General features: G+C 69.7%; 172 protein-coding genes, 3 tRNA genes and 3 pseudogenes (2 of these 178 running past the window's edge). 101 read left to right on the plus strand and 77 right to left on the minus strand.

What is annotated here, in order from left to right; translation table 11 throughout:
* Positions 1-7: the 5' end (the start) of a sulfatase family protein gene (locus ACQPZW_RS04980; protein WP_433793648.1), read on the minus strand. Its footprint begins 1,553 nt before the window's first position; the window shows 7 of its 1,560 coding nt (coding positions 1-7); the start codon lies at positions 5-7; its stop codon lies off the left edge, out of view.
* 412 nt (positions 8-419) lie between these two features.
* Between ACQPZW_RS04980 and ACQPZW_RS04985 the strand changes: the two genes are divergently transcribed.
* The 4 genes from ACQPZW_RS04985 to ACQPZW_RS05000 all read left to right on the plus strand — a co-directional run bounded on the left by ACQPZW_RS04985 (position 420) and on the right by ACQPZW_RS05000 (position 4,019).
* Positions 420-1,610, plus strand: coding sequence for a cytochrome P450 family protein (locus ACQPZW_RS04985; RefSeq protein ID WP_433793649.1), 1,191 nt, complete (start codon positions 420-422; stop codon positions 1,608-1,610).
* Positions 1,611-1,684: 74 nt separating this feature from the next.
* The gene (locus tag ACQPZW_RS04990) at positions 1,685-2,287 is read left to right on the plus strand and encodes an FIMAH domain-containing protein (RefSeq protein WP_433793650.1); all 603 of its coding nucleotides are present in this window, start codon (positions 1,685-1,687) and stop codon (positions 2,285-2,287) included.
* A gap of 129 nt (positions 2,288-2,416) precedes the next feature.
* A complete protein-coding gene (locus tag ACQPZW_RS04995) occupies positions 2,417-3,238 on the plus strand; it encodes a helix-turn-helix transcriptional regulator (RefSeq protein WP_433793651.1) in 822 nt (273 codons plus the stop codon).
* A 55-nt stretch (positions 3,239-3,293) separates the two neighbouring features.
* Positions 3,294-4,019 (plus strand): SDR family NAD(P)-dependent oxidoreductase, encoded by a 726-nt coding sequence (locus ACQPZW_RS05000; protein ID WP_433793652.1) that lies wholly within the window; start codon positions 3,294-3,296, stop codon positions 4,017-4,019.
* Between the two features lie 20 nt (positions 4,020-4,039).
* On the opposite strand, the gene ACQPZW_RS05005 is transcribed toward ACQPZW_RS05000, so the two are convergent.
* Positions 4,040-4,708 (minus strand): DUF305 domain-containing protein, encoded by a 669-nt coding sequence (locus ACQPZW_RS05005; RefSeq protein ID WP_433793653.1) that lies wholly within the window; start codon positions 4,706-4,708, stop codon positions 4,040-4,042.
* A 146-nt stretch (positions 4,709-4,854) separates the two neighbouring features.
* Between ACQPZW_RS05005 and ACQPZW_RS05010 the strand changes: the two genes are divergently transcribed.
* Positions 4,855-6,288, plus strand: coding sequence for a hypothetical protein (locus tag ACQPZW_RS05010; RefSeq protein WP_433793654.1), 1,434 nt, complete (start codon positions 4,855-4,857; stop codon positions 6,286-6,288).
* A gap of 155 nt (positions 6,289-6,443) precedes the next feature.
* Complete coding sequence (locus tag ACQPZW_RS05015; RefSeq protein ID WP_433793655.1) at positions 6,444-7,679, plus strand: YncE family protein; 1,236 nt, start codon at positions 6,444-6,446, stop codon at positions 7,677-7,679.
* On the opposite strand, the gene ACQPZW_RS05020 is transcribed toward ACQPZW_RS05015, so the two are convergent.
* Positions 7,649-9,499, minus strand: a complete 1,851-nt coding sequence (locus ACQPZW_RS05020; RefSeq protein WP_433793656.1) for a diguanylate cyclase domain-containing protein — start codon at positions 9,497-9,499, stop codon at positions 7,649-7,651. The two genes, ACQPZW_RS05015 and ACQPZW_RS05020, sit on opposite strands and share 31 nt — an antisense overlap.
* A 363-nt stretch (positions 9,500-9,862) precedes the next feature.
* On the opposite strand from ACQPZW_RS05020, the gene ACQPZW_RS05025 reads away from it, so the two are divergent.
* Positions 9,863-10,666: a hypothetical protein gene (locus ACQPZW_RS05025; RefSeq protein WP_433793657.1), complete on the plus strand. Its 804-nt coding sequence runs from the start codon at positions 9,863-9,865 to the stop codon at positions 10,664-10,666.
* A gap of 151 nt (positions 10,667-10,817) precedes the next feature.
* Here the strand turns inward: ACQPZW_RS05025 and ACQPZW_RS05030 are convergent, their stop codons facing one another.
* A complete protein-coding gene (locus ACQPZW_RS05030) occupies positions 10,818-11,042 on the minus strand; it encodes a DUF397 domain-containing protein (RefSeq protein ID WP_373871131.1) in 225 nt (74 codons plus the stop codon).
* A gap of 30 nt (positions 11,043-11,072) precedes the next feature.
* A complete protein-coding gene (locus ACQPZW_RS05035) occupies positions 11,073-11,921 on the minus strand; it encodes a helix-turn-helix domain-containing protein (protein WP_433793658.1) in 849 nt (282 codons plus the stop codon).
* A 241-nt stretch (positions 11,922-12,162) separates the two neighbouring features.
* Between ACQPZW_RS05035 and ACQPZW_RS05040 the strand changes: the two genes are divergently transcribed.
* From ACQPZW_RS05040 to ACQPZW_RS05050, 3 genes are read left to right on the plus strand one after another with little or no spacing between them, the layout of a single operon-like run.
* Complete coding sequence (locus ACQPZW_RS05040; RefSeq protein WP_433793659.1) at positions 12,163-12,804, plus strand: GOLPH3/VPS74 family protein; 642 nt, start codon at positions 12,163-12,165, stop codon at positions 12,802-12,804.
* Between the two features lie 53 nt (positions 12,805-12,857).
* Positions 12,858-14,438 carry an APC family permease gene (locus tag ACQPZW_RS05045; protein WP_433793660.1) on the plus strand — a complete coding sequence of 527 codons (1,581 nt, stop codon included), beginning with the start codon at positions 12,858-12,860 and terminating at the stop codon, positions 14,436-14,438.
* Entirely contained in the window at positions 14,435-15,055 is a 621-nt protein-coding gene (locus ACQPZW_RS05050) for a GNAT family N-acetyltransferase (protein WP_433793661.1), read from the plus strand. The genes ACQPZW_RS05045 and ACQPZW_RS05050 overlap by 4 nt, the downstream gene beginning before the upstream one ends.
* Positions 15,056-15,058: 3 nt before the next feature.
* Here ACQPZW_RS05050 and ACQPZW_RS05055 read toward each other — a convergent pair whose 3' ends face one another.
* A complete protein-coding gene (locus ACQPZW_RS05055) occupies positions 15,059-15,631 on the minus strand; it encodes a hypothetical protein (RefSeq protein WP_433793662.1) in 573 nt (190 codons plus the stop codon).
* Between the two features lie 523 nt (positions 15,632-16,154).
* On the opposite strand from ACQPZW_RS05055, the gene ACQPZW_RS05060 reads away from it, so the two are divergent.
* A complete protein-coding gene (locus ACQPZW_RS05060; protein WP_433793663.1) occupies positions 16,155-17,831 on the plus strand; it encodes a cellulase family glycosylhydrolase in 1,677 nt (558 codons plus the stop codon).
* Positions 17,832-17,976: 145 nt separating this feature from the next.
* Here the strand turns inward: ACQPZW_RS05060 and ACQPZW_RS05065 are convergent, their stop codons facing one another.
* The 4 genes from ACQPZW_RS05065 to ACQPZW_RS05080 form a co-directional block, all read right to left on the minus strand.
* Complete coding sequence (locus tag ACQPZW_RS05065; protein WP_433793664.1) at positions 17,977-18,612, minus strand: LysE family translocator; 636 nt, start codon at positions 18,610-18,612, stop codon at positions 17,977-17,979.
* A gap of 188 nt (positions 18,613-18,800) precedes the next feature.
* The gene (locus tag ACQPZW_RS05070) at positions 18,801-21,632 is read right to left on the minus strand and encodes a glycoside hydrolase family 3 C-terminal domain-containing protein (protein WP_433793665.1); all 2,832 of its coding nucleotides are present in this window, start codon (positions 21,630-21,632) and stop codon (positions 18,801-18,803) included.
* Positions 21,633-22,102: 470 nt separating this feature from the next.
* Positions 22,103-22,270 (minus strand): hypothetical protein, encoded by a 168-nt coding sequence (locus ACQPZW_RS05075; RefSeq protein ID WP_433793666.1) that lies wholly within the window; start codon positions 22,268-22,270, stop codon positions 22,103-22,105.
* A 719-nt stretch (positions 22,271-22,989) separates the two neighbouring features.
* On the minus strand, positions 22,990-24,489 hold the full coding sequence (locus tag ACQPZW_RS05080; RefSeq protein WP_433793667.1) for an ROK family protein: 1,500 nt from the start codon (positions 24,487-24,489) through the stop codon (positions 22,990-22,992).
* A gap of 210 nt (positions 24,490-24,699) precedes the next feature.
* Here ACQPZW_RS05080 and ACQPZW_RS05085 point away from each other — a divergent pair, with 210 nt between their 5' ends.
* From ACQPZW_RS05085 to ACQPZW_RS05095, 3 genes are read left to right on the plus strand one after another with little or no spacing between them, the layout of a single operon-like run.
* The gene (locus ACQPZW_RS05085; protein WP_433793669.1) at positions 24,700-26,373 is read left to right on the plus strand and encodes an extracellular solute-binding protein; all 1,674 of its coding nucleotides are present in this window, start codon (positions 24,700-24,702) and stop codon (positions 26,371-26,373) included.
* On the plus strand, positions 26,370-27,374 hold the full coding sequence (locus ACQPZW_RS05090; protein WP_433793670.1) for an ABC transporter permease: 1,005 nt from the start codon (positions 26,370-26,372) through the stop codon (positions 27,372-27,374). The genes ACQPZW_RS05085 and ACQPZW_RS05090 overlap by 4 nt, the downstream gene beginning before the upstream one ends.
* On the plus strand, positions 27,371-28,306 hold the full coding sequence (locus ACQPZW_RS05095) for a carbohydrate ABC transporter permease (RefSeq protein WP_433793671.1): 936 nt from the start codon (positions 27,371-27,373) through the stop codon (positions 28,304-28,306). The genes ACQPZW_RS05090 and ACQPZW_RS05095 overlap by 4 nt, the downstream gene beginning before the upstream one ends.
* Here the strand turns inward: ACQPZW_RS05095 and ACQPZW_RS05100 are convergent.
* Complete coding sequence (locus ACQPZW_RS05100; RefSeq protein WP_433793673.1) at positions 28,284-30,437, minus strand: glycosyl hydrolase family 95 catalytic domain-containing protein; 2,154 nt, start codon at positions 30,435-30,437, stop codon at positions 28,284-28,286. The genes ACQPZW_RS05095 and ACQPZW_RS05100 overlap by 23 nt on opposite strands.
* Before the next feature lie 48 nt (positions 30,438-30,485).
* Between ACQPZW_RS05100 and ACQPZW_RS05105 the strand changes: the two genes are divergently transcribed.
* Both ACQPZW_RS05105 and ACQPZW_RS05110 read left to right on the plus strand, forming a co-directional pair.
* Entirely contained in the window at positions 30,486-31,823 is a 1,338-nt protein-coding gene (locus ACQPZW_RS05105) for a beta-galactosidase (protein ID WP_433793674.1), read from the plus strand.
* Between the two features lie 5 nt (positions 31,824-31,828).
* Entirely contained in the window at positions 31,829-32,461 is a 633-nt protein-coding gene (locus ACQPZW_RS05110) for a beta-galactosidase (RefSeq protein WP_433793675.1), read from the plus strand.
* Here ACQPZW_RS05110 and ftrA read toward each other — a convergent pair.
* Entirely contained in the window at positions 32,420-33,397 is a 978-nt protein-coding gene (gene ftrA / locus ACQPZW_RS05115; RefSeq protein WP_433793676.1) for a transcriptional regulator FtrA, read from the minus strand. The two genes, ACQPZW_RS05110 and ftrA, sit on opposite strands and share 42 nt — an antisense overlap.
* Positions 33,398-33,468: 71 nt before the next feature.
* Between ftrA and ACQPZW_RS05120 the strand changes: the two genes are divergently transcribed.
* Positions 33,469-33,891, plus strand: a complete 423-nt coding sequence (locus tag ACQPZW_RS05120; protein WP_433793677.1) for a rhodanese-like domain-containing protein — start codon at positions 33,469-33,471, stop codon at positions 33,889-33,891.
* Between the two features lie 73 nt (positions 33,892-33,964).
* Here ACQPZW_RS05120 and ACQPZW_RS05125 read toward each other — a convergent pair whose 3' ends face one another.
* A complete protein-coding gene (locus ACQPZW_RS05125) occupies positions 33,965-35,203 on the minus strand; it encodes a D-arabinono-1,4-lactone oxidase (RefSeq protein ID WP_433793678.1) in 1,239 nt (412 codons plus the stop codon).
* A gap of 97 nt (positions 35,204-35,300) precedes the next feature.
* On the opposite strand from ACQPZW_RS05125, the gene ACQPZW_RS05130 reads away from it, so the two are divergent.
* From ACQPZW_RS05130 to ACQPZW_RS05145, 4 genes are all read left to right on the plus strand, one after another.
* Positions 35,301-35,936, plus strand: a complete 636-nt coding sequence (locus tag ACQPZW_RS05130; RefSeq protein ID WP_433793679.1) for a response regulator — start codon at positions 35,301-35,303, stop codon at positions 35,934-35,936.
* Positions 35,912-36,157, plus strand: coding sequence for a GAF domain-containing protein (locus tag ACQPZW_RS05135; RefSeq protein WP_433793680.1), 246 nt, complete (start codon positions 35,912-35,914; stop codon positions 36,155-36,157). Before ACQPZW_RS05130 ends, ACQPZW_RS05135 begins: the two co-directional genes overlap by 25 nt.
* A gap of 319 nt (positions 36,158-36,476) precedes the next feature.
* Positions 36,477-37,391, plus strand: coding sequence for an MHYT domain-containing protein (locus tag ACQPZW_RS05140; RefSeq protein WP_433793681.1), 915 nt, complete (start codon positions 36,477-36,479; stop codon positions 37,389-37,391).
* A 199-nt stretch (positions 37,392-37,590) separates the two neighbouring features.
* Entirely contained in the window at positions 37,591-38,532 is a 942-nt protein-coding gene (locus ACQPZW_RS05145; RefSeq protein ID WP_433793682.1) for a 3-oxoacyl-ACP synthase III family protein, read from the plus strand.
* 104 nt (positions 38,533-38,636) lie between these two features.
* Here the strand turns inward: ACQPZW_RS05145 and ACQPZW_RS05150 are convergent, their stop codons facing one another.
* Positions 38,637-38,981 carry a PRC-barrel domain-containing protein gene (locus tag ACQPZW_RS05150; protein WP_433793683.1) on the minus strand — a complete coding sequence of 115 codons (345 nt, stop codon included), beginning with the start codon at positions 38,979-38,981 and terminating at the stop codon, positions 38,637-38,639.
* A gap of 211 nt (positions 38,982-39,192) precedes the next feature.
* On the opposite strand from ACQPZW_RS05150, the gene ACQPZW_RS05155 reads away from it, so the two are divergent.
* A complete protein-coding gene (locus ACQPZW_RS05155) occupies positions 39,193-39,873 on the plus strand; it encodes a hypothetical protein (protein ID WP_433793684.1) in 681 nt (226 codons plus the stop codon).
* A 98-nt stretch (positions 39,874-39,971) separates the two neighbouring features.
* Here ACQPZW_RS05155 and ACQPZW_RS05160 read toward each other — a convergent pair whose 3' ends face one another.
* From ACQPZW_RS05160 to ACQPZW_RS05175, 4 genes are all read right to left on the minus strand, one after another.
* The gene (locus ACQPZW_RS05160) at positions 39,972-42,545 is read right to left on the minus strand and encodes a hypothetical protein (RefSeq protein WP_433793685.1); all 2,574 of its coding nucleotides are present in this window, start codon (positions 42,543-42,545) and stop codon (positions 39,972-39,974) included.
* Between the two features lie 144 nt (positions 42,546-42,689).
* The gene (locus ACQPZW_RS05165; protein WP_433793686.1) at positions 42,690-43,781 is read right to left on the minus strand and encodes a magnesium and cobalt transport protein CorA; all 1,092 of its coding nucleotides are present in this window, start codon (positions 43,779-43,781) and stop codon (positions 42,690-42,692) included.
* A gap of 59 nt (positions 43,782-43,840) precedes the next feature.
* Positions 43,841-44,584, minus strand: a complete 744-nt coding sequence (locus ACQPZW_RS05170; RefSeq protein ID WP_433793687.1) for an ABC transporter permease — start codon at positions 44,582-44,584, stop codon at positions 43,841-43,843.
* A complete protein-coding gene (locus tag ACQPZW_RS05175; protein WP_433793688.1) occupies positions 44,581-45,492 on the minus strand; it encodes an ATP-binding cassette domain-containing protein in 912 nt (303 codons plus the stop codon). Before ACQPZW_RS05175 ends, ACQPZW_RS05170 begins: the two co-directional genes overlap by 4 nt.
* A gap of 61 nt (positions 45,493-45,553) precedes the next feature.
* Between ACQPZW_RS05175 and ACQPZW_RS05180 the strand changes: the two genes are divergently transcribed.
* A complete protein-coding gene (locus ACQPZW_RS05180; protein WP_433793689.1) occupies positions 45,554-46,507 on the plus strand; it encodes a helix-turn-helix transcriptional regulator in 954 nt (317 codons plus the stop codon).
* Between the two features lie 134 nt (positions 46,508-46,641).
* On the opposite strand, the gene ACQPZW_RS05185 is transcribed toward ACQPZW_RS05180, so the two are convergent.
* The 4 genes and pseudogenes from ACQPZW_RS05185 to ACQPZW_RS05200 all read right to left on the minus strand — a co-directional run bounded on the left by ACQPZW_RS05185 (position 46,642) and on the right by ACQPZW_RS05200 (position 49,480).
* A complete protein-coding gene (locus ACQPZW_RS05185; protein ID WP_433793690.1) occupies positions 46,642-47,673 on the minus strand; it encodes a hypothetical protein in 1,032 nt (343 codons plus the stop codon).
* A gap of 146 nt (positions 47,674-47,819) precedes the next feature.
* Positions 47,820-48,347, minus strand: a pseudogene (locus tag ACQPZW_RS05190) (RNA polymerase sigma factor); the annotation flags it as partial.
* A gap of 88 nt (positions 48,348-48,435) precedes the next feature.
* Entirely contained in the window at positions 48,436-48,942 is a 507-nt protein-coding gene (locus ACQPZW_RS05195; protein WP_433793691.1) for an N-acetyltransferase family protein, read from the minus strand.
* Positions 48,935-49,480, minus strand: coding sequence for a GNAT family N-acetyltransferase (locus ACQPZW_RS05200; protein ID WP_433793692.1), 546 nt, complete (start codon positions 49,478-49,480; stop codon positions 48,935-48,937). Before ACQPZW_RS05200 ends, ACQPZW_RS05195 begins: the two co-directional genes overlap by 8 nt.
* A 127-nt stretch (positions 49,481-49,607) precedes the next feature.
* Between ACQPZW_RS05200 and ACQPZW_RS05205 the strand changes: the two genes are divergently transcribed.
* The gene (locus tag ACQPZW_RS05205) at positions 49,608-50,912 is read left to right on the plus strand and encodes a family 20 glycosylhydrolase (protein WP_433793693.1); all 1,305 of its coding nucleotides are present in this window, start codon (positions 49,608-49,610) and stop codon (positions 50,910-50,912) included.
* Here the strand turns inward: ACQPZW_RS05205 and ACQPZW_RS05210 are convergent.
* Positions 50,875-52,146, minus strand: a complete 1,272-nt coding sequence (locus ACQPZW_RS05210) for a cytochrome P450 (protein WP_433793694.1) — start codon at positions 52,144-52,146, stop codon at positions 50,875-50,877. The genes ACQPZW_RS05205 and ACQPZW_RS05210 overlap by 38 nt on opposite strands.
* 91 nt (positions 52,147-52,237) lie before the next feature.
* Between ACQPZW_RS05210 and ACQPZW_RS05215 the strand changes: the two genes are divergently transcribed.
* Together ACQPZW_RS05215 and ACQPZW_RS05220 are read left to right on the plus strand one after the other, a co-directional pair.
* Positions 52,238-54,361, plus strand: a complete 2,124-nt coding sequence (locus ACQPZW_RS05215; protein WP_433793695.1) for a M48 family metalloprotease — start codon at positions 52,238-52,240, stop codon at positions 54,359-54,361.
* 216 nt (positions 54,362-54,577) lie between these two features.
* Positions 54,578-55,003 carry a hypothetical protein gene (locus ACQPZW_RS05220; protein ID WP_433793696.1) on the plus strand — a complete coding sequence of 142 codons (426 nt, stop codon included), beginning with the start codon at positions 54,578-54,580 and terminating at the stop codon, positions 55,001-55,003.
* Positions 55,004-55,061: 58 nt separating this feature from the next.
* Here the strand turns inward: ACQPZW_RS05220 and ACQPZW_RS05225 are convergent, their stop codons facing one another.
* Both ACQPZW_RS05225 and ACQPZW_RS05230 read right to left on the minus strand, forming a co-directional pair.
* On the minus strand, positions 55,062-55,934 hold the full coding sequence (locus ACQPZW_RS05225; RefSeq protein ID WP_433793697.1) for a hypothetical protein: 873 nt from the start codon (positions 55,932-55,934) through the stop codon (positions 55,062-55,064).
* 13 nt (positions 55,935-55,947) lie between these two features.
* Positions 55,948-56,559 (minus strand): hypothetical protein, encoded by a 612-nt coding sequence (locus tag ACQPZW_RS05230; protein WP_433793698.1) that lies wholly within the window; start codon positions 56,557-56,559, stop codon positions 55,948-55,950.
* Between the two features lie 340 nt (positions 56,560-56,899).
* On the opposite strand from ACQPZW_RS05230, the gene ACQPZW_RS05235 reads away from it, so the two are divergent.
* The 8 genes from ACQPZW_RS05235 to ACQPZW_RS05270 all read left to right on the plus strand — a co-directional run bounded on the left by ACQPZW_RS05235 (position 56,900) and on the right by ACQPZW_RS05270 (position 73,436).
* Entirely contained in the window at positions 56,900-59,713 is a 2,814-nt protein-coding gene (locus ACQPZW_RS05235; protein WP_433793699.1) for a sensor histidine kinase, read from the plus strand.
* The gene (locus ACQPZW_RS05240; protein ID WP_433793700.1) at positions 59,714-60,133 is read left to right on the plus strand and encodes a roadblock/LC7 domain-containing protein; all 420 of its coding nucleotides are present in this window, start codon (positions 59,714-59,716) and stop codon (positions 60,131-60,133) included.
* A gap of 64 nt (positions 60,134-60,197) precedes the next feature.
* The gene (locus ACQPZW_RS05245; protein WP_433797427.1) at positions 60,198-60,509 is read left to right on the plus strand and encodes a DUF742 domain-containing protein; all 312 of its coding nucleotides are present in this window, start codon (positions 60,198-60,200) and stop codon (positions 60,507-60,509) included.
* Positions 60,490-61,089 carry a GTP-binding protein gene (locus ACQPZW_RS05250; RefSeq protein WP_433793701.1) on the plus strand — a complete coding sequence of 200 codons (600 nt, stop codon included), beginning with the start codon at positions 60,490-60,492 and terminating at the stop codon, positions 61,087-61,089. The genes ACQPZW_RS05245 and ACQPZW_RS05250 overlap by 20 nt, the downstream gene beginning before the upstream one ends.
* 63 nt (positions 61,090-61,152) lie before the next feature.
* On the plus strand, positions 61,153-61,722 hold the full coding sequence (locus tag ACQPZW_RS05255; protein ID WP_433793702.1) for a hypothetical protein: 570 nt from the start codon (positions 61,153-61,155) through the stop codon (positions 61,720-61,722).
* A 174-nt stretch (positions 61,723-61,896) separates the two neighbouring features.
* Positions 61,897-62,556, plus strand: a complete 660-nt coding sequence (locus ACQPZW_RS05260) for a hypothetical protein (protein ID WP_433793703.1) — start codon at positions 61,897-61,899, stop codon at positions 62,554-62,556.
* A complete protein-coding gene (locus ACQPZW_RS05265) occupies positions 62,499-72,932 on the plus strand; it encodes a LamG-like jellyroll fold domain-containing protein (protein WP_433797428.1) in 10,434 nt (3,477 codons plus the stop codon). Before ACQPZW_RS05260 ends, ACQPZW_RS05265 begins: the two co-directional genes overlap by 58 nt.
* Positions 72,933-73,436, plus strand: coding sequence for a hypothetical protein (locus tag ACQPZW_RS05270; RefSeq protein WP_433793704.1), 504 nt, complete (start codon positions 72,933-72,935; stop codon positions 73,434-73,436).
* A gap of 216 nt (positions 73,437-73,652) precedes the next feature.
* Here ACQPZW_RS05270 and ACQPZW_RS05275 read toward each other — a convergent pair whose 3' ends face one another.
* Positions 73,653-75,314: a BTAD domain-containing putative transcriptional regulator gene (locus tag ACQPZW_RS05275; protein ID WP_433793705.1), complete on the minus strand. Its 1,662-nt coding sequence runs from the start codon at positions 75,312-75,314 to the stop codon at positions 73,653-73,655.
* A 145-nt stretch (positions 75,315-75,459) separates the two neighbouring features.
* Here ACQPZW_RS05275 and ACQPZW_RS05280 point away from each other — a divergent pair, with 145 nt between their 5' ends.
* The 4 genes from ACQPZW_RS05280 (at position 75,460) to ACQPZW_RS05295 (ending at position 79,391) form a co-directional block, all read left to right on the plus strand.
* Entirely contained in the window at positions 75,460-76,251 is a 792-nt protein-coding gene (locus tag ACQPZW_RS05280; RefSeq protein ID WP_433793706.1) for a hypothetical protein, read from the plus strand.
* 114 nt (positions 76,252-76,365) lie between these two features.
* The gene (locus ACQPZW_RS05285; RefSeq protein WP_433793707.1) at positions 76,366-77,418 is read left to right on the plus strand and encodes a lactonase family protein; all 1,053 of its coding nucleotides are present in this window, start codon (positions 76,366-76,368) and stop codon (positions 77,416-77,418) included.
* Positions 77,419-77,667: 249 nt separating this feature from the next.
* Complete coding sequence (locus ACQPZW_RS05290; RefSeq protein WP_433793708.1) at positions 77,668-78,723, plus strand: substrate-binding domain-containing protein; 1,056 nt, start codon at positions 77,668-77,670, stop codon at positions 78,721-78,723.
* A gap of 20 nt (positions 78,724-78,743) precedes the next feature.
* Positions 78,744-79,391 carry a VWA domain-containing protein gene (locus ACQPZW_RS05295; RefSeq protein ID WP_433793709.1) on the plus strand — a complete coding sequence of 216 codons (648 nt, stop codon included), beginning with the start codon at positions 78,744-78,746 and terminating at the stop codon, positions 79,389-79,391.
* A 207-nt stretch (positions 79,392-79,598) separates the two neighbouring features.
* Here the strand turns inward: ACQPZW_RS05295 and ACQPZW_RS05300 are convergent, their stop codons facing one another.
* Positions 79,599-80,720 (minus strand): ROK family transcriptional regulator, encoded by a 1,122-nt coding sequence (locus tag ACQPZW_RS05300; protein ID WP_433797430.1) that lies wholly within the window; start codon positions 80,718-80,720, stop codon positions 79,599-79,601.
* A 104-nt stretch (positions 80,721-80,824) separates the two neighbouring features.
* Here ACQPZW_RS05300 and xylA point away from each other — a divergent pair, with 104 nt between their 5' ends.
* The 5 genes from xylA to ACQPZW_RS05325 all read left to right on the plus strand — a co-directional run bounded on the left by xylA (position 80,825) and on the right by ACQPZW_RS05325 (position 88,103).
* The gene (gene xylA / locus ACQPZW_RS05305; protein WP_433793710.1) at positions 80,825-82,012 is read left to right on the plus strand and encodes a xylose isomerase; all 1,188 of its coding nucleotides are present in this window, start codon (positions 80,825-80,827) and stop codon (positions 82,010-82,012) included.
* 2 nt (positions 82,013-82,014) lie between these two features.
* Complete coding sequence (gene xylB / locus ACQPZW_RS05310) at positions 82,015-83,394, plus strand: xylulokinase (protein ID WP_433793711.1); 1,380 nt, start codon at positions 82,015-82,017, stop codon at positions 83,392-83,394.
* 223 nt (positions 83,395-83,617) lie between these two features.
* On the plus strand, positions 83,618-85,060 hold the full coding sequence (locus ACQPZW_RS05315; RefSeq protein WP_433793712.1) for a pectinesterase family protein: 1,443 nt from the start codon (positions 83,618-83,620) through the stop codon (positions 85,058-85,060).
* A 2-nt stretch (positions 85,061-85,062) separates the two neighbouring features.
* The gene (locus tag ACQPZW_RS05320; RefSeq protein ID WP_433793713.1) at positions 85,063-86,496 is read left to right on the plus strand and encodes an RICIN domain-containing protein; all 1,434 of its coding nucleotides are present in this window, start codon (positions 85,063-85,065) and stop codon (positions 86,494-86,496) included.
* Between the two features lie 122 nt (positions 86,497-86,618).
* The gene (locus ACQPZW_RS05325; RefSeq protein WP_433793714.1) at positions 86,619-88,103 is read left to right on the plus strand and encodes an MFS transporter; all 1,485 of its coding nucleotides are present in this window, start codon (positions 86,619-86,621) and stop codon (positions 88,101-88,103) included.
* Here the strand turns inward: ACQPZW_RS05325 and ACQPZW_RS05330 are convergent.
* The 7 genes from ACQPZW_RS05330 to ACQPZW_RS05360 form a co-directional block, all read right to left on the minus strand.
* Positions 88,011-89,618 (minus strand): glycoside hydrolase family 13 protein, encoded by a 1,608-nt coding sequence (locus ACQPZW_RS05330; protein ID WP_433793715.1) that lies wholly within the window; start codon positions 89,616-89,618, stop codon positions 88,011-88,013. The two genes, ACQPZW_RS05325 and ACQPZW_RS05330, sit on opposite strands and share 93 nt — an antisense overlap.
* A 27-nt stretch (positions 89,619-89,645) precedes the next feature.
* Positions 89,646-90,341, minus strand: coding sequence for an HD domain-containing protein (locus ACQPZW_RS05335; protein ID WP_433793716.1), 696 nt, complete (start codon positions 90,339-90,341; stop codon positions 89,646-89,648).
* A 66-nt stretch (positions 90,342-90,407) separates the two neighbouring features.
* Positions 90,408-91,364 (minus strand): MHYT domain-containing protein, encoded by a 957-nt coding sequence (locus ACQPZW_RS05340; protein ID WP_433793717.1) that lies wholly within the window; start codon positions 91,362-91,364, stop codon positions 90,408-90,410.
* 185 nt (positions 91,365-91,549) lie between these two features.
* Positions 91,550-91,693, minus strand: coding sequence for a GPGG-motif small membrane protein (locus ACQPZW_RS05345; RefSeq protein ID WP_170153708.1), 144 nt, complete (start codon positions 91,691-91,693; stop codon positions 91,550-91,552).
* Positions 91,694-91,735: 42 nt separating this feature from the next.
* Positions 91,736-92,479: a metallophosphoesterase family protein gene (locus ACQPZW_RS05350; RefSeq protein ID WP_433793718.1), complete on the minus strand. Its 744-nt coding sequence runs from the start codon at positions 92,477-92,479 to the stop codon at positions 91,736-91,738.
* A complete protein-coding gene (locus tag ACQPZW_RS05355) occupies positions 92,476-92,724 on the minus strand; it encodes a hypothetical protein (protein ID WP_433793719.1) in 249 nt (82 codons plus the stop codon). Before ACQPZW_RS05355 ends, ACQPZW_RS05350 begins: the two co-directional genes overlap by 4 nt.
* Position 92,725: 1 nt before the next feature.
* Complete coding sequence (locus tag ACQPZW_RS05360; RefSeq protein WP_433793720.1) at positions 92,726-93,310, minus strand: nucleotidyltransferase domain-containing protein; 585 nt, start codon at positions 93,308-93,310, stop codon at positions 92,726-92,728.
* 140 nt (positions 93,311-93,450) lie between these two features.
* Here ACQPZW_RS05360 and ACQPZW_RS05365 point away from each other — a divergent pair, with 140 nt between their 5' ends.
* Entirely contained in the window at positions 93,451-94,101 is a 651-nt protein-coding gene (locus ACQPZW_RS05365; protein WP_433793721.1) for a dTMP kinase, read from the plus strand.
* A gap of 115 nt (positions 94,102-94,216) precedes the next feature.
* On the opposite strand, the gene ACQPZW_RS05370 is transcribed toward ACQPZW_RS05365, so the two are convergent.
* Positions 94,217-94,903 carry an SDR family NAD(P)-dependent oxidoreductase gene (locus ACQPZW_RS05370; RefSeq protein ID WP_433797432.1) on the minus strand — a complete coding sequence of 229 codons (687 nt, stop codon included), beginning with the start codon at positions 94,901-94,903 and terminating at the stop codon, positions 94,217-94,219.
* 532 nt (positions 94,904-95,435) lie between these two features.
* On the opposite strand from ACQPZW_RS05370, the gene ACQPZW_RS05375 reads away from it, so the two are divergent.
* Positions 95,436-96,437 (plus strand): sigma-70 family RNA polymerase sigma factor, encoded by a 1,002-nt coding sequence (locus tag ACQPZW_RS05375; RefSeq protein ID WP_433793722.1) that lies wholly within the window; start codon positions 95,436-95,438, stop codon positions 96,435-96,437.
* A 101-nt stretch (positions 96,438-96,538) separates the two neighbouring features.
* Here the strand turns inward: ACQPZW_RS05375 and ACQPZW_RS05380 are convergent, their stop codons facing one another.
* The 3 genes from ACQPZW_RS05380 to ACQPZW_RS05390 all read right to left on the minus strand — a co-directional run bounded on the left by ACQPZW_RS05380 (position 96,539) and on the right by ACQPZW_RS05390 (position 98,601).
* Entirely contained in the window at positions 96,539-97,501 is a 963-nt protein-coding gene (locus ACQPZW_RS05380; protein ID WP_433793723.1) for an NlpC/P60 family protein, read from the minus strand.
* Positions 97,502-97,836: 335 nt separating this feature from the next.
* Complete coding sequence (locus tag ACQPZW_RS05385; protein ID WP_433793724.1) at positions 97,837-98,154, minus strand: DUF3817 domain-containing protein; 318 nt, start codon at positions 98,152-98,154, stop codon at positions 97,837-97,839.
* Positions 98,155-98,172: 18 nt separating this feature from the next.
* Entirely contained in the window at positions 98,173-98,601 is a 429-nt protein-coding gene (locus ACQPZW_RS05390) for a hypothetical protein (RefSeq protein ID WP_433793725.1), read from the minus strand.
* 91 nt (positions 98,602-98,692) lie between these two features.
* On the opposite strand from ACQPZW_RS05390, the gene ACQPZW_RS05395 reads away from it, so the two are divergent.
* The gene (locus ACQPZW_RS05395; protein WP_433793726.1) at positions 98,693-98,941 is read left to right on the plus strand and encodes a DUF6158 family protein; all 249 of its coding nucleotides are present in this window, start codon (positions 98,693-98,695) and stop codon (positions 98,939-98,941) included.
* Positions 98,941-99,450: a DUF1360 domain-containing protein gene (locus ACQPZW_RS05400; RefSeq protein ID WP_433793727.1), complete on the plus strand. Its 510-nt coding sequence runs from the start codon at positions 98,941-98,943 to the stop codon at positions 99,448-99,450. The genes ACQPZW_RS05395 and ACQPZW_RS05400 overlap by 1 nt, the downstream gene beginning before the upstream one ends.
* A 9-nt stretch (positions 99,451-99,459) precedes the next feature.
* Here the strand turns inward: ACQPZW_RS05400 and ACQPZW_RS05405 are convergent, their stop codons facing one another.
* On the minus strand, positions 99,460-99,660 hold the full coding sequence (locus ACQPZW_RS05405) for a hypothetical protein (protein WP_433793728.1): 201 nt from the start codon (positions 99,658-99,660) through the stop codon (positions 99,460-99,462).
* Between the two features lie 349 nt (positions 99,661-100,009).
* On the opposite strand from ACQPZW_RS05405, the gene ACQPZW_RS05410 reads away from it, so the two are divergent.
* On the plus strand, positions 100,010-100,828 hold the full coding sequence (locus ACQPZW_RS05410; protein WP_433793729.1) for a GAF and ANTAR domain-containing protein: 819 nt from the start codon (positions 100,010-100,012) through the stop codon (positions 100,826-100,828).
* A gap of 46 nt (positions 100,829-100,874) precedes the next feature.
* Here the strand turns inward: ACQPZW_RS05410 and ACQPZW_RS05415 are convergent, their stop codons facing one another.
* From ACQPZW_RS05415 to ACQPZW_RS05435, 5 genes are all read right to left on the minus strand, one after another.
* The gene (locus tag ACQPZW_RS05415; protein WP_433793730.1) at positions 100,875-101,183 is read right to left on the minus strand and encodes an antibiotic biosynthesis monooxygenase family protein; all 309 of its coding nucleotides are present in this window, start codon (positions 101,181-101,183) and stop codon (positions 100,875-100,877) included.
* A gap of 89 nt (positions 101,184-101,272) precedes the next feature.
* The gene (locus tag ACQPZW_RS05420; protein ID WP_433793731.1) at positions 101,273-102,922 is read right to left on the minus strand and encodes an MDR family MFS transporter; all 1,650 of its coding nucleotides are present in this window, start codon (positions 102,920-102,922) and stop codon (positions 101,273-101,275) included.
* Entirely contained in the window at positions 102,919-103,317 is a 399-nt protein-coding gene (locus tag ACQPZW_RS05425; RefSeq protein WP_433793732.1) for a MarR family winged helix-turn-helix transcriptional regulator, read from the minus strand. The genes ACQPZW_RS05420 and ACQPZW_RS05425 overlap by 4 nt, the downstream gene beginning before the upstream one ends.
* Positions 103,318-103,434: 117 nt before the next feature.
* A complete protein-coding gene (locus tag ACQPZW_RS05430) occupies positions 103,435-104,037 on the minus strand; it encodes a class I SAM-dependent methyltransferase (RefSeq protein ID WP_433797433.1) in 603 nt (200 codons plus the stop codon).
* 21 nt (positions 104,038-104,058) lie between these two features.
* Positions 104,059-104,544, minus strand: coding sequence for a hypothetical protein (locus tag ACQPZW_RS05435; RefSeq protein WP_433793733.1), 486 nt, complete (start codon positions 104,542-104,544; stop codon positions 104,059-104,061).
* Positions 104,545-104,751: 207 nt separating this feature from the next.
* Here ACQPZW_RS05435 and ACQPZW_RS05440 point away from each other — a divergent pair, with 207 nt between their 5' ends.
* Positions 104,752-105,426, plus strand: a complete 675-nt coding sequence (locus tag ACQPZW_RS05440) for a response regulator (RefSeq protein WP_433793734.1) — start codon at positions 104,752-104,754, stop codon at positions 105,424-105,426.
* A gap of 744 nt (positions 105,427-106,170) precedes the next feature.
* A complete protein-coding gene (locus ACQPZW_RS05445) occupies positions 106,171-107,202 on the plus strand; it encodes a hypothetical protein (RefSeq protein ID WP_433793735.1) in 1,032 nt (343 codons plus the stop codon).
* 42 nt (positions 107,203-107,244) lie between these two features.
* Here ACQPZW_RS05445 and serA read toward each other — a convergent pair whose 3' ends face one another.
* Together serA and ACQPZW_RS05455 are read right to left on the minus strand one after the other, a co-directional pair.
* Entirely contained in the window at positions 107,245-108,462 is a 1,218-nt protein-coding gene (gene serA, locus ACQPZW_RS05450; protein ID WP_433793736.1) for a phosphoglycerate dehydrogenase, read from the minus strand.
* A 258-nt stretch (positions 108,463-108,720) separates the two neighbouring features.
* A complete protein-coding gene (locus ACQPZW_RS05455; RefSeq protein WP_433793737.1) occupies positions 108,721-109,668 on the minus strand; it encodes a phosphotransferase family protein in 948 nt (315 codons plus the stop codon).
* Positions 109,669-109,787: 119 nt separating this feature from the next.
* Between ACQPZW_RS05455 and ACQPZW_RS05460 the strand changes: the two genes are divergently transcribed.
* Together ACQPZW_RS05460 and ACQPZW_RS05465 are read left to right on the plus strand one after the other, a co-directional pair.
* Positions 109,788-110,012: a hypothetical protein gene (locus ACQPZW_RS05460; RefSeq protein ID WP_433793738.1), complete on the plus strand. Its 225-nt coding sequence runs from the start codon at positions 109,788-109,790 to the stop codon at positions 110,010-110,012.
* A 65-nt stretch (positions 110,013-110,077) separates the two neighbouring features.
* The gene (locus ACQPZW_RS05465; RefSeq protein WP_433793739.1) at positions 110,078-110,917 is read left to right on the plus strand and encodes a DMT family transporter; all 840 of its coding nucleotides are present in this window, start codon (positions 110,078-110,080) and stop codon (positions 110,915-110,917) included.
* Between the two features lie 130 nt (positions 110,918-111,047).
* Here ACQPZW_RS05465 and ACQPZW_RS05470 read toward each other — a convergent pair whose 3' ends face one another.
* Both ACQPZW_RS05470 and ACQPZW_RS05475 read right to left on the minus strand, forming a co-directional pair.
* Positions 111,048-112,202: an ATP-binding protein gene (locus tag ACQPZW_RS05470; protein WP_433793740.1), complete on the minus strand. Its 1,155-nt coding sequence runs from the start codon at positions 112,200-112,202 to the stop codon at positions 111,048-111,050.
* On the minus strand, positions 112,199-112,855 hold the full coding sequence (locus ACQPZW_RS05475; protein WP_433793741.1) for a response regulator transcription factor: 657 nt from the start codon (positions 112,853-112,855) through the stop codon (positions 112,199-112,201). Before ACQPZW_RS05475 ends, ACQPZW_RS05470 begins: the two co-directional genes overlap by 4 nt.
* 124 nt (positions 112,856-112,979) lie before the next feature.
* On the opposite strand from ACQPZW_RS05475, the gene ACQPZW_RS05480 reads away from it, so the two are divergent.
* The 5 genes from ACQPZW_RS05480 to ACQPZW_RS05500 all read left to right on the plus strand — a co-directional run bounded on the left by ACQPZW_RS05480 (position 112,980) and on the right by ACQPZW_RS05500 (position 117,521).
* Entirely contained in the window at positions 112,980-113,543 is a 564-nt protein-coding gene (locus ACQPZW_RS05480) for a hypothetical protein (RefSeq protein WP_433793742.1), read from the plus strand.
* Positions 113,544-114,602 (plus strand): HlyD family efflux transporter periplasmic adaptor subunit, encoded by a 1,059-nt coding sequence (locus tag ACQPZW_RS05485; RefSeq protein WP_433793743.1) that lies wholly within the window; start codon positions 113,544-113,546, stop codon positions 114,600-114,602.
* Positions 114,599-115,258, plus strand: a complete 660-nt coding sequence (locus ACQPZW_RS05490) for an ABC transporter ATP-binding protein (RefSeq protein ID WP_433793744.1) — start codon at positions 114,599-114,601, stop codon at positions 115,256-115,258. The genes ACQPZW_RS05485 and ACQPZW_RS05490 overlap by 4 nt, the downstream gene beginning before the upstream one ends.
* Position 115,259: 1 nt before the next feature.
* A complete protein-coding gene (locus ACQPZW_RS05495) occupies positions 115,260-116,444 on the plus strand; it encodes an ABC transporter permease (RefSeq protein WP_433793745.1) in 1,185 nt (394 codons plus the stop codon).
* Between the two features lie 105 nt (positions 116,445-116,549).
* Entirely contained in the window at positions 116,550-117,521 is a 972-nt protein-coding gene (locus ACQPZW_RS05500) for a hypothetical protein (protein WP_433793746.1), read from the plus strand.
* Positions 117,522-117,708: 187 nt separating this feature from the next.
* Here the strand turns inward: ACQPZW_RS05500 and ACQPZW_RS05505 are convergent.
* Positions 117,709-117,781 (minus strand) — tRNA-Arg (locus tag ACQPZW_RS05505).
* 18 nt (positions 117,782-117,799) lie between these two features.
* The gene (locus tag ACQPZW_RS05510) at positions 117,800-118,882 is read right to left on the minus strand and encodes an alpha/beta hydrolase (protein ID WP_433793747.1); all 1,083 of its coding nucleotides are present in this window, start codon (positions 118,880-118,882) and stop codon (positions 117,800-117,802) included.
* A gap of 266 nt (positions 118,883-119,148) precedes the next feature.
* Between ACQPZW_RS05510 and ACQPZW_RS05515 the strand changes: the two are divergent.
* The 10 genes and pseudogenes from ACQPZW_RS05515 to ACQPZW_RS05560 all read left to right on the plus strand — a co-directional run.
* A pseudogene (locus ACQPZW_RS05515) lies at positions 119,149-119,301 on the plus strand (single-stranded DNA-binding protein); the annotation flags it as partial.
* A gap of 51 nt (positions 119,302-119,352) precedes the next feature.
* Positions 119,353-119,694 carry a hypothetical protein gene (locus ACQPZW_RS05520; RefSeq protein WP_433793748.1) on the plus strand — a complete coding sequence of 114 codons (342 nt, stop codon included), beginning with the start codon at positions 119,353-119,355 and terminating at the stop codon, positions 119,692-119,694.
* Positions 119,695-120,004: 310 nt separating this feature from the next.
* Entirely contained in the window at positions 120,005-120,475 is a 471-nt protein-coding gene (locus tag ACQPZW_RS05525; RefSeq protein WP_433793749.1) for a hypothetical protein, read from the plus strand.
* A gap of 1 nt (position 120,476) precedes the next feature.
* Positions 120,477-121,490, plus strand: a complete 1,014-nt coding sequence (locus tag ACQPZW_RS05530) for a cobalamin biosynthesis protein (RefSeq protein ID WP_433793750.1) — start codon at positions 120,477-120,479, stop codon at positions 121,488-121,490.
* The gene (locus ACQPZW_RS05535) at positions 121,487-123,013 is read left to right on the plus strand and encodes a cobyric acid synthase (RefSeq protein WP_433793751.1); all 1,527 of its coding nucleotides are present in this window, start codon (positions 121,487-121,489) and stop codon (positions 123,011-123,013) included. Before ACQPZW_RS05530 ends, ACQPZW_RS05535 begins: the two co-directional genes overlap by 4 nt.
* 108 nt (positions 123,014-123,121) lie before the next feature.
* A complete protein-coding gene (locus tag ACQPZW_RS05540; RefSeq protein WP_433793752.1) occupies positions 123,122-124,201 on the plus strand; it encodes a M48 family metallopeptidase in 1,080 nt (359 codons plus the stop codon).
* A 57-nt stretch (positions 124,202-124,258) separates the two neighbouring features.
* Complete coding sequence (locus tag ACQPZW_RS05545) at positions 124,259-125,605, plus strand: dipeptidase (RefSeq protein WP_433797435.1); 1,347 nt, start codon at positions 124,259-124,261, stop codon at positions 125,603-125,605.
* 15 nt (positions 125,606-125,620) lie between these two features.
* Positions 125,621-127,096 (plus strand): FAD-dependent monooxygenase, encoded by a 1,476-nt coding sequence (locus tag ACQPZW_RS05550; RefSeq protein ID WP_433793753.1) that lies wholly within the window; start codon positions 125,621-125,623, stop codon positions 127,094-127,096.
* A gap of 219 nt (positions 127,097-127,315) precedes the next feature.
* A complete protein-coding gene (locus ACQPZW_RS05555; RefSeq protein WP_317797229.1) occupies positions 127,316-127,504 on the plus strand; it encodes a hypothetical protein in 189 nt (62 codons plus the stop codon).
* A 407-nt stretch (positions 127,505-127,911) separates the two neighbouring features.
* The gene (locus ACQPZW_RS05560) at positions 127,912-129,591 is read left to right on the plus strand and encodes an ATP-dependent DNA ligase (protein ID WP_433793754.1); all 1,680 of its coding nucleotides are present in this window, start codon (positions 127,912-127,914) and stop codon (positions 129,589-129,591) included.
* A 296-nt stretch (positions 129,592-129,887) separates the two neighbouring features.
* Here ACQPZW_RS05560 and ACQPZW_RS05565 read toward each other — a convergent pair whose 3' ends face one another.
* Positions 129,888-130,319 (minus strand): hypothetical protein, encoded by a 432-nt coding sequence (locus ACQPZW_RS05565; protein WP_433793755.1) that lies wholly within the window; start codon positions 130,317-130,319, stop codon positions 129,888-129,890.
* A gap of 226 nt (positions 130,320-130,545) precedes the next feature.
* Positions 130,546-131,361: pseudogene (locus ACQPZW_RS05570) on the minus strand (SURF1 family cytochrome oxidase biogenesis protein); the annotation flags it as partial.
* Positions 131,362-131,499: 138 nt separating this feature from the next.
* On the opposite strand from ACQPZW_RS05570, the gene ACQPZW_RS05575 reads away from it, so the two are divergent.
* Positions 131,500-134,712 (plus strand): cobyrinate a,c-diamide synthase, encoded by a 3,213-nt coding sequence (locus tag ACQPZW_RS05575; RefSeq protein WP_433793756.1) that lies wholly within the window; start codon positions 131,500-131,502, stop codon positions 134,710-134,712.
* Positions 134,640-135,305 (plus strand): TIGR03086 family metal-binding protein, encoded by a 666-nt coding sequence (locus ACQPZW_RS05580; protein ID WP_433793757.1) that lies wholly within the window; start codon positions 134,640-134,642, stop codon positions 135,303-135,305. The genes ACQPZW_RS05575 and ACQPZW_RS05580 overlap by 73 nt, the downstream gene beginning before the upstream one ends.
* A 355-nt stretch (positions 135,306-135,660) precedes the next feature.
* Here the strand turns inward: ACQPZW_RS05580 and ACQPZW_RS05585 are convergent, their stop codons facing one another.
* The gene (locus ACQPZW_RS05585) at positions 135,661-137,805 is read right to left on the minus strand and encodes a transglycosylase domain-containing protein (RefSeq protein WP_433793758.1); all 2,145 of its coding nucleotides are present in this window, start codon (positions 137,803-137,805) and stop codon (positions 135,661-135,663) included.
* An 84-nt stretch (positions 137,806-137,889) separates the two neighbouring features.
* On the opposite strand from ACQPZW_RS05585, the gene cobC reads away from it, so the two are divergent.
* From cobC to cobA, 3 genes are read left to right on the plus strand one after another with little or no spacing between them, the layout of a single operon-like run.
* Entirely contained in the window at positions 137,890-138,942 is a 1,053-nt protein-coding gene (gene cobC, locus ACQPZW_RS05590) for an Rv2231c family pyridoxal phosphate-dependent protein CobC (protein WP_433793759.1), read from the plus strand.
* A 47-nt stretch (positions 138,943-138,989) separates the two neighbouring features.
* Complete coding sequence (cobT, locus tag ACQPZW_RS05595) at positions 138,990-139,991, plus strand: nicotinate-nucleotide--dimethylbenzimidazole phosphoribosyltransferase (RefSeq protein WP_433797436.1); 1,002 nt, start codon at positions 138,990-138,992, stop codon at positions 139,989-139,991.
* 40 nt (positions 139,992-140,031) lie between these two features.
* The gene (gene cobA, locus ACQPZW_RS05600) at positions 140,032-141,240 is read left to right on the plus strand and encodes a uroporphyrinogen-III C-methyltransferase (RefSeq protein ID WP_433793760.1); all 1,209 of its coding nucleotides are present in this window, start codon (positions 140,032-140,034) and stop codon (positions 141,238-141,240) included.
* 49 nt (positions 141,241-141,289) lie between these two features.
* Here cobA and ACQPZW_RS05605 read toward each other — a convergent pair whose 3' ends face one another.
* The gene (locus ACQPZW_RS05605; protein WP_433793761.1) at positions 141,290-142,684 is read right to left on the minus strand and encodes an alpha,alpha-trehalose-phosphate synthase (UDP-forming); all 1,395 of its coding nucleotides are present in this window, start codon (positions 142,682-142,684) and stop codon (positions 141,290-141,292) included.
* A gap of 188 nt (positions 142,685-142,872) precedes the next feature.
* Here ACQPZW_RS05605 and ACQPZW_RS05610 point away from each other — a divergent pair, with 188 nt between their 5' ends.
* The 5 genes from ACQPZW_RS05610 to ACQPZW_RS05630 all read left to right on the plus strand — a co-directional run bounded on the left by ACQPZW_RS05610 (position 142,873) and on the right by ACQPZW_RS05630 (position 146,922).
* Positions 142,873-143,334, plus strand: coding sequence for a hypothetical protein (locus ACQPZW_RS05610; protein WP_433793762.1), 462 nt, complete (start codon positions 142,873-142,875; stop codon positions 143,332-143,334).
* A 98-nt stretch (positions 143,335-143,432) separates the two neighbouring features.
* Positions 143,433-145,109 (plus strand): energy-dependent translational throttle protein EttA, encoded by a 1,677-nt coding sequence (gene ettA / locus ACQPZW_RS05615; RefSeq protein ID WP_433793763.1) that lies wholly within the window; start codon positions 143,433-143,435, stop codon positions 145,107-145,109.
* A 56-nt stretch (positions 145,110-145,165) separates the two neighbouring features.
* Positions 145,166-145,531, plus strand: coding sequence for an acyl-CoA thioesterase (locus ACQPZW_RS05620; protein ID WP_433797437.1), 366 nt, complete (start codon positions 145,166-145,168; stop codon positions 145,529-145,531).
* Positions 145,532-145,547: 16 nt separating this feature from the next.
* On the plus strand, positions 145,548-146,207 hold the full coding sequence (locus ACQPZW_RS05625; protein ID WP_433793764.1) for a hypothetical protein: 660 nt from the start codon (positions 145,548-145,550) through the stop codon (positions 146,205-146,207).
* Positions 146,208-146,334: 127 nt separating this feature from the next.
* Positions 146,335-146,922 (plus strand): YbjN domain-containing protein, encoded by a 588-nt coding sequence (locus ACQPZW_RS05630; protein ID WP_433793765.1) that lies wholly within the window; start codon positions 146,335-146,337, stop codon positions 146,920-146,922.
* Between the two features lie 3 nt (positions 146,923-146,925).
* On the opposite strand, the gene ACQPZW_RS05635 is transcribed toward ACQPZW_RS05630, so the two are convergent.
* The 3 genes from ACQPZW_RS05635 to ACQPZW_RS05645 form a co-directional block, all read right to left on the minus strand.
* Positions 146,926-148,056, minus strand: coding sequence for a delta-60 repeat domain-containing protein (locus tag ACQPZW_RS05635; protein ID WP_433793766.1), 1,131 nt, complete (start codon positions 148,054-148,056; stop codon positions 146,926-146,928).
* 201 nt (positions 148,057-148,257) lie between these two features.
* On the minus strand, positions 148,258-148,656 hold the full coding sequence (locus ACQPZW_RS05640) for a globin (protein ID WP_433793767.1): 399 nt from the start codon (positions 148,654-148,656) through the stop codon (positions 148,258-148,260).
* 9 nt (positions 148,657-148,665) lie between these two features.
* On the minus strand, positions 148,666-149,724 hold the full coding sequence (locus tag ACQPZW_RS05645; RefSeq protein WP_433793768.1) for a mechanosensitive ion channel family protein: 1,059 nt from the start codon (positions 149,722-149,724) through the stop codon (positions 148,666-148,668).
* Between the two features lie 190 nt (positions 149,725-149,914).
* Between ACQPZW_RS05645 and ACQPZW_RS05650 the strand changes: the two genes are divergently transcribed.
* Positions 149,915-150,460: an HNH endonuclease gene (locus ACQPZW_RS05650; RefSeq protein WP_433793769.1), complete on the plus strand. Its 546-nt coding sequence runs from the start codon at positions 149,915-149,917 to the stop codon at positions 150,458-150,460.
* Positions 150,461-150,465: 5 nt separating this feature from the next.
* On the opposite strand, the gene ACQPZW_RS05655 is transcribed toward ACQPZW_RS05650, so the two are convergent.
* Entirely contained in the window at positions 150,466-151,281 is an 816-nt protein-coding gene (locus tag ACQPZW_RS05655; protein ID WP_433793770.1) for a class F sortase, read from the minus strand.
* Between the two features lie 9 nt (positions 151,282-151,290).
* Positions 151,291-151,767: a hypothetical protein gene (locus ACQPZW_RS05660; RefSeq protein WP_433793771.1), complete on the minus strand. Its 477-nt coding sequence runs from the start codon at positions 151,765-151,767 to the stop codon at positions 151,291-151,293.
* A 200-nt stretch (positions 151,768-151,967) separates the two neighbouring features.
* On the opposite strand from ACQPZW_RS05660, the gene ctaJ reads away from it, so the two are divergent.
* Both ctaJ and ACQPZW_RS05670 read left to right on the plus strand, forming a co-directional pair.
* Positions 151,968-152,243, plus strand: coding sequence for an aa3-type cytochrome oxidase subunit CtaJ (gene ctaJ, locus ACQPZW_RS05665; protein WP_433793772.1), 276 nt, complete (start codon positions 151,968-151,970; stop codon positions 152,241-152,243).
* A complete protein-coding gene (locus ACQPZW_RS05670; protein WP_433793773.1) occupies positions 152,230-152,625 on the plus strand; it encodes a DUF5130 family protein in 396 nt (131 codons plus the stop codon). The genes ctaJ and ACQPZW_RS05670 overlap by 14 nt, the downstream gene beginning before the upstream one ends.
* A gap of 124 nt (positions 152,626-152,749) precedes the next feature.
* Here ACQPZW_RS05670 and ACQPZW_RS05675 read toward each other — a convergent pair whose 3' ends face one another.
* On the minus strand, positions 152,750-153,301 hold the full coding sequence (locus ACQPZW_RS05675) for a Uma2 family endonuclease (protein ID WP_433797439.1): 552 nt from the start codon (positions 153,299-153,301) through the stop codon (positions 152,750-152,752).
* A 137-nt stretch (positions 153,302-153,438) separates the two neighbouring features.
* Positions 153,439-155,997: an aminopeptidase N gene (gene pepN / locus ACQPZW_RS05680; RefSeq protein ID WP_433793774.1), complete on the minus strand. Its 2,559-nt coding sequence runs from the start codon at positions 155,995-155,997 to the stop codon at positions 153,439-153,441.
* A 176-nt stretch (positions 155,998-156,173) separates the two neighbouring features.
* Here pepN and ACQPZW_RS05685 point away from each other — a divergent pair, with 176 nt between their 5' ends.
* The 4 genes from ACQPZW_RS05685 (at position 156,174) to ACQPZW_RS05700 (ending at position 159,714) form a co-directional block, all read left to right on the plus strand.
* Positions 156,174-156,782, plus strand: a complete 609-nt coding sequence (locus ACQPZW_RS05685) for a mycothiol-dependent nitroreductase Rv2466c family protein (RefSeq protein ID WP_433793775.1) — start codon at positions 156,174-156,176, stop codon at positions 156,780-156,782.
* Between the two features lie 320 nt (positions 156,783-157,102).
* On the plus strand, positions 157,103-158,299 hold the full coding sequence (locus ACQPZW_RS05690) for a DUF1015 family protein (protein WP_433793776.1): 1,197 nt from the start codon (positions 157,103-157,105) through the stop codon (positions 158,297-158,299).
* The gene (locus ACQPZW_RS05695; RefSeq protein ID WP_433793777.1) at positions 158,299-159,216 is read left to right on the plus strand and encodes an alpha/beta hydrolase; all 918 of its coding nucleotides are present in this window, start codon (positions 158,299-158,301) and stop codon (positions 159,214-159,216) included. The genes ACQPZW_RS05690 and ACQPZW_RS05695 overlap by 1 nt, the downstream gene beginning before the upstream one ends.
* Before the next feature lie 12 nt (positions 159,217-159,228).
* Positions 159,229-159,714, plus strand: a complete 486-nt coding sequence (locus ACQPZW_RS05700; protein WP_433793778.1) for a ribose-5-phosphate isomerase — start codon at positions 159,229-159,231, stop codon at positions 159,712-159,714.
* A gap of 189 nt (positions 159,715-159,903) precedes the next feature.
* Here ACQPZW_RS05700 and ACQPZW_RS05705 read toward each other — a convergent pair whose 3' ends face one another.
* Both ACQPZW_RS05705 and ACQPZW_RS05710 read right to left on the minus strand, forming a co-directional pair.
* On the minus strand, positions 159,904-160,329 hold the full coding sequence (locus ACQPZW_RS05705) for a hypothetical protein (protein WP_433797440.1): 426 nt from the start codon (positions 160,327-160,329) through the stop codon (positions 159,904-159,906).
* Between the two features lie 170 nt (positions 160,330-160,499).
* Positions 160,500-161,723: a GNAT family N-acetyltransferase gene (locus ACQPZW_RS05710; RefSeq protein WP_433793779.1), complete on the minus strand. Its 1,224-nt coding sequence runs from the start codon at positions 161,721-161,723 to the stop codon at positions 160,500-160,502.
* Positions 161,724-161,824: 101 nt separating this feature from the next.
* On the opposite strand from ACQPZW_RS05710, the gene ACQPZW_RS05715 reads away from it, so the two are divergent.
* Entirely contained in the window at positions 161,825-162,466 is a 642-nt protein-coding gene (locus ACQPZW_RS05715; protein WP_433793780.1) for a DNA-directed RNA polymerase II, read from the plus strand.
* Between the two features lie 67 nt (positions 162,467-162,533).
* Here the strand turns inward: ACQPZW_RS05715 and ACQPZW_RS05720 are convergent, their stop codons facing one another.
* Positions 162,534-163,331: an SDR family oxidoreductase gene (locus ACQPZW_RS05720; RefSeq protein ID WP_433797441.1), complete on the minus strand. Its 798-nt coding sequence runs from the start codon at positions 163,329-163,331 to the stop codon at positions 162,534-162,536.
* A 176-nt stretch (positions 163,332-163,507) separates the two neighbouring features.
* On the opposite strand from ACQPZW_RS05720, the gene ACQPZW_RS05725 reads away from it, so the two are divergent.
* The gene (locus ACQPZW_RS05725) at positions 163,508-164,050 is read left to right on the plus strand and encodes a glycosyltransferase family 2 protein (RefSeq protein WP_433793781.1); all 543 of its coding nucleotides are present in this window, start codon (positions 163,508-163,510) and stop codon (positions 164,048-164,050) included.
* Between the two features lie 41 nt (positions 164,051-164,091).
* Positions 164,092-164,388 carry a hypothetical protein gene (locus tag ACQPZW_RS05730; protein WP_433793782.1) on the plus strand — a complete coding sequence of 99 codons (297 nt, stop codon included), beginning with the start codon at positions 164,092-164,094 and terminating at the stop codon, positions 164,386-164,388.
* On the opposite strand, the gene ACQPZW_RS05735 is transcribed toward ACQPZW_RS05730, so the two are convergent.
* The 8 genes from ACQPZW_RS05735 to ACQPZW_RS05770 form a co-directional block, all read right to left on the minus strand.
* Positions 164,376-164,756, minus strand: a complete 381-nt coding sequence (locus ACQPZW_RS05735; RefSeq protein ID WP_433793783.1) for an AtzH-like domain-containing protein — start codon at positions 164,754-164,756, stop codon at positions 164,376-164,378. The genes ACQPZW_RS05730 and ACQPZW_RS05735 overlap by 13 nt on opposite strands.
* On the minus strand, positions 164,757-166,334 hold the full coding sequence (locus ACQPZW_RS05740) for a regulator (protein ID WP_433793784.1): 1,578 nt from the start codon (positions 166,332-166,334) through the stop codon (positions 164,757-164,759).
* 4 nt (positions 166,335-166,338) lie between these two features.
* Positions 166,339-166,995, minus strand: a complete 657-nt coding sequence (locus ACQPZW_RS05745; protein ID WP_433793785.1) for a cysteine hydrolase family protein — start codon at positions 166,993-166,995, stop codon at positions 166,339-166,341.
* Position 166,996: 1 nt separating this feature from the next.
* On the minus strand, positions 166,997-167,689 hold the full coding sequence (biuH, locus tag ACQPZW_RS05750) for a biuret amidohydrolase (protein ID WP_433793786.1): 693 nt from the start codon (positions 167,687-167,689) through the stop codon (positions 166,997-166,999).
* Positions 167,686-169,434 carry an allophanate hydrolase gene (gene atzF / locus ACQPZW_RS05755; protein WP_433793787.1) on the minus strand — a complete coding sequence of 583 codons (1,749 nt, stop codon included), beginning with the start codon at positions 169,432-169,434 and terminating at the stop codon, positions 167,686-167,688. The genes biuH and atzF overlap by 4 nt, the downstream gene beginning before the upstream one ends.
* Before the next feature lie 120 nt (positions 169,435-169,554).
* A complete protein-coding gene (locus ACQPZW_RS05760) occupies positions 169,555-170,190 on the minus strand; it encodes a GntR family transcriptional regulator (protein ID WP_433793788.1) in 636 nt (211 codons plus the stop codon).
* 53 nt (positions 170,191-170,243) lie between these two features.
* The gene (locus tag ACQPZW_RS05765) at positions 170,244-170,750 is read right to left on the minus strand and encodes an SRPBCC domain-containing protein (RefSeq protein WP_433793789.1); all 507 of its coding nucleotides are present in this window, start codon (positions 170,748-170,750) and stop codon (positions 170,244-170,246) included.
* A complete protein-coding gene (locus ACQPZW_RS05770) occupies positions 170,747-171,067 on the minus strand; it encodes an ArsR/SmtB family transcription factor (protein WP_433793790.1) in 321 nt (106 codons plus the stop codon). The genes ACQPZW_RS05765 and ACQPZW_RS05770 overlap by 4 nt, the downstream gene beginning before the upstream one ends.
* Positions 171,068-171,218: 151 nt before the next feature.
* On the opposite strand from ACQPZW_RS05770, the gene ACQPZW_RS05775 reads away from it, so the two are divergent.
* Positions 171,219-172,187 (plus strand): hypothetical protein, encoded by a 969-nt coding sequence (locus ACQPZW_RS05775; RefSeq protein WP_433793791.1) that lies wholly within the window; start codon positions 171,219-171,221, stop codon positions 172,185-172,187.
* A 90-nt stretch (positions 172,188-172,277) separates the two neighbouring features.
* Here ACQPZW_RS05775 and ACQPZW_RS05780 read toward each other — a convergent pair whose 3' ends face one another.
* Positions 172,278-172,694: a hypothetical protein gene (locus ACQPZW_RS05780; protein ID WP_433793792.1), complete on the minus strand. Its 417-nt coding sequence runs from the start codon at positions 172,692-172,694 to the stop codon at positions 172,278-172,280.
* 129 nt (positions 172,695-172,823) lie between these two features.
* Here ACQPZW_RS05780 and ACQPZW_RS05785 point away from each other — a divergent pair, with 129 nt between their 5' ends.
* The 7 genes from ACQPZW_RS05785 to ACQPZW_RS05815 all read left to right on the plus strand — a co-directional run bounded on the left by ACQPZW_RS05785 (position 172,824) and on the right by ACQPZW_RS05815 (position 181,612).
* Complete coding sequence (locus ACQPZW_RS05785) at positions 172,824-173,687, plus strand: AraC family transcriptional regulator (RefSeq protein WP_433793793.1); 864 nt, start codon at positions 172,824-172,826, stop codon at positions 173,685-173,687.
* Positions 173,688-173,752: 65 nt separating this feature from the next.
* A complete protein-coding gene (locus tag ACQPZW_RS05790) occupies positions 173,753-174,340 on the plus strand; it encodes a dihydrofolate reductase family protein (RefSeq protein ID WP_433793794.1) in 588 nt (195 codons plus the stop codon).
* 210 nt (positions 174,341-174,550) lie between these two features.
* Positions 174,551-174,844 carry a hypothetical protein gene (locus ACQPZW_RS05795; protein ID WP_433793795.1) on the plus strand — a complete coding sequence of 98 codons (294 nt, stop codon included), beginning with the start codon at positions 174,551-174,553 and terminating at the stop codon, positions 174,842-174,844.
* A 252-nt stretch (positions 174,845-175,096) separates the two neighbouring features.
* The gene (locus ACQPZW_RS05800) at positions 175,097-175,414 is read left to right on the plus strand and encodes a DUF6355 family natural product biosynthesis protein (protein ID WP_433793796.1); all 318 of its coding nucleotides are present in this window, start codon (positions 175,097-175,099) and stop codon (positions 175,412-175,414) included.
* Positions 175,415-176,685: 1,271 nt separating this feature from the next.
* Positions 176,686-178,389, plus strand: coding sequence for a serine/threonine-protein kinase (locus tag ACQPZW_RS05805; protein WP_433793797.1), 1,704 nt, complete (start codon positions 176,686-176,688; stop codon positions 178,387-178,389).
* A gap of 72 nt (positions 178,390-178,461) precedes the next feature.
* Positions 178,462-179,250 carry a hypothetical protein gene (locus ACQPZW_RS05810; protein ID WP_433793798.1) on the plus strand — a complete coding sequence of 263 codons (789 nt, stop codon included), beginning with the start codon at positions 178,462-178,464 and terminating at the stop codon, positions 179,248-179,250.
* 1,129 nt (positions 179,251-180,379) lie between these two features.
* Complete coding sequence (locus ACQPZW_RS05815) at positions 180,380-181,612, plus strand: hypothetical protein (RefSeq protein WP_433793799.1); 1,233 nt, start codon at positions 180,380-180,382, stop codon at positions 181,610-181,612.
* Positions 181,613-182,090: 478 nt separating this feature from the next.
* Here the strand turns inward: ACQPZW_RS05815 and ACQPZW_RS05820 are convergent, their stop codons facing one another.
* From ACQPZW_RS05820 to ACQPZW_RS05835, 4 genes are all read right to left on the minus strand, one after another.
* Positions 182,091-183,260, minus strand: a complete 1,170-nt coding sequence (locus ACQPZW_RS05820; RefSeq protein ID WP_433793800.1) for an ISAs1 family transposase — start codon at positions 183,258-183,260, stop codon at positions 182,091-182,093.
* A gap of 163 nt (positions 183,261-183,423) precedes the next feature.
* On the minus strand, positions 183,424-183,996 hold the full coding sequence (locus tag ACQPZW_RS05825) for a hypothetical protein (protein ID WP_433793801.1): 573 nt from the start codon (positions 183,994-183,996) through the stop codon (positions 183,424-183,426).
* A 364-nt stretch (positions 183,997-184,360) separates the two neighbouring features.
* On the minus strand, positions 184,361-193,612 hold the full coding sequence (locus ACQPZW_RS05830; protein ID WP_433793802.1) for a putative Ig domain-containing protein: 9,252 nt from the start codon (positions 193,610-193,612) through the stop codon (positions 184,361-184,363).
* A 950-nt stretch (positions 193,613-194,562) separates the two neighbouring features.
* Positions 194,563-194,633, minus strand: a tRNA-Gly gene (locus ACQPZW_RS05835).
* A gap of 130 nt (positions 194,634-194,763) precedes the next feature.
* On the opposite strand from ACQPZW_RS05835, the gene ACQPZW_RS05840 reads away from it, so the two are divergent.
* From ACQPZW_RS05840 to ACQPZW_RS05865, 6 genes are all read left to right on the plus strand, one after another.
* Positions 194,764-194,837: transfer RNA gene (locus ACQPZW_RS05840), tRNA-Pro, on the plus strand.
* Positions 194,838-194,873: 36 nt separating this feature from the next.
* Entirely contained in the window at positions 194,874-196,217 is a 1,344-nt protein-coding gene (tig, locus tag ACQPZW_RS05845) for a trigger factor (RefSeq protein ID WP_433793803.1), read from the plus strand.
* Positions 196,218-196,424: 207 nt separating this feature from the next.
* Positions 196,425-197,063, plus strand: a complete 639-nt coding sequence (locus tag ACQPZW_RS05850; protein WP_433793804.1) for a ClpP family protease — start codon at positions 196,425-196,427, stop codon at positions 197,061-197,063.
* 11 nt (positions 197,064-197,074) lie between these two features.
* Positions 197,075-197,731 (plus strand): ATP-dependent Clp protease proteolytic subunit, encoded by a 657-nt coding sequence (locus ACQPZW_RS05855; protein ID WP_433793805.1) that lies wholly within the window; start codon positions 197,075-197,077, stop codon positions 197,729-197,731.
* A gap of 216 nt (positions 197,732-197,947) precedes the next feature.
* Positions 197,948-199,240, plus strand: coding sequence for an ATP-dependent Clp protease ATP-binding subunit ClpX (gene clpX, locus ACQPZW_RS05860; RefSeq protein ID WP_433793806.1), 1,293 nt, complete (start codon positions 197,948-197,950; stop codon positions 199,238-199,240).
* Positions 199,241-199,528: 288 nt separating this feature from the next.
* Positions 199,529-200,118: the 5' portion of a carbon-nitrogen hydrolase family protein gene (locus tag ACQPZW_RS05865; protein WP_433793807.1), read on the plus strand. The gene runs 205 nt beyond the window's last position; 590 of the gene's 795 nt are visible here — the first part of the coding sequence; it begins with the start codon at positions 199,529-199,531; its stop codon lies off the right edge, out of view.

The raw sequence follows: 200,118 nt of genomic DNA on the forward strand, positions 1-200,118 counted from the left end.
TGCTCATGGTGGCGCGGCTACTCCATCGGCGAGAAGGTTTTCAGGAGGGTAATCGGCTGTCGCGCCCGCAGGATTCGCCAGGTGGCTTACCTCTTGCTCAGATGATCATTAAGAAAGTCTGAACGGGCGCCGATCGCCGGCCGGTACGGCGGATAGTGGACGCCTTCCCTGGAGGTGATCCATGCCAGTGGCCGATTCCGCGCAGCCCCGGGCGTACGTCGTGGCCGTCGTCGCCTCGCCCGTGCCACGCCCGCGCCGTCCCCGCCGCCCGACCGCCCGCCGCCCGCACCTGCCGATCCGCCCGCCCCGGTCCCCACGGGCGCCGCGCAGACGTCCGGTCTGAGCGTCGGAAGGGGCCGCGGGGAGTGGTATCGACGGGTATCGTCGGAATCCGGTTCCCGGCGGCCCCGGAGGGCGTGATGACGCAGGATCTCCAGATCGACTTCACCGACCCGGCGTTCCAGAACAATCCTCATCCGGTGTATGCCGAGATGCGGCGTACCGGTCCGGTCCGCCGGGTCAAACTGCCCAGTGGTCTGAGCGCCTGGCTGATCACCCGCTATGACGACGCGCGCCGCGCGCTCAGTGACCCGCGGCTGTCCAAATCGATGCTCCCGGTCGGCGCGGCCGGCTCCGGGCAGCCCAGCCTCACCGCGGCGATCTCCCGGCACATGCTCGCCGTCGACCCGCCCGACCACACCCGCCTGCGCCGTCTCGTCTCCGCCGCGTTCACCGCCCGGCGGATCGAGGGGCTCCGCCCGCGGATCGAGGAGATCACCACCGGGCTGCTCGACGGGCTCGAGGGGAGGCCGTCGGCCGACCTGATCGACGCGTTCGCCTTCCCGCTGCCCATCCAGGTGATCTGTGAGCTGCTCGGCGTCCCGGCCGAGGATCAGAACGCGTTCCGCGAGTGGTCCAATGTGATCGTCTCCGGCGCGCTGGCCGGCGACCGGCTGGGCCCGGCGATCACCGCGCTGGTTCAGTACATCTCCACGCTGCTCGCCGAGCGCCGCGAGCACGGCGGCGACGACCTGCTCTCCGGTCTCATACAGGTCCGCGAGGAGGGCGACCGGCTCTCCGCCGAGGAGCTGTCCTCGATGGTCTTCCTGCTGCTCATCGCGGGTCACGAGACCACCGTCAACCTGATCGGCAACGGCGTCTGGCTGCTGCTGCGCGACCGGGAGCGATGGGAGCGGCTGCGCGCCGACCGGGCTCTGCTGCCCGCCGCGATCGAGGAGTTCCTGCGGTTCGAGGGGCCGGTCGAGACGTCCACGTTCCGGGTCGCCACCGAGCCCCTGGAGATCGGCGGTGTGACCATCGCGGCCGGCGACCCGGTCGTGGTGGTGCTGCTCTCGGCCAACCGTGACGACGACCGCTTCCCGGACGCCGGCGAGCTGCGGCTGGACCGCGCCAACAACGCCCACCTAGCCTTCGGGCACGGCATCCACTACTGCCTCGGCGCGCCGCTGGCCCGGCTGGAGGCGCAGGTCGCGTTCACCGCCCTGCTCGACCGGTTCCCCGATCTGCGGCTCGCGGTCGACGCGGACGAGCTGCCCTGGCGGCCCGGCACCCTGTTGCGTGGTCTGCACCACCTGCCCGTCCTGCTCTGAGATCGGTGTGGCTCTCACCGTCCGCGAGACGACGGTGAGAGCCATCCGGCGTTTGACCTGGCATGATGTCGGCCGTGCCGGAGCCTCACGATCTTCAACAGCCGACCGCTCAGCTGCCCGTGGTCGAGCCGCGCGGTGTGTACCGGGCGGCCAACCACCGGCGGACCGCCCTGATCGCGGCCGGCGCCGCCGCTGCGGTCCTGCTCTTGCTGGTGGTGTGGCTGTTCTCGGGTGACGACGAGCCCGCTCCGGTCGCGGCGGCCCCGGCGCCCTCGACGACCACGGCGAGCGCCGAGGCGCAGCCCGAGGCGACCGGGACGGCCGGGGAGCCGGAGCCGAGCGCCACCACCACCGCCACGCCGACCGCCACGCCTACCACCGCTCCGGCCACTCGCCCGGCACAACCGGTCGAGCTGATCACCGGCCTGGCGAGTGTGATCGGCGTCCTGGAAGACGAGGGCGAGCTGGACGACGACGGGGCCGAGGCCCTGACCCGGCGGCTCGAGCAGGCCACCCAGCGGCTCTCCCGCGGCGACGCCAGGGGCGCCCTTCGCAAGATCGATGAGTTCCGGCGGAAACTGCGTGACCTGCGCGAGGACGACGACCTCAGCGGCGACGGCTTCAGTCTGCTCAATCAGGGCGCCGAGCAGATCCGGGCGGCGTTGCGCCGGGGCTGACCCGTGTCCAGGGATCACCTGTCCGGGGATGGGTGTGGCCTTCATCCGGCGCCGCCGACACGGCAGGCTTGACCCGTCAGGCCGGAGAGGCCGGGCAGGCGGAGGCATCGGGCCGGAAGGGGCGAGAGCATGGATCGGGCACAGCTCGGGGACTTCCTCCGCACCCGGCGGGAGGCGCTGCGGCCGGAGGACGTGGGCCTGCCGCGTGGCCCTCGCCGGCGCACCGCCGGTCTGCGCCGTGAGGAGGTGGCCGCCCTCGCCGGGATGTCCGCCGACTACTACGGGCGGATCGAGCAGCAGCGCGGCCCGGCACCGTCCGAGCAGATGATCGCCGCCCTGGCCCGGGCGCTGCATCTGAGCCTGGCCGAGCGGGACCACCTCTTCCGGCTCGGCGGGCACCCGGCGCCGCAGCGGGTCTCCCGGGACGATCACATCGCCCCGGGGATGATGCGGATCCTGGACCGGCTCGGCGACACCCCGGCCATGGTCATCTCCCGGTACGGCGAGACGCTCCTGCAGACCGCACCGGCCGTCGCCCTGGTCGGCGACGAGACCCGGTTCACCGGGCTGGCCCGCAGCTGCTGGTACCGGTGGTTCACCGATCCCGCCTCGCGGCGGCTCTACCCGGCCGAGCACCACGAACGGCAGAGCCGGATCTTCGCGGCCCAACTGCGGGACGCGTACGCGGCCGCCCCGGAGAGCCGGGCCGGGGACATCGTGGCCGCGCTGCTGACGGCCGGTCCGGAGTTCGCCTCGATCTGGGCGGAGCACGGCATCGGCCTGGCGCACGCCGACCAGAAGACGCTCCTGCACCCCGAGCTCGGACCACTCGACCTCTACTGCCAGACCCTGAACGACCCGAGCCGGCTCCAGACGCTGCTGGTCTTCACCGCGGCGCCCGGCTCGCCGAGCCACGAGAAGCTACAGCTGCTCGCCGCCGTCGGCACCTGATCAAACCCTGGTCAAACCCTCACACCCCTTTTCGCGTACGGAAGAAGGCTTCGCCATGCCCAGAATCGCTCTGATCACCGGCGGCAACCGTGGACTCGGACGGGCCACCGCCCTGGCCCTGATCGAGGCCGGTGTCGAGGTGATCTACACGTACCGCGGCGACCCCGGCGAGAAGATCGACGCCGTCGCGCTCCCACTCACCGTCGGAGACCTCGGCTCGTACGCCGCGTTCGAGACCGGTTTGCGGCGGGTGCTCGCCGACCGGTATGACCGCGCCGACTTCGACTTCCTGGTCAACAACGCCGGTGTCGGTCACGCCGCCTCGATCGCACAGACCCCGGTCGAGGCCTTCGACGAGATGTTCGACGTGCACTTCCGTGGCGTCTTCTTCCTGACCCAGAGGCTGTTGCCGCTGATCGCCGACGGCGGCCGGATCGTCAACCTCTCCACCGGTCTGGCCCGCTTCACCGGCGACGGCGGATATGCGGCGTACGCCTCGATGAAGGGCGCCGTGGAGGTGTTCACCCGCTACCTGGCCAAGGAGGTCGGGCCGCGCCGGATCACCGCGAACGTGGTGGCGCCGGGCCCGGTCGCCACCGAGTTCGGCGGCGGCGCCCTCCGCGACGACGAGCAGGTCCGTGCCCACATCGGAGCGTTGACCGCGATGGGCCGGGTCGGTGAGCCGGACGAGATCGCCGGAGTGATCGCGGCCCTGCTCGGCCCGGGCGCGGGATGGGTCACCGGCCAGCGGATCGAGGTCTCCGGCGGCATGCTGCTCTGACCGGGCGACCGGCCTCGGGGTCAGCTCACCCCGAGGTCGGCCATCCGGCGGATCTCGATGTCCTGCTCGATGGCGGTCTCCTTCGCCATCTTCGCCAGCCGCTCCTCCGAGCCGCTCTTGAAGAGGACGTCGACCATCTGCAGGGCGCCCCGGTGATGCTCGGTCATCATCGCGACGAAACGGCGGTCGAAGTCGGCGCCGCGGGCCGCGCCCAGATCGCCGAGAGCGGCGGCGGGCTGCATGCCCGGCATGGTGGCGTGATCGTGGGCCGGGTTGGACTCGGGCTGCCCGCGGTCCTGCAGCCAGGTGCGGAGGACGGCGATCTCGGGGCCCTGAGCGGCGGTGATCCGGCTCGCGATGTTCTTCACGCCCTGATCCGCTGCCCGGTCGGGTACAAGATCTGCCATCTGCAGCGCCTGCGCGTGGTGCGCGATCATCATTTGGGCGTAGGTGACGTCGGCCTCGTTGTACGGCGAGGCGTCCGGAGGCTGCACGTGGTCGGTGTCGGTGACCGACGCGGACTCGCCGGGCTTGCCGGGCACCAGGACCCGGGCCGGTGAGGAGGACGCGGAGGGCGCCGCCGCCGGCTTCGGATCGTCGTTGGAGAACCGGGCGAACAGGGCGAGTCCGACCGCTCCGAGAAGAACCACGGTTGCGGAGGTCAGGGCCCATGCGCGTCGGTGTTGCATGTATTTCCTTTCCGGCAAGCGTCCCCATGAGAGGGTCCCGACGACTATCGTAACGATCGACATCGCTATCACCGGGGGTCTACGGCGACACGACTCGCCGTGCTCTTCCGGTGTTTGCAAGCCGGAAGCAGTGCGGAAGGATCTTCATGAGGCATCCTGCCCCACGAGGGCGGTTCAAGCGCCTGGCGAGCATCGGGGCGGCGGCGGTTCTGACCAGTTTCCTGGTCTCCGCTCCTGCCCAGGCCGACCCGGCCACGATCCCGGGTGTGGACGAGATCGTCAGCAGCCCCAACATCAAGTTGATCGCCAACGAGCCCAAGACGGGCCCGTTCGCTCCGGAGAACGCGCTCAACAGCGACCTTGCCTTCCAGGGCAAGTATGCGTTCGCCGGTAACTACAACGGCTTCACCGTCTGGGACATCAGCAACCCGAAGGACCCGGTCCAGGCCGTCCAGGTCCTCTGCACGGGCGCGCAGAACGACGTCTCCGTCTACGGCAACCTGCTGTTCCTCGGCACCGACTCGATCCGCAGTGACGACTCCTGCAACAGCGTCTCCGTGCCCAACAGCGCACCGGCCGAGACCCCGCGCTGGGAGGGTGTCAAGATCTTCGACATCAGCGACCCGCGCAACCCGAAATACGTCAAGGCGGTCAAGACCGACTGCGGCTCGCACACCCTGACGCTGGTGCCCGGCAAGGGCCGGGACCGCTCGGTGTATGCGTACGTGTCGTCGTACAACCTGGACGTCGTGGACCTGCCCAACTGCGCGCAGCCGCACGACAAGATCTCGATCGTCAAGGTCCCGCTGAAGAAGCCCGCCGAGGCGGCTCTGGTGTCCGCGCCGGTGCTCTTCCCGGACGGTGGCTTCCCCGGTGACGCGGACTCGCGCACCACCTCGGGCTGCCACGACATCACGGCGTACCCGGAGAAGAACATCGCGGCCGGCGCCTGCATGGGCGACGGTGTGCTGCTGGACATCTCGAAGCCGGCGGCGCCGAAGGTCATCACCACGGTCCGTGACGCGGAGAACTTCGCGTTCTGGCACTCGGCGACGTTCAACAACGACGCCACCAAGGTGGTCTTCACCGACGAGCTCGGTGGCGGCGGTGGCGCGGAGTGCCTGCCGTCGATCGGCGCGACCAAGGGCGCGGACGCGATCTACGACATCACCGGCAAGGGCAACAAGCGCAAGCTGGAGTTCCGCAGCTACTTCAAGATCCCGCGGGACAACGCGGTGACCGAGAACTGCGTGGCCCACAACGGCTCGCTGATCCCGGTGAAGGGCCGCGACATCATGGTCCAGGCGTGGTATCAGGGTGGAATCTCGATCTGGGACTTCACCGACTCGCGCAAGCCGAAGGAGATCGCGTTCTGGGAGCGCGGCCCGCTGAGCACGGACCGCCTGATCGTCGGCGGCTCCTGGTCGGCGTACTGGTACAACGGCTACATCTACTCCAACGACATCCAGAAGGGCTTCGACGTCCTGGAGGTCAGCGACCGCCGCATCGACAAGGCGGAGCGGGAGAAGACGTGGCAGTTCAACCCGCAGACGCAGACCGACTACCGCAAGTACTGGTGATCTGAGGCCTGTCGTCCACGGCGCCGGCGTGACCCGTTCGGGTTGCGCCGGCGCCGTCGTTTTCGGGAAACGACGATAACGACATCTATCAATGTGAGTGACTCTCTTGTTTCATGGTCGTTACTGACTGGTAACAGACCGATGGGAGTCATTCGATGGCCTCACTCGTACCCCTGCGCCGCCTGCTCGCCGCCACCGTCGGTGGCCTGCTCGCGCTCGGCTCTCTCGCCGCTCCGGCTCAGGGCGCGGCCGCCCTGCGGCAGGTGATGTTCGTCGGCAACAACTGGGACGGCACCGTCGACGTCATCGAGCCGGGCGGCGGCTACGCCCGGATCGGCCGGCTGTCGGTGATCCCGGACCGGGCGCAGCGGCTCACCGAGATCTACCTCAACCCGATCCGGCTCGCCTTCTACCTCGGCGTCCAGCAGGGGCCGGGGGAGGGGCACGACCAGCTCGTCGACGATATGTACACGACACCCGCCGGGGACGCCCTGGTCGTCTCCCGGCCCAGCTTCGCCGATGTGGTCTCGATCGACCTGGCGACCGGCGCGCTCAAGTGGCGGTTCCCGGTCAGCGGCTTCCGCTCCGACCACATGGCGGTCTCGCCGGACGGGCGCACGGTCGCGGTCTCCGCCTCCACCGGCAACACGGTGCACGTCCTTGACATCGTCACCGGCCGTCAGCTCGGCTCGTTCGCCACCGGGGACAAGCCGCACGAGAACATCTTCACCGGCGGCGGGAAGTACCTCTGGAACAGCTCGATCGGCGAGGTCAACACCGACCTGGACGCCCCCTGGCTGGACTTCACCAAGGGCGACCGGAAGATCACGATCGCCGACACCGGCACGTACCGGGTGGTGCGGACCATCGACATGCGGGACCGGCTGAACGCGTTCGGCCGTAGTGACCTGTCCGACGCGGTACGGCCCGCCGTCTTCACCCCGGACGAGTCGAAGCTCTACTTCCAGGTCTCGTTCTTCGCGGGGATCCTCGAGTACGACGTGGCCACCGACAAGATCACCCGGATCCGGGACCTGCCGCAGAACCCGGCCACCGACCCGGACCGCACCACCTGGGTGAACGACTCCCGCCACCACGGCCTGTCGATCAGCCGGGACGGGGCGAAGCTGTGCGTCGCCGGAACGATGGACGACTACGCCACGGTGATGGACCGGGCCACCTTGAACCCGGGTCCGCTGGTCACCGCGATCAAGCCGTACTGGGCCACGGTCAGCGCGGACGGACGGGACTGCGTGATCTCGGAGGCGGGCGCGGACCGGGTCACCGCGATCAGCTTCGCCACCGGGCAGGCAGTCGCCTCGGTCGCCGTCGGAGATCATCCGCAGCGGGTGCGGATCGGTCAGGTCCCGGCCGGCTGGACGGCTCCCTGACCCAGGGGCCGGGCGCGCCGGTCGCGTCGTTCGCGCTTGCGCCGGTACATCGCGGCGTCGGCCTCGCGCAGCAGGCCGTCGCCGTCTCCGGGCTCACCGGCCGAGACGCCGACACTGGCGCCGACGGCGAGCAGCAGGCCCCCGATCGACATCGGCTCGGCGACCACGGCGCTGATCCGCTCGGCCAGCCGGCCGGCGGCGGTGGCGCCGGTTCCGGGCAGCAGCACCGCGAACTCGTCGCCGCCGAGCCGGGCGGCCAGCTCCCCGGCACCGAGCAGCCCGGTCAGCCGGTGTGCCACCTCGATCAGCACCTGGTCCCCGGTGTGGTGGCCGTGCCGGTCGTTGATCTCCTTGAAGCCGTCCAGGTCGATCAGCAGCATGCTGACCGGCTCGGTCGTCTCCGACAGTCGCCGGTGCAGCAGCAGCCGGTTGGCGAGCCCGGTGAGAGCGTCGTGGGTGGCCTGCCGGTGCAGCTCGTCGTGTAGGGCGCGGGCCTCGGTGGCGTCCCGGGCGTTGAGCACCACACCGCCGACGTTCGGGTTGTGCATGAGATCGGTGATGACCACATCGAGCCACCGGTACGAGCCGTCCGCGTGCCGCCAGCGCACCTGGGTGCTGATCCCGGTGCCGGGGTTGGCCGCCAGCCGCTTCTCCAGATCCGCCACGATCGTCGCCATGTCCGCCGGGTGGGTCCGGTCCTGCAGTGAGGTGCCGACCAGTCCGGCGTCCGGCACGCCGAGCACCCGCAGCGCGGCCGGGCTGGCGTAGGTGATGGTCGCGTCGTAGTCGACGACGAGCGTCAGATCGGACGTGTTCTGCACCAGGGCCCGGAAGCGCTCGGCCTGACCGTCGATCTCGGTGAGCAGCCGCTCGTTGTCGCGCAGCGCGGCGACCTGGCGGCCCAGCACCAACGCGGTGATCACCACGGCGCCGATCGCGACACCCCACACCCGCAGGTCGACGTCGTCCTCCCGGAGGGAGACGACCAGCAGGATCTGGGTGGCGATCACCGCGAGGTAGGGGAGCCGGCTGGAGCGTCCGCCCATCCCGGCCGCCGGCTTCTCGGCCAGCCGCCACACGTGCAGCTGCTGGACCCGGAAGGCCGCCGAGGCCAGCACGCAGGGCAGCAGCTGGACGATGCTGGCGCCGCCGGGTCCGGGGTCGCCGATCAGCCCGAGGGCGACGGGCGCGGCGAACGCCGTGCCGGAGACGCCGATGGCGGCGGCGATCCCGGCCGCTCGGGTGAACGGGGCCGTGCCGCTGAGGAGCAGCTTGAGCAGCCCGAACGTGATGAGCAGCATCACCACGGCGGTGGCCGCGGCGCCCCATCGGTCGGTGGCCTGGCGACCGCTCAGATCGGTGGCCAGGATGAAGTACCAGAGGAACACCGCCACCCCGGTGAGCACCGTGGTCGCGTCGAACCAGAGCCGCAGCCGCTGCCGTCCGGCGCCTCCGAGCGGGTGCCGCAGCATCGCGCCGACCACGACGACCATGCCGGTGACGATCAGGGCGGTCTGGACCGGGCTGACCGCCGTGACCGTGGGGTCGAGCACGAGCAGGACGGTCTGATATCCGTCACCCAGGACGCAGCCGACGCTTGCGATCACGGTGGCCCACCAGAACCGCCGGCCCGTCGCCGACATGGCGGGGTGGGTGGCGGTACGGAAGGTGAAGTAGGTGTTGCCCACGTCGATGGCGGTCTGCAGGGCCCAGGAGGAGGTCCGCTGGTCGCCGTAGCGGAGGAACCACGGCACCAGGAGCACACCGACGGCCACGAGACCCAGCAGGACCGGGTCGGTGACCACGGATCGCTTCGGCATGATGGCTCCCGTCGGCGACAGCTCCGGATGGCTTCCGGGTCGGTACTTTCCATCGGCCGTAGCGGGGCGGACGTGAGTGATCCGTTCCGGTCAGACGAAACCTTAGAGGAGGGTCAGTTCACCGCTGACCTGCGGCGCGGCTGATCGGACAATCGGCTATATTCCGGTACTTTCGTGGACATGACGACGCGCTGGAGCAGTGCGCTGCCGCGGTCGCTACCGCTCCGGCCGCGGACCGTGCCTCCGCGCTGACCTCGCAGGACACCGCCCGCACCGCGGTCTCCCGCGACCCTCCGCCCGCCGTCTGAGACCCCAGCGGCGCCCGCGCTGTGCGAACTCCCCACGAGCGGACGGAAACCCGCCATGAACATCCTTGCCGAGATGCTCCTCAGTGAGCCTGCCCCGATGGCCATCTGGGCGGCGTTGCTGCTGCTCACGCTGCCGGCGCTGGTCGTCCTGGCCAATCCCGACGGGGTGCGTGATCCGGCGGCGGCCCTGGGCGACGCGGTGCGTTTCGTCTGGCGCACCCGTCAGCGGCGGGCCGGGCGCCGGGCGGCGGAGGCGGCCGAGGCGCAGGCCGCGGTGCGTTACGCGCTGGAGGTGCGAGTGGCGGCCACGCGGGCGGCCGAGGCGGTCGACCGGTGGCAGGCCCACTGGCGGGTGTCAGCCGATCGGGTGGACGCGACGTGGGCGGCGCTCCGCACGGCCGACGCGCGCCGCGAGCGCAGCCGGGCGGCGACGGCCTTCGGCACGCCGTGGACCCCTCAGGACCCCGCCGAGTACGCCGCCCGCGAACGGTTCCTTCATGAGGGGGTACGCGCGGCGGTGTCCCGCGGTGACCTGCCCGTGTCCGCGCTGGCCGACGCCCTGGCCGGCGACGCCGGGTGGGACCCGCGACTGCACCCGGCCGAGCAGGAGATCGTCCTGAGCCACCGGTGCGCGGAGCATCGGGAGCGGGCTCATCGGGCCGCGGTCGCCGCCGAGCGGGCCGCCTGGCACGACATGCAACTGGCCGGTCGTGGCCGGGACAGTCTGCGACGGGAGGCGGAGATCGCCGAGGCGCGCGTGGCCACCTGGCCGATCTTCATCACGGCTGCCGGTGACCACCCGCTCACCGTAGGAAACGGTGCTCACCGATTGTTCCCGGCCCACTCCGCAAATGGATGACAGAATCCATTTCACGTTTCCGAAAGAGTGATCGCCCGGTCGCTGGAAGCGACCGGGCGCTGCCGTCCGGGTGCACATCGTGAAAGTCCGGGCTTCGGCTCGGGACTTCCACCGCTGCGCACCTATCGGTAGGCTTTCACTCGGTAGGGTTTCACGAAACGATGTCGAATTCGCCGTCCTTGGCCGAGTCCACGAAGGCGGTCCACTCCGCCGACGTGAACATGAGGGCCGGTCCCATCCGGTCCTTGCTGTCACGGACGGCAATTCCCTGGTCGAGGAATGCGACCTCGACGCAGTTGCTGCCGCCGGTCCCGTTACTACGGCTGCCCTTCCTCCAGACAGCTCCGTCGATTTGGTGCGCGAGCAACTCAAGCACCTCCCTTCGATGTGAGATTCCTCGGGAGTGCTAAGCGACGAGCAGACTCTCGATCATCTTGATGGTCGTGCGATGGTCGAGCGCCATGTCACTCAATCGCTCGAACTCCTGCCGATACCAGTCAACCATGTCTGGTTGTTCCTCGTACAAGTCTCCCGCAAGACCTTCCATATAAACAACATCCAAATGGGTGGTCTCTCGGAACTCCAATAGCGCCGCCGGCCCGCTCAGGAACGGGTGTGCACCGGCGGTGAAGGGCAGTATCTGCAGGAAAACATTTGGCAATTTAGCTATTTCGATTAAATGGCGGAGCTGGTCGGCCATGACCTCTCGATCGCCGATCACCCGGTGCAGCGCGCCCTCGTCCATGAACGCCGACAATTCCAGCGGGCGATCGCTGGTCAGCCGGCCCTGGCGGGTCTGACGCAGCGCGATCCGGCGGTCGATGTGCTCCTCGGGGTCGGTGGGCCGACCGCTTCTCATCAGTGACCGCATGTAATCGGGCGTCTGGAGGAGGCCGGGGATCAGCACCGGCTCCCAGGTGCGCATCGCCGACGCGGCGGCCTCCAGGCCCACGAAGTTGCCCGGGCGCATGATGTCGCGGTAGTCGGTCCACCACGTGCGCTCGCGGGACTGGCGGGCCAGCTCGACCAGCGCCTCGCGCATCGTCTGGTCGCGCACGTTGTAGAGAGTGAGCAGGTCACGGACGTCCCGCGGAGTGACCGCGACCCGCGCGGTCTCGATGCGGGTCACCTTCGCGGAGTGCCACTCGAAGTGCCGTGACACGTCCTGTTGTGTGAGGCCGGCGGCTTCCCGGCATCGTTTGAGCTCCGCCCCCAGTCGGCGGCGTCGCAGCGTCGGACCCTCTATATCGGACACCTGGACTCCCTACGGTCCTGATGAAGTCGATATTACGACCGCTCCCACCCGATCCAGATACCCATTTCATGATCGCGATTCTCGAGTGATCAGATACTGCGGGTACTGAATAAGAAGTCTAGTACTTCTTGTATTGACCTTGATGTTGGGTACATGATGCTGCGGACATCGAGTTCTGTCTTGTTTCCTACATTCCTAGGTAAAAGATCATTGGAACTTGCGTCTAAGGGGCGTGGACGGAGTGTTGGCTGACCAGTATTACCTGATCGCACACGAGGACCGCACCGGGCGGTCCCGGCTGCATCCTCGTGCGACCGGCCTGGGGCTGGCTGCCGCATTACTCGCGGAGTTGGTCCTCGAAGGCCGCATCGGCGTCAATGACGGCGACCTGATCGTCCTCGACCGGCGCCCGCCTCGCGACGCGCTCAACCACGACATCCTCGACCTGCTCAACGCCCAGCCACAGCACCGTGACATCCGCACCTGGCTCGCCTTCCTCGCGCAGGACTCGGCGCTGCGGGTGGCGGAGCGGCTGATGCGGGTCGGCGCGGTCGAGCTGGTCACCAAGCGCCGGATGCTCGGCACCACCCAGACCCTCTACATGCCGAACACCGCGCGCCAGCGCAACGCCGCCGCCTGGGCCTCCACCCGCGTGGCGAACATGCTGGTCCGCGGGATGGAGCTGAACGTCGCCGACCGCATGCTCGTCGGGCTGGTGGTCTCCACCGGACTGACCCGGCACGTGATGTACGGGTTCGAGAACTACCCGCACATCTACCACGCGCTGCCCAGCATGATCGCCTCGCTGCCCGGTGACCTCCGGGAGCTGGTCGAGTGCACCGAGGCCCTCGTCGGGTCGGCTCTGGCGGTCGGTCGCCGGTGAGCCCGGGACGGCATCAACGACGACGGGACAATGTCGACCGCTGGGCCGGCACGATGCTGAACGAGCTGAACCGTGAGGCGGCCGCCAAGCGCGGCGGCCCCGGTTCGGACATCATCAGCGCCGCCCTCGCCAACAACCGGCTCGGCGTCTCGTCGGTGGTCTTCTTCGGCGTCGCCGGGGCCGCCCCGCTCACGGTCATCATCGGAGCCATCACGACGGTCTACGCGGTGGTCGGCAACACCGCGCTGCCCCTGGTCTACATCGTCGTCGCGGCGATCCTGTCGATCTTCACGGTCGGCTTCGTGGCGATGAGCCGGCACATCGTGAACTCGGGGGCGTTCTACTCGTACATCAGCCATGGTCTCGGCCGTGAGCTCGGTGTCGCGGCCGCCTTCGTGGCCCTCCCCGCCTACGCGATGATGCAGATCGGCCTGTTCGGACTGTTCGGTGTCGTCGCCGCCGGCATCCTCGGCTCACTCGGGCTCAGCGTGCCGTGGGTGGCCTGCGCCCTCTTCGCCTGGGCGATCATCGCGGTGCTCGGCATGCTCTGGGTCGACCTGAGCGGCAAGGTGCTCGGGGTCCTGCTGATCGCCGAGATCGCCGTGGTCCTCGTCTACGACCTGGTGATGGTGGCCAACCCGCGCGACGGCGAGGTCAGCGTCGCGATGCTCAACCCGGCACAGCTGCTGACGCCCGAGGTCGTCGCGATGATGGTGCTCGCGATCGGCGGCTTCACCGGGTTCGAGGCCACGGTCGTGCTCTCCGAGGAGGCCAAGGACCCGAAGCGGACCATCTCCCGCGCCACCCACCTCGCGGTGCTGCTCGCCGGCCTGATGTGTGCGGTGTCCGCCTGGGCGATGTCGGTCGGCGCCGGGCCGGGCCGGATCGTGGCCGACGCCCAACGCGAGGAGACGAACCTGGTCTTCAGCCTGGTCAGTCCACATGTGCCGGACATCATGATCACTATCGGCTATCTGCTCTTCATGACCAGTATCTTCGCGGCGCTGCTGGCCTTCCACGCGGCCGTCTCGCGCTACCAGTTCGCCCTGGGCCGCGAGCGGATGCTGCCGAGCCGGTGGGGTTACACCCATCCGAGGACCGGCGCGCCGGTGGTCGGCTCGATCACCCAGAGCGTGCTGTCGCTGATCGCGATCCTGGCCTACTGGTTCACCCAGGCCGACCCGCTGGTGCAGCTCTTCGGTTACCTCACCGTGGTCGGCGGCCTCGGCGTGCTGATCCTGATGTGGGGCACCTCGGCCGCGGTGATCGCCTTCTTCGTGCAGCACCCGAGGCTGGAGAACGTGTGGCGTGGCCGGGTCACCCCGGTCATCGCGTTCTTCCTGCTCAGCATCATTCTCTTCGCCACCGTGGTGGGGCTCGGCGACGTCCTGGGACTGGCCGAGGACTCCATCTTCAACTGGGCCTTCGCGGCCGGCTACGCGGTCCTGGCGGTGCTCGGCGCCGGCTGGGCGGCGATCGTCCGATACACCAAGCCGGACGTGTACGCGGTGATCGGGCGCGGTGTGGAACGGAGGACCCTCTTCGAGTTCCCCGAGCCGCCCCGGCCGCACTCGCACTCGACGGCCTTCCAGGACCACTATTCGACGACCAGCTCAGGTAGGGAATCCCGATGACGTACGCCATCCAGGAACTCGTGATCCGCCACGTGTCGCCGTTCGACACCGAGGAGATCACCGACCTCGTGGCCGAAGCGATGTGGGACGGACCGGTCGCCCGCTGGCTGCACCCGGACGCCTCCGAGCGCCGGCGTCTGTCACCCGGCTACTTCGAGATCTTCGTCGAGTACGCGCTGCAGTACGGCGAGGTCTACAGCACCGCCGACGCCGATGACGGCCGGATGTGCGGGGTCGCCCTGTGGTTCCCGCTGACCGCGATGATCCCGCCGCCGATGGACTACGAGCGCCGGGTGAAGGAGGCCTCCGACACGGCGTTCCACCGCGTGCAGCAGCTGGACGCGGCTCTGGAGGCGGAGCACCCCCTGGAGCCGCATCACTACCTGGCGTTCCTCGCGGTGCGGCCGGGCCGGCAGAACGAGGGCATCGGCAGCGCCCTGCTCGGCCGGCACCACGCCCGTCTGGACCGGGCCGGGATTGCGGCCTATCTGGAAGCGAACGACCCGCGCAACCGCGATCTCTACCTCCGGCACGGATACCGGGTCCGGTCCGTGATCGAGCTTCCCGACGGACCGCCGCTCTGGGCGATGTGGAGGGCGCCTATGGGACTCAGCTAGAGATCAGGCAGCGGCCCTCAGACTGGGCGCCGCCGGGAACTCGTAGATCCAGAACGACTGCTGGTCCAGGCACTCGGCGCGCATCGCGCCACCGGACAGGCGCTTCAACATCAGCCGGACCACCCGGCCGAAATTGCGCTCGTCGTCGTTGTACCGGCAGTAGTCGATCCCGATCATGCCGTTCCGTGCGGCGGCGGTCTGCTGCATGGCCGTGACCAGTTCCGAGAAGGCCCTGGTGTCACGGGCCTCGGTGCCGACCGCGGCGAAACCGACGTACCAGATGCGCTTCTGTGCGTACATCTCGGGCCATCGGCGCTCGAAGTACTCGGGCGCGATCAGGGGCACCGCATAGAGGTCGTTGGTGAACGTGGAGATGCCGCAGAGCTTGCCGTCGTCATTGAGGCAGAGGTACTTGTCGACCCGCGGGTCGCGCATGACCTCCTCGAACTCTGACCGATACATCAGGTGACGTTGCACGGCAAGGGAGCGGAGGTCGCGGAACGCGCCCTCGTAGAGATCCCAGGCTGCCTTGTGCATCTCATCGTCGGTGATCTGGTCGATGATCTTGACAAGCATGGCTGCTCCCCGCGTTTCATCGTACTCAAGGCGATCGATGATGTTGCGCTTTAGAGTACGAAGCGTTTTGGCGCCGCGACAATATGTAGTCGCGGAAATTCTGTGCCAATCCTGATTGGAGGTACGCCGTACGAAACAGCGAGTATGCAAGTTGCGTAGTTGCAGGTAGACGGCCGCATCTCACCCGATCGAACCCTCGTCGCAGTTCTTCGCCGGAGGCAGGTTAATCGGTTCACTCGAAGCGCATGATTCGGTGAGTCAGCCTTTTAGTGGAATGCACCGAGTACTAGCCTCCGTGTATTGAACGTCGTGCGTTCGCCTTTTTGCCGAATGGTCGGCGCGCGATGAGGGATCACCCTTCGACGACGCAACGGGTGATCGGTGCGGGCCGCACGGGACGGGTCGTCCGGCGAGGAGCGCATCCCCCTCTCGCTGGGGCGGCCCGTCCATCGATTGACATAGTTTGAAGTCCATACATAGTCTGCCGAGGTCAAAGCTCCCCGCTTGTCCACCTAGGAGCGTCATGTCGCGCCTGTTCGGCAGATTGCTCGTCCTCGTCCTGCTCGCCACCGGCCTGTCCACGGCCGGTCCGGCGTCCGCGCGCGAGTCCGTCCGTACCCCCGCCCAGGCCGTCGCCGCCATGCAGCCCGGCTGGAACCTCGGCAACACCTTCGACGCCACCGGTGACGACGAGACCTCGTGGGGCAACCCACGGGTCACCCGGGAACTGCTCGCCGACATCCGTGACCAGGGCTTCAACAGCATCCGCATCCCCGTCACCTGGGGTCAGCACCTCGGCTCGGACCTCGTTCTCGATCCTGCCTACCTGGCCCGGGTCCGTGAGGTCGTCGGCTGGGCGCTGGACGAGGGCTTCTACGTGATGATCAACATTCATCACGACTCGTGGCAGTGGATCGCCGCCATGCCCACCGACCACGACAACGTCCTCAACCGCTACAACGCCATCTGGACGCAGGTCGCCGCCGCCTTCCGGGACGCGTCGCCCCGCCTGGTCCTGGAGAGCGTCAACGAGCCGCAGTTCTCCGGCAGCTCCGGCGACGCCGAGAACTACGCCCTCCTCGCCGAGCTGAACACGTCCTTCCACCGGATCGTGCGCGGCAGCGGTGGCGGCAACGCGACACGACTTCTGGTACTACCCACGCTGCACACCAACGCTGATCAAGGTCGGCTGGACGCCCTGACCGCCGAGTTCGCCGCTCTCGACGACCCCCATCTGATCGCCACCGTGCACTACTACGGGTACTGGCCGTTCAGCGTCAACGTGGCCGGCGGATACCGGTTCGACGCCACCGCGCAGGCCGAACTGCTCGGCACCTTCGACCGGCTGCGTACCTCATTCATCAACAAGGGCATCCCGGTCATTCTCGGTGAATACGGGCTGCTCGGCTTCGACCGGCACACCGGCACCATCGAACAGGGCGAGAAGCTCAAGTTCTTCGAGCTCTTCGGTCACCAGGCCCGCATCAGCAAGGTCACCACGATGCTCTGGGACAACGGGCAGCACTTCGACCGTACGGCCGGGGTGTGGCGTGACACCGAGCTCTTCGGACAGATCGCGTCCAGCTGGCGCACCCGCTCCGGCACCGCGGCGAGCGACCTCCTGTTCGTCCGGCGGAGCACGCCGGTCACCGCGCAGACCATCACCCTCAACCCCAACGGCACCGGCTTCACCCACGTCCGGCTCGGCGCGGCGACCCTGCGCCGCGGTCCCGACTACCAGGTGTCCGGCGATCGACTCACCCTCAGCGCGGGGTTGCTGTCACGGCTGTCCAAACCCGCGGGGTACGGGGTGAAGGCGTCCCTGTCACTGCGGTTCTCCCGGGGCGTCCCGTGGCGGCTGGACGTCGTCAGCTTCGACACGCCCGTCGTGTCCGCCGCCACCGGAACCACCGCGGCGTACGCCGTACCCACCGCGTTCAACGGTGACCAGCTCGCCACCATGACCGCCGTCTACGCCGACGGCAGCTATGCCGGGCCGCACAACTGGACCGCGTACAAGGAGTTCGACCGTGCCTTCACCCCCGACTACGCCGCCGGAGCGATCAAGCTGACCCCGGAGTTCTTCGCCGAGGTCACCGACGGCGCCCCGGTCACGTTGACGTTCGTCTTCTGGAGCGGCGAGACCCTCACCTACCGGGTCACCCGCAACGGCGCCGAGGTCACCGGATCCACCGTCTGACGAAGCCACCGGGCGGCGGAGACGGTTGGGCCACCGTCCCCGCCGCCCGGTCTCATCCGCTCCCACCGAAGCCGGCCGACCGATGGCGGGGTCGCCGTCCCCCCGGTCTCGTCCGCTCCGCCCAGGCGGGGGGACGGCTAGCTGTTCAGGGTGCCGTGGAAGCGGCCAGGCGGAGGCCGAGAGCGATCAGGACGGCGCCCGTCACGGCGTCCAGCGAGCGGCGCATCGCCGGACGGGACAGCACCCGGCGCAGCGCGGCCACCAGGTTGGCGACCACCACGAACCAGGCGATCGTCACCGCCACCGCGACCAGCGACAGCAGCAGCACCCCACCGGCCGAGCCGTCCACCGGCGCGAACTGGGGGAGCACCGCCACGAAGAAGACGCCGCACTTCGGGTTCAGCACGTTGGTCAGCAGCCCGTCCCGAAACGATCGCCACAGGCTGCCCCCGGGATCCCCGTCCGGTGTCCGGTCCGGGTCCGTGCCGCCGCGCCGGGCGGCGAGCAGCGCGCTCACCCCCAGCCACAGGAGGTACGCCGCACCGGCCAGCTTGACCACGGTGAACGCGACAGCCGACGCCGTCAGCAACGCGGCCACCCCGAGCGCCGCCGCCACCGACCAGACGAACACCCCGACCGCCACTCCGGCCGCCGCGACCATCCCGTGCAGCCGGCCCGCCGCCACCGAGCGCCGCACCACGATCGCGAAATCCGGTCCCGGCGACACCGCGGCCAGCCCGATCACACCCGCGAACGCCAGCGCCTGCCCCACATCACTCATGCCCCGATCCTCTCGCGCCCGCCTCCGAGCCGTGGCCCCACCGCTGTCTCAGGTGGCCGGAGGTAGCGGTGAGAGCTGCGCGGGTGTGTCTGGGCCCGCGCGCTGTCACCCGGGTCGCGTGGATCCTGCCGGTGTGGCCCCCACCGCTGTCTCACGCCGCCGGAGACGGTGGCGAGGGCCACCCGGGGTCATCCGGTGAAGGACAGCGAGGTCACGGTGACTCCGGGGTGCCCGAAGAGGACGAACAACGCGTGTGTGCCGGTCACCGGAGGAATCGGGGCGGCCACCTCGCCGGGAGCCGCGGCGGGCAGGGTGGCCAGGATCGGGCCGGAGTACGGGTCGTCCAGCCGCAGCACGATCGACGCGTCACCGTCGCCGGCCGCGATCCGGGCCGTCACCCCGGAGACACCCTGGTCGAAGTCGAGGTCGTCGAAGACCGCCCACGCGCCGGGGTGGTCACTGCGGAGGGCTTCGCCGGGATCCGCGGGGATGGCCACGGGCGTCGTCCGGTCGTACCCGTCATTGTCGATCATCTTGAGCACGGACCGCGGTGACCGGGCCGGAATCCTCTCGCCGCGGACGCGCAGCGACGCGGTCCGGCGCCAATCGGCGCTCGACGAACCCACCGCGACGGTGTGCGTGGCATCCTCGATCACCCAGCGCGAGCGTGTGACATCCCAGAACGCCAGATCCGCGGCGGCGAGCAGAAGCTCCACCGTGGACCGTTCGCCGGGGGCCAGGCGCACCTGCCGGTGGCCGCGCAGACGGCGTAGCGGCTGCTTGACGCGGGAGCTCTGCTGACGGGTGTAGAGCTGCACGACCTCGACGCCCGGGCGGTCGCCGACGTTGATCACGTCGACGCTGACCGTCACCTCGCCGTCCGGGTCGATCGTGTCGGCGGTGACGCGCAGATTCTCGTAGGCGAACCGCGTGTACGACAGCCCGTGCCCGAACGGGAACAGCGGCACGCCCCGGAAGTAGAGGTAGGTGGCGTCGCTCGCGATGATGTCGTAGTCGAGCAGGTCGGGCAGTTCGCCCGCGTCCGAGTACCAGGTCTGGGTGAGCCGGCCGGCCGCGTCGACGGGCGCGCCGGTCCGGTCCGCGCCGAACAGCACGTCGGTGAGACCGGTGCCGTGCTCCTGGCCGCCGTGCGAGGACCACACCAACGCGGGCAGATTGGCCTTGGCCCAGCCGATCGCGTACGGGTAACTGCTGCTCAGCGTCAGCACAGTGCGCGGATTGGCGGCGTGCACGGCACGGAGCAGGGCATCCTGGGTGCCGGGGAGGAGCAGGTCGCGGCGGTCCTCGGTCTCGCGGCCGGCCACCAGCGGGTGATTGCCCAGAGCCAGCACCACGACATCGGCCCCGGCGGCCAGCGCGGCGGCCTCGGCCACCCCGTCCACCAGCAGGTCCACGGTGAAGACGGTGGCGTCGGCGGCGGTCTGCGCGGCGGTACGGACCAGCCCGTCCTCGCTCGCGGCCAGGTAGCGGCGGCTCTGCACGTGCCGGATCACCACACCGTCGCCGGAGCGCTCCAGGCGGAACGTCTCCCGTACCTCCCAGCCGTTGGGTCCCGGGCGGTCGCTGACCAGCAGATGCGCATCGGCGCCCAGCCCTTCCGCGCCGACGAACCCCGATGTCACCGACCGCAGCGAGAACGTCTCCTCGCCCCAGTCGAACACGTCGAAGAGGGCCGCGTCCGGAACGTCGTCGACAGCGAGCAACCGCATCGGTCCGTCACCGGCCACCAGCAGGCCGTCCGCGCAGCGCAGCGCCACCCGGTCGACACCCTCGTGGAACACCACCGCGTCGGCGCCGAGCCGGTCGGCGAGCGCGCCGCGCAGCGTCCGGCGGTACGGTGGCGTGCCGCTGTACCAGTCGTCGAACGTGGTGTCACCGAGCGGGCCGATCACGGCCACCCGGCTCATCCCGGCCGGATCGAGCGGCAGGATGCCGTCGTTGCCGAGCAGCACGACCGAGGCGCGGGCGGCCTCCCGGGCCAGCGCGCGATGCTCCGGGCAGTCGATCACATCAACACCGATGCCCCGGTACGGGTCCTCGTCCGGATTGAACTCGCCGAGGCGCACACGTACCGAAAGGATGTGCCGGACCGCCGCGTCCACGTCGGACTCGGTGATCAGCCCGCGCTCCAGCGCCGTGGCGAAGGACCCCTCCGACAGCGGCCCCGGCTCGGTCACACAGTCGATGCCCGCCCGCAGCGCCGCCGCGAACCCAGCCGCATGATCGTCGAAGAGCTGCTGGTCACCGGCGAGGTTCTGGACCGCGTAGGCGTCGCCGACCACCATCACGTCGTCCTCGGCCCAGCCCCGCAACACCTCGTTGATCAGAGGGCTGAGGTGGGTGGGCCGTCCATTGATCAGGTTGTAGGAGGCCATCACGGCGACCGCGGCGCCGGCGGCGATGGCCGGGCGGAACGCGGGCAGCTCATACTCGTGCAGCACCCGGGGCGGCATGTTGCTCGACGTCAGGCAACGATCGGTCTCATTGTTGTAGGCGAGGAAGTGCTTGATGGTCGGCGCGGTCCGCAGCCGGCGCGGATCATCGCCGCGCAGCCCTTCCGAGTACGCCGTGCTCAGCACCCCGGTCAGCCAGGGGTCCTCGGCGTAGCCCTCCTCGTTGCGCCCCCAGCGCGGGTCGCGCAGCAGGTTGACGACCGGCGCCCAGACGTTGAGCCCGACATGCTCCGGATCACGATGATGCATGGCCCGCACCTCGGTGCCGACCGCCGTGCCGACCCGCCGCAGCAGGTCCGGATCCCAGCTCGACGCGAGACCGACGGCCTGGGGGAAAGCGCTTGCCGTTCCGAGCCAGGCGACGCCGTGCAGTGCTTCGGTTCCGGTGCGGAACGATCCGACCCCGAGCCGGGGCACGGCGACCTGGTGCTGATGCAGGAGGGCGATCTTCTCCGCCAGGTCGAGCCGGCCCAGGAGGTCGGACACCCGTGCGGCGAGCTTCTGCTGCGGATCGCGAAAGACGATGCGAGAGGGGGATGCGGTCACAACGTGTTCCTTCGGGCCGAGCCGGGTTGTCGAAGCGCTTCGACAACCCAGCGAAAGAAGCCTCCGCGAGTGGGTTTCGCGAATGTTTCGGACGGAGTTCCCTGAGGCTCGCACCACAGTTACGCCTGGGTCAAGGCGCTGCGGCCATGTTTGGTCATCGATTGTTACCCGCCCACCGGCGGGCCGGCGTCCACTTCGCCCTCATTGACCCGCATGCACGCGCGGGGCCGCCGCCACGGGCGCCCGGTCCACGGTGGTCACCCGCCGACGGCGACCGCTGTCGGTGCGGCGAGCCGTGGCCCGTCAGTGGCCGCCGGTCACCCCGACCGCCGGCGGCCACCTCGGTGAGGTGCATCGCGGCCATCGGTTCTCCACGCTGCCGTTGGCGTGATGCCCTTCGGGCCGGGTGTTCTTCGGGCCGGGTGTTCTTCGGGCCGGGTGTCCTCGCTGCCGGGTGGCGTGGGGTGACCTCAGAGCCGGGTGTCCATGCTGCCGGTGGCGTGGGTGGCCTCCGAGCCGGTGTCCTCGCTGCCGGTGGGGCTGGGTGACCTCCGAGCCGGAGGGGACCGGGTGTCCACACTGCCGTTGGAGGCCGGTGACGTGGTGATCCTGTGGGCGGCGTGGGTCGAGGGTGGCACGCCGCGGATGGAAGCCCGGGACGGTGGCGCCACGAGGCTGGGGCGTCGGTGGTCGGAGGGCTGTGTAGATCACGATGCTCACGCGCCGATGGGTCGGGGGCTGTGCCGCCCCGACGCCGCAACGTCCGTGGTCGGAGGGGCTATGCGGCTCGCGATGCTGGAAGACCGGTGGGTTGGAGGGTGGGTGCCGGCGCGACGTCCGAGCGTTGCTGGTTGGAGGGCTGTGCCGCCGCGATGCCAGAGCGTCCGTGGCTGGCTGGGCTGTGTGGCTCGCGACGCTGGAGCGCCGGTGGGTTGGAGGGTGGGTGCCGCCGCGACGTCCGAGCGTTGCTGGTCGGAGGGCTGTGCCGCCGCGATGCCAGAGCGTCCGTGGCTGGCTGGGCTGTGTGGCTCGCGACGCTGGAGCGTTGGCGGGTCGGCGGGCGGTGCCGCCGGACGCCGAAGTGTTCGTGGTGCGAAGTGCTGTGTGGCTCGCGACGCTGGAGCGCCGGTGGGTTGGGGGGCGGTGCCGCCGCGACGTCCGAGCGTTGCTGGTCGGAGGGCTGTGTAGATCGCGGCACTGGAGTGTTGGTGGGGCAGAGGGCCGGCGACGCTGGAGCGTCGATGGGTTGGAGGGCGGTGCCGTCACGACGCCAGAGCGTCGCTGGTCGGAGGGCCGGCGACGCTGGAGCGCCGGTGGGGCGGAGGCTGTGCCGCCGTGGCGCTGGAGCGTTGGTGGGTCAGAGGGCCGTGGGCAGGGTGCCGGTGTCGATGCGGTCCAGGTGGGCCACGGCTCCGCCCAGGGCCGCGGCGTGCAGGCCCAGCGTGGAGGCGGTCAGGCCGGCGCCTCCCGCGGCAGGGGCCAGGGTGTTGCGGGCCAGTTCGGCCTCGGCGGCCGGGCGGATCCACTCGGCCAGTGTGGCGTAGTGGTCGCCGAGCACGATCAGCTCGGGGTTGACCAGGTTCGCCAGGAGTGCCAGGCCCTGTCCGAGGTGGCAGCCGGTGTCCCGTAGGGCGGCAAGCACCGCCGGGTCGCCGGACCGGGCCTGGATCGCGACCTGTTCGACCGCGGGCGTCAGGTCGGTCAGCGCCGCCGGGTCGAGGCCGGGCAGGGCGCGCCGGACCAGTTGCTCGACGCCGGCCAGGTCAGCCAGGGTGGGTGAGCCCGCCGGTCCGAGACTGAACCGCCCGATCTGACCGGTGAAACCACGGGAGCCGGTCAGGAGGCGGCCGTCGACGACGATGCCGGCCTCGATCCCGGCCGCTCCGGTGACATAGGTCAGGTCGGACGCCGCCGGATGGCCGCCGTGCCGCAGCTCGGCGATCGCGGCGAGACCGGCCTGGTTGGCGACGGCGATGTCGAGCCCCGGTTGACGCAACGAGCCGGAGAGCAGGCCGCGCAGGTCGACGTCGGCCCAGCCGAGTGACGGCGACAGCCGGACCGCGCCGCCGTCGGTGACCAGGCCGGGGACCGCCACGGTGAGGCCGAGGACCTGCCGTCCCTGCTGGCGGACCCGGGTCGCGGCGCGTTGGGCCAGGGCGGCCACCGCACTGATGGCCCGGCCTGGGCTACCCCCGAGGCCGCCGGCCCAGTCGCCCCCGAACCCACCGACCGAGTCGCCCCCGAACCCGCCGGCCGAGTCGCCCCCGAACCCACCGGCCGAGTCGCGCCCGAACCCACCGGCCGAGTCGCTCCCGAGGCCGCCGGCCGAGTCGCCGCCGAATCGGGAGGCCGAGGCGCTCCCGAGCCTGTCGGCAGTGCTGCCGCCGGAGCCGCCGGCCGGGTTGTCGCCGCCGCCGAGGGTGCCCGCCGGGCTGCCGGCGGAACCGGCAGCCCCGCCGCGAGCGCCCGAGCGGTGGCCGTGGCCGGCGACCGGAGCGCCGTCGAACTGGCGGTGCCAGAGGAGGAGCTGGTCGCCGGCGAAGTCGACGGCCAGGGCGGTGAGGCGGTCGGCGGCGATCTGCAGGCCGATCGCGGCGTAGGCGGAGCCGTCCAGGGTGAGGGCGGTGCCGGGCCGGCCGATCCGGTTGCCGCTCAGGCCGGTCTCACGCAGCAGCCGCTGCTCGATCAGGGTGCCGGTCAGGCTGGAGACGGTGGCCTTGTTGAGCCCGGTCGACGCGGCGATCGAGGCGCGTGAGCTGGGTCCGTTGGCGCGCAGGTGCTGCAGGACCACGGCCAGGTTGGTGGCGCGCACGTCGGTGAAGTCGGCCGGTCGTGGGTCGGCACGGGTGGTCTTCACATCAAGCCCCACTTCTCGGCGCGTCGCGTGCTGTCCGCCTGGTCATCTTGCCGCATCACCGCGGTTCGTCGTCTCCCCTGATCGGCGTCGTGACGTGGGTGCGCTCCCATTCGATGCTTGTCGGGTCGGCACCACGTCAGTTAGCTTGTCTTCGATGTACTTAGTTTAGACGCTAACCAAACTAAACCCATAACGGAAGGGTGGTGCGCCGTGGCTAGAGCGATGGAAGGCGCGTCGACGAACAGGCGGAGCTTCCTCGGACTGGTCGGCCTCGGCGCGGCCTCGCTGGCGAGTGGCGGGGCGCTCGCGGGTTGCAGCAAGGACCCGAGCTCCAAGGGCTCCGCCACCACCGCCGAGCAGGCCGCCGGTGTGATTCCGTCCTTCAAGGACTCCACCCTGGTCCCGCCGGACGTCAAGGGTGTGCGGCCGATGGCGGACGGCTACGTGAAATACCCGACGTCGCTCGCCGACGCGGTCGCCGACAAGGCGATCACCAGTGGCAAGCCGGTCACCGCGACGACCCCGTGGTGGGGTCCGGCGCCGCCGGCCGCCAACAAGCTGGTCGAGGCGGTCGGTGCCGACATGGGCGGCGCGATCAACTTCAGCATTCAGGACGGCAACACCTACGGCGACAAGCTCAACACCATGCTCGGGGCCCGGGACGTGCCCGAGTTGACCTGCATCCCGGGCTGGGAGATCAACAAGCTGGCCCGCTTCAGCGACGGTGTGCACGCCCTGTTCGAGGACCTCACGCCCTACCTGGCCGGCGACAAGGTGAACGCGTACCCGCTGCTCGCCGGTCTGGACACCCGGGCCTGGCAGGACTCGGTGTGGGGCGGCAAGCTGATGGGCGTCCCGTTCCCGACCGACTCGCCGTACCCCTCGGTGCTCTTCATCCGTAAGGACGTAACCCAGGAGCGGGGGATCGCGGACCCGACGAGCCTGGACGAGCTGTACGAGTTCGGCAAGAAGATGACCAACGCCGACAAGGGCGAGTGGGCCTTCGGTGACATCTGGCTCGAGGTGCAGCAGATCTGCGGCGCCGGCGGCTCGGAGAACGGCTGGATGAAGGGCGCCGACGGCAAGGTCGTGCACCGGATGGAGACGCCGGAGTACAAGCGTGCCGTCGAGTTCATGGCCCGGCTCTACGCCGAGAAGCTGGTCCACCCCGACGTGGCGTCCAGCAAGGGCGGCGACACCCAGGCGCTCTTCAAGGGCGGCAAGATGTTCATGTACGGCACTGGCGGCGGCTCGTGGAAAGAGGTCTGGCGTCCGGCCGTACAGGTGAATCCGAAGTTCAACATGCAGGCCGTGAAGGTGTTCGGCGCGGACAAGGGCAAGCCGCCGGTGCGCTGGCAGACCCGCTCGGCGATCATCTGGACCTTCATCAAGAAGGGTGTCGGCCAGGAGCGGGTCCAGGAGCTGCTGCGCGTCCTGAACTACACCGCGGCGCCGTTCGGCACCAAGGAGTGGGAGCTGCAGAACTTCGGCGTCGAGGGCACCCACTTCAAGCGGGACGCCAGCGGCTCGCCGGTCACCAACGACCTGTGGGTCAAGGAGTTCGCGAACCAGTTCATCTTCCTGGGCGGGCGCCCGCCGATCGTGGTCGGTGGCCCGGACATCCCCACCTACGCCGCGGACTTCGTGAACTGGGGCAACGACGCCACGCAGTACCTCGAGAAGAACCCGTGGGACGGCATCAAGGTGGAGACGCCGACCCAGATGGCGGCCATCGCGCAGCCCACCGAGGACAAGATCACTGACATCCTGCGTGGCCGTACCCCCGTGAGTGATCTGGAGAAGGTCGTCTCGGAGTGGCGGTCGGGCGGTGGCGACGCGGGACGCGACTTCTACGCCAAGGTCCTGGCTGACAACGGGCGATGAGCGCGCCACCGGTCGTCGAGCCGCAGGTGGCGGTGAAGGCGAAGAAGAAGGTCAAGGCGGTCTCGCGGCAGCAGCTCTCCTTCGGGAAGCGGCTGCGGCGGGACTGGCCGCTGCTGCTCATGTGCTTCCCGGCGATGGCGTTGCTGCTGGTCTTCCACTACGTGCCGTCGCTCGGCAACATCATCGCCTTCCAGGACTACAACCCGTTCGTCGGCGACGATCCCCTGGAGGCGTTCCTCTACAGCGAGTGGATCGGGTTCGGCAACTTCGAGTACCTGTTCAAGACGCCGGCGTTCTGGGACTCGGTGGTCACCACCCTGTCGATCACCGCGTTCCAGCTGGTGTTCTACTTTCCGATCCCGATCCTGCTGGCCATCCTGCTGAACAGCGTCCTGTCGCCGAGGATCCGGTCGCTGGTGCAGAGCGTCGTCTACCTGCCGCACTTCTTCAGCTGGGTGCTGGTGGTCTCGCTGTTCCAGATGATGCTCGGCGGGGCGGGCCTGCTCGCGCAGACCATGCGCCAGGCCGGTTACACGCCGCCGGAGATCATGACCAACCCGGACACGTTCATGTTCCTGATCACCTCGCAGGCGCTCTGGAAGGACGCCGGCTGGGGCATGATCGTCTTCCTCGCGGCGCTGGCGTCCATCGACCCCTCGCTGTACGAGGCGGCCGCGGCCGACGGCGCGGGGCGGTGGCGCCGGATGTGGCACATCACCCTGCCCGGCCTGCGGTCGGTGATCGTGCTGCTGCTGATCCTGCGCTTGGGCGACGCGCTGAACGTCGGCTTCGAGCAGTTCATCCTCCAGCGCGAGATGGTCGGGCGGGAGGCGGCCGAGGTCGTCGACACGTACGTCTACTACCAGGGCATCGCGGTGCAGCAGTGGGGTGTCGGCGCGGCCGCCGGGCTGTTCAAGGCCGTGATCGGAATCCTCCTGATCGTGGGCGCCAACAAGCTGGCACATCGGTTCGGCGAGCAAGGGATCTACTCGAAATCATGAGCGCAGACACGGACGTCCGGCCCCGTCGCAAGTCACTGCGCCCGGTGTGGGAGGAGAAGCCCACACTCCTCGGCCAGTTCAGCAAGGGCACGCTCCTCACCGTGGTGGTGGCGGTCGTGCTGGTGCCCCTCTGGGTCGTCGTGGTCACCAGCCTGTCGTCCGAGAAGACGATCAACGAGGCCGGTGGGTACGTCTTCCTGCCGCGCGAGCTCGACCCGCGTGCCTACCTGGTGATCTTCTCGGGCGGGCAGGTCACCGACGCGATCCTGGTCAGCACGGTGGTCACGATCGCCGGCACGGCCCTCAGCCTGGTCGTCACGGTGCTCGCCGCCTACGGCCTGTCCCGGCCCGGCACTCTCGGGCACCGGTCGATCCTGTTCTACTTCCTGCTCACCTTCCTGATCTACCCGGGCATGATCCCGAGCTACCTGGTGGTGACCGGGCTGGGACTGAAGGACAACCTGCTCGCGCTGATCCTGCCGACCGCGATCAGCGCGTTCAACCTGGTGGTGCTGCGGGCGTTCTTCATGAGCATCCCGGGTGAGCTCTACGACAGCGCCCGCATCGACGGCGCCGGTGAGCTGCGCATCCTCACCCGTATCGTGCTGCCGCTGTCGAAGGCGGTGACCGCCGTGGTCGGCCTCTTCTACGCGGTTGGCTACTGGAACGCCTTCTTCAACGCGATCCTCTACATCGACCGCAACGATCTCCAGCCGATCCAGCGGGTGCTGCAGCAGTTCATCCTGGCCGGGCAGTCACCGTCCACGTCGGGTGGGGCGATCGCCATCCCGGGCCTCGGCTCGCAGGTCCCGCCCAGTCTGGCGATCAAGATGGCGGTCGTGGTGGTGACGATCGTCCCGGCTCTGATCATCTACCCGTTCGTCCAGCGCCACTTCACCAAGGGCGTGATCATCGGCGCGGTGAAGGGGTAGACCGGGCCCGGTACGCCGTGTGGGCGCGCAGGGTGATCGTCCGCACGGTGCCGTCCGGTAGTCCGATGTGGGTGGTGCGGTCGGTGGGGGAGGTCAGGATCGCTTCGACGAGGTCGGGGGACCAGGTCAGGTCCACGGTGACCGGGCCCCGGGCGATCAGGCCGTGGACCGAACCGGAGGGCCACGCGGCGGGGAGCGCCGGCAGCAGGTCGATGCGGGCTGTGCCGTCGGCGCCGACGTCGCGGCTGCGCAGCAGCATCGCCACCACCAGGGCGGGCAGGCCACCGGCCAGGTCCACGTTGAACATGTGGTCACGGTTGTGGGTGGGCGCCATGTTCGGGCGCCAGTACGCCTCGGAGATCCGGGTCAGGGCCGCGTACGCCTCCTCGGCCAGGCCCAGATGCGCCGCGGCCACGCCGAGCAGCGCCAGACCGTACCCCATCTCGTCGGAGGCCTCGCTCAGCCACCACCGCAACCGGGCCCGCACCGCCCGCACCGCCGCGGAGCGCAGCGCCGGGTCCTCGTCGAACGCCGGATCACCGCCGTAGTAGAGCGGATACAGGTGGCTGCAGTGCCGGTGCCCGTGGTTGTCCGGGAACCGCGGATCGATCCATTCGGCCAGCTCACCGGCGTCGTTGACGCGCATCGGCGGCAGCGCGGCGAGCAGCGACTTCCAGCGGAGGGTATCGGGATCCTCCACGCGCAACACCTGAGTGATCGTCAGCAGGCCGCGCAACAGAGCGCCGACCGCCTGCACGTCGAGGGTGGCGTCGACGGTCGCCTGCTCGCCGGAGCCGCCCGGATCGTTCTCGGGGGAGTAGGAGGGGCTGAACCGCGCGCGTCCGTTTCTGACCGTGGCGAAGGCCAGGTGGAACTCGGCCGCCTCGCGCAGGAACGGCAGTGCCCGATCGCGGAGGAAGTCCAGGTCGCCGGTGTGTTGCCAGTGCTCCAGGTAGAGGCGGGCCAGCCAGGCGGCACCGGTGGTCCAGAACGTCAGGCACCAGATCGGTCCGAAATGGTTCTGCCGCCCGTGCGTGCCGAGATGGGCCGGGGCGAACAGGCCCGGCACTCCGTAGAGGCGGCGCGCGTTCTCCCGGAAGTCGTCGATCTGCTCGTCGAGCAGGTCGAACAGCGGCGTCATCAGCTCCGGCGTGCCGGTCGGCAGGACGGCGAGCAGCGCGGCCTGCAGGTTGCCGTCGATGGTCCAGCCGCTGCGCCACGGCGGCGAATACGTGCCGCTCCACACCCCCTGCAGGGTCGGCGGGCGGCGGCCGGTGCTGCTGAGGATCGTGTAGCGGCCGGCGTCGAACAGCCGCTGCGCGCGATGCCCGCCGAGGTCGAGACGGACCCGGCCGAACAGGTCGGCGTGCCCCGCGCCATGCTCTTCGAGCAGGTCGTCGAAGCCGCCCTCGGGCAACGCGGCGAGAGCGGCGGCCGGCGTCCGCGATCCGGTCGCGGTTCGAGCGACGATCAGGATCCCTTCAGGGGTACGCCGTACGCGCACCGCCGAGGTCCAGCCCTCCAGGGCGCCGGCCCAGCGCGGGTGCTCGAACCGGCCGGTGAGGACCAGGTCGTCCCCGGAGCGGTTCACGGTGTAGTGGACGGGCCGCTCCGGGGTGCCGTCGATCGGCCCGATCCCGACCGTGCCGTCCGTGCCGGTGACCAGGATGACCAGCGCGTCCGCGGGCCGGGACACGAACGCGTCGACGGTCACGCCGGACCACTCCTGCCGGACGACGCCGGTGCTGAAGTCGGTGCCGCGCCGGTAGCCGTCACCCGGGTTCGCCGGAGTGAAAGTCAATGTTCCGGCGCCGATCAGCGGATCGATCCAGCGCGTCTGCTCGTACCCCGGATGCTCCCCAACGGCGAGGTCACAGACCGCGCGAGCCGCGTCGTGGAACCGGTCGGCGTCGAGGAGCTCGCGCAGCCGTGGCAGCGCCGGGGCGGTCAGCGGGGCCGGAAGCGGCTCGGTGACCGGCTGGAACAGGTCCTCGTGGGCCAGGGTGAACAGCAGCCGGGCGGGCGAGCCGTAGCAGAGCACGCCCTGCCGGCCGTTGCCGCTGATCAGCGCGCGCTCCCAGTCCTCGGTGGTCTCGGCGTCACGGAACGACGGATTGACGTTGCTCTGCACGGCTCATATTTTGTTTAGAGTTCAAACTAATAGCAAGAGGTGGTCTGATTGCTCTTCTTCGGTGGCGACTACAACCCGGAGCAATGGCCGGAGGAGGTGTGGGCGCAGGACGTCGCGCTGATGCGGCAGGCCGGGGTGAACATCGCCACGGTCGGCGTCTTCGCCTGGTCCGACCTGGAGCCCGAGCCGGGCCGCTACGAGTTCGGCTGGCTCGACCGGGTGCTCGACCTGCTCCACTCCGGTGGTGTCAGGGTCGCGCTGGCCACTCCGACCGCGTCGCCGCCGCCCTGGTTCAGCCTCGCACACCCCGAGGCGCTGCCGGTCACCGCCGACGGGATCCGCCTCACCCACGGCAGCCGCGACACCTACTGCGTGTCGTCGCCCGCCTACCGTGCCGCCGCCCGCGGCATCGCGGCCCGGCTCGCCGAGCGCTACGCCCATCACCCGGCGCTGGCCCTGTGGCACGTGCACAACGAGTACGGCACCGACTGCCGCTGCGAGGTCACGGCCGCCGCGTTCCGGGTCTGGCTGCAGAAGAGGCACGGCGACCTGAACGCCCTCAACGAGGCGTGGACCACGTCGTTCTGGAGCCAGCGCTACTCCGACTGGGCACAGATCGCCCCGCCGCGCGCCACCCAGTACATGCCGAATCCGGCGCACGTCCTCGACTTCCGCCGGTTCCTCTCCGACGAGCTGCTCGACGGCTACATCGAGCAGCGTGACCTGCTGCGCGCGGCCAACCCGGACGTGCCGATCACCACCAACTTCGTGCAGGGTGGCTGGGTCAGCGTCGACCACGCACGCTGGGCCGAGGAGGTCGACGTCGTCGCCGTCGACCACTACCCGGACGACTCGGGCTCCGGCGCCGAGGAGCAGACCGCCTTCGCCGCCGACCTGGCCCGCGGCTGGGGCGGTGGATCGTGGCTGCTCATGGAGACCGGGCCCAACCTGATCTACACGCGCGGGCGGATGCACGCCAAGGAGCCGGGCCGCCTCACCCGGCACAGCCTCGGCTACGTCGCCCGCGGCTCGGGCGGGGCGATGTACTTCCAGTGGCGGCAGCCGCGCGGTGGGGCCGAGCTGTTCCACTCGGCGCTGGTGCCGCACGCGGGACCGGACACTCCCGTCTTCCGCGAGGCGATCGCTCTGGGGCGTACCCTCCGCAATCTCTCGCCGAAGGCGTCCGACGCCCCACCACCCGCCGCGAGTGTCGCGGTGACCTGGGACGCGCCTTCGTGGTGGGCCCTGCAGGGGCCCGGTCTGCCGGCCGAGGACATCGACTACCTGGGCGCGGTACGCCAGGCGCACCGCGCGCTGTACCGGGCCAAGCTGCAGGCCGACTTCGTCTTCCCGGCGTCTCCACCGCTCTCGGCGACTACCGGATGATCGTCGTGCCGCATCTCTATCTCGTCTCCGACGAGGCGGCCGCGGCGTTCCGCGACTACGTCGCCGCCGGTGGGACGCTGGTGGTCACCTATCTGAGCGGCATCGCCGAACCGGACTCCCGGATCCGGCTCGGCGGTTACCCGGGCGCCTTCCGCGAGATCCTGGGGGTACGGGTGATCGAATGGCACCCGCAGGTCCCCGGCACCGTGATCACCCTCTCCGCCGCCCCCGCCTCGGACGGCGCTCCTGATGCGGCCGGTCTCGTGGCCGGGCGCTGGATCGAACGGGTCGAGACCGCCGGGGCCGAGACGGTCAGCCTCTACGCCGACGGTCCGCTCGCCGGGTCGCCGGCGATCACCCGCAACCGGTACGGAGCCGGTTCCGCCTGGTACATCTCGACGGGGCTGACCGACGACTCTCTCCAGGCGCTGCTGCACCGGGTGGCGGAGGAGTCCGGAATCGGGCCGGTGCTGCCCGGCCTTCCGTCCGAAGTGGAGGCGGTCCGCCGTGGTGACCTGCTCTTCCTCTTCAACCACGGTGACCGGGCAGCCACCGTGGGCGACGTCGTCCTGCCGCCCGGCGGGGTGCGGATCCGGTCAGCCGACGGTGTGGAAGGCCCGCCGGTAGGCCGAGGGTGACGTGCGCATCGCCTGCGTGAAATGGTGCCGGAAGGTGACCGGGCTCTCGAACCCGACCGCCGCCGCCACCTCCTCGATCGGCGCCCCGGAGGTCTCCAGCAGCGCCAGGCTGGCGTGCACCCGCTGGCCGATCAGCCAGCGGATCGGCGTGGTCCCCGTGGCGCGGGCGAAATGCCGCAGGTAGGTGCGCTCCGACATGTGTGCCCGCCGGGCCAGCACCTCGACGCTGATCGGCGCGGACAGGTTGCCGAGCGCCCACTCCATGCTGCGCGACAACCGGTCGTCGGCCGGATCGTCGGGTATCGGGGCCTCGATGAACTGGGCCTGCCCGCCGTCGCGGTGCGGTTGCACCACCAGGCGGCGGGCCACCGCGTTGGCGATCGCCGGTCCGTGGTCCAGGCGCACCACGTGCAGGCACAGGTCCAGTCCGGCCGCACTTCCGGCGCTGGTCAGCACGTCGCCGTCGTCGAGGTAGAGCACCTCCGCGTCCACCTCGACGGCCGGGTGACGGGTGCGCAGGGCCTCCGCATACCGCCAGTGGGTGGTGGCCCGGCGCCCGTCCAGCAGCCCCGCCCCGGCCAGCGCGAACGCACCCGAGCAGATGGACATCACCCGGGCGCCCCGGCGGTGTGCCGTGCGGATCGCCGCCACCAGCGCCGGCGACGGGTCGGCCCGGACGTCCGGCACACCCGGAACGATCACCGTCTCGCCGGTGGCGAAGACATCCAGGCCGTGCTCGGTGTGCAGGGCCGCCCCGCCGACCACCCGGACCGGGCCCGGTGCCTCCGCGCAGATGGTCAGGTCATACCAGGGCCGATCGAACTCGGGCCGGGGCAGCCCGAACACCTCGGTGACGATGCCCAGCTCGAAGACCGACATCCCCTCGTACGCCAGCACCGTCACGGTCGGGCCCCGGCGTTCCACACGATGCAGCATGGCGGAATCTTAGCGATGGATGACATGAGCGCCACTGGGCTGTCTCGTCGGCGGACGGCACGATCGACGTCATGACCAGCGCGATCGAGCACTTCAGCAACCGGCTCCGCTTCGAGACCGACGTCAGCGACGTCCACCACGACCTGCACGCCGCCACCCCCGGCCTGGTGGTCGTCGACTCCCGGAGCACCGAGGCGTGGGACCAGGGCCACCTTCCCGGCGCGATCCACCTGCCGACCCGGGAGATCGCCGCCCGCGCCGCCACCACGGTGCCGGCCGGTAGTGCGGTGGTCACCTACTGCTGGGGTCCCGGCTGCAACGGGGCGACCCGGGCCGCGCTGGAGTTCGCGAAGCTCGGCTACCAGGTCAAGGAGATGATCGGCGGGTACGAGTACTGGGTCCGTGAGGGCTTCCCCGTCCAGGACCCGACGGGTGAGTGGTCGCGCCCGGCCGACGACCTGACCGCCCCGGCCGGCGCCGCCTGCGGCTGCTGACGGGATGACCGGCCACTTCGGCCGGCCCCCAGCCTCTCGGAACCGGGCCCGCGGGGACCCAGCGGCGGACGTCTCAGCCGAACAGCGCGTCGATCCACGGATTGCGGAACGTCCCCCGTGGATCGAACCGGCTCACGAGATCCGTGAAGTCGTCGAAGCGAGGGTAGGCGGCCCGCAGCTCGGACGGGGCCGTGGTGAAGACCTTGCCCCAGTGCGGACGGGCACCGAGCGGGGCCAGGGCCTTCTCCAGATCGGCGACCACCGGCAGCACGGCCTCGGTGTCGGCGATCCAGGTGAAGTGCAGGGCCAGACTGTCCCGCTCGTGGTGGGGGCTCAGCCACAGGTCGTCGGCCGCGATCGTACGGACCTCGCAGACCTGCAGCACCGTGGCGACCCGCTCCCGCAGGCCCGACACCGCCCCGAGCGCGGACAGCGCCGCCGAGCGGGGCAGATGCCACTCGGACTGCAGCTCCTCACCGCTGCTCGGGGTGAACTCCATCCGGAAGTGCGGCAGCCGGGCGTGCCACGGGCCGGGTGTCCCGCCCTGCTCGGTGCAGTTGACCGTCGGCATGCCGGGCACCGGGTGCCGTGGGCCGTCGGCCGGGCGGGCGCCGAAGAAGTCGCCCGTCATCGGCTCGGCGCGCTTGAGCCACACCTGGTCGATGTCGGCGGAGGACCAGCGGGTGAAGAGGCTGACGCTGTAGCCGGCCGACAGGATCTCGTCGAGGTGCTCGTGCAGGGCGGCCTCGGGCAGGTCCTCGTAGACGTACTGCCGCAGCTCGAAGGCGGGCACGACGTCCAGGGTCAGGGCGGTGACCACGCCGAGCGCGCCCAGGCCGACGACCGCGCCGGCCAGATCGGGATCGGACCGGTCCAGTGTCGTCACCGAGCCGTCCGACCGGAGGATCTCCAGGCCGGAGACCGCGGTGGCCAGGTTGCCGTTGCGCACGCCGGAGCCGTGGGTGCCGGTGGCGACCGCCCCCGCCACCGAGATGTGCGGCAGCGACGCCATGTTGTGCAGGGCCAGGCCCTCGGCGGCGAGCCGGGCGGCCAGCTCGCCGTAGCGGATGCCGCCGTCGACCCGCACCGTGGCCCGGTCGGCGGCGATCTCGACGGTGCGCGGCAGGTCGGCCAGCGAGATCAGGTCGCCGTCGGTGTCGGCGAGACGGTTGAAGGAGTGGCCGCTGCCGAGGACCCGCACACGGCTCGTGCCGGCGACCGCCGCACGCAGCTCGTCGAGGGATCGCGGGCGGACCAGCCGCCGTGCGCCGAACCCGATGTTCCCCGCCCAGTTGGTCAGACGTTTCGGCATTGCTACACCCTACGTGTATTGCCTGTTCACGGCCATGGCGCAGAGGATCCGGGTTATCGTCGGGCGTCTCGCGGAACGAGCGATGGGGGAAGACGGGATGGCGTCGATCGTGGTCGCCGAGGACGACACCGACATCGCGCAGTTGCTCTCGACGGTGCTGAGCAACGCGGGTCACACCGTCCGGACCGCGCCTTCCGGCCTGGCAGCGCTCGACATGATCGGTGAGGCCGGCGCGGACCTGGTGATCCTGGACCATCACATGCCCGGGATGAGCGGACTGGACGTGGCCGGCCGTCTCCGCGGCGACGCGGCCACCGCCTCCATCCCGGTGATCATGCTGTCCGCCGCGGCGCCGGCCGCCGCCCGCGGGCTGTGCGACATGACGATCTCCAAGCCGGTACGGCCGAAGCACGTGGTCGAGGCCGCCAACGAGTTGCTGGCCACCCATGGTGACCGTCATCACGATGCCGCCCACCAGTTGGTCGACGTGAAGCGGCTGCTCGCGGTCTCCGACTACCTGACCCGCCCGGCCCACGCCGACGTCCTGGACACCTTCGCCGAGAAGCTGACCGAGCTGACCGGGGTGCCCGCCGCGGCGATCACGCTGGTGCTCAACGACAGTGTGGTGGTGGCCGGGTCGCACGGCTTGCCGCGGTGGGTGCGCGAGGCCGGGGTGTGCCGGTCGAGTGGTCGCCGGACACCATCGTGGTGGCCGAGGACGTGCCGGTGCTGATCAGCGACAGTGCCGCCGACGAGGAGTACGCCGACTCGCCGCTCTTCTCGGTCAGCGGGGTGCGCTCCTATGCGAGTGTGCCGCTGAACTCGGCCGAGGGGCACGTGGTCGGCACCCTCTGCGTCATGGACGAGAAGCCGGGCACCTGCACCGAGGACACCGTGCAGATCCTGCATTCGCAGCGGGCGCAGGCGTTGATCATGCTGTCTCGCGTCGGGTGATCGTGCCGTCTCGCGTCGGATGATCCGGCTGTCTCCCGACGGGCGATCCCGCACCATATGAGGATTTCTCCGTTGTTACCGAAAGTTATTTTAGGGGACACAATTCCCGAGTGATCGCTGTGTCACAATGTGTCGCCTTATGTGGTCTTACGTGCGGCTATCCGCCTCGCCTCACGTTTAGCGTGATCCAAATCGAGATCCTGTGCACGTTCTCTCTTAACGAAACCTGCGTCACAATCAGTCACGCCCACGGCGGTGGTGCGGGCAGTATGCAGCCCGGCGGAATCGCGAAAGACGCGAACGAGAGGAACGGCGCGAGATGGCGCAGATCCATCACTTCGAGTACGGGGCGCTGACCCCCACGGTCAGCTACATCCTCTCCGTGCTCGGGTCACTACTCGGACTCACCAGCGCTGTCCGGCTGCGGTCGGCGAAGACCGGCGGCGAGCGGTTCTGGTGGCTGACCCTGGCCGCGGTCGCCATCGGCGCGACCGGCATCTGGAGCATGCACTTCGTCGCCATGATGGGCTTCGACGTCGACGGCACCCCCATTCGCTACGACATCGGCCTGACCGTGGCCAGTGCGGTCATCGCGCTGGTGTCGGTCGGTGCCGGCCTGTCCATCGCGCTGCTCGGGCGGACCGCCTCCACGGTCCGGATCCTGATCGGCGGCGTGCTGGCCGGTCTCGGCGTCGCGGCGATGCACTACACCGGCATGGCGGCCATGGAGCTGCGCGGTCAGATCCACTACGCGGGCCGTGAGGTGATCGCCTCGATCGCGATCGCCGTGGTCGCCGCGACCGTCGCGCTCTGGCTCACCCTGGTCGTCACCAAGCCGATCGCCATCTTCGCGTCCGCGCTGGTCATGGGCATCGCGGTCAACGGCATGCACTTCACCGGCATGCTCGCGATGTCGGTCGTCCCGGAGAACCAGTTCGGCTCGGTCGAGGGCGCCACCGCGGCCGGCCTGCTCGTGCCGGTCGGCGCCGCGGTCGTCTTCGCGATCATCGGCATGGGGTACGCGCTGGTCTCCGCCCCGACCGAGGAGGACCGTGCCGCGGCCGAGTACCTCAAGGCTCGTATCGACCACCGGCAGGGTCAGGGCCCGGCGCCGGCTCAGGTGCCGTTCGGCGGGCAGCCCGCGCCTCAGCAGCAGCAACAGCCGCAGGGCCGGGCCGGTCGCACCACTCTGGGTGACGGCTCGTGGACGTACCGGGACCGCGGTCGCCAGTAGGCACCACCCCGGCCGATGGTGGCCTGCCGACTGTCCGTTCTTAATCAGCCGATCCGCCAGCTGATCGATCCGCACGTCACCGCCCTGCGGAACTACCTTTGCAGGGCGGTTGCGTGAAACGTGAAAACGTGCGGAGAGCTGGGAGAACAGACGTGGCGGTAGGCATTCTCGGTACCGGGTCGTACCTCCCGAGCGGGTCGTGACCAACGTGGACCTGCTCGCTCTGGTCCCGGACGCGGACCCCGAGTGGGTGGCCCGGAAGACCCTGATCGAGGCACGCAGATTCGCCGCTCCCGGCGAGGCGGCCTCCGACCTGGCGGCCCACGCGGCGCGAGCGGCGCTCCGGCGGGCCGGGGTGACGGCGGCCGAGATCGACTACATCGTCGTGTCGACCTCGACCGGCGACTCCCCGCAGCCGCCGACCTCGAACCTGGTGCAGCACACGATCGGCGCCACCGGGGCGGCCTGCTTCGACGTCAACGCCGTCTGTGCCGGGTTCGTCTTCGCGCTCGGCGTGGCGAACGGCCTGATCCAGACCCGGCCCGACGCCCTCGTCCTGGTGATCGCGTCGGACGTGTACTCACGGATCCTCGACTTCGGCGACCGGCGGACCGCGGTGCTCTTCGGTGACGGGGCCGGCGCGGCGGTCGTCGGCCGGGTGCCGGACGGCTACGGCATCATCGACCTGGAGCTTTCGTCCCGCGGGGACGCGAACGACCTGATCCACGTCAAGGCGGGCGGCAGCCGGCTGCCCGCGTCGGCGCAGACCGTCGCCGACGGGGACCACTTCTTCCGGATGAACGGCCGGGGCGTCCGCGACTTCGTGGCCACCGGGGTGCCGCCGGCGCTGGACGCGCTGCTGCGGCGCAACGAGTTCAAGGCCGAGGACGTCGACCACTTCGTCCCGCACCAGGCCAACGGCATCATGCTGCAGGAGCTGGTGGACTCGGCCGGCCTGCAGAACGCGCACACCCACCTGACGCTGCCCTGGTACGGCAACGTGGGCAGCGCCTCGCTCCCGGTCACCCTGGACGACGCCAACCACAACGGCTCGCTGCGCGACGGCGAGCTCGTGCTCCTGGCCGGGTTCGGCGGCGGCATGTCGGTGGGCGCCTGCCTGCTGCGCTGGGGCCGGGGCTGACCAGGGCCGTCTGGCTCTCACCGTCGGCTCAATGCTCTCGAGACGGCTCTCACCGTCGGCTCAGTGCTCTCGAGGCCGGTGAGAGCCGTCTGAGGCCCTCGGCCTCACTTCGGCTGGATCAGCCACTCCCAGGCGCGCCTCAGGCCGGTGGCGTGGTCCCCGGCCGGCTCGGCCGTGGCGTCGGCGCTCGGCGTGGCCAGGCGGTCGGCCGGTTCGGCGACGATCACGCCGTGCTCGAAGATGCCGTCCACCTGGTCGCCGGCCGCGTACCGATGCCCGTCGGCGGTCTTGACCAGGAGGCCGTGGAAGAGGTTCGTGTGCTCGTCGGCGAGCACGTGATCGACGGTGCCGACCTCGGCGCCGGAGCGGTCGTAGACGGCCGTGCCGTCCTCGAGGACGAGGTACGACACCGGGGCGCCGAGATCCTCTGGTGCGGTGTGCTGCGTCATGTCGTCGCATTACCCCGTCTCCCGCAGGATTCAGCCGGGTTCGTCAACATCATCTTTTCGGACCACTTGATCTAAACGTTTTGTCCGTATTACCTTTTTCACTCCGAAACGCCGCTAAAAATAATGGTGTTTGCGTGAATTCCGCATAGTGTCCGTTTTGTCAGGCCGGTCGAAGGTGACCGGCGGACTCACAGGCATTGGAGGAATCTCGATGCAGAAGACACGGCGAATCGGCGTGACCCTCGCGCTGGCGACCGCGGCCCTCGGCACGGCGGCGACCGTCGCCACCGCCCCGGCCGCCGCTGCTCCCCGCGGCCCCCAGCCGGTGTCGACCTGGCTCCAGTCGGTCCGTGCCGGCACCGGCAGCTGGGTGTCCATCCCCTGGCGCACCGACCGCCCGATCTGTGACGCCGAGGTCCGCGTCCGCGGTGAGCGGGTCCGCGTCGACTATCTCGGCACCGGCCGTTCGGCGTCGTTCAACCGCGCCGGCACTCTCCGGCCCGGGCGTACCGACTACACGAGGATCCGGGTCACGCCCTACCTGAAGCGGGCCGGGGTGGCCAGGCTGTGGGCGACGATCTCCTACGACGAGTGCGGCTTCCACGCCCGCACCAAGACGCGCACGGCGGTGCTCTCGCTGCCCGTGGTGCGCCACACCGGCCCGGGCGGCACCGACGGTCCGGGCGGTCCCGGGCACGGCCGGCCGGGCGGCCCGGACCACGGCGGTCCCGGCGCTCCGGGACACGGTGGTCCGGGCAAGGGCTCGCACGATCCGTCGGACGCCGCGAGCCCGGCGCAGGGCGGCCCTGGTCAGCACACCCCCCGTGGTGGCCAGGGCCCGTCCGGCGACGAGCCCTCCGGGGACCGGCCGGGCGACGACCCGCGCCCTTGATCACCGAGGGATGAATGGCGAATGAGGTGACGCCCGACCGGAATTCCGATCGGGCGTCACCTCTGGCCGTACGATTGCTGATCGATCTTTAATGCATTTCAGCGACGCGCCATGATCAATCCCGCGGGATCGGCGCAGACCAGCTCCAGGGCCCGGGCGACGACCGCCGGGTTGTACGTGCTGGCGTGGAACGTCGCCTCCAGGTGCAGGACGCCGTTCATCTCGCTGGTGGTGAGCGTGATCCCCTCCGGCCCGTTGAGCGTCGGCACGCTCTGGTTGACCCGCCCGGCCGGCTCGACCGCCCACGGCAGGTCGCCGAGCACGTCGTGCCGCCCCTGGTTGCTGAAGGTCAGCCGGGGCCGGGCCTCGACCGCGATCTCGGACGGGAACGGGTCCGGCATGCCCGGCGCGCCGGTCAGCAGGATCTTGCCCGCACGCAGCAGCATCATGGTCAGGATCCGGCCGGTGGCCAGCTCCGCCTTGAGCGTCCGGTGGATGGCGAGCGGGTCGGTCAGGCTCGGCGGCGTCAGGTACGGCCCCATGCAGAAGTTGCTGTCGATGCTGACGCCTTCGTTCAGGTAGCGCCGTGCGTCGGCGAGGAACGTGCCGCCCCGCAGGTCCGGGTCGAGACCCAGTTCGACCAGCGCCGACGTGAAGGCGGCGAACGTGATCGCCGAGGTGGTGACGCCCGGCGCGTACTGGTCACGCCACTGCCGCATCTGGCCGAGCACCTGGCCGGAGCGAGCCGTCGTCACGGTCAGGTTCGCCTGCCACGGGCGCGACGGGCCCTCCTCGGTGTGCGGCGGCCGGGCGAAGCTCAGCCCCTCCTTCCAGCGCGACGGCTGCAGGCCGAACTGCTTCCACCAGGCCTTCGCCAGGGCGGTGCGGTGCCGCTTCGACGGCGCGATCCGGGCCGCGCGGCCCTCGTACGCCGCCTGGACCAGCTCGTGGAGAAGGGTGTTGACCGGGCCGGCATCGCCGTAGGCGTGCGACACCTTGAGCGCGAGGTATCCGCCGCCGACCAGGACCCGCACCGGGTGGTCGGCTCGCGGCTCGGCCTGCAGCTGCCGGGTCATCGCGTCGAAGTCGACCGGGCCGGGCCCGAGGTCGGTGACCGCGTCCTGCACCCACCCGGCGAACGACACGGCGTCCATGTGCTGCCACTTCGCGCCGGAGCGGTCCAGCCGGGAGACCGCCCGATGAGTGGGGTCGGCGGCGTGCAGGCCGGTCAGGGCGTCACGGACCCGGTTCGCGTCGACGCCGGTCAGCGGGCCGACGGTGCGGATGTACTCCAGGGGGAGCCAGGCGCGCTCGTGCAGGGTGAGGCTGGTGGTGGACATGACGTTGACTCCCTCTGTTACCGCGGACATGTCGGCGACCGGTGCGAAGACGACCTTCAGCACGATCGGGGCGACCAGCACCGTCTCGATGGCCATCACGACGGCCACCGCGGTGACCAGGTCGTTCAGATCGCCGTGAGTGCCGGCCCACCAGGCGGCCAGCAACTCGGCGACGCCCGCGAAGACCGAGAAGATCCCCGCGCCGCGCAGACGGTTCTGCACCCGGGAGATGGCCAGGAAGAAGTGGTGGAAGACGAACGGGACGTAGGTCAGGGACAGAATCGCCAGCGCCCGGCCCGCCGACTCGGCGTAGCCCGCGCCGAACAGGCCCATGATCTGCTCGGACAGCAGCAGCACCACGAGTGAGGCGGGCAGACCGCCACCGAGGCAGATCAGCAGGCCGACACGAACCTTGCCGCGCAGCGCGCTCCGGTCGCCGGCGGTCACCGCGAACAGCGTGAGGGCGACGTTGCCCGGCACCATCGCCATGAACGACAGCACCATGAACGCGGTGTAGAACGCGGCGTTGGCCTCCGCCGAGAGGGTCGCCGTGACGATCAGCGGCAGGGCGGCCCGGGGCAGGTACGTGGCCAGGTTCAGCAGGTTGTGGTCGAAGGTGGCCCGGCCGCGGCCGCGCATCAGCGACGGTCGCGGGCGCAACGAGTCGATCATGCCGCGGCGGCGCAGCACCCGGAACAGGATCGCGGTCGACGCGACGATGCCGGCCACCCAGGTCAGCAGCAGCACCGGGCCGGTCAGCGCGAGGCCCGGGATGATCGCCACCAGGCCCAGCAGCACCAGCTTGATCAGCGAGAACCAGGCGTTGCGCATCAGCTGGAGCGGGCCCTGCAGCAGGCCGACCATGGCCTCGTCGAGGACCAGCGTCATGGCGTTCAGCGCGATGCCCACGACCAGCAGGACGGTGCCGGCGCTGCCGCCGAGCGCGTCCCGCAGGCTCGGCGCCCACTGGGCGGCCAGGACGTACACCAGTCCACCGGCGGTCGCCGCGGTTCCCGCGGTGAGCAGGCAGGTGGAGATCAGGTCCCATTTGCCGCGGGCGACCGTGGGCAGCTCGGAGATGAGCATGGTGCCCATGCCGAACATGCCGATCGTGCCGATCAGGGTCATCGCCGACACCGCGGCCGACGCCTGGCCGACCGCGGACTGCGGGGCCAGGTGGGCCGCGACCCACCAGTAGGCGAACCCGAACGCGGACGTGACGAGAGTCGTCGCCATCAGCGAGCCCGCGTTGAGGAACAGATCGACGTGGCCCTTGAGCGCGGTGAAGATGCCGTGCCGGGCATGCCGTGGCAAGGCGTCGGTTGCCGTCACGCTGATTCCCCCCAATGATCGACTCAGTTACCGAACTTAGTAACTCGCCGTGTTCATCGGTAGGGTGTTAAGCGTTACTTCGTCCGACCGTCTGGCCTGCAAAACGACCGAATCGGCCGACTTTGGCCTAGTGACTTTGAGTGACTATAGCCAGCCGGACTTCTTGAGGCGGTGATATACGCCACCGCCGATGAGTGACATCGCGGCGATCGAGGCGTAGAAGCCGTACGGGGACTCCAGCCCCGGCATCTCGTCGAAGTTCATTCCGAAGATGCCCGCGATGACGGTCGGCACCGCGGCGATGGCCGCCCACGAGGCGATCTTGCGCATGTCGTGGTTCTGGTCGACCGACACCTGCGCGAGCCGGGCCTGCAGGATCGAGTTGAGCAGGTCGTCGAAGCTGCCGACCCGGTCGACGGCCCGCGCCAGCCGCCCGCGCACGTCCTCCAGATAGGGCTGCAGCTCGGCCGGGAGCGCCGGCGACCCGATCAGCCGGGCCAGCGGCTCGGACAGGGGCAGCACCGCCCGCTTGAACTCCACCATCTCCCGTTTGAGCTGGTAGATGTGGGCGAACTCGGAGGTGCGCTCGGGGGCGAAGGTCTCCTCCTCGATGCGCTCCAGATCCCGCTCCACGTGCTCGGCCACATCCAGGTAGCTGTCGACCATCCGGCTGCCCACCGCGTACGCCACCGACCACGGCCCCTGGCGCAGCACCTCGGGCCGGTTCTGCAGCTCGTTGCGCACCGCCCAGAGCGGGCCGACCGGGCCGTGCCGCACGGTGATCGCGAACCACGGGCCGATCAGCACGGTGACGTCCCCGGTCTCCACCACCTCGGAGGTGGCGGTCAACCGGTCGTGCTCGACGTAGCGGGCGGTCCGCAGCACCAGCCGGGTCACGTCGCCGAGCGTGTGCACACCGGGCCGGTGGCCGCCCGCGACCGCCTGCTCGACGAGAAGCTCGTGCAGGCCGAACACCTCGGCGACCGGGCGCATCGTGGCCAGGTCGGGCTCGTGCAGGCCGAGCCAGACGAACGAGCCGCGACGGCGCCGGGCCACGCGGGCCGCCTCCGTGAACGGGACCTGCGCCGCCCCGCCGTGCCGTTGCCCGCCCGCGTAGACCGCGCAGTCGACGATCGCGTCCGGATTGCCGGAGCGTGCCGTCTTCTCGCCGCCGGCCGGGCGGGTGAGGGCGCCCAGGAACTCCTGGACCACCCCGGAAATCAGTCGGCGTCGCATCCGCCCGCCACCTTCCACCTCGCCGTGAGCTGCGAGGGACAAGGTAGCGGGCGCACGCCTCAGTCGGAGCGCTGCATCGCGCGGACTCCGACTATCAGGCCCAGCGCGCCGACCAGAGCCGCGGCGACCACGCCCTCGAGTGTGTGCCGGGCCCACACGTCGCCGTTGAAGAGGGCACGCTCGGCGTTCACCACGTACGTCATCGGGTTGACCTTGGAGAGCGCCTGCAGCCAGCCCGGCCCGTCGTCCAGCGGCAGCAGCACCCCGGCCAGCAGGAGCAGCGGGAAGAGCAGGGTCTGCTGCACGGTCCAGAACATCCACTCCTTGTTCTTCGAGGCCAGCGCCAGGGTGTACGACAGCGCGCCCAGACCGACGCAGAACCCGGCCAGGATGAGCAGCCCGAGCAGCGCCCCGGCGAGGTGCAGCTCGAACCCGAACGGGATGCAGACCGCCACGATCAGGACGGCCTGGGCGATCATCGGGACGATCTCCTTGAGGGCCCGGCCCACCAGCAGCGCGGGCCTCCGCAGCGGGGTGACGAGCATCCGCTCGTGGGAGCCGGTCTGCATCTCGTAGAGCAGGTTGGAGCCGGTCATCGAGGAGCCGAACAGGCAGGACATCACGATGACGCCGGGCACGAACCACTGCAGCGCGGTGTCCCCGGGCAGCAGCGGCGCGAACAGCCCGAGGAAGAACAGCGGCTGCACCATCGAGAAGATCACGGAGAACGGGTCGCGGAGGATCGGCCGCAGCTCGCGGCTGAAGACGACCCGGGTGTCGGTGACGAGAGAAGTCATGGTCATGCCCCCACGAGAGTGCTTGCTTCTTCGCGCAGACTGCGCCCGGTCAGAGTGAGGAAGACGTCGTCGAGAGTCGGGCGGACGACCTCGATGGAGACCGGCCCGAAAGAGGCCAGCCGGGCGGCGAGCCCCGGCCCGTCCTCGGTGGTGATCCGGACCAGGGAGCCGTCCCGCGTCCCGCCCGGCACGAGTGAGGCCTGGGCCGGGGAGTCGAAGCCGAGGATCACCCGGTCGCCGACGTGCTTGGCCTTGAGCTGCTGAGGAGTGTCGTCGGCGATGATCCGGCCGTGGTCGATCACCACCACCCGCTCGGCCATCGAGTCGGCCTCGTCCAGGTAGTGCGTGGTCAGCACGATCGTGGTCCCGTGCTCGGCGCGCAGCCGCACGATGTGCTCCTGCAGATTGGCCCGGTTCTGCGGGTCCAGCCCGGTCGACGGCTCGTCGAGGAAGAGCAGCTCGGGCGCGTGGATCAGGCCCATCGCGATGTCCAGGCGGCGGCGCTGGCCGCCGGAGAGGGTGGAGACGGTACGGTTCGCGACCTCGCCGAGCCCCAGGGAGTCGATCAGCTCGTCGGCGCGTCTCCGGGCGGCGGGGACCCGCATGCCGTACGCCCGGCCCTGGCTGATCAGCTCGTCCCGGCCGCGCTGGCTGTGCCCGGCGCCGTTGCCCTGTCCGATGTAGCCGATCCGCAGCCGGACCTCGCGCTGCTGCCGGAGCACGTCGAAGCCGGCCACCCGGGCGCTGCCGCTGGTCGGCGGAATGAGGGTGGTGAGCATCCGCAGCGTGGTCGACTTGCCGGCCCCGTTGGGCCCGAGCAGCGCGACCAGTTCGCCCCGGGCCACCGTCAGATCGATGCCGTCGACCGCCCGGACGTCCTTGAACCGCTTCGTCAGCTCTCGCGTCTCAATCATGCTTCGACGATAGGATTCACTGCGGCCACTTTCTGACCGCAATAGCGGAGAGTCTGATGTCATGGCGAACACGAGTGCACGGATGCTGCGATTGCTGTCGCTGCTGCAGACCCATCGCTACTGGCCGGGTTCCGAGCTCGCCGATCGTCTCGAGGTCAGCGCCCGTACGCTGCGCCGCGACGTGGACCGCCTGCGTGACCTGGGCTATCCGGTGGACGCCGCCCGCGGTGTCGCCGGGGGCTACCAGCTGCAGGCCGGTGCGGCGATGCCGCCCCTGCTGCTCGACGACGAGGAGGCGGTGGCCATCGCGGTCGGCCTGCGCAGCGCCGCGGCGGGCGCGGTCGCCGGATTCGAGGAGACCTCGGTACGGGCGCTGGCCAAGGTGATCCAGCTGCTCCCGCCGCGGTTGCGCCGCCGCATCGACGCCCTGCAGGCGGTCACCGCCCCCGGCGTGTTCGGTGGCGGGCCGGTCCTCGACGCGCTGACCCTGACCACGCTCGCGATGGCCTGCCGCGGCGAGGAGCGGCTGCGTTTCGACTACGCCCCGCGCGAGGGGGAGCCCGCCCGCCGCCATGTGGAGCCGCACCGCCTGGTCTCGCTCGGTCACCGGTGGTATCTGGTGGCCTGGGACCTGGAGCGTGGTGACTGGCGCAGCTTCCGGGTGGACCGGCTCACCGCCCCGGAGCCGACCGGTGCTCGTTTCCGCCCGCGCGAGCTGCCCGGCGGTGACCCGGTCGAGTGGCTGCGCTCGCGGATGCGGACCATCCCCAGCCGCTACGACGTGTCGGTGGTGATCGAGGCCGACGTCGCGACGGTCCAGGGCTTCGTCGGATCCTGGGGCCGGGCCGAGGAGCTGCCGGAGGGCGGCTGCCGTCTGCGGATGAACGTCGACGACCTGGGCTGGCCCGTGATGGTGCTCGGTGTGCTGGCCGCGCCTTTCACCGTGGAGTCACCCGATGAGCTGCGTGACCTCGCGCGCCGCACCGGGGAGACCCTGGTGCGGCACGCGGTCTGACGTCTTTGGACGGACCGGCACCCCCGTGGCGCCGGTCCGCAGGAGAGAACCTACTGACGGGGTACGACAAATTCCTGTCACGTTTGAGCGCGGCCTTATATCAACCTCACCGAACCTCGCGAGCCGCACGGGACTCAGCCGCGGCGTACCGACTCCGTGAGTCGCAGGACCTGGTCCGGAGTGAACGTCCGTGGGGTGATCACCCGGACGATCGAGCGGTCCGCGAGTCTCACCTGCGCCATCCAGAAGTCCCGGCACTGGAACAGGTCGGCCGGGCGGCCCTGCACGGTGACCTTCGACGCCTTCTCCAGGTCCTGGACCTCGGCGGCCTTGAAGAGCGGCCGTGACTTCGGGGTCCACTGCACCTGGAAGTCGATCTCCGGGTGGGCCGGATCGCGGTACATCAGGATGCTCTCGTCCTTGAAGGCGGCCAGCTCCCAGCCGTCCGGGATCAGGCCCACGATCACCTCGAAGTGCAGCCGCTGCGGCTTGTCCTGGACCCTTCCGGCCAGCTCGACCAGGGCTCGGGGGGTGCCGTACCGCCCCTGGCCGGTCAGGCGCAGCCACACGCCGTCGCGGTGTTCCCAGATCAGGGTGAGCGGGGGCTTGCCGGTGTCGGAGGTTCCGTCGAACGGCAGGAGGCGGCCGGGTCGCCCGTCGATCTCCACATCGGTCGGCTCGCTGCCGAAGCCGGGCGATGATTCGCTCTCGGTGGCGCTGCTGAGATAGACGTCGCTGTAGTCGTCGGACAGGTAGACCGCGATGATCGGGCCGCCGGGGTCGGCGGTGAACCTCGCGTCACCCAGGCCGGGAATCGTGTACGGGAAGCCGGGCGCGGTGGCCGCCACCAGCCGGATCCCGCTCGCGGTGGCCGTCGTGCCGGAGGGCGCGGCGCTGGGCACGGTGGTCGGGACGATGGTGGGCGTTGCGTCCGGGCGAGTGTTCTCCGGGCGGGGGACGACCACGACGGCGACGGCCACAGCGGCGGCCAGGCCGAGCCCGGCGAGCATCGGGCCGCGGCGGAACAGAGCCGGCCGCCGGTCCGATGCGGGTGCGGTGGTGGTGTCCAGGCCGGAGAGCAGCCGGGCACGCGCCGCGGCCAGCGCCGCATCCGAGGCGGGCGGGGCGTCGGGACCGAACTGGTCGAGTAGTTCCAGGTCGTTCATCTCCCCACCTCCGAGGGGTTGGACGCGGCCGAGGGGCCGGGCGCGGATGAGGGGCCGGGCGCGGCCGAGGCGCCGGGCGCGGATGAGGAGCCGGACGCGGATGAGGGGCCGGGCGGGGACGTCGGGTCGAACAGGGCGGAGGGCTCCAGGGCGGCGCGGGTCACCTTGCGTGCCCGGTTGATCCGGGAGCGGACCGTCCCCACCGGGATCTCCAGGGTCGCGGCGATCTCGGCGTACGACAGCTGGGCATAGGCCAGAAGCAACAGCGCGTCGCGATCGCTCGGCTTGAGTCTCGCCAGTGCCGCGGCCAGGTCGGCCCGCAGGGCCGCGGCGTCCACCCGGTCGTCGGCCCGGTCGTCGTCGTGCGCGTCGGGCTGCTCCCGGGCGGCCCGGGCCAGCGCCCGGTAGCGCCGCTCCTCCTGCCGGACGTGCCGGTGCAGGACGTTGGTGGCGATGCCGAACAACCAGGGGCGCACCTCCAGGCCGAGCGGCTGGTAGGCGGCGCGTCTGCGGAAGGCGATCAGGAACGTCTCGGCGAGCAGGTCGTCCGCGGGCGCTCCGATCCGGCGGGCCAGATAGCGGTGGATCGCCACCGCGTGCCGGTCGAAGAGCGGCGCGAACTGTTCCGGCTCCCGAACCGATTCCCGGATCAGCACGTCGTCGGCGAGGTGCATCGGTTGCGAGCGTAGGTCGTTCACACCCGTTGATGCCCGAACCGGCGCATCCGGTTCACGCCGGGCGCCGCTGACGACCACACGAGCGCTAGATCGGCCGGGAGAGGCGCCACGACCAGGCGTCGTCGGCCTCGGTGGAGCCGTAGGTGCGGCGCCGCTCGACCTTGCGGAAACCGCGCGCCTCGTAGAACGGGATGCCCAGCTCGTTGCCGTCCAGCGCGGCCACCCACATCTCGGTGGCGCCCAGCTCGCGCAACTGCCCGGTGATCCGGTCCAGCAGCAGCGTGCCGAGGCCACGGCCGCGCTCGTCCCAGTCGAGGTAGAGCACGAACAGCTCGCCGACGCCGGGGGCGGTGAGGCCCCCTCCGGCCGCGCCCAGGACCCGGCCGTCCTCCTCGACGACCTGGTAGCCCAGCCAGCCCGGTGGCGCCGCGGGCACCTCTTTGGACACCCGTTCCAGCCGGTAGAACTCGTCGAGCATCCGCTCGATGAACTCGCTGCTCAGCAGATCCGGATAGGTCTGCCGGTAGCCGCGCGTGCAGATGTCGACGATCGCGGGGGCGTCTCCCTCGGTCGCTGCCCGAACCTCAGCCATGCGGGGAGGATATGTCCCGCTGCCGGATGTGGTCGTCGTGCCACTCGGAGCCGACCAGGAACCGTTTCACCCCGACGATCTCGAAGCCGTGCTTGGCGTAGAACTTCGCGGCCCGCACGTTGCGCTGGTTGACGCCGAGCCAGCAGGACGCGGCCCCGGTCCCGGAGGCGGCGGCGAGCGTCGCGGTCATCAGCGCGGCCGCGGCCCCGGTGCCGTGCCGTTCCGGCGCCAGATAGAACTTGCTCAGCTCGATGCTGGTGGCCTGGTCGACCACGGCGGCCACGTCCGGGTCGGCGATCGGGCCGCCGACCAGCATGGAGTAGCCGGTCGGCTCGCCGTCGACGGAGACGAGCGCCAGGATGCGGGCCGGGTCGGCCAGGTAGCCGGCGAAACTCTCCACCGACAGGTTCTTCGCGATGAACGCGTCGATGTCGGCCTGGGCGGTCCCCGGCGGGCAGGCCAGCCCGAACGTCCGGGCGGCCAGGTCGTGCAGGGCCTCTTCGTCACCCGTGCGGGCGAGACGTGTGATGGTCGTCATGGCGAAACTGTTTACAATCTTCAGAGTGAGCGATCGGACGCAGCGACTCGGCGATGTTATCCCTCGACCGGCCTCGGTGCGGCCGGTCACGGCCGCATCGTTCAGGATCATTCCCGGCGGTACGGCGGTGAGCGCCCCGCCTCTTCTCGAAGGCGTCGCCGCGCATCTGAACCTGTCGACGGCCCCCGACGGCGCGATCGTCCTGGCGCTGGACGAGTCGCTCGCCGCCGAGGCGTACCGGCTGGAGATCACCGCGACCGGGGTGACCCTGGCCGGCGGCTCCCCGCAGGGCGTCTTCTGGGGGGTGCAGACGCTGCTCCAGTTCGGCACCGAGCTGCCCGGCGGCGTCATCGAGGACCATCCGCGGTATGCCTACCGCGGCGCCATGCTCGACCTGGCCCGGCACTTCTTCACCGTCGCCGAGATCAAGGCGCACGTCGACCTGCTGGTCCAGTTCAAGATCAATCACCTGCACCTGCACCTCACCGACGACCAGGGCTGGCGACTGGAGATCCCCGGCTGGCCCCGGCTCACCGAGGTCAGCGGAGGGGCGGGCACCGGCGTCGACGGGGCCGGCCCGGGTTTCCTCACCCTCGCCGAGTACAGCGACGTCGTCGCGTACGCGGCCGAGCGGTTCGTCACGATCGTCCCCGAGATCGACATGCCCGGCCACGTGAACGCGGTGCACGTGGCCTACCCGGAGCTGACCGCCGACGGGCAGCCGGTCGCGCCGCGCACCGACGCCGAGGTCGGCTACTCCTCGCTGGTCGCGGGCAAGGAGGAGACGTACGCCTTCGTCGAGACCGTGCTCAAGACGGTCGCCGGTCTCACCCCCGGCCCGTACCTGCACATCGGCGGTGACGAGTGCCTGTCCACGCCGCCGGAGGACTACCGCACGTTCCTCGACCGGGTGCTCCCGATCCCGGGCCGGTTCGGCAAGCGCGTGATCGGCTGGCACGAGATCGCCGCCGTCGACCTGCCCGAGGACGCGGTCGTGCAGTACTGGCGGATCGAGCCCGCCGACGACGCCGTGGCCCGGGCCGCCGCGTCCGGCCGCCGGGTGATCATCTCCCCGGCCGACCGCACCTACCTCGACATGAAGTACGACTCGGATACCCCGCTCGGGCTGGACTGGGCCGGGCACCTCGGCGTCGAGCGGGCCTACGACTGGGACCCCGCCGAACGCCTGCCCGGGGTCGGCGAGGAGGCGATCCTCGGTGTCGAGGCGCCCCTCTGGTCGGAGACCCTGCGCAGCGTCGACGACGTGCGCTACCTCACCCTTCCACGGCTGCCCGCCGTGGCCGAGGTGGCCTGGTCACCGCGCGACGGCCGGGACTGGCCGTCGTTCCGGGAGCGGCTGGCCGCCTTCGGGCCGCGCTGGACGGCCGACGGGGTCAACTTCCACCGCTCACCGGAGATCGACTGGCACTGACCGCGGGCACGGCCGCCGGCATCCGGTGCTCCGGCACGACCAAGCGGATCCGGTCCCGGGGCAGCGCCGGGATCCGGGACAGCCTGATGCCGGTGTCCTGCGGCGGCAGGTAGTGGTCCAGCTCGGCGAGCCGGCGTGACAGTGTGCCCAGCAGCGCGATCGTGATCTTCTCGCCCGGGCAGCGGTGGCCGGTCCGCGGATCGCCGCCACCCTGCGGGATCAGCTCGAACTCGCCGATCTCCCGCCCGAGGAAGCGGTCCGGGTCGAACCGGTACGGGTCGGTCCACAGCTCCGGGTCGTGGTTCTGGCCGTAGACGTCGAGCAGCACCAGGGTCCCGGCCGGGATCGGCTCGCCCTGGAAGAACAGGTCACGGGTCGCCCGGCCGCCCAGGAACGGCGCGAACGGGTAGAAGCGGCGCACCTCGTGCGTGAACGCCAGCGTGTAGTCGTCGTCACCGGCCCGCATCCGGGACTGGTGACGCGGCCACATGTCCATGGCATGCGCCGCGAAGGCGACGAACCAGGCGACGGCGATCGTCGGGCGCAGGATGTTCAGCAGTTCGACGGCCGCGGTCCGCGGGTCCAGGGGGACACCGGCGTCGCTGTGGTGCGCGACCACCGACAGCGGGCTCGTGGTGGGCGGCTTCGACCGTACCCCCGAAATGATCTTCGCAAGCCGGCGCTCCCACACCTGCCGCGCCACCAGCGCCCGCGCCGTGCGCGGACCCACCGTCGCGAAGCCGTCCACCATCGCCGTGCAGTCCCGGGCGAGAGCCGCGATCTCCCGATCTTCCAGGGGTACGCCCACCCAGCGCGACACCGCACGCGCGAGGACCCGCGCCGTCTCGTCGAGCAGGCGCACCGGCGGTCCACCCCGCCAGGTGTCGGCAGCGGCGTCGAACTCCTCGCCGGCGATCTTCGCGAGCCGGTCGATCCCGTCACCCAGCAGCAACGACGTGAACAGAGGCTTCCGCCGCCGATGATCGTCGCCGTCCAGGGTGTGCACCGCACCCGCGCCGAAGAGCGTGTGCACCACGAGACCGGGCAGCGCGGTGTGCCGTTCCAGGTTTCCGGCGCCGTAGAAGAACCGGGTGGCTGCGGATCCGCAGATGCCCACCGCCGGTTGTCCCATCACCCGGGTCCGCACCGGCCCGCCACCGGCCCGGCGGCGAAGATCCGGCAGCCACGCGTACCCCTTCAGGGCGACGGCCAGTGTCTGATCGAGGTCAGCCATAGCCGACCTATTACCCACAGCACAGGCACGAAACGGTTACCCAGCGTTTTGGCCCTACTCTTGGTGGCCCACCGGGCGGGAGGAGCGCGGGTTGAGCAAGGGTGCACCAGGGGCGGGGCGGTCGGCCGCCGCGCTGGCCGGGTTCCTCGTCGTCGCCGGAGCGCAGCTCGCCGCCGTGCTGCTCGCCCTCGGGGCGGTGCTCTCGCTGCTGCCCGGCTCCCTCGCGTTACGGGTCGGCGTGCCGCTCAGCCTCGCCACGTTCGGCACCCTGGCGTACGCGACGTGGCGTGCCCTGCACACCCGGCACCGCACCCCGGCAGGTGTGGCGGTCGGCCGGGACCAGGCGCCCCGACTCTGGGCGATGATCGACGGCGCCGCGAAGGCCGCCGGAGTCACCGCCCCGGCCGGGGTGACCGTGGTCGCCGACGCCACCGTGGCCCTCGGCGAGCGCACCCACCTGCTCGGTGTGATCGGCGGGCGGCGCGACCTCTACCTGGGCCTGCCGCTGCTGCAGGCGCTCGAGCCGGCCATGCTCACGGCGGTCGTCACGCACGAGCTGGCACACGGATCGCCCGCGCTGGGGCGGTGGGCGCCGCTCGCCTACCGCGGCCGGATCGCGGTCGGCCGGACCATGCCGCGGATCTCCCGGCGCGGACCGGCCGGCATCGTGCTGCGGATGTACGCCGGGTTCTACCGCCGGGTGGACGCGCCGTTCAGCCGGGCCCAGGAGCTGGCCGCCGACCGGATCGCCGCGGAGCACGCCGGCGCCGAGGCCACCGTCGCCGCTCTGCGGGACCTGCCCGCGCTGGCCGGGATGCAGCGGTTGTTCCACGCCGAGTACGTGGGGCCGGGATGGCAGGCCGGGTTCGTGCCGGACGACGTGTTCGGCGGGCTGCTGCGGGTGCTGGCCGCCCGCACCACCGAGATGACCATGCTGCGGGCCCGGGACCCGGAGCCGTCGGGGCCGTGGGACACCCATCCGCCCCTCGCCGAGCGCATCGCGGCCCTGACCGCCGGGTCGTCCCCAGCGGCCTCTCCCGCTGCTCCTGCGACCTCGTCGGTCGCGTCCGCCACGTCTTCTGCCACGGCGGTTGCCGCATCGCCCGGACCGGATCTCGCGCCGTCCGCGCCGGTGGTCTCGCTCTCACCCACCGAGGAGGGGCCCGCCGGGGAGCAACCCGCCGGGGAGCAACCCGCCGGGCAGCGATCCGCCGGGGAGGAGCCCGCCCGGGAGAGCCCCGCCGAGGCGAAGACCGTCGACGATCTGGTGCCCGATCTTCCGGCGCTCGGGCGGGCGCTGCAGGCCGTCGCCTTCCCGTCCCAGGGGCGAACCGTGGTCAGCTGGGACGAATGCCTCAGCGTGGCGCGCACCTCCGAGATGGAACGGGAGGCCGAAGCGGCGCTGACCGCGATCTCCCGCGCCGTCGGACACCCGGTGCCGGATGCCGGTGAGCTGCTGACGCTGGCCGCCGACGGTCGGCTGCGGACGGCCGCCGAGGCGGTCTTCCCGAAGGCGCCGCCGGAGGAGACCACGTCCCGGATCGTGGAGCTGCTCGCCCTGATGCTGGCACTGGCCGCCCTGCGCAGCGGCGTGGCCCGCTGGCGGCACAGCTGGACCGGCGCGGCCGAGGTGGTCGGCGACGACGGCACCTACCTCGACCTCGCCGAGCTGGCGGCTGCGGCGGCCGATCCGGAGACCACCGAGGCGGTCCGGGCCTACCTGATCGAGGCGGGCGTGGACCTGGCCGCGGCGGCGTCCCGGCCCGGTTCGGCGCGCGCCCGGGTCCTCGGCGGACTGGTCAACCTGTCGGCGGACGGGACGCGCACCGACGTGCTGATCACCGATCTCGGGCTGCTGCTGGTGCCGGGGCTGCCGAGAGGCCGTGGCCCCGAGTCGAAACGACGGCTGACCAGGATCGCCGCCGACGGTGTGCCGATCGGTGGAATGGCGGCGCCCGAGAGTGATCCGGCCGCCGCCCCGGCGGGTGACGGTCTTGCCACGCCCGCCGACCCCGCCCTGCCCGGCGGCGGACGGTTCGTCGCGTTCGCCGACGTGGCGGGAGTGACCACAGTGCCCGGTCGGCGCAAGGGCTGGACGCTCGGCATGCGCGCCGGCGGCGAGCTGAGCCTGCGATCGGCCCTCGACACCGACGAGTTGCCGGGCGGCTGGGCGGCCTGGGAGGAGACGGTCACCTTCCTCGCCGGGACCCGATGAGGTGATCGACTGAACCCGGTCGGGGTCCGGCCCGTACCCGAAAGTGAACGTAGTCGCGTGTGCGACGGATGAGCAACCAACACGTCACTTCGGGTCACACTGAGACTCAGCGATCTGTTCGCTTCACGTACGTCCGGAATGGGTAGGCATGGTTCCGGACGGAGCGGGTCGATCGTCGGGCGAAGCGGGGGAGGGTCCGTCATGGAACGAGGGCCGTTGGCGCTCTTCGGAGCCATACTCGCGGTGGGCCTCGGGCCGGCTCTGTGGCTCGGCGCCCAGATCGGCGCGGTCGATCTGGCGCCCGGTCAGCGCCCCGCACCGGTCGACGAGCAGTTCCCCGGTGCCGACATGGACTTCGGTGGGGCCGGGGCGGGCGACCTCCCGGACGACGACGAGCCGCTCAGCACCTACGTGTACACCCCGCTCAGCCCCAGCGCCTCGCAGACCGCGGTGCGGCCGTCGCCGGTGGCCACCGAGGTGACCCGGATCGTGTCGCCGCCGTCGCCTCCGCCGCCCTCCCCGCCGCCGGCCTCGCCCTCGGTGTCGCCGTCGGCCACCCCGACGGGCGAGCCCTCCACGAGCGACTCGACGTCGCCGTCGGCCGAGCCCAGCGGGTCCGTCTCGCCGTCGGCGAGCGCCTAGCGCAAGACCGCATGGAGAGAGGGGGGAGCCGACGGCTCCCCCCTCTCTCCACGGGTGCTCAGAGTCCGAGCAGGCGGTCCAGGATGTCGCGGTAGCTGCGCAGCTCGACCCGCAGGGCCTCGGTGTCGTCGGTGCCCTTGGCGAACGAGCCGCGGTGGTCCCGCAGGGCCTGGGACAGCTTGTCCACGGCCTCGTCCACGAGCCCGGCCGCGTCGCCGGTCGCGCCCTTGGGGTCGTCGACGAAACGGAGCTGCACGTCACGCCAGCGGTCGCGCAGCGGCTGGGTGTCGGCGGTCGGGAAGAACGGCAGCGCGCCCGGCTCGGCCGTCGTCCCGGCTGCCGGGGTGACCACCGGGGTCGGATCGGCGCCGATCTCCGGAGCGGGATCGATGTCGTCCTTCGTCAGGTCCGTGACGTCCTTGTGGTCCTCGGTCAGGTGCGGGTCGTCGAAGGTGCCACGGTCCTCCAGAGCGGAGTCGACTGTGGCGTCGTCCTCGCGTACCTCTGCTCCGGTCCGGTCCCCGTCCTTCACGTCGCCGTCGGTGTCCTTGCCGTCGTCCGCGTCGGCGGGAAGCTTGTGCTTGGGCGTCGTGTCGTCGGGCAGCGTGTGCTTCGGCGCCGGCGCGTCGTCGCGGTCGCGGGTCACGCCGTCGCTGAACGCGACGGTCCGGTCCGCAGCGTCCGCGGCGTCCGGGAGCCGGTCGGTACGGTCCGGGTCGTCGTCCGGCCGGGTGGCGGCGGGGTCGTCGCCCACGGTGGACGTGCCGACCGCGGTGGGTTGCGGCGCCGGGTCGGTGTCGTGCTGCCAGGGTGAGCCGGCGCGCTGCTGCGGCACGGGCGCGGTGGTGTCGGGGTCGGTGGTGTCACGGTCGGTGGGGCGGTCGGTCTTGTCGTCGACGTTGTCCTGGGCCTCGTTGGAGAAGAAGCGCATCGTCGGTGCCTCCTCAGCGGCTGGGTTCGGTGGTCGTGTCGGGGCGGGTGGTGTCCTCGGCGGCCGGCCGCGGCGCCGGGGTGGTGTACGCGACCGGGTCCTCACCGAGCAGATCGGCGAAGAGCGCGCGGTAGTGGACGAGCGCCTGGCGCAGGTCCTCGGTCTCGGCATCCCCGTCCCGGCTGCGGCGGCTGATGTCGTGCGCCGAGCGGTAGTGCTCCAGGGTGGCGGCGTGCTCCACGGACAGGTCGGCGAGGCGCTCGTCGTAGTCGCCGGTCGGGTAGCCCCGCTCGGCGATCAGTCGGGTGACCAGCTCGTCAGCGGTCGAGACCGCCTCCTTCGGGTCGTCGACGAAACGGATCTGGACCTCTTCCCAGGCGGCGGAGTAACGGGCCCGGGACTCGGCGGACAGGGGCTTGAGCTCGAGCTGCGCGTGCCGCTTGGTGCGCTCGAGCAGTTCCTTCTCCGCCTCGGTGCGGTTGCCGGTGTCGGCGACCACGCGGTCGTACTCGGGGCCGAAGGTCTGCCGGAGCCGGTGGCGGCGCGCGGCCTGGACACCGAACACGATCGCGGCCAGCACCAGCAGCGCGGCGACGATCAGGACGATGATGGCGGTGGGGGACATCAGGTTCCTCCTTCTTCGGTCCCTGTATTCCCATCCGGCACCTCGCGCCAATCCCGTCCGCGCGAACAACGCGCACCAGGGTCGTAATCGGGCAGTGCGCGGGCGCACAGTGTCGTAAGACCGACGATCGATGAGAAAAAGATCGTGTGCCGTTCTGGCTGGACAAACAGGAGAGACGGCAGGGTTCGGACGAGCCCGGGAACTAGCTGAGACGGACGTCATTACGTATTCTTTGCCAGCGCTCGCCACGGGCGTACCGGACGTTCCCCCCGTTCTCAGGCGGCCGGTGCCACGGGCGGTCCGCTGATCGTTCCCTGCCGAACCCCTCTGGCGGAGCTTGATGAGAAGCCGCAACTGGTCGATTCGCTCGAAGATCATCGCGATGGTCGCGGTGCCGCTGTCCGCGTTGCTCGCGATCTGGATCTTCGCGACGGCGGTCACCGCCGGCCCGGCCTTCACCCTGCTCAACGCACGCGACGCGGTGCAGAAGCTCGGTGACCCCGGCCTGCGGTTGATCGCCCAGTTGCAGCGGGAGCGGCACTTCTCGGCCATCTACCAGGCCACCACCCGCCCGGCCAAGACCGAGCTGGGCCGGGAGCGGGAGACCACCGACCGGATCATCGACGAGTTCAGCCGGGCCGCGGCCGACACCGAGATGACCGGCGATCTGCGGGTCGAGGTCCAGGAGCTTCTCGTCAAGGTCGACGAGCTGGGCCCGCTGCGCCAGGAGGTCGACGAGCGGAAGACCAGCTTCCTCTACCTCGCGAACAAGTACGACTCGATCATCGAGCTGGGGTTCGACGTCTTCCGTACCGCCGCGGTCTTCTTCAACGAGCGGGTGGACCGGGAGGTCCGTGGCCTTATCACCGCCTTCCGCGGCCTGGAGTATCTGAGCCGCATCGACGCTCTGCTCGCCGGCGCCAACGCGGGCGGGCGGATCGACAACAAGACGCGCGAGACCCTCATCGAGTACATCGGCGTCGAGCGCTACCTGCTGCGCTCCGGTGTGGCCGACATGCCGGAGAGCTCGCAGGACGACTACGCCCGGCTGGTCATCCACCCCACCTTCATCGACCTCGACATCCTGCAGAACAAGCTGCTCGCCCAGAACTACGCGGGCGGCGCGCCCCCGGTCTCCGGCACCGAGTGGCAGCACGCGTACGACTACGCCTCCCAGGAGCTGCGGCTCTTCGGCGAGCGCACGATCTCGCAGGTGTCCAAGGACGCCACCCCGTTCGCCGTCGACATCCTCGGCAAGCTGGGTCTGGCCGCCCTGCTCGGCCTGATCGCCCTGGGTCTCTCGGTCTACGTCTCGGTCCGTCTCGGCCGCTCGCTGGTGGGCCGCCTGATCCGGCTGCGGCGTGACGCGATCGAGCTGGCCTCCGAGCGGCTGCCCACGGTGGTCGGCCGCCTGCGGCACGGCGAGATGGTCGACGTCGCCGCGGAGACGCCGCCGCTGGAGTACGGCCAGGACGAGATCGGCCAGCTCGGCCGGGCGTTCAACGACGTGCAGCGTACGGCCGTGCAGTCCGCGGTCGAGGAGGCGAACGTCCGCCGCGGCATCAACGAGGTCTTCCTCAACATCGCCCGCCGCAGCCAGACGCTGCTGCACCGCCAGCTGTCCCTGCTGGACAAGATGGAGCGCCGGGAGACCGACCCGCGGGAGCTGGAGGACCTGTACCGGGTCGACCACCTCGCCACCCGCATGCGGCGTCACGCCGAGGACCTGGTCATCCTCGCGGGGGCGGCCCCGGGCCGTGGCTGGCGCAACCCGGTCCCGGTGATCGACGTCGTGCGGGGCGCGATCAGCGAGGTGGAGGACTACAAGCGGGTCGACATCCGGGCGATCGCCTCGTCCGCGCTGGTCGGCCGGTCCGTCGGCGACGTGATCCACCTGCTGGCCGAGCTGATCGAGAACGCGGCGTCGTACTCTCCACCGCACACCCGGGTCCAGGTCACCGGCCAGATCCTGCCGAACGGGTACGCCCTCGAGATCGAGGACCGTGGCCTGGGCATGACCCCGGAGGCGGTCGACGAGGCGAACCGTCGCCTGGTGGAGCCACCCGACTTCGACCCGGCGGACAGCGCCCGGCTCGGCCTGTTCGTGGTGGCCCAGCTCGCTCAGCGGCACAACATCCGGGTCTCGCTGCGTGCTTCGTCGTACGGCGGCATCACCGCGATCGTGCTGGTCCCCGGAGAGCTGGTCGCCGGCTTCGACGGCTCGGGCGACGCGCCGGCCGGTGGCATGCCCGTTCCGCCGTCCTGGTCCGGTGGCAGTGGCGAGCTGCCGCAGATCGTCACCACCGGCCACCGTCCCGCACCGGACGACATCCCGGCGATCGCCGCGACGCCGGTGGAGGCCCCGTCGCTGAACGGCCACCACCGGACGGCCCCGGAGATCACCGGTCCGGCGCCGAGCACGGTCGCGGCCGAGCTGAGCGCGGAGGGCCTGGTGCAGCGGCGGCGGGTTCGCAAGCCGACGCTGCCGACGCCCGCGGTGAACGGTTCCGCGGGCGCGGACCGGACGGTCGACCCGGCCGTGCTGGGCGAGCTGGCCGCGGGGCTGCCGGTGGCGCCCCGCTCGGTGCCGCGCAACTCCGCGCCCGCCGAAGCGCCGGCCGCTCCCACCGAGGTGGAGCCGGATCCCGCCGAGGTCACCCAGGTGATCGCGTTGCCGCCCGCCCTCGTGCCGCCCGTCTCCGCGGAGGCGCCGCCCGCACCGGCGCCGACCAGCCCGGTGACGGCCGGGGGACGGACCGCCGAGATCCCCGGCGAGACCACCGGGGAGATCATCGGCGAGGACGGCCTGCCCCGCCGGGTCCGGCAGGCGAACCTGGCTCCGCAGCTGCGCAAGCCGGTCGTCGAGCCGGAGTCGAGGGGCCCGGCCCGCAGCCCCGAGAAGGCGCGCTCACTGATGAGCGCCCTGCAGACCGGAACCAACCGTGGCCGCGCCGATGCGGCCCGTACCGAGGCCGACGGACACGCCGCGCAGCCTGGCGACGCGACGATCACCGATGCGGCTACCGTCAGTCTCCCGGCTTCCGCGGCTTCCGCGGCGGGCGGGGAGAACGCATCATCCGGACCGGAGGCCGGCGTGAACGGCGATCACGCCGATGGTCCCGGGGAGAACCCCATGCTGGAGAAGGACGCATAAGTGGCACAGACGAAGCAGAGCGCGAATCTCACCTGGCTCCTCGACGACCTGGTCGAACGCGTGCCAACCGCCCAGCAGGCCGTGGTGCTCTCGGCCGACGGCCTGATGCTGGGCGCCTCGGCGGCGATGAGCCAGGAGGACGCGGAGCACCTGTCGGCGATGGCGGCCGGGTTCCAGAGCCTCGCGAAGGGGGCGAGCCGGCATTTCGAGGCCGGTCCGGTCCGCCAGACGGTGGTGGAGATGGAGGAGGCCTTCCTCTTCGTCACCGCCGCCGGGCAGGGCGCGTGCCTGGCCGTGCTGGCCTCGGCCGACGCGGACCTCGGCCTGATCGCCTACGAGATGGCGATGCTGGTCACCCGGGTCGGCCAGACGATGGCCGCCCCCGAACGGACGGTGCTCACACCGTCCGACGTCTACTGAGCAGCCGCGTGTGAATCACGACTGGCTGGACAACGACGCGGGCCCGGTGGTGCGTCCCTACGCGATGACGGGGGGACGCGTCGCCCCGGCGGACTGCGACTTCGACCTCGTCGCGTTCGTGGTGGCGACCGTGCCCGACCTCACCTCCGGTCCGCAGTTGCAGCCGGAGCACCATGCCATCGTGGCAGCGGCCTGGGAGCCGATCTCCGTGGTCGAGCTGGCGTCTCAGCTCGACCTGTCGGTCGGCGTGGTCCGGGTGTTCCTCGGTGATCTACGCTCAGCGGGCTTGATCTCGCTGTACGAACCCCCGGCTGCCTCGCAGCCGCATGACGTCGACGTACTCAAGGCGGTTGTCAATGGACTCCGTGCGCTCTGACCGCAACGGCGGATCGTCGCGCATTCCCGTCGCCCTCAAGATCCTCATCGCGGGTGGCTTCGGGGCGGGCAAGACCACGATGGTCGGATCGGTGAGTGAGATCCGGCCGCTGCAGACCGAGGAGGTCCTCACCGGAGCCGAGGGCGCCGACGACGTCTCCGGCGTGGAAGCGAAGACCACCACGACGGTGACGATGGACTTCGGCCGGATCACCATCACCGAGGACCTGCAGCTCTACCTGTTCGGCACGCCGGGGCAGGACCGGTTCTGGTTCCTGTGGGACGAGCTGTCGCAGGGCGCGCTCGGCGCCGTGGTGCTGGCCGACACCCGTCGGCTGGCCGACTGCTTCCCGTCGATCGACTACTTCGAGCAGCGCGGCACTCCGTTCGTGGTGGCGGTGAACTGCTTCGACACCCAGCACCAGCATGCCCCGGAGGCGGTGGCCCGCGCTCTCGACCTGGATCCGGGAGTACCGGTCGTCCTCTTCGACGCCCGCGACCAGGCGGCCGCCCGCAACGTGCTGATCGAGCTTGTGGAGTACGTCGCCCGCCGCCAGCTGGCCGCCGCTGCAGCCCGCTGACCTAGGAAATCAGGACCGGTCAGCGGGCTTGCCCGGTCGGGCCCGGCCGTTACGATCTCCGGCGTGCTCGGTGGACGGATTGACAAGCGGCTTCGCGGCTCGCTGAAGAACAAGCGTGGGCGCACGCCACTGGTGTGGAGTCGCGCCCGGACTGCTGCCCTCGTCGGAGGGGTGGCCGCGATCCTGGTCATCGGGCTGCTGGGGTGGTATCTGTGGCCGTCGCCGGAGGTGGAGCCGCGGCCGCGGGAGTATCGGGACGCGACCGCCTGTCTGCTGACCGACGCGCAGGGCGTGACCGGTGAGAAGGCCGCACCGGTGTGGGCCGGGATGCAGGCCGCATCGGAGCGGACCCATGGCCAGGTGCGCTATCTGGCGGTCAGCGGTGATCAAACGGTGGACAACGCCAAGACGTTCGTGGGTACTTTCGTCCTCGGCCGATGTGCGCTGATCGTCGCCGCGCCCGGGGTAGCCGACGAGGCCGTCCGCGCGGCAGCGGGCACTTACTCGCAACAATCCTTTGCGGTCGTCGGAGGTCCGAAGCCGCTGGAGAGCAATGTCACCCGAGTCGACGACGCGGATCTGCAGGGAGCCGTATCCACGCTGGTCGGTGACCGGCTCGCGGCTTCCGAGTGAACAGTTCTGGCATCTAAACCTTTCTGCTGCTTTCGTTATCGATCCGTTGTCGAGGCTCGATCTTGATCCATTGACGGCTTGATCATCAGCATCAATACTCCCCGTGATCGATTCCGTACACGGGGGAGTAAGTTCGTGATGTCTTGGTCCCGGCGTGGCGCAGTCGTCACAGCGGTGGTCGTCGGACTCTCTGTCGCCGTTCCACCCGATGTCGTTCCGGCCGGCGGCGAATTCCCGCTCAGCTGGCTCACCCGAGGGCTCACCATGTCGCGGGCGCTGGCCGCGGTCACCGGCCTGCCGGCGCAGGAGCGCCAGGATCCGGGCAACGGTGGATACGTGCCGTCCTCGGCCACCATGGCGAACGGAGGTGCCGGCCGGGCACCTCGCAAGGCCACCGGCGGTCTCGACGGCTTCCAGCCGCATGACGCCTCGACCAAGACCGTCGTGACCGATCCGACCCGGGAGGGCTTCGACGCCGATACCAGCCGGCGGCAGCCCGGCTCCTCCAAGGCCACGATGGATCAGTACGCCAACGCTGACGGCTCGGTCACCAGGGTCTACTCGGCCGGTCGCGCCAACTACCGGGCCGAGGACGGCAGTTGGCAGACCATCGACCCGGACCTGGTGCGCTCGGGCGACCGGTGGAAGATGCGGGCGAACTCCCTCGACGTATCGCTCGGGCGAGTGTCCCGGCCGTCGAAGCCGACTCCGATAAGACTCGGACACCCGCTACCACCGCGGCCACGGACAGCGCCGATACCGATCCGTTGGTGCAGATGGCGCTGCCGGCGGGCCTCTCGGTCGGTTACGACCTGCACGGCGCCGCCGAGGTGACACCGGTGGTGCAGGACAATACGGCGACCTACCCGGATGTCCTCCCCGGTACCGATCTGGAGTTGCAGACCTTCACCGGCGGGGTCAAGGAGACGATGGTCCTCGACTCGCCCGCCGCGGCGAACGAGTGGGTCTTTCCGCTTCACCTTGAAGGGCTCACGCCGCGCGAGACCGGTAACGGTGGCATCGACCTGGTCGACGCCACCGGTAAGGTCCAGGCGCTGTTCCCGCCCGGGTCGATGACCGACTCCCGGTTCGACCCGCGGTCCGGCGACATGACCCGCTCGTCGGCCGTGCAGATGAGCCTCACCACGCTGAACAGCGCACCGGCACTCCGAGTCGTTGCCGATCGCACCTGGCTGAACGATCCGGCCCGCGTGTATCCGGTTCGGGTCGACCCGACGGTCACCACCGTGGACACCGGTGACGTGTACGTCGACAACGACAACAAGACCTCGGCGGGCGATCAGGCCGGTGACAACCTGCCCATCGGCACCTACGACGATGGCACCACGAAAGCCCGGTCCTTCCTGCGATTCGACAACTTCGACAACAACGGGCTCAACGGCAGGCGGGTCACCTCAGCGAGCCTGAAGCTCTACCTGACGTGGCAGTACTCGTGTGACGTCGCACGGCCCTTCTACGTGTACCGGGTGACCGAGCCGTGGACCACCACGGCCCTGTCCAACAGCACATTCCCCGGCCCGGACGTCGGTTCGTCCTCGATCGGCTGGCTGAACGTCACCGATCCCGGTCCGGCCTGCACCAACACCGGGTCGGTACGCAGCATCGGCAAATGGATCACTGTGCCGTTGAACGTGGCTACGTTCAACGACTGGTCCTCCGGCGGCGCCAACTACGGTCTTTCGCTGGTCGCAGCGGGAACCGACTCGTACGCCTGGAAGCGGTTCACCTCGATGCGGTACAGCTCGGGCACCTACCGCCCGCAGTTGAGCATCACCTACGCCAACAATGTCGTGCCGCAGGTCGACACGCGGTACCCGGCCAACAACACCATCGTCGAGACCCTGACGCCGCAGATGGTGACCCGTGCGCACGACCCCGACGCCTACCCGGCGAAGGGTCTGACCTACACCTACAACGTCTACAACAGCGCCGGCACGTCGGTGGCCTCCTCCGGCGCACTGAGCAGTCCGGCCTGGCAGATACCGTCCGGCAAGCTGACCTGGAACAACACCTACTACTACACGGTCAGGGTGGGCGACAGGGTCGGTTCCTCGGCGGAATCGGCGGCATACGCGTTCAGTACCCCGGTACCACAACCACGCCTGACCTCTGATCTGACCCAGAACCCGGGCGCCGGCTTCGACCCGAACAACGGCAACTACACCACCTCAGCCGTGGACGCCCAGGTGACCGGTATAGGTCCGGCGCTGGAGATCTCCCGCAGCTACAACAGCCTGGACACCCGCCGGTCGGGCGCTTTCGGGCAGGGCTGGTCGAGCATCCTCGACACCAAGGCGACCCAGCGCAAGGACACCACCGGCGCGGTACAGACCGTCGTGGTCACCTATCCGACCGGCGCGGAAGTGGCATTCGGACGCAACGCCGACGGCACCTTCACCCCGCCGTCCGGCCGGTACGCCGTATTCGCCGCACAGAGCACCGGCTACACCCTGACCGACAAGGACGCGACCCAGTATGTCTTCGGGCGCGAGACGGCCGCGGGCTCCGGGATCTTCGCCATCACCGCGATCATCGACGCGAACGGCCGGCAGCTGGCCTTCGATTACGACTCGGCCGGCCGGGTATCGGCGATCCGGAACGTCTCCACCGGCCGCAAACTCAGCCTGATCTGGGCGGCCACCGCGGCTCCGACAGTGGGCGCGGCCCACGTGCAATCGGTGACGACGGACGCCCCGGCCGACGGGACCGGCGGCTACACCTGGACCTACGGGTACGGCACCGACGACCGTCTGACCAGTGTCTGTCCGCCCGGCACCACGTCGGCGTGCACCACCTACAGCTGGGCGAACACCAACAGTCAATTCGCGAACGCCACCCTGAACCTCAACCCGTACTCCTATTGGCGTTTGAACGAGGCCTCCGGCACCTCTGCGGAGAGCAGCGTCCTCACCAACGCCGGTGTCGACAAGGGCATCTACCGCGATGTGACCCTCGGCGGTCCGGCGGCATTCGCCGGCTCCGGCGCCACCTCGGCCGGGTTCAACGGCACCTCCTCGTCGCTGCAGCTGCCCGGGAAGCTGGTCAATGACGGCTCGTACCAGTCGCTCAGCATGTGGTTCCGGACCACCACGGCCAACGGAGTGTTGTTCAGTTACAGCGGATCGCCGATCAGCGCGGGCACGACGACCGGCAACTACGTACCGGCCCTCTATGTCGACAAGAACGGCTTCCTGCGCGGCCAGCTCTGGCAGAACTCGATCAGTCCGCTCAAGTCGCCCTCGACGGTGACCGACGGCAAGTGGCACCAGGTCGTGCTCTCCGGTGCCGGCAATTCCCAGATCATGTACCTGGACGGGAATCCGGTGGGTTCGCTGGCCGGCACGATCGGGCTCTTCCAGACCACCGGCTCGGCGTATGAGTACATCGGTGCCGGTTTCATCGGTGGCAGTTGGCCCGACCACGCCGACACCGGCGTGGCCGCGGCTCCGGCCCGCTATTTCAACGGCAACATCGCGGACGTCGCCTTCTTCACCAAGACGCTGACGGCCGGCGACGTCGCCACCCTGCGCTCGATCTCGCAGACCGGCTCCTCGGTGATCGACAGGATCACGTCACCGGAGCAGCGAACCCAGGCCCAGATCGCGGTGAGCAACGTGACCGGCCAGGTCACGTCGGTCACCGACGAGAACGGCGGCGCCTGGACGATGGGCAAGCCGACGATCACCGGTAGCAGCGAGGTCTTTGCCGCCTCGGTTCTCGGGGCCAAGCCGGTCAACTACTGGCGGCTCGGTGAGATCGAGGCCGACACCACCGACGCGGTGAACGAGGTGGCCGGCGACATCGCCACCTACAGCGGGGTCAAGCTCGGCGAGAACGGACCGTTCGCAGACTCCACGGCGGCTACCTTCGACGGTGCGACATCCAGCGTGACACTGCCGCCCAATGTGGCGCCGGGCGGCGCGTCCTCGGCTGCCCTCTGGTTCAAGACCACGGCCACCGGAAAGGTGCTGCTCGGCACTCAGGCCGGCGCCCTCGGTGAGACCACAACACCCGGCCTGCCCACTCTCTGGGTGGGGGCGGACGGGCGGCTTCGCGGCCTCGCGCCGTCCACCACACCGACCGGTCCGCTGCGTTCGGGCATCGAGGGCGTGTGTATCGACGTGGCCAACGGCGCTGCCCCGGACGGCACCAAGGTGCAGGCGTGGCAGTGCAACAACACTCTGCCGCAGAGTTGGACACTCAACACCGACGGCACCGTCCGGGCCTTCGGCAAATGCCTCGACGTGAAGAGCTCCGGCACCGCGAACGGCACTCTCGTCCAGCTCTATACATGCAACAACTCAGCGGCTCAGGTCTGGGAGCAGTACAACGGCGGCCTGCGGAACCCGAACTCGGGCAAGTGCCTGGACGATCCGAACGGTTCGGTCACCAACGGCACTCAGCTCCAGATCAACACCTGCACCGGCAACAACTCGCAGAAGTGGACGATGTCGCTCGTCTCCACCACTGCGGTCAACGACGGCAAGTGGCACCAGGCCGTGCTGGCCTCCTCCGGAATCACCCAGAGCCTGTACGTCGACGGCGTGAAGGCCACCTGGAGCACCGCCTCGGTCGCCTCCGCCCCCGGCCCCCAGCCGTACGCCTATCTCGGCGCCGGCCTCACCGGCAGCGGTTGGTCCGGCCTGACCCCGGCGGTCACCTCCTACTTCACCGGTTCCCTGGCCGATGCGGCCTTCTATGCCTCCGAGTTGACCGCCGAGCAGGTCGACGCGCAGTGGGCGGCGAGCAAGCAGACCGTTCCGGTCGCCGTCACCACGGTCGACACCACCATCAAGACCATCACCATGCCGGTCAAGACGGTCACCGTGACCGACCCGGGCAACAAGACCATCACCTACTCGTACGACCTGGTGAACAACCGCCCGGTCGCGGAGACCGACGCTCTGGGCAACATCACGAAGTACGGCTACGACACCGGCGGTTTCGGCAGTCTCGTCTACGACCCCAACGGCGTACGCACCCAGAACGTCCAGGACGAACGCGGCAACACGATCCAGCAGATCACCTGCCAGGACCAGTCGGCCAACCGCTGTTCCAGCAACTACTTCGAGTACTACCTCAACGCCTCGAACCCGGTCGACCCACGTAACGACGTGCTGACGGCGAGCCTCGACGGCCGCTCCGAGACCAAGAGCGACACCCGGTACCGCACCACCTACAGCTACGACACCAAGGGCAACCCGCTCGGCAGCACCGACCCGCTGGGGCGTACCACCACCACGACCTACAGCGGCGCCGGGAACGTGACGGCCGTCGACTCCGGTTTCGTCCCGGCCGGCCTGCCGGTCCGGGTGGTCAACGCGGCCGGTGGCGTGCAGGTGATCAACTATTACGCCAGCGGTGACATCGCGAAGACCGTCACCCCCGCCGGTGAGACGACCACCTACACCTACGACAGGCTCGGCCGGAAACTGACCGAGAAGGTCACCACGTCCACCCTCGCCGGCGGGCGGACGACGGCGTACACCTATGACACCCAAGGCCGGGTGCTGACTCAGAAGGACGGCGAGGTCGTCAACCGGGTCACCAACGCGGTGCACGCCCCCTTGATCACGAACGTCTACGACGCCGACGGCAACATGACGTCGCAGACCATCGCGGACACCAAGGGTGGCGACGTGCCGCGGGTCCAGTCGGTCGTCTACAACGAGCGAGGGCAGCGGAAGTCGCACGTCGACGCCGTCGGCAAGGCGACGAGCTTCACCTACAACGCGTACGGCCAGATCGTCACCGAGACCGACTCCGACGGTGGTGTGACCGAGTTCGAGGTCGACGCGGAGGGCAACGTCCTCTCCGAGACGATGAAGGGCTTCACCGGCGACCCGAACAGCCCGTCCGCCCCGGTCGACCTTCCCATCGAGACCCGCAAGTACGACCCGGCGGGGCGGCTGGCCAGTACGACGGACGCGATCGGCCGGACCACGTCCTACGCCTACACCGACAACGGCCTGACCGCGTCGATCACCGTCAGCTACGGCGGCGAGTCCTTCGTCCAGGAGCGCAACGAGTACGACGCAGCAGGCAACCTGCGTGTGCAGGTGACCGACAACGGCACCAACCGTACGGAATTCGAGTACGACGCGGCCGGACGTCAGGTCAAGACGGCCCTCGACGTCGGTGGCGAGAACCGGGTGACCACCAAGGACTTCTCCCCGGACGACAACATCGTCAGCTCCAGCCGTTCGAAGGGAACCGGCGGCGCGCTGTCGATCACCGACTATGCGTACGACGCCGAAGGCCGGATGCTGTCCGAGACCGACTACAACGGCGACCCCGCGACCACGCCGATGGCCCGGTGGAAGCTCGATCAGACCGCCGGTAACACCGTCGCGGACAGTTCCGGCAACACCACCCTGACCGCGGCCGGCGTCAACTGGACGACCGATGCGACCCGTGGAGCCGTGGCCACCTTCGACGGCGCCGCTTCGGTGGACTCAGGCTCCACCAACGCGGTCGACACGACCAGGCCGTACACCATCACCGGCTGGGTGAAGCTGGGCAGCAAGTCCGCCGACGGTTCTGTCGCGGTGCTGCCGGGCCGGGGCGAGTCGTTCCCGTTCAAGCTGAAGTACCAGAAGTCGACCGACCGGTGGCGCATCGCCGTGGCCGCGGAGAACGTCGACGGCAGCATCGCCTGGGCGACCGGCGACGGCACCACCTCGCCGGCCGTCGGATCCTGGACCCACCTGGCCGTCACCGTCGACCCCGCCACCAAGAACGTGGTGCTCTACGTCAACGGCGTCGCTGAGGCGACGATCACCGGTACGGCCAGATTCAACCTGGCGGCCACGACGCTTCGGATCGGCGCCCAGCACGGCAACGCCGGCATCGTCGGTTCCATCTCGGACGTACGGGCATACCAGCGCGCGCTGTCGAGCGCCCAGGTGCAGGCGATCAAGAACGGCGCCGCACCGGAGCAGACCGCCCGCGTCTCGCGTACCACCTACAACGTCGACGAGGGTGGCCTGGTCACCCGGACCACCGACCCGCTCGGCAACGTCACGGAGATCGCCTACGACGAGGCGGGCCGCCCCGCGGTGACCACCGCGGCCCCGGTCACAGCGGAGCAGCTCACCGAGACCGGCGTCACCACCGTCACCGCCCGGCCGGTCACCTTCGTCGGCTACGACACGTTCGGCGACCGGACCGAGATCGTCGACGCCCACGGTAACCGGACCACCTACGTCCACGACCGGGCTGGCCGGGTATACGAGACCCGCGGTGCTACGTACACCAAACCGGACAACACCACGATCACGCCGGTGACCTCGGTCGAGTACGACACCCTCGGCCAGGCGAAGACGTCGACCGACGCCCTCGGCAACGTCACCAGCTACACCTACGACCAACTGGGGCGGCTCGCCAAGACGGTCGCGCCCAACGGCGGTGTCACCACGGCCGTCTACGACGCGGCCGGGCAACTCCTGCAGAACACCGGTCCGACCGGGGCGGTCAGCGCGGCGACCTACGACTTCCTGGGCCGGAAGAAGACGTCGACGCAGGCGGTCCGGCAGACCGGCACGCCCTACACCACCGAGTACGCCTACCACCCGAGTGGCCGGCTCGCGAGCGTCACCAGCCCGGACAAGGTGACCAGCAGCTTCACCTACAACAGCCTCGGCGAGACGCTGGTCAGCATTGACGGCGCACAACAGAGCACTCGGACCGAGTACGACGGTCTCGGCCGACCGGTCAAGGTGACCCAGCCGCGTGGCGCCTACCAGACCATGTCGTACGACATGCTGTCCCGGCCGGTCCTGACCGCCGCCTACGCCGCCTCTGGTGGAAACCCGCTGACCAGCACCGGCAGTGAGTACGACGCCGCGGGCAACGTGGTGAAGAGCACCGACGGCAAGGGCAAGGTCACGTCGTTCACCTACGACCCGACCGGCCTGGTGCTCTCCCAGCGCCAGCCGATCAGCGCGACCGACGCGATCACCACCACCTTCGGCTACGACCTGAACGGCAACCGGACCCGGTTCACCGACGGACGTGGCAACGCATTCTGGACCACGTACAACGCCTGGAACCTGCCGGTGTCGACGGTCGAACCGGTGACCAACGCCTACACCACCGAGGCCGACCGCACGTACACGATCACCTACGACGCGGCGGGCCGGGCGGTCACCGCCCGCTCGCCCGGTGATGTGGTGCAGACGTACCGCTATGACGAGATGGGCTCGCTGAAGGAGCAGACCGGAACCGGCGCGGCGGCGGCGACCACCGCCCGCACGTTCGGCTACGACCTGGCCGGGCGGATGACCTCGTTCTCCGCCCCCGGTGGCACCAACACAGTCACCTACGACGACCGCGGTCTGCCGACCGAGATGACCGGCCCGTCCGGGAACTCGTCGTTCGCCTACACCGGGGACGGCCTGCTGGCGCAGCGCACCGACGCGGCCGGGGTCACCGCGTTCGGCTACGACGGCGCCGCCCGCCTGAAGACGCTGGTGAACAACACCGCGGGCACCTCGTTCACGGTCGGCTACAACGCCGACTCGAACGTCGAGAAGGTCACCTACGGGGGGACGGGCAACACCCGGCACTTCGGTTACGACGGTCTGAACCGGGTCACCGACGATGAGCTCAAGACCCCGGGCGGCACGACGATCGGCAAGATCTCGTACGGCTGGGACGCCAACAGCAACGAGACGTCCAAGACCACCACCGGCTTCGGCGCGGCCACCGTCACCAACACCTACGAGTACGACGACGCGAACCGTCTGACCTCGTGGAACAACGGCAACACCACGATCGGCTACACGTACGACAAGTCCGGCAACCGGACCGGCAACGGGTCGACCACCTACACCTACGACGCGCGCAACCGTCTGGTCAGCGACACCAACGGCGTCGCGTACACGTACACCGCCCGCGGCACGCTGGCCACGGTGACCGGCGCGTCCGGCGCCCAAACCACCACGTCGGACGCGTTCGACCAGGTCATCAGCCAGACGTACGGCAGTGGTCTGCGAAAGGCGTACGAGTACGACGCTCTGGGCCGGGCGCTGCAGGCCGGCTTCTCGTACACCGGCGCCGGCAACGACCTGGCGGCGGACGCGACGGCGAAGTACGTCCGCGACCCGGGCAACGATGTGGTGGGCACGGCCACCGAGACCGAGAGCCGCCTGGTCTGGACCGACCTGCACGACGACGTCGTCGGCCAGTTCACCGCCACCGGATCGGCACTGACCGGTTCGGCGGTCTACGACCCGCTGGGAGCGGTGAAGAGTTCGAGCGGCCTGCTCGGCAGCCTCGGCTACCAGTCGGAGTGGACCGAGACCGCGACCGGCCGGGTCAACATGGCCGCACGCTGGTACAACACCGGCACCGGCCAGTTCGACAGCCGCGACACCCTGTCGGTGAGCCCGATGCCGTCCTCGGTGGATGCCAACCGCTACGCCTACGGCAGCGCGAATCCGCTGACCAACACCGACCCGAGCGGTCATCTCAGTCTCAGCCTGAGCAGCATCGGTTCGTCGATCTCGCGGGCTTACAACACGGTCTCGAACAAGGTGTCGAGCGTGGCGAGTTCGGTCGGTTCCTACGCGACACAGGCCTACTCGTACGCCAGCAGCTACGCCTCCTACCAGTACCACCGGGCCGCGAACTACGCGTACAAGGCTGCGGAGTACACCCTGGCCGGTGTCTCCGTCGTGGCCAAGAAGGTGGGGCTGAACAGCGTCGCGAAGAAGGCTGACGCGGGTCGTAAGAAGGCCGCGAAGAAGTCCAACGAGCATTACCGCCAGCAGGTCAAGAAGCAGAAGGAGTACGAGCGCAAGGGTGCGGCGCTGAAGGAGCGCACGATCCGGGCGGCGGCGAAGGTTGTCAAGAAGGTCAACGATGCCGCCAAGAAGACCGTCAAGTTCGTCCAGAAGCACAAGAAGACGATCATCGCGGCGGTCGCGATGGTGGCGACCGTGGCCGCGGTGGCCACGTTGGGTCCGGTCGGTGGTGTGCTGGCCAGTATCGCGATCAATGTGGCCAAGGACGCGATGGTCGGTGACATCCACAGCCTGTCGGATCTGGGCGCGTCGATCGGTAGGGCGGCGATCAGCGGCACGATCGGGGCGGTGACCGGCGGTCTCGGCGCCGCGCTGGGTGGTAAGGCTGCTGGGTTCGTGGCTTGCAAGCTCGGCGCCGGAATCCTGGGCCGGGTGACCGCCGGCGCGGCGGGCGGTGCGGTTTCCGGTGCTGTGGAGGACGCGGCGTCGCAGTACGCGACGACGGGCAGCGTCAACTGGAGGCAGACGGCTGACGCGATGGCTACGGGTGCGGCCATCGGTGCGGTGACCGGTGGCCGGTCACGGTGTCACAGTTTCGACCCGGAGACCCGGGTGGTGATGGCCGACGAGAGCACGAAGCCGATCGGTGAGGTCGAGCTGGGTGACGAGGTGCTGGCCACCGACCCGGAGACCGGTGAGACGACCGGGAAGCCGGTCAGCGTCTTGCACCACCATCAGGACACCGACCTGACCGACGTGACGGTAACCGACGAGAACGGTAGGTCGTCGACTTTGAAGGCGACCGCGAACCACCCGTTCTGGAACGCCGGCACTGAGGAGTGGACCGACGCCGCCGACCTCAAGGCGGGCGACAAGCTCCGCAGCCCCGACGGCGAGGCCACACAGACGGTCACGTCCATAAAGGTCTGGACCGGCCTGAAGTGGATGGATGACCTAACAGTCAACGACATCCACACGTACTACGTACTCGCCGGCAACAAGCCGGTCTTGGTACACAACAACAATACTCCCAAGAAATGCGTGACCGGCACACGTGGGCCAGTGGGCGACTTCGATCCGCCAGTAAATGTTCACGCTCCAAGTGGTTCTTGGGCTGTTGAGTCGCGAGTGAGCGACGGCAACGCGCTCCGTGATGCTGCCGGTGAACCACTGAAGACCGGGAAGACGCGCACTTGGACGAGTGCGATAAACACTCGGACCGGGGAGATTGCAGTTGGCTGTTCAGGTGCCGGTAACTGTGCCGAGATAAATATCCTGCAAAAGACTGGCTGGGGTATGGAGAATACCCTTTTCAATCGAGCTGCGGCATATCAAAAATTGCCCAACGGTGAGAAGTCGTGGGAGGAGATGCCGATCTGTAGGGTTTGCTCTAGCATAATCCCGGAAGAGAATGTTGTTCCCGGGGCATTGTACTCTCACTAGTTGGAGCGAGCGTTCATGAGGGCGAAGGCTGCAAGGATCGAAGTCAGACGACATGACTGGGCCGCTTATCGTGCACCGGTTTCGAGCGGTCCAAGCATTCCGGACGTATTTCAAAGACTTCTCGATGCAGGAAGCGCGGAGGAGGCTGCGGGCTTCAGCCTGGAATATCGTCTCGAGGTGCAGTCGATGGTTTACGAGGTGGCGCTACCTGCATTGGATGTAATGCTGGCGGCATATGTGGAAGATCTTCCAAATTGGGTGGAGAGTGAGTTCCTAAACGCCCTGCATGGCATAATTCTTGGTGAGCCGCATCGTTCTGAACTGGACTTGGGAAATTTTGATCTGGTCGAGAGATGTGTGCAGCGAGCGCGAGACGGAATTTGGACTCTGTATGCGCGTCTCTCCAAGTTCAATGCCGACTTCTTGATCGACATCCTCGATGAGATAGACACCGACCGAGACAGGTTCGAGGCCTATCGTCACGAGTTCTCGGAGTACCTCTGACGAAATGCGGCGGTTCGACGTGGTCGAGCATTTCATTCTAAGCGCCGCTCGTGGGCGTCTACGGGGCGGGCCGATTCGACCGATATGTCCTCGTGCATATTCCTGATGACCCTCGGGACTATGTCGACCTTTTGAAAGCTATCCGCCGAGGGTGGGAGCAGCTCGACGGCCGTTCTGGATTGTTGCCGTCAAGGCGAAAGCAAGATCGGCAGAGCGTCACCCGTGGGGATGCGGGGCCTGCCGGGGTGCCGGTGTCGGGGGCAGGCAGATCAGCCACGGCCGGAGGCTGCGCAGGGTTCTCTCCGGAAGCAGGCCGCGTTGTGACAGGTCGCCGGAATCCTGGTAGGGGCCGTTGGTGTACCTGTCCATGCTTATCCGGTGGGCCTGGAACGGCGTGATGCCCCGCAGCCGGGCGATCTCCTGCGGTAACGCATGGTTGAGGTCCACTAGGCCGCCGTCGTCGAAGTGCCGCATGAGGTCCGGGCGGCCGACGCCGGCTCGCCGGGCGCCCTCGGGGTCGACCAGAGCGAACTGTCGGGCCAGATCCCGCCGCGCGCGGTCATGGCGATTGTCGCCGGGGTGGGAGGCCAGGATCGCGCCGTACACGGTCGCCGTGACGATGACGAACAGTCCGAGCAGGATGCCGGCTTCCTCCTGGCCGCTGAAATCATCGCTGTCGAGATCACTCGGGTTGATCGCCATGAGAGTGATGACCGTGAGGACGGCGGTCAGATAGCCGATCGCGGTGATCGTCTCGCGCCAGGTGCGGCGCTGGACCGCGGCATAGGCGAAGTAGATCCAGCTGCCGAGTGAGCACGTCATGATCGGCAGCAGGGTCGCGGCGACCACTTCGGCCCAGGGAAGCGCGTGACGGCGAGGCCCGAAGAGTTGTTGCGGCACGGCCGGCCACAGCTGTGAAGGAGAGGCCGGCGCTGCGGTGTCGACCGGAGGCTGTGGAGAGGGGGCCGGCGCTGCGGTGTCGACCGGAGCCTGTGGAGAGGGGGCCGGCGCTGCGGTGTCGACCGGAAGCCGCGGAGGAGAAGCCGAAGCGAGGGGAGGCGAAGGTGAAGGAGAAGGAGCGGTAGGAACAACCGAGGCGCCGCCGTTGACCGGCTCGTTGCGCAGGATCCTCCGGTGGATCTCCTGCAGCCGCTCGCCCGGCTCCGCCCCCAGTTCATCCAGGAAGTACTCCCGGGCGTCGCGGAACGCGGCGAGTGCCTCGGCCTGCCGTCCACTGCGGTACAGCGCGGTCAACAGCTGCGCCCGCAGCCCTTCACGCAGTGGAAACTCCTGGACCAGACGGGACAGTTCGGAGACGAGCTCGCCGAATGCCCCGCGGGACAGCTCGATCGCCGCCCACGACTCCCAGGCGGTGGCGTGCTCCTCGGTCAGCCGGTTACGGGCCGACTCGAAGACGGGCCCGCTGAGCCCGGCGAGTCCTTCCCCGTACCAGAGATCCAGCGCGGCCCTGGCGATCCGAGCCGCCTCCTCGACATGACCGGACCGGTGTTCGGCGGCGGCGCGGGCGACCCCGTTGCGGAAGTCCTCGGCGTCCAGGGACCCGACGCGGAGCACATACCCGCCGTCGGTGAGCGCCAGCAACTCGCCGGGGGTGCGCGGCGACCGGTCGGGGTCGAGCACCCGCCGGAGACCGGCCACATATTTCTGGACGACGTTGGTGCCGTTCTCCGGGGGATCGTCGCCCCAGACCGCGTCGACGATGCGATGGGTGGGGACCGGTCTGCCGGGATTCAGTAGCAGGACAGCGAGGACGGCTCGTTGTTTGGCCGGGCCGAGGTCGAGCTGCCGGCCGTCCCGGAAGGCCCGGATCGAGCCGAGGATCTCGAACCGCAGCGGTTCGCCCACCACCTCGCTCATCCGGCTCACCCCTTCTGACCTGCCGATTCTCCTTCGCGGCAGCGGAACGGCAGCCGGCAGCAGCATAGCCGCAGCGCATCGGCAGCCGTCTCCAGGAGCCTGTGTCCATCAACGCATCGCGGACCCCGTGAGGAAAGACAAGACGATGAACGTTCTCACCAAGCGCCTGGCTCTGACCGGCGCTCTGCTGATCGCCGGCGCCGGTCTGACCGCGTGCGGCACGACCGACGACGTACCGGAGAAGGCCCCGCAGCCGGTCTCCGCGGCCACCACTCTGAAGAAGGGGGTGCCGGGCACGGGCACCCCGGCGTTCCGCTACTCCGTCAAGGGCGGGCAGCAGTCGTTCACCGGCGTGCTGGATGCCCCGAACAAGTCGGTGACCAGCGACTTCGTCGAGAAGATCCCGGACTCCGAGATCACCCTGACGATGCGGTTCCTGGTCATCGAGAAGCAGGCGTGGGCGCGGATCTCGTTCGACGACGCCCCGGCCGGCGCGGGCCTGCCGAAGTTCCCGAAGAAGTGGATGAAGCTGGACCAGGGCAAGCTCTCCGCGGACTCGTCCGAGGACCTCACCTACGCGGGCGAGACCGACCCCGGGTTCGTGAGCACGCTGCTGGCCGCCGCCGCGGACCTCAAGGAGACCGGCAAGGGCACGTACGCCGGCACCACCGACCTGACCAAGTCGACCGAGGCCGACATCGTGGACGACGAGACCCTCAAGGCTCTCGGGGAGAAGGCGAAGGCCGTACCCCTGGAAGTGACCCTCGACGGTGAGGGCCGGGTCACCAAGGCCGTCGTGAAGATCCCGGCGGCCGGCAAGGTCAAGGCGGGAACCTACGAGGTCGTCTACGACCAGTACGGCAAGGCGTCCCCGATCAAGGAGCCCTCGGGCGCCGTGAACGCACCGGCGGACGCCTACGAGCTCCTGAACGGCTGAGTCGGGAGCATCCGGCGGCACCGCTGCCGGCAGCGCGGGCGATCAACGGGGGTCCGCGCCGCCGGCGGCGGTGTCCTGCCGTGCGTTCTCGCCGTTCTGTGGTGGGATCGACGCATGGGTTCGAGCCATGAGTACGTCTTCGTCGGCTGCTACACCGGTGACAAGGGAGGTGAGGGGGACGGCATCACGCTGTTGCGGCGTGATCCGGTGACGGGGGATCTGATCCGGCTGGGGCTGGCCGCCCGCACCCCGTCGCCCTCCTTCCTGGCGCAGCACCCCACGCTTCCGGTCCTGTACGCGGTGAACGAGCTGAACCAGGGCACGGTCTCCGCCTTCGCGGTGGCGCCGGACTGCTCGCTGACCCCGCTGACGGTGCGGTCGACCGGCGGGTCGGATCCGTGCCACCTGGCGGTCACCGCCGACGGCCGGCACGTGGTGGTGGCGAACTACGCGAGCGGCTCGGTGTCGGTGCACCCGCTGGACGCCGACGGCGTGCCGGGGGAGCGCAGTGACTCGCTGATCCTGAGCGGCGCCGGCCCGGATCCGGAGCGTCAGACCGGCCCGCACGCGCACCAGGTGGTCCCGGACGGCGCCGACGTGCTGATCTCCGACCTGGGCTCGGACCGGGTGTGGCGGTCCCGGCTGGACGTGAACTCGGGCCGTCTGGGCCTGCCGGAGCCGGCGGTCGAGGCGAAGCCGGGCACCGGGCCGCGTCATCTGCTGCGGTCGGCCGACGGGGCGCTGCTGTTGGTGGGGGAGCTCTCCGGCACGCTCAGCTGGTACCGCCCGGCCGGCGCACCGGCGCTCGAGCCGCGGGGGGAGATCGCGGTCAGCACGGCCTCCGGTCAGGTCTATCCGTCGGAGATCACGATGGGCCGGGACGGCCGGTTCGTCTATGTGGCGAACCGGGGGCCGGACACCGTCTCGACCTTCGCCTGGGACGGCGACAGCGTCACGCTTATCGCCGAGGTGCCGGTGAGCGGGGTGTGGCCGAGGCACATGGTCCTGCTCGGGGATCACCTCTACGTGACCAACCAGCGTTCACAGAACGTGACCATTTTCCGCATCGACCCGGAGACCGGAATTCCCGGCCTGCAGGGCGAGCCGACCGGTGAACCGACTCCGACCTGCCTGCTTCGGTGGAATCCACCGATGATCAGGTCATAGGGAAGTTCGGACATTGCGGCGTGTCGGTTGCGAAACTACTTCAAACCCGGCACGCCGCAGGTCAAACTTGATACCCATCGAGACGGCGTAATCACGCTCAGTGGTTTCTAGATCCAGAAACGGCAATCTGAGTAATTTTCGTCCGAACGTATATGGCATTCAGCTTCGGACATGCGCACTATTGAGCGCGTGTCTGGCCGCCATCGTAGAAACTTCAACTCCAAGGGAGCGGGCGTCGTCGGAGGTGCGATGGCGATAGTCGTCGTAATTGCGGGGACGTACCTGGGCTACCAGCAGTTCGCCGCCTCGGGATGCTCCGGGTCCGTGCGACTGACCGTGGCCGCCGCTCCAGAGATCGTGCCCGCCGTGAAGTCGGTCGCCGATCAGTGGACCAAGGCGGGTGCCGCCGTCGGCGACACCTGCGTCGCGGTCGACGTCACCGAAGAGCTCCCGGCGACGATCGCGAGCGCGGTCACCCGCGACCACTCGGTCGCCCTCATCGGCCTCAACCCGGCGCCCGACGCCAAGCAGGTTCCGGACGTCTGGATCCCGGACTCCTCGACGTGGCTGCTGCGCATCCAGACCGAGGCCGCCGGCTTCCTGCCGGGCGACATCACCTCGGTCGCGCAGAGCCCGCTGGTGCTGGCCATGCCGGAGCCGATCGCGAAGAACTTCGGCTGGCCCAACAAGCAGATCGGCTGGTCCGACCTGCTCACCAACTTCACCGCCCCCGAGCCGCTCCAGGTCGGCATCATGGACCCGACGCAGGACGCGTCCGGCCTGATGAGCCTGCTGGCGCTCAGCCAGGCCTCCAGCGGCGCCGGCGGTGACCCGATCGAGGCGCTCAAGGCCAAGTCGCGGGCGCTCACCGCGCTCGACACCAACAAGGCCGTGCTCCGCGAGGAGCTGGTGGCGAAGTTCCCCAAGTCGGAGGCCGACATCGGGGGCAGCAACACGGTGAGCGCGGCGCCGCTGTCCGAGGAGGACGTGGTCGCCTACAACGCCGAGCGCCCGGCCATCCCGCTCAGCGCCATCTACATGGAGCCGAGCCCGGCGCCGCTCGACTACCCGTACACGGTCATGCCGCAGGTGGTCGACAAGCAGAAGTCGGACGCCGCGGATCTCCTGCTCAAGGAGCTGCAGACCCCCACCGCCAAGAACGCGCTGGCGGCGGCCGGTCTGCGGTCGCCGGACGGCACGTACGGCGCGAACTTCCCGGCCCCGATGGGCGCCCCCAAGGCGTCCCCGGCGGTCACCCCGCCGGGGCCAAGGCGGCCGAGGGCGCCGCGGGTTCGGCCGCGCTGACCGGCGGTGACCTGAGCGCCGTGGTCGGTGGCTGGATCGCGACCACCAAGCCGGGTCAGGCGCTCACCGTCTTCGACACCTCCGGCTCGATGGCCGAGGTGGTGCCGACCGCCGGTGGCAAGACCCGGGCGCAGGTGACCCAGGCGGCCGCCAGCGTGGGCCTCTCGCTCTTCAGTAACAAGTGGTCGGTCGGCGTGTGGCGGTTCTCCACCAACGAGGAGGGCCCGAAGGCGTGGAAGCAGCTCGTCGGGATCACCTCGCTGACCACCGGCCGGGAGAAGCTGCAGAACTCGATCGCCCAGCTCGACCCGAACCGCAACGGCGGCACCGGTCTCTACGACACGGTTCTCGACGCGTACAACCACGTGAAGAAGAACTACTCCCCGCAGAAGATCAACTCGGTCATCCTCTTCACCGACGGCGCCAACGAGAACCAGGCCGGCCTCACCAAGGAGCAGGTCGTGGCCGGGCTCAAGAAGGCGCAGGACCCGAAGAAGCCGATCCGTCTGGTGCTCATCGGCATCGGCGACAAGGTCAGCGTCGACGAGCTGAAGATGCTGCGGGACGCGCTCCCCAACAGCAACAGCGGCGTCTTCCTGGCCCCCGACCCGACGCTGATCACCAGCATCTTCGCGCAGGCCATCGGCTCGCGGACCGGCGTCATCTAGGCACCACCCGCGACACAGGCACCGAAGCGGCCGCCGTCCCTCACCCGAGGGCGGCGGCCGCCGCCGTCTCCGTCGCACGACCCCGAAGATCAAAACCATGCGGTGGTACGGTCCGCGCGCCCCCGCCGCGCGCAAGAGGCCCCGTCGGGCTCCCGTGGTCGGGCTGAGGCCGGCGTGTCTCCGGGGGCTCACGCCCGGGCGTGCCGGTCAGGGGAGGCGGCGCAACCAGGCCGCGGGATCCTCGCGTACGGCCCGGATGATCGTGTCCGCCGCGCCCCGCATCGCCGCGTCCGCCCCGAGCGCGGCGGCGCGCAAGCTGACCGGCGCCAGCCCCGCGGTCAGCACCCGCCGCCGCAGCTCGGCCTCGATGCCCCCGCGCAGCGTGCCGAAGATCGGCGCGTAGGCCCCGCCGAGCACGATGACCGGCACGTCGAGCAGGTTGACCACGGCCGACAGCGCGATACCGAGCGCGGCGGCGGCGAGCGGCTCGTTCCGTGCCAGGGCTTCCTGACCCGCATACTGCTCGAGGCAGCCGCGCGCCCCGCACCGGCAGGGCAGCCCGTCGGGATAGACGGTGACGTGCCCGATCTCACCGCTCCAGCCGCGCACGCCGCGATAGAGCTCGCCGTCGATGACGAGCCCCGCGCCGATGCCGATCTCCCCGGAGACGTAGAGGAACGAACTGCCGTCGCCGCGGTCCACGGTGAGACCGGAGAGGGCGGGGGTGGCGCCGCCGGTGACGCGGAGCTCGCCGAGAGCGGCCAGGTTGGCCTCGTTGTCCACGGTGATCGGCAGGTCGGCCAGCTCGGGGACGGCGCGGAGTGCGGTGACCGCGTCGACGTCCTGCCAGCCGAGGTTGGGGGCGACCCGGACCACGCCGCCGGCGACCAGGCCGGGAACGGCGAGGGCGGCGCCGGCGACGATGAGCCCGTCGGCCTCGGCGGCGAGCCGGGCGGTGGCGGCGAGCCGGCCGAGCGCGGCGAGGGCCTCGGCCGGGTCGGCGGGCCGCTGGTCGGCGTGCTCCACGTGGCGGTGGCGGACGGCGCCGGTCAGATCGACCACGCAGGCGGCCAGATAGTCGACGTTGATCTCCAGCCCGAGGCCGGCCGGCCCGGCGGAGGTGAGTGCGAGGCCGACCGCGGGCCGCCCGGCGCCGGTGCGCGGGGGTGGGTCGACCTCGATCAGGAGCCCGCCTGCCACTAGGTCGTCGACAAGGGCGGAAACGGTCGCGCGGGTCAGTCCGGTGGCCGCCGCGACCGCTGCCCGAGATGGCGGATGTGTGCTGTTTGCCACGGTGTGCAGAACAAGCGCGAGATTATGGGCGCGCACGCTCGCCTGGCGAACCGGAGTCGTGGAGGCGGCCAACACGCCCTTGACAGTGCCATACCGCAGTCAAATAATTCAACCACTAAACAATTTCCGGGAGGTTACCCGTGTCCGTCCAGCCCACACGCGACGACAAGTTCTCCTTCGGTCTCTGGACCGTCGGTTGGCAGGCCCGCGACCCGTTCGGTGACGCCACCCGCCCGGCTCTCGACCCGGTCGAGGCGGTTCACAAGCTCGCCGAGATCGGCGCCTACGGCATCACGTTCCACGACGACGACCTGGTCCCGTTCGGCGCCGACGCGCAGACCCGGGACGGCATCATCGCCGGCTTCAAGAAGGCCCTCGACGAGACCGGCCTGATCGTGCCGATGGTCACCACCAACCTGTTCACCCACCCGGTGTTCAAGGACGGCGGCTTCACCAGCAACGACCGCAACGTGCGGCGCTACGCCGTGCGCAAGGTGCTGCGCCAGATGGACCTCGGTGCCGAGCTGGGCGCGAAGACCCTGGTGATCTGGGGCGGCCGGGAGGGTGCCGAGTACGACTCGGCCAAGGACGTGCAGGCCGCTCTCGACCGCTACCGCGAGGCCCTCAACCTGCTCGCGCAGTACTCCGAGGACCGTGGCTACGGCTTCCGCTTCGCCATCGAGCCCAAGCCGAACGAGCCCCGCGGCGACATCCTGCTCCCGACCGCCGGCCACGCCATCGCGTTCACCCAGGAGCTCGACCGTCCCGAGCTGTTCGGCATCAACCCGGAGGTCGGCCACGAGCAGATGGCCGGGCTCAACTTCACCCAGGGCATCGCCCAGGCGCTGTGGCACGGCAAGCTGTTCCACATCGACCTCAACGGGCAGCACGGCCCGAAGTACGACCAGGACCTGGTCTTCGGCCACGGTGACCTGCTCAGCGCGTTCTCCCTGGTCGACCTGCTGGAGAACGGCGGCGTCGACGGCACCCCGGCCTACGAGGGCCCGCGTCACTTCGACTACAAGCCGTCGCGTACCGAGGACTTCGACGGCGTCTGGGAGTCGGCCCGCGCCAACATCAAGATGTACCTGCTGCTCAAGGAGCGGGCGAAGGCGTTCCGCGCCGACCCCGAGGTGCAGGCGGCGCTGGCTGCCGCGAAGGTCGCCGAGCTGAGCGTGCCCACCCTGAGCTCCGGGGAGAGCTACACCGAGCTGCTCGCCGACCGCAGCGCGTTCGAGGACTTCGACGCCGACGCCGCGGGCGCGCAGGGCTACCACTTCGTCAAGCTCAACCAGCTCGCCATCGAGCACCTCATCGGGGCCCGGTAACCGTGGCTCTCGTCGCCGGGATCGACAGCTCGACCCAGTCGTGCAAGGTCGTGATCCGCGATGCCGAGACCGGCAAGCTGGTCCGGCAGGGCCGTGCCGCGCACCCGGACGGCACCGAGGTCCACCCGGACGCGTGGTGGACCGCGCTGCAGCGGGCGATCGAGGAGGCCGGCGGTCTGGACGACGTGGCCGCCGCCTCGGTCGCCGGTCAGCAGCACGGCATGGTCGCGCTCGACGAGAACGGCGAGGTGGTCCGGCCGGCGCTGCTGTGGAACGACACCCGCAGCGCCGGCGCGGCTGCCGACCTGATCGCCGAGCTGGGCGGCGGGGCGGCCTGGGCGGACGCGGTCGGCATCGTGCCGGTCGCCAGTTTCACCCTGACCAAGCTGCGCTGGCTGGCCCGCAACGAGCCGGACAACGCGGCGAGGGTGGCCGCGGTGTGCCTGCCGCACGACTGGCTGACGTGGAAGCTGTCCGGATCCACGTCCCTGAGCGATCTGCGGACCGACCGCAGCGACGCCAGCGGCACGCTCTACTGGTCGGCCAGGACCGATGAGTACCGTCACGATCTGCTGGAGCTCGGGTTCGGCCGGTCACTGATCGTGCCGGAGGTGCTCGGCCCCACCGGGATCGCCGGGCGCCTGCCCAACGGCGCCCCACTGGGCCCGGGCGCCGGGGACAACGCGGCGGCCGCTCTCGGCACCGGCGCGGCCCCCGGCGACGTGATCGTCTCGATCGGCACGTCCGGCACGGTCTTCGCCTCGTCGGAGGTCTCGCCGAACGACCCGACCGGCACGGTGGCCGGGTTCGCCGACACCACCGGCCGTTTCCTGCCGATCGTGGTGACGCTCAACGCGGCCCGGGTCCTCGACGCGGCGGCCAAGCTGCTGAACGTCGGCCACGACGAGCTGTCGAAGCTGGCGTTGAGCACGAGCGCCGGAGCCGACGGGCTGGTGCTCGTGCCCTATCTGGAGGGGGAGCGGACCCCGAACCGGCCGGACGCCACCGGCTCGGTCCACGGGCTCACCCTCCGGACGTCGACCCCGGCGCACCTGGCCCGGGCCGCCGTCGAGGGCATGCTCTGCGCTCTCGCCGACGGTTTGGACGCGCTCACCGCCTCGGGCGCGGTGGCCGACCGGATCGTGCTGATCGGTGGCGGGGCGCGCAGCGAGGCGGTCCGCCGGATCGCGCCCGCGCTCTTCGGCAAACCGGTGGTGGTGCCGCCGCCCGGCGAGTACGTCGCGGACGGGGCCGCCCGCCAGGCCGCGTGGGTCACCGTGGGCGGCGATCTTCCGCCGGTCTGGTCCGCGGACACCCCCGAGGTGTACGAGGCCGACCCGGTCCCGCGGATTCGCGAACAGTACGCCGCCGTCCGACCCTGACCCGTATCGCTCCCACCGCCCTCTCAGCACGCCCGAGACGGCGGTGGGATGCCATACCCGCCGCCCGTCGACGCCTCTTGCGCGCGGCGGGGACGCGCGGACCGTACCCCCGGAAATTTCTCTGGTTTTCTGTTGTCTCTCGTCTCGTGCGGCATCTACGTGCACAGGAACACCGGCCGTCTCCCCCTCGGCCGTCATCCCCGAGCACGTAGGAAGGACCGCAGTGGTAGAGAGAGAATCTCGGAAGCGGGCACTGTTCGGCGTCGCGGCCGCACTGGTCGTGCCCGCCGGGCTGATCGGGTACTCGGTGTTGCCGTCGAATGCGGCGACTGCGCCCACGACGGGCGTCGCCTATCAGCTGATCGTGAAGAAGAGCGGCAAGTGCATCGATGTGCCGTCGGCGTCGACGGCGAACAGCGCGCTGCTGCAGCAGTGGGGCTGCACCGCGGACTCGGCGTGGCAGCAGTTCACGTTGGTGGCGTCGGGAAGCGGCTTCCTGATCCAGAACGTGAACAGCGGTAAGTGCATCGATGTGCCGTCGGCGTCGACGACCTCGGGTGCCCGGTTGCAGCAGTACACGTGCGTCGCGTCGCAGACCAACCAGCAGTGGAGGGTCGTGGCGTCGGGCACCGACACGTTCCAGATCGTCAACGTGGGCAACGGCCTGTGCATCTCGGACGAGGGCGCGTCGACGGCCAACGGCGCGGCGATCATCCAGGAGACGTGCACCGCCAACAGCAACAAGCAGTGGGCGTTCACCGCGGTCTCCGGTGGGAGCACCGGCACCTTCACCGTGGCCGCCGACGGCACCGGCAAGTACAGGACGGTGCAGGCCGCGATCAACGCGGTTCCGGCGAACAACACCGGCCGGGTCGAGATCACCATCAAGCCGGGCACCTACCGCGAGGTCGTCACGATCCCGTCGAACAAGCCCTTCATCACGCTCACCGGTGGCGGCGGGTCCGCCTCGCAGACCGTGATCGTCTACAACAACTCCGCCTACACCAGCGGCACCTCGGGCAGCGCGACCATGTTCGTCAACGGCAAGGACTTCATCGCGAAGAACCTGACCGTGTCGAACGACTACGACGAGAACACCTACGAGACCGGCGACCAGGCCGTGGCGCTGAACGTCGGCGGCGACCGGACCCGGCTCGACAACGTCCGTCTGCTCGGCGACCAGGACACGTTCCTGCTCAACAGCGGCCGTACCTACGTACGGAACTCGTACGTCGAGGGCACGGTCGATTTCATCTTCGGCTCCGGCACGGGTGTCTTCAACGCCACGAGCATCTACGAGAAGCGGACCACCGGCGGCCCCATCACGGCGGCCCGGACCGACGCGGCGAACCCGTACGGCTTCCTCTTCTACAAGTGCACGATCACCGGCGCCACGAACAACACCACCCAGCTCGGCCGGCCGTGGGGCCCGAACGCGCAGGTGCTGTTCCGGGAGTCGAGTCTGAGCGCCACGATGAAGACCGCCCAGCCCTGGACCGACATGTCCGGCAACGTCTGGCAGAACGCCCGGTTCCTGGAGTACAAGAACACCGGCGCCGGCGCGACCACGAACGGCAACCGGCCGCAGTTGAGTGACGCGCAGGCCGCGAACCACACCCCGCAGAAGTATCTGGCCGGCACCGACAACTGGAACCCGGTGGGTTGAGCATGAAGAAGAAGCGCATCCTCCTCGCGGCGACAGTCCTCGCCGTCCCGGCCGCCTTCATCGGGTATTCCGTGCTGCCGTCGAACGCGGCGACCGCCCCGACGGCCGGTGTCGACTACCAGCTGATCGCTAAGAAGAGCGGCAAGTGCATCGACGTGCCGTCCGCTTCGACCGCGAACAGCGCGCTGCTCCAACAGTGGGGCTGCACCGCGAACTCGACGTGGCAGCAGTTCAAGCTCATCGCGTCGGGGAGCAACTTCCTGATCCAGAACGTGAACAGCGGTAGGTGCATCGACGTGCCGTCCGCCTCGACGACCTCCGGCGCCCGGTTGCAGCAGTACACCTGCGTCAGCTCGCAGACCAACCAGCAGTGGAAGGTGGTGGCGTCGGGCACCGACACGTTCCAGATCGTCAACGCCGGCAACGGGCTGTGCATCTCCGACGAGGGCGCGTCGACCGCCAACGGCGCGGCGATCATCCAGGAGACGTGCACCGCCAACTCGAACAAGCAGTGGTCGTTCACACCGGTGGCCGGCCGTACCTGGGCGTCCACTCCGGACGGGTTCGCCTCCACCGGCGGCGGCACCACCGGCGGCGCGGCCGGCGCCACCGTCACGGTCACCACGCTGGCCGACCTGACCAGGTACGTCACCGCGACCGAGCCCTACGTGATCAAGGTGGGTGGGCCCATCACGATCACCCCGAAGGGCACCGAGCTCAAGGTCAAGTCGAACAAGACGATCGTCGGCGCCGGCACCAGGGGCGAGATCGTCGGCGGCGGCTTCTTCCTCGGCGAGGGCGTCAAGAACGTCATCATCCGCAACCTCACCATCCGCGACACGCAGATGACCGACGACGACCCGGACGACAAGACGTACGACTACGACGGCATCCAGATGGACACCGCCGACCACATCTGGATCGACCACAACAGGATCACCCGGATGAACGACGGCATGATCGACAGCCGTAAGGACACCACGTACCTGACCGTGTCGTGGAACGTGCTGGAGACGGGCAACAAGGCGTTCGGCATCGGCTGGACCGAGAACGTGACCGCGCGGATGACGATCCACCACAACTGGATCAAGGGCACCAACCAGCGGAACCCGAGCACCGACAACGTCGCCTACGCCCACCTCTACAACAACCACCTGCAGAACATCACGTCGTACGGCAACCTGTCGCGTGGTGGCACGAAGATGGTTCTGGAGAACAGCTACTTCGACAACGTCGCGAACCCGTTCTACAACGACACGTCGGCCGCCCAGCTCAAGCAGAGCGGCAGCATCGTCAAGAACTCGTCGGGCAGGCAGCAGACCAATGGCTCTGCCTTCGACCCGAAGGCCTTCTACCCGTACACCCTGGATGCGGCCGCCGACGTCCCGGCGCTGCTGGCTACCTACGCCGGCCCGCAGGCGAGCATCGGCAACTGAGTCCGCACGGGCGGCGCTGCCTCCGGGCAGCGCCGCCCCACCCCGCGCGGGTCACCGATCCGGTGGGGCCGTCACCTGCCCTGAGACAGCGGCGGGCACCACCCGGGGGCTAACCTTCTCCGGTGACGGGCAGGGGTGGCACGGCGCACCGCGTGTACAGCGTGGTGGTCTTCGTCGTTCTCGCCGCCCTCGACAACATCGCCATCGGCATCGTCCCGCCGCTCTACGGCAGCATCGGCGCCGAACTCGAGGTGACCGAGGCGCACATCGCGCTGGCCACCACGATCATGTTCCTGATCAGTGCGATCGCCGCGATCGGGTTCGCCTATCTCGGCGACCGCACCGACCGGAAACCGGTTCTGGTGGCGGGCACGGTGATCTGGGTCCTCGGCACCGCCTGGTCCGGGCTGGCCGAGGACTACGGCACGTTCCTGGCCGGGCAGGTGCTCGCCGCGTTCGGGTTGGGCGGGGTCGCGTCGGTCAGCTTCTCGGTGGTCAGCGATCTGATCACGCCACGCCGCCGCGGCCTGGTGATGAGCTTCTGGGGCCTGTCGCAGGGCGTCGGCACCCTGACCGGGACCCTGGCCGGCGGGCTGCTGGGTCACGCCGACTGGCGGCGGCCGTTCCTGGTGACGGCGGCGGCCGGGCTGATCGCCACCGTGGCATACCTGTTCACCTTCAACGTGCCGCGTGGCGACAGCCAGCCCGAGCTGGCCGGCATCGACTACGAGGAGCGCATCCACCACGAGGACCTGCCGGTCATCCTGAAACGGCGGACCAACGTCTGGCTGATCCTGCAGGGCGGCACGGCGCAGATCGCGTTCGGCTCGATGGTGTGGCTGCCGGTGCTGTTCCGGGCCCGGGCCGAGGACCAGGGCTACACCACCGGCACGGCGGTGCTGATCGGCAGCGTGTTCGCCACGATCTTCCAGCTCGGCGCGGCGCTGTCGATCCTCGGCGGTCTGGCCGGGGACCGGTTGCAGCGGCGTACGCCCCGGGGCCGTGCCCTGGTCGCGTCGATCGGGGTGCTGTCGGCCGTACCCCTCTACGTGGTGTTGTTCTTCGTCCCCATGAAGATCACCGTGCCGGACGGTGCGGGGACCGCCGCGGTGGTCCGGGGTGTGCTGGCGAACGTGGTCACCGAGCCGACCGTCGGGATCTGCCTGGTGGTGTCGATCTTCGCGCTGATGCTGACGTCGGCGAACTCGCCGAACTGGTTCGCCATGATCGCCGACGTGAACCCGCCGCAGCACCGCGGCACCGTCTACGGCCTCGGCAACCTGGTCAACGGGGCCGGCCGGGCAGGTGGCAACGTGCTGGTGGCGGTCGTGTTCGCGAGCCTGGCGGGCACCTACCCGCCGCCGCTGAACTACGCCGTCGGCCTGGCCGCCTTCCAGGTCTTCTTCGTGCCGACCGGCATCATGTACTGGCTGGCCAGCAGGACGGTGGCGGCGGACATGGCCGACACGCACGCCGCCCTGCTGGCGGCCGCCTCAGAACACCGACCGGACCGCTCAGAGCACCGACCAGACGGTGACGTCGGTGGGAACCCGCCCGTCGGCGTCGAGGGGCTCGCTGCTCAGCAGGACCCGGGCTCCGGGCGGTAGCGACACCGGCTCGGCGCTGAAGTTGGTCACCACCGTCACGTCGCCGTTGCGGAACGCCAGCGCACCCTCGTCTCCGGCCAGCCAGACCAGTTCCCCGGTGCCGAGTTCGTGCCCGCGGCGGATGGCCAGCGCCGACCGGTACAACTCCCAGGTGGAGCCGGGCACGTCGATCTGGCGGTCCAGCGCGTACTCCGCCCAGATCTTCGGCTGCGGTAGCCAGCTCGCGTCGGCCGGGCCGAAACCGTAGGACGGGGCGTCGGCCTCCCACGGGATCGGCACCCGGCAGCCGTCGCGGCCGCGCTCGGTGTGCCCGGACCGCTCCCAGGCCGGGTCCTCGCGGAACTCGTCGGGCAGCGTGGTGTGCTCCGGCAGCCCCAGCTCCTCGCCCTGGTAGAGGTAGGCGGAGCCGGGCAGGGCCAGCATCAGCAGGGTCGCGGCCCGGGCCCGGCGCAGCCCCAGCGCGCTGTCCGGCTGCGGGTCGCCGACGCCGATGCCGGGCTTGCGGCCCTCGCCGGGCGGGAAACCGAGCCGGGACGCGTGCCGTACGACGTCGTGGTTGGAGAGCACCCAGGTGGTGGTCGCGCCGACCGCGTCGTTGGCGGCCAGCGACGAGTCGATGATCTCCCGCAGCGGCTCCGGCGACCACGGCGCCTCCAGGTACGGGAAGTTGAACGCCTGGTGCATCTCGTCCGGGCGCACGTAGCGGGCCAGCCGCTCCTCCGGCTGCACCCACGCCTCGGCGACCAGGATGCGGCCGCCCGGGTACTCGTCGAGGACGGCCCGCCACTGCCGGTAGATCTCGTGCACGCCCTCCTGGTCCCACATCGGCGGCGGCGGGCCGACCGAGTCCAGGCCGCCCAGGATCACCGACGGGGCCGTCCAGTCGGTGAGGTCGGCGTCCTTGATCAGGCCGTGCGCCACGTCCACCCGGAACCCGTCGACCCCGCGGTCCAGCCAGAACCGCAGGATGTCGAGGAACTCGGCCCGCACCTCGGGGTGATCCCAGTTGAGATCGGGCTGCGAGACGTCGAACAGATGCAGATACCACTGGCCGTCCGGCAGCCGCTGCCAGGCGGAGCCGCCGAAGACGCTCTGCCACGAGTTGGGCGGCTCGTCACCGTCGCGGAATATGTAGCGATCCCGCTCCGGGCTGCCCGGTCCGGCCTCGACCGCGGCCCGGAACCACACGTGCTCGCTGGACGTGTGGTTGGGCACCAGGTCCACGATGATCCTCAGGCCCAGCTCGTGGGCCGTGGCGATCAGCTTGTCGGCGTCGCCGAGCGAACCGAACCGGCTGTCGACGCCCCGGTAGTCGGCGACGTCGTAGCCGGCGTCGTGCTGCGGGCTGGGGTAGAACGGCGACAGCCAGACGGCGTCGACGCCGAGTCGCCGCAACAGGGGCAGCCGGGCGGTGATGCCGGGCAGGTCGCCCATGCCGTCGCCGTCCGCGTCGGCGAACGATCGGGGATAGATCTGGTAGATGACCGCGTCGCGCCACCAGGCGTCAGTAGGCATGGCACCACGGTAGTTCGGCTCGCGCGCCTACTCGTCGAGGATCGCGGCGAAACGCTCCTCGGCCAGGTCCAGCTGGTCCAGGATGTGCTCCTTGGCCTGCGTGGACAGCGGCGTGTCGGGCCGCCCGACGAGCTCCCGCAGTTTGGGCACGAGCGGCCGGTACTTGCGAGCCGAGCTGGTCGCCTTGTCCAGCGTCGTGTGGATCACGCCGACCCCGTTGTCGGTGAAGTCGGAGATCTTGATCACTCGCGCCCACACGTCGTGTTCCAGGTTCTCCGCGACGTGGATCCGGTACTGCTCGTGCTTGTCGCGGGCCGGATCGTACTCCGGGTTGGTGACCGACCGGACCAGCTCGGCGACCCGCGGATTGAAGCGCCGGGCCAGCTCGGCCACCGCCGCCTCGGTCAGCTCCGCGTGCGACGCCTCGGTCTCCAGCCCCGCCAGCTCGGCCGGATGGTCCTCGACCGCGTCGTGCAGCAGCGCGGCCACCAGCACGTCGACGTCCCGCACCCCGTAGTACCGGATGATCCGGATCGCGACCCGCAGCAGATGGTTGACGTAGGGCTCGCGGACCCGGCGGTCGGCGGCGTGCAGATCGGAGGCGAGCTCGAGAGCCTCGGTGAGCTGTTTGCGCTCCCCGGCGGGGAAGGACTCCATCTCCAGGGCGAATCGGTCACGTAGGCCGGCTTCGCCGTACACCTCGGTGATGGCGTGCAGTGGCATCGAGAGCAGCATCCTTGGCGCCATGTCGATCAGGTATACCGGATCGCGAGCGGCGATGGGTTTCGATCAGCTGCCGGATGTCGCCGGTGGCGCGGCCTGCGCCGGAGAGGGTGACGGCCGGGGTGACGGACGTGGCCCGGGAGAGGGACGGCTCCCGGCGGCGGCCCGGCCCGCGGCGACCGCCCGGGCGGCCGGGGTGAGGCGCATCGCGCCCATCGACGGATGCTTCACCACCCACGGCTGGGGGGTCTCCGCGTGCACGCCCCGCCTCGGGCTCCCGGCCCCGTCGGTGAACTCCTCCTCGGTCATCGCCTGCAGCGCGCTCAGCGCCACCGCGACGATGGTGGCCGTGGTGATCAGGATGATCGGGACCAGCATGGTGAGCGGCCGGATGCCGCCCGCGGGCGGCGCTCCCGGCGTCAGCTCGATCGACATGGCGGCCATGCCGGTGTAGTGCATGCCGCAGACCGCGACGGCCATCACCGCGGCGGCGGCGGTGACCCGCAGCCAGCCCCGTACCGAGACGGCGAACCAGAGCGCGACCGTGCTGGCCGCGACGGCGATCAGGCCGGACACGACCACCAGCACGGGGGAGTAGTGGATGGTGCCGGGGATACGGATGCCCTCCATGCCGGTGTAGTGCATGGCGATCACGCCGCCGCCGGTCAGCAGGCCGGCCGCCACGGTCTTGGACACGCTGCGCTCGCCGTGCCCGACCACCATCAGGCCGGCGCCCACGGTCACCACCGAGAAGGCCAGGCTGAGCACGGTCAGGGGCAGGTCGTAGCGGACCGGGCTGACCGGGATGTCGAAGCCGAGCATCGCGGAGAAGTGCATAAGCCAGATCCCGCCGCCGCCGATCGCGAAGGCGGCGATCGCCAGCCACCGGTTGCGCCGGCCGCGATTGTGGGCGTCGCGGGCCCGCCCGGTACAGAGGAGCCCGAGGAACGATCCGAGGAAAGCCAGCAGGTACGCGGCTATCGGGTTGTAAGCGCCATAGGTGAAGTGATGGACGTCAGCCACGCCGGGATTGAGTCAGATATCCGCGGGCGTACATCGCACGTCGTGTGCGGGGGCGCACTAAAGAGAAGAACAGCCGGCGGGAAAGAGAAGAACCGGGGTCACCGAGGCTGTGTCCGATGAGGACCGAGCCGCGGCGACCCCGGTTCAGGATCGGCGATGACGCTTGACCGGGGGATACAGGACGATCAGGTGAAGATGCTGACGCCGCCGGGGCCCACCAGGAGACCGACGATGATCAGAACGACACCCCAGAGGATCTGCCGCCGGAACAGCGCGAGAACACCGGCGACCACGAGGATTACGGCGAGAATCCAAAGCACAAGGTCCATGTCATCTCGGATACCCGGACCCTCGAAATCGGAAACCTGGGTTCAGGCCGACACGAGTTCGGAGTCCACGGACTCGGAGAGCAACTGGTACACGTTGTACGCCTGCTTGATGACCGGGTGCGCGACGTTGCGTACCGGGACACCGCCGGGCGTACGGCCACGTTCCGATCCGTGGTGCGCGTGCCCGTGCAGGGCCAGCGCTGTCGGCGCCGAGTCGACGGCGTTGCCCAGCTGGTAGCACCCGAGGAACGGGTAGATCTCCAGAGGCTCGCCGACCAGGGTGTCCGGCACCGGGGCGTAGTGGGTGAGCGCGACCAGGGCGTCGCACTGCACCGAGCGCAGCGCCTCCCCGAGCCGGGCCGAGATGTCCTCGGTCACACCGACGAAGCTCTTCATCTCACGTTCGCCGAAGTTGCTGGCGCACGCCCCGGCGAAGCCACCGCCGAACCCCTTGGCGCCGGCGATGCCGAGCCGCTGGCCGCGGATGTCCAGGACCGTCGACGAGCACTCCAGCACGGTGATCCCGGCGTCGGTCAGCACCTCCGTGACCTGCTTCTCCTGGTCACTCTGGTGGTCGTGGTTGCCCAGGACCACCACGACCGGGACGGCCAGGCCGCCGAACTCGGTGGCGAAGCACTCCGCCTCCTCGACCGTCCCGTGCCGGGTCAGGTCACCGGCGATGAGAAGCGCGTCGGCGCGATCGGGCAGTTGTTCGAGGGCGGGCCGGTAGCGGCCCACCACGTCCTTGTCCACGTGGACGTCGCCCACGGCGGCGATCCGGATCATGAAATCTCCTCCACCTCACTCGGGGCCTGCGCCCGGGTGATGCCGATGTCGCAGGTGATCTCGATCTCGGGGAAGTGGCTGCTGACCTGCCGGCAGATCTCGTCGCGCCGCTGCGCGCTCTCCACCTCCCCGCCGAGGATCACCACGTTGTCCCGCCGATGCACGGTGATGCCCTGCTCGGCGACACGGTCGTGCTCGGTGAGCAGGCGCTGGATCTCGGCCTCGAGATCGATCTGGTTGGTCATCTCATCCCCCTACCCTCAATTCCGTCGCCCCGGGGAACGGCACCACGTCCAGCCGGTCCAGGAGCACCAGGAACGCCTCGGCGTACGGCGACGCGATGGTCTCCCGGCGCACCCGTTCCCAGTCGATCTGCTCGCGCAGGGAGCGGGCCAGCGGCAGTCCGGTCGCGAAGTCGCAGTAGTGCTGGCTGTAGCTGAGCAGCTTGTGCACCATCAGCCGGGACGCGGAGAGCACCGGCATGTAGATCGCCTCGACCGAGATCTGCTCGGTGTCCTTCAACGTCTCCTCGTCGACCGGCGACTCCACCGGGCGGTAGATGAGGTCCGCCATCCTGCCCTCGTCGTACACCTTGACCAGCCAGTCCTCCGGGGGCTGTTCGGTCTCGAAACCGACCGCGGCCAGCTCCTGCAACGCCCGTTCCTTGTCCTGTTCCCGGATGAGGAAGTCGACGTCGTGATCGCTGGAGTAGCCGCCGCGGGCATAGACCGCGAAGCTCCCGCCCAGCGCGAAGGGGATGTCCGCGCTCTTCAAAGTCGAGGCGACCCGCTTCAAGGTGATGGCCAGACCTTCGTCCACACGGTGTGGCATGCCGTCCTCCTGTCCCGTGTCCGGTTCGTGAACGACTACCCGGAGTCGTGGCACCTTGAACCCACACGGCCATTCTGGAGGACCGTCCGCGCCCGCCGGTGCCGAACAGAATGTGCCATCGGGGGCTACCGTCGGTTGGTATGGCTCTCCTTGCGCAGTCCGGCCCGGCACCCGCCCCCTCCGGCGGGCCCCGCCGGGTGCCGCGCACCATCGCCCTGGTCGGTATCGACGGCTCCGGAAAGACCACCCAGGCCCGTGTCGTCGCCGCCGAGCTGGCCGCCGCCGGGCACCCGGCGGCGTACCGGCAGAACGCCGGCGGCCGCCACTGGTTCGGCCGGATCGCGGTGGTGGTCGGCCGGGCCGACGCCGAGGACCTCTTCGGCCGCCGGGGCACCCTCGTCGTCGAGTCGGCGCTGCGCTGGCTCGCGATCGCCCGGACCCTGCTGCGGCGGGCGGCCCGTAGGGAGATCGCGGTGATGGACCGGTATGCGGTGTGCCAGTATGCGAGCCTGCGCGCCCACGGGGCCCGTCCGGCCGCCGAGCGCCTCGCCCGTCTCGCCTACCGGCTGTTCCCCCGGCCGGACGTGACCTTCTTCCTGGCCGTCGACCCGGACCTGGCCCAGGACCGGATCGAGCGCCGTGGCTACGACACCGAGACGATGGACTACCTACGGACCGCCGACGCCGCCTACCGGTCGCTGCCGGAGTACCCCTCGTTCGTGGTGATCGACGCCAACGGCACCCCCGAGCAGGTCACCAAGGCGATCCTCGCCGAGCTCGACCGGGCCTGACCACTCTGTCAGGCCCGGCCGTACACCGGTCTGTCAGGCCCGGCCGCACACCGGTCTGCCCGTACACCGGTCTGTCAGGCCTGGCCGTACACCGGTCTGCCCGTACACCGGCCTGTCAGGCCTGGCCGTACACCGGGATCTGCGCGCCGCTGGTGGCCTCGGACGCGTCGGAGGCCAGGAAGAGGATCGTCTCGGCGATGGTGGCCGGGGTCACCCAGCGGCCGTGGTCGGCGTCGGGCATGGCGGCCCGGTTCGCCGGGGTGTCGATGACGCTGGGCAGGACGGTGTTGCAGCGCACGTTCTTCTTGCGGTATTCGACGTCGACCGCGGCGGCGAAGGCGAGTACGGCCGCCTTGGCCGTCACGTAGCCGGCCGCGCCGGGGAAGGGCGACACCGCGGCGCGCGAGGAGACGCAGACCACCGACCCCCCGCCGTTGCTGATCAGGTACGGCAGCGCCGCCGCCGTGGTGAGGTAGGTGGGCCGCAGGTTGATCGCGAGCATCGCCTCGAAGTCGGCGACCGGGGTGTCCGCGATCAGGCCGGCCCCCGCATACCCGCCGACCAGGTTGACCACCGCCCGCAGCGGCGCCTGCGGGTCGCTCGCGGCGGTCGCGGCCGCGGCCCACACGTCGGCCTCGACGGTCAGGTCCGCCGCCACGCCGACCGCTCCGGGCGGCAGCCGATCGGCCGTCCCGTGACGCACCGGAGCCACCACCCGCCAGCCCGCGGCCAGAAAGGCACTGATCGTGGCGGTGCCGAGTCCGCCGTTGCCGCCGGTCACCAGAGCCGTACGCGTCGAGATCATGGAAGAAGCCTGTCACACCGTCGTGAATGTGCTCTTCCTCACTTCATCCCGGAACCTGGCCGTCACCTGGGAATGTTCCGGGCTCGTCCGGCGTCACCCGTGCGGGCGAGTGAAGTGTGGCGTGGCGTGGCGCATCGTGACCGATGGTCCCGTTCGGCCCCCGGACGCCGGGATCTTTCGCGGGGGCGTTTGTTTCAGGCTCGTCAAAGCCCGGCCGATGCTGCACATGAACCCCAGGAGCGCGAAACCCGTACTCCGGGGTGACGAGCATCGCGCAGCCCAGGGTGATGCCCGTCGCTGTGACGATGAGAGGCCGATGGTGTTATGAAGCTCGTGGAGGGTATCCGATCGTCTGCACGACGATCGCGAAGATGCCGTATTCAGCTTCCCCGCACTGGGCTCTCAGGTACCACCCAGGCATTCGTGACACTTTCGATCCACCAGCCGGAATCAGCGCGGCCAGCAATTTGTTGTGTAGATGTGTCAGCAACCGCAATGCACGAGCTGCGGACGTTACGGGAGAGGGCTGATGGACGCAGGTAATGCCCGTAACAGGGTTAGTGACGGCAATGAGGGGACCGTGGGCAACGTGGAGAAGAGCACCGTGATGCGTACCGATCAGGTCGCCGAAGAGCGCGACCTCGTCGGAGTCTACCTGCACGAGATCTCCCGGACGCCGCTGTTGGACGCCGCACGGGAGGTCGAGCTCTCGAAGGCGATCGAGGCGGGCCTCTACGCCGAGCACCTGCTCGAGACGGGCGAGGAGCGCCGCGGCGTCAGTCGGGAAGAGCTGGAGCGGGTCGTCACCGAGGGCCAGCGCGCGAAGGACCTGTTCATCCGGGCCAACCTCCGGCTGGTCGTCTCCATCGCACGCCGCTACGTCCGGTCCGGCATGCCGATGCTGGATCTCATCCAAGAGGGCAACACCGGCCTGGTCCGCGCGGTCGAGAAGTTCGACTACGAGCGCGGCTACAAGTTCTCCACCTACGCCACCTGGTGGGTGCGTCAGGCGATCAGCCGGGCCATCGCCCAGCAGGAGCGCACCGTCCGGCTCCCCGTCCACCTCGTCGAGGACGTCAACCGGATGCGCAACGTGACCCGGCAGCTGGTTCGTGAGCTGGGCGCCGACCCGGAGCCCGACCAGATCGCGGCCGCGCTCGGTGTCACCGTCGAGCGGGTCAACGAGCTCACCCGCTGGGCGCAGGACACCGTCTCGCTGGACACCCCGGTCGGCGACGACGGCGACACCAACCTCGGTGACCTGGTCGCCGACAGCGACGCCCCGAGCCCCGAGGAGATCGTCCTCAACGCGCTCGAGCGGCAGCGCATCGAGGGCCTGCTCAACCACCTGGACGACCGGTCGGCCGGCATCATGCGGGCGCGGTACGGGCTGGAGGACGGTCGCGAGCACTCGCTGACCGAGGTGGCGTCCCGCTTCTCGCTGAGCCGGGAGCGGATTCGTCAGCTGGAGATCCAGGCACTCGGCCGGCTGCGTGAGCTGGCCCGGGCCGAGGGTCTGCAGGCCGCCTGACCAGCGCGTAACTGAAACGATCAAGGCCGGCACCCCCGAGGGGGTGCCGGCCTTCTCGTGCGATGTGGTCCGGCCGGCTCCGAGAACCGGCCGGACCCGCGTTACTTGACCCGGCCGTATCCGTTCGGGGTCATGATGTCGATGGTCCGGTGCAGCACGTCACGGCCGGCGGACGGGGCGTCGATGATCTTTCCGCCGCCGACGTAGATCGCCACATGGCCGTTACTTCGATAGAACACCAGGTCGCCCGGTTGCAGGTCGGACCGGCTGATCCGGGCGGTGGCGCTGTACTGCGCCGCGGCGTTGTGCGGCAGGGACTTGCCCGCCGCCGCCCAGGCCGCCGAGGTCAGACCGGAGCAGTCGTACGAGTTCGGACCGGAGTCGCCGTAGCCGTACGGCTTCCCGATCTGGTTGAACGCGAACGTGACCGCCTTGCCGGCCGAGCCCGGGATGTCGGGGATCGAGCCGGTGTAGGAGCCGGTGTTCTCGGTGGCGCTGCCGTAGGCGGCCTCGCGCATGTCGTACAGCTTCTCGAGGTCGCCCTCGATCTTCTTCTTGCGGTTGGCCAGCTCGGTGACCTGAGCGGACTGCTTGTCCTGGGTCTGCTTCAGCGCGGCCTTGCGCTCGGTGAAGGTGGTCGTGGTCTGGGTGAAGGCGTCGATGTCCTGCTGGTTGGCCTTGGCGATCTGGTCGAGCACCGCGAGCCGCTCCAGCAGGGTCGCCGAGTCACCGCTCACCAGGACCGTCATCGCGCCGGTGCGGCCCTGCATGTAGGTGGTGGTGGCGATGGTCTGCACCTTGGCGGTGGCGTCGGCGAGCGCCGCCTGGGCCGGCTTGAGCGAGGCCTCCAGCTTCGCCGCGTCGGCCTTGGTGGCCTTCACGTCGAGGCGGAGCTTGTTGTACTGCTCGGTGACGTCCTCGAGCTGCTCCGAGGCGGCGTCGATCTTCTTCTTGATCTCACTCGCGGACGGCGCCGCATGGGCGGCCGTCGCTCCCGACGTCGTGATCGTGAACGCCGTCAGCGCGACCACGAGCGCCCGGAACCGGGTACGGGGGTGTGGCACTGGGCAGGGGCCTTTCTTCCGCCAGGCCGCCTACCGGGTCGGCGGGACCGTCGGGCTGGAAGAGACCCTGTCCGCGTGTGCATCCGGTCCGGTTGCGGCGCCCGGCGCCCCCGGGGGTGGGAGCCGACTCGCCGCGCGTCAATAGGCGGCGTTGGCCGGCGCCACCCGAGGGTTTGTGGCTGCGGACCGGACCAACCGCATTAACCTATCGACGGAAGAAAAGAAATCAAGGCCTGGCAGAGTGATTTTCACCAATGGCCTGACTTGCGAGAATAGTCCCGATAACGGGCTGTTATTCGACCGCCGCTCAGCGTTATCTCAAAGCGATGAACGGACTATTCGATCAGTGCCGGGGCCGCGGTGGGAACCCAGTGCCGGGTCACGTGGCGCTCCGCCCAGAACGACAGGAACGGGATCGTGCCAGCCAGCATGACGAGCAGCATCCGCTTGAACGGCCACGGCACACGCCGGGACAGGTCGAAGGTCGCGAGCAGATAGATCATGTACAGGAAGCCGTGGACCTGGCCCACCGTCTCGACCACGGTCGGGTCGTCGGCCGGACCGTACTTCAGCACCATGCCGAAGGTGAGCGCGAGCAGACACACGCCGACGATCCAGGCGATGATCCGGTAACGGGTGAGGGCTCCCTGCACGACGGGTGACTCCTTGACTCAGGTGGTGATGCGGCCGGGGTAGTCCGACGGGCGCGCGCCGGGGTGGGCGGCCAGCCAGGCCAGGTAATCGTTGTAGGCGTCGAGCTCCGGATCGGGGGCGGCGCCGGTGGCCGGCCCGACCGTGACACGGACCGGGCGGCCCAGGGTGACCGGCGCGCCGGGAACGGTGGGGGCCGGCGGAGCGGGCTGCTCCGGTGTGGTCACCGGCTCGCCCGTGGCCCCGCGACGGGCCAGCTGGACCTCCCGCCACCAGATGAAGACGACGAACCCGCCGAACACCGGCCACTGGAACATGTAGCCCCAGCTGATCGAGTTGCCGTCGGCGGCGCGACTGTACTGCCACCAGCCCAGGGCCAGGCACCCGGCGGCCAGCACGAGCGCCAGGAGATGACGGGCCATCCACGCCGGAGTCCACAGCCCTCTCATGCCTCCGAGCCTACCGGCGGGTTTGGCGGCTGCCCCGCCGGGCAACCCGTGCAGGCGAGCGAAGCCGACACCGACGGGGAGGCGCACGACGATGAACGCGCGGAACGACGAGGGCGCGGCGGTGGTCTTCGACACCGGTATCGACCCGGTCGGACTGGCCGACGAGGACCTCTTCCGGGAACTGGCCAGCCTCTACCGGACCCGGCTGGACACCCTGCGGCACGGACCCGACGCGGCGCTGGAGAACCATTTCAGGCGGACCGCCGAGCTGGAGACCGAGTACATGGCGCGCTTCCCGGGGCGTGAGGTGGACCCGGGCCGGCTCACCCGGGACTTCTGATGGCGTTGCTGTCGCGGCTGGCCCGTGCATACGCGCCGCACGAGCACCGGCCGCTCGACGGCTACGTGGTCGCGATGGGGGCGTTCGGGGCGATGGCCGGGGCGCTCGCGGCGGCCACCCGGCTCAGCGGGCGCCCGGTGCCGGACCGCCCGGCCATGGCCGACGTGGTGCTGCTGTCGATCGCCACCCACAAGCTGAGCCGGCTGGTCGCCAAGGACGCGGTGACCAGCCCCCTGCGTGCCCCGTTCACCCGCTACGCCGAGCCGGCCGGCGCGGCCGAGCTCAACGAGGAGGTACGCGACGAGGGCAGCAGCGTCCGGCACGGCCTCGGTGAGCTGATCACCTGCCCGTTCTGCCTGGCCGTCTGGGTGTCCACCGCGCTCACCGGCGGGCTGGTGCTGGCGCCCCGGCTGACCCGTCTGGCCGCCACCGCGCTGACCGCCACGGCCGTCTCCGACTTCCTCCAGTTGGCGTACACGATCACCAAGGAGAAAGCGGAGAAGGGCTGATGGAGCGGCTCAGGGGTGCAGGGTCCGCAGCGCCTCGGCGGCCTCGTCCTGGGCGTACTCGCCCTCGGGCAGGGCGTCGATCCGGGTCAGCGCGGCGGCCGGAAGGTCCGCGGCGATTGCCCGGCGCTGAAGGTCTCCGCTGGTCAGGCGCTCCTGCGCGTCGTAGGTGGCGTCCAGGAAAGAGTCCAGCTCACGGATGTCGTCGGTCACGGCGGGTGGTCTACCCGCAGGGTTTTCCGCCAAACCCGAGGGTGTAATCCAGGTCACACCAGCTCATGGAATCACCGGATGGTGCCGACGGTTGTGAACGGATGCCGGTGTGCCCAGTGTCCCCGGGCCTCACTCAACGCCTGCACGGACTACCGTTCGGCTGGAGCCGTGTTGAGCCACTCGCCGCGAGGCGACCTGCACACCGGCATTCGCGCCGCCTCCCGGGCAACCGGGGGCGGCGCAATACTGTCCGGGCTGAAAATTTCGTACCGGGTTTATCCAGGCAACACCCCCCGAACGAGGCAGTTGATCGCGCGCGTTTGCGGATAGACATGGCAATATCCGTCGGGTGTCTGCCCCGAAACGCCGAGTCCCGGCCGCGCAGCGTGGCGCCCGATTGGCCCGGCGCACCCCCAAAGACGGCACGTCATCGCTCACCCCGTCGCGTCGTGCGTCCCGCCACGCGACCGCCGGCGCCGGCCCGCTGGGCGTCGGACCACACCCGGTGGAGCTAGCCGGGCTCCTGCACGAGGTGACCGTCCGCCTGCTCACCGCGGACTCCCTGCACCAGGCCCTCGACCGGTTCGCCGCGTTCGCGACGGCCGCCCTGCCGGGCGTCGTCCGCTGCTCGGTCGCCCTCATCGGCGAGGGCGGTCCACTCACCGCGGCGTCGTCGGGCACGGCGGGCGAGACCTTCGACCGTCTGCAGTACGCCGCGAGCGCCGGCCCGGCCATGGAGGCGGCCCGGACCCGTTCCGTGGTGACCTCCGGCGACCTGCCGGCGGACGAGCGGTGGCCCGACCTGGCCGAGGCGGCCGGAGCCGACGGCCTGCGGGCGGTCGCCGCGATCCCGCTGGACGTGCGGCGTGCCGCGGTCGGCGCGGTGAGCATCTACCCCGACCGGGGCGGTGACGTGGACCCGGAGGTCCTGGTGACCGCGATGGCCCTGGCGGGGCAGGCCGAGGTGCTGTTGGGGGAGCTGCACCGCCGGGAGGCCCTGACCGAGGGCGCCGAGGTCGACCGGGCGGTCGGCGTGATCATCGCCCAGCGGGGCTGCGGGGTCCAGGAGGCCTACGCGGTCCTCCAGGAGAGCGCTCAGCGGCTCGGCCTGGACCGGGGCACCGTGGCCACCCGGCTGGTGGCCGCCGCCGCCCGTAACAGCTCCTGAGGCGGCCCGATGGCGTACCCGGGAGACCGGGCACGCCATCGGGACGTCAGCCCGCCTTCTGGACCGACTGGACGACCTCGAACTCCAGGAGACTGGCGCCGGAGGCCACGGGCTTGGCGCGCTCGCCGGCGTGTGCCTCCTTGGCACCGCCGTTGGCCCAACTCTGGAAGTCCTCCTCGGACTCCCAGCGGGTGTAGACGAAATAGCGGTTCTCGCCGGCGACCGGGCGCAGCAGCTCGAAGCCGAGGAAGCCGGGGGAGCTCTCCACGGCACCGTGCCGGGCCGCGAACCGCTTCTCCAGCTCGGGGCCGGCGCCTTCGGGGACCTCAATCGCGTTGATCTTCACAACAGCCATGCGGTCACGCTACTGCGCGTCGCCGGCAAGGGGACGCGACGACACCGGGGGCACGGGCACGGTGCTCCGCTCGTACCCCCGGGAAAGCTCTAGGCGGAAGCCTCGTCGCCTGCCTTGACCGCCGCCTCCTCGGCCCGGGCCTGCTGGGCCGAGCGCTGGGAGAGCGGGAGCTCCGGCAGGAAGAACACCACGATCAGCCCGATGATCATCACGAAGAACGCGATCAGGTAGACCACGTGCACGCTGTCGGCGAAGCCGACCTTGAACGGGTGCGAGATCGGATCGGCGAGCCGGCTCAGGAACGACGTGTCGCTGAGGCCGGTGCTCGTCGCCGCCTGCACGGTCTGGAGCTGGGACGGGTCGGCGGCGACCGCCTGCTGGAAGGCGGCGGTCGGCTCGGCGGCGGTGTACGCCTCCTTGATGTTGCCGGGCAGCACGTTGAACAGCACCGACAGGAAGACCGCGGTGCCCAGGGTGCCGCCCATCGAGCGGAAGAACGTGACCGCGCCGGTGGCGGTGCCGATCTCCCGGGGTGACACCGCGTTCTGCACGGCGGTGATCATCGGCTGCATGTTGCTGCCCAGGCCCAGGCCCATCAACACCATGATCAACATGGTCCGCCAGAGCGGGGTGTCCGCGCCGACCAGCGAGAACAGGAAGAGCGAGATCACCATGAAGACGCTGCCGACGATCGGGAAGATCCGGTAGCGGCCGGTCCGGGAGATCAACTGGCCGGAGATGATCGAGCCGGTCATGATGCCCACCACGAACGGGATCATCTGCAGGCCGGCCAGGGTCGCCGAGGAGCCCTTGACGATCTGCAGGTACAGCGGGACGGTCATCAGGCCGCCGAACATCGCCATGCCCAGGATGGTGCTGGCGGTGACGCCGACCGCGACGGTGCGCTTGCCGAGCAGTGCCAGCGGCAGCAGCGCCTCGTCCCGGTAGGCGCGCTCGGCCAGGACGAAGCCGATCAGGCCGAGCCCGCCGATGACGTAACAGGCGATCGAGCGGCCGGAGCCCCAGCCCCAGTCACGGCCCTGCTCGGCCACGGTCAGCAGCGGCACCAGGGTCAGGATCAGGGTGACCGCGCCGGGCCAGTCGATGCGGTGGTCGACGCGGTGGTGCGGCAGGTGCAGCACCCGGGCCACGACGGCCATCGCGGCCAGGCCGATCGGCACGTTGAGGTAGAACACCCAGCGCCAGCCGTCGATGCCGAGGATCGTGTCGGCGCCGGCGAAGAAGCCGCCCATGATCGGGCCGAGGACGCTCGCGGTGCCGAAGACGGCGAGGAAGAAGCCCTGGTACTTGGCGCGCTCGCGGGGCGGGACGATGTCGCCGATGATCGCCAGCGCGAGCGACATCAGGCCACCGGCGCCGAGACCCTGGATCGCGCGGAAGGCGGCCAGCTGCCACATGTTGTCGGAGAGGCCGCAGAGGAACGAGCCGACGATGAAGACGCCGATGGCCAGCAGGAAGAACGGGCGCCGGCCGTAGATGTCGGACAACTTGCCGTACAGCGGGGTGGAGATCGTCGACGTGATCAGGAAGGCCGTGGTGGCCCAGGCCTGCAGGTCGAAGCCCTGCAGGTCGTCAGCGATGGTCCGGGTCGCGGTGGCCATGATCGTCTGGTCCAGCGCGGCGAGGAACATGCCCATCATCAGGCCGCCGAGGATCGTCAGGATCTGGCGGTGGGTGAATTCCACCGGCGCGGTCGCCGGTGGGGCTGGGTGGCTCACGCAGTCTCCCGTTGGGGTGATGCCGGGTCGGAGCGCAGGTGCGCCTCGACCGCGTTGTTGAACTCTCCGAAAAGATCCGTGAAGGCGGCGACGCGGTCGGCGGGCCAATCCGCCAGGACCTGGGTGAGCATGGCCACCCGGGCCTCCCGGATCCGCTCGCACGCGGCCACCCCGGCGTCGGTGACGGCCAGGCGCGAGGCACGACCGTCGGACGGATCCGCCTCGCGGCGGGCCAGGCCCGCCTTCACCAGCTGGGCGGCCTGACGGCTGACCGTCGACGGATCGGCCCCCTTGACCTCGGCGAGGTCGGTGACCCGCATGGGGCCCATCGCGCGCAACGGTGGCAGCAGCATCAGCGCGGAGAACTCGGCGCCGAGATCTCCGGTCTTGAGCATGCCCCGGAATCGTGCGCCCATCCGGACCAACCGCGTGATCTCATCGGCCAGCCGGGTGGATTGCCGTTCGTGCACGGGCGTCGTTCCTCCGGATCGAGATATGCGTGTAGCCTACAACTACTTGCGTGATGAACGCATCCGCCATATGCCTGTGGTGAGCGTCTCGGTGTCCTCGAGCGCGGCCGGCACCGGTACGACGTACTGCGTCACCAGATCGAAGAGCCGCTCCGGAAAGAAACCACGGCCCGGATCGCCGACCAGCACCTCGGCGCCCCCGTTCCGGGCCGCACGCAACTGGGCGACCATCTTCGGAGCGACGATGGGGCTGTAGAAGACATCCCCGGCCAGCAGCACCTCGGGATCGTCCAGCCGGCCCACTAGGGAGAGGCCGTTCGCGGACGCGTTACGGTGCGCCGCCTCCACCGCGGCCGGATCGACGTCGGAACACGCCACAGCGGCCGCGCCGGCATAGGCGGCGGCGATCGCGGCCACCCCCGAGCCCGTCGCCACGTCCAGCACACGGCGACCGGACACCTCCGACGGGTGATCCAGCAGAAAACGCGCCAGCGCCTGACCGCCCGCCCAGGCGAACGCCCAGAACGGCGGCGGCCGGTCGCTGTGGAACTCACCGCCGGTCAGGTCGAAGAGACCGACCGGCTCGGTGACGAGATAGAGCGAGAGCTCCGGAGCCAGCGGCACCGGCGACAGGATGGTGGGCAGCACCCCCTGATTGTCCCGAAGTCAGCCGATCGGCTGCGGGTCGCTCGCCATGATCAGTTTCGTGCGGTACTCGGCACGCGCCTCGGCGGCCCACGCCACGTCCTCGCCCTCCAACAGCGGACGCGACGCCAGGAAGGCGGCCGCCGCCAACGGCCGGGCGGCACGCGCCGGCGGACGCTCGGCGGCCACCGCGACCAGCCGGTCGAACGTGGCGGTGTCGACGTGCACCCGCTCCCGGGACAGGGCGACACGACCCTGACGCGAGGTGATCACCGAATCACCGTGACGCACACCCGGCTCCAGACGGTCCCGCAGGATCCCCAGGTCGTCCTCGAGCGTGGTGGCAGAGACACCCAGCGTGTCGGCCAGCTCCACAAACGACCACTCACCCCGCAACGCCAGCAGGGCGAGGAGATGACGCGGCCGGGCGCCGCCGAAGTCTTCCCCGGAAAGGCGGATGCCGCGGGTACGGACCTCGAGAACACCGAAGAGCTGGATGTCGTGCATGATCCAGAACTCTGCTGTTCCCGCCATACCAGCGGCAAGCCCCAAAGCGAGGGGGTCGGGTTGACCGAAAGACTCATCATCGGATCCGCTCGGAGGCATCCGGGCGTCGGGCGTACGGGTGGGCAGCCTGTTGGTAGGGAAGGCAGTCCGTCGGGTAATCCTTAGACTGCGCGGAGCCCGTCGGGGGCACATCGAGGAAGGTGACGTATGGACAGCGGCGACACGATCACTGTGCTCGTCGTCGACGGTCACCAGACCTTCGCCGAGCTTCTGGGGCACGCTCTTGCAGGTCAAGCCGACCTTCAGTGGGTCGGCCACGCGCGCACCGGCGCGGAGGCGCTACGCCTCGCAGCCGAGTTGCAGCCCGACGTGATCGTGATGGACCCGGAACTGTCCGATGCCGACGGCATCGCCATCGCCGAACTCATTCGGGTACGACAACCCGCCTCACGTGTGGTGATCCTCACTGCCAGCGAGGACCAGACGCTCGTACGCCGCGCCACCACCGCGGGCGCAGCCGGATTCCTCTCCAAGAACGGCGCGCTCGGTGACGTGCTGAACGCGCTGCGCACCGCCCACCGCGGCAGCATGACCGTCTCCACCGACATCCTCGCCCGCCTGCTGCGCAGCACCACCCCGGCCGTCGCCGGACAACGCGGCAACGGGCTCACCGCGGGCGGCCTCACCCAGCGCGAGGACGAGGTGCTGCAACTGATGGCAGCCGGCCTCGACGCCCGCGCGGTGGCCCGCCGGCTCGGCATCAGCGTGCACACGTGCCGCGGCTACCAGAAGGCGGTGCTCGCCAAACTGGGCGCGCACAGCCAACTCGAGGCGGTCGCCATCGCCACCCGGCGGGGACTCGTTCGACCTGACCCGCGGTAAACATTCCCGTCACTCATCCGGAAGAGCGGTTCCTTACGTACTCCTACGGGGGACACACCGTGGTGCGCTGTGCAGGGAGGAATCGTGGACCGTACCGCTCCGGCCGGAGCGCAGGGGGAGGAGAGCTCCGCCTTGCCACTTCGGCGGCGGCAGCCGGCTCGGGAGCCGGAGGCCGAAGGGAACGACAAACCGCTCGGATGGTTCGGGGGCCCGAAGCCGTCCGAGTCGGGGTCGATCCCGTCGCCGATGGCCTCTCCGGGGTCACCGGCCGTCCCGTCGCCCGGAGACACCGGGGACGACACGCCGGCACCCGAGTTCGGGCCGGCATCGCCGTCGGGGCCCGGACGGGTCTCGTTCGGATTCAGTGACGGGCCGATCGGCGGGGCGCGGACCGGGCGGGGGCGCGCCTCCGATGACACCGGCAGTATGCGGCGGGTCTCTGATGACACCGGCGGTATGCGGCGCGTTTCTGATGACACCGGCGGTATGCGGCGGGTCTCTGACGACACCGGGGGCCTGCGGCGGGTGTCTGACGACACCGGGGGGCTTCGTAAGGTCTCGGATGACACCGGGGGGCTTCGCAGGGTCTCCGATGAGGCGTCCGCGGCGGAATCCGGTGATCTGCCTCGGCGGGCTCGTTCCGGGCGGGACTCCGCTGCCCCCGACGACCTGCCCATCGTCCGGAAGTCAGGAAACGGCACCGACGGGCCGTCGTGGGGCGATCCGGACCCGTTCAGCGTCGGGATGGGGTCACTGCCCGCCGATGCCGGCGGGACCGCGCCGTGGCCGGAGTCGTTCGATGCCGGGCCGTCCTCTTTCGCCTCACCCACCTCCTCCACGGCCGGCAGCGGGTTGCCGGCCAGCCCCGCCGCGCCGTCGTGGGCCGACGGCACGGCCCCCGGCAGCGGCACCTGGGACCGCCGAGACGAACCGGTCGGCTGGACCGGCACCCTGCCGCCGCCGTCCGTGCCGTCCACGTCGTCGACGCTGTCCAACGGGCCGGTGTCCGCCCCACCCGGGTCACGGCCGCCGCGCCGGCAGTCCCGGCTCGTCACCGCCGGCATGGCGGTGCTCGGCGTCGTCGCGCTCGCCGTGGTCGTGCTCACCGGGGTCGTCTACTACTCCGGCGAGAACAACCAGATCACCGACGTGCTCGGCGGCGGCAAGGACCAGCGGATCGCCAGCGGGCCGCTCGAGGACCGGACCATCGCCACGTTCGAGCTGCTCGCCGCCACCGACCGGGTGCAGCTGCGGATCGCCGACCTCGGTGACGACCTCTACCGGATCAGCTCACCCGAGGGCGCCGGCATCCGGCCCAGCGCGGAGATGCGCGACGACCGGCTGCGGGTGGACGTGACCCGCGACGACGCCGGAACCGGCGGCGAAGTGGAGGTGCTGCTGGCCGCCAAGGTGCGGTGGACCATCCGCTTCTCCGGCTACTCGGCCGAGCGGATCGTCGACCTGAGCGCGGGACGCGTGCGCGGGATCGAGATCGTCGGCGGAACCCGGCGGGCCGAGATCACCCTGGCCCAAGCGGCCGGCACGGTCCCCATGAAGATCACCGGCGGCATGGAGGAGCTGGTCCTGCGGGCGCCCACCGGCAGCCCCGTACGGATCAAGGTCGGCGGTGGCGCCGGAACGGTGACCGCCGGATCACGCACCCTGCGTGACGTGGCGCCCGGCTCGACGCTCACCCCGAAGGACTGGACCACCGGCAACCGCTACGACGTCGACGCGCTCGCGCCGGTGACCCTCATGACGGTCGAGACCACCTGACCTGCCCGGTCAGGTGGCCTCGGCCGCTGTCGGTCCGTCTCGTCAGTTCAGCACACGCAGCCGGACCGTCTGCTCCATCTCACGCAGCTGGTCCAGCACCTCGTCGGGGTAGCCGCGGGCGATGTCGGTGATCAAGTAGCCGTACTCCCCGCGGGTGGAGAGCATCTGACCCTCGACGTTGACGTTGTGCTCGGCGAGGATCCGGTTGACCTGCGCCAGCACACCCGGCGTGTTCTTGTGCATGTGCACGATGCGGTGCATGCCGGGCAGCTCCGGCAGGGTGACGCCCGGCAGGTTCACACTCAGCGACGTGTTGCCCTCGGTCACGAACTTGGCCAGCTTGTTCGCCACGAAGCCGCCGATGTCGGACTGGGCCTCCTCGGTCGAACCGCCGATGTGCGGGGTGAGGATCACATTCGGCAGGCCGCGCAGCTCGGACAGGAACTCGTCGCCGCGGCCCTTCGGCTCGGCCGGGAACACGTCGACCGCGGCACCGGCCAGGTGGCCGCCCTTGAGCGCATCACGCAGCGCCAGATGGTCGACGACGATGCCCCGCGACAGGTTGAGGAACAGGCTGCCCGGCCGCATCTTGGCGAACTGCTCGGCGCCGAAGAAACCGGCGTTGCCCGGCCGGCCGTCGACGTGCAGGGTGACGATGTCGCTGGACTCCAGCAGCTCGTCCAGGCTTGCGCAGCGGTGCGCGTTGCTCAGCGCCAGCTTGTCGGCCGTGTCGTAGAACGACACCGACATGCCGAGGTTCTCGGCGAGGACCGACAACTGGGTGCCGATGTTGCCGTAGCCCACGATGCCGAGACGGCGGCCGCGGATCTCGTGCGCGCCGTCGGCCGACTTGTCCCACACGCCGGCGTGCATCAACGTGTTCTTCTCGGTGAGGCGGCGGGTCAGCGCGATGATCTCGGCGATCGCCAGCTCCACCACCGAGCGGGTGTTGGAGAACGGGGCGTTGAACACCGCGACGCCACCGGCCGACGCCGCGGCCAGGTCGATCTGATCGGTGCCGATGCAGAACGCGCCGATGGCGACCAGCTTGTCGGCGGCCTCCAGCACCTTCGCCGTCACCTGCGACTTGGACCGGATGCCGAGAAGGTTGACTCCGGAGATGCGGTCGATCAGCTCGACCTCGTCGAGAGCGTTGCGGAGGGACTCGACCTGGAAGCCGTCCTCCTCGAGGCGGGAAACCGCGTCGGGGTGAATGCTCTCCAGAAGCAGGACTCGCACCTTGGGCTGGTCGCTCATCATCTTCCGTTCCATGATTCGGTTGGGCGCCCGGGCCGCCACGCCGAAGCCCAGTTCACGGGCGTCAAGCCTAGTCTCCCCGCGTGCGGGGCCCGGTGCGGTGTGCTGGAGGTCCCATCTACCGGTCGACCCCGTAACTGTTACGGGACGGCGGCGGGTGTGGTTCAGCCCCGTTTCGGTGATGACGGCCGGATCTGCCGCATCACCGGTCGAGGGCGGATCGGAGCGGGCCGCCCGCTCCGCAGGGCCGGCGGCGCATGGTCAGTCGCCGCCGGTCGCACCGTGGCCGTCGCCCAGCGCCTCCCGCAGCCACGGCAGCAGGGCGACGCCCTGGAAACGCTGGAACTCCCGGACCGTCGGCAGACCCGGTGGAGCCGGCCGCCGGGCCTGATGCAGGAAGTAGCCGGCGGCACCGGCGAACACACCCACGACGGTCTCCCGATCGACGCCGGTCAGCAACGGCCCCGGATCACCACCGTGCACCACCACGTTGATCGCCAGCAGCGCCGCGTCGAGCCACACCGGACCGGTGCAACCCCACGGCCAGTCGATGAAGACGAAACGCCCGTCCGGCCGGATCAGGATGTTGTCGGCCCGCAGATCGGTGTGCGTCACCGTGTCACCCTCGGCCAGCGCGGCGACACCCCGGTCGGCGACCGCGCACAGATCGTCGAGCCGCCGCGCCGCCCACGGGTCCAGGTCGGCCGGCGGGTCGGCGGCCACCTCGCGCCACCCGGCGAACGCGGGCCCCAGCCGGTCGGCCGCCGTGGGCAGGCCGGAGATCGGCGCCGGCGTCAGCGCGGCGGCCAGGTCACGCAACGCGGCGGCAGCGCCGCGGATCTCCTCCTCGACCCAGGGTGTACGCGGATGCGCGCCGGCCACGTCCTCCAGGACCAGCACCACCCACTCGCCGTCGTCGAAGCCGCCGAGGACCCGGGGCACCGGCGCGCCCTCCGGCATCGCCGCGCTGATCCGCAGCTCGGCCCGGGCCATCGCGGCCGAGTCGGCGTTGAGAGCCGGCGTGACCGCCTTCACGAACGCCCGGCCGCCCGCGGCGGTGCGGACCCGGTCGGCGGTGCCCGGGGAGAAACCCCCGGCCTGGGACTGCGCATCCACCACCGGCCCGCCGCCGATGATCTGCTCGATCTCGTGCCGGACCCGGCCGGGCAGGTCGTCCCAGCCGATCCGTACGCCGCTCGCCACCACCATGCCGGCGATCGTGGCAGGAACCCGCCGCGGCGCCCAACCGGATTTCCCGCGGCCTGTGGACAACTCGCCGCTGTGGACGACGGGCCGGGACGTCACCGCCCGGAGGCAGGATGTGAGGCATGACGGAGACGTTCCCCGGCGATGCCGGACACGACTGGCAGAGCACCCTCACCGAGCGGGTGCGGCGGGCGGCACGCCGTCGCGAGCAGCGGGCCGGTGAGCGGCGTGTGATCGCCCGCCGCCGCTCCCACGGCCTGATCGACCGGCAGACGGCCCGGCTCGCCCGGGCACGCGCCAGGCCGGCGCCGCCCGCCCCGGCGATTGACCGCGCCCATCCGGGGTAGGGGACGGCCGGTCGACGGCTTCCCCACTCGGTATCGTCGACGGAGGACCTTCTCGAGGTGGCGCGATGGGATCGCTGGGCTGGGCCGTCGTGCTCTCCCTGCTGTCGGTCGCCGCCTACGCGGGCGCCGCGGTGGCGCAGGAGCGGCTCGCCGGGCGCGGCCATCGCGGCCGGTCACGCTGGGCGGCCGCGCTGCTGCTCACCGGCGCGGGCGCGGGCCTGCACGTGGTGGCGCTCAACTTCGGCACCGTCGCCGTGGTGCAGGCGCTCGGCACGCTCACCCTGCTGTTCGCGCTGCCCATCGAGGTGGTCCGCTACCGGACCAGGATCAGCGCGGCGTCCTGGCGTGACGCCGCGGCGACCGTGGCCGGGCTGGCGCTGATCCTGTCACTGTCGGTGGAGCCGGACACGCCGGCGCTGCTGGCCGAGCCGGTCATCCACCGGCTCGGGCTGATCACCGCCGGGATGGTGTTCGCGTGCTCGCTGTGCGCCTGGCGGTCCGGGCCACGGAGCCGGGCGGTGCTGCTGGCCGCCGGCGCCGGGACCGCGTTCGGGATCGCATCGGTGCTGTCCAAAGCGGTGCTGACCTCGTTCACCACCGGCGGGCTGGGCGCCGTGCCGGTGTCGGCCGCGACGCTGGTGGCGGCGTTCGCGGTGTGCGGCTACCTGCTCGGGCAACTGTCCTACCGGGGTGCCGGGCTGGCCGCGCCGCTGGCCACGGTCAGTGTCACGAACCCGCTGGTCGCGGCAGTGGCGGGAGTGGTGCTGTTCGGTGAGGGCGTCCGTTTCGGGACGGCCGGTCTCATGACGGTGGTGGTCGCGGCGCTGATCATGGCGTGGGGCGTGGTGGGGCTGGCACGGCGCAGCGCGGCCTCGTCAACGGCGGGCGTGCCGTCGCCGACATGACCGGGTGGCGGGGTGGGGGTGGGCGGGACCGGCGGATTCCGCCCGTGAGGCGCCCTGGTGGGCGGGAGTGCCGCCCGCGTCGCGGTGTAGCCACGGTGGTGTTGCGTGGCCGTACCGGATGAAGGGCTTCCTAAGGCGCCCGGGGGAGGAGGACGGTGACCGTGAGGCCTCCCTCGTCGCGGGCGTCGGCGCGCAGCCGGCCGTGGTGGGCGCCGACGACGGCCTGGACGATGGAGAGGCCGAGGCCCGCGCCGGGGGCGGCGAGGCGGTCGCGGTGGTAGCGGCGGAACGGCTCGAACAGGCCGGCGACCTCGTAGCGGGGCACGATCGGGCCGGAGTTGCCGACCTGCAGTTCCACCCACCCGTCGGGGCGGGTGCGGGTGGTCACCCGGACCCATCCGCCGTCGGGGACGTTGTGGCGCAGGCCGTTCTCCAGCAGGTTCTGCACGAGGCGTTCGAGCAGGACCGGGTCGCCGAGGACGGCGGCCTCCTCCGGCTCGGCGACGACTTCGACGGTGCCGGAGACGGCGACGCGGTCGACGATGTCCGAGACGGCGACGTGGTCGACGATGTCGGCCAGGTCGACATAGGAGCGTTCGGTTACCTCGCGTTCCGAGCGGGCCAGCAGGAGCAGGCCGTCGATGAGCCGGCCGTGCCGGTCGTTGATGGCGAGCAGGGTGGTGCCGAGTTGGTGCATCGCGGGCGAGGTGGTGTCCGGTTCGAGCGCCACCTCCAGCAGGGTCCGGTTGAGGGTCAGCGGCGTCCGCAGCTCGTGTGACGCGTTGGCGATGAACCGGCGCTGGGCGTCGAGTGACTGGTCGAGCCGCGACAGCATCACGTCGAACGTGTCGGCGAGTTGTTTGAGCTCGTCGTCGGGGCCGTCGAGGGCGATCCGCTCGGACAGCCCACGATCGGCGAGCGGTGACTCGGCGATGCGCCGGGCGGTGGCGGTGATCTGGTGCACGGGCTGGAGCATGCGCCCGGCGATCAGCCAGCCCAGCGCGATCGCCGCCGCGCTCACCACGAGCAGCGCGATCACGCCCTGGGTGAGCAGCGTGTGCAGGGTGCCGGCGCGGGTGCCTTCGATCACCTGCTCGTAGTGGGCCGGCCCGGCGCCGGTGTCGGGCACCCCGGCCGTCGCCGGCGGCATGACCGAGGTGCCCACCTTGCCGGCGGGTGTGTCGCGTTCGACGAGGACGTAGATGGCGCCGAGGAGCACCAGCCCGGCGGAGACGAACAGGCCGCCGTAGACGGCGGTGAGCCGGGCGCGCACGGTCAGTCTCATCGGATCCGGTACCCCACTCCCGGTTCGGTCAGCACCACCGGCGGGTCGCCGAGCTTGCGCCGCAGTTTCAGGATCGTCATCCGGACGGTGTGGGTGAACGGGTCGGCGTTCTCGTCCCACGCCTTCTCCAGCAGCGTCTCGGCGGACACCGCGGTGCCGTCGGCGCGCAGCAGCTCCGCCAGGACGGCGAACTCCTTGCGCGACAGCGGCACGTACCGGCCGTCGCGGTGCACCTCGCGCCGGTACGGGTCGAGGCTGATCCCGGCCCGCCGCAGGATCGGCGGGGCAGCCGGCCGGGCCCGGCGGCCGAGCGCGGCGACGCGGGCCGACAGCTCCCGGAACGCGAACGGTTTGGGCAGGTAGTCGTCGGCGCCGAGGGCCAGCCCGGTGACCCGGTCGTCGATCCCGGCGGCCGCGGTCAGCATCAGCACCCGGATGCCCGCCCTACGGTCGGCCAGCACCTGACACACCTTGTCGCCGTGCACCACCGGCACGTCCCGGTCCAGCACCACCACGTCGTAGTCGTTGACGTCGACGCGTTCGAGCGCTGATCCGCCGTCGTGGACGACGTCGACGGCGTGCGCCTCGCGCCGCAACCCCTGCGCCACCGCGTCGGCGAGCAGCGGTTCGTCCTCCACCACCAGGATCCGCATGTCTCCATCTTGAACCCGGCCGCCGTCACCGCTGCGTCACGTTTTCCCCTGACGCCGCGGATACACCGCGGGCGCTCTACTTCGGTGCGTGGCGGCCGTCCGGTCGCCGGTAGAGGAGACCGGGATGAGGATCAGGACGATCGTGGTGATGGGCGTCCTGTTCGCGGCGACCGCGGGTTGCTCACGGGCCGCGGACGACGGCGGGGGCGTGGCCACCGCCGGGAACGCGACAGCGACACCGTCGAACAGCGCCGCCGACAGCGTGGCGGACCGGGACATGTCGCTCAAGTTCTCGCAATGCATGCGCGAGCAGGGCCTCGACTGGTTTCCGGACCCGCAGGCCGACGGGCGGATGGAGCTGGCCCTCCCGCAGGGTGTGGACCCGGCGACGGTCGACGAGGCCCAGCAGGCGTGCAAGCGGTTCCTGCCCAACGGTGGGGAGCCGCCGAAACTGTCGGCCGAGGAGATCGAGAACAACCGGCAGCTGGCCAAGTGCATGCGCGCGAACGGGGTGCCGAACTTCCCGGACCCGGACGCCGACGGGCAGCTCGGCATCGACGGCGACAAGCTCGGCACCGGTCCCGGCGACCCGGCCTTCGACGCCGCGGACAAAGCGTGCGTCCGGTACCGACCGAACGGCGGCGGAGAACGCAGCGAGCGCGGGCCGCACCAGGTGGGAGGTAAGTAGATGAGACGCCGATGGACGACCGCCGCGGTCGCGGGGGCAGTGACGGCCGGCGGGGTGGCCGCGTTCCTGCTCACCGGCGGCCTACCGGAAACGGAGAGCACCAGCGCCCAGGCCGCCGGGACCCGGCCGGCGGCGACCGCCGACATCACCCGGCAGACCCTCGTCGACAAGGAGAGCCACCGCGGCTCCCTCGGGTTCGGCGACACCACGGGGCTGACCACCCGGCTGTCGGGGACGGTCACCGCGCTGCCGGCCGTCGACACGACGATCAAACGGGGCGGCGCCCTCTACAAGGTCGACAACGATCCGGTGGTGCTGCTGTACGGCACACTGCCCGCCTACCGGAAACTGTCGCCCGGTGACGAGGGCGCCGACGTCATCCAGTGGGAGAAGAACCTGTGGGCGCTGGGATATCGCGGGTTCACCGTGGACGACGAGTACACCTCGGCGACCGCCGGCGCCGTCGAGGACTGGCAGGACGACCTGGGCCTCCCCGAGACCGGCACCGTCGAACCGGGCCGGATCGTCTACGCCGCCGGCCCGGTCCGGGTCGCGTCCCGCAGCGCCGACCTCGGGGCGTCCGTGCAGCCCGGGGCGGAGCTGCTGACCACCACCGCCACCGGCCGGGTGGCGACCGTCGAGCTCGACATCGACTACCAGCGGCTCGCCAGGAAGGGCGCGAAGGTCGACGTGACCCTGCCGGACGGCACGACCGCCCGGGGCCGGATCACCGCGGTCACGACCACTGTGGAGGAAGCCGAGAATCCGGGCGGCCAGGACACCACCGAGATCGTGGTGACGGTCGGGTTCGACAAGGCGCCACAGGGGCTCGACGACGCGTCGGTGGCGGTCCTGTTCGTCTCCTCCCAGCGGGAGAACGTGCTGACCGTACCGGTGAACGCCCTTCTCGCCCTCGCCGAAGGCGGATACGGGCTGCAGATCGTCGACGGCACGGCCACCCGCATCGTGGCGGTCGAGACGGGACTGTTCGCGTCGGGGCGGGTCGAGGTCACCGGCGACGGGATCGCCGAGGGGCAGAAAGTGGGGATCCCGACGTGACGGCCGTCATCGAGCTGCACCGGGTCACCAAGAGCTACCCCGGTGGCGTCACCGCGCTGCACGACGTCGACCTCGTCGTCGAACCCGGCGAGCTGATCGCGATCGTCGGCCCGTCCGGCTCCGGCAAGTCGACCATGCTCAACCTGATCGGCACCCTCGACCGGCCCACCTCCGGCCGGGTCCGGATCGACGGCCACGACATCGCCGCCCTCTCCGACCGGCAACTGTCCGCGTTACGGGCCCGGCGGATCGGGTTCGTGTTCCAGTCGTTCCACCTCGCTCCCGGCCGCGATGCCCTCGCCAACGTCGCCGACGGGCTGCTCTACACCGGCCTGCCGAAACGGGAGCGGCGACACCGGGCCGAACAGGCGCTCACCCGCGTCGGTCTCGGCGACCGGCTCGGGCATCGCCCCCACCAGCTGTCCGGCGGCGAGCGCCAGCGGGTCGCCGTGGCCCGCGCCGTCGCCGGCGACCCGGCGGTGCTCCTCGCCGACGAGCCCACCGGCAACCTCGACTCGGTCTCCGGCACCGGCGTCATGGACCTGCTGCGCGAGCTCAACACCGGCGGCACCACGGTCCTGGTGATCACCCACGACCACGAGATCGCCGGCTCCCTGCCCCGCCAGGTGCCGATGCTCGACGGACAGGTGATCTGACATGGCGTCCCTCCACCCGGCGCGACTGCGCCCCTCCGACCTACTGCGTCTAGCCGGGTACGGCCTGCGCTCCCGCCCGCTGCGAGCCGTCCTGTCCGCACTCGGTATCGCCATCGGCATCGCCGCCATGGTGTCGGTCGTCGGCATCTCCGCCTCCGGACAGGCCGACCTGGACGAGCAACTCGCCGCGCTCGGCACCAACATGCTCACCGTCGCGCCCGGCCGCACCATGTTCGGCGACGACGCGACCCTGCCCGACGACGCCCTCCCGATGATCGAGCGCATCGGGCCGGTCACCTCGGCCACCGCCGTCGGCGCCGTCGAGGACACGCCCGTCTACCGCACCGACCGGATCCCCGCGGGCGAGACCGGCGGCCTGGCCGTCGTCGCCGCCCGACTCGACCTGCCCGGCACCGTCGACGCGCGGCTCGCCCGCGGCACCTGGCTCAACGCGGCGACCGCCCGCCATCCGGCCGTCGTCCTCGGCGCCGCCGCGGCCCGGCGGCTCGGTGACGTGCCCGCCGTGTGGATCGACGGCCGCACCTACACCGTCATCGGAGTGCTCGCGAGTGTGGCGCTCGCGCCCGAGCTCGACACCGCGGTCCTCATCGGCTGGGAGGCCGCCACGTCGTACCTGGACTTCGACGGTCACGCCACCCGCGTCTACACCCGCTCGATCGAGTCACAGGTGGAAGCGGTCCGTGGTGTCCTCGCCGCCACCGCCAACCCGCAGAGCCCCGACCAGGTCGACGTCTCCAACCCGTCCGACGCGCTCATCGCCCGGCGGGCCGCCGCCAGCACCTTCAACTCGCTGCTGCTCGGCCTCGGCGCGGTGGCACTGCTCGTCGGCGGCATCGGCATCGCCAACACGATGGTCATCTCGGTGCTCGAACGCCGTGCCGAGATCGGGCTGCGCCGCTCCCTCGGTGCCACCCGTGGCCAGGTCCGTACCCAGTTCGTCGCCGAGTCACTGCTGCTGTCCCTGCTCGGCGGGGCCGGTGGGGTGCTCGGCGGATCCGCCGTCACCGTCGTCTACGCCGGCACGCAGCAGTGGCCGCCGGTCGTACCCCTGTGGGCCGTCGCCGGTGGACTCGGCGCGACCCTGCTCATCGGCGCGATCGCCGGCCTCTATCCGGCGGTCCGGGCGGCGCGTCTCGCGCCGACCGAAGCTCTCGGCGCCGCCTGAGGGTCAGCCGGCGAGAATAATTTTCTCGCCGGCTTGATCCAGTCTGGGAGCGTTCCCGTATCGATCGCCGTAGGGTTCTATCGGGATCGGGAAAGCAGCAGGCCAATGCACCGGAAACTCGTCATCACCGTCGGGCTCGCCGTGACCATGGCGGGTGCCGGGATCGGTATCGCCTCGGCCGCCCAAGCCGCCGTGCCCACCGTCAACTGTCCGCAGGTCTACATCACGGTCGCCGTCCCCCAGCAGGCGCAGGCGGAGGTGGACAACAACCTCCGGCAGATCGACCAGCAGATCAACGAGGCGAACAACCGCATCGCCGCGACCCAGGGCCAGGGCGGCGCGAACTTCATCCAGAACGCGATCCTCGGTCCGCTCAAGGACAAGCGATTCGCCGCGATCAACCGGATCGAGACCGCGATCTCGCGTAACGCGGCCCGGCCCAATCTCAACGCCGAACGTGTGTCGACGTGCACCCTGAACCAGAACGGCGGCGCGCCCGCCGTCACCACCCCGGCCGCCGCCCAGCCCGGCAACAACCTCGGCATCCTCACCGACAGCTGCGACACCAGCCGCCTCGAGGCGCACGACGGCTTCCAGAAGGGCAACCGGTGCGTCTCCACCGAGTTCGGTGAGGTCGGCAACGCGGCAAACAACCCGACCCTGCTGATCACCAACGCGCCCCGCCAGGTCAACCGGAACCAGGCGTTCACGCTCCAGATCAGCACCCGCAACCTGATCCGCGACCGGTTCCTCGCGGCCGGCCAGGGCGGCTACTACGTGGAGTCCAGCGTCCTGCAGAACGGGCTGGTCCGCGGCCACTTCCACACCGCCTGCCGGATCCTCGACAGCCAGCAGCAGGCCCCCGCGCCCGACCCGGTTCCCGGATTCTTCGTCGCCACCGAGGACAGCCGCGGCGGCGCCACCCCCGACACCGTCGCCATCCAGGTGCCGGGACTGGCCCAGCCCGGCACCTTCCAGTGCTCCGCCTGGGCCGGTGACGGCTCCCACCGCATCCCGATGATGGAACGCGCCAACCAGACCCCGGCCCTCGACTCCGTCCGGGTCACGGTCCGCTGAACCCGCCCTGCCCGCTCGGTCCGTCGGGACCGGGCGGGCAGAAACCGTTCCACCCCCGCGCAGACGCGTCCCACTCGTCGATGCCCTGCCACCGCAGCGTCCACTGCGGGCCCGGCCCCGTGCCCGGGACTCCCGATCAGGAAGAAGCGCGACGGCGCGGCCATGGGATCAACCCAGGGCAGGATTGCGCGCCCGGCAGGATTCGAACCTGCGACCGGTGGATTAGAAGTCCACTGCTCTATCCGCTGAGCTACGAGCGCTGGCCTAGCCAGCACATCCTAGGCGGTCGTGCCGGACTTGTCGTCCGCCTCCTCCGCGGCGGCACGCTCGACCGCCGCCTCCGCCTCCTCGAGAACGGCGGCAATGCCCGGTTGATCCTCCGGCGCGGGCGGAATCTCCGGCTCCACAGCGCCCGGCGCCGGCAGAAAACCGTCCGCCCAGCGTCCCAACTCGCGGAACACCTCCGCGCGTACCTCCTTGCCGGAGAGCGTCAGATCATGCATTCCGCCGTCGAACCGCGCGATCGTCACCCGTGAACCCAGCCCCGGCGCCCAGCGGACGATGTGCTCCACGTCCAGCACCGAATCCGACACCCGGACGTCGTCGTGCCAATCCCGGCCCCGGAACGTCCGCGTCGAACAGGCCACCAGCACCGGCACGTCGATCGCCAGACCGGACCGCAGCTTGCGCTGCCCCCGGCGGATCGCCTCCAGCCAGCCCATCGTCACCGGAAAGCCGAGAATCGGCTTCCACTCCAGGTCGTAGGACCACTCACCGTGATGGTCACTGTGCAGACTCTGGCCATACAGACCCAGAGAAGCGACAGGCATCCTCTTGTACGGCGACCGGCCGCTCACCGAGAGCACCAGCGACATCAGCGGGCGACGCAGCAGCCACGGCAGGTTGAAGTCGAAGAACGGGCTGTTCAGGAACAGGCCGTCGACCTGCTGCTGACCACGGCGTGAATGAGCCCACAACGACGTGATCAGACCGCCCGTCGAGTGGCCGGCCACCAGCAGCTGATCGTGACCGTCCTGCTCGCGGATGATCCGGACCGCCTCGTCCAGCTCCGGGAAGTAGTCGGTCAGGCTCCGCGCGAAGTTAGGCGTCTGATGCGGCAGCAGGCTCCGGCCGTACTTCCGCAGGTCCAGCGCGTAGAAGTCCCAGCCCCGCTCGACGAAGAAGTCGGCCAGATGGGTCTGGAAGAAGTAGTCCACGAACCCGTGCACATGCAGCACGGCCCGCCGTGTCGGGGTCTGTGCCCGGCGGCGCACCAGCGTCGCCACCACCGGCCCCTCGTCGTCACTGCCCAGTTCGATGGTGTGCCGCTCGTACGGCCATCCGAGGACGTCGGTCTCCACGCCCACAGGTTACCCATGGGTACTGCCGGGAGCGCCATATCAGATCCGTGATCCTTCACGGTCGCCGTCCACAATCCGCCGCCGTCCACAGTCAGTCACCACAAGATCATCGCCAGTGACGCAATCTCGAACCCGACCGCACCACCGGCACCCCAGAGAGGGACCAACGTCGTGTTCGAAACCAACCTCGTCGTCGTCGGCAACGTCCTCACCGCCCCGAATGGCGGCGCACCACCACCGGCAACGCACTCGTCGCCAACTTCCGCATCGCCTCCACCGCCCGCCGCTTCGACCGCGACAGCGGCCGCTGGATCGACGGCAACAGCCTGCGCGTCCGCGTCACCGCCTGGCGCCGCCTCGCCGAAGGCGTCGCCTCCTCCGTCGCCGTCGGCGACCCGATCGTCGTCTACGGGCGCATCTACACCCGCGACTGGGTCGACGACGACAACAACAACCGCGTCTCCTACGAGATGGAGGCCTTCGCCATCGGCCACGACCTCGCCCGCGGCCGATCCCGCTTCTTCCGCAACAAACCCGCCACCGACAGCACCATCGAAGGCCCCACCGCCGACGCCATGATCCGCGGCGAAGCCACCGTCGCCCTCGACGACGAGGAGAGCCCCGTCGGCTTCGGCGACGGCCTCCCCGAGCAGACCCCCGACGACGACGGCCCCACCTTCCTCGAAGTCGTCGCCGGCCTCACCGACGAGACCGCCGAAGCCGACGACGACCCCACCGTGCCCGTCTCCGCCCCGCCCGCCGACACCCGGCGGACCCGGCGCGCCACCCGCCGCGAGCCCGTAGCGGCCTGAGACCTTCCCGGAAGCCGCCGCCACCGGACACCGAATCCCTGCGGATGACCGGCGCGGCGGCGCCCGGCGGCCCGGCCGGCTCCGGGGTCGCGTCCCCCACCCCCGCCCGGGTGACGGGACGACCCGGCCGGGCCGCCGCGGTCCCCCAAACGAGGGAAACGCCACAACCGCCGAAGGAGCACACACCACCGACCTACCCGACATTCAGGACCCATGCCCATCGGGACCGGCCGATCGGGCCACCCCGAACAGCCAACGGGCGGAGCGGCCCGGGTGGGCTTCCCCCATCCCCAACCGGCAGACTGAACCCGTGCTGCTGAAGGACATCCGCGCCATCGCGACCGACACGATGGTGCTATCGCCGGAGGACCAGACGGCCGAGGACGCCAACACCAGCTGGTTGGGCGCCCCGCCACACGAGCGCATGGGCCTGTCCGCGGACGAGGTCGTCGCCGCGTTCGAGGAGACCGCAACCGGGCTACGAGACCGGGTCGCCGGCCTCGGCCACCGCGGCACCGCCACCTTCTACGTCTGGCACGACGCCGTCGCCGGGCAGCTCCGCTGCTCAGCCGGCACCTGCAAACCCAGCGACCTGCCGTTCACCGCCGCCTACCAGATCACCGACGACCTGCGAGCCATCGTCGTCGAATTCCTCGAAGACCGCGCACCCGGCTCCATCGTCTGGGGCGAGCTCGAGCCGGTGCCGTACCCCGACGACATCGACAACGACACCCCGACCCTCACCGTCTGGGCGTTCGACCTCACCCCGTTCGGCCGCTGACGTGCCACCACGCTGGACCGCCGACGCGGCCGGCCTCATCGCCGGATACCTACTCGACGCCGCGATCGGCGACCCCCGCCGCCTGCACCCCGTCGCCGGCTACGGCACCGCCGCCGCCGCCCTCGAACAGCGCACCTACCGGCCCCACCGCACGGCCGGCGCACTCTTCACCACCATCGCCGTCGGCGTGCCCGTACTCGCCGGGCTCGCCGCCGCACGAGCCACCCGCAACCACCCGGCAGCCCGGTTCGCCCTCACCGCAGCCACCACCTGGACCGTCCTCGGCGGCCGCACCCTGCGCCGCGAAGCCCGGACCATGGCCCGCCACCTCGACGCCGGCGACCTGCCGGCCGCCCGAGGCCGACTCAACCACCTGTGCGGCCGCGACCCGTCCGCACTCGACGAGCCCGAGCTCGCCCGCGCCACCGTCGAATCCGTCGCCGAGAACACCTCCGACGCCGTCGTCGCGCCGCTCGTCTGGGGCGCGCTCCTCGGTCCCGCCGGGCTCCTCGGCTACCGGGCCGCCAACACGCTCGACGCCATGGTCGGGCACCGGTCACCGCGGTACGCCCGGTTCGGGACACCGTCAGCACGGCTCGACGACCTGCTCAACCTCGGGCCGTCCCGGCTCACCGGGCTGCTCACCGCGGCGGTCTCGCCTGTCGCGGGCGGGACGCCGAAGGAGACGCTGCGGGTGTGGCGGCGTGACCGGGACGACCATCCGTCGCCCAACGCGGGGCAGTGCGAGGCAGCCATGGCGGGGGCGCTGGGGGTGCGGCTCGGCGGGCGCAACGTCTATTTCGGACGTAGTGAGACACGGCCGTTCCTGGGCGACGGGCCCCGGCCGTCGGCTGCGCATCTGCGGCGCGCGGCCCGGGTGTCGGGGGCGGTGGGCGCGGTCGCCGTCGTGCTGGCGGCCGCCGTCGCCGCGGCACGGAGCACGATCACAGCCGGTGGAGGCGGCGGGGGCGGGGCGGGGCCCGAAGGGCCATTCCGTGTCCGGCGCCGATCATGACCGGCGGCCTCCTGATCGCCGGCACCACCTCGGACGCCGGCAAGAGCGTCCTGACCGCCGGCATCTGCCGCTGGCTGCACCGCCAAGGCGTCCGTGTGGCGCCCTTCAAGGCTCAGAACATGTCCAACAACTCGGTCGTGGTCGTGACCGCGGACGGACGCGGCGGCGAGATCGGCCGAGCCCAGGCGATGCAGGCCGAGGCTTGCGGCATCGCCCCCGACCTGCGCTTCAACCCGGTTCTGCTGAAGCCCGGCAGTGACCGCTCCAGCCAGGTCGTCCTGTTGGGCGAGGCCGTGGACACGGTCACGGCCGGTAACTACCGAGCGTTGCGTCCACGGCTCGCCGAGACCGCCCACGCCGCTCTGGCGGATCTGCGCGCCGACTACGACGTGGTGATCTGTGAGGGCGCCGGCAGCCCGGCCGAGATCAACCTGCGGGACGGCGATTTCGTCAACATGGGCCTGGCCCGGCGGTTCGGCCTGCCGACCGTGGTGGTCGGTGACATCGACCGGGGCGGGGTGTTCGCGGCTTTCTTCGGCACCCTGGCGCTGCTGTCCCGGGAGGACCAAGAGCTGGTCTCCGGCTTCGTGATCAACAAATTCCGGGGTGACCTGGGGATTCTTCGCCCCGGCCTGGACATGATCACCGCGGTGACGGGGCGGCCGGTGTACGGCGTACTGCCGTTCCACTCCGACGTCTGGCTCGATGCGGAGGACTCCCTCGCGTACGGCCGGGTGCTGGGACGTCCGGGCCCGCCGCGCGGGAGCGCCTGGCTGCGCGTCGCGGTGATTCGTGTGCCGCGTATCTCGAATGCCACCGACGCCGAGGCGCTGGCCGTCGAGCCGGGGGTGCGGGTGCAGTTGACCGTCGAGCCGGCCGAGATCGCCGACGCCGACCTGGTGGTGATCCCCGGCTCGAAGGCCACGGTGAGTGATCTCGCCTGGTTGCGCGAGACCGGCCTGGCCGACGCGGTCCGGGCGCACGCCGCCGCGGGCAAGCCGCTGCTGGGCATCTGCGGCGGCTTCCAGATGCTGGCCGAGAGCATCCACGACGACGTGGAGAGCGGCCGCGGGACGGTTCCGGGGCTGGGCCTGCTGCCGGTGGAGATCACCTTCGCGGACCGTAAGACGCTGGCCCGCTCGTCCGGGTCCGGCTTGGGGCAGCCGGCGCACGGCTACGAGATCCATCACGGGTACGTGTCGGCCGGCGCCCCCGAGCCGCTGTTGCGCTACGACGACGGCCGGCCGGAGGGCGCCGTCGCCGGGAACGTCTTCGGCACGCACTGGCACGGGGCGTTCGAGTCGGACGGGTTCCGCCGGCGGTTCCTCACCGAGGCGGCCCGCCTGGCCGGACGGCACGGTTTCACGGTCGCCGGCGACACCCGGTATGCGGGGGTTCGCGAGCGTGCCCTGGACGTGCTCGGTGATCTCGTCGAGGAGCACCTGGACACCGGGGCCCTGTGGCGGCTGATCGAGAAGGGCCCCACCCCGGGGCTGCCGTTCCTGCCCCCAGGCGCCCCGTAAGGGTCTTCTCCGGGTCGCCGGCAGGGGACATACGTTGCGTCTCCGGCGTACGTTGGGCGCGGAAGCGCGGCCCCGGCGCCGCGGCAGCGGCAGAACGGGGTGAGGCAGATGACGACCGAGGAAGACAACCGGCCGGCACGCCGTCGTGTGACCCTTACCGGGATCAGCTCGAGGGCGTGGGAGCATCCGGCCGACCGTGGCGCGCTGTCCGCGCTGCGTGAGTTGCGTGGTTTCGACGACGTGGTGAAGACATTTTTCGGTATGTGGAACGAGCGGGGTTTCCGGCTCATGTTCCTGGCCGGCTCGATCCGCGTCGACCACCGGCAGTATCCGCGGGTGTATCAGCTCTTCGCGGAGGCGGGCAGCACGCTCGACGTGGCGGAGCTTCCCGAGCTCTACGTCACGCAGGATCCGCGGATCAACGGGCAGGCGATCGGCCTGGACCGGCCGTTCATCGTGATCACGACGGGTGCGGTGGACAGGCTCGACGACGACGAGCTGCGCGCCCTGCTCGGGCACGAGATCGGGCATGTGCGCAGCGGCCATGCCGTCTACAAGACGATCATGCAGATCCTGACCGGGTGGCTGGCCAACATCAGTTGGCTTCCCATCGGGGTGATGGCGCTGCGGGCGATCATCGCGGCGATGTATGAGTGGTGGCGCAAGGCCGAGCTGTCCGCCGACCGGGCCGGCCTGCTCGCCGGGCAGGACCCGGCCGCCTCGCTGCGGCTGCTGATGAAGATGGCCGGCGGGGGCGACCTGTCGCAGATCGACACGGCGGCGTTCCTGGAGCAGGCCGCGGAGTATGAGAGCGGTGGCGACCTGCGCGACAGCATCCACAAGATCGGCCTGACCGCGTGGAGTAGCCACCCGGTGCCGGTCGCCCGGGCCGCTGAGCTGCGCAAATGGATCGACTCGGGGGAGTATGCGGCGATTCTCGGCGGCGACTACCCGCGCCGCGACTCCGACGGCGAGGCGTCGGTGAGCGAGGATGTGAAGGCGGCGGCGAAGGCGTACCGCGAAGACTTCGACAACTCCCAGGATCCGCTGGTCGGGCTGGTGCGACGGCTCGGCGGCGGCGCCGCCGACCTGGCCGGTACAGCCGCCGGCAAGGCGTATGGCTGGGCCAGTGAGGCGGCCCGGCGTGGGCGCCGCGACAACAGCGGAGAGGGTACGCCGGACGCATGATCCACCGGTCGGGCCGGAAACCTGTCACATCTCCGGCCTACGATCGGCGGCATGAGCCTGAGTGAATCCGATCTGCGCGCCGCGATCCGGCGCGAGATGCCCGGTGTCCGCGCCGACCTGGAACGGTTGGTGCGGATCCCGGGTGTCGCCTTTGAAGGTTTCGACCATTCGCACGTGGAGCGGTCCGCGGAGGCGGTCGCCGAGCTGTTGCGCGGGTGCGGGCTCGACACCGAGATCGTCCGCCATGGTGGCCAGCCGGCCGTGATCGGCCGTAAGGCGGCCCCGCCCGGTGCCCCGACCGTGCTGCTGTATGCGCATCATGACGTGCAGCCGGCCGGTGACCCGGCGCTGTGGACGAGCGATCCGTTCGAGCCGGTCGAGCGTGACGGCCGCCTCTACGGTCGTGGCGCGGCCGACGACAAGGCGGGTGTGATGGCGCACGTCGCGGCGTTGCGGGCGTTCGGCGACCGGCTTCCGGTCGGCGTCGTCGTGTTCGTCGAGGGCGAGGAGGAGTATGGGTCCGACTCCCTCGACACGATCATCCACGAGCACCTGGAGGAGCTGCGCTCCGACGTGATCGTGATCGCCGACTCTGGTAACTGGGACATCGGCCGACCCGCGCTGACCACCTCTCTGCGCGGTCTGGTCAACCTGTTCGCCGAGGTCAAGGTGCTGAAGAGCGCCGTGCACAGCGGCATGTTCGGCGGCCCGGTGCCCGATGCGCTGATCACCCTGGCGCGCCTGCTGTCGACGCTGCACGACGATGACGGCGAGGTCGCGATCGCCGGCCTGGTCGGCCGTGAGGGAGCTGGCGTCGACTATCCGGCCGACCGGTTCCGGCACGAGGCCGGCATCCTCGACGGTGTCGAGCTGATCGGCAAGGGCACGATCACCGACCGTATCTGGACCAAGCCGTCGGTCTCGGTGCTCGGCATCGACGCGCCACGCACCCTGGAGGCGGCGAACGCGTTGCAGCCCAGCGCCAAGGCGAAGATCAGTGTGCGGCTGGCCCCCGGGGAGGACCCTGAAACGGCGTTCGAGGCGGTCCGCGCCCACCTGGAGAAGCACGTTCCGTGGGGCGCGAGTCTGGAGGTCACGCTGGAGAGCGACGGCTCGCCGTGTGTGATCGACGCGACCGGTCCGGTGTATGACGCGGCCCGTGCCGCCTTCCGCTCGGCGTGGGACGGCACCGACCCGGTGGACATGGGCGTCGGCGGGTCGATCCCGTTCATCGCCACCTTCCAGGAGCTGTTTCCCGGCGCCGCGATCCTGGTGACCGGTGTCGAAGACCCGTATTCGGCGGCGCACGGGCCGGACGAGAGCCTGCACCTGGGTGAGTTCGAGCGGGTCTGTGTCGCCGAGGCGCTTCTGCTCAAGAACGTTGCGGAGACTCTGACGAGGTAGGAGACGAGGTGGCCGATGGCCGAGCTGACCTGTGAGGTTCTCGTGGTGGGCGCCGGTCCGACCGGGCTGATGCTCGCCAACTGGCTGACCAGGCTCGGGGCGCAGGTGATCGTCGCGGACGGCAAGGACGGTCCGACGGCGGAGTCCCGTGCGCTCGTGGTGCAGGCGCGCAGCCTGGAGATCTACGACCAGCTCGGCATCGGCGACCAGGTCCTGGAGGCCGCGCACCGGGCCGAGGCTCTCGCGCCCGGGTTCGGTGCGCGGTCGTTCGGGCGAATCCCGCTGGGCCAGCTCGGCGCGCGCCTCACGCCGTACCCTTTCATCGAGGTTCTGGAGCAGAGCCGCAACGAGGAGATCCTCTACGACAACCTGCGGAAACTCGGCGGCGACGTCTACTGGGAGTCGCCGGTGACCGCGGTCGTGCAGACCGACGACGGGGTCGAGGCGAAAGTCGGGAACCACACGGTCCGGGCCAGGTTCTGCGTCGGCTGCGACGGGGCGAACTCGGTGGTCCGCAAGGCCCGCCGGATCGACTTCGAGGGCGTCACCAACCCGCATCGCTTCTTCGTGCTCGACGCGATCGGCACGCACGGCCTGGTGCCGGACGCGGTGAACGTCCGCCCGGAACGGACCGATTTCCTGCTCGGCTTCCCCATGCGCGGTGCCGGCGGCTGGCGGCTGATCGGCCTGGTCCGTGACACGGACGGCGACGGCGACCTGGACGAGGAGGCCGCCCGCGAGCGGATACTGCACACTTACGGCGTCACCTACGACCGGGCCCGCTGGTTCGCCACCTACCGGGTGCATCACCGGGTCGCCGCGGCCTTCCGGGACGGCCCGTTCTTCCTGGCCGGTGACGCGGCCCACGTCCATTCGCCGGTCGGCGCGCAGGGCATGAACACCGGCCTGCAAGACGCGCACAACCTCGCCTTCAAACTCTCCGACGTGCTGCGCGGCACCCGCCGGGACGGCTGGCTGGACCGCTACGAGGCTGAACGCCGGCCGGTCGCCCGGAAACTCATCGCCACCACCGACCGGCTGTTCAACGCGATCACCTCGAACCGGCTGCCGCTACGGGTGCTGCGGCGCCTCGTGATCCCGCTGATCGCCCCCATCGCGGTGCGGGCGCTCCCCAACTCGTCCGGCGGCTCCCGGATGTTCCAGTACGTGTCGCAGATCCGCATCCACTACCGCCTCGATCCGGACGCGGGCCCCTCCAGCCCGCGTGACCCGGTGATCGGCCGTCGCCTGCCCTGGACCGGCGTCAACCACGGGGCCCTGCGCGCGGCCTGCTGGCAGATCCACGGTTACGGCGAGGTCGCCGCCTCCGACGCGCCCGACCTCGGGATGCCGGTGCACCTCTTCCCGGCGGCCCCCGGAACGGGCCTGCAGCCGGGCCTGTTCTACCTGGTCCGGGCGGACGGGTTCGTCGCCGCGCGCGCCACGCCGGCCGAGGCCGACACGCTGTTCCGGCATGCCCTGGGCAGGTGAATTCCGATGTCCACAGGGTGGATCAGCGCTGGCGGCGGCGATCATTCCTGTTAGGATTAGAACATGCGTTCGATTGCCTCGCCTGCACCGAACATGCCTGTTACCACCAGGCCCGCCACGCAGCTCTCCGCTGCGCTGGCCGGTCGCGCGGCCCGGGTGACCCCCGCCGGCCCACGTGATTCGCTCGACCGTCTTCGCACTCGCGAGCGGATCGAGTCGATCGCCCGGCTCCGTGCCGCGGCCCGCGCACTCGGCGACGTCGACGTCTCCGGGTGGGACGACGCCACCCTCACCGATCACCTCGACGATCTCTCCAAGGTTCTCTGCACGCTCGACGCCGAGCTGGCCCGGGTCGCCGACGCGGTCCGTGCCCGCGGCTTCCGTATCGAGGAGCCCAAAGCCGCATGATCACGATCCCCACCCCAAGGTCAAGACCAGACAACTTCCCCGGGGGTACGGGGTGAGCCCACTCGTGGCGATCCCCACCCCACTGCGGTAACGCCGTCCGTGTGCGGTCCCGTGACAAGGCCGCACCGGGCATGTCCTCTGTTGCGCCGTGGCGCGGTCCGTGCGGTTTCTCGTGATGAGGCCGCACCGGCATGTCCTCTACTGCGCCGTGGTGCCGTCCGTGTGCGGTTTCGTGGATAGGCCGCACCGGGCATGTCTCCCGCTACGGGAGACTCGCGCGGGTGCGGTTCTCGTGACGGGGCCGCGCCCGGCTCGTGTCTTTCGGATGTCGCCTGACGCCGGGACCTCGTGGCCGATCGTGTTCAGCACGCGTCACGGGGCACCGGAGGGCGCGATCGGCTGCCAGGATGGAGATCGTGCGGTTCCTTGACATTGCAGCCACCTCGGCCGCCGTCGCCGCGACCTCGGGCCGTAAGGCGAAGATCGAGCTGCTCGCCGGGGCGCTGCGGCGGCTCGACCCCGGCGAGATCGTTCCCGGGGCCGCCTACCTAGCCGGTGAGCTACGGCAACGGCAGACCGGTGTCGGCTACGCGTCGTTGCGTGACCGGCCGGAGCCGGCCACTGAGGCCACCCTGACGGTGTCGGCGGTCGACGCGGCGATCGCCGACATCTCGGCCGTCTCCGGCGCCGGATCACAGGCCCGTCGCAAACAGCTTCTCGGCGCCCTGTTCAGCGCCGCCACCGCACCGGAACAGCTGCTGCTCGTCGGCCTGTTCGGCGGCGAGCTACGCCAGGGCGCCCAGGCCGGCCTGCTGGCCGAGGCGATCGCGGCCGCCGCCGAGGTGCCGGCCACCACGGTCCGGCGTGCCCTCCTGCTCGCCGGCGATCTGAAGATCGTGGCCGAGGCCGCTCTGACCGGTGGCGCGCCCGCGCTCGCCCAGATCCACCTGCGAGTCGGCACCCCGTTGAGCCCGATGCTGGCGAGCAGCGCGCCCGACGTCGCGGCCGCCCTTCTCGCCACCGGCACGCCCGCGATCGTCGACACCAAACTCGACGGCATCCGCATCCAGGTCCACCGTTCCGGAGACGAGGTGGCCGTCTTCACCCGCAGCCTCGACGACGTCACGGCCCGGCTTCCCGAAGTGGTCGCCCAGGTCAGGGCGCTGCCGGTGCGTGAGGTGATCCTCGACGGCGAGGCCATGCTGCTCGACGCGTCCGGCCGCCCGCGTCCGTTCCAGGAGACCTCCAGCCGAGCCGCCACCCGCGGCGCGAGAGCCACGACTCGCCGGACTTCCCGTGCGAGCGGTGCGGCCCCGGACTCCGCCGCGTCCGCTGCTGCCACGTCCCCTGCTGCTGCCGCGTCCCCTGCTGCCGCCACGTCCGCTGCCTCGGCCGTGTCCGGGGGCGATGCCGCGGCGACCGGCCTTCGACCGTACTTCTTCGATCTCCTTCATCTGGACGGCGCCGATCTGCTCGACGAACCGGGCCGGGTCCGCTGGGCCGCGCTCGCCGAGACCGTTCCCGCAGTCGCGACCGTCGGCCGGTCGGCTGCCGACACTGAAGAGGAGGCGGCCGCCGCGTTCGCCGCGGCCCTCGCCGCCGGCCAGGAAGGCGTCGTGATCAAGGACCCGGAGGCGCCGTACGATGTCGGCCGCCGTGGATCCGCCTGGGTCAAGGTGAAGCCCCGCCACACCCTCGACCTCGTCGTCCTGGCCGTCGAATGGGGCCATGGTCGCCGCCACGGCTGGCTGTCCAACCTGCACCTCGGCGCCCGAGACCCGGAAACCGGCGGGTTCGTGATGCTCGGCAAGACCTTCAAGGGCCTCACCGACGAGCTACTCCGCTGGCAGACCGAGCGATTTCAGCAGTTGGCCGTCGCCGACAACGGGTGGGGTGTGACCGTCCGCCCGGAGCAGGTGGTGGAGATCGCCTTCGACGGCGTCCAGACATCACCCCGCTACCCGGGCGGTGTCGCGTTGCGCTTCGCCCGGGTCCTTCGCTATCGAGACGACAAACCGGCCGCCGAAGCCGACACCATCGACGCCGTCCGCGCCATCGGCGCAGGCCACTCAGCTCCACCTGCCTGACCGCAGGGTTCCCAACGGTGACCTCGCTGCCGGCTGGCGAAGCCGACACCATCGCTGTCGTCCGCGCCATCGGCGCAGGCTACTCACCTCCACCGGCCTGACCGCAGGGTTCCCAACGGCGACCTCGCTGCCGGCTGGCGTCCGGTGGCGGCGATCTACCTGCCGGCCGGCGTCTGGCGGGCGGCGGTCTGCTTGTCGGCCCGGCGTCCGGCGGGGATCTCACCGCCTATCGAATGGCCGGCGATCCGTTGACGTCGGCGCGGCTCTTCATCGCGCTCAACGGGGCGCGACGATCGCTACAGGGCGGCGAGGCTTCGGATGTAGTTGACCTGCTGGTTGATGGCGGTCACATCGTCTTCGTTCCTGACCGGGACACGGGAGACGTACTGATGCTGGCCGCTTGTCACCGTGACGTTGACGGTGCCTTGGGCGATCGGCTCCTTGAACAGCAGGAGGAAGAGGCTCAGGCCTGCCGTGAAGCAGATGCCGCCGAAGGCTGCGATCTTCGCCCAGGTCGGGGTGCGCCGCTGGCTGAGCCATTGATCGGTGACCAGCCAGCGGGAACCGGACAACGGCAGATCCCCCACCGGCGTGTGCACCATCGTGGAAGTGATCTGCATCTCGGCGATCTCCGCGATCACCGGCCCGGACGGCTCCGGCGGGGCCGGCGTCTCGGACGCGGGTGGAGACGACGGCGCGCCCCACGGATCACCCGACGGGAAGGTCATGACCGCGACATTAATCGGCGTCGCCCTCTGTCGCGAGACGACGCCACGCACCTCACCGCAAGCGGCCCGAAACCGGATGCCGTCACGCGGTCCCGGCGTCCGCGGCCTTCCGATCGGTCTCAGCAACCCGATCCGCCTCAGCCACGCGGTCCGTGGAGGCGACCCGGTCTGCGGAGGCCACCCGGTCTGTGGAGGCGACGCGGTCTGCGGAGGCGACCCGGTCGCGGGAATCGGCGTCGGCGACCCGGTCGCGGGGGCGGCTTGCTGACTTGACCGGCCGTGTGGCGCCGGACGTCTCCTGAACCTCCCGTCGGGCCTGCCAGCCGAACAGGACGTAGACCATGCCGGCGAACATCCACCACTGGACGGCGTAGCCACCGTTCTGCCACGAGTCCTCATGCGGGATGGGGATCGCCACGAACGCCGGGTCGGCGGCCGGGGTCTGCTCGGTCAGGAGCACATACGCTCCGTACACCGGGAAGGGCAGCTCGGTCGCCAAGCGGGGCAGGCTGATCCGGCGGGTGTCCAGACGGCCGTCCCGGCGTTCCACCGGAGCGGGTCTACTTTCCGACAGGTGGACCTGGCCGGTGACCGTGACCCGGCCGGTGGGGGCTGCGGGAACCTGGGGCGACTCGAGCGCTCCGCCGGGCGGGGCGGGCACCCAGCCGCGGTCCACGAGAACCGCCGTGCCATCGTCGAGGATCAGCGGAGTGAGAATCTCGAAGCCGACCTTGCTGCCGACCGTGCGGCCCCGCGCCTGGATCTCGTTGGCCGGGTCGTAGCGGCCGCTCACGGTCACCTTTGTCCAGGCCAGAGCCTCACCCGGGTCGGGGCCGGGAGTGCCCGCCGTGGTCGGGGCGGTCAGCGCCTGGGTCAGCGGGACGGCCGCGACCACGTTGGCGTTGTCGATCCGGGTATTGATGGCGGTGCGTTGTCGGTAACGATCCAGCTGCCAATTGCCGAGCATCACCATGACCACCGAGGCGATGATCGTGAGCGCGGCGGCACCCAGCCAGCGCGGGGTCAGCAGGAACCGATACACCCCCTGAGGCTACCTGGCGCAGCGCTGGCTCCTGTCGTGGCCAGGTAGTCTGCGACATCCGGCAGTCGATAGAACACGTGGCGGCCGCCTGCGGAAACCTCGGGGGAGACATTGATCACCGCCCAGCCTCGTCTGGTCGTGAGCGCGCCGTCATCGGGTCACGGCAAGACGGCCATCGCCGTGGGACTGCTCGCTGCCCTCAGCGGCCGGGGTGTCCCGACGGCGGGTTTCAAGGTCGGCCCGGATCACACCGACGCGGCGTACCTCGGTCTCGCCGCCGGCAGGCCCGGCCGTAACCTCGACCCTCGCCTGGTCGGCGCCCAGCGTGTCGCGCCCCTTTTCGCGCACGGGGCCTCCGGCGCCCAGGTCGCCGTCATCGAGGGCGCGATGGGCCTGTTCGACAGCCTCACCGGCCAGCCGGAGATCGACGGCACCGCCTCGGTCGCGGCGGCCCTGCGCGCGCCGGTCGTCCTGGTCGTCGACGTCGCCGCGATGGGCCACTCGCTGGCCGCGCTGGTGCACGGCTTCCGGATGTTCGACGAGATGGTGCACCTCGGCGGTGTGATCCTCAACCGGGTCGCCTCCGACCGGCACGAGCAGATGCTGCGCAGCGCCATGGACGACATCGGCATGCCGGTGCTCGGCGCCCTGCACCGCGGTGACCTTCCCAACGCTCTGCCGGCCCGCACCCACGGCCTGGTCCCGGTGGCGCACCGGTCCGTCGAGGCCGGCCGTGCGGTGCGCCGCCTCGGTGAGGCGGTCGCCGGTTCCCTCGACATCGAGCGCCTGGTGGCGCTGGCCTCGTCCGCGCCGCCGATCCCCGGCCCGATCTGGACCCCGTCCGAGGCGGCCGGGGAGGCACAGTTCGATCACCGGCCGGTGATCGCCCTGGCCGGGGGCCAGGGCGCCCCCTACACCTATGTGGAGACGGCCGAGTTGCTCACCGCCGCGGGTGCGGACGTCGCGGTGGTCGACCCGCTGCGCGACGAGGCACTACCGCCGGGCACGCGCGGGTTGGTGGTGGGCGCGGGCCTCCCCGAGGGGTACGCCGAAGAGCTCTCCGCCAACCGCAGGCTCTGCGCGGCCGTCGCCCAGTTCGCCAGGGACGGCTGGCCGGTGATCGCCGAGGGCGTCGCCCTGCCGTGGCTCGGTCACGAGCTGGACGGCCGGCCCATGTGCGGTGTGCTCGACGCCACCGCGACCACCGCCGAGCAGACCGTCGCCGGTTACCGCGAGGCCACCGCCCCCGGCACGTCGGTGCTGGCCCCGGCCGGCGCCCGCATCACCGGCTACAAGCAGCACCGGGCGGTCGTCACACCGCGCGCCGGAGCCACCCCGGCCTGGACCTGGTCGGGCGGCAACCCGGAGGGCTTCGTCTGGCGCCAGGTGCACGCCTCCCAGTTGGGCCTGCACTGGGCCGCCGCCCCCGAGATCGCCCGTCGCCTGGTCGCCGCCGCCAACGCCGGCCCACCCGGTTCGCAGAGCCAGCCCGGTTCCCACAACTCCGCCGGTCCACACAGTCCGGCCGGTTCCCACAGCCCGACTGGCTCGCACAGTCCCGTCGGCTCGCCGGGTTCGCCCGGCTCTGCGGGGTCGCACGGTCCAGCCGGTTCGCCTGGGTCTGCGGGGTCGCACGGTCCAGCCGGTTCGCCTGGGTCTGCGGGGTCGCACGGTCCAGCCGGGTCGCCGGGCGGCCCTGGTCAGCCGGGTTCGAGGCCGTCCGGCATGCCTGGTGGCCCTCCGGGAGTGCCGTCTGCTCCGCCCGTCGGCAATCCGGCGATGCCACCGCAGGGCGTTCCCGTCGGCCAGGGCATGCCATCCGGGCTCGGCTCTCCCGGCGTTCCTCTCGGCCCGCCGTCCGGCATGCGTCACGAACCGGGTTCCATGCTGTCAGGCCAGCCGATTCCGGGCTCCGGCATCCCGGGTGCGGGCGGTCGGGGTTCGGACATTCCGGGTGCGGGCGGTCCGGGCTCGGGCGGTCCGGGTTCGGGTATCCCGGCGTCCGCCACGGCCAACTCGGGGTACGCCCCGCCCGGCCAGCCGATGCAGCAGGGCATGTCCGCCGGTCCGGGTGGCGGGATGTCCGGCCAGCAGGGTCCCGGTGGTCAGGCGCCGCTGTCCGGCCAGGTGCTGCCGCCGTTGCCGGGCTATCAGGGCCACTCGTCATCCGACAGCCAGCCGCCGCTCACGGGCCAGGTGCTGCCGCCCCTGCCCGACTACCATGCCCAGTCCGGCAACCGCAGCCAGCCTGATTTCCACCGTCAGTCCGACTTCCACAGTCAATCCGACTTCCACGGGCCGGCGGGCCACCCGGGCCAGGACGACTTCCGGCAGTCCGACCATCCCGGCCGGACCGACTTCCACGGTCCGCAGGACTTCCGCGGGCATCCGGGTGGTCACGGCCCGGCGGACTATCCACCCCGGCAGGAGTTCCACGGCCAGCCCGGCAGCCAGGGCCCTTCCGACCTCCACGGCCGGTCGGACTTCGACGGTTCGCCGAGTGGCCAGGGTTCGTCTGATCTCCCGGGGCGGCCGGGGGCCGTGGGCGGTCGGACTTCGACGGTTCGCCGGGTGGTCAGGGTTCGTCTGATCTCCCGGGGGGCCGTGGGCGGTCGGACTTCGACGGTTCGCCGAGTGGTCACGGCTTGTCAGATCTGCACGGGCATCCGGGTAATCAGGGCCAGCACGACTTCGCGGTTCGGTCGGATCTCCACGGCCCGCCCGACTTCTACGGCCCGTCCGACTTCCCTGGTCCGTCCGACCTCCGTGGCCCGTCCGACTTCCCTGGCCCGTCCGACTTCCATAACCCGTCGGATCTCCACGGCCAGCCCGGCAACCACGGTCAATCCGACTTTCTCGGGCAGCCGGGTGGCCATGTCCACGGCAACCATGGGCACCCGGCCGGCCTGGGTCAGCCCGGCGGGAGCGGGCAACCGGGTCAGGGGCTTCCTGGTGAGGGCAGCCAGCCCGGTCACGGTCAGTCCGGTCACGGTCAGCCCGGTGGGCAGGGTTCGGGCCGGTCATCGGGAGCGGGACAACATCCCGGCCCGGGGTCGCAGGGAGGTCCCGACGGTCACACGGCGGACCTTTCCGTGCACACCTGACCAGATCGGTCGCCGGAAGCCGCCCAGCGTGCGAAAGGTCGATTCGCCACCTCCGAAATTGTCGTACCCCCTCGTACCGTGGGGCTACGACAACCGAAGGAGGAGATCGTGGCAGACCGTGTGCCGCTGGATTTCGACCCGCCGGTTCGTCAGATCAGAGCGTTGCTGCTGGGCGTGGACGACCGTGATCTCGCCGCGCCGACCCCGTGCCCGGAGTGGACGGTCGCGGCCCTGCTCGATCATCTGATGGGCCTGTCCGTCGCCTTCACGATGGCCGCCCGCAAGCGCGCCGGCGTGCCGGGCTCCGACGGCCCACCACCACAGCCTTCGGCCGCGCACCTGTCGCCACACTGGCGCAGCCGCTTGCCGGTGCTCCTGGCCGACCTGAGCATCGCCTGGCGGGATCCGGCCGCCTGGACGGGCACGGCGCTGGCCGGCGGCGTCACCCTGCCGGCCACCGCGATGGGCGCCGTCGCGATGAACGAGTTGATCATGCATGGGTGGGATCTGGCCCGTGCCACCGAGCAGGATTATGCGGCCGATCCGCGTGCTCTCGAGGTGTTGGTCGAGTTTCTAGGGCAGGGTCCGGCCGATGGCACTCCCGGCCTGTTCGGCCCCGGTTCCCGGTCGATACCGAGGAGGACCTCCTGCTCAGGGCAGTCGGCCTGGCCGGTCGAGACCCAGCCTGGCGACCACCCCGCCGCCGCCCCACCCCGACCCACGCCGGAACCGGCGGCTGACGTAGCACCCGGCACTAACGCCGCAGCCTGGCGATTGACGCCTGCCTTCCACCCCGTGCCGGATCCCTTGTGCGGTCCACCCTTCGCGGCCTCGCCGTAACCGGTGATCCGGTGATCCGGTGATCCGGTGATCCGGTGATCCGGTGATCCGGTGATCCGGTGATCCGGTGATCCGGTGATCCGGTGATCCGGTGATCCGGTTCGTCGGTCCGTCGGCATGTGCTGATGGCGTGCGCTGCGCGCGTTGGCCAGTGGGTGCGGGGTCACGCGATGCAGCCGGCGGCCGGCACGGTCCAGCGGCTGGTGCGAGCGCGGTTCGGTGGCTGGGGTGCAAGCGCGGTTCGGCGGCTGGTGTGAGTGCGGTTCGGTGGCTGGGTGCGGACGCGGTCCGGTGGCTGGTGTGAGTGCGGTTCGGCGGCTGGGTGGGAGCGCCGCCTGGCCGGAGCAGGTGACGGCTACCAGACGTACTTGTCGGAGGGGGGTTTGAAATCTTCTCTCGGTTTGCCTTTGAGGGCGTCCCGCAGTGTCTGGGCGACCGTGTACTTCGACATGGTCGAGCGCCCGGCCCCGACCAGATGCTCCGGGTTGTCGGGGTCGGCGACGAAGGCCGACGCCGCCAGTTGCGGGGTGTATCCGTTGAACCAGGCGGTCTTGTTGCCGTCGGTGGTGCCGCTCTTGCCGGCGATGGGCCGTCCGATGGTGCCGTAGACCATCGACGACGTGCCCCAGCCGCCGCAGCCTCCGCGTGCCGAGCCGTATCCGGTGACGCAGCGGGCCGCGTCGGTGGCGGCTCGGGCGACGTTGACCTTGATCTCCTGGTGGCACCGGGGTTCGGCGATGAGCCGGTCCTGGTAGAGGGCGTGGGACCCGTCGGGGTTGCGGATGCTGAGGACGGGCAGCGGCTCGCAGTGCTTGCCTTCGGCGGCGAGGGTGGCGAAGACGTTGGCCATCTCGACGGGGGTGGCGTCACTGACTCCGAGGGTGAAGGCGCCCCAGCCGGAGGCGTGTTCCTTGGTGGCGAGCTTCCGGTCGATGTCGGTGCGCCACCGCAGTCCGAGGCGCTCGGCCATGCGGACCGCCTTCTCCGCGCCGACCCGCTGTTCGAGCTGCACGAAGTAGGTGTTGACCGATTTGCCGAAGCCGGTCCACATGTTCTGGGTGCCGGTCATGGACTCGCCGGCGTTCTTGGGACACCAGTAGATGCCGCAGGTGGCGGGCCCGGGCGCGGTGATGTAGCGGGAGACGAACCGTTGCGGGGAGTAGAAGGAGGTGGACAGCGGCAGGCCTTCTTCGAGGGCGGCCAGCAGCGTGAAGATCTTGAACGTGGATCCGGCCTGGTATCCGGCCATGTCGCCGCCGCCGAGCAGCGGGTTGACGGTGTTGGGGTAGTTGCCTTTGACGTCGTCGTCCTGCCGCCAGTCGCTGTGCCGGCCGTTCTTCTCCTGGTCGAGGGAGTAGGTGCGGTTGACGGCCATGCTGAGCACCCGCCCGGTGCCGGGCTGCACGACGACCTGTCCGTGGGCGATGGCGCTGCTTCGCCTCTCCTTCTCCAGGACGTGCTGCATGGCGTACCGCTGGATCTGGGGGTCGATGGAGGTGATCACCCGGTAGCCGCCGCGGCGCAGGTTCTCCTCGCGTTCCAGCGGGGTTCGGCCGAAGGCCGGCTGCTCGCGCCACCAGTTGGTGAAGTAGTCGCAGAAGAAGCCCCAGTCGTTGTGTTTGGCGGCGACCGAGACGCAGCCGTTCGGCGGCGTGCTCAACTTCAGTTTGATCTTGGACTTCTTGGCCGAGGCGGCCTGCTCGTAGGTGATCGCGTTGTTCTTCAGCATCTGGTCGATCACGTAGTTGCGCCGGTCGAGGGCGGCCTTCTGGTTCTTGGTGGCCGGGTCGTAGGCGGACGGCGCCTTGACCAGTCCGGCGATCAGGGCTGCCTCGGTGAGGGTGAGGTCGCGCGGCGCCTTGGAGAAGAAGATCTGGGAGGCGGCGAAGATGCCGTAGGCGCGATGCCCGTAGTAGGCGGCGTTGAGATAGCGCTGGAGGATCTCCTCCTTGCTGAGCCGCTGTTCGACCTCGATGGCGAGTCGCATCTCGCGCAGTTTGCGGGCGGCGGTCTGCTCGGTGGCCTCGAGCGCCTCCTGCGGGGTGCGGGCGCTGTCACGCAGGGCCATCCGGACGTACTGCATGGTGAGCGTGGACGCGCCCTGGGAGACGCCGCCGGCTTTCTGGTTGGCGACGAACGCGCGGGCCACGCCTTTGGCGTCGACGCCGTTGTGCTCGTAGAAGCGGGAGTCTTCGGAGGCGACGATCGCCTTGATCACGTAGGGCGACATGTCCTTGAGGGCGACGTGCTTGCGGTGCTCCTCGTAGAACATCGTGAGCAGGGTCTTGCCGTCGCCGGCGTAGACGTAGGTGGTCTGTGCCGGAGGGAGCTCGGTGAGCTGCTCGGGCATGTTCTCCAGGGCCTCGGCGCCGGCTTTGACGCCCATCCCGGCCAGTGCGGCGAACGGGTAGGACAGGCCGGTGATGACCAGGCCCGCGATGAGCCCGGCCCGGATCAGGAGGGCGACTCTTCCGGCGACGGTGAGGTGTCGGTTCGTCACTCTTCGACGGTATGGCCAAAGCTGCTCATGTTCGGACGGAACGGCCGAAGTCAGGCGTGCCACCCGGTCCGGCATGCTGAGGCCATGAGTTTCGACCTCGATCACCACGGCGACGCCGAGGTGGGTGCGGGCCTGATCGATCTCGCGGTCAACGTGCGGCGCCAGACCATGCCCGGCTGGCTGGCGGATCCGATCACGGCGTCGCTGAGCTCGTTGTCGGCCTACCCGGACGAGCGTGGCGCGACCGCGGCGGTCGCCGCCCGGCATCGCCGGGACCCGGCCGAAGTGCTGCTCACGGCCGGTGCTGCCCAGGCGTTCGTGCTGCTCGCCCAGGCTCTGCGCGACAGCCGCCGCCCGGTCGTGGTGCATCCGCAGTTCACCGAGCCCGAAGCGGCGCTGCGCAATGCCGGGCACGAGGTCGAGCGGGTGATCCTGCGCGAGGCGGACGGTTTCCGGCTCGATCCCGGCCTGGTCCCGGAGGACGCCGATCTGGTCTTCGTGGGCAACCCGACGAACCCGACGTCGGTGTTGCATCCGGCGGCCGATGTGGCAAAGCTGGCCCGCCCGGGCCGCGTGCTGGTGGTCGACGAGGCGTTCGCCGACACCACCTTCCGGGCCGGTGTGCCGGGGGAGCCGGAGTCGCTGGCCGAGCGCCGGGACCTGCCCGGCCTGGTGGTGCTGCGGAGCCTGACGAAGACGTGGGGGCTGGCCGGCCTGCGGATCGGCTACGCGCTCGGGCCGGTCGATCTGCTGCGACGGCTGGCCGCCGCGCGGCCGCTCTGGGCGGTCTCCACGCCGGCGCTCGCCGCGGCGAGCGCCTGCGCCTCACCGGTCGCGGTCGCGGCCGAGCGGGAGATCGCGGCGGCCCTCGCGGCCGAGCGTGCCCACCTGGTGGAACGGTTGCGGCGAGTGCCGAGCGTCACGGTTCCCGGAGATCCGGCGTCCGCATTCGTTTCGGTACGCCTTGCCGGCGCCGACCACATCCGCACTGACCTGCGAGAACGTGGCTACGCGGTGCGCCGTGGCGACACGTTTCCGGGGCTGGGCCCGGATTGGCTGCGGATTGCGGTGCGCGACACTGCCACCACAGACCGATTCGTGCAGACTCTGAGCGAAGTGATCGAGGAGCGACCGTGACGCTGGAGACCACCCTGGCAGCCATCCGGCCCGCCGACGACGAGGCGATGGCCGCCGCCCGTGAGCTGCAGGCCCGTCTCACCAAGCCGGCCGGCTCACTGGGCGCGCTGGAGGAGCTTTCGGTCCGGCTGGCCGGCCTGGCCGGCGTGTGCCCGCCGCCGGTGCCCGAGCCCGCCACGGTGGCGGTCTTCGCCGGCGACCACGGGGTGCACGCCCAGCGGGTGAGCCCGTGGCCGCAGGAGGTCACCGCGCAGATGGTGGCCAACTTCGTGGCCGGCGGCGCCGTGGTCAACGCGTTCGCCCGGCAGACCGGCGCCGACGTCATGGTGGTCGACGTGGGGGTGGCGATCCCGCTGCACGGCGGACCGAACCTGCTGGACGCGAACGTGCGGCGCGGCACCCGCGACATGACGGTGGGCCCGGCGTTGACCCGCGAGGAGACCCTGGCCGCCGTCGAGGTCGGCGCGCGGGTCGCCGAGACACTCGTCGAGCAGGGAGCGAAGGCGCTGCTCACCGGTGACATGGGCATCGCCAACACGACACCCGCGGCAGCGCTGATCGCGGCCTTCACCGGGGCGTCGGCGGGGGTGGTGACCGGCCGGGGCACCGGCATCGACGACGACACCCTGGCGCACAAGGTGACCGTGGTGACGGCCGCGCTGGACCTGCACTCCCCGGACCCGGCCGATCCGCTGGGCGTGCTCGCCGCGGTCGGCGGTCTGGAGCACGCCGCGCTGACCGGGTTCATCCTCGGCGCCGCCGCGTGCCGGGTGCCGGTGATCGTCGACGGCGTGATCGCCGCCTCGGCAGCCGTCGCCGCCGCTGCGTTCGCCCCCGACTCGGTGGCCGCGATGGTCGCCGGGCACCGTTCCGCCGAGCCGGGCGCCGGCGTCGCGCTGGCCCACCTCGGCCTGGAGCCGCTGCTCGACCTCGGCATGCGCCTCGGTGAGGGCAGCGGAGCGGTGCTGGCCCTGCCCGTCGTGCAGGCCGCGGTGCGGGTGCTGCACGAGGTGGCGACGTTCGACTCGGCCGGGGTGTCGGAGAAATGAGACGGGGTGTCGGGCGGATGAGCGCGGGAGTGTCGGAGAAATGAGCATCTACCCCCTGGGGCTTCGCCTGGAGGGCCGTCGGGTGCTGGTTGTCGGCGGTGGCTCGGTCGCCACCCGCCGGGTGCCGGCGCTGATCGCTGCGGGCGCCCGGCTCGAGATCGTCTCCCCGGAGCTCACCCCCACCCTGCAGGGGCACGTCGACGCGGGCCGGGCGGCCTGGACGCCTCGGCGCTTCGAGCCCGGCGACGTCGAGGGTGCCTGGGTGGTCCATGTCGCGGTCGACGATCCGGAGGCGGCGGCCCAGGTCAGCGTCGCGGCAGAGCACAACCGGATTTTTTGTGTACGGGCGGACGACCGCGACGCCGCCACCGCCTGGACCCCGGCCGTCACCCGGCACGGCCAGGTCACCGTGGCGGTCACCGACGGCGGCGACCGGCGCCGGGCGATGGCGGTCCGCGACATGGTGGCGACCGTGCTGGAAGCCTCCCCGCCGGCATCGCCCGAGCTCAAGGGCGTGGCCCTTGTCGGAGCCGGCCCCGGCGACCCGGAGCTGATCACGGTCAAGGGCCGCCGCCTGCTCGCGTCCGCCGACGTGGTGGTCGCCGATCGGCTGGTCCCCGGCATGCTCCTCGGCGAGCTACGTCCCGAGGTCGAGCTGATCGACGCCGCCAAGATCCCGTATGGCCCGCAGGCCGCCCAGGAGGAGATCAACCGGATCCTGGTGGACCGGGCGACGCAGGGGAAGTTCGTGGTCCGGCTCAAGGGTGGCGACAACTTCGTCTTCGGGCGTGGCGGCGAGGAGGCCCTGGCCTGCGCTCAGGCCGGTGTGCCGGTGCTCGTGGTGCCCGGCGTGACCAGCTCGATCGCAGCGCCCGCGCTGGCCGGCATCCCGGTCACCCACCGCGGGGTGGCGCACGAGTTCACCGTCATCTCCGGTCACATCCCACCGGACCACCCGGACACCCTGGTCGACTGGGCGGCGCTGGCCCGGATGCGCGGGACCGTCGTGGTGATGATGGGCCTGAAGAACCTGCCGAAGATCGCGGAGCGGCTGATCGCCGAGGGCCGCTCGGCGGACACCCCGGTCGGCGTGGTGCAGGAGGGCTCGACGGCCCACCAGCGGTCGCTGACCAGCACTCTCGGGGCGGTCGCCGAGGAGACCGCGACGGCGGGCATCCGACCACCCGCGGTGGTCGTGATCGGCGAGGTCGTCACGGTGGGGGAGTCGTTCACCCCGGCGGCCGGCTGATCGGCGACGGACGCCGGGCCGACATCGACCCGGCGCCCTCTCGCTGACCTCAGCTCTCGTCGACGCCGAGTTCGTCGAGGAACGAGCGCGCCCAGCGCGCGACGTCGTGGGTCCGCAGATGCCGCTGCATCACCCGCATCCGCCGTTTCAGCTCAGCCGGCTGGGCGCCGACCGCGCGCAGCAGCGCGTCCTTCACCCCGTCGGGGTCGTGCGGGTTGCAGAGGAACGACTGGCGCAGCTCGGTGGCGGCGCCGGCGAACTCGCTGAGCACCAGCGCCCCACCGGTGTCGCCGCGGCAGGCGATGTACTCCTTGGCGACCAGGTTCATGCCGTCGCGCAGCGGGGTCACCATCATCACGTCAGCCGCCGCATACATCGCGGCGAGCTCCTGCTTGTCGACCGACTGGTGCAGGTAGTGCACGGCCGGCGTGCCGACCCGGCCGAACTCGCCGTTGATCCGGCCGACCTCGCGCTCCACCTTCACCCGCAGGGTCTGGTAGTGCTCGACCCGCTCCCGGCTGGGTGTGGCGACCTGGATCATCACCGCGTCGCCGACGTTGAGCTTGCCGTCGGCCAGCAGCTCGCGGAACGCCTTGAGGCGCAGCTCGATGCCCTTGGTGTAGTCGAGCCGGTCGACGCCGAGGATCACCGTCTTCGGGTCGCCGAGCTCGGCGCGGATCTGTTTGGCCCGGGCCTGCACCGACGGGTCGGCGGCGAGCCGCTCCATCTCAGCGGTGTCGATGCTGATCGGGAACGCTCCGGCTTTCACCTTGCGCCCGTCGACCTGGATCGACTGGCCCTCGTAGCGCAGGCCGAGCAGGTGCCGGGCCAGGCGGACGAAGTTCTGTGCGGCGAGCCGCTGCTGGAAGCCGACCAGGTCGGCGCCGAGCAGGCCGCGCAGGATCTCGGCCCGGAACGGCATCTGCATGAACAGCTCGATCGGCGGGAACGGGATGTGCAGGAAGAACCCGATCTTCAGGTCCGGCCGCATCTCCCGCAGCATCGACGGCACGAGCTGCAACTGGTAGTCCTGCACCCAGACGGTGGCGCCCTCGGCGGCCACCTCCGCCGCGGCCTGGGCGAACCGGTGGTTGACCACCCGGTACGTCTCACGCCAGCGCCGCTTGTAGACCGGCGTCTCCACGGCATCGTGGTAGAGCGGCCAGATGGTCGCGTTGGATTGACCCTCGTAGTAGCGTTCCAGCTCCTCGTCGCTGAGCGGAACCGGGTGGATGTGGATGCCCTCGAGGTCGAATGGCTCAGGCGCGTCTCCCGACCCACCGGCCCATCCGATCCAGGTGCCCTGATGCTCGACCAGGACCGGATGCAGGGCTGTGACCAGGCCGCCCGGACTGGGCCGCCACTGCTTCTCACCGTCCGGCGTAGTGACCTCGTCCACGGGCAGACGGTTGGCGACGACGACGAAGGAACTTCGTTGGGCCACGCTGAGTACACCTCCGAGTGGTTTCTGTTCCCACCATGAGCCTACTGTGTGTAAGCTCCCGCTCTCTCACCGGCTCCGGTTCGCCGTCGCGATCGACGGTGATGGACCGGGTTGGGGCGGGGTGCCATTCTGTGCCGGTGACCCCGCTTGATGATCATTCCCAGCGACGGCAGCCTTTGTTCTTCCCTGTGGTGATCGCCACGGCGCTGCTCGCGATCATCGGCCTGATCGGTGGCTATCTGCTCTCCGAGCGGCGCGGGTCCGGAGAATCGTCCTCGGAACCGTCACCCACGCTGTCACTCCTCCCGGCGTATCAGGCGTGCCTGGACCGTACCCAGGAAATGGGCTCTCAATTCGGGGCGAACGGGGAATTGCGGCAGGTGCTGCGGGTACGGACGAAGAGCCGGGCGGTCATCTGGATCTGTCAGGACGCCGGCGGCGCTCTCTACTACCACGCCAACAAGGGCGGGGCGGAGGCCCCGTGGGTGGAGAACCGGACCGCGCTGTTCCTGGCCGGGGTGCAGTACGACGGGGTGGGCGCGTTCACCGCCACGGCGAACGACGGGGCGACCTTCACGGTGAGCCTCGACCGGCTCGTCATCACGCACAAGGACGGCACGGTCGAGGAGCAGGACGTCGTGCAGGATTGAACTGCCCGGGGTTGCCGAACGGCCCGGGCACGGCGGGTGAAAAGATTGTCCTTTGATCCCGGCACCGACAATCCACGATCTCGGAGGTAGGGCACACCGTGGCCCAGTACATCTACGTCCTGGAAAAGGCGCGCAAGGCGCACGGCGACAAGGTCGTCCTCGACAATGTGACGCTGAGCTTCCTGCCAGGCGCCAAGATCGGTGTCGTCGGCCCGAACGGCGCCGGTAAGTCCAGTCTGCTCAAGATCATGGCGGGGCTCGACAAGACCAGCAACGGCGAGGCCCGGCTCATGCCCGGTTACACCGTCGGCATGCTCGCGCAGGAACCGGCCCTCAACGAGGAGAAGACCGTCCTCGGCAACATCGAGGAAGCCGTCGCCGAGACGAAGGCCAAGCTCGACCGCTTCAACGCGATCGCCGAGCAGATGGCCACCGACTACAGCGACGAGCTGATGGACGAGATGGGCAAGCTGCAGGAGCAGCTCGACCACCTCGACGCGTGGGACGTCGACTCCAAGCTCGACCTGGCGATGGACGCGCTGCGCTGCCCCCCGCCGGACGCTGACGTCTCCCAGCTGTCCGGTGGTGAGCGCCGCCGCGTCGCCCTCTGCAAGCTGCTGCTCCAGGCGCCCGACCTGCTGCTGCTCGACGAGCCCACCAACCACCTGGACGCCGAGTCCGTGCACTGGCTGGAGCAGCACCTGGCCAAGTACGCGGGCACCGTCCTGGCGATCACCCACGACCGGTACTTCCTGGACAACGTGGCCGGCTGGATCCTCGAGCTGGACCGCGGCCGGGCGATCGGCTACGAGGGCAACTACTCCACGTACCTGGAGAAGAAGGCGCAGCGTCTGTCGGTCGAGGGCCGCAAGGACGCCAAGATGAAGAAGCGTCTCTCCGAGGAACTCGAGTGGGTGCGGTCGAACGCCAAGGCGCGCCAGACCAAGAGCAAGTCCCGCCTCGAGCGGTACGAGGAGATGGCCACCGAGGCGGAGAAGACGCGGAAGCTGGACTTCGAGGAGATCCAGATCCCGCCGGGCCCGCGCCTGGGCAACACGGTCATCGAGACGAACGACCTGGTCAAGGGCTTCGACGGCCGTACGTTGATCAATCACCTGTCGTTCTCGCTGCCCCGTAACGGCATCGTCGGCATCATCGGCCCGAACGGCGTCGGCAAGACCACGCTGTTCAAGACCATCGTCGGGCTGGAGAAGCCGGACGCGGGCGCGGTGCGGGTCGGTGAGACGGTCAAGCTGTCGTATGTCGACCAGAACCGTGGTGGCCTCGACGGCAGCAAGACGGTGTGGGAGGTCGTCTCCGACGGGCTCGACCACATGATGGTCGGCAAGGTCGAGATGCCGTCCCGGGCCTATGTCGCGGCCTTCGGCTTCAAGGGCCCGGACCAGCAGAAACCGACCAAGGTGCTGTCCGGTGGCGAGCGCAACCGCCTCAACCTCGCGCTGACGCTGAAGATCGGCGGCAACGTGCTGCTGCTCGACGAGCCGACGAACGACCTGGACGTCGAGACCCTGTCCAGCCTGGAGAACGCTCTGCTGGAGTTCCCGGGCTGCGCCGTGGTCATCTCCCACGACCGGATGTTCCTCGACCGGGTCACCACGCACATGCTGGCGTGGGAGGGCACCGACGAGGAGCCGGACAAGTGGTTCTGGTTCGAGGGTAACTTCGAGGCGTACGAGAAGAACAAGATCGACCGTCTCGGGGCCGAGGCCGCCCGTCCGCACCGGGTGACCTACCGCAAGCTGACCCGTGACTGATCTGTGTGACTGACTTCGATCGGTTCGTTTTCGACGTGCCCGTGCGCTGGTCCGACATGGACGCGTACGGGCACGTCAACAACGCGCGCTTCCTCACCCTCTACGAGGAGGCGCGCGTGGCGATGTTCTTCGTCGGGGCCAAGGCGCACGGCTTGGGCTCCTTCGAGGAGGGCATCGTCATCGCCCGGCACGAGATCGACTATCTGCGGCCGGTGGACTTCGGTGACCCGGTCCGGATCGAGATGTGGGTCTCCGAGCTGCGTGCCGCGGCGTTCACCGTCTCCTACGAGCTCTTCGACGACGGTGTGCTGGCCAGCCGGGCGAGATCCGTCTGTGTGCCGTACAACCTGGTCAAGGGCCACCCGCGCCGGCTGTCCGACGCCGAGCGGGACTTTCTCAAGCCGTACACCGAGGTGTCCTGATGAATGTTGACCGGTCATGAGTGAGCACGGCCTGCTCGGGGTTCCCGACGCAGGCGCGTTCCTGGCGCGGCTCACCCGGCTCGACCCGGCCGCGCCGGTGCGGCTCCGTTCGTCCGGCGGCCGCACCGCTCTGTGGGCCCGGCTTCCGTGGGAGGTTCTGGTCACGCGTGAGGTGGCCGGTCCCGGGCCGGGCGATGCGACCGTCTCGGCCGGGGAGCTGCTCGCGGTCCTGGCCGCCGGCGGCGGATCGCTGCCGGAGCGCCGTGACACGCAGTGGCGCTGGCCGTTGCCCCCGCCCGCCAGCCGGGCCGTCGAGTCGATCTCCGGCGCCGAGCTGGCGCAGCTCGCCGCGGCGGCGGCCGGGACCCTGCGGGAGATCGCCTCGGGCGGGATGTCCGGGCGTACGGTCGGCCAGCGCGCGGTCCGCGACGCCCTTCTGGACCATGTGGCGATGGTGGTCACTCCGGACGACGGCGAGCCGGTACAGATCTCCCAACGGCTCGTGCAGGCGGTCGCCCGGATGGGTTTCCTCGGCCCGAGGGATGCGGATCCCGCGGAGGCGAGGGTGCGCGTGGCCGGTGGCTGGGTGGGAATTTCTGCACCATATGGAGTAGCGTGGCGACAGAGCGTTCACAAATTGACCGTTATGCCGATGGTGAGTCACCCGAAAGGGTGACGGTGGATCGTTCTTCTGGTCCCGCCCTCCCGTTGGGGGATGACCTTCAGGAAGCGTGCGGGTACCGTCGGCCCTCGGATCCACTGCAACGTCCGGCATGGGTCTGTTGGGGAGTGAGGTGCACACGATGCCGTGGTGGTCATGGCGTCCGGGATCGGCTGCGGGTAACGAGCAGGCGGATGCCGGCGGCGGCGAGGTTGCGGTGCAGAGCACCGTTCGCGTCGGTGTTCCGGCCCAGCGGGAGCCGAGCCGCTCCGGCGTCCCGTCCGATCTGTCCACGACCGGCGCATCCGATCCGGTGATGCCGGTGCAACTGGCCCGGGTCGGCAAGGCGCTCGATCTGCTCGACATTCGGTTCCTCGCCGACGGCGGTGGCAGCCTGCTGGCCATGTGGGAGCGGCACGCCGTGCTGTTCACCCTGGAGGGTCCGGAAGACGAGATCCTGGTCATGCGGGCCCGACCACATGCGACGGTCCCGCCGGACTGGGCGGACCGGGCCTATCGCATCGTCAACGAGTGGAACCACACACGACGGTTCTGCAAGGCCTACGTGGGCGACGCCACCGAGCGCGGCCAGCTCCCGATCTACGCGGAGCTTCAGGTGCCCCTCGCCGCGGGCGTCCACGACTCGCTGCTCGTCGAGCTGCTCGACTGCGGCGCCGCCGTGGCGACCTCCTTCGTGGACTGGCTCCACGACGAGGGAGCACTTCTCTGAGCCTCACGGCAAGGGGAACATGCCGATCCGGCCGTGAAACTCGCGACCCAGCTCGTCGGTGTCCGAGCCGACGATCAGGAAGCCGGGTGTGACCAGGAAGGCACGCACCCCGACACCGCGGGAACGGGTGGGATTCCACTCCAGGGCCTTGCCCGTGCTCGGGTTGACGGCGCCGATGCCGGGCCGCGACACCGCCCCCGGGCCGGGGCCGCTGCCGTCGGTGCCGTACGGGTTGTCGAACCACCGCTGGTGCCCGCCCAGGTAGACGGCCGGCCCGGTGATCGCCACCGCGTACAGCGAGTCCCCGCCGGTCCGCTGCACCCACGTCGGGTTCTGCTTGCCGCCGGTCCGGGCCTCGAAGCGTGCCGCCGAGTCGCACAGCTTCTGCGCCGACGACGCCCGCCCGGTCGCCGCCACCACGATGTACGAGCCGTCCGGGGAGAACTTGACCTGCCGCAGGTAGGTGTCGAAGCCCTGCATGCAGGTCGGGATGTACGCGTCGGTGTACCAGCTGTTCAGGATCGCGCCCGGCCCGCCGACGTCGAACAGAGCGATCTGTTTGCGGTCGGCGGTCCCCGACTTCAGGAAGGCGCCGACGGCGATCAGCTTCCGCCCGTCCGGTGACACGTCGAAGTGCTCGACCCGGGTGCGCTTCAGCCCCGGCCCGGCCAGCCGCGCGTCGAATCCCTGATCCACCACGCCGGTCTGCGCGTTCAGCCGGACCAGAGCGCTACGGCGTACACCGCTGACCGCCGAGAACGTGCCACCGGCGTACAGGCTGCCGTCCCGGCTCACCAGCGCCCGCACGTCGCCCCAGTTGACCCGGGCGCCGAACGAGGTGATGCGGGAGCCGTCGTTCAACGACACGCGGGCCAGCCCACGCTGCGCCGCGCCGTTCACGGTCTTGAACGCGCCACCCAGGTAGACCGAGTGGTCCGGCCCCGCGGCCAGCGAGTAGATCGCGCCGTCCACCTCCGGGGCGAACGTCCGGATCTGCCCGTCGTGCAGCCCGAACGCGAAGATGTTCTTGCGCGCGAGCGTCACCTTCCGGCCGGCGTCCGACACCTTCGTGAACGCCCCGCCCGCCACCACGGTGTCGCCGACCACTGCCAGCGACCACACCGTGCCGTCCAAGACATGGGGCGTGAAGTCCACCGGATCGGCCGAGACCACCGTCGGGTGAGGGGTGTCGGCCGCGGCCGGTAATGTGCCCGCCGTCGCCGGAACGACGACAGCGGCGACGGCGGCGGCTGCGAGCAGACGACGGCGCATGGAAAGGCTCCCCGGATCGTGAGTGACAATCCGATCAACGAGCCATCGGCCGCCGCGACACTGTCAGGCCGGAGGCTCCGCGGAATCCATCGCGTTCACCATGAAATAGGCCGCACGCTCCAGATACTCCCAGAGCTGGGTCCGCTGCTCGTCGGGCAGGCCCAGCGAGTCGACCGCCACCCTCATGTGGCTCAGCCAGGCGTCACGCGCCGCGGCGTCGACCCGGAACGGCGCGTGCCGCATCCGCAGCCGCGGATGACCGCGATTGTCGGAGTACGTCGTGGGGCCGCCCCAATACTGCATGAGGAAGAGGGCGAACCGGTCGGCGGCCGGCCCGAGATCCTCCTCGGGATACATCGGCCGGAGCAGCGGGTCCTCCGCGACACCCTCGTAGAACTTGTCGACGAGACGCCGGAAGGTGGGCTCGCCGCCCACGGCGTCGAAGAAGGTCGGTGCGCTCACCGGTCCATCCTAGGTCGCGCCGCCGGGCTGCTCCGGTGACGAGGTGCCGCCACCGCCCATCCACGCCGGCGGCACCGCGCTGCGCGGCAGGAGCCGGGACGCCGCGATCCGCTCGGACAGGCCCGACGTCTCCAGCGACTCCGTCAGCGCCCGGCGCAGGTCACGCTGGATGGCGATCTGGCTGTCGGCGGTGGTCTTGGCGATCGTCCGGATCACCGCGCCTTCCACGGTCAGTTGCTCGACGCCGATCACGTCCGGTGGCTCCAGGAAGCCGGTCTCGTGATCCGGATCGTGGGCGACGGTCTCGGCCGCGACCTTGAGCACGCCGATCGCCTCCTCCGAGTTGACGAAGCCGATCGGGATGTCCACCACGACCATCGCCCAACCCTGGCTCTTGTTGCCGACCCGGACGATCTCGCCGTTACGGATGTACCAGAGCACACCCCGTGCGTCGCGGACCGTGGTGATCCGCAGGCCGACGCTCTCGACCACACCGGTCGCCTCGCCCAGGTCGACGGTGTCACCCACGCCGTACTGGTCCTCCAGCAGCATGAACAGGCCGGCGATCAGGTCCTTGACCAGGCTCTGCGCGCCGAAGCCGAGGGCCACGCCGACGATTCCGGCGCTGGCCAGCAGTGGCGCCAGGTTGAAGCCCAGCTCACCCATCACCAGCAGCGCGGCCATGGTGAAGATCACAGCGCTGACGAAGCTGCGCAGCACCGACGCGATCGCCTCGGCCCGCTGGCGCCGCCGCTCGGGGATGAACGTCCCCTCCTCGGCGGTAACCGTCACCTTCTCCCTGAGCGGCTTCAGTAGTGCCGGCATGGAGGCCCGCGACGTACTGGTGGCCAGCCGGGAGATCGCGCGGTGGATCAGCCAGCGGATCAGCATCGCGATGAGGATGATGGCGAGGATCCGGAGCGGCTTGATCACGACCACGTAGCTACTGGTGGCTAGCCATTGGATGCCGGTCTGATCGAGGATCTGCTTGCACAGAGCGTCATCGGTGCAGACGGGTGTCACGAAGACGTCCGACGGAGCCGGTGATGGCGGAGCTAAGAAGAACACGGGTAGTCAAGCTACCGGGTCGGGCCGGGTGGAGACCTCAGACGTTTACCGAACGGCTACGGATTCTGCTCGCAATTTGGTCATCCATCAGGGACTATTGGCGCAGCGGGCTAGTTCGACGAGGCCCATCTCACACACGTATGGGCTATGGGAGCGGTTAGCAGCAACTGACACCGGAAGGGTGATCGCGATGCCTGACATACGACCCACGGTTGGCTCTTCCGCGTTAGTTCTCAACGCCACCTACGAGCCGCTGTGCGTCGTATCGGTGCGTCGGGCCACCATTCTGCTGCTCACCGCCAAGGCCGAGTGCGTCTCCGATGGCGACGGCATCCTGCACAGCGCACACCACACCGTTCCCGTCCCCTCCGTCGTCCGGCTCACGCGGTATGTGAAGGTGCCGTACCGCACGCATGTCGGACTCTCCCGCCGGGCCATCTTCGCCCGAGACGGTGGCCGCTGCGCCTACTGCCGGGGCTCGGCCGAGACCATCGACCACGTCTTCCCGCGCAGCCGTGGTGGCCTGCACGCCTGGGACAACGTCGTCGCCGCCTGCGCCAAGTGCAACCACAGCAAGGGTGACAAGACCCCGGCCGAGCTGGGCTGGCGCCTGCACGCCGCCCCTGCCGCCCCGCGTGGTGTCGCGTGGCGGGTCCTCGGGCACCGGACCCCCGACCCCCGCTGGAGGGACTGGCTCGACCTGCCCGCCGCCCCGCTCGAGGCCGAGGCGGCCTGACCCGCTCAGACGTCGCGGGAGGCGACCAGAGAGGCGAAGACGACGATGTTGTCCTCGTAGCCCTCCTCGCCGCCCAGCCACTTGCCACCGCAGGTCATCAGGCGCAGTGACGGCCGTGTGTAGTCACCGTAGACCCGCTCGGCCGGCAGCGAGCTCTTGTCGAACTTCTCCACCGAGTTGACCCTGAAGACGGCGACCGACCCGTCCGCCCGGCTCACCCGGATCTCCTGACCGGCTCTCAGCTCGTCGAGACGATGGAACACCGACGGACCGGTACGGGTGTCCGCGTGCCCCACGATCAGCGCCGGCCCGAACTGTCCCGGCGTCGGCCCGCCCTCGAACCAGCCGGCCTCGTTGTGCCGTCGCAGCGGCGGCACGTCCACCGACCCGTCGTCGGCCAGCCCCACCTCCAGGACCGGCGCCGACACCCCGATCGCCGGGATCTCCAGCCGTTGCGGCCGGCTCGGCTCCAGCACCGGGAACGCCCGGGGCGGCGGCTCGTCGGCGCCCCGGAACAGGTTGCCCATGTCGAACCCGGTCGCGAAGCCCATCCCCAGCCCGAACAGGAACAGCCCGAGGAAGAGCAGCACCAGCGCGACGACCCCGATCATCCCGCCCCGGCGGCCACGGATGGGTCGTGGTTTCGGCATCCGCCCGGGCAGCGCCAGCCGGAACGGCGACCGGCCCTTGATCTCCGGGGTCGGCGGCAGCGGCCCGGTGATGGCCCCGGGCGGCGGCGCCGTGATGATCTGGGCCGGGCGCTTGCGCGCGACGGCGTCCGGCACGCGTGCGCCGGCCGGCTTCTGGTCCCCGCTCGCCACGCCGGGTCCTCAGCCGACTCGCCGGCGGCGCATCGACACGGCGCCGAGCGCGACCCCGGCCAGTGCCAGGGCTAGCCCGCCACCGATCAGAAGCGGACCCGCCGGGCCCGGGGCGGTGCCGCCACCCCCGGTCGCAGGGCCGCGTGACGGCGCCACCCTGGCCACCACGTGCAGGACGCCGGTGGCCCCGCGAGCCTCCGGGCAGATCAGGGCGACGGGATAGTCACCGGGTTTCGTGTCGGCCGGCACTCGTACCGTCGCGGTCAGGAACCCGAACTCCGGCTCGACGGTGACCGAGCCGATGGGCTCGCCCCGCACCGTCGCCGATTTGAGGTTGTCGTCACACGAGGCACGGAGCGCGAACTCGTCGCCGGCGCGGACGGTGCTGGGGTTGAGCTCGACGAACACGGCCGCACCCGCGGCCGGGGACGCGCCGATCAGGGCGCACGCGAGACCCGCGACGACGGCGGGGACGAACAGGCGCATGGGATCCCCCTCCTGCCGTTCGCGACGGAAAGCACGCGGACGGCGCGTGAGGGTGATTTTCGCACCTCCACGCACATTCCGCGTAGATCCCGACGGCGTGAGACCCCGGTTCGAGACCCGACGGTCCGGGACGACATGCGCTCCGCTACGGTGATTGATGTTCGGAATAAACAGGATCGTTGGCGCCTGGGGGCGTTGAGTTGTCAGTAATCACTACCGTCCTGGTCTTCGTGATCATTCCGGTCGTCGTCATCGGGACGATCGCGACTCTCGTGCTCGCCGGCTCCGACCGGTCGAAGCCGGATCGCCGTTACCGTCCGGGTCGTCCCTACGACTTCCCGGCCATGTGGTTCACCGCCACGCCGCAGCAGGTCGTACCGGCCGGCGATGGCCACTCCACCGGGCTGATCATCGAGGACAGCTCCGGCGCACTCGTCCGGCCCGGTCCCACAGGAGGCGCAAGTGACAGTTGGTGATGTCACCCCGCTCGAGCAGCCGGTCGACAGCCCGTTCTCGACCCGTCAGCTGCTCCGCCTCGACGAGGCCCTTCGTGTCGCCGACCAGGTGACCGGCCTCAACTTCAGCATCTACCTCGGCCCGCTCGAGGATCCGTCGCGCGAGGCGGCGGAGAGGCTGCACGCGCAGACCCGGACCCCGCAGCGCTCGGTGTTGATCGCGGTCTCACCCGACCAGCGAAAGCTGGAGATCGTCACCGGCTCCGACGCCCGCAAGCGCATCTCCGACCGGGATGCCAAGCTGGCCGGGCTGTCGATGGCCGCGTCGTTCGGCGGCGGCGACCTGGCCGGCGGTCTGATGATCGGGATCGACCAGCTGGCGTCGCACGCCGGCCGGTCCTGACCAGCGGAAAGCGTCGGTCCTGAGCCGGCGAGAAAGCGTCGGTCCTGAGTCGGCGGAAAACCGTCGGGCCTGAGCGACGAACAAGTGCCAGGTGAGGACCAGCGGCCGGACCGGGGCGGCGGATTCAGCGCCAGGCCGCGAGGCTCACCCGGACGGGGTACGGGTTGTCGATCCTGGCCTGCTCGTCGGACGTGACGTCCCGGGCGGGCTGGTAACCGGTCCCGTCCAGGGCGAACGTCCGCAGGATCGGCCCGGCCTCCACTCGCCAGTACGCCGAGATCCCCGCATCCGCGTAGACGGCCGGTTTGAGCAGTTGGTCGTAGCGTCGTGTCGCCTCGGCCTCGACCTCCACGACGAGCGCGACGTCGGCCGGGTCCACCCAGATCGCCCCGGACGACTGGGGCCGGAGCACGGTGACGTCCGGCACCAGATTGCTGGTCTCCATCGCGATGCCGAGACGGGCGCAGACCCACCATCCGGGCGGGGCCGCGGACCGCAGCGTGGCGACGATCGACTCGACGAGGGCGTCGTGGGGTTTGCCGGACGGTGGGGTGACGTGCAGGCTGCCGTCGAGGATCTCGTACCGGTGACCGTCCTGCGGGAACAGCTGCAGGTCCGGTTGTGTCCACCGGCCCTCCGGCGCGTTCCACCGCGCCGGTGAACCATGGCTCAGCATCGTCACGGGCCACCTCCATCACCGCGGAGTGTCAGCCTACTCACACAGAGTTGTTTCTGATGAGTTATGCGCCGGTAAGTTCTGGCATGTGAAACGGCCCGTCCCCCTCGAAGGGGACGGGCCGTAATCACAATCGGTCAGGACGCGGCTTTGTCCGTGGCGCGCGCCTTCAGTGCCCGGAGCACGCCGTCGCGGCCCTCGGCCACCAGCCGCCGCAGCGACGCCGGGTGCCCGTCCTTCGCCAGCCAGGCGTCGGTGAGCGCCACCGTCTCCTCGCTGATCTGGAAGACCGGGTACGCCATGGTCGCGAACTCCTGCGCCGGCTCACTGTCCGAGCGGGCCCACACGTCCGCCACCGCAGCGAAGAACTTCTCCGCGTACGGCGCCGTCAGTGCCACCTGCCGGGTGCTCTGGAAGCCCTGCAGCAGCGACCGGTTGAGCCAGTTCGGCGGCGCCTGCGGTCCGGTCAGCTCCGCCCACACGCGAGCCTTGTTCTCCTGCGTCGGCAGCAGCGCCCGGGCGATCGCCGCCTCCCGCTCGCCGCTGGCCGTCTTGTCCCCGGCCAGCTCGTCGTCGATCTCCGGCTCGGTGGCGGCGCCCAGCGCGGCCAGCGCCTGCAGCAGCGACCAGCGCAGCTCGGTGTCGACCACGAGGCCCTCCGGCTTCGCCTCGCCGGACAGCCAGCCGCGCAGCACGGCCGCCTGCTCCGGCGTCCGGGAGGCGGTGATGAGGGCCCGCGCCCAGGTCAGCTGCCAGCCGCTGCCCGGCTCGGCCGCGGCCAGCTGCCGCTGTGCCAGCCCGGCGACCAGCGCCCAGCCCTCCGGCGCCCACTCCGGGTCGGCGAAGCTGGTCAGCGCCATCCCGGCCTGCCGCAGCGTGGCCGTGGTCAGGTTGATGTCGCTCTCGGCCGGCAGGCCCGCCACGACCAGCGCCACGTAGTCACGGGCGGCCAGCTCGGCGTCGCGCAGCATGTCCCACGCGGCCGCCCAGGACAGTGCCCGCGGCAGCGCCGAGTCGAAGCCCCCGATGTGGCGCACCAGGGTGGCCATCGACCGCTCGTCCAGCCGCAGCTTCGCGTACGTCAGGTCCTCGTCGTTGACCAGCAGCAGATCCGGCGCCTTCACCCCGGCCAGCGCCTCGATCGGGGTCCGTTCGCCGGCCACGTCGGCCTCGATCAGCTCGCGCCGGACCAGGCGGTCACCGTCCAGGTCGTACAGGCCGATGCCGACCCGGTGGGTACGCAACGTCGGGTAGTCGGCCGGAGCCTCCTGCTGCACCACGACACTGGTGTAGTCGCCGTCGGCGTTCACCTCGACGACCGGGCGCAACGTGTTGACCTGCGCCGTCTCCAGCCACTGGGCGGCGAACTTGCGCAGCTCCCGGCCGGACGCCGTCTCCAGCTCGGTGAGCAGGTCGTCGAACGTGGCGTTGCCCCAGGCGTACTTGGCGAAATAGGCCCGCAGGCCGGTCAGGAACGGCTCCAGGCCGACGTAGGCGACCAGCTGCTTGATCACGCTGGCGCCCTTGGCGTACGTGATGCCGTCGAAGTTGACCTCGACCGCCTCCAGGTCCGGCATCTCGCAGTACACCGGGTGGGTGGAGGAGAGCTGGTCCTGCCGGTACCCCCAGGACTTGCGGATCGACAGGAACGTCGACCAGGCGTCGGAGAACCGGGTCGCCTCGGTGTTGCACCAGTGGCTGGCCCACTCGGCGAACGACTCGTTCAGCCACAGGTCGTTCCACCAGCGCATGGTGACCAGGTCGCCGAACCACATGTGGGCCAGCTCGTGCAGGATCGTGTTGGCGCGCTGCTCGTACTCGTAGTCGGTGACCTGCGACCGGAAGATGTAGTGCGACTCGGCGTGGGTGACGCAGCCGAAGTTCTCCATCGCGCCGGCGTTGAAGTCGGGCACCCACAGCTGGTCGTACTTGGGCAGTGGGTACCGCACGCCGAACTTCTCGTGGAAGAAGTCGAAGCCCTGCTTGGTGATCAGGAAGAGGTCGTCGGCGTCGAGGTAGCGGGCCATCGAGGCGCGGCAGAAGACGCCCAGCTCGATGCCGTCGTGCGAGTCACGGACCTCGTGGTACGGCCCGGCGCAGATCGCGGTGATGTAGGTGCTCATCCGCGGCGAGGTGGTGAAGTGGACGGTCTTGGCGCCGAACCCGGCCGCCTCCTCGGACTCCACCGGCATGTTCGAGACGACCTTCCAGTGCCCCGGAGCCGTCACGTGCCACGTGTAGACGCTCTTGAGGTCGGGCTGGTCGAAGCAGGCGTACGCCCGCTGCGCGTCCGCCGTCTCGAACTGGCTGTAGAGGTAGACCTCCTTGTCGACCGGGTCGAGGCTGCGCTGGAGCCCCTGCCCGCTCGCCGAGTATCCGAAGTCTCCGTCGACGACGAGGATGTTCTCGGCGGCGAGCCCGGGCAGAGCCAGGCCCTTCTCCGCGGTCCAGGCGCTGACGTCCAGGGGGCTGCCGTTCAGCGTCGCGGAGTTGATCCGGACGGCGGCCGCCTCGATGAACGTCGCCGCGCCCGGCTCGGAGCACCGGAAATTGATCACTGCGGTGGACCTGAACGTGTCGGAGCCGGGGTTGCCGTGCCCGTCGGTCAGGTCGAGGGTGATGTCGTACCCCGTCACCTCGAGCAGTCGACCACGCTCCGCAGCCTCGACCTGGGTCAGGTTGTGAACACCGGCCACGTGCACTCTCCTTCGAGCTGACAGCTGGTTGCTTTACCCGAAGCCTATGCGGACACGGCGACGTAACTCACCCCGACCGGGTCCGCATAAAGGTGGAAGATCGAGCCATGACTGCCATCCAACCGCCCCACCCGCCGCCCACAAGCGGAAAAAAGGACGATCGATCGACCGTCGACATGTGGTTCGACCCGCTCTGCCCGTGGGCCTGGATGACCTCCCGCTGGTTGCTGGAGGTGGAAAAGGTCCGCCCGCTGGACGTCCGTTTCAACGTCATGAGCCTGTCCGTCCTCAACGAGGGCCGCGACGAGCTTCCCGAGACCTACAAGGAGCTGCTGGCGAAGGGCTGGGGCCCGGTCCGGGTCTGCATCGCCGCGGCCGAGGCCGCCGGACCGGCTGTCCTGCGCGACCTCTACACCGCCCTCGGCAACCGCATCCACCTGCAGAAGTACGACACTCAGGACCCGAAGCTCTTCCAGGAGGCGCTGGCCGAGGTCGGCCTCGACCCGAGCCTGGCCGACGCCGCGCACACCGACGCCCACGACGAGGCGCTGCGGGCCAGCCACAACGCCGGCATGAAGCCGGTCGGCACCGACGTCGGCACCCCGGTGATCCACGCGCCGGGGCCCAACCCGGGCGAGACCGTCGCGTTCTTCGGCCCGGTCGTCACCCCGGCGCCGAAGGGTGAGGCGGCCGGCAAGCTGTGGGACGGCGTGGTCCTGGTGGCCGGAACGCCCGGCTTCTACGAGCTGAAGCGCAGCCGCGACCTGGGTCCGATCTTCGACTGACAGTTGCTGTTCGGGGGTAGTCGCACCGAAAAGCGACGCTCCGCCCATGATCCGTCGTTGGATGAGGTGACCTACACCTCACCCAACGCGGAGGCGGGTAATGCCGGAGAACGACTCGGTCGGATCGAGCATCAGTGTTCAGCGCGGCGTCTGGGCCGATTTGCCCCCTGACGTGGCGATTATGCTCGCCCCGCCGGTGACCGTGACGGCACGGCCCGCCGAACGGCCGGTGAATCTGCACCGTGCGTCACAGTTGGGCAGGTCACGAGGGGCTGTGCCGGTGGTTAGGCACCCGAGCTTCGCCGGGTAAGTTGCCTGCCATGACGGTCGTGCACCCGATCAAACTGGCCTGGATCACCAACGGAGGTACCGGGGCCCAGAATTACGACGAGTTCGCCGACGACGCCGAGATCACCGACATCATCAAGGGCAACCCGCACAGCGCGCTTGCCGTGGAGATGCCGCACCTCGCGCCCGAGTCCCTCGGGAAGTCCTTCCTCGAGTCCCTGCCGGACGCCGTCGTCCGTCTGCAGCGTGATCAGGCCGAGGAGAAGTACCGGCAGGCGGAGCACGTCGTGGTGCTCTACCGCATAACGGCGCCGGGCGAGGCGCCCGCCTACGGCCTGTGGAGCATGGTCGAGACCGGCCAGATCTCCACCAGCGCCGACGAGCCCGGCCTGGTCATCCGCAACGAGGACGTCTTCATCAGCAAGGTGCGCGAGCGCGTCGCCCTCGCCGACGCGGTGGGCGCCCTGCTCTCCCCGGTGCTGCTGCTGCAGACCGGCCGCGGCGAGGAATTGCACGCCGCGCTGGCCGAGGCCACCGACGCCGCGGGCGAGCCGGCCGCGACCGACGTGGACGGCTCCGGGCGTACCCATGCGATCTGGCCGGTGGGCCCCGGCGAGCTGCAGGATCGCCTGCTCGCCCTGGCCGGCGGCGGCGAGCTGGTGGTCGCCGACGGCAACCACCGCAGCCTCGCGGCGCAGACCGGCGGCCTGGAGCGCTTCCTGGCTGTCGTCACCACCCCCGCCTCGGTCTTCATCCAGCCCTACAACCGACTGGTCAGCGAGCTGCCGACGTCACTCGACGAGCTTCTCGAGCGGCTCCGCAAGGCGGGTGCGTCGGTCACCGAGCTGCCGCGCGTCGCGCAGCTTCCGATCAAGGGCACCATCGAGGTGTACGGCGAAGGCCGCTCGTTCGCGGTCGGGCTACCGTCCGACCCGGCCGGCACCGCGGTGGAGAACCTGGATCACGCCCTCGTCGAGCGCATCCTGCTGGGGGACGCCCTCGGTCTGGACGCCGGTGACAAGCGGATCTCCTACATCGGCGGGGACTACCCGGTCGAGTGGCTGCGCGGCGAGGTCGAGGCCGGCCGTGCCGAGCTGGCGATCCTCATCGCCCCGGTGACCGTCGACGACTTCGTCGAGGTCAACCTGGAGCGGCTCAAGCTGCCACGCAAGAGCACCTGGTTCACCCCGAAGGCGCGGGGCGGCCTGGTCGTGGCCGACATCCGCTGATGCTGCACCCGCAGGTCGAGGCCGCCGCCCTGCTCCGGCGGCGGCCCAGCCCGGAGGAGCTCACCGCCGACCCGTACCAGCGGCTGCTCGGCGTCCGTGCCGCGATGGAGGAGTCGAACGAGGCCGAGACCGGCCCGGCGCTGCCGCTGCCGGTGGTGGCCGACTTCGACGCCGACGGGGTGCCCTGCCGCCTCTACGCCACCAGGGCCGGTGCCCCGGTGCTGGTCTACCTGCACGGCGGCGGCTGGTGTTACGGCAGCATCGAGACGGTCGACCGGTTCTGCCGCCGGGTCGCCGACCGGTCCGGCTGCGCCGTGGTGTCAGCCGGCTACCGTCTGGCCCCGGAGCACGTCTTCCCGGCCGCCGTCGAGGACGCCGAGACGGTCCTGTCCTACCTGCGCCGCGAGGGCGCCGGCCTGGGTGTGGACGTCTCCCGGCTGGCGATCGGCGGCGACAGCGCGGGCGGTCACCTCGCCACGGTCACCGCCCGCCGCCAGCGGGACGCGGCCACCCCGCTCGACTTCCAGGTGCTCGTCTACCCGGCCCTCGACCCGCTGACCTCCGCCGAGTCCTATGACGAGGTGGGGGAGTACGGGCTGGACCGGGCCTCGATGAGACTGGCCTGGGAGACGTTCGTCCCCGATCCGATGCGCCGGCTCACCCCGGACGTGTCGCCGCTCGCGGTTGCCGACCTGTCCGGCATGCCGCCCACCCTGGTGATCACCGCCGAGTACGACGCGCTGCGCGACGAGGGCGCCGACTACGCGAACGCGCTGATCGCCGCGGGCGTCCCGGTGGTGCACACCCGCTACATGGGTGTGAACCACGGTTTCGCCCGCAAACTGGCCACCATCGACGCCGCGCGCACCGCGGCTGACCAGGTGGCGTCCGCCCTGCGTTCGGCCCTCACCTTCTGAAAGACTTCTGCCATGCGTCTCTACCTGGGTTCCGACCACGCCGGCTTCGAGCTGAAGAACCACCTCGTGAACCACCTGGCCAAGCAGGGGCACGACGTGGTGGACGTCGGACCGCACGTCTACGACGCCGAGGACGACTACCCGGCGTTCTGTTTCCACACCGGTGCCAAGGTGGTCGCCGACCCGGGCTCGCTCGGCATCGTGATCGGCGGCTCCGGCAACGGCGAGCAGATCGCGGCCAACAAGGTCCCCGGCGTCCGCTCGGCCCTGGTCTGGAAGACCGAGATCGCCGAGCTGGCCCGCCAGCACAACGACAGCAACGTGATCGCCATCGGCGCGCGCCAGCACACGCTGGACGAGGCGGCCGCCTTCGTCGAGGCGTTCATCGCGACGTCGTTCTCCGGCGACGCCCGGCACGCCCGCCGGATCTCCCAGCTCGCCGACTACGAGGTGGCCCGCGAGCTGCCCGAGCTGCCCTCCTCGGCGGCCACCGCCTGATCCCGGGCCGCCCCGACGGCAGGCAGCCCTCCGGGCAGCCTGCCGTCCACGCCCGCCGCGCCGGTGGTCAGGTCCGCCGTGCCTGCCGTCCAGGTCCGGCGCGTCGGTCGTCACCGTCGCCGGTGGGCCGGGCGGTGGTCCGTTCCCGTTCCGGCGGCTTTCGGCGTCTTCGCAGCGCCGCTGTGAGTCTCAGCGGCGCGGCAGTTCCTCGCGGGGCATCCAGTTGCGCCGGATGATCGGCAGGTCCCGCTCCGCGTCGGCCAGATCCTCGTCGGTGGGCCGGGAGGCGTCCCGGGCGCGCAGCGCCGCACCGACGCTGACCTGAGACGATCCGGACCCCACCAGCCCGCGCAGCCCGCGCTCGGACTCCCGGTCCTCGCCACCCGCCGCGCCGGGCCGCCTCGGCATGCCACCACGGCTGGGCCGCCCGGTCGACCGGTCCGAGGGCACCGGCGCCCCGTCCGCGGTCACCACGGCCGGCGGCGCATGCGGAGGACCCGGAACCGGCGGTGAGCCGGGCGCGCTCGACGGCGGGCCGGGCACCGGCGGCGGGCCGGGCACCGGGGGGTGGACCGGCGCCGGGGGATGCGGCTGCACCGGGGGATGGGCCGGCATCGGGGGATGGGGCGGCGGCGCCGGGACGGCCGCCGGTGGAGCGCTGGGCACGGGAACAGCGTCGGCGGGTTCGGCGGCGGTCGTCTCGGCGGGCGTCGAGGAGGGACGCACACGGCGGCGTCGGCGTTCGGGCTGGCCCATGGACTCGACGGTACCGCCGTCACGATCGCTCAGAACACCTCGGTCGGGCTCGGCAGCCGGTTCCAGCCGAACGCGATGGTCGGATCGTTCCCGGTCAGCAGGCGGACACGTCCGGCGGCGGCGAGCGCGCTGAACCTGGTGCCACCCAGATAGACGGCGCCCAGATCGGTCACGGAGAGCGCCACGTCGGCCGGGTCGGTGGTCGCCGTGCAGGTCGCGCCGGCCGGTCCCCCGGTGAGCCGCCAGCGGCCGGTGTTCTCGGTCAGGATCGGGTCGGTGACCTCGAGGACCACGTCGACGTCGGTGGCGTACCGCCGGGCGGTCAGCGCCCCCGGCACGTCGATCACCCGCACCCACAGGGCGTCGGCATGGCCGGCGCCCAGCCGGCGGGGCTCGTCGACCAGGTAGAGCAGCGGCTCGTCGACGGCGGCCAGCCGCACGGTGACGCTGCGGGTCAGGTCGATGCCGAGCAGGAACCGCCAGAGCGCCAGATACGTCTCCGGATCGGCGGCGACCACCTCACGCACCTGAACCTCGGCGCTCGGGCCGTGACTGTTCCAGTCGTCCTTGATCCGCCACAGCGCATAGCCGGTCGGGCCGTCGGGACCCTCGTGCACCACGGCGTACCGCCTGGTCGCGCCGTCCCGGTGGTCCTTGGGGTCGCCGAGGACCCACTTCCACCAGTTGTCGTCCCGGTCGGACCAGCCGACCCGCTCGGGCCGCAGCCGGTCGTACACCAGGGCCATCTCGGCGAGCAGGTCGTGCGGTTCGCCCATCCGCAGCCGGCCGGACGGCTCCGAGGGCGGGGCGGGGAGACGTACCTCACGATTCATGATGTTGAGTGACAACCGCGAGGCGGCCGGGCCGTACCCGAATCGGGGATAGATCGAGGTCTCGCTCGCCCAGAGGACCGCCACCGGTTCGCGGCCGGCGTCGGCGATCTCGCGCAGTTGCCGTTTCATCATCCGGGTCAGCAGACCGCGCCGCCGATGGGTCGGCAGCACCCCGACCCCGGAGACGTGCGCCGCCGCGATCACCGCTCCCGGCACGGTCAGACGGCGGCTGAAGGCCTGGACGTGCCCCGCCACCAGCCCGGCGTCGTCGGCGACCAGCGAGCGGTCCAGCTCGTAGACCACCCCTTCGAGATCGCGCAGCTCACCGTCGATGTCCTCGTGGAAGACCGTGCTGAGGAGCCCGAAGATGGGCGCGAAGTCGTCGCCGGTGCTGGGGCGCAGTGATATCTCATCCTTCATAAGCTGTGTGTAACGGACTGCTGTGTGCTGCGGCGACCGATTTGTTGGCTCGCTACCCTCGAACTTGTCGCCGGCCGGCGACCGCACGCCGGGAGGGGAATATGCCGGAGCAACCGCAGTGGTCCGAGCGGACGCTCGACATGCCACCGCAGGACCCGTGGGCCGAGCAGCCGACCAGGCAGACGGGCCCGGAGAGCGCCGCCACCTCGCCGGTGCCGGTTCCGCACGCGCCCACCTCGCCGGGGCCAGCTCCGGCGCCGGAGCCGTCGCCCTTCAGTCAGGGCCGGGCCAGGGTCGGTCAGCCCACCCAGCGCACCGAGCAGTTCCGCGCCGGCCATGAGCCGACCGGCACCGGCTGGCCCGACGATCACTACCAGGAGCGCCCGCAGCGCAGTCTGAGCTGGCACATGCGCCAGTGGCGCCGGGGCGGCGAGTGGAGCAGCGCCGCGGTGCTGTTCGCCTTCGTCGGCTGGGGCATCTGGGCGATCTCCGAGGGCGGCGGCAACCTCGGCGGCCCGCTGATCACCTTCCTGGTGTCGCTGGTCGTCGCCGTGGGCGTGTTCGCCCTCGCGCGCCTGGTCGGCCGGCTCGTGCTGGAGCAGCGGATGGGCCGGGTGCGGCACACCGCGCGCGGCGCGCACATGGTCGCCGGGCTCTTCCTGGCCGGTGTCGGGATCGCCTTCCTGCGCCAGACCACGTGGGTGGTGGACGCGATCGAGTGGGTCGCCGGGTTGTTCCGGTGACCGGCACGCACGCCGTTGCCGGCACGCACGCCGTTGCCGGGCAGCCCCGTGGGGCTGCCCGGGCCTCTCAGCTGACCGGCTTGCCACCGGTGATGCCGAGCACCTCGCCGGTGGTGTAACTGGAGTCCTGACTCGCGAAGTAGACGTAGGCGGCGGCCAGCTCGGCGGGCTGCCCGGCCCGCCCGAGCGGGGTGTCGCCGCCGAACGACTCGACCTTCTTCTCCGGCATGGTGGCCGGGATCAGCGGCGTCCAGATCGGGCCGGGCGCGACCGCGTTCACCCGGACGCCCTGCTCGGCCAGGTCCTCGGCGAGCGCCTTGGTGAAGGCCACGATGCCGCCCTTGGTGGTGGCGTAGTCGAGCAGTGCGCTCGACGACTGGTAGGCCTGGATCGACGCGGTGTTGATGATCGCGGAGCCGGCAGGCATGTGGGGGACCGCGGCGCGGCAGAGCCAGAACATCGCGTACAGGTTGGTCTTCATGACCCGGTCGAACTGCTCGTCGGTGATCTCGGTGATCCCGCCCGGCTGGGCCATCTGGTAGGCGGCGTTGTTGATCAGGATGTCGACGCCGCCAAGCTCGGTGCGGGCCGTCTCGATGATCGTCCGGCAGTGCGCCTCGTCCCGGATGTCACCGGGCACCTTGACCACCTTGCGGCCGGCCTTCTCGATCCACTGTGCGGTGTCGTCCGCGTCGCTCTCCTCCTCCGGCAGGTAGGAGATCAGCACGTCGGCGCCCTCCCGGGCGAACGCGATCGCCACGGCCCGGCCGATGCCGGAGTCGCCGCCGGTGATGACCGCCTTGCGGCCGGTCAGCTTGCCGGTGCCGCGGTAGCTCTCCTCGCCGTGGTCCGGCCGGTCCGGCATGGCCGAGGTCAGGCCGGGCGGCTGCTGGTCGCCGCCGTCGAGTGCGGGCTTCGGGTACAGGTCACGCGGGTTCACGTCGTCGCCTCCACGGTCGGGGTCGGGATGTCCTCGGCATTCCCGCAAGACGTGCGAATAACCCGAATCCGGGTATGCGGCGCGCCATGGGGGATTCACGAGTGAGCGTCGTCGTCATCACCTGGCAGCGGCGCGACGAGGCGCTGGCCTGTGTGGGCCGGTTGCGCGAACTGCCGGAGCGGCCGCACGTGGTGCTCGTCGACAACGGCTCCACCGACGGGACCGCGGACGCGGTCCGCGAACGATTCCCGGACGTCGAGGTGGTCGCCCTGCGCGACAATCTCGGCGCGGTCGGCCGCAATCTCGGGGTACGCCGTACGACCACCCCGTACGTGGCCTTCTGCGACGACGACACGTGGTGGAGCCCCGGCGCCCTGTCCCGGGCCGCCGACGTCCTCGACGACCACCCGCGCCTGGCCCTGCTGAACGCCCGCATCGTGGTCGAGCCGTCCGGTGCCGAGGACCCGATCGTGGCCGAGCTGCGCGAGTCACCGGTGCCCGGCCCCGGCTGGCTGCCCGGCCCGGCGCTCGGCAGTTTCCTGGCCGGCGCGTCGGTGGTGCGGCGGGACGCGTTCGAGCGGGCCGGCGGTTTCAGCGAGCGGCTGTGGCTGGGCGGTGAGGAGGAGCTGTCGCCACCGACCTGATCGCGGCCGGGTGGGAGCTGTGCTACCTGGAGGAGCTGACCGTGCACCACCGGGCGTCGAAGCTGCGCGACAGCACCCACCGGCGCCGGGTCGGGCTGCGGAACACGCTGTGGTTCACCTGGCTCCGGCGGCCGCTCGTGCCCGCCGTACGCCGCACCCTGTTCCTGGCCCGGACCGTCCCGCGGGACCGGGCCTCGCTGCTCGGCGCGGTCGACGCGGTCCGCGGCCTGAGCTGGCTGCTCGCCGACCGGCGGCCCCGCCCAGCCGTCGTGGAGGCCCGTCTGGGCCGGCTGGACGAGGCGCAGCGGCGGTCGACCGCCCGGCGTTACGTGGGCTGAGCGGCCGGTTCGGACACGTGCGCGTGCACGATGCGCCAGCCCTCCGGCAGCCGCACCCACGTCTGGGACTGGCGCCCCGGCACGTCACTGGCGGGATATCCGAACAACGTCGTCACCACGGCGGTGCTCCGGCCGTACCCCCTGATGGTGGTGTCCTTGAGCCGGCGGCCCGGCGGCAGACCGCCCTGCGTGCGCCGCCACCTGCGTTGTTCCTCGATGCCGGCCTGCTGGTCGGTGATGCCGAACCGGATCGCCTCGGCGGCGAAGAAGCCGATGACCGCGTCGACGTCGTCGGCGACGAGCGCCCGCTCGTAGGCCTCGAACAGCTCGGTGACCTCGGCGATCACCTCAGGGAGGTCGCGTTCCATTCAGGCCACCGGGGCCGGCTCGTCGAGGGACGCCTCCTCGGGCTCGGGCACCCGGGGCAGTGGCCGGGTCAGCGCGAACAGCACGCAGACCCCGGTGAGGAACAGGTAGCCGAGGGAGACCGGGCCGTCCGCGTTGAGCTGCACCTTCTCGGCGTGGATCAGGCCCACGAAGGTGAGGACCGCGCCCGCGCCGGAGAAGGCCGCGGCGTGCCAGAACCGTTTGTCGATGATGAACGCCACGATCGCGCCCAGCACCAGACCGGCCAGGATCGCCCCCTCACCGAGCGTCTTCAGGCCGTCGTAGACCACACCCGCCCCGGCCAGCGCCTCGGTACCGACCTGCGCGGCCGACGTCCCGGCGGCGGCCAGCGCGTTGTCCATCTGGCCGGTCGCCCAGGAGGCGATGTTCGGGATCAGTGCCGCCACCACCGCGGCGGCGTGCGCCCGCGGTGTCGCCTGGAACGCCTGGGCCCCGATCAGCAGGCCGATGTAGAGCAGGATCGGCACGATCGCCGCGGTCGGGAAGATCGCGCCGAGCAGCCCGAACAACCCGAAGAAGCAGAGCAGGGCGATCACCACGCCGGTCGCCATCGAATATCCGGTACGGCCACCGGCCGCCTTCCACCCCGGGTGCCCGACGTAGACCGCCGGCGGGAACGGCGACCCGAGACACGAGCCGATCACCGCGCCCGCCCCGTCGGCCAGCAGCACACTGCGCAGGTTGTACCGGTCACCGGCGGTGGCGGCGCTCTCCACGTTGGTCATCGCCTCGGTGAAGTTGTAGACGCCCAGCGGGATCGCCGTGGCCAGCAGCGGCGCCATGTCCCGCAGCCCGTCGAACAGCAGGTCGAGCTTCAGGTGCGGGAAGGCGAACGCGATGTCCTTCGCGGCGCTGGTCACGTCCGGCACCGACATGGCGCCGCCGATCCAGCCGATCGCGGTGCCGACCAGCAGCGCGGCCAGCCCGATCGGGAAGTTGAACGGCAGTTTCACGTCGGTGAGCAGGCCGATCAGCAGCAGGCCGAAGACCGGCAGGGCGATCCAGGCGTAGTTCCACATGTTGCCGGCCGGGTTCATCGAGATGAACGTGATCGAGATGCCGGCCAGGGTGCCGAGCAGGGCGGCCCGCGGGGTGTACTTGCGGATGTACGGGCCGACGAACGCGCCGATCAGCACGATCACGCCGATGATGAACGCCCACGCGATACCGGCCGTCCACGCCTTGATCGGATCCTTCGTGGCCAGGTAGATCGGCAGCATGATCACGAAGATGACGATGAACATGTGCGGGACGCTCGGGCCGTACGGCAGGGCCGTCACGTCGGTGCGGTTCTCCCGGACGGCCAGCCGCCGCGCCAGGAAGGTGTAGTAGACGTTCCCGGCGACCAGCGCGATGCCCAGCGCCGGGAGGATCACGCCGAAGACGTTCCCGGCGGGCAGCTGGATCACACCGAGGCACAGGCCGGTCAGGGTGAGCACGTTGACCAGGACGTTGACGCCGAAGCCGAAGAAGGCGTTGGTGTCGCCCCGGACCCAGTAGGGCAGTTTGGCCGCCGGAGCGGCTGTGGTGGCGGTCATCTCTTCACTCCTGAATCGCGGCGATCACTGCGGGGGATTCGGCGACCCAGCCGAAGATGCCGCCCTGGGCGGCGATCATCTCGAGGCCGACCTGCTGGAACTCGGGGAAGTAGGAGCCGACGCAGTCGGCCGGGACGAGGCACTCGTAGCCGCGGTCGTTCGCCTCACGGACCGTCGTGTGCACGCACACCTCGGTCGTGACCCCCGTGACGACCAGGGAGGTGATGCCGTTCTTCTCCAGCGTTTCGGACAGTTCGGTCGCGTAGAAGGCGCCCTTGCCCGGTTTGTCGATGACGATCTCGCCGTCGAGAGGCTGAAGCTCGTCGATGATGTCGTGGCCGTACTCGCCCCGGATCAACACTCTTCCGAATCTGCCCGCCTGGCCGATCATCGGGCCGCGCTTGAGCTTCGCGGGCGGGCAGTCGGACAGGTCGGGCTTGTGCCCTTCGCGGGTGTGGATGATCGGCATGCCCGTCGCGCGCCAGGCCGCGAGCAGGCTTTCGAGTGGCGCGATCGTCCGCCGTAGCTGAGAGACGTCGTTGCCGAGCGACTCGCCGAAGCCGCCGGGAAGAAGGAAGTCCCGCTGCATGTCGATGACCAGCAGCGCGGTGGTGTCCAGATCGAAGTCGAAGGAAGTGGGTCGAGCGTCGACAGTGGGCATCTCAGGCCTCCGTTGCCGCTATCACGTCGTCCGAGGTGGCGACGCAGCCGAAGACGCCGCCCTGCATGGTGACCATGTGCAGCGCGGCGGTGTGGTTGGACGGATCGGTGGCCCCCGTGCAGTCGCTGAGGATCAGGCACTCGTAGCCGCGGTCGTTCGCCTCGCGCATGGTCGTGTGCACGCATACATCCGTGGTGATGCCGGTCAGGATCAAGTGCGTGATGCCATGGGTACGCAGCACGAGGTCCAGATTCGTCGCGTAGAAGGCGCCCTTGCCCGGCTTGTCGACGACGACCTCACCGGGCGCCGGGGCGACCTCGGGCACGATCTCCCAGCCCGGCTCACCCTTGATCAGGATCCGTCCGCACGGTCCCTGACCACCGATCTCCGCCCCGATCCGCGCCGACCGCCACCGCTTGTTGGCCGGCAGGTCGGACAGGTCCGGGTCGTGCCCCTCCCGGGTGTGGATGACGAGCATCCCCAGGTCGCGGACGTGGGACAGCAGTTTCGCCGTCGCCGGCAGCCCTGCCCTGGTCAGCGCGATGTCGTAGCCCATCGAGTCGACGTAGCCGCCGGGCCCACAGAAGTCGGTCTGCCAGTCGATGCACAGCAGCGCGATCCGGTCCACCGGGACCGAGCCGTCGTAGGGCCAGGCGTACGGATTGGCCGGCACCGGGCCGATACGTGCGGTCATGAGTGCGTTCCCTTCAGGCGATGGTTACGCCAGCCGCCGCTGGCGGTGATGTCCCGGGCGCCGCTCACCGCGTACGCCTCGCAGAGGAAGCCGGTCACCTCGGCGCCGTCCTCCAGCAGGAGCCGGCCCAGCGACAACGGCGCCGGAATGCCCGCGAGGAAACCGCCCACCGTCACGGCCGGCAGCTGCCACAGCTCGATCTCGATCGCCGCCCCGCCGTCGTCGACGCGTACCAGGCCGGGAGCGCCGGCCGGCAGCTCGTACATCCGGTACAGCGGCGCGGTCCGTGCCGTACCCAGCAGCGTGCCGCCGCGTTCCACCAGCTCGGAGTTGCGGGGCTCCCCGCTCAGGTGCAGCCCCACGACGGCGAGGGTCATGGCCGCCCCACCGGCGCCGGGACCCTCGAACACCCGGCCGACCAGGAGATGGCCGTCCGCCGTCGCTGCTCCCGGCCGGTCTTCTGTCGTCGGCTCCGGCTCGCTTGCTGCTGCGCGTTCCCGTTCGTGCAGAGACCGGGCGAGCGCCGTCAGCCGGTCGTCGCTGAACGCCGGCCCGAACAGCGTCAGCGAGGCCGGCCGCCCGTCCTCGGTGAATCCGTTCGGCACCGTCACCGCGGCCATGTCCAGCAGGTTCGCGAACTGGGTGTACCGTCCCAGCATCAGATTCCGGCCGATCGGGTCCTCGGCGATCTCGGCATGCGTGAACGTGGTGCCGACCGTCGGCAGCACCAGCACGTCGATCCGCTCCCACATCCGGTCCGCGGCCGCCCGCAACTCCTGGAGCCGGTGCCGGGCCCGGAACGCGTCAGCCGCGCTGAACCCGAGACCCGTCTCCAGCACCCGGCGGGTCACCGGCAGCACCGAATCCGGCCGCGCCGTCAGGAACTCACCGAGATCAGCGAGCCGCTCCGCCACCCACGGGCCGCGATAGAGCAGGTCACCGGCCTCCAGCAGCGGCCCGACATCCACCGTGACGTCACCGGCGAACCGTGCGTACGCCTTCTCCTGCCCGCTGTCGCCGAAGAAGTCGAGACCCTCCGCAACCCCGATCCGCGGCCACGCCCCCGGCTGCTGCCGCGCGCCCGGCGCCGCCTTCGGCTCCCGCGGCGCCTCCCTCGACCAGGGATCCTCCGGTACGCGGCCACGCGCGACCCGCATCACCGACTCCGCCGTCGACAGCTCCCGGGCGAAGATCGAGACACAGTCCAGGGACCGGCAGGCCGGCACCACCCCGACGGTGCTGAGCAGCCCCCGCGTCGGCTTGATCCCGACGATCCCGTTCAACGCGGCCGGAACCCGCCCCGACCCGGCCGTGTCGGTCCCGAGTGCGAAGTGCACCGACCCGTTCGCGACGGCGACCGCCGACCCTGAACTGGATCCCCCGGAGATCAGCCCTCCGCCGAAGACGCTCTCCGGCGCCCCGTAGGGCGATCGCGCCCCGGTCAGCCCCGTCGCGAACTGGTCCAGATTCGTCTTGCCGACCACGATCGCCCCGGCGTCGACGAGCCGCTGCACCACGGGCGCGTGCCGCTCGGGAAGGTAGGCGAAGTCCGCGCATCCCGCGGTGGTCGGCAGCCCCGCCACGTCGATGTTGTCCTTGACCGCGAACGTCATCCCGGCCAGTGGTAGCCCGGGATTGACTGCGTCAGCATGCCGGTGCAGCTCGGTCGCGCTGAACCGGCTGATCCAGACCCCGTCCGGTGCCGGAGCGGCGAGCGCTGCATCGACGTTCGCGTGTGCATCCACATCGTCGATTGTCGACAATTCTGTTTCGTCGAGAACCGCGTTGTGTAACGGCGTGATTTCCCACCGCTATCCGCTACTCCACCCCGACCGCTTCACGGGTGGCCGGTCGGGGCGGGGTGGTCAGTTCAGGTAGGTACGCGCCCCGTGCCTGCTCAGCGCCGCCAGGAGCGCCGCCGCGTCGCCCTGCTCGGCCGCGGCGAACAACCGCTCGTGCCGTAACACCCCGTCCTGCGCCCGGGCGGTCTCCGCCTCCCGTCGCATGTTGACCGCCATGTAGAGCTGAATCCGCACCAGGACCGACTCGTACAGCCCGGTGAGCTGCCGGTTACCGCTCAGCGCCACCACCTCGACGTGGAACCGCCGATGCGCGTTGGCCAACTCCAGCCGATCGTCGGTCTCGGTCGCCATCCGGATCGACTCGAGAGTGGCCCGTAAGCGGCTCAGATCTCGCCCCGGGGGAGTGGTCGTGACCGCGTGCCGCTCGAGGACGTCGCGAACCTCATACAGCTCCCGCACGTCGTCGTCGGAGAGCGTGGCGACCCGCGCCCCGCGCCGCGGGATGTGCTCGACCAGGCCCTGCTCGGCGAGCAGTCGCATGGCCTCCCGCAACGGCGCCCGGCTGATCCCGAGCCGGCGGGTCAGCTGCTCCTCGACCAGCCGCTCACCCGGATCATTCCGGCCGCTCAGGATGTCTCGCCGCAGCCGGTCGACGGCGAGCTCGACGAGACTGTAGGTCTCCAACTCTCCGTCGCTCACGCGGGCAAGTCTGCCAGCCCGTGCCGGTGCGACACGGGCTGGCCCCGCCGCGTCTACGCCTCGGTCATGATCTTGCCGGTCTCCAGCAGCGACTTGAGATCGCTGAGGACCCAGGCCCATCCGCCGCCACCGTCGGCGCCGGCCTCCGTGTTGCCGCGAACCATGGCGGCGGTGGCTGGCGCGCCCGGAGTGTCGTGGGTGATCGTGACCCGCTGGACTCCGGCGCCGGCCTCCTCGATCTCATACGTCAGCGTGGTGAACGGCTCGGCCGCGGTGGTCGGGTCCATCAGCATCCGCCACGTCTGCACGAGGCGCCGCGGCGGCTCGGCCTCCAGCACCTCGCCGTCCAGGATGATCTCGGGCAACTCGAACCCGCCGGCCGCCGCGTAGGACTTCATCTCCTCGGTGGCGGTCGAGTGGAACCGGCCGCCCTTCTTCAGCTCGTAGAACTGGGGCGCCGAGTACGCATACTTCGCGGTCCACTCGGGGTCGGTGATCGCCTGCCAGATCTTTTCGGCCGGCGCCTTGATCCAGATGCGGAAGACCTGGGTGTCGCTCATGACTCTTCCTCCAGCGTGTGCTTGAGATCGATCAGTGCGGTGACGTGCTGCTCGGTGAACTTGTCGATCCACCGGTCATGGATCTGCCGGATCGGCACCGGATTGAGGTAGTGCAGCTTCTCCCTGCCGGAACGGCGCACGACGACGAGACCCGCCTCCTCGAGCACGCGCAGGTGCTTGGCGACGCCGAACCTGGTCATCTCCAACTCGCCCTCCAGCTCCGTCAGCGTGCGGCCGTCACGTGCGAACAGCAGGTCGAGCAGGAAACGCCGGCTCGGGTCGGCCAAAGCCTTGAACACCCGATCGTCGTCCGTCATGACGCTAAGTTATGTGACCATTCGGTCACCTGTCAAGTCGCGGCCGACACCAGCATCCGATCGAGGCGTCCCCTGTGGGCCAGAACGGGAGAATTCACCGAGCCCCCGCGCCCGAGGCCGAATCCGATCACCGGCGGGCTACGCTCCGCCCGTGTGGCCATTCCGCAAAGCCGACGAGGAAGCTCCCGAGTTCTGCCACTTCCTCGGTGACCCCGACGCCGAACGTCTCCGCTTCGTGCTGCGCAAACGCGACTGGGACACGGCGCGGACGATCCTCTCCACGGCCGACCCCGAGCACCGCTCCTACTACGTGCGGGTGGCCGCCGGCACCCTCGGCATCGAGAAGTGGATCAACGGAGTGATCCGCGAGGAGCCCGATTCTGTTCTTCCGCTCCTGATCAAGGCCGTCCACATGGTCAGCTGGTCCTGGGAGCTGCCCGGCGCCGCCACCGACGGCACCGCGACCGACGAGGACCGCGCGATCATGACCCGGCACCTGTCACGGGCCGACGAGCTCCTGGACGAGGTGCTGGACCGCAACCCTCGGGACGCCGACGCCTGGATGTACAAACTCGAGGCCTCCCGGGCGCTTCACCTGCCGCTGGTGGAGCGGTGGCGGCGATTCGAGCGCCTGATCGGGATCGACCCCACACATTGGTACGGCCACGAGGAGATGCTCTGGTGCCTGCGCCCCGACTGGGGTGGCAACACGGCGGCCATGTTCGACTTCGCCCGTACCCGAGCCGTCGCCTGTCCCGGCACCCACGTTCCGACCCTGGTGGTCTCGGCCCATCGTGCCCACACGTGGAATCTGGCGAAGTCCAGGAAGCCCGGCGAGCCCGACCGCACCCTGGACCTCACCTATTACGAGTCCGAGAAGGTGATGGACGAGATCTGGGACGCCTCCCAACTGTCGGTCTGGCACGACGACTACCGGGAGACGCTGCTGACCCCCATCGCCTGGAACGATTTCGCCTTCGCCCTCACCTACGGCGATTTCCACAAACCCGCCTGGAGCCTTTACGAGGCGATCGGTGAGGACTGGATAACCGAGCACCCCTGGGACGACATCGACTTCTTCCTCAAGTCGCGCGCCTACACCAGGAACAATCTGGACTGACCGCGCTCGTGGCGCGCAAGCCGAGCACCGCGACCTGGTCGAGGAGACCCCGGTGGGCGGGGCCCCCTCGATCCAGCCCCGGTTCCCGCCCTATCCCGCGGCGGCGGACGGCGCCGGGCCGGCACTCGCGGGCGCCTCCTTCATGCAGTCCTCGTACGCCTGCTTGTAGCCGTTGTCAGCCTGGACCTCACCCTTCACGACCCGGTAGGCCTGGCCCTCACGCCCGTAGCCGGTCGGCGCGCCGGTGCTGGCGTCCACGGGCCACAGCTTCGTACCGTCGCCGCATTCGATGGCCCCGATGAACTGAACCGTCCCGTCCTTGCCGGTGCACCCCGTCTGCTCGTCGAACCCGTTGACCGGCTTGTCCGGGACGAACACCTCGCCGCACACGGGAAGCGCGGCGGCTTGTGACGCGGCCGTAGCCTCCGGCTTGGCCGGCGCCGCGCCCTCCTCGGCCGGGGCCGGGCTGGAGCAGCCCGCCAGCGCAGCAAGCGCAACAGCACCCATGATGTGACGAACCCTCATCAATCCACTCCTATCGCGTGGGGCAAATGGGGCGAACGCTAATGCCGTCAGAACAGAGCGCGTCGGACACGCAGTCCGCGTACGCGACCGCCCCTCCACAGCGATGCCGGCATGACGTCGGCGATGCTGGAGGGCGTGGAGTACGTGTCACGAGTGCCGCGACCCCCGCTGGACGGGCTGATCGACGACGTCTACTACCTGGCGGGCACGCCGCCGTACGCCCTGCTGACGTTGCCGCCCGCGCCGTCGGCGCTGCTCATCGTCAACCTCGGGGCGCCGTTCCGCGTCCGCGGCGGCTTCGACATCGCGACGACCGAGTACGCCGACGGCTGCGTGGTCACCATGCCCACCCGCGCGTGGGAGTTCGGCTACCCACCGCGTACCCGGTCCGTCGGCGTGCATTTCAAGCCGTGGGGGCTGGCGCCGTTCCTGCCGATGCCCGCGGCCGAGCTGTGCGACCGGCCGGTGACGGTGGAACAGGTGTGGGGCCGGCCGGCAGTCGCGGAGTTACGAGACCGGCTGGCCACGGCCGACGGCCCGCACGACATGCTGACCCTGCTCGAGGACGAGCTGACGCGACGGCTGCGCGAGCCCGCGGGCCTGGGGCTGATCCGCCACACGAGCGGCGTCATCGCGGCGACCGGCGGGGCGGTGCCGATCGGCGACCTGAGCCTGGCAGCCGGTGTCAGCAGCACCCATCTGGCACAGCGGTTCAAGCAGCTCATCGGCGTCACACCGAAGCGGCTGGCCCGTACCCACCGCTTCACCGCCACCGTGTTCGCGCTCGACCCCGCCGGACCGATCGACTGGGGCGAGCTCGCCGGCGACGCCGGCTACTTCGACCAGGCCCACTTCGGCCACGAGTTCCGGGCGTTCACCGGCCTCACACCGACCCGCTACATCGAGGTCCGGCGGCGCTTCCTGCGCGAACATCCCGGCCACGCGTTCGACGGCTGGCCACTGCCGGCCGATTGATTTCTTACAAGAACAGCAGCTCACGAGACGCTAATTTGAGGGCACCCCAGCAAGAGGAGAGCCCCGTGGGCAAGGTGGTCATGTACAGCTCGGTGTCGGTCGACGGCTTCATCGCCGACGAGAAGGACCGGCCAGGACCGCTGTTCGACTGGTTGACCAGCGGTGACGTCCCACTGGACGAGAGCGGCGTGGTGAAGGTGTCACAGACGTCCTACGACTACACCCGCCCGTACTGGGACCAGATCGGGGCGACGATCGCCGGCCGCCACGTCTTCGACATGACGGACGGCTGGGACGGAAAGCCTCCGGGCGGGGTCGACCACGTGGTCGTCGTCACCCACCGCCCGGCCCCCGAAGGCTGGGACCCCGAGGCGCCGTTCCACTTCGTCGACGGCGTCGAGGCAGCCGTGGCCAAGGCACAGGAGCTGGCCGGAGACCGCATCGTCGAGGTTGCCGCCGGCGACGTGGGCGGCCAGGCGCTCGCCGCAGGCCTGATCGACGAGGTACGCATGGACGTCGTCCCCGTCGTATTCGGCTCCGGCAAGCGTTACTTCGGGTCGGTCGACGCCCAGCACCTGCTGGAGGATCCCGACGTGGTGATCCAGGGCAGTCGGGTGCTTCACCTGCGCTATCCGGTCCGCCGCCCCATCTGAGCGCCCACATCCGGCCGGGCTCGTGCGCCGGTGTCCCGCCCGCCCGACTGCAAAGCCGCTCGAAGCCCCTCAGAAGGTCGAGCCTGTCGACGGTCCGACGTCCTTTGGCGTGGCGTCGGCTCAGCAAGTCATCGCCAGTCCGACAGTGGTGAACCGAGCATCGCCCAAGGTGGATACACCCGTGCGACTGCTACTGCTGCCGGAGGAACCGTGAGCCTGGACGACCCGACCGAACAGCTGCGCTGGTACGCGGGGCTGGCCTTGATCTTCTTCGCGGCTGTGCCGGTGGGCGGTATGGCCCTCGTCGCGTCGGACGGCGACGACGGTGACGCCCGGGTGCCGGTGATCGTCGCGGCACCGATCAACCTCGCCGGCATCGTGTTCGCGGTGCTGAGCATGGCCGCCCGCGACCCGCGAGTCTCCTCTCGACGGCTCGCGATCGCCGGCGGTCTGGTCCTGCTGGGGGACGCCGTGTTGTACGGCATCCACTCACTGATCACCTGACGACTGCGGGGAGAAGTCGATGTCTGAGTTGCGGGTTCATCCACCTGGTCACACCGGCTACGGCGATCTCCCGGGCCGGGCCTCAAGGCGGTGGAAGTCCTGATCAGTTCACTATCGCCGACGAGGTGATCCACTTCCGCGAAACCTCGGAATGTAGTGCCGGGACCCCTCCCGGAAGGTCGGTCATACAGTCCTCTGGTCGATCACGGACCGGATCCGTTGTGGCCGGTCAGCAAAATCGGAGGGATTTCCATGACAGGCAAGAACAGCCTCAAGAAGGCCTTCATCGGCGCGGCGATCGTCGCGGGCCTCGCCGGCGGGGCCGCCGCTCCGGCCGCGGCGTCGGCAGCCGCCCCGGGGGACGTGCAGGTAAGTGCGTGCGGCTTCTGGGTCAACGGGCAGGGGTGGGCGTTCTACACCCACTGCACGGGCAGCGTGTACACGATCGTGCAGGTGAAAGTGGTGACCAGGACCGGCCCCGGCTCCCTCATCTGTGTCCGGCCCGGCACGGTCGGCCTCGGCCCGAACAGCGTGGTGAGCAACGCCTACTACACGGGCAGGCTCTGCTGAGCAGTCGGTGTCACGGGTGCGTCGCGTGTCGGCGCACCCCGCTCAGGCAGATGTGCCAGAGAGTTCCGCTCTAGCACATGGCGCCGTTGGTAAATGTCGTCGTTCTCCTATTGAACTGATCTCAACGATATCCGATTAGGTATTTCTGTTCGCGAAGTGGGGTAGCCCGGGAGATCCCGAACCGGCGCCCAGCAATGTCAGGTCTTCCTGCTTGCGGAACCACGCGAGTACGAGTAGTGCCTGATAGATGCAGGTCAGAGCGCGGGTCCTCTCTCGATGTCGCGGGCACGGCGCTTGGCATGCAGCAACCGCGCCGTGAAATGCACCAGTCCCTCGGGACGCCGACCATGGCGCGATAAGCCAGCACGTGGAGCCCTCTCGAAGACGTGGATCTGTCGCGAGACCCGTCTATCGATGGCTCCACGTCTGTTTCGAGAACTGCCCGGAGCTACCGATTCATCCGGGTCGTCCCGACTCGGCTGTCATTCGATGCTGAGTCTGAGACGGTTCAGTGAGTGACATTGCGGAACATCGCGCCGCCACAACCGCCAGCCCTGGCAACCGCTTGCCTGGGGCCTTCTAAGCGGATTCTTCGCCACTGGAGCATTCAATTCGGCGTTCGCGACCCGTCTCACTTTTCGCTGGGTGCGGTTTCTTCCGGACGGTCTTGTGGATTCGGTCGTCACACCCTCAGGTCTGATGCGTGTGCTCGCCAAGTGTGCCGTACCGGGTTTGATGGAGACACTGATGAACCCCGTCGAATGCGAGTCGCAGGACGAAGGAACGCCCAGGGCCGAGAACGGGCGGCCCGCCCCATGCCGATCGGCTTGACAACGGTCGTCGCTTGCCGCGGCATTCGCCGATGTTGGCTGTGCGTCGTGCCGGCTCCCATCGGTCCGCACCTGCACCGCGCAGCGAGCCCCACTCGACGATTGTCTGGTTCAGCACCGGGTTCATTGCATGTTGAGACGTCGTGCCGGTGCCGGTTGGAGATTGCGCGGTCACCGGGCCCGCGATGAGCAGTGCCGCGGATCATCTCGTCGATCACATCGCGCTTGTGGGCATGTCCCGTCACGTTCTCCCCGCGGGAACGTTCTGCACGCGGCATGCGACGGAGGGCCGGGTGGATTCCCTGCGGAAGCCTGGAAAGCATATTGACTGGCTACGATGTGACGAGGGCCACGCAGGGAGAGCGAATCGTGCAGACGGAGCGAGTTGTCGCCAACAGGTACCGGTTGGAAGAGCAGGTCGGCTCCGGCGGCGGCGGAGTCGTGTGGCGGGCCACCGACGAACGCCTCGGCAGGCCGGTCGCGCTGAAGCGAGCCCTGTCCGGGGATGGGGACCCGCAGCGGATCCGGCAGTTGGAACGCGAGGCGAAGCTGCTCGCCCAGTTGAACCACCGGCACGTCGTGACGATTCATGACGTGCTGGACGACAACGGTGAGTGCTGGCTGGTCATGGAATACGTGCCGGCGCGGAGCATGGCCGAGTTGGACGTTGTCGCACCTCGCCAGGCGGCGAAGCTGGGCGCGCAGATCGCCGATGCGCTTGCGGCGGTGCACGCGAAGGGAATCCTGCATCGCGACATCAAGCCCGGAAACGTCCTCATGATCTCCGAGGACGAGGTGAAGCTCGCCGACTTCGGCATCTCCAGCGACGCCGCGGGTGACGCGACCGTTACCCGCCCTGGTCTGCTCACCGGGTCACCGGGGTTCGTGGCGCCGGAGGTGGCCAACGGTGCCGCGCCGACGGCGGCGTCCGACGTGTTCTCGCTGGCATCCACGCTGTTCGCCGTCGTGGAGGGCGAGTCACCAGTCGGGTCGACGACCGACGACATGCGGCTGCGCCTTCGACGGGCCGCCAACGGCGCCATCGCCTCGCCGCGCAGGAGCGGCCCGCTCACGCCGGTGCTGGAGCGCATGCTGCGGGTCGACGCCGGACAACGTCCCACCGCAGCCGAGGCACACGAGATCCTCGCGGACATCGCCGGCGTGCGGGCAACCCGGCGCGCACCCCGCCCGAGGTCCGCTGGGCGCCACAGGCTTCTCATGACTGCCGGGGTGCTGGTCGCGGTCGCGGCGGCGGCGAGCGGCATCGTGTTCATCGATGAGCCTGGAACCCCGACGGGGCCTGTGCTCGGTGCCGACCAGCGCACCGCCGATCCATGCTCGCTGATCCGTGACGCGGCTCTGGAACCGTACGGGAATCCCAATCTGGTCTCGGACGATTCTGGGTTCAACCAGTGCAACGTCATCGTCAAGAAGGACAGGAAGGAGGCGAACCTCCTGGCGTTGATCGACCGCACTCCTGGTGAGCAGTCGCCCGTGCAGGCACAGGACAAGGGGCGGTACCGGCTCGTAGACGAGCCGGCGGGTGAGGGATCATGCGGGCGCCGGATGCTGTTACCCGACCGCTACGAGGTCCGGATCGAAGTGACCAGGGCCCACCTGATCGGCGCCGACGCGTGCGCCATGGCCGACGCCGCCGTCCGGAGTGCCGACGCGGTGATCACCAGAGGACCGATTCCGGAGCGCCGATCCGGCAACCCGACGTTGCGGCCGGAGTCCTTCAGCAGGGCGGACGCCTGCAGGGCCAAGGACTCGCCGTCGTTCCCCGATCGGCCCGGGATCGACCGCGAAAACCCGGAGGTCGGCTTCGGGCGTTGGAAGTGCACCTGGACCAGTCCCGCCAACGGGACCGTTTACCGGCTGCGCTTCACCCGGGCAAAGCCGTTGGTCACGTCCAGCGCGACGAAGATGACGATCGACGGCCGGTATTCCGTGATCGGTTATCCCGGAGACGCACCTGGCGACGACACGTGTGAGGTCGAAGTGCACAACTTCACCTACGTGGACGCCTACGGCTATGACAAGGATGAGGCGCTGGAAGCCACTGTTGTCGGCAGGAACCTGTCGCCGGACGAGCGGTGCCTGCTCGCCACCCGGCTGGCCACCGCCTTCTTCCCGCCACGGTGACGCGGGAACCCTCCCACATATCCCGGACAGGCTGATGGCCGCGCTGCTCACACAAGGTGCCAGGAGGCGAACATGCCAGAGGAACGGCCGAACGCGCTCCCGGCGAACCACCACAGCCTCGCCCTTGGAGTTCCCGCCAGCGTCGCACCCGGCATACTGCACGTGCTGGCGGCGACCGGCGGCACCACCGTCGGATCCAAGGAGGGGCGGACCGTCCTTTTCGGACGAAGCAGACCGGATGTGCATGTCTGCGTCGGGGAGGACGACCTGCGTATCAGCAGGAAACACGGGGCGCTCACCTGTCGCAGTGACCGGTGGTGGATCAGCACGCTGGGTCACCTTCCGCTTCGGCTGCCCGACTCTCGCCTGTTGTTCCGGCAGGACGAGCCGATTCCGTTGCAGGCGGGGTATACGCCGCTGTTCGTCCGCGGTTCACATGAACGACTGCACCTGCTCGAAGTTCACGTGCAACCAAAGGACGGCAACCGGCCACCGGCCGACCACCATGCAGCGACCAGGCCTCCGCGCACGTGGCATCTGACCTCCGTGGAGAAGCGCGTGGTCGTCGTGCTCGCCCAGCGGTACCTCCTGCACGAGCGGCACCCGATTCCTCTGTCCTGGCGTCAGGTCGCGGAACACCTCAACGAGATCCGGCCAGACGACGACTGGAACCACAAGAAGGTCGAGCGCGTCGTCACCGAGGTGCGGAACCGGTTGAGCGGCAACGGTGTTTCCGGCCTGACCCGTAGGGAGGTCGGTGAGCCCATCGGGAACACGCTGAACCACAACCTCATCCGCGAACTGATGGAGAGCACTACCCTCGTGCCACCGGACCTGCGCATCCTCGACCACGATGGCTGAGACTCGACGGTCTCACAGCCCGTGAACCTGACACGACCTAACCGGCCCCACGGTGATTTTGATGGCGTGCGGCCGAATCCGGCCATCAACTGCTCGATCGTCGCGCCCTCAGCGTGCCGACGGGCCGGCCGGGCATCGTCTGCGAGCTCCCAGCGCCTGTGCGAGTTCGGGCTGACCTGCCGCAGGTCGGCCATGGTGAACGCGGGCGCAGCCTTGGGACGAGCCGGTCGTGTTGAGGGCGCGGACGGGCCCGAATTGGTCCCAGGCCCGAGCCGTGCAGCCTGTACCGGATGTTGTCCGGGAAGCCGGCCAAGGATTCGGCCAGCAAGCCGGCGAAGGCCGCGGGCGGCAAGCGAGCGAAGCGCAGCAAGCCGACAGACACCGCGGCTGGCACCGGCAAGGCGGCCAAGCGCGACCGAGGACCGAGTTCCGACACGTAATGACACGCAAGATCATCGGGGCGGGTGAATGACGAAGGCCCAGACCAGCGAAACCACTGCTGACCTGGGCCTTCGTAGTGGAGCGGGCGACGAGAATCGAACTCGCGTAATCAGTTTGGAAGAAACAAGTCGATCATCCCGGACGGTCCCGTCCGGCCCCGCTGAACCCCCGTTGACCTGCTGATTCATCCCAGCTTCGTCCCGGTGGGTTCCGGGGCCGGACGGGTCATGCCAACCGGTTCCCTACCAAGATCCCTACCGTTCGGTGCCCGGTGCCCGGTGCCCGGTGCCCGGTGCCCGGTGCCCGGTGCCGCGAGTCGGGTTGGTCGCTCGTTTCGGCCACCAGGGCGTTATCGCTGACGCTTAGGTGCGTCACGAGCCCAGCGTGTGTCGATCGAGGGTGGCTCATTCCGAGTAAAGACTCGCAACAGGACCGTGGTGAGAGCCGCTCGTACGGCAGCGTGCGCCAGGTCGTAGAGAAGGCGTGCGGGGTCGAACATGTCCATGGCGGGTTCCTTCCGGGGAGTTGCCGCGGCGCAGAAACGGGGCGGCGGATTCCCAGCTAAACCGACCAATGGCGACGCTGGTAGATGGCACGAACTTGCTCGGACCAGGCCGTATGCGGCTCGACAGTGTCGAACACAACGGGTGCGTCGAACGCCTTCGAACGGCGTCGTACAGTGCCGTACATGGCCGAACAGGTGCCCGGCGGTATGGGCGAAAGAGCAGATCTGGATCTCCCAGATCTCGAGCTCATAACCACCTTAGACGAGTTGGCGGAAGCGCTGCGTACTCTGCGGGTCGCACGTGGGAATCCCTCCTACCGCGCAATCGAGAGATTGATCGAGAGGGACGGGCAGCCGCGTGTCCCGTTCAACACCGTCCATGACGCCATGGCCGGTCAGCACATGCCCAAAAGGCAGGCGGTCCTCAGCATCGTCCGGGCGCTGAATGGGGGTGATGCCAAGCGCTGGCTTACGGCATGGAACCGGGTCGAACTCGGACGTCAGGGCCTTCCAGCGGTGGGTGGCACAGCTGGATCCTGGCCGCGTCGCGCTCCGGAAGTCAGCACCACGACGGTGGGTGGGATATCGAGGATCGCTGCCGTGAACAGACGGGACGGCGCCTCTCTGATCACAAACGCGCCGAGCGGCCAGATTGTCGACGTTGTCCACACCCTGGCCGCCATGCCAGCGGAGAACGCGGCGGAACGTTTGAATCTGGTCCCGGCGGTGCGCGTGGCAGCGGTCTTGGCGGGGATGGACGAGCGGCAGGCTGCCGCCATCCTGGGTTACATGCGCCCAGCGGTGAGCGCAGCCGCTCTCACCGTTGTCGAGCCAGCCGTAGCCGGCGATCTGATCGCACTCGTCCGCACCCCGACCTCGGCGTGCGCCAATATCCTGCGCCTCATACCCGCCGGCTCAGGCGCTGCCATCATCTCTACGATCGAGAACTGGCCAGCGTTCCTTGATCAGGTCACTAACCTGACCGGTGCCGACATACTCCGCTTCCTGATGGAGATGGACGACGGTGCCGTCGGCCAACTCTTCGCCCATCCCAACATGCCCGCCCGCGGACCGCAGTTTCTCGACGGCGCATCGTCGGAAGGTGCAGCTCGAGTGCTACGCGCTGTTCCCGCAGCGCAAACCGGCCGATGGCTAGATAGCGTGAATCCCACCCAAGTTCCGCGGCTCATTCGAAACCTGACCGACCAAGAGTTCATGCCGATCCTCGGGGAGATGACGGTCGCGAGAGTCGCCAGACCGCTCTATGAAGCGCTAGGTCCCGACCATCTCATCAGGCTGGTCAGCCTGATGCCACCGGACATCGTCCGGCGTTGGTGGGATCAGCTGCAGCGGGAAAGGGTCCTCTCAGGAGAGGAGTCTGAACAGCTCAGGGCCGCCATCAGGCCGCGCTCCTAGCGTGTGGGCGAACCGCTCGTCTCGACAGGATGCCGCACCGGACGACGTTTCGCGCTCCCTTCCTGAAATGCCAGCTTCGCTGGATTCCTTTGCGGACGTCGGGTAGGGCTGGACGGCGACCCGCTACGACTGCCTTCATATGCCGGCTACCGGCAGCGCAACACCGTCGAACGAGCCGTCATGTTCTGTGCGGACGCGATAGAGAGATCCGCAGCGGAGTCCTCGCGAGAACATCGACGTAGAGGTTCGCGAACGGGACCCCGCTGTCAACCTCGCCCACCTCGACGCCACGCAGGAACACGAGGCGGCCCTCTTCGACTCGCTCCACGTCCACCAGCAACTGGCCAAGCCCAGATGCTGGGCTTCGACAAGAGTGACGCCCCCAGAATCGGCCCGTAAGGTCGGCGGCGTGAATTCGCCTGGGGAAACGAGCACTCAGGGCCAGACCGAGTACCGGACCAGTGCCCCGGCAAAGTCGTCAGCTAATGCCGAGTAACGCCAGTGTGCGGCCGCTGTCGCGGGCGTGATGGCGGATGGCGGCGGCGATGTTGGTGGTTCCGGCGATGCGTAGGGCACCGATCGCGGCGTTACGTAGGGCGGCCATGATCTCGGGGCCGGTGCCGGTGCGGATCTGGCTGCGGTCTTCGTCGAAGGTGACATCGCGAACCCAGTGGATCTTGTTTTCGATGGTCCAATGGCCGCGGATCCAGGCGGCCAGTTGCGTCGGTTTCGCCTGATGCACAGGTAGGTCGGTGATGGCGTAGATAGTTTCGGTGGTGAAGCGTTTCGGCTGGTCAAGGCGTCTTCTGCGGCGGCGGATCTGCAGCGCTTGGGTGGCGTGCGGGAAGTCGATGCCGGCGGAGATCGTCAGGATCTTCAAGGTGCGGATCTCGCGGCGGCCGTGGCCGCGGTCGGCGTCACGGATGGCGTCCGGGACCGCCCGCCAGGGCAGTCCGGTGAGCTGTCGGTGCAGGTAGGGCTGGTTGCCCTTGACCGTCAAGATCCAGTTTGCGCCGCGTTCGGCGAGGTAGTCGACGTGTTCGCGCTGGCAGTGCAGAGCATCGGCGGTGATCACCGTGTCGCGCAGATCGCCGATCTGGTCGAGCAGCGGGGCGAAACGAGTGATCTCGTTGGTCTTGCCGTTGACGTCGGTGCTGGCCAGAACCACTGCGCTGGCCTGGTCGCAGGCTGCGAGCACGTGCCGGGCTGCGGTGTCGGTGATACGAGATCCGCGCAGTGACTTGCCGTCGACCGCGATCGCCCGCCGGTCCGCGGAGGCGTCGGCCATAGCCCGGCCGGCGAGCCAGACACCGATCGCCGCGGTCAGCGAATGCGGATCCATGGCTTGCAGCAGTCGACGGATCATCGCTTCGGACGGCCGCCGGTCCGGGGCGATGCCCAGGGCGAGGACCGTCGCGGCGGGAACGTCGGCGACCCATTCGGCGATTGCAGTGTAGGAGCGGCAGCCGGCGACCACGGCGCACACCGCCGCGATCACGACCACCGGCAGTCGGTGACGGACGCCTCGCCGGGCGCGGGGATCGGGCACATCGGCAAGTGCTGCCACCAGCCCACCCGCGGTTTCGGCCACGGTCAGAGCCGGTGCACAGGACAAAGAGGAGATCAGCGATGATGGCAGCGCGGGCATGACTCACTTCGGATCGATCACCATGGCGTAGAGAACCTTGATGATCTTCTGAATCGGTCATGCCCGTCTTACTGCCGTCAGCAGCGGCGCTTCTACACCAGAACACTCTCAAGCCGGACAGCCTCCCGACTTTGCCGGGGCCCTGGGTGAGGAGGGGTGCTCACTAGAAGGTGTTCCACTCCATTCGCGGAACACATCCCATGCTTCCATCCCAGCAGTTTTCCGCCCATCCGCCTGCCACCATAAGGGGCCGACTCAGCACTAGGTCGCCAGCCCGCTGTGCCCGCAAAACCACACCAAGATTCGGCGCACAGAGGTTGGCCTCGTGCGAATATCTAATCTCTTCGTCAAGATTCACTAAATACTCGCCAAAACGTTTCTGCAGGATTGACGGAGTCTGTCCCACCAACGGGATTCCGCCCAGGGTTACCTGGGGACCCCATCTCGCATCGACAGCCACCCCAGAAAGGCCATCGTCATTATCCACGTACGCCACAACTACAGATTGAGTAAGGCGCACTCCCGCACTGCTTTTCAGGTCAAAATGAATTGCCTTCAGATTTTCGTGCAACAATTCGCCGCTAACGTTCTGAACCCATTTTAGGCTCAGGTCCTCGAAGGCCGTGGCCTTGATCTGCTCAGTGGTCATTCCGAACGCCAAGGGGCCGACCTGTTCAAGCGGGGTGACCACCCAAGAAGGACGCTCTGAATCTGATAGCACATTCCAAATTGTCACCGCAGCCACCTCGCAATCAAGATTTCCATTCCATTATGCAGATCCACATTAGGGATTCTAATACCTACCAATTCTGCCGTTAGCAACTAGGTACTGCCGTGTGATTAGTAAGCGACTCCCGCCCTACGCAGGTGGGCGGTCAACCTGACGCAGGGGCGAGTGTCATCGACGGTCGCGGTCGCTCAGTGTAGTCCGCCGCCAGCTCGTTGCAGCCACACAGCCGGTCTCCGGCCATCTTCAGCCGCGGCACGAAACCGTCATTCAGATTCAGTGCTGGAGGCATGCTGTCAAGGACAAGGTAAGGGCTGGGCGTTTGACTAAGATAGAATACCCTATTCAAACGGCGCGCATTCAGGATATTCGGTCACGGTACACGCTCGCCTTTCAGTATCTTGAAATCCATTTTCCCTGCCTCGTTGCGCCAGTAAACCGTCAGACTACTTCCTCTGGGAAGAATTGCCTCGACCGCTCTCACGCAGCCGTAGTCAGCTGTGCAGATACCGGACCGATTATTGATCACCAAGTCCGAGTGTTGGACATTGAAAGAAACCATATGCCATGCCACTTGGGTCTCAACATGATCAGCGGCATAGTGTACTTGCGTTTCGGAAAACCGGTCCCCCGGATTGGGGACGACCGGAGAACTCCAGAGAAACTCATTCAACGCTTGAAAAGAATCACGACTCAAAAACCCGTCGTCATTGCCACTCCGAATCTGATAGCCGATCTTCTGGACTTGACCGTCGACCAACGCTACTCGCTGACCGACTGTTTTCTTCTGGGTTTTAGTGATTTTGGGCAGTTCGTCAACGAAAGGTCCGTACTGCTCGCAGATGTCGTTGTGCACCAAGACTGGACGATCGCCGGCCATCACGTAGAACGTGTGAATACTCTCGACGGTCAGGTTGTACATGGTCGCGCTGCCGGCGAAGTTGTGCACCGACTTCACGGTGACGGTGCCGCCGTTGGTGCTACTCAATGTGGCGCCGTCGGCAAGGTCTTGTGCGTCGGTCCACTTCTGCTGTTGGGGTGTCCAGAACGGGTGATGTGCGGTGGTGTGGATTACGGAACCATCTGCCAGGGTGAGGTCTGTCAGCTCGGTATCGGTGTTAACAATTAGGGCGATCACTGCCTGTGGTGTGGCCACCTGGCTAGCAGGGTCACCAGCCAACACCTTCTGCCCAAGGCGGATGTCCTGGATTGCGACTGTACCGCCGTCAGCCATTAGTACCTGAGTGTCGGCACGGAAGCTGTTACGACATGTGTAGCGCAGCCCCCCTCGGCCATCTTTAAGGTAGTCAGCGACCGATTCGAGGATATCCCGTACGGCCTCTATGCCGTCGAGGTAATTCTTGATTACCCGGTCGGGTTCACAGAAGTCATTATTTGCCGCCAATTCGTAGCATTGCACCCGGAAGATTTTGAACTTGGTTTCCGGCGTCAGATTGCCGTCGTGATCGAAGTATCCCTGCTCGTCTACCTTCTTGAAGACAATTGCCCGCTCCCAGTCTTCGGGAGTTTTGCATTCGTCATCGATTTTGTCGAAGTCGTAGTTGCAGGTGAACAGGTCTAGAAGATCCGGCGCCGAACCATTGGCGAGAGTCTGCGCAAGGGATTTGATTCCCTGGCAATCATCCGTGCAGAGCCCAGAATCGGTGTCCATGATGCCTGTGTCTGCATCCCACCACAGAATTGGACCAGTTTCGAAAAGCTCGTTAGCGTCCACGCGATGTGTTTCCGGAATGAAGCGTGTGTCTGCCTCTATGTAGAGGCTCAGGTCGACACCCAGGCGGTCATCTGCGGCCGCATTGAAGTGGATTCGCTCGATGTACGTGGCAGAATATTGATTTCTACTCAGGGCATAGACGTCGTTCTTGGTTACGGCAATGCCTGTCATGAGGCTTGGCCAGGGCCGCCCGAGGGCTTCCATGTGGCCGTATTTGTCGATGCGTGTGATCTGCGGGACTGGGGCCGACCCAGTTGCGGGAGCTCCGGCTGGGGCGCCTGTATCCGCCAAAACATATAGACGACCACCGTTGAATGCGGCGTGTGTCCCGTGCGTCGAGTAGGGGAGGTTCTGTGTGACGGTCTTCATGTCGGCGCCGATGGTGTCGCGCGCCTGCTTGCCCTCGGTGTCTTTGATGGTGATTGTCGTGAATGTTTTGCCGTTGGCGAGCCAGACGCCTGTTTCGGTTGCGGCCATGAGTGAGCCGGCCGGAATGGTGTTGCGCACTACGACGTTGGAGACACCGCTTTTGAGTCCGTACTGGTGCAGCGAGTTCGAGCTATCGATGGTGTAGAGGTACTCGCCTGCTATCGAGGATTGCTCGTTGGCTGGTGCCCGGAGTGTGCGGGTGGAGCCGGTGATGGGGTTGACGGCGCGCAGGCCACAATATTGGTCGTAGACGTAGATGAGCGTTCCGTCGTTACCGATGATGTATGGGTTGATGAAGGTTGCTGCGTTACCTTCGCTCGCGTCGTTGCACCCGCCTCTACCTTCGCTCGTTACGCGACTGGTGGTGCCGGTGTAGATGTCCGTCTTTTGCACTCCACCATAAGCCGACGGTGTATAGGCGAACCCGTTGAGGACGGTGACGCCCGTTAGGGTGCCAGAAAGGGGCGGATCCGTAATCGTCGTTTGGGTGACACCGGGGTCGAGGTTAGGAGCCTTTTCGGTCGGCTGCGTGAAGTCGCGGTTGTCCGCTGCGATGCCGTACAGGCCGTCTTTGCCGGCGATGTAGAGATTCTTGCCGTCGGCGGCGATGGCCCATGCGTTGGAGAGCAGCTTGTCGTTGTGGGCACCGTCGCCGGCCACGATCTGCAGGCTGTCGTCCTCTTTGCTGATACGACTCAGAAGGTTCCGGCCGTCAACGAAGTAGACGTATTCGCCGACCGAAAGAGCTCCGAGCACCGCATGTGGGGGCATCGGGGACGTTGTGATCTCGGCGGGGACGTTGATCGGGATGCGGTAGAGCTTGCCGTCATTGTTGAAACCCCACAGGTATTGGCTGTCGGCAGCGATGGGGCCGCTCAGGGTGACGCTTTCGACCAGGCGCGTGGACGTGGTGCTCTGAATGTCGTAGCGCCAGATCTTGCCGGCGTAGTCGGTGCTGTAGATGAACCGGCCGGCGACTGCGGTGTAGTTGCCGAGCGGGGAACCGATGGTCCGGGTGGTTTTCCCGTCTGGGCTGACCGTCCGCAGACCGCATCCCGGGTCGTTGACGTAGACCACTGCACCGTCGTTGCCGATGACCTTGGCCTCGTTGAAGCTGATTATTTCGCTGCTATCGCCGTCCTGGCAGCCGACGGTGCCGTTGCCGATGACCAGTTCGGGCACCGCGGCGACGTTTCCCGCGTCGTCGACCTTGTACTTGACGAGTTTGTGGTCGACACCGGTGTAGACATATCCACCTAAGACGGTCACGCCCGACGCCCAGGCGTCCGGGCCGTTCCGGGTGATCCTGCCGGCGTCCAGGACCGGACCGTCGGCGGGCGAGGCGAACTCGCGGACGGAGTCGGTGAGTTTGGCGAGGCCTTGCTCGCCAGCGGTGTAGACGTTGATACCGTCGGTGGCGATGGCGGAACTTTTGTTGAGCAGGCCGCCTTTGGCGCCGTCGCCGGCGACGAGTTGCAGGGTGCCGTCGGACTTGCTGAACCGGATGAGCAGGTTGCGGCTGTCGGTGTAGTAGACGTGGTCGCCGGCCGAGCGGGCCGCGGTGACTCCGCCGCGGGGCAGGGGGAACGTCTTGGTGTCGGCGGTGTTGCCGTTGACCGCAAGTCGGTGCAGCGTTTGCCCGCTGAAGACCCACAGGTAGCTGTCGTCGGCGGCCAGGACACCGGTCAGGGCGGTGTTCGGCAGGATCTGCGTCTGCTGGCCGGACTGCAGGTCGTAGCGCCACAGCCTGGAGGCCGTGTCGGCGGAGTACAGGTAGCGTCCGGCGATCGCCGCTCCGGTGGGGACCGCTGAGGAGACCTTCCGGATCGCCCCCGTGGCCGGGGTGACTGCCCGTAGCCCGCAGGACGAGTCGTTGATGTAGATCACCGAACCGTCGGTGCCGATGACCTTGGTGCCGGAGTACAGGCGGGCCTGCCCGCCACTACCGGCGTCGGTGCAGACGGAGTTGTCACCACCGGCCACCGGCTGAGCGACAGCGTCACTACCCGCCGTGACGTCGTACCGGACGACCTTGTAACCCACGACCGTGTACGCGAACCCACCAAGCACCGCCACACCACCGGCTGCCGTGGCAGGGCCGACAGGACGGAGGTCACCGAAGCCCACGGGGGCTCGGTTGGCGGGTGGTTCGTAGACGCGGGTGGTGGTGGTGAGTTTGGCGAGGCCTTGGTCGCCGGCGGTGTAGAGGTTGGTGTTGTCGGTGGCGATGCTGCTGGTGTTGTACAGCAGTTCGTCGGTGTGGGCGCCGTCGCCGGCGACGAGTTGCAGGGTGCCGTCGGACTTGTTGATCCGGGTGAGCAGGTTGCGGCTGTCGGTGTAGTAGACGTAGTCCCCGGCTGAGCGGGCCGCAGTCACCCCCGCCAGAGAGGTGGAGATCGGAAACGTCTTGTTCTCGGAGCCGTTCAATGCCAGACGGTTCACCGTGTAGTTGCTGAAGACCCACAGGTAGCTGTCGTCGGCGGCCAGGACACCGGTCAGGGCGGTGTTCGGCAGGATCTGCGTCTGCTGGCCGGACTGCAGGTCGTAGCGCCACAGCCTGGAGGCCGTGTCGGCGGAGTACAGGTAGCGTCCGGCGATCGCCGCTCCGGTGGGGACCGCTGAGGAGACCTTCCGGATCGCCCCCGTGGCCGGGGCGACTGCCCGTAGCCCGCAGGACGAGTCGTTGATGTAGATCACCGAACCGTCGGTGCCGATGACCTTGGTGCCGGAGTACAGGCGGGCCTGCCCGCCACTACCGGCGTCGGTGCAGACGGAGTTGTCACCACCGGCCACCGGCTGAGCGACAGCGTCACTACCCGCCGTGACGTCGTACCGGACGACCTTGTAACCCACGACCGTGTACGCGAAGCCGTTCAGTACGGCCACACCACCAGTTGCCGTCGCGGCGCCAAGTCGGGTGACCTTGCCGGAGTCCATGACGGGCCCGGCGGCGGGTGCGGCATAGGTACGGGTGGTGGTGGTGAGTTTGGCGAGGCCTTGGTCGCCGGCGGTGTAGAGGTTGGTGTTGTCGGTGGCGATGCTGCTGGTGTTGTACAGCAGTTCGTCGGTGTGGGCGCCGTCGCCGGCGACGAGTTGCAGGGTGCCGTCGGACTTGTTGATCCGGGTGAGCAGGTTGCGGCTGTCGGTGTAGTAGACGTAGTCCCCGGCTGAGCGGGCCGCAGTCACCCCCGCCAGAGAGGTGGAGATCGGAAACGTCTTGTTCTCGGAGCCGTTCAATGCCAGACGGTTCACCGTGTAGTTGCTGAAGACCCACAGGTAGCTGTCGTCGGCGGCCAGGACACCGGTCAGGGCGGTGTTCGGCAGGATCTGCGTCTGCTGGCCGGACTGCAGGTCGTAGCGCCACAGCCTGGAGGCCGTGTCGGCGGAGTACAGGTAGCGTCCGGCGATCGCCGCTCCGGTGGGGACCGCTGAGGAGACCTTCCGGATCGCCCCCGTGGCCGGGGTGACTGCCCGTAGCCCGCAGGACGAGTCGTTGATGTAGATCACCGAACCGTCGGTGCCGATGACCTTGGTGCCGGAGTACAGGCGGGCCTGCCCGCCACTACCGGCGTCGGTGCAGACGGAGTTGTCACCACCGGCCACCGGCTGAGCGACAGCGTCACTACCCGCCGTGACGTCGTACCGGACGACCTTGTAACCCACGACCGTGTACGCGAAGCCGTTCAGTACGGCCACACCACCAGTTGCCGTCGCGGCGCCAAGCCGGGTGACCTTCCCGGAATCCATAACGGGCCCGGTAGCAGGAGCCGCGTATACGACCCAGGGGAAGGACGTACGGCCGGTGCGGCCGCTGACGCTGGTGGCGGTTGCGGTGACGGTGTACGTGCCGGGTGTGCGGACGGTGCCGGTGATGACGCCGGTGGTTCGGCCGATCGACAGGCCCGTCGGGAGGCCGTCGGCGGTCCACGTGTACGGTCCGGCGGACTCGGTCACGGTGATCGGCAGGGCGGTGATCTGCTGGCCCTGGTCGCTGGCGGCCGGGGCTGGGGTGGTCAGGGTGAGGGCGGGCTGGATGCCGGCGATGACGCCGCGGAGTTCGATCTCGTCGAGCAGGCTCCAGCCGCTGCTGCCGTTGACGGTGACGCGGACGTAGCGGGCGGTTTCGGCCAGGCCGATGGCGCGGTAGGTCTTGATCTGGTCGGCGTCGGTGACGTAGGGGCGGGTGATCAGGGCCAGGTCGGTGAAGTTGGTGCCGTCGTTCGAGAAGCCGTAGACGACGGTCAGGGGCAGTGCGGCGCCCTGGCTTTGCTTCTGGAGCCAGCTGCTGTTGATCTCGGTGAGGGGTCGGCTGGCGCCGAGGTCGACGGTGATCGTGTACTGGTTGTTCGGGCGGCGGCCCTGCCACGCCGGTCCGGCGTCCAGGGTGCCGTGGATGCCGTCGGTCAGTTCTCGACCGGCGTCCGGGTGCGTCGCGTCTGCGGGAACGCTGGAGGTGTAGGTGCAGCCGCGGGGCTCGCTGGTGAAGCAGGTGGTGTAGTTCTCGCCGGCGACCGGGGTAGCGAGGGTGGTGACCGTGGTGGCGGGGCTGGTGGCGGTTTCCAGACTCTCGCTGCTGAGTGCGGCGATCCGGTACTGGTAGGTGGTCGCGCCGTCGAGCTGGGAGTCGCGCAGGGTGGTGATCGCGCCGGTGTCGGTCAGGCGGGTGCCGTCGCGGTAGAGGCGGTAGCCGGCGGCGCCGTCGACCGCGGCCCAGGTCAGCTGGACGGTCTGCACGCCATCAGGGGTGGCGGTCAGTGCGATTGGGGCGGTCAGCTCGACGATCCAGGTGAACGACGTCTGGTCGGTGCGCCCGACAGTGTCGGTGACGGTGACGGTGACGGTGGATCCGGCGGTCGCGGCGGTCGGTGTACCGGTCACGATGCCGGTGCCCGGGTCGAGGTTCAGACCGTCCGGGAGTCCGGTGGCGGTCCAGGTGTAAGGGGCGGTGCCGCCGCCCGCGGTCAGGGTGAGGGTGACCGCGGTTCCGGCGACAGAAGTCTGGGCGGCGGGGGTGATCGCCGCGACGGCGGTCGCCACGGTCCAGACGACGCTGAGATTGGTGGTGGCGCCGTTGGTGTCGGTGACCGTGACGGCGACAGTCCAGGAACCGGCAGCAGTGGGGGTGCCGGAGACGGCGCCGGTGGTGGCGTCGAGGGCGAGTCCGGTGGGCAGGCCAGTCGCGGCCCAGCGGAAGCCGCCGGAGCCGCCGGTGGCGGCGAAGCCCAGCCCGGTGGCGGTGCCGACGGTGCCTGCCTGGGTGCCAGGGTCGGTGATGGTCACCGGGCCGGCGACGGTCCAGGTGAACGAGGTGGTGGCGGTGCGTCCGGCGGCGTCGACGACGGTCGCGGTGACGGTGGCGTTCGCCGCCGTGGTGGGGGTGCCGGAGATGACACCCGTGGTGGTGGCGGTGAGGCCGGTGGGCAGGCCGGTGACCGTCCACGTGTACGGGCTGGTTCCGCCGTCGGTGGTCAACGGCAGGTTGGTGATGGCCGTGCCAGTGGTGTTGTTTCGGGCGCCGGGGCTGACCGCGGTGACAGGGGGGCCGACGGTGAGGGGAAAGGTCACCGTATTGGTGATCTTCAACGAGTCGATGACGGTCACAGTCAGGGTTGCGGTGCCCGCGGTGGTGGGGATGCCGGAGATGAGACCGGTGTTCGACTTGGACAGCCCGGCGGGCAGCCCGGTGACCAGCCAGCTGTAGGGGGCTTTGCCGCCGGTGGCGGTCAGTTGGTGCGACATCGCGGCGCCGGTGGTGGCGTGCACGGTGCCGGGGTTGGGCAGGGCGGGGGCGGCGGCGATCGTCCAGGCGAAGCTGGTCGCACCCGACGTGCCAGCGGTGTCGGTGGCGGTGATCACGGCGGTGTAGGCGCCGTCGGCGGTGGGAGTGCCGGAGACGGTGCCGGTGGCCGCGTCGATGCTCAGCCCGGCGGGAAGGCCGCTGGCGGTCCAGGTGTAGGTGCCGGTGCCGCCTGCGGCCTTGATGACCAGCGGGGTGATCGGGGTGCCGTTGGCGCTGCCCTGCTCGGTGGGGTAGGTGACGATCACGCCGGTGGAGAATGGGAACGAGACGGCGCCGGTGAGCTCGTCCTTGTCGGTGACGGTGACCTTGACGGTGTAGTTACCCGCCGTGGTGGGCGTTCCCGAGATGACCCCGGTGCTCGCGTCGAGCGACAGCCCGCCGGGCACGCCGGTGGCGGTCCACCGGTAGGGGGCGGTGCCGCCGCTGGCGGTCAGCGTTTTCGAGTAGGCGACGCCGGTCGGGCCGACCTGGCCGTAGACGCTGGCGACCGTGATCGGGCCGCTGATGTTCCACCCGAAGGAGACGGTGTTGGTGCGCTGCCCGGCGTCGGTGGCGGTGACGTTCACCGTGAGCGTCGCGGCCGAGGTCGGGGTGCCGGAGATGACCCCGGTGGCCGAGTTGAGCGTCATGCCGGCGGGCAGTCCGATGGCCGCCCACGTGTATGGGGCGACGCCGCCGGTGGCGGCCAGCGACAGCGACGTTGCGGTTCCGGTGACGTCGGTGCGGGTTGCAGGAGTGGTCACGGCGATTGGGGCGGTGACCACGACAGTGACGGTGATCGTGGTGGGGATCTTCGCGGCGTCGGTGACGGTGACCTGCGCCGAGGAGGTTCCGGCCGTGGTGGGGGTGCCGGAGATTACGCCGGTGTTGGACTTGATCGTCAGGCCGGCGGGTAGGCCGGTCGCGGTCCACGAGTAGGCGGTGGTGCCGCCGGTCGCGGTCAGCTGCTTCGACAGGCCGACGCCGGTGGTGGCGTGCAGGGTTCCGGGATCGGTCACGGTGGCGCCGGGGCCGACGGTCCACGGGAAGCTGGTGGCGCCGGACTTGCCGGCGGTGTCGATGGCCGTGGCCATGACCGTGGTGGTGCCGTCGACGGTGGGGGTGCCGGACACGGTGCCGGTGTTCGCGTCGATGCTCAGCCCGGTGGGCAGGCCGGTGGCCGTCCAGGTGAAGGTGCCGGTGCCGCCGGCGGCCTTGAGCTGCCACGGGGTGATCGGCGTGCCGGTCTTGGCGCCGCGGCTGCTCGGGTAGGTGACGATCACCCCGGTCGCGAAGCTGAACTGCGCGGTACCCGCGATGCCGGTGATGTCGGTCGCGGTGACCTTGGTCGTGTAGTTCCCGGCGGTGGTGGGGGTGCCGGAAATCAGACCGGTGCCCGCATCGATTGCCAAGCCGGGCGGCAACGACAGCGCTGACCACGCGTACGGGGCGGTGCCGCCGGTCGCGGTCATCGCCTTGGAATAGGCGACATTGGTCGGGCCGACCTGGCCGCCCGGGTTGGTCACCGTGACCACGTCCGCGGCCAACGCCGGAGGCACGGCGACGAAGGGCACTAGCAGAGACAGCACGCACGCCAAGGTCAGCGTCGCGAACCGGCGGGACCGCCAGGTCACGCGATCGCTTGCCAGCCCCGTGATCGTGCGAGGTTTTTGCCGCAGCATCGGTAACCCTTCGACAACAAACAGATGCCCGAACGGTACGGATTTGCGGCATATGCCTAGTAGATGCGATTGGCGGTACGCGGATCCCCCGACCAGCCGCCGACCCGGCGGCTCGGACAGAAAACCCGCAGCCGTTCAGATGATCGCCGAACCCTAAAACCGCCTCCCAGCACAACGGCAACCACAGCAATACCTTGCAGGCACATGCGAAGGGGGCGACGAAGAGGCAGGGTTACGAACCTCTCCTTGAAATGCCTAAAAGCGACCGGTGGCCGGCCGACACGGGCGGCCCAGGACTTCCCTCAAGCAGCATCACGACGGCCTGTCCATCCAAAGGCGCCATTGGCCACGGCTCGTCCACGATGCCGCCGCCGCACCCGACTGATCGGTGTGTCTTCGCCGGAGTGCCTTGCTGCGAGCGAGTCTGCATAGGTCGACGCTGCTGGTGCGGCCGGAAACGGTACTGCGCTGGCATCGTGACCTGCGCGCCCGCCGCCGTGTCCCGGGACCGACGGCGCGGACGCTTGCACACCGTGCGCTCATGCTGCGTCTGGTGGCGGAGAATCCTTCAGCGGAATGCCGGCGAGTGCACGGCGAATCCTTGTTCTCGGCGTGAGGGGCGCCGCGTCCAAGATCTGGGAGATCCCGCCCATGGCGGGCATCGACCCGGCTCCGGACCGTGCGATCACGACCGGAATCCAGTCCCAGCGAAGTCTCTGTCTTCAGATTCCACTCCGACGACACGCCGACGCGGCGGAGGCGCCGGTGTGTCATGGCCGAGGGGCATCTGGTCTGAACAGGTGTGACATGGATGACGGCGCCTGGCCGAGTTACCGACTCTGGCCGAGTCGCCGTGACGGTAGAGGCCGAGTCCCACCAAGATCCCTACCAAACGATCTTGCCTTATCGTCCTGTATCGATGATACAAGGCTCTGAACAGCACAAACTTGAGCGGGCGACGAGAATCGAACTCGCGTAATCAGTTTGGAAGACTGAGGCTCTACCATTGAGCTACGCCCGCGTGACCCCCGAAAACCTCGGGGCTCGTGCACAGCTTACTGAATCATCTACCGTCCGCGCGAACCGGATTCCCCACCAGGTGACTCCAGCGCACACGCGGGCGAGCGGACCGCATACACTGGCCGACGCCACGGGGTGTGGCGCAGCTTGGTAGCGCACTCGCTTTGGGAGCGAGGGGCCGTGGGTTCAAATCCCGCCACCCCGACTGACACCAACATCCGCAGCAACAAGGAGTACGCCTGTGAAGAGCACCGTCGAGACTCTGAGCCCGACTCGGGTGAAGCTCGCTATCGAGGTGCCGTTCGAGGAGCTCAAGCCGAGCCTGCAGAAGGCGTACCGGGAGATCGGCTCGCAGGTCCAGGTGCCGGGCTTCCGCAAGGGCAAGGTTCCGGCAGCGGTCATCGACCAGCGCGTCGGTCGTGGCGCCGTTCTGAACGAGGCTGTTCAGGAGGCGATCCCGCAGCAGATCCTCGCCGCGGTCCAGGAGCACGACGTGAAGACCCTGGGGCGTCCCGAGGTCGAGATCACCGAGTTCTCCGACAACGCGCCGCTGAAGTTCACGGCCGAGGTCGACGTCCGCCCCGAGATCGTCGTGCCGGACCTCTCCGCGATCACCGTGGAGGTCCCGGCGGTCGAGATCGGCGACAACGAGATCGACGAGCAGATCAACGGCCTGCGTGAGCGCTTCGCGACCCTCAAGACCGTCGAGCGCGCCGCTGCGGAGGGTGACTACGTTCAGCTCGACCTGAACGCCACCGTCGACGGTGAGGACGTTCCGGGCGGCTCGGCCACCAACATCTCGCACGAGGTCGGCAGCAAGCAGCTGCTTCCGGGCCTCGACGAGGTGCTCGTCGGCCTGTCCGCCGACGAGGAGGCCAACTTCACCACCCAGCTCGTGGGCGGCGACTTCGCCGGCCGTGACGCCGAGGTGAAGGTCGTCGTGAAGAGCGTCAAGGACAAGCAGCTCCCCGAGATCGACGACGACTTCGCCCAGCTGGCGAGCGAGTTCGACACCCTGGACGAGCTCCGCGAGGACCTGAAGACCCGCCTCACCAAGGTCAAGAAGGTCGAGCAGATCTACGCGGCCCGTGACGAGGCGCTCAAGCAGCTCGTCGAGGCGGCGTCCATCCCGGCGCCGGAGGGCGTCGTCAAGGACGAGGTCGAGGGCCGCAAGCAGGCCATGACCGACCAGCTCGAGCGGATCGGCGCGACCCTGGCCGACTACCTCGCCTCCGAGGAGAAGACCGAGGAGCAGATCGACCAGGAGCTGACCGAGGCCGCTCAGGAGGGCGTCCGGATCCAGCTGCTGCTCGACACGATCGCCGACGCCGAGGACGTCCAGGTCACCGACGACGAGTTCGGCCACGAGATCGTGCACCGGGCGCAGCGCGCGCAGATGCAGCCCCAGCAGTACTACGACCAGCTGGTGCGCTCGGGCGCCGCGGCCGCCGTCTTCGGCGACGTGCGCCGGGGCAAGGCGCTGGCCTCGGTCATGGAGCAGGTCACGATGAAGGACTCCGAGGGCAACACGCTCTCGCTGGAGGACCTTCGCGACGGCGACGAGCACGCGGGTCACAACCACTGATCTGATTCGCTTCTCACCGGCCACCGCGCACCGCTCACGGTGCGCGGTGGCCGGTGTCTTTTCCGGGGGTACGGCCACCCGATGCGCTGTCAGCGAACACCTGCCCGAGCGGGAAGCTGATGCGCATCCGACCAGTTAGGTTGGTCGTACGACGGACAACCTGCCGGCCGGACTCTCGGCCGACACAGCAAGCTGTGAAGGGCTGCCATGACCGATCTCCACATCCCCACCGGGCCCGTGTCGCGGCGCGGCGGCGGTGACACCCTGAGTGGCAACCTCGACGACTCGGTCTTCAACCGTCTGCTGCGGGAGCGAATCATCTTCCTCGGCAGCGAGGTGACCGACGCGAGCGCCAACCGCATCTGCGCGCAGCTGCTGCTGCTCTCCGCCGAGGACCCGGAGGCGGACATCCACCTCTGGATCAACTCGCCGGGTGGCTCTGTCTACTCGGGTATGGCCATCTACGACACGATGCAGTTCATCGACAACGACGTGCAGACCGTGGCGATGGGCATGGCGGCCTCGATGGGGCAGTTCCTGCTCTGCGCCGGCACCGCGGGCAAGCGTTTCGCCCTTCCGCACGCCCGCATCATGATGCACCAGCCGTCCGGCGGCATGGGTGGCACCGCCGCCGACATCGCCATCCAGGCCGAGCAGATGCTCTACACCAAGCGGATGTTCCAGGAGCGGATCGCGTTTCACACGGGTCAGACTCAGGAGCAGATCGCGGCCGACTTCGACCGGGACCGCTGGTTCACGGCCGAGGAGGCGAAGGACTATGGCTTCATCGACAAGGTGATCACCGGGGCCACGCAGGTTCCGGACGGTGCCGGAACGCTGAACTGAGGAGCTGAACCATGACCGACCTTTCCATGCCTCCCGGGTTCGCTCCGGTGCACAACCGCTACGTGCTGCCCTCGTTCTCCGAGCGCACCTCGTGGGGGATCAAGGAGTCCAACCCGTACAACAAGATGTTCGAGGACCGGATCATCTTCCTCGGCGTGCAGGTGGACGACGCGTCGGCCAACGACGTGATGGCCCAGCTGCTGACGCTGGAGAGCACCGACCCGGACCGCGACATCCTGATGTACATCAACTCGCCCGGTGGCTCGTTCACCGCGATGACCGCGATCTACGACACCATGCAGTATGTGCGGCCCGACATCAGCACGGTCTGCCTCGGCCAGGCGGCCAGTGCGGCCGCCGTGCTGCTCGCCGGCGGTACCCCGGGCAAGCGCATGGCGCTCCCGCACTCGCGGATCATCATCCACCAGCCGGCCACCGAGGGTGGTTACGGCCAGGGGTCGGACATCGAGATCCAGGCGCGCGAGATCATGCGGATGCGGACCCAGCTGGAGGAGCTGATTTCGCATCACTCCACCCGCCCGATCGAGCAGGTCCGCAAGGACATCGACCGCGACAAGATCATGACGGCCGACGAGGCCAAGGAGTACGGGCTGGTCGACGTCGTTCTGGCGACTCGTAAGAAGAGCCTCCAGACCGCAGACGTCTGACCCTGGGTGTGCGGTGTCAGGGGCCGGCCGGCGGGCGCTAGACTGGCCGACCCCTGACACGCCCGTTTTGGGGGGTCGGAGAACTGCCCCTTTGCGGGTAACGTCGAGACTGCAGCCTCAGGTAGGCGGGTCGGCGGACGATAGATGGCAACGAGGCAATCAGTCCTCGTAGAAGGTCCGGTCGACGGCCGGCCAATGAACGCAGGGAGAACGTAGGTGGCACGGATCGGCGACGGTGGCGACCTACTCAAGTGCTCCTTCTGTGGGAAGTCGCAGAAGCAGGTCAAGAAACTCATCGCAGGCCCAGGGGTCTACATCTGCGATGAGTGCATCGACCTCTGCAACGAGATCATCGAAGAGGAGCTGGCCGAGACCGGCGAGGTGAAGTGGGAAGAGCTTCCCAAGCCGATGGAGATCTGCCAGTTCCTGGACAACTACGTCGTTGGCCAGGAACAGGCGAAGAGAGCACTCTCCGTCGCGGTCTACAACCACTACAAGCGGATCCAGGCCGAGTCGAACGGCGCTCCCGGCGGGGGCAGCGATGTCGAGGTGGCCAAGTCCAACATCATGCTGATCGGCCCGACCGGGTGCGGTAAGACGCATCTGGCGCAGACGCTGGCCCGCATGCTGAACGTGCCGTTCGCGATCGCGGACGCCACGGCGCTCACCGAGGCCGGCTATGTCGGCGAGGATGTCGAGAACATCCTGCTCAAGCTCATCCAGGCCGCCGACTACGACGTCAAGCGCGCCGAGCAGGGCATCATCTACATCGACGAAGTCGACAAGATCGCCCGCAAGAGCGAAAACCCGTCGATCACCCGCGACGTGTCTGGCGAGGGCGTCCAGCAGGCCCTTCTCAAGATCCTCGAGGGTACGGTGGCAAACGTCCCGCCGCAGGGCGGACGTAAGCACCCGCACCAGGAGTTCATCCAGATCGACACGACGAACGTGCTGTTCATCGTGGGCGGCGCCTTCGCGGGGCTGGACCGGATCATCGAGCAGCGGGTCGGCCAGAGTGGTGTGGGCTTCGGCGCTCGCCTTCGGTCGATCTCCGAGCGCAACACCGATGACATCTTCGGCAAGGTCATGCCGGAGGACATGCTCAAGTTCGGCCTGATTCCCGAGTTCATCGGCCGGCTTCCGGTGATCACCACGGTCCGCAACCTGGACCGTGACGCGCTCATCAAGATCCTCACCGAGCCGCGGAACGCCTACGTGAAGCAGTATCAGCGTCTCTTCGAGCTCGACGGCGTGGAGCTGGAGTTCGACGAGGGCGCACTGGAGGCCATCGCCGACCAGGCCATGCTCCGGGGCACCGGCGCCCGTGGCCTGCGCGCGATCATGGAAGAGGTCCTCCAGAACGTGATGTTCGAGGTCCCCAGCAATCCTGACGCCGCCCGTGTCTTGATCACCCGCGAGGTCGTCGTGGAAAACGTGATCCCGACGATCGTCCCGCGCGAGTTCGTCGGCCGCCGCCGCCGTCCGGACCGCGAGGAGAAGTCTGCCTGACCAGCTCTCCGCTTCACCACACTGCCGTCACCCTCATGGGATGACGGCAGTGCTGTTTCCGGCGCTCTCCGCACGTAACCGGAGGCGGGCGGGCGGCGCCCAACTGACGAACCCGGTTTCCGATCGATCGGGCGACGTGCTGTCCCGAGCCGCTCGTGCACAGCACTGAGAGCGGTGAGGATGGCGTTGCGGCCGGGTGCGGGCTGCACCGAGTGCTCGTGCACAGCAATGAGAGCGGGCAGGGTCGCACCGGCACGAATCGGGGGCGGGTGGCCGTACGCTCGATTCATGCGTGTCGCCGTCTGCCAGCTGAACTCACGGGAAGACCGTGCCCACAATCTCGCCGTCGCTCGTGATCTGCTCGAGCGTGCCGCCGCCGGCGGCGCGGAGTTCGCGGTCCTGCCGGAGTATGTCGACTTTCTCGGCCGCTCCGCCGAGGCTCCGAAACCGGAGCCGATCGACGGCGAGTTCGCCGCCTTCTTCGCGACGGCGGCCCGCGAGCTGGGGCTCTGGGTGCATGCCGGCTCCTTCCACGAGACGGGCCCGGATGCGGCGCGCACCTACAACACCTCGCTGCTCTTCACTCCCGGCGGCGAGAGGGCGGCGACCTACCGCAAGATCCATCTGTACGACGTGGAGATCGCCGGCCGGGTCTCCTATCAGGAGTCGCGCACCGTGGCGCCCGGAGACGTCACCGTGGTCGCCGAGGTCGGCGGCGTGCCCACCGGGCTGAGCATCTGTTACGACCTGCGGTTCCCCGAGCTCTACCGTCGGTTGGCGATCGCCGGCGCCCGGATCCTCGTGGTGCCGGCCGCGTTCATGCTGCACACCGGGCGCGACCACTGGGAGGTGTTGCTACGGGCGCGGGCGATCGAAAA

The sequence above is a fragment of the Actinoplanes sp. CA-252034 genome, from assembly GCF_050956125.1.
Classification (GTDB): domain Bacteria; phylum Actinomycetota; class Actinomycetes; order Mycobacteriales; family Micromonosporaceae; genus Actinoplanes.

Excerpts from the sequence above, each read along its gene's own strand:
- ACQPZW_RS05480 (WP_433793742.1), top strand. The coding sequence starts at position 112,980 with ATGAGGATCAGGACGATCGTGGTGATGGGCGTCCTGTTCGCGGCGACC.
- cobA (WP_433793760.1), top strand. The coding sequence starts at position 140,032 with ATGAGCATCTACCCCCTGGGGCTTCGCCTGGAGGGCCGTCGGGTGCTG.
- ACQPZW_RS05500 (WP_433793746.1), top strand. The coding sequence starts at position 116,550 with ATGCACCGGAAACTCGTCATCACCGTCGGGCTCGCCGTGACCATGGCG.
- ACQPZW_RS05350 (WP_433793718.1), bottom strand. The coding sequence starts at position 92,479 with ATGATCCGGATCGCCGCCGTGGGCGACGTCCACGTGGACAAGGACGTG.
- ACQPZW_RS05660 (WP_433793771.1), bottom strand. The coding sequence starts at position 151,767 with ATGCGCCTGTTCGTCCCCGCCGTCGTCGCGGGTCTCGCGTGCGCCCTG.
- ACQPZW_RS05435 (WP_433793733.1), bottom strand. The coding sequence starts at position 104,544 with ATGCACGACATCCAGCTCTTCGGTGTTCTCGAGGTCCGTACCCGCGGC.
- ACQPZW_RS05065 (WP_433793664.1), bottom strand. The coding sequence starts at position 18,612 with ATGAGTGATGTGGGGCAGGCGCTGGCGTTCGCGGGTGTGATCGGGCTG.
- ACQPZW_RS05715 (WP_433793780.1), top strand. The coding sequence starts at position 161,825 with ATGCCGGAGCAACCGCAGTGGTCCGAGCGGACGCTCGACATGCCACCG.
- ACQPZW_RS05850 (WP_433793804.1), top strand. The coding sequence starts at position 196,425 with ATGACCGATCTCCACATCCCCACCGGGCCCGTGTCGCGGCGCGGCGGC.
- ACQPZW_RS05720 (WP_433797441.1), bottom strand. The coding sequence starts at position 163,331 with ATGCCGGACCGGCCGGACCACGGCGAGGAGAGCTACCGCGGCACCGGC.
- ACQPZW_RS05175 (WP_433793688.1), bottom strand. The coding sequence starts at position 45,492 with ATGATTGAGACGCGAGAGCTGACGAAGCGGTTCAAGGACGTCCGGGCG.
- ACQPZW_RS05060 (WP_433793663.1), top strand. The coding sequence starts at position 16,155 with ATGTCGCGCCTGTTCGGCAGATTGCTCGTCCTCGTCCTGCTCGCCACC.
- ACQPZW_RS05015 (WP_433793655.1), top strand. The coding sequence starts at position 6,444 with ATGGCCTCACTCGTACCCCTGCGCCGCCTGCTCGCCGCCACCGTCGGT.
- ACQPZW_RS05550 (WP_433793753.1), top strand. The coding sequence starts at position 125,621 with ATGGCCGAGCTGACCTGTGAGGTTCTCGTGGTGGGCGCCGGTCCGACC.
- ACQPZW_RS05700 (WP_433793778.1), top strand. The coding sequence starts at position 159,229 with ATGCGTCTCTACCTGGGTTCCGACCACGCCGGCTTCGAGCTGAAGAAC.
- ACQPZW_RS05210 (WP_433793694.1), bottom strand. The coding sequence starts at position 52,146 with ATGGCTGACCTCGATCAGACACTGGCCGTCGCCCTGAAGGGGTACGCG.
- ACQPZW_RS05535 (WP_433793751.1), top strand. The coding sequence starts at position 121,487 with ATGACCGGCGGCCTCCTGATCGCCGGCACCACCTCGGACGCCGGCAAG.
- ACQPZW_RS05800 (WP_433793796.1), top strand. The coding sequence starts at position 175,097 with ATGACAGGCAAGAACAGCCTCAAGAAGGCCTTCATCGGCGCGGCGATC.
- ACQPZW_RS05400 (WP_433793727.1), top strand. The coding sequence starts at position 98,941 with ATGGCGTTGCTGTCGCGGCTGGCCCGTGCATACGCGCCGCACGAGCAC.
- ACQPZW_RS05470 (WP_433793740.1), bottom strand. The coding sequence starts at position 112,202 with ATGAGACTGACCGTGCGCGCCCGGCTCACCGCCGTCTACGGCGGCCTG.
- ACQPZW_RS05745 (WP_433793785.1), bottom strand. The coding sequence starts at position 166,995 with ATGCCCACTGTCGACGCTCGACCCACTTCCTTCGACTTCGATCTGGAC.
- ACQPZW_RS05820 (WP_433793800.1), bottom strand. The coding sequence starts at position 183,260 with ATGCCCGCGCTGCCATCATCGCTGATCTCCTCTTTGTCCTGTGCACCG.
- ACQPZW_RS05355 (WP_433793719.1), bottom strand. The coding sequence starts at position 92,724 with ATGACCAACCAGATCGATCTCGAGGCCGAGATCCAGCGCCTGCTCACC.
- ACQPZW_RS05770 (WP_433793790.1), bottom strand. The coding sequence starts at position 171,067 with ATGACGGACGACGATCGGGTGTTCAAGGCTTTGGCCGACCCGAGCCGG.
- ACQPZW_RS05630 (WP_433793765.1), top strand. The coding sequence starts at position 146,335 with ATGCCGTGGTGGTCATGGCGTCCGGGATCGGCTGCGGGTAACGAGCAG.
- ACQPZW_RS05230 (WP_433793698.1), bottom strand. The coding sequence starts at position 56,559 with ATGTCCCCCACCGCCATCATCGTCCTGATCGTCGCCGCGCTGCTGGTG.
- ACQPZW_RS05095 (WP_433793671.1), top strand. The coding sequence starts at position 27,371 with ATGAGCGCAGACACGGACGTCCGGCCCCGTCGCAAGTCACTGCGCCCG.
- ACQPZW_RS05250 (WP_433793701.1), top strand. The coding sequence starts at position 60,490 with ATGGACTCCGTGCGCTCTGACCGCAACGGCGGATCGTCGCGCATTCCC.
- ACQPZW_RS05180 (WP_433793689.1), top strand. The coding sequence starts at position 45,554 with ATGGCGAACACGAGTGCACGGATGCTGCGATTGCTGTCGCTGCTGCAG.
- ACQPZW_RS05130 (WP_433793679.1), top strand. The coding sequence starts at position 35,301 with ATGGCGTCGATCGTGGTCGCCGAGGACGACACCGACATCGCGCAGTTG.
- ACQPZW_RS05185 (WP_433793690.1), bottom strand. The coding sequence starts at position 47,673 with ATGAACGACCTGGAACTACTCGACCAGTTCGGTCCCGACGCCCCGCCC.
- ACQPZW_RS05690 (WP_433793776.1), top strand. The coding sequence starts at position 157,103 with ATGACGGTCGTGCACCCGATCAAACTGGCCTGGATCACCAACGGAGGT.
- ACQPZW_RS05465 (WP_433793739.1), top strand. The coding sequence starts at position 110,078 with ATGGGATCGCTGGGCTGGGCCGTCGTGCTCTCCCTGCTGTCGGTCGCC.
- ACQPZW_RS05495 (WP_433793745.1), top strand. The coding sequence starts at position 115,260 with ATGGCGTCCCTCCACCCGGCGCGACTGCGCCCCTCCGACCTACTGCGT.
- ACQPZW_RS05020 (WP_433793656.1), bottom strand. The coding sequence starts at position 9,499 with ATGCCGAAGCGATCCGTGGTCACCGACCCGGTCCTGCTGGGTCTCGTG.
- ACQPZW_RS05815 (WP_433793799.1), top strand. The coding sequence starts at position 180,380 with ATGGCCGAACAGGTGCCCGGCGGTATGGGCGAAAGAGCAGATCTGGAT.
- ACQPZW_RS05445 (WP_433793735.1), top strand. The coding sequence starts at position 106,171 with ATGGGGTCACTGCCCGCCGATGCCGGCGGGACCGCGCCGTGGCCGGAG.
- ACQPZW_RS04985 (WP_433793649.1), top strand. The coding sequence starts at position 420 with ATGACGCAGGATCTCCAGATCGACTTCACCGACCCGGCGTTCCAGAAC.
- serA (WP_433793736.1), bottom strand. The coding sequence starts at position 108,462 with ATGATGAGCGACCAGCCCAAGGTGCGAGTCCTGCTTCTGGAGAGCATT.
- ACQPZW_RS05830 (WP_433793802.1), bottom strand. The coding sequence starts at position 193,612 with ATGCTGCGGCAAAAACCTCGCACGATCACGGGGCTGGCAAGCGATCGC.
- ACQPZW_RS05360 (WP_433793720.1), bottom strand. The coding sequence starts at position 93,310 with ATGCCACACCGTGTGGACGAAGGTCTGGCCATCACCTTGAAGCGGGTC.
- ACQPZW_RS05150 (WP_433793683.1), bottom strand. The coding sequence starts at position 38,981 with ATGACGCAGCACACCGCACCAGAGGATCTCGGCGCCCCGGTGTCGTAC.
- ACQPZW_RS05285 (WP_433793707.1), top strand. The coding sequence starts at position 76,366 with ATGGGTTCGAGCCATGAGTACGTCTTCGTCGGCTGCTACACCGGTGAC.
- ACQPZW_RS05425 (WP_433793732.1), bottom strand. The coding sequence starts at position 103,317 with ATGCTCAAGACCGGAGATCTCGGCGCCGAGTTCTCCGCGCTGATGCTG.
- ACQPZW_RS05200 (WP_433793692.1), bottom strand. The coding sequence starts at position 49,480 with ATGACGACCATCACACGTCTCGCCCGCACGGGTGACGAAGAGGCCCTG.
- ACQPZW_RS05765 (WP_433793789.1), bottom strand. The coding sequence starts at position 170,750 with ATGAGCGACACCCAGGTCTTCCGCATCTGGATCAAGGCGCCGGCCGAA.
- ACQPZW_RS05375 (WP_433793722.1), top strand. The coding sequence starts at position 95,436 with ATGGACGCAGGTAATGCCCGTAACAGGGTTAGTGACGGCAATGAGGGG.
- ACQPZW_RS05650 (WP_433793769.1), top strand. The coding sequence starts at position 149,915 with ATGCCTGACATACGACCCACGGTTGGCTCTTCCGCGTTAGTTCTCAAC.
- ACQPZW_RS05275 (WP_433793705.1), bottom strand. The coding sequence starts at position 75,314 with ATGAGCGAGGTGGTGGGCGAACCGCTGCGGTTCGAGATCCTCGGCTCG.
- ACQPZW_RS05170 (WP_433793687.1), bottom strand. The coding sequence starts at position 44,584 with ATGACCATGACTTCTCTCGTCACCGACACCCGGGTCGTCTTCAGCCGC.
- ACQPZW_RS05415 (WP_433793730.1), bottom strand. The coding sequence starts at position 101,183 with ATGGCTGTTGTGAAGATCAACGCGATTGAGGTCCCCGAAGGCGCCGGC.
- ACQPZW_RS05335 (WP_433793716.1), bottom strand. The coding sequence starts at position 90,341 with ATGCCACTGCACGCCATCACCGAGGTGTACGGCGAAGCCGGCCTACGT.
- ACQPZW_RS05395 (WP_433793726.1), top strand. The coding sequence starts at position 98,693 with ATGAACGCGCGGAACGACGAGGGCGCGGCGGTGGTCTTCGACACCGGT.
- ACQPZW_RS05810 (WP_433793798.1), top strand. The coding sequence starts at position 178,462 with ATGCCAGAGGAACGGCCGAACGCGCTCCCGGCGAACCACCACAGCCTC.
- cobT (WP_433797436.1), top strand. The coding sequence starts at position 138,990 with ATGGCCGCCGCCCGTGAGCTGCAGGCCCGTCTCACCAAGCCGGCCGGC.
- ACQPZW_RS05000 (WP_433793652.1), top strand. The coding sequence starts at position 3,294 with ATGCCCAGAATCGCTCTGATCACCGGCGGCAACCGTGGACTCGGACGG.
- ACQPZW_RS05195 (WP_433793691.1), bottom strand. The coding sequence starts at position 48,942 with ATGGCTGAGGTTCGGGCAGCGACCGAGGGAGACGCCCCCGCGATCGTC.
- ACQPZW_RS05235 (WP_433793699.1), top strand. The coding sequence starts at position 56,900 with ATGAGAAGCCGCAACTGGTCGATTCGCTCGAAGATCATCGCGATGGTC.
- ACQPZW_RS05265 (WP_433797428.1), top strand. The coding sequence starts at position 62,499 with ATGGCGCTGCCGGCGGGCCTCTCGGTCGGTTACGACCTGCACGGCGCC.
- ACQPZW_RS05125 (WP_433793678.1), bottom strand. The coding sequence starts at position 35,203 with ATGCCGAAACGTCTGACCAACTGGGCGGGGAACATCGGGTTCGGCGCA.
- ACQPZW_RS05440 (WP_433793734.1), top strand. The coding sequence starts at position 104,752 with ATGGACAGCGGCGACACGATCACTGTGCTCGTCGTCGACGGTCACCAG.
- ACQPZW_RS05320 (WP_433793713.1), top strand. The coding sequence starts at position 85,063 with ATGAAGAAGAAGCGCATCCTCCTCGCGGCGACAGTCCTCGCCGTCCCG.
- ftrA (WP_433793676.1), bottom strand. The coding sequence starts at position 33,397 with ATGCTGCATCGTGTGGAACGCCGGGGCCCGACCGTGACGGTGCTGGCG.
- ACQPZW_RS05120 (WP_433793677.1), top strand. The coding sequence starts at position 33,469 with ATGACCAGCGCGATCGAGCACTTCAGCAACCGGCTCCGCTTCGAGACC.
- ACQPZW_RS05055 (WP_433793662.1), bottom strand. The coding sequence starts at position 15,631 with ATGCTTGTCAAGATCATCGACCAGATCACCGACGATGAGATGCACAAG.
- ACQPZW_RS05010 (WP_433793654.1), top strand. The coding sequence starts at position 4,855 with ATGAGGCATCCTGCCCCACGAGGGCGGTTCAAGCGCCTGGCGAGCATC.
- ACQPZW_RS05280 (WP_433793706.1), top strand. The coding sequence starts at position 75,460 with ATGAACGTTCTCACCAAGCGCCTGGCTCTGACCGGCGCTCTGCTGATC.
- ACQPZW_RS05155 (WP_433793684.1), top strand. The coding sequence starts at position 39,193 with ATGCAGAAGACACGGCGAATCGGCGTGACCCTCGCGCTGGCGACCGCG.
- ACQPZW_RS05140 (WP_433793681.1), top strand. The coding sequence starts at position 36,477 with ATGGCGCAGATCCATCACTTCGAGTACGGGGCGCTGACCCCCACGGTC.
- ACQPZW_RS05455 (WP_433793737.1), bottom strand. The coding sequence starts at position 109,668 with ATGGTGGTGGCGAGCGGCGTACGGATCGGCTGGGACGACCTGCCCGGC.
- ACQPZW_RS05705 (WP_433797440.1), bottom strand. The coding sequence starts at position 160,329 with ATGCCGGCCCATCCCCCGGTGCAGCCGCATCCCCCGGCGCCGGTCCAC.
- ACQPZW_RS05460 (WP_433793738.1), top strand. The coding sequence starts at position 109,788 with ATGACGGAGACGTTCCCCGGCGATGCCGGACACGACTGGCAGAGCACC.
- ACQPZW_RS05245 (WP_433797427.1), top strand. The coding sequence starts at position 60,198 with ATGACGGGGGGACGCGTCGCCCCGGCGGACTGCGACTTCGACCTCGTC.
- ACQPZW_RS05225 (WP_433793697.1), bottom strand. The coding sequence starts at position 55,934 with ATGCGCTTCTTCTCCAACGAGGCCCAGGACAACGTCGACGACAAGACC.
- ACQPZW_RS05675 (WP_433797439.1), bottom strand. The coding sequence starts at position 153,301 with ATGCTGAGCCATGGTTCACCGGCGCGGTGGAACGCGCCGGAGGGCCGG.
- ACQPZW_RS05050 (WP_433793661.1), top strand. The coding sequence starts at position 14,435 with ATGACGTACGCCATCCAGGAACTCGTGATCCGCCACGTGTCGCCGTTC.
- ACQPZW_RS05475 (WP_433793741.1), bottom strand. The coding sequence starts at position 112,855 with ATGCGGATCCTGGTGGTGGAGGACGAACCGCTGCTCGCCGACGCGGTG.
- ACQPZW_RS05345 (WP_170153708.1), bottom strand. The coding sequence starts at position 91,693 with ATGGACCTTGTGCTTTGGATTCTCGCCGTAATCCTCGTGGTCGCCGGT.
- ACQPZW_RS05520 (WP_433793748.1), top strand. The coding sequence starts at position 119,353 with ATGGAGGCCTTCGCCATCGGCCACGACCTCGCCCGCGGCCGATCCCGC.
- ACQPZW_RS05735 (WP_433793783.1), bottom strand. The coding sequence starts at position 164,756 with ATGGAACGCGACCTCCCTGAGGTGATCGCCGAGGTCACCGAGCTGTTC.
- ACQPZW_RS05685 (WP_433793775.1), top strand. The coding sequence starts at position 156,174 with ATGTGGTTCGACCCGCTCTGCCCGTGGGCCTGGATGACCTCCCGCTGG.
- ACQPZW_RS05780 (WP_433793792.1), bottom strand. The coding sequence starts at position 172,694 with ATGGGTGCTGTTGCGCTTGCTGCGCTGGCGGGCTGCTCCAGCCCGGCC.
- biuH (WP_433793786.1), bottom strand. The coding sequence starts at position 167,689 with ATGACCGCACGTATCGGCCCGGTGCCGGCCAATCCGTACGCCTGGCCC.
- ACQPZW_RS05695 (WP_433793777.1), top strand. The coding sequence starts at position 158,299 with ATGCTGCACCCGCAGGTCGAGGCCGCCGCCCTGCTCCGGCGGCGGCCC.
- cobC (WP_433793759.1), top strand. The coding sequence starts at position 137,890 with ATGAGTTTCGACCTCGATCACCACGGCGACGCCGAGGTGGGTGCGGGC.
- ACQPZW_RS04995 (WP_433793651.1), top strand. The coding sequence starts at position 2,417 with ATGGATCGGGCACAGCTCGGGGACTTCCTCCGCACCCGGCGGGAGGCG.
- ACQPZW_RS05365 (WP_433793721.1), top strand. The coding sequence starts at position 93,451 with ATGGCTCTCCTTGCGCAGTCCGGCCCGGCACCCGCCCCCTCCGGCGGG.
- ACQPZW_RS05290 (WP_433793708.1), top strand. The coding sequence starts at position 77,668 with ATGGCGATAGTCGTCGTAATTGCGGGGACGTACCTGGGCTACCAGCAG.
- ACQPZW_RS05485 (WP_433793743.1), top strand. The coding sequence starts at position 113,544 with ATGAGACGCCGATGGACGACCGCCGCGGTCGCGGGGGCAGTGACGGCC.
- ACQPZW_RS05855 (WP_433793805.1), top strand. The coding sequence starts at position 197,075 with ATGACCGACCTTTCCATGCCTCCCGGGTTCGCTCCGGTGCACAACCGC.
- ACQPZW_RS05025 (WP_433793657.1), top strand. The coding sequence starts at position 9,863 with ATGAACATCCTTGCCGAGATGCTCCTCAGTGAGCCTGCCCCGATGGCC.
- ACQPZW_RS05740 (WP_433793784.1), bottom strand. The coding sequence starts at position 166,334 with ATGACCGCCACCACAGCCGCTCCGGCGGCCAAACTGCCCTACTGGGTC.
- ACQPZW_RS05045 (WP_433793660.1), top strand. The coding sequence starts at position 12,858 with ATGCTGAACGAGCTGAACCGTGAGGCGGCCGCCAAGCGCGGCGGCCCC.
- ACQPZW_RS05785 (WP_433793793.1), top strand. The coding sequence starts at position 172,824 with ATGACGTCGGCGATGCTGGAGGGCGTGGAGTACGTGTCACGAGTGCCG.
- ACQPZW_RS05330 (WP_433793715.1), bottom strand. The coding sequence starts at position 89,618 with ATGCCTACTGACGCCTGGTGGCGCGACGCGGTCATCTACCAGATCTAT.
- ACQPZW_RS05560 (WP_433793754.1), top strand. The coding sequence starts at position 127,912 with ATGGAGATCGTGCGGTTCCTTGACATTGCAGCCACCTCGGCCGCCGTC.
- ACQPZW_RS05625 (WP_433793764.1), top strand. The coding sequence starts at position 145,548 with ATGAGTGAGCACGGCCTGCTCGGGGTTCCCGACGCAGGCGCGTTCCTG.
- ACQPZW_RS05565 (WP_433793755.1), bottom strand. The coding sequence starts at position 130,319 with ATGACCTTCCCGTCGGGTGATCCGTGGGGCGCGCCGTCGTCTCCACCC.
- ACQPZW_RS05710 (WP_433793779.1), bottom strand. The coding sequence starts at position 161,723 with ATGAAGGATGAGATATCACTGCGCCCCAGCACCGGCGACGACTTCGCG.
- ACQPZW_RS05165 (WP_433793686.1), bottom strand. The coding sequence starts at position 43,781 with ATGCGACGCCGACTGATTTCCGGGGTGGTCCAGGAGTTCCTGGGCGCC.
- ACQPZW_RS05540 (WP_433793752.1), top strand. The coding sequence starts at position 123,122 with ATGACGACCGAGGAAGACAACCGGCCGGCACGCCGTCGTGTGACCCTT.
- ACQPZW_RS05390 (WP_433793725.1), bottom strand. The coding sequence starts at position 98,601 with ATGAGAGGGCTGTGGACTCCGGCGTGGATGGCCCGTCATCTCCTGGCG.
- ACQPZW_RS05005 (WP_433793653.1), bottom strand. The coding sequence starts at position 4,708 with ATGCAACACCGACGCGCATGGGCCCTGACCTCCGCAACCGTGGTTCTT.
- ACQPZW_RS05090 (WP_433793670.1), top strand. The coding sequence starts at position 26,370 with ATGAGCGCGCCACCGGTCGTCGAGCCGCAGGTGGCGGTGAAGGCGAAG.
- ACQPZW_RS05620 (WP_433797437.1), top strand. The coding sequence starts at position 145,166 with ATGGACGCGTACGGGCACGTCAACAACGCGCGCTTCCTCACCCTCTAC.